The 230,686-nt window shown below is 44.6% G+C and carries 226 protein-coding genes, 4 tRNA genes, 1 other RNA gene and 2 pseudogenes (2 of these 233 only partly in view); 61 read left to right on the top strand and 172 right to left on the bottom strand.

Going from position 1 to position 230,686, the window contains the following annotated elements; genetic code table 11:
- Positions 1 to 590: the 5' portion of a beta-ketoacyl-ACP synthase II gene (gene fabF / locus MKY75_RS08785; RefSeq protein WP_029516739.1), read on the bottom strand. It extends 649 nt beyond the left edge of the window; the window shows 590 of its 1,239 coding nt (coding positions 1-590); it begins with the start codon at positions 588 to 590; its stop codon lies off the left edge, out of view.
- Between the two features lie 163 nt (positions 591 to 753).
- Between fabF and MKY75_RS08780 the strand changes: the two genes are divergently transcribed.
- From MKY75_RS08780 to MKY75_RS08765, 4 genes are all read left to right on the top strand, one after another.
- Complete coding sequence (locus MKY75_RS08780) at positions 754 to 1,593, top strand: helix-turn-helix transcriptional regulator (protein ID WP_023988057.1); 840 nt, start codon at positions 754 to 756, stop codon at positions 1,591 to 1,593.
- Positions 1,594 to 1,729: 136 nt separating this feature from the next.
- Positions 1,730 to 3,544, top strand: coding sequence for a DEAD/DEAH box helicase (locus tag MKY75_RS08775; RefSeq protein ID WP_069011346.1), 1,815 nt, complete (start codon positions 1,730 to 1,732; stop codon positions 3,542 to 3,544).
- 1 nt (position 3,545) lies between these two features.
- Complete coding sequence (locus MKY75_RS08770; protein WP_029516737.1) at positions 3,546 to 4,496, top strand: YqhG family protein; 951 nt, start codon at positions 3,546 to 3,548, stop codon at positions 4,494 to 4,496.
- Positions 4,497 to 4,554: 58 nt separating this feature from the next.
- The gene (locus MKY75_RS08765) at positions 4,555 to 5,817 is read left to right on the top strand and encodes a hypothetical protein (protein ID WP_340885019.1); all 1,263 of its coding nucleotides are present in this window, start codon (positions 4,555 to 4,557) and stop codon (positions 5,815 to 5,817) included.
- Between the two features lie 99 nt (positions 5,818 to 5,916).
- Here MKY75_RS08765 and MKY75_RS08760 read toward each other — a convergent pair whose 3' ends face one another.
- Positions 5,917 to 6,108 (bottom strand): YqzE family protein, encoded by a 192-nt coding sequence (locus MKY75_RS08760; RefSeq protein WP_029516735.1) that lies wholly within the window; start codon positions 6,106 to 6,108, stop codon positions 5,917 to 5,919.
- A 208-nt stretch (positions 6,109 to 6,316) separates the two neighbouring features.
- Between MKY75_RS08760 and MKY75_RS08755 the strand changes: the two genes are divergently transcribed.
- A complete protein-coding gene (locus tag MKY75_RS08755; RefSeq protein ID WP_069011345.1) occupies positions 6,317 to 7,078 on the top strand; it encodes an N-acetylmuramoyl-L-alanine amidase in 762 nt (253 codons plus the stop codon).
- Here the strand turns inward: MKY75_RS08755 and MKY75_RS08750 are convergent.
- The 3 genes from MKY75_RS08750 to MKY75_RS08740 all read right to left on the bottom strand — a co-directional run bounded on the left by MKY75_RS08750 (position 7,053) and on the right by MKY75_RS08740 (position 8,887).
- Positions 7,053 to 7,988, bottom strand: coding sequence for a divergent polysaccharide deacetylase family protein (locus tag MKY75_RS08750; RefSeq protein ID WP_340885017.1), 936 nt, complete (start codon positions 7,986 to 7,988; stop codon positions 7,053 to 7,055). The genes MKY75_RS08755 and MKY75_RS08750 overlap by 26 nt on opposite strands.
- 124 nt (positions 7,989 to 8,112) lie before the next feature.
- Positions 8,113 to 8,625 carry a peptide-methionine (S)-S-oxide reductase MsrA gene (gene msrA, locus MKY75_RS08745; protein ID WP_039270036.1) on the bottom strand — a complete coding sequence of 171 codons (513 nt, stop codon included), beginning with the start codon at positions 8,623 to 8,625 and terminating at the stop codon, positions 8,113 to 8,115.
- A gap of 177 nt (positions 8,626 to 8,802) precedes the next feature.
- Positions 8,803 to 8,887: transfer RNA gene (locus tag MKY75_RS08740), tRNA-Leu, on the bottom strand.
- A gap of 222 nt (positions 8,888 to 9,109) precedes the next feature.
- On the opposite strand from MKY75_RS08740, the gene MKY75_RS08735 reads away from it, so the two are divergent.
- Complete coding sequence (locus MKY75_RS08735) at positions 9,110 to 9,646, top strand: hypothetical protein (RefSeq protein WP_029516732.1); 537 nt, start codon at positions 9,110 to 9,112, stop codon at positions 9,644 to 9,646.
- Between the two features lie 140 nt (positions 9,647 to 9,786).
- Here MKY75_RS08735 and MKY75_RS08730 read toward each other — a convergent pair whose 3' ends face one another.
- The 5 genes from MKY75_RS08730 to MKY75_RS08710 all read right to left on the bottom strand — a co-directional run bounded on the left by MKY75_RS08730 (position 9,787) and on the right by MKY75_RS08710 (position 12,305).
- A complete protein-coding gene (locus MKY75_RS08730; RefSeq protein ID WP_013309744.1) occupies positions 9,787 to 10,116 on the bottom strand; it encodes a carboxymuconolactone decarboxylase family protein in 330 nt (109 codons plus the stop codon).
- Between the two features lie 117 nt (positions 10,117 to 10,233).
- Complete coding sequence (locus MKY75_RS08725; protein WP_029516731.1) at positions 10,234 to 10,455, bottom strand: hypothetical protein; 222 nt, start codon at positions 10,453 to 10,455, stop codon at positions 10,234 to 10,236.
- A gap of 141 nt (positions 10,456 to 10,596) precedes the next feature.
- Positions 10,597 to 10,941 (bottom strand): hypothetical protein, encoded by a 345-nt coding sequence (locus MKY75_RS08720; protein ID WP_007429850.1) that lies wholly within the window; start codon positions 10,939 to 10,941, stop codon positions 10,597 to 10,599.
- Positions 10,942 to 11,042: 101 nt separating this feature from the next.
- Entirely contained in the window at positions 11,043 to 11,615 is a 573-nt protein-coding gene (locus MKY75_RS08715; protein ID WP_039270032.1) for a xanthine phosphoribosyltransferase, read from the bottom strand.
- Positions 11,616 to 11,699: 84 nt separating this feature from the next.
- The gene (locus MKY75_RS08710; RefSeq protein WP_039270030.1) at positions 11,700 to 12,305 is read right to left on the bottom strand and encodes a DedA family protein; all 606 of its coding nucleotides are present in this window, start codon (positions 12,303 to 12,305) and stop codon (positions 11,700 to 11,702) included.
- Between the two features lie 141 nt (positions 12,306 to 12,446).
- On the opposite strand from MKY75_RS08710, the gene MKY75_RS08705 reads away from it, so the two are divergent.
- A complete protein-coding gene (locus tag MKY75_RS08705; protein ID WP_029516728.1) occupies positions 12,447 to 13,553 on the top strand; it encodes a YkvI family membrane protein in 1,107 nt (368 codons plus the stop codon).
- Here the strand turns inward: MKY75_RS08705 and MKY75_RS08700 are convergent.
- A complete protein-coding gene (locus tag MKY75_RS08700; protein ID WP_029516727.1) occupies positions 13,550 to 14,674 on the bottom strand; it encodes a glycosyltransferase family 4 protein in 1,125 nt (374 codons plus the stop codon). The genes MKY75_RS08705 and MKY75_RS08700 overlap by 4 nt on opposite strands.
- A gap of 205 nt (positions 14,675 to 14,879) precedes the next feature.
- Between MKY75_RS08700 and MKY75_RS08695 the strand changes: the two genes are divergently transcribed.
- Positions 14,880 to 16,061, top strand: coding sequence for a GGDEF domain-containing protein (locus tag MKY75_RS08695; RefSeq protein WP_165147782.1), 1,182 nt, complete (start codon positions 14,880 to 14,882; stop codon positions 16,059 to 16,061).
- Positions 16,062 to 16,186: 125 nt separating this feature from the next.
- Here MKY75_RS08695 and MKY75_RS08690 read toward each other — a convergent pair whose 3' ends face one another.
- On the bottom strand, positions 16,187 to 16,969 hold the full coding sequence (locus MKY75_RS08690) for a pseudouridine synthase (protein WP_029516725.1): 783 nt from the start codon (positions 16,967 to 16,969) through the stop codon (positions 16,187 to 16,189).
- Entirely contained in the window at positions 16,966 to 18,630 is a 1,665-nt protein-coding gene (locus tag MKY75_RS08685; protein ID WP_340887080.1) for an RsmB/NOP family class I SAM-dependent RNA methyltransferase, read from the bottom strand. The genes MKY75_RS08690 and MKY75_RS08685 overlap by 4 nt, the downstream gene beginning before the upstream one ends.
- Before the next feature lie 163 nt (positions 18,631 to 18,793).
- On the opposite strand from MKY75_RS08685, the gene MKY75_RS08680 reads away from it, so the two are divergent.
- Positions 18,794 to 19,321, top strand: coding sequence for a thioredoxin family protein (locus MKY75_RS08680; RefSeq protein WP_029516723.1), 528 nt, complete (start codon positions 18,794 to 18,796; stop codon positions 19,319 to 19,321).
- A gap of 85 nt (positions 19,322 to 19,406) precedes the next feature.
- Here the strand turns inward: MKY75_RS08680 and MKY75_RS08675 are convergent, their stop codons facing one another.
- Genes MKY75_RS08675 through MKY75_RS08665 form a run of 3 tightly spaced genes read right to left on the bottom strand, consistent with a single transcriptional unit; the run spans position 19,407 to position 21,918 of the window.
- Positions 19,407 to 19,976: a DUF309 domain-containing protein gene (locus tag MKY75_RS08675; protein WP_029516722.1), complete on the bottom strand. Its 570-nt coding sequence runs from the start codon at positions 19,974 to 19,976 to the stop codon at positions 19,407 to 19,409.
- On the bottom strand, positions 19,977 to 20,789 hold the full coding sequence (locus MKY75_RS08670; RefSeq protein WP_023988035.1) for a GTP pyrophosphokinase: 813 nt from the start codon (positions 20,787 to 20,789) through the stop codon (positions 19,977 to 19,979).
- A 34-nt stretch (positions 20,790 to 20,823) separates the two neighbouring features.
- On the bottom strand, positions 20,824 to 21,918 hold the full coding sequence (locus MKY75_RS08665; RefSeq protein WP_029516721.1) for a quinone-dependent dihydroorotate dehydrogenase: 1,095 nt from the start codon (positions 21,916 to 21,918) through the stop codon (positions 20,824 to 20,826).
- A gap of 217 nt (positions 21,919 to 22,135) precedes the next feature.
- Here MKY75_RS08665 and MKY75_RS08660 point away from each other — a divergent pair, with 217 nt between their 5' ends.
- A complete protein-coding gene (locus MKY75_RS08660; RefSeq protein WP_023988033.1) occupies positions 22,136 to 22,282 on the top strand; it encodes a hypothetical protein in 147 nt (48 codons plus the stop codon).
- Between the two features lie 27 nt (positions 22,283 to 22,309).
- On the opposite strand, the gene MKY75_RS08655 is transcribed toward MKY75_RS08660, so the two are convergent.
- The 3 genes from MKY75_RS08655 to MKY75_RS08645 form a co-directional block, all read right to left on the bottom strand.
- The gene (locus MKY75_RS08655; RefSeq protein ID WP_340885014.1) at positions 22,310 to 23,734 is read right to left on the bottom strand and encodes a L,D-transpeptidase; all 1,425 of its coding nucleotides are present in this window, start codon (positions 23,732 to 23,734) and stop codon (positions 22,310 to 22,312) included.
- 268 nt (positions 23,735 to 24,002) lie between these two features.
- Positions 24,003 to 24,245: a ferredoxin gene (locus MKY75_RS08650; RefSeq protein WP_013309730.1), complete on the bottom strand. Its 243-nt coding sequence runs from the start codon at positions 24,243 to 24,245 to the stop codon at positions 24,003 to 24,005.
- 161 nt (positions 24,246 to 24,406) lie between these two features.
- Complete coding sequence (locus MKY75_RS08645; protein ID WP_165147788.1) at positions 24,407 to 25,687, bottom strand: DNA polymerase IV; 1,281 nt, start codon at positions 25,685 to 25,687, stop codon at positions 24,407 to 24,409.
- Positions 25,688 to 25,979: 292 nt separating this feature from the next.
- Here MKY75_RS08645 and cimA point away from each other — a divergent pair, with 292 nt between their 5' ends.
- Positions 25,980 to 27,596, top strand: a complete 1,617-nt coding sequence (gene cimA, locus MKY75_RS08640; protein ID WP_069011086.1) for a citramalate synthase — start codon at positions 25,980 to 25,982, stop codon at positions 27,594 to 27,596.
- 39 nt (positions 27,597 to 27,635) lie between these two features.
- Here the strand turns inward: cimA and MKY75_RS08635 are convergent, their stop codons facing one another.
- The 4 genes from MKY75_RS08635 to MKY75_RS08620 form a co-directional block, all read right to left on the bottom strand.
- A complete protein-coding gene (locus MKY75_RS08635) occupies positions 27,636 to 28,280 on the bottom strand; it encodes a TlpA family protein disulfide reductase (protein ID WP_029516717.1) in 645 nt (214 codons plus the stop codon).
- Positions 28,281 to 28,451: 171 nt separating this feature from the next.
- Positions 28,452 to 29,189 carry an exonuclease domain-containing protein gene (locus MKY75_RS08630; RefSeq protein WP_029516716.1) on the bottom strand — a complete coding sequence of 246 codons (738 nt, stop codon included), beginning with the start codon at positions 29,187 to 29,189 and terminating at the stop codon, positions 28,452 to 28,454.
- On the bottom strand, positions 29,186 to 30,268 hold the full coding sequence (locus tag MKY75_RS08625) for a DUF294 nucleotidyltransferase-like domain-containing protein (RefSeq protein WP_029516715.1): 1,083 nt from the start codon (positions 30,266 to 30,268) through the stop codon (positions 29,186 to 29,188). The genes MKY75_RS08630 and MKY75_RS08625 overlap by 4 nt, the downstream gene beginning before the upstream one ends.
- Before the next feature lie 48 nt (positions 30,269 to 30,316).
- The gene (locus tag MKY75_RS08620) at positions 30,317 to 31,720 is read right to left on the bottom strand and encodes an ammonium transporter (RefSeq protein WP_029516714.1); all 1,404 of its coding nucleotides are present in this window, start codon (positions 31,718 to 31,720) and stop codon (positions 30,317 to 30,319) included.
- A 295-nt stretch (positions 31,721 to 32,015) separates the two neighbouring features.
- Between MKY75_RS08620 and MKY75_RS08615 the strand changes: the two genes are divergently transcribed.
- Positions 32,016 to 32,447, top strand: coding sequence for a MerR family transcriptional regulator (locus MKY75_RS08615; RefSeq protein ID WP_049816952.1), 432 nt, complete (start codon positions 32,016 to 32,018; stop codon positions 32,445 to 32,447).
- Between the two features lie 42 nt (positions 32,448 to 32,489).
- Positions 32,490 to 33,161: a zinc metallopeptidase gene (locus tag MKY75_RS08610; protein WP_023988023.1), complete on the top strand. Its 672-nt coding sequence runs from the start codon at positions 32,490 to 32,492 to the stop codon at positions 33,159 to 33,161.
- A gap of 88 nt (positions 33,162 to 33,249) precedes the next feature.
- Here the strand turns inward: MKY75_RS08610 and MKY75_RS08605 are convergent, their stop codons facing one another.
- Together MKY75_RS08605 and MKY75_RS08600 are read right to left on the bottom strand one after the other, a co-directional pair.
- The gene (locus tag MKY75_RS08605) at positions 33,250 to 34,188 is read right to left on the bottom strand and encodes a LysR family transcriptional regulator (RefSeq protein WP_318626733.1); all 939 of its coding nucleotides are present in this window, start codon (positions 34,186 to 34,188) and stop codon (positions 33,250 to 33,252) included.
- 97 nt (positions 34,189 to 34,285) lie between these two features.
- On the bottom strand, positions 34,286 to 34,909 hold the full coding sequence (locus MKY75_RS08600; RefSeq protein ID WP_069011083.1) for a rhomboid family intramembrane serine protease: 624 nt from the start codon (positions 34,907 to 34,909) through the stop codon (positions 34,286 to 34,288).
- 119 nt (positions 34,910 to 35,028) lie between these two features.
- Here MKY75_RS08600 and tpx point away from each other — a divergent pair, with 119 nt between their 5' ends.
- Positions 35,029 to 35,547, top strand: a complete 519-nt coding sequence (gene tpx, locus MKY75_RS08595; protein WP_029516711.1) for a thiol peroxidase — start codon at positions 35,029 to 35,031, stop codon at positions 35,545 to 35,547.
- 92 nt (positions 35,548 to 35,639) lie between these two features.
- Here tpx and MKY75_RS08590 read toward each other — a convergent pair whose 3' ends face one another.
- The 4 genes from MKY75_RS08590 to MKY75_RS08575 form a co-directional block, all read right to left on the bottom strand.
- Entirely contained in the window at positions 35,640 to 36,032 is a 393-nt protein-coding gene (locus MKY75_RS08590) for a DUF1499 domain-containing protein (RefSeq protein WP_013309718.1), read from the bottom strand.
- Positions 36,033 to 36,242: 210 nt separating this feature from the next.
- A non-coding RNA gene (gene ssrS, locus MKY75_RS08585) (6S RNA) lies at positions 36,243 to 36,437 on the bottom strand.
- Between the two features lie 58 nt (positions 36,438 to 36,495).
- On the bottom strand, positions 36,496 to 37,257 hold the full coding sequence (locus MKY75_RS08580) for a YesL family protein (RefSeq protein WP_029516710.1): 762 nt from the start codon (positions 37,255 to 37,257) through the stop codon (positions 36,496 to 36,498).
- 223 nt (positions 37,258 to 37,480) lie between these two features.
- The gene (locus MKY75_RS08575) at positions 37,481 to 39,070 is read right to left on the bottom strand and encodes a DEAD/DEAH box helicase (RefSeq protein WP_029516709.1); all 1,590 of its coding nucleotides are present in this window, start codon (positions 39,068 to 39,070) and stop codon (positions 37,481 to 37,483) included.
- A 325-nt stretch (positions 39,071 to 39,395) separates the two neighbouring features.
- Here MKY75_RS08575 and MKY75_RS08570 point away from each other — a divergent pair, with 325 nt between their 5' ends.
- From MKY75_RS08570 to MKY75_RS08555, 4 genes are all read left to right on the top strand, one after another.
- The gene (locus tag MKY75_RS08570) at positions 39,396 to 40,217 is read left to right on the top strand and encodes a YitT family protein (protein ID WP_029516708.1); all 822 of its coding nucleotides are present in this window, start codon (positions 39,396 to 39,398) and stop codon (positions 40,215 to 40,217) included.
- A gap of 172 nt (positions 40,218 to 40,389) precedes the next feature.
- Positions 40,390 to 40,578 (top strand): hypothetical protein, encoded by a 189-nt coding sequence (locus MKY75_RS08565; RefSeq protein ID WP_080658605.1) that lies wholly within the window; start codon positions 40,390 to 40,392, stop codon positions 40,576 to 40,578.
- Positions 40,579 to 40,794: 216 nt separating this feature from the next.
- Positions 40,795 to 41,973 (top strand): putative glycoside hydrolase, encoded by a 1,179-nt coding sequence (locus MKY75_RS08560; RefSeq protein ID WP_340885012.1) that lies wholly within the window; start codon positions 40,795 to 40,797, stop codon positions 41,971 to 41,973.
- 197 nt (positions 41,974 to 42,170) lie between these two features.
- Positions 42,171 to 43,541 (top strand): MATE family efflux transporter, encoded by a 1,371-nt coding sequence (locus MKY75_RS08555; protein WP_318626738.1) that lies wholly within the window; start codon positions 42,171 to 42,173, stop codon positions 43,539 to 43,541.
- On the opposite strand, the gene MKY75_RS08550 is transcribed toward MKY75_RS08555, so the two are convergent.
- The 5 genes from MKY75_RS08550 to MKY75_RS08530 form a co-directional block, all read right to left on the bottom strand.
- Positions 43,538 to 43,747 (bottom strand): DUF3906 family protein, encoded by a 210-nt coding sequence (locus tag MKY75_RS08550; protein WP_013309710.1) that lies wholly within the window; start codon positions 43,745 to 43,747, stop codon positions 43,538 to 43,540. The two genes, MKY75_RS08555 and MKY75_RS08550, sit on opposite strands and share 4 nt — an antisense overlap.
- Before the next feature lie 117 nt (positions 43,748 to 43,864).
- The gene (pfkA, locus tag MKY75_RS08545; protein WP_039269999.1) at positions 43,865 to 44,836 is read right to left on the bottom strand and encodes a 6-phosphofructokinase; all 972 of its coding nucleotides are present in this window, start codon (positions 44,834 to 44,836) and stop codon (positions 43,865 to 43,867) included.
- 23 nt (positions 44,837 to 44,859) lie between these two features.
- Positions 44,860 to 45,939, bottom strand: coding sequence for a tetraprenyl-beta-curcumene synthase family protein (locus MKY75_RS08540; protein ID WP_039269998.1), 1,080 nt, complete (start codon positions 45,937 to 45,939; stop codon positions 44,860 to 44,862).
- Positions 45,940 to 46,128: 189 nt separating this feature from the next.
- Positions 46,129 to 47,547, bottom strand: coding sequence for an MATE family efflux transporter (locus MKY75_RS08535; protein ID WP_029516702.1), 1,419 nt, complete (start codon positions 47,545 to 47,547; stop codon positions 46,129 to 46,131).
- A gap of 208 nt (positions 47,548 to 47,755) precedes the next feature.
- Positions 47,756 to 47,953 (bottom strand): cold shock domain-containing protein, encoded by a 198-nt coding sequence (locus MKY75_RS08530; RefSeq protein ID WP_013309706.1) that lies wholly within the window; start codon positions 47,951 to 47,953, stop codon positions 47,756 to 47,758.
- Positions 47,954 to 48,126: 173 nt separating this feature from the next.
- On the opposite strand from MKY75_RS08530, the gene MKY75_RS08525 reads away from it, so the two are divergent.
- From MKY75_RS08525 to MKY75_RS08505, 5 genes are all read left to right on the top strand, one after another.
- Positions 48,127 to 48,360, top strand: coding sequence for a hypothetical protein (locus MKY75_RS08525; RefSeq protein ID WP_013309704.1), 234 nt, complete (start codon positions 48,127 to 48,129; stop codon positions 48,358 to 48,360).
- Between the two features lie 7 nt (positions 48,361 to 48,367).
- Positions 48,368 to 48,556, top strand: a complete 189-nt coding sequence (locus MKY75_RS08520; protein WP_029516701.1) for a hypothetical protein — start codon at positions 48,368 to 48,370, stop codon at positions 48,554 to 48,556.
- A 199-nt stretch (positions 48,557 to 48,755) separates the two neighbouring features.
- A complete protein-coding gene (pepF, locus tag MKY75_RS08515; protein WP_029516700.1) occupies positions 48,756 to 50,552 on the top strand; it encodes an oligoendopeptidase F in 1,797 nt (598 codons plus the stop codon).
- Between the two features lie 56 nt (positions 50,553 to 50,608).
- The gene (locus MKY75_RS08510; protein ID WP_340885009.1) at positions 50,609 to 51,031 is read left to right on the top strand and encodes a LapA family protein; all 423 of its coding nucleotides are present in this window, start codon (positions 50,609 to 50,611) and stop codon (positions 51,029 to 51,031) included.
- Positions 51,032 to 51,044: 13 nt separating this feature from the next.
- The gene (locus MKY75_RS08505) at positions 51,045 to 52,082 is read left to right on the top strand and encodes a M42 family metallopeptidase (protein ID WP_340885007.1); all 1,038 of its coding nucleotides are present in this window, start codon (positions 51,045 to 51,047) and stop codon (positions 52,080 to 52,082) included.
- A gap of 151 nt (positions 52,083 to 52,233) precedes the next feature.
- Here the strand turns inward: MKY75_RS08505 and MKY75_RS08500 are convergent, their stop codons facing one another.
- From MKY75_RS08500 to hemE, 9 genes are all read right to left on the bottom strand, one after another.
- Positions 52,234 to 54,183: an ABC-F family ATP-binding cassette domain-containing protein gene (locus tag MKY75_RS08500; protein WP_340885004.1), complete on the bottom strand. Its 1,950-nt coding sequence runs from the start codon at positions 54,181 to 54,183 to the stop codon at positions 52,234 to 52,236.
- Positions 54,184 to 54,303: 120 nt separating this feature from the next.
- The gene (locus tag MKY75_RS08495) at positions 54,304 to 54,882 is read right to left on the bottom strand and encodes a TetR/AcrR family transcriptional regulator (RefSeq protein WP_029516696.1); all 579 of its coding nucleotides are present in this window, start codon (positions 54,880 to 54,882) and stop codon (positions 54,304 to 54,306) included.
- An 82-nt stretch (positions 54,883 to 54,964) separates the two neighbouring features.
- Positions 54,965 to 55,771, bottom strand: a complete 807-nt coding sequence (locus tag MKY75_RS08490) for a DUF92 domain-containing protein (RefSeq protein WP_340885001.1) — start codon at positions 55,769 to 55,771, stop codon at positions 54,965 to 54,967.
- Between the two features lie 168 nt (positions 55,772 to 55,939).
- The gene (locus MKY75_RS08485; RefSeq protein ID WP_029516694.1) at positions 55,940 to 56,563 is read right to left on the bottom strand and encodes a fumarylacetoacetate hydrolase family protein; all 624 of its coding nucleotides are present in this window, start codon (positions 56,561 to 56,563) and stop codon (positions 55,940 to 55,942) included.
- A gap of 38 nt (positions 56,564 to 56,601) precedes the next feature.
- A complete protein-coding gene (locus tag MKY75_RS08480) occupies positions 56,602 to 57,372 on the bottom strand; it encodes a glycerophosphodiester phosphodiesterase (RefSeq protein ID WP_029516693.1) in 771 nt (256 codons plus the stop codon).
- An 81-nt stretch (positions 57,373 to 57,453) separates the two neighbouring features.
- A complete protein-coding gene (locus MKY75_RS08475) occupies positions 57,454 to 58,935 on the bottom strand; it encodes a CapA family protein (RefSeq protein ID WP_340884999.1) in 1,482 nt (493 codons plus the stop codon).
- A 137-nt stretch (positions 58,936 to 59,072) separates the two neighbouring features.
- Positions 59,073 to 60,518 (bottom strand): protoporphyrinogen oxidase, encoded by a 1,446-nt coding sequence (hemG, locus tag MKY75_RS08470; protein ID WP_340884997.1) that lies wholly within the window; start codon positions 60,516 to 60,518, stop codon positions 59,073 to 59,075.
- Between the two features lie 7 nt (positions 60,519 to 60,525).
- Complete coding sequence (gene hemH / locus MKY75_RS08465) at positions 60,526 to 61,467, bottom strand: ferrochelatase (protein WP_029516690.1); 942 nt, start codon at positions 61,465 to 61,467, stop codon at positions 60,526 to 60,528.
- 31 nt (positions 61,468 to 61,498) lie between these two features.
- Positions 61,499 to 62,545 (bottom strand): uroporphyrinogen decarboxylase, encoded by a 1,047-nt coding sequence (gene hemE, locus MKY75_RS08460; RefSeq protein ID WP_029516689.1) that lies wholly within the window; start codon positions 62,543 to 62,545, stop codon positions 61,499 to 61,501.
- Positions 62,546 to 62,780: 235 nt separating this feature from the next.
- On the opposite strand from hemE, the gene MKY75_RS08455 reads away from it, so the two are divergent.
- Positions 62,781 to 64,001 (top strand): MFS transporter, encoded by a 1,221-nt coding sequence (locus tag MKY75_RS08455; RefSeq protein WP_029516688.1) that lies wholly within the window; start codon positions 62,781 to 62,783, stop codon positions 63,999 to 64,001.
- A gap of 112 nt (positions 64,002 to 64,113) precedes the next feature.
- Here the strand turns inward: MKY75_RS08455 and MKY75_RS08450 are convergent, their stop codons facing one another.
- Entirely contained in the window at positions 64,114 to 64,758 is a 645-nt protein-coding gene (locus MKY75_RS08450; RefSeq protein WP_340884995.1) for an O-methyltransferase, read from the bottom strand.
- A gap of 157 nt (positions 64,759 to 64,915) precedes the next feature.
- On the opposite strand from MKY75_RS08450, the gene MKY75_RS08445 reads away from it, so the two are divergent.
- Positions 64,916 to 66,076, top strand: a complete 1,161-nt coding sequence (locus MKY75_RS08445; protein ID WP_023987994.1) for a THUMP domain-containing class I SAM-dependent RNA methyltransferase — start codon at positions 64,916 to 64,918, stop codon at positions 66,074 to 66,076.
- 188 nt (positions 66,077 to 66,264) lie between these two features.
- On the top strand, positions 66,265 to 68,247 hold the full coding sequence (locus tag MKY75_RS08440; protein ID WP_340884993.1) for an LTA synthase family protein: 1,983 nt from the start codon (positions 66,265 to 66,267) through the stop codon (positions 68,245 to 68,247).
- A gap of 199 nt (positions 68,248 to 68,446) precedes the next feature.
- Here MKY75_RS08440 and MKY75_RS08435 read toward each other — a convergent pair whose 3' ends face one another.
- From MKY75_RS08435 to MKY75_RS08355, 17 genes are all read right to left on the bottom strand, one after another.
- Positions 68,447 to 68,716, bottom strand: coding sequence for a hypothetical protein (locus tag MKY75_RS08435; protein WP_023987992.1), 270 nt, complete (start codon positions 68,714 to 68,716; stop codon positions 68,447 to 68,449).
- Positions 68,717 to 68,810: 94 nt separating this feature from the next.
- Positions 68,811 to 69,032, bottom strand: a complete 222-nt coding sequence (locus tag MKY75_RS08430) for a DUF1450 domain-containing protein (protein ID WP_007429791.1) — start codon at positions 69,030 to 69,032, stop codon at positions 68,811 to 68,813.
- Between the two features lie 23 nt (positions 69,033 to 69,055).
- Positions 69,056 to 69,358 (bottom strand): heme biosynthesis protein HemY, encoded by a 303-nt coding sequence (locus MKY75_RS08425; protein ID WP_013370462.1) that lies wholly within the window; start codon positions 69,356 to 69,358, stop codon positions 69,056 to 69,058.
- A 140-nt stretch (positions 69,359 to 69,498) separates the two neighbouring features.
- On the bottom strand, positions 69,499 to 69,765 hold the full coding sequence (locus MKY75_RS08420; protein ID WP_029516685.1) for a hypothetical protein: 267 nt from the start codon (positions 69,763 to 69,765) through the stop codon (positions 69,499 to 69,501).
- Positions 69,766 to 69,901: 136 nt separating this feature from the next.
- Positions 69,902 to 71,122 carry a M14 family metallopeptidase gene (locus MKY75_RS08415; RefSeq protein WP_241113496.1) on the bottom strand — a complete coding sequence of 407 codons (1,221 nt, stop codon included), beginning with the start codon at positions 71,120 to 71,122 and terminating at the stop codon, positions 69,902 to 69,904.
- Between the two features lie 117 nt (positions 71,123 to 71,239).
- A complete protein-coding gene (gene racE, locus MKY75_RS08410) occupies positions 71,240 to 72,049 on the bottom strand; it encodes a glutamate racemase (RefSeq protein ID WP_069011068.1) in 810 nt (269 codons plus the stop codon).
- 208 nt (positions 72,050 to 72,257) lie between these two features.
- On the bottom strand, positions 72,258 to 72,581 hold the full coding sequence (locus MKY75_RS08405) for a YtxH domain-containing protein (protein WP_069011067.1): 324 nt from the start codon (positions 72,579 to 72,581) through the stop codon (positions 72,258 to 72,260).
- Positions 72,582 to 72,677: 96 nt separating this feature from the next.
- Complete coding sequence (locus MKY75_RS08400) at positions 72,678 to 73,325, bottom strand: helix-turn-helix transcriptional regulator (RefSeq protein WP_029516682.1); 648 nt, start codon at positions 73,323 to 73,325, stop codon at positions 72,678 to 72,680.
- A gap of 8 nt (positions 73,326 to 73,333) precedes the next feature.
- Positions 73,334 to 73,774 (bottom strand): DUF86 domain-containing protein, encoded by a 441-nt coding sequence (locus tag MKY75_RS08395; RefSeq protein WP_069011066.1) that lies wholly within the window; start codon positions 73,772 to 73,774, stop codon positions 73,334 to 73,336.
- A gap of 23 nt (positions 73,775 to 73,797) precedes the next feature.
- Positions 73,798 to 74,085, bottom strand: a complete 288-nt coding sequence (locus MKY75_RS08390) for a Dabb family protein (RefSeq protein WP_013309679.1) — start codon at positions 74,083 to 74,085, stop codon at positions 73,798 to 73,800.
- 80 nt (positions 74,086 to 74,165) lie between these two features.
- Complete coding sequence (locus MKY75_RS08385) at positions 74,166 to 74,591, bottom strand: phage holin family protein (RefSeq protein ID WP_029516680.1); 426 nt, start codon at positions 74,589 to 74,591, stop codon at positions 74,166 to 74,168.
- Between the two features lie 210 nt (positions 74,592 to 74,801).
- On the bottom strand, positions 74,802 to 75,938 hold the full coding sequence (locus MKY75_RS08380) for a polysaccharide deacetylase (protein WP_340884991.1): 1,137 nt from the start codon (positions 75,936 to 75,938) through the stop codon (positions 74,802 to 74,804).
- Positions 75,939 to 76,430: 492 nt separating this feature from the next.
- Positions 76,431 to 77,075, bottom strand: a complete 645-nt coding sequence (locus MKY75_RS08375; protein ID WP_069011064.1) for a DUF3885 domain-containing protein — start codon at positions 77,073 to 77,075, stop codon at positions 76,431 to 76,433.
- A gap of 69 nt (positions 77,076 to 77,144) precedes the next feature.
- Entirely contained in the window at positions 77,145 to 78,578 is a 1,434-nt protein-coding gene (locus MKY75_RS08370) for a polymorphic toxin-type HINT domain-containing protein (protein WP_069011063.1), read from the bottom strand.
- Positions 78,579 to 78,772: 194 nt separating this feature from the next.
- Positions 78,773 to 79,423 (bottom strand): hypothetical protein, encoded by a 651-nt coding sequence (locus MKY75_RS08365; protein ID WP_069011062.1) that lies wholly within the window; start codon positions 79,421 to 79,423, stop codon positions 78,773 to 78,775.
- A 114-nt stretch (positions 79,424 to 79,537) separates the two neighbouring features.
- Complete coding sequence (locus MKY75_RS08360) at positions 79,538 to 84,514, bottom strand: RHS repeat-associated core domain-containing protein (protein WP_340884989.1); 4,977 nt, start codon at positions 84,512 to 84,514, stop codon at positions 79,538 to 79,540.
- Positions 84,515 to 84,585: 71 nt separating this feature from the next.
- Positions 84,586 to 87,825 carry a hypothetical protein gene (locus tag MKY75_RS08355; protein WP_340884987.1) on the bottom strand — a complete coding sequence of 1,080 codons (3,240 nt, stop codon included), beginning with the start codon at positions 87,823 to 87,825 and terminating at the stop codon, positions 84,586 to 84,588.
- A gap of 295 nt (positions 87,826 to 88,120) precedes the next feature.
- Here MKY75_RS08355 and MKY75_RS08350 point away from each other — a divergent pair, with 295 nt between their 5' ends.
- Positions 88,121 to 88,705: a helix-turn-helix domain-containing protein gene (locus tag MKY75_RS08350; RefSeq protein ID WP_340884985.1), complete on the top strand. Its 585-nt coding sequence runs from the start codon at positions 88,121 to 88,123 to the stop codon at positions 88,703 to 88,705.
- 206 nt (positions 88,706 to 88,911) lie between these two features.
- On the opposite strand, the pseudogene MKY75_RS08345 reads toward MKY75_RS08350, so the two are convergent.
- The 3 genes and pseudogenes from MKY75_RS08345 to MKY75_RS08335 all read right to left on the bottom strand — a co-directional run.
- Positions 88,912 to 89,449: pseudogene (locus MKY75_RS08345) on the bottom strand (FGGY-family carbohydrate kinase); the annotation flags it as partial.
- Positions 89,450 to 89,716: 267 nt separating this feature from the next.
- On the bottom strand, positions 89,717 to 90,823 hold the full coding sequence (locus tag MKY75_RS08340; RefSeq protein ID WP_340887079.1) for a GntR family transcriptional regulator: 1,107 nt from the start codon (positions 90,821 to 90,823) through the stop codon (positions 89,717 to 89,719).
- A gap of 197 nt (positions 90,824 to 91,020) precedes the next feature.
- Positions 91,021 to 92,172, bottom strand: coding sequence for a sn-glycerol-1-phosphate dehydrogenase (locus MKY75_RS08335; protein WP_340884984.1), 1,152 nt, complete (start codon positions 92,170 to 92,172; stop codon positions 91,021 to 91,023).
- A gap of 168 nt (positions 92,173 to 92,340) precedes the next feature.
- Between MKY75_RS08335 and MKY75_RS08330 the strand changes: the two genes are divergently transcribed.
- Positions 92,341 to 92,544 (top strand): hypothetical protein, encoded by a 204-nt coding sequence (locus MKY75_RS08330; protein ID WP_069011059.1) that lies wholly within the window; start codon positions 92,341 to 92,343, stop codon positions 92,542 to 92,544.
- Positions 92,545 to 92,656: 112 nt separating this feature from the next.
- Here MKY75_RS08330 and fabV read toward each other — a convergent pair whose 3' ends face one another.
- Together fabV and MKY75_RS08320 are read right to left on the bottom strand one after the other, a co-directional pair.
- Positions 92,657 to 93,838, bottom strand: coding sequence for an enoyl-ACP reductase FabV (gene fabV / locus MKY75_RS08325; protein WP_029516672.1), 1,182 nt, complete (start codon positions 93,836 to 93,838; stop codon positions 92,657 to 92,659).
- A 220-nt stretch (positions 93,839 to 94,058) separates the two neighbouring features.
- Positions 94,059 to 94,415, bottom strand: a complete 357-nt coding sequence (locus tag MKY75_RS08320; RefSeq protein ID WP_209947932.1) for a winged helix-turn-helix transcriptional regulator — start codon at positions 94,413 to 94,415, stop codon at positions 94,059 to 94,061.
- Between the two features lie 192 nt (positions 94,416 to 94,607).
- Between MKY75_RS08320 and MKY75_RS08315 the strand changes: the two genes are divergently transcribed.
- Complete coding sequence (locus MKY75_RS08315; protein ID WP_340884983.1) at positions 94,608 to 95,138, top strand: NAD(P)H-dependent oxidoreductase; 531 nt, start codon at positions 94,608 to 94,610, stop codon at positions 95,136 to 95,138.
- Between the two features lie 92 nt (positions 95,139 to 95,230).
- Here the strand turns inward: MKY75_RS08315 and MKY75_RS08310 are convergent.
- Positions 95,231 to 95,315 (bottom strand) — tRNA-Leu (locus MKY75_RS08310).
- A gap of 376 nt (positions 95,316 to 95,691) precedes the next feature.
- Between MKY75_RS08310 and MKY75_RS08305 the strand changes: the two genes are divergently transcribed.
- A complete protein-coding gene (locus MKY75_RS08305; protein ID WP_340884981.1) occupies positions 95,692 to 96,132 on the top strand; it encodes an N-acetyltransferase in 441 nt (146 codons plus the stop codon).
- A 14-nt stretch (positions 96,133 to 96,146) separates the two neighbouring features.
- Here the strand turns inward: MKY75_RS08305 and MKY75_RS08300 are convergent, their stop codons facing one another.
- Positions 96,147 to 96,665, bottom strand: coding sequence for a GNAT family N-acetyltransferase (locus MKY75_RS08300; RefSeq protein WP_340884978.1), 519 nt, complete (start codon positions 96,663 to 96,665; stop codon positions 96,147 to 96,149).
- Between the two features lie 70 nt (positions 96,666 to 96,735).
- On the bottom strand, positions 96,736 to 97,251 hold the full coding sequence (locus tag MKY75_RS08295) for a hypothetical protein (RefSeq protein ID WP_340884975.1): 516 nt from the start codon (positions 97,249 to 97,251) through the stop codon (positions 96,736 to 96,738).
- Positions 97,252 to 97,547: 296 nt separating this feature from the next.
- Between MKY75_RS08295 and MKY75_RS08290 the strand changes: the two genes are divergently transcribed.
- Both MKY75_RS08290 and MKY75_RS08285 read left to right on the top strand, forming a co-directional pair.
- Positions 97,548 to 98,054, top strand: a complete 507-nt coding sequence (locus tag MKY75_RS08290; protein ID WP_340884974.1) for a hypothetical protein — start codon at positions 97,548 to 97,550, stop codon at positions 98,052 to 98,054.
- Between the two features lie 332 nt (positions 98,055 to 98,386).
- Positions 98,387 to 98,887: a hypothetical protein gene (locus MKY75_RS08285; protein WP_340884972.1), complete on the top strand. Its 501-nt coding sequence runs from the start codon at positions 98,387 to 98,389 to the stop codon at positions 98,885 to 98,887.
- A 194-nt stretch (positions 98,888 to 99,081) separates the two neighbouring features.
- On the opposite strand, the gene nspC is transcribed toward MKY75_RS08285, so the two are convergent.
- The 7 genes from nspC to MKY75_RS08250 all read right to left on the bottom strand — a co-directional run bounded on the left by nspC (position 99,082) and on the right by MKY75_RS08250 (position 106,847).
- Positions 99,082 to 100,221: a carboxynorspermidine decarboxylase gene (nspC, locus tag MKY75_RS08280; protein ID WP_029516665.1), complete on the bottom strand. Its 1,140-nt coding sequence runs from the start codon at positions 100,219 to 100,221 to the stop codon at positions 99,082 to 99,084.
- An 8-nt stretch (positions 100,222 to 100,229) separates the two neighbouring features.
- Positions 100,230 to 101,429, bottom strand: coding sequence for a saccharopine dehydrogenase family protein (locus tag MKY75_RS08275; protein ID WP_029516664.1), 1,200 nt, complete (start codon positions 101,427 to 101,429; stop codon positions 100,230 to 100,232).
- A gap of 314 nt (positions 101,430 to 101,743) precedes the next feature.
- A complete protein-coding gene (locus tag MKY75_RS08270) occupies positions 101,744 to 102,013 on the bottom strand; it encodes a bacteriocin immunity protein (protein WP_029516663.1) in 270 nt (89 codons plus the stop codon).
- 157 nt (positions 102,014 to 102,170) lie between these two features.
- On the bottom strand, positions 102,171 to 104,051 hold the full coding sequence (gene htpG, locus MKY75_RS08265; RefSeq protein WP_029516662.1) for a molecular chaperone HtpG: 1,881 nt from the start codon (positions 104,049 to 104,051) through the stop codon (positions 102,171 to 102,173).
- A gap of 180 nt (positions 104,052 to 104,231) precedes the next feature.
- A complete protein-coding gene (locus MKY75_RS08260) occupies positions 104,232 to 104,855 on the bottom strand; it encodes an SMI1/KNR4 family protein (RefSeq protein ID WP_029516661.1) in 624 nt (207 codons plus the stop codon).
- 154 nt (positions 104,856 to 105,009) lie between these two features.
- The gene (locus tag MKY75_RS08255) at positions 105,010 to 106,323 is read right to left on the bottom strand and encodes a PQQ-binding-like beta-propeller repeat protein (protein ID WP_029516660.1); all 1,314 of its coding nucleotides are present in this window, start codon (positions 106,321 to 106,323) and stop codon (positions 105,010 to 105,012) included.
- Positions 106,324 to 106,373: 50 nt separating this feature from the next.
- Positions 106,374 to 106,847, bottom strand: a complete 474-nt coding sequence (locus MKY75_RS08250; protein WP_340884970.1) for a DUF7716 domain-containing protein — start codon at positions 106,845 to 106,847, stop codon at positions 106,374 to 106,376.
- A gap of 133 nt (positions 106,848 to 106,980) precedes the next feature.
- Here MKY75_RS08250 and MKY75_RS08245 point away from each other — a divergent pair, with 133 nt between their 5' ends.
- A complete protein-coding gene (locus MKY75_RS08245; protein ID WP_340884968.1) occupies positions 106,981 to 108,111 on the top strand; it encodes a phosphodiester glycosidase family protein in 1,131 nt (376 codons plus the stop codon).
- Between the two features lie 131 nt (positions 108,112 to 108,242).
- Here the strand turns inward: MKY75_RS08245 and MKY75_RS08240 are convergent, their stop codons facing one another.
- Together MKY75_RS08240 and MKY75_RS08235 are read right to left on the bottom strand one after the other, a co-directional pair.
- Positions 108,243 to 108,689 (bottom strand): DUF6386 family protein, encoded by a 447-nt coding sequence (locus MKY75_RS08240; protein WP_239645164.1) that lies wholly within the window; start codon positions 108,687 to 108,689, stop codon positions 108,243 to 108,245.
- A gap of 222 nt (positions 108,690 to 108,911) precedes the next feature.
- Entirely contained in the window at positions 108,912 to 109,010 is a 99-nt protein-coding gene (locus tag MKY75_RS08235; protein WP_014599622.1) for a hypothetical protein, read from the bottom strand.
- A 716-nt stretch (positions 109,011 to 109,726) separates the two neighbouring features.
- Between MKY75_RS08235 and MKY75_RS08230 the strand changes: the two genes are divergently transcribed.
- Positions 109,727 to 110,065, top strand: a complete 339-nt coding sequence (locus MKY75_RS08230) for a helix-turn-helix domain-containing protein (RefSeq protein WP_029516656.1) — start codon at positions 109,727 to 109,729, stop codon at positions 110,063 to 110,065.
- A gap of 204 nt (positions 110,066 to 110,269) precedes the next feature.
- On the opposite strand, the gene MKY75_RS25575 is transcribed toward MKY75_RS08230, so the two are convergent.
- The 8 genes from MKY75_RS25575 to MKY75_RS08195 all read right to left on the bottom strand — a co-directional run bounded on the left by MKY75_RS25575 (position 110,270) and on the right by MKY75_RS08195 (position 118,774).
- Positions 110,270 to 110,755 (bottom strand): DUF1036 domain-containing protein, encoded by a 486-nt coding sequence (locus tag MKY75_RS25575; RefSeq protein WP_430023919.1) that lies wholly within the window; start codon positions 110,753 to 110,755, stop codon positions 110,270 to 110,272.
- Positions 110,756 to 111,057: 302 nt separating this feature from the next.
- A complete protein-coding gene (locus MKY75_RS08225; RefSeq protein WP_340884966.1) occupies positions 111,058 to 112,197 on the bottom strand; it encodes a 5-methyltetrahydropteroyltriglutamate--homocysteine S-methyltransferase in 1,140 nt (379 codons plus the stop codon).
- A 123-nt stretch (positions 112,198 to 112,320) separates the two neighbouring features.
- The gene (locus MKY75_RS08220) at positions 112,321 to 113,223 is read right to left on the bottom strand and encodes a LysR family transcriptional regulator (RefSeq protein ID WP_029516653.1); all 903 of its coding nucleotides are present in this window, start codon (positions 113,221 to 113,223) and stop codon (positions 112,321 to 112,323) included.
- A 179-nt stretch (positions 113,224 to 113,402) separates the two neighbouring features.
- The gene (locus MKY75_RS08215; protein WP_165145320.1) at positions 113,403 to 114,812 is read right to left on the bottom strand and encodes a glycoside hydrolase family 1 protein; all 1,410 of its coding nucleotides are present in this window, start codon (positions 114,810 to 114,812) and stop codon (positions 113,403 to 113,405) included.
- A gap of 76 nt (positions 114,813 to 114,888) precedes the next feature.
- On the bottom strand, positions 114,889 to 116,769 hold the full coding sequence (locus tag MKY75_RS08210; RefSeq protein ID WP_340884965.1) for a beta-glucoside-specific PTS transporter subunit IIABC: 1,881 nt from the start codon (positions 116,767 to 116,769) through the stop codon (positions 114,889 to 114,891).
- Between the two features lie 183 nt (positions 116,770 to 116,952).
- Positions 116,953 to 117,810 carry a BglG family transcription antiterminator LicT gene (licT, locus tag MKY75_RS08205; RefSeq protein WP_307349353.1) on the bottom strand — a complete coding sequence of 286 codons (858 nt, stop codon included), beginning with the start codon at positions 117,808 to 117,810 and terminating at the stop codon, positions 116,953 to 116,955.
- A 245-nt stretch (positions 117,811 to 118,055) separates the two neighbouring features.
- Positions 118,056 to 118,391 carry a carboxymuconolactone decarboxylase family protein gene (locus MKY75_RS08200; protein ID WP_340884962.1) on the bottom strand — a complete coding sequence of 112 codons (336 nt, stop codon included), beginning with the start codon at positions 118,389 to 118,391 and terminating at the stop codon, positions 118,056 to 118,058.
- A complete protein-coding gene (locus MKY75_RS08195; protein WP_340884959.1) occupies positions 118,388 to 118,774 on the bottom strand; it encodes a tautomerase family protein in 387 nt (128 codons plus the stop codon). Before MKY75_RS08195 ends, MKY75_RS08200 begins: the two co-directional genes overlap by 4 nt.
- Before the next feature lie 111 nt (positions 118,775 to 118,885).
- Here MKY75_RS08195 and MKY75_RS08190 point away from each other — a divergent pair, with 111 nt between their 5' ends.
- Positions 118,886 to 119,761 (top strand): LysR family transcriptional regulator, encoded by an 876-nt coding sequence (locus MKY75_RS08190; protein ID WP_340884957.1) that lies wholly within the window; start codon positions 118,886 to 118,888, stop codon positions 119,759 to 119,761.
- A 153-nt stretch (positions 119,762 to 119,914) separates the two neighbouring features.
- On the opposite strand, the gene MKY75_RS08185 is transcribed toward MKY75_RS08190, so the two are convergent.
- The 4 genes from MKY75_RS08185 to MKY75_RS08170 all read right to left on the bottom strand — a co-directional run bounded on the left by MKY75_RS08185 (position 119,915) and on the right by MKY75_RS08170 (position 125,061).
- Positions 119,915 to 121,843: a PTS fructose transporter subunit IIABC gene (locus MKY75_RS08185; RefSeq protein ID WP_029516646.1), complete on the bottom strand. Its 1,929-nt coding sequence runs from the start codon at positions 121,841 to 121,843 to the stop codon at positions 119,915 to 119,917.
- A gap of 67 nt (positions 121,844 to 121,910) precedes the next feature.
- Entirely contained in the window at positions 121,911 to 122,822 is a 912-nt protein-coding gene (gene pfkB, locus MKY75_RS08180) for a 1-phosphofructokinase (protein ID WP_029516645.1), read from the bottom strand.
- Positions 122,823 to 122,824: 2 nt separating this feature from the next.
- The gene (locus MKY75_RS08175) at positions 122,825 to 123,571 is read right to left on the bottom strand and encodes a DeoR/GlpR family DNA-binding transcription regulator (protein ID WP_039269925.1); all 747 of its coding nucleotides are present in this window, start codon (positions 123,569 to 123,571) and stop codon (positions 122,825 to 122,827) included.
- A 407-nt stretch (positions 123,572 to 123,978) separates the two neighbouring features.
- Positions 123,979 to 125,061: an ankyrin repeat domain-containing protein gene (locus tag MKY75_RS08170; protein WP_029516643.1), complete on the bottom strand. Its 1,083-nt coding sequence runs from the start codon at positions 125,059 to 125,061 to the stop codon at positions 123,979 to 123,981.
- Positions 125,062 to 125,267: 206 nt separating this feature from the next.
- Between MKY75_RS08170 and MKY75_RS08165 the strand changes: the two genes are divergently transcribed.
- The 5 genes from MKY75_RS08165 (at position 125,268) to MKY75_RS08145 (ending at position 128,558) form a co-directional block, all read left to right on the top strand.
- Entirely contained in the window at positions 125,268 to 125,942 is a 675-nt protein-coding gene (locus MKY75_RS08165; RefSeq protein WP_069012185.1) for a Crp/Fnr family transcriptional regulator, read from the top strand.
- A 76-nt stretch (positions 125,943 to 126,018) separates the two neighbouring features.
- Entirely contained in the window at positions 126,019 to 126,831 is an 813-nt protein-coding gene (locus tag MKY75_RS08160) for a DNA alkylation repair protein (protein WP_340884953.1), read from the top strand.
- An 88-nt stretch (positions 126,832 to 126,919) separates the two neighbouring features.
- The gene (locus tag MKY75_RS08155; protein ID WP_340884950.1) at positions 126,920 to 127,090 is read left to right on the top strand and encodes a hypothetical protein; all 171 of its coding nucleotides are present in this window, start codon (positions 126,920 to 126,922) and stop codon (positions 127,088 to 127,090) included.
- Complete coding sequence (locus MKY75_RS08150; RefSeq protein ID WP_340887078.1) at positions 127,065 to 127,310, top strand: DUF4183 domain-containing protein; 246 nt, start codon at positions 127,065 to 127,067, stop codon at positions 127,308 to 127,310. The genes MKY75_RS08155 and MKY75_RS08150 overlap by 26 nt, the downstream gene beginning before the upstream one ends.
- Positions 127,311 to 127,421: 111 nt before the next feature.
- Positions 127,422 to 128,558 (top strand): hypothetical protein, encoded by a 1,137-nt coding sequence (locus MKY75_RS08145; protein ID WP_069012187.1) that lies wholly within the window; start codon positions 127,422 to 127,424, stop codon positions 128,556 to 128,558.
- Positions 128,559 to 128,685: 127 nt separating this feature from the next.
- Here MKY75_RS08145 and MKY75_RS08140 read toward each other — a convergent pair whose 3' ends face one another.
- The 4 genes from MKY75_RS08140 to MKY75_RS08125 form a co-directional block, all read right to left on the bottom strand.
- Complete coding sequence (locus MKY75_RS08140) at positions 128,686 to 129,339, bottom strand: ABC transporter substrate-binding protein (protein ID WP_340884948.1); 654 nt, start codon at positions 129,337 to 129,339, stop codon at positions 128,686 to 128,688.
- Positions 129,340 to 129,349: 10 nt separating this feature from the next.
- The gene (locus tag MKY75_RS08135; RefSeq protein WP_340884945.1) at positions 129,350 to 129,688 is read right to left on the bottom strand and encodes a hypothetical protein; all 339 of its coding nucleotides are present in this window, start codon (positions 129,686 to 129,688) and stop codon (positions 129,350 to 129,352) included.
- Between the two features lie 32 nt (positions 129,689 to 129,720).
- On the bottom strand, positions 129,721 to 129,900 hold the full coding sequence (locus MKY75_RS08130; protein ID WP_029516636.1) for a hypothetical protein: 180 nt from the start codon (positions 129,898 to 129,900) through the stop codon (positions 129,721 to 129,723).
- Positions 129,901 to 130,134: 234 nt separating this feature from the next.
- On the bottom strand, positions 130,135 to 131,013 hold the full coding sequence (locus MKY75_RS08125; protein ID WP_340884943.1) for a radical SAM/SPASM domain-containing protein: 879 nt from the start codon (positions 131,011 to 131,013) through the stop codon (positions 130,135 to 130,137).
- 228 nt (positions 131,014 to 131,241) lie between these two features.
- On the opposite strand from MKY75_RS08125, the gene MKY75_RS08120 reads away from it, so the two are divergent.
- Genes MKY75_RS08120 through MKY75_RS08105 form a run of 4 tightly spaced genes read left to right on the top strand, consistent with a single transcriptional unit; the run spans position 131,242 to position 133,666 of the window.
- A complete protein-coding gene (locus MKY75_RS08120) occupies positions 131,242 to 131,997 on the top strand; it encodes a helix-turn-helix domain-containing protein (protein ID WP_029516634.1) in 756 nt (251 codons plus the stop codon).
- Between the two features lie 17 nt (positions 131,998 to 132,014).
- A complete protein-coding gene (locus MKY75_RS08115; RefSeq protein WP_340884940.1) occupies positions 132,015 to 132,320 on the top strand; it encodes a hypothetical protein in 306 nt (101 codons plus the stop codon).
- A 27-nt stretch (positions 132,321 to 132,347) separates the two neighbouring features.
- Complete coding sequence (locus MKY75_RS08110) at positions 132,348 to 132,665, top strand: GNAT family N-acetyltransferase (RefSeq protein ID WP_340887076.1); 318 nt, start codon at positions 132,348 to 132,350, stop codon at positions 132,663 to 132,665.
- A complete protein-coding gene (locus MKY75_RS08105) occupies positions 132,662 to 133,666 on the top strand; it encodes an alpha/beta hydrolase family protein (RefSeq protein WP_340884938.1) in 1,005 nt (334 codons plus the stop codon). The genes MKY75_RS08110 and MKY75_RS08105 overlap by 4 nt, the downstream gene beginning before the upstream one ends.
- A gap of 341 nt (positions 133,667 to 134,007) precedes the next feature.
- Here MKY75_RS08105 and MKY75_RS08100 read toward each other — a convergent pair.
- The 3 genes from MKY75_RS08100 to nrdR all read right to left on the bottom strand — a co-directional run bounded on the left by MKY75_RS08100 (position 134,008) and on the right by nrdR (position 134,765).
- Positions 134,008 to 134,080 (bottom strand) — tRNA-Lys (locus MKY75_RS08100).
- A 12-nt stretch (positions 134,081 to 134,092) separates the two neighbouring features.
- Positions 134,093 to 134,168: transfer RNA gene (locus MKY75_RS08095), tRNA-Ala, on the bottom strand.
- Between the two features lie 129 nt (positions 134,169 to 134,297).
- A complete protein-coding gene (nrdR, locus tag MKY75_RS08090) occupies positions 134,298 to 134,765 on the bottom strand; it encodes a transcriptional regulator NrdR (RefSeq protein WP_013309614.1) in 468 nt (155 codons plus the stop codon).
- Positions 134,766 to 134,870: 105 nt separating this feature from the next.
- Between nrdR and MKY75_RS08085 the strand changes: the two genes are divergently transcribed.
- Positions 134,871 to 135,095: an alpha/beta-type small acid-soluble spore protein gene (locus MKY75_RS08085; protein ID WP_025685069.1), complete on the top strand. Its 225-nt coding sequence runs from the start codon at positions 134,871 to 134,873 to the stop codon at positions 135,093 to 135,095.
- Between the two features lie 116 nt (positions 135,096 to 135,211).
- Here the strand turns inward: MKY75_RS08085 and MKY75_RS08080 are convergent, their stop codons facing one another.
- The 15 genes from MKY75_RS08080 to citZ form a co-directional block, all read right to left on the bottom strand.
- Positions 135,212 to 135,775: a lytic transglycosylase domain-containing protein gene (locus MKY75_RS08080; protein ID WP_029516633.1), complete on the bottom strand. Its 564-nt coding sequence runs from the start codon at positions 135,773 to 135,775 to the stop codon at positions 135,212 to 135,214.
- Complete coding sequence (coaE, locus tag MKY75_RS08075) at positions 135,772 to 136,368, bottom strand: dephospho-CoA kinase (protein ID WP_165145299.1); 597 nt, start codon at positions 136,366 to 136,368, stop codon at positions 135,772 to 135,774. The genes MKY75_RS08080 and coaE overlap by 4 nt, the downstream gene beginning before the upstream one ends.
- Before the next feature lie 11 nt (positions 136,369 to 136,379).
- Complete coding sequence (locus tag MKY75_RS08070; RefSeq protein WP_165145296.1) at positions 136,380 to 137,171, bottom strand: MntP/YtaF family protein; 792 nt, start codon at positions 137,169 to 137,171, stop codon at positions 136,380 to 136,382.
- Between the two features lie 111 nt (positions 137,172 to 137,282).
- Entirely contained in the window at positions 137,283 to 138,113 is an 831-nt protein-coding gene (mutM, locus tag MKY75_RS08065; RefSeq protein ID WP_069011196.1) for a DNA-formamidopyrimidine glycosylase, read from the bottom strand.
- A 71-nt stretch (positions 138,114 to 138,184) separates the two neighbouring features.
- Entirely contained in the window at positions 138,185 to 140,839 is a 2,655-nt protein-coding gene (gene polA / locus MKY75_RS08060) for a DNA polymerase I (RefSeq protein ID WP_340884936.1), read from the bottom strand.
- A 177-nt stretch (positions 140,840 to 141,016) separates the two neighbouring features.
- A complete protein-coding gene (gene phoU, locus MKY75_RS08055; RefSeq protein ID WP_025721993.1) occupies positions 141,017 to 141,676 on the bottom strand; it encodes a phosphate signaling complex protein PhoU in 660 nt (219 codons plus the stop codon).
- 39 nt (positions 141,677 to 141,715) lie between these two features.
- Positions 141,716 to 142,474, bottom strand: a complete 759-nt coding sequence (pstB, locus tag MKY75_RS08050; RefSeq protein ID WP_029516628.1) for a phosphate ABC transporter ATP-binding protein PstB — start codon at positions 142,472 to 142,474, stop codon at positions 141,716 to 141,718.
- A 127-nt stretch (positions 142,475 to 142,601) separates the two neighbouring features.
- A complete protein-coding gene (locus tag MKY75_RS08045) occupies positions 142,602 to 143,726 on the bottom strand; it encodes a methyl-accepting chemotaxis protein (RefSeq protein ID WP_029516627.1) in 1,125 nt (374 codons plus the stop codon).
- 159 nt (positions 143,727 to 143,885) lie between these two features.
- Positions 143,886 to 144,617: a response regulator transcription factor gene (locus MKY75_RS08040; protein WP_013309604.1), complete on the bottom strand. Its 732-nt coding sequence runs from the start codon at positions 144,615 to 144,617 to the stop codon at positions 143,886 to 143,888.
- Between the two features lie 128 nt (positions 144,618 to 144,745).
- Entirely contained in the window at positions 144,746 to 146,548 is a 1,803-nt protein-coding gene (gene pnpS / locus MKY75_RS08035) for a two-component system histidine kinase PnpS (protein WP_029516626.1), read from the bottom strand.
- A 119-nt stretch (positions 146,549 to 146,667) separates the two neighbouring features.
- Entirely contained in the window at positions 146,668 to 147,537 is an 870-nt protein-coding gene (locus MKY75_RS08030; RefSeq protein ID WP_029516625.1) for an SDR family oxidoreductase, read from the bottom strand.
- A gap of 213 nt (positions 147,538 to 147,750) precedes the next feature.
- On the bottom strand, positions 147,751 to 148,167 hold the full coding sequence (locus tag MKY75_RS08025; protein WP_134904278.1) for a hypothetical protein: 417 nt from the start codon (positions 148,165 to 148,167) through the stop codon (positions 147,751 to 147,753).
- Positions 148,168 to 148,491: 324 nt separating this feature from the next.
- Entirely contained in the window at positions 148,492 to 149,433 is a 942-nt protein-coding gene (mdh, locus tag MKY75_RS08020; protein ID WP_340884935.1) for a malate dehydrogenase, read from the bottom strand.
- 16 nt (positions 149,434 to 149,449) lie between these two features.
- The gene (gene icd / locus MKY75_RS08015) at positions 149,450 to 150,745 is read right to left on the bottom strand and encodes an NADP-dependent isocitrate dehydrogenase (RefSeq protein ID WP_029516624.1); all 1,296 of its coding nucleotides are present in this window, start codon (positions 150,743 to 150,745) and stop codon (positions 149,450 to 149,452) included.
- Between the two features lie 151 nt (positions 150,746 to 150,896).
- On the bottom strand, positions 150,897 to 152,009 hold the full coding sequence (citZ, locus tag MKY75_RS08010) for a citrate synthase (RefSeq protein ID WP_340884933.1): 1,113 nt from the start codon (positions 152,007 to 152,009) through the stop codon (positions 150,897 to 150,899).
- Between the two features lie 345 nt (positions 152,010 to 152,354).
- Between citZ and ytvI the strand changes: the two genes are divergently transcribed.
- Positions 152,355 to 153,473, top strand: coding sequence for a sporulation integral membrane protein YtvI (ytvI, locus tag MKY75_RS08005; RefSeq protein WP_340884931.1), 1,119 nt, complete (start codon positions 152,355 to 152,357; stop codon positions 153,471 to 153,473).
- 29 nt (positions 153,474 to 153,502) lie between these two features.
- On the opposite strand, the gene MKY75_RS08000 is transcribed toward ytvI, so the two are convergent.
- The 7 genes from MKY75_RS08000 to MKY75_RS07970 form a co-directional block, all read right to left on the bottom strand.
- Positions 153,503 to 153,901 carry an FxsA family protein gene (locus MKY75_RS08000; RefSeq protein ID WP_013309596.1) on the bottom strand — a complete coding sequence of 133 codons (399 nt, stop codon included), beginning with the start codon at positions 153,899 to 153,901 and terminating at the stop codon, positions 153,503 to 153,505.
- A complete protein-coding gene (locus MKY75_RS07995) occupies positions 153,898 to 154,416 on the bottom strand; it encodes an acyl-CoA thioesterase (RefSeq protein ID WP_039269895.1) in 519 nt (172 codons plus the stop codon). The genes MKY75_RS08000 and MKY75_RS07995 overlap by 4 nt, the downstream gene beginning before the upstream one ends.
- Before the next feature lie 134 nt (positions 154,417 to 154,550).
- Positions 154,551 to 155,840, bottom strand: a complete 1,290-nt coding sequence (gene pelA / locus MKY75_RS07990) for a pectate lyase (RefSeq protein WP_340884929.1) — start codon at positions 155,838 to 155,840, stop codon at positions 154,551 to 154,553.
- 287 nt (positions 155,841 to 156,127) lie between these two features.
- Positions 156,128 to 156,970, bottom strand: a complete 843-nt coding sequence (pstB, locus tag MKY75_RS07985) for a phosphate ABC transporter ATP-binding protein PstB (protein ID WP_039269891.1) — start codon at positions 156,968 to 156,970, stop codon at positions 156,128 to 156,130.
- A gap of 17 nt (positions 156,971 to 156,987) precedes the next feature.
- Positions 156,988 to 157,884: a phosphate ABC transporter permease PstA gene (gene pstA, locus MKY75_RS07980; protein WP_023987910.1), complete on the bottom strand. Its 897-nt coding sequence runs from the start codon at positions 157,882 to 157,884 to the stop codon at positions 156,988 to 156,990.
- Complete coding sequence (gene pstC, locus MKY75_RS07975) at positions 157,884 to 158,816, bottom strand: phosphate ABC transporter permease subunit PstC (protein WP_029516617.1); 933 nt, start codon at positions 158,814 to 158,816, stop codon at positions 157,884 to 157,886. The genes pstA and pstC overlap by 1 nt, the downstream gene beginning before the upstream one ends.
- 106 nt (positions 158,817 to 158,922) lie before the next feature.
- Positions 158,923 to 159,846, bottom strand: coding sequence for a phosphate ABC transporter substrate-binding protein (locus MKY75_RS07970; RefSeq protein WP_029516616.1), 924 nt, complete (start codon positions 159,844 to 159,846; stop codon positions 158,923 to 158,925).
- A 207-nt stretch (positions 159,847 to 160,053) separates the two neighbouring features.
- On the opposite strand from MKY75_RS07970, the gene MKY75_RS07965 reads away from it, so the two are divergent.
- Positions 160,054 to 160,929: a LysR family transcriptional regulator gene (locus tag MKY75_RS07965; protein WP_340884927.1), complete on the top strand. Its 876-nt coding sequence runs from the start codon at positions 160,054 to 160,056 to the stop codon at positions 160,927 to 160,929.
- Between the two features lie 99 nt (positions 160,930 to 161,028).
- Here the strand turns inward: MKY75_RS07965 and pyk are convergent, their stop codons facing one another.
- From pyk to MKY75_RS07935, 6 genes are all read right to left on the bottom strand, one after another.
- The gene (gene pyk, locus MKY75_RS07960) at positions 161,029 to 162,459 is read right to left on the bottom strand and encodes a pyruvate kinase (protein ID WP_165145285.1); all 1,431 of its coding nucleotides are present in this window, start codon (positions 162,457 to 162,459) and stop codon (positions 161,029 to 161,031) included.
- Positions 162,460 to 162,584: 125 nt separating this feature from the next.
- Complete coding sequence (locus MKY75_RS07955; RefSeq protein WP_039269886.1) at positions 162,585 to 163,568, bottom strand: acetyl-CoA carboxylase carboxyltransferase subunit alpha; 984 nt, start codon at positions 163,566 to 163,568, stop codon at positions 162,585 to 162,587.
- On the bottom strand, positions 163,569 to 164,462 hold the full coding sequence (accD, locus tag MKY75_RS07950) for an acetyl-CoA carboxylase, carboxyltransferase subunit beta (protein ID WP_029516612.1): 894 nt from the start codon (positions 164,460 to 164,462) through the stop codon (positions 163,569 to 163,571).
- Positions 164,463 to 164,642: 180 nt separating this feature from the next.
- Positions 164,643 to 164,831 (bottom strand): hypothetical protein, encoded by a 189-nt coding sequence (locus MKY75_RS07945; protein ID WP_013309585.1) that lies wholly within the window; start codon positions 164,829 to 164,831, stop codon positions 164,643 to 164,645.
- A 153-nt stretch (positions 164,832 to 164,984) separates the two neighbouring features.
- A complete protein-coding gene (locus MKY75_RS07940) occupies positions 164,985 to 165,482 on the bottom strand; it encodes a phosphatidylglycerophosphatase A family protein (RefSeq protein ID WP_023987905.1) in 498 nt (165 codons plus the stop codon).
- 166 nt (positions 165,483 to 165,648) lie between these two features.
- On the bottom strand, positions 165,649 to 169,326 hold the full coding sequence (locus MKY75_RS07935; protein WP_340884925.1) for a DNA polymerase III subunit alpha: 3,678 nt from the start codon (positions 169,324 to 169,326) through the stop codon (positions 165,649 to 165,651).
- A gap of 137 nt (positions 169,327 to 169,463) precedes the next feature.
- On the opposite strand from MKY75_RS07935, the gene MKY75_RS07930 reads away from it, so the two are divergent.
- Both MKY75_RS07930 and MKY75_RS07925 read left to right on the top strand, forming a co-directional pair.
- Entirely contained in the window at positions 169,464 to 169,793 is a 330-nt protein-coding gene (locus MKY75_RS07930; protein ID WP_013309582.1) for a YtrH family sporulation protein, read from the top strand.
- A gap of 12 nt (positions 169,794 to 169,805) precedes the next feature.
- Entirely contained in the window at positions 169,806 to 170,303 is a 498-nt protein-coding gene (locus MKY75_RS07925) for a hypothetical protein (RefSeq protein ID WP_039269883.1), read from the top strand.
- Between the two features lie 42 nt (positions 170,304 to 170,345).
- Here MKY75_RS07925 and MKY75_RS07920 read toward each other — a convergent pair whose 3' ends face one another.
- The 3 genes from MKY75_RS07920 to MKY75_RS07910 all read right to left on the bottom strand — a co-directional run bounded on the left by MKY75_RS07920 (position 170,346) and on the right by MKY75_RS07910 (position 172,581).
- Positions 170,346 to 171,680, bottom strand: coding sequence for a DRTGG domain-containing protein (locus MKY75_RS07920; protein ID WP_029516609.1), 1,335 nt, complete (start codon positions 171,678 to 171,680; stop codon positions 170,346 to 170,348).
- Positions 171,681 to 171,879: 199 nt separating this feature from the next.
- Positions 171,880 to 172,164: a hypothetical protein gene (locus MKY75_RS07915; RefSeq protein ID WP_013309579.1), complete on the bottom strand. Its 285-nt coding sequence runs from the start codon at positions 172,162 to 172,164 to the stop codon at positions 171,880 to 171,882.
- Positions 172,165 to 172,236: 72 nt separating this feature from the next.
- The gene (locus MKY75_RS07910) at positions 172,237 to 172,581 is read right to left on the bottom strand and encodes a YlbF family regulator (RefSeq protein WP_013309578.1); all 345 of its coding nucleotides are present in this window, start codon (positions 172,579 to 172,581) and stop codon (positions 172,237 to 172,239) included.
- Between the two features lie 162 nt (positions 172,582 to 172,743).
- Between MKY75_RS07910 and MKY75_RS07905 the strand changes: the two genes are divergently transcribed.
- From MKY75_RS07905 to MKY75_RS07880, 6 genes are read left to right on the top strand one after another with little or no spacing between them, the layout of a single operon-like run.
- Positions 172,744 to 174,114, top strand: a complete 1,371-nt coding sequence (locus MKY75_RS07905) for a YheC/YheD family endospore coat-associated protein (protein ID WP_029516607.1) — start codon at positions 172,744 to 172,746, stop codon at positions 174,112 to 174,114.
- A 43-nt stretch (positions 174,115 to 174,157) separates the two neighbouring features.
- Positions 174,158 to 175,312 (top strand): YheC/YheD family endospore coat-associated protein, encoded by a 1,155-nt coding sequence (locus tag MKY75_RS07900; RefSeq protein ID WP_029516606.1) that lies wholly within the window; start codon positions 174,158 to 174,160, stop codon positions 175,310 to 175,312.
- A gap of 12 nt (positions 175,313 to 175,324) precedes the next feature.
- Positions 175,325 to 176,695, top strand: a complete 1,371-nt coding sequence (locus tag MKY75_RS07895; protein ID WP_029516605.1) for a YheC/YheD family endospore coat-associated protein — start codon at positions 175,325 to 175,327, stop codon at positions 176,693 to 176,695.
- Complete coding sequence (locus MKY75_RS07890; RefSeq protein ID WP_340884923.1) at positions 176,692 to 177,801, top strand: YheC/YheD family endospore coat-associated protein; 1,110 nt, start codon at positions 176,692 to 176,694, stop codon at positions 177,799 to 177,801. Before MKY75_RS07895 ends, MKY75_RS07890 begins: the two co-directional genes overlap by 4 nt.
- 16 nt (positions 177,802 to 177,817) lie before the next feature.
- Complete coding sequence (locus MKY75_RS07885) at positions 177,818 to 178,333, top strand: GNAT family N-acetyltransferase (protein WP_039269878.1); 516 nt, start codon at positions 177,818 to 177,820, stop codon at positions 178,331 to 178,333.
- Positions 178,315 to 179,517 (top strand): YheC/YheD family endospore coat-associated protein, encoded by a 1,203-nt coding sequence (locus MKY75_RS07880; RefSeq protein WP_340884921.1) that lies wholly within the window; start codon positions 178,315 to 178,317, stop codon positions 179,515 to 179,517. Before MKY75_RS07885 ends, MKY75_RS07880 begins: the two co-directional genes overlap by 19 nt.
- Positions 179,518 to 179,620: 103 nt before the next feature.
- Here the strand turns inward: MKY75_RS07880 and MKY75_RS07875 are convergent, their stop codons facing one another.
- The 3 genes from MKY75_RS07875 to MKY75_RS07865 form a co-directional block, all read right to left on the bottom strand.
- On the bottom strand, positions 179,621 to 180,322 hold the full coding sequence (locus MKY75_RS07875; protein WP_340884918.1) for an HAD family hydrolase: 702 nt from the start codon (positions 180,320 to 180,322) through the stop codon (positions 179,621 to 179,623).
- Positions 180,323 to 180,406: 84 nt separating this feature from the next.
- Complete coding sequence (locus tag MKY75_RS07870; protein WP_069011210.1) at positions 180,407 to 181,069, bottom strand: class I SAM-dependent methyltransferase; 663 nt, start codon at positions 181,067 to 181,069, stop codon at positions 180,407 to 180,409.
- Positions 181,070 to 181,094: 25 nt separating this feature from the next.
- Positions 181,095 to 183,911, bottom strand: coding sequence for a bifunctional glycosyltransferase/class I SAM-dependent methyltransferase (locus MKY75_RS07865; RefSeq protein WP_340884916.1), 2,817 nt, complete (start codon positions 183,909 to 183,911; stop codon positions 181,095 to 181,097).
- A 431-nt stretch (positions 183,912 to 184,342) separates the two neighbouring features.
- Between MKY75_RS07865 and MKY75_RS07860 the strand changes: the two genes are divergently transcribed.
- Complete coding sequence (locus MKY75_RS07860) at positions 184,343 to 185,413, top strand: glycosyltransferase family 2 protein (protein WP_340884914.1); 1,071 nt, start codon at positions 184,343 to 184,345, stop codon at positions 185,411 to 185,413.
- A gap of 249 nt (positions 185,414 to 185,662) precedes the next feature.
- On the opposite strand, the gene MKY75_RS07855 is transcribed toward MKY75_RS07860, so the two are convergent.
- From MKY75_RS07855 to MKY75_RS07825, 7 genes are all read right to left on the bottom strand, one after another.
- A complete protein-coding gene (locus MKY75_RS07855) occupies positions 185,663 to 186,232 on the bottom strand; it encodes a manganese catalase family protein (RefSeq protein ID WP_029516597.1) in 570 nt (189 codons plus the stop codon).
- 45 nt (positions 186,233 to 186,277) lie between these two features.
- Positions 186,278 to 186,727, bottom strand: coding sequence for a spore coat protein CotJB (locus MKY75_RS07850; protein WP_081317561.1), 450 nt, complete (start codon positions 186,725 to 186,727; stop codon positions 186,278 to 186,280).
- 1 nt (position 186,728) lies between these two features.
- Positions 186,729 to 186,953, bottom strand: a complete 225-nt coding sequence (locus MKY75_RS07845; RefSeq protein ID WP_340884912.1) for a spore coat associated protein CotJA — start codon at positions 186,951 to 186,953, stop codon at positions 186,729 to 186,731.
- A 240-nt stretch (positions 186,954 to 187,193) separates the two neighbouring features.
- Entirely contained in the window at positions 187,194 to 188,543 is a 1,350-nt protein-coding gene (locus MKY75_RS07840) for a hemolysin family protein (RefSeq protein WP_029516594.1), read from the bottom strand.
- 16 nt (positions 188,544 to 188,559) lie between these two features.
- Positions 188,560 to 189,690, bottom strand: a complete 1,131-nt coding sequence (yfkAB, locus tag MKY75_RS07835; RefSeq protein ID WP_340884910.1) for a radical SAM/CxCxxxxC motif protein YfkAB — start codon at positions 189,688 to 189,690, stop codon at positions 188,560 to 188,562.
- A gap of 97 nt (positions 189,691 to 189,787) precedes the next feature.
- A complete protein-coding gene (locus tag MKY75_RS07830; RefSeq protein WP_069011214.1) occupies positions 189,788 to 190,948 on the bottom strand; it encodes an HD-GYP domain-containing protein in 1,161 nt (386 codons plus the stop codon).
- Positions 190,902 to 192,356, bottom strand: a complete 1,455-nt coding sequence (locus MKY75_RS07825; RefSeq protein ID WP_069011215.1) for a bifunctional metallophosphatase/5'-nucleotidase — start codon at positions 192,354 to 192,356, stop codon at positions 190,902 to 190,904. The genes MKY75_RS07830 and MKY75_RS07825 overlap by 47 nt, the downstream gene beginning before the upstream one ends.
- A 317-nt stretch (positions 192,357 to 192,673) precedes the next feature.
- On the opposite strand from MKY75_RS07825, the gene MKY75_RS07820 reads away from it, so the two are divergent.
- A complete protein-coding gene (locus MKY75_RS07820; protein WP_029516590.1) occupies positions 192,674 to 193,738 on the top strand; it encodes an HD-GYP domain-containing protein in 1,065 nt (354 codons plus the stop codon).
- 169 nt (positions 193,739 to 193,907) lie between these two features.
- On the opposite strand, the gene MKY75_RS07815 is transcribed toward MKY75_RS07820, so the two are convergent.
- Complete coding sequence (locus MKY75_RS07815; RefSeq protein ID WP_029516589.1) at positions 193,908 to 194,762, bottom strand: manganese catalase family protein; 855 nt, start codon at positions 194,760 to 194,762, stop codon at positions 193,908 to 193,910.
- Between the two features lie 205 nt (positions 194,763 to 194,967).
- Between MKY75_RS07815 and MKY75_RS07810 the strand changes: the two genes are divergently transcribed.
- On the top strand, positions 194,968 to 195,807 hold the full coding sequence (locus tag MKY75_RS07810) for a manganese catalase family protein (protein WP_029516588.1): 840 nt from the start codon (positions 194,968 to 194,970) through the stop codon (positions 195,805 to 195,807).
- Positions 195,808 to 196,131: 324 nt separating this feature from the next.
- Here the strand turns inward: MKY75_RS07810 and MKY75_RS07805 are convergent, their stop codons facing one another.
- The 7 genes from MKY75_RS07805 to MKY75_RS07775 form a co-directional block, all read right to left on the bottom strand.
- Positions 196,132 to 196,494 (bottom strand): YmaF family protein, encoded by a 363-nt coding sequence (locus MKY75_RS07805; protein ID WP_029516587.1) that lies wholly within the window; start codon positions 196,492 to 196,494, stop codon positions 196,132 to 196,134.
- 280 nt (positions 196,495 to 196,774) lie between these two features.
- Positions 196,775 to 198,172: a Fe-S cluster assembly protein SufB gene (sufB, locus tag MKY75_RS07800; RefSeq protein WP_013309556.1), complete on the bottom strand. Its 1,398-nt coding sequence runs from the start codon at positions 198,170 to 198,172 to the stop codon at positions 196,775 to 196,777.
- 30 nt (positions 198,173 to 198,202) lie between these two features.
- Complete coding sequence (gene sufU, locus MKY75_RS07795; RefSeq protein WP_013309555.1) at positions 198,203 to 198,625, bottom strand: Fe-S cluster assembly sulfur transfer protein SufU; 423 nt, start codon at positions 198,623 to 198,625, stop codon at positions 198,203 to 198,205.
- Entirely contained in the window at positions 198,615 to 199,838 is a 1,224-nt protein-coding gene (locus MKY75_RS07790; RefSeq protein WP_165145264.1) for a cysteine desulfurase, read from the bottom strand. The genes sufU and MKY75_RS07790 overlap by 11 nt, the downstream gene beginning before the upstream one ends.
- Positions 199,835 to 201,139 carry a Fe-S cluster assembly protein SufD gene (sufD, locus tag MKY75_RS07785; protein WP_025719242.1) on the bottom strand — a complete coding sequence of 435 codons (1,305 nt, stop codon included), beginning with the start codon at positions 201,137 to 201,139 and terminating at the stop codon, positions 199,835 to 199,837. The genes MKY75_RS07790 and sufD overlap by 4 nt, the downstream gene beginning before the upstream one ends.
- Before the next feature lie 23 nt (positions 201,140 to 201,162).
- A complete protein-coding gene (gene sufC / locus MKY75_RS07780; RefSeq protein WP_029516585.1) occupies positions 201,163 to 201,945 on the bottom strand; it encodes a Fe-S cluster assembly ATPase SufC in 783 nt (260 codons plus the stop codon).
- Between the two features lie 390 nt (positions 201,946 to 202,335).
- Complete coding sequence (locus tag MKY75_RS07775; protein ID WP_013309551.1) at positions 202,336 to 202,806, bottom strand: Dps family protein; 471 nt, start codon at positions 202,804 to 202,806, stop codon at positions 202,336 to 202,338.
- Positions 202,807 to 203,118: 312 nt separating this feature from the next.
- Here MKY75_RS07775 and mtnK point away from each other — a divergent pair, with 312 nt between their 5' ends.
- Together mtnK and mtnA are read left to right on the top strand one after the other, a co-directional pair.
- A complete protein-coding gene (gene mtnK, locus MKY75_RS07770) occupies positions 203,119 to 204,342 on the top strand; it encodes an S-methyl-5-thioribose kinase (RefSeq protein ID WP_029516584.1) in 1,224 nt (407 codons plus the stop codon).
- A 5-nt stretch (positions 204,343 to 204,347) separates the two neighbouring features.
- Entirely contained in the window at positions 204,348 to 205,457 is a 1,110-nt protein-coding gene (mtnA, locus tag MKY75_RS07765) for an S-methyl-5-thioribose-1-phosphate isomerase (RefSeq protein ID WP_165145261.1), read from the top strand.
- A 148-nt stretch (positions 205,458 to 205,605) separates the two neighbouring features.
- Here the strand turns inward: mtnA and MKY75_RS07760 are convergent, their stop codons facing one another.
- The 16 genes and pseudogenes from MKY75_RS07760 to MKY75_RS07685 all read right to left on the bottom strand — a co-directional run bounded on the left by MKY75_RS07760 (position 205,606) and on the right by MKY75_RS07685 (position 219,269).
- Positions 205,606 to 205,908 carry a YunC family protein gene (locus tag MKY75_RS07760; protein ID WP_318626791.1) on the bottom strand — a complete coding sequence of 101 codons (303 nt, stop codon included), beginning with the start codon at positions 205,906 to 205,908 and terminating at the stop codon, positions 205,606 to 205,608.
- 196 nt (positions 205,909 to 206,104) lie between these two features.
- Entirely contained in the window at positions 206,105 to 206,653 is a 549-nt protein-coding gene (locus MKY75_RS07755; RefSeq protein ID WP_069012772.1) for an RNA 2'-phosphotransferase, read from the bottom strand.
- Between the two features lie 140 nt (positions 206,654 to 206,793).
- On the bottom strand, positions 206,794 to 207,045 hold the full coding sequence (locus tag MKY75_RS07750; RefSeq protein ID WP_029516580.1) for a hypothetical protein: 252 nt from the start codon (positions 207,043 to 207,045) through the stop codon (positions 206,794 to 206,796).
- A gap of 13 nt (positions 207,046 to 207,058) precedes the next feature.
- Entirely contained in the window at positions 207,059 to 208,222 is a 1,164-nt protein-coding gene (locus MKY75_RS07745; protein WP_165145185.1) for a WXG100 family type VII secretion target, read from the bottom strand.
- A 122-nt stretch (positions 208,223 to 208,344) separates the two neighbouring features.
- Positions 208,345 to 208,569 carry a hypothetical protein gene (locus tag MKY75_RS07740; RefSeq protein ID WP_196245333.1) on the bottom strand — a complete coding sequence of 75 codons (225 nt, stop codon included), beginning with the start codon at positions 208,567 to 208,569 and terminating at the stop codon, positions 208,345 to 208,347.
- Positions 208,570 to 208,715: 146 nt separating this feature from the next.
- Complete coding sequence (locus tag MKY75_RS07735; RefSeq protein WP_230584968.1) at positions 208,716 to 209,501, bottom strand: LPXTG cell wall anchor domain-containing protein; 786 nt, start codon at positions 209,499 to 209,501, stop codon at positions 208,716 to 208,718.
- A gap of 25 nt (positions 209,502 to 209,526) precedes the next feature.
- Positions 209,527 to 210,126 carry a C39 family peptidase gene (locus MKY75_RS07730; RefSeq protein ID WP_340884909.1) on the bottom strand — a complete coding sequence of 200 codons (600 nt, stop codon included), beginning with the start codon at positions 210,124 to 210,126 and terminating at the stop codon, positions 209,527 to 209,529.
- A gap of 549 nt (positions 210,127 to 210,675) precedes the next feature.
- A complete protein-coding gene (locus MKY75_RS07725; RefSeq protein WP_209949841.1) occupies positions 210,676 to 212,091 on the bottom strand; it encodes a tetratricopeptide repeat protein in 1,416 nt (471 codons plus the stop codon).
- 539 nt (positions 212,092 to 212,630) lie between these two features.
- A pseudogene (locus tag MKY75_RS07720) lies at positions 212,631 to 213,247 on the bottom strand (recombinase family protein).
- 178 nt (positions 213,248 to 213,425) lie between these two features.
- Positions 213,426 to 213,758: a hypothetical protein gene (locus MKY75_RS07715; protein WP_209949842.1), complete on the bottom strand. Its 333-nt coding sequence runs from the start codon at positions 213,756 to 213,758 to the stop codon at positions 213,426 to 213,428.
- A gap of 200 nt (positions 213,759 to 213,958) precedes the next feature.
- Complete coding sequence (locus tag MKY75_RS07710; protein ID WP_029516574.1) at positions 213,959 to 214,237, bottom strand: hypothetical protein; 279 nt, start codon at positions 214,235 to 214,237, stop codon at positions 213,959 to 213,961.
- 18 nt (positions 214,238 to 214,255) lie between these two features.
- Positions 214,256 to 215,428, bottom strand: a complete 1,173-nt coding sequence (locus MKY75_RS07705; protein WP_340884907.1) for a YncE family protein — start codon at positions 215,426 to 215,428, stop codon at positions 214,256 to 214,258.
- Positions 215,429 to 215,626: 198 nt separating this feature from the next.
- Entirely contained in the window at positions 215,627 to 215,791 is a 165-nt protein-coding gene (locus MKY75_RS07700) for a hypothetical protein (RefSeq protein WP_340884904.1), read from the bottom strand.
- A 149-nt stretch (positions 215,792 to 215,940) separates the two neighbouring features.
- Positions 215,941 to 216,720: a hypothetical protein gene (locus MKY75_RS07695; RefSeq protein WP_230584964.1), complete on the bottom strand. Its 780-nt coding sequence runs from the start codon at positions 216,718 to 216,720 to the stop codon at positions 215,941 to 215,943.
- Positions 216,721 to 217,437: 717 nt separating this feature from the next.
- Positions 217,438 to 217,926 carry a hypothetical protein gene (locus tag MKY75_RS07690; RefSeq protein WP_029516567.1) on the bottom strand — a complete coding sequence of 163 codons (489 nt, stop codon included), beginning with the start codon at positions 217,924 to 217,926 and terminating at the stop codon, positions 217,438 to 217,440.
- The gene (locus tag MKY75_RS07685; protein ID WP_340884902.1) at positions 217,926 to 219,269 is read right to left on the bottom strand and encodes a WXG100 family type VII secretion target; all 1,344 of its coding nucleotides are present in this window, start codon (positions 219,267 to 219,269) and stop codon (positions 217,926 to 217,928) included. Before MKY75_RS07685 ends, MKY75_RS07690 begins: the two co-directional genes overlap by 1 nt.
- 400 nt (positions 219,270 to 219,669) lie before the next feature.
- On the opposite strand from MKY75_RS07685, the gene MKY75_RS07680 reads away from it, so the two are divergent.
- Positions 219,670 to 219,909 (top strand): hypothetical protein, encoded by a 240-nt coding sequence (locus MKY75_RS07680; RefSeq protein WP_039269860.1) that lies wholly within the window; start codon positions 219,670 to 219,672, stop codon positions 219,907 to 219,909.
- A 139-nt stretch (positions 219,910 to 220,048) separates the two neighbouring features.
- On the opposite strand, the gene MKY75_RS07675 is transcribed toward MKY75_RS07680, so the two are convergent.
- The 10 genes from MKY75_RS07675 to MKY75_RS07630 all read right to left on the bottom strand — a co-directional run.
- The gene (locus MKY75_RS07675; RefSeq protein ID WP_340884900.1) at positions 220,049 to 220,444 is read right to left on the bottom strand and encodes a hypothetical protein; all 396 of its coding nucleotides are present in this window, start codon (positions 220,442 to 220,444) and stop codon (positions 220,049 to 220,051) included.
- Positions 220,445 to 220,606: 162 nt separating this feature from the next.
- Positions 220,607 to 221,980, bottom strand: coding sequence for a helix-turn-helix domain-containing protein (locus MKY75_RS07670; protein ID WP_340884898.1), 1,374 nt, complete (start codon positions 221,978 to 221,980; stop codon positions 220,607 to 220,609).
- A gap of 427 nt (positions 221,981 to 222,407) precedes the next feature.
- Positions 222,408 to 223,739: a helix-turn-helix domain-containing protein gene (locus MKY75_RS07665; protein ID WP_340884897.1), complete on the bottom strand. Its 1,332-nt coding sequence runs from the start codon at positions 223,737 to 223,739 to the stop codon at positions 222,408 to 222,410.
- A gap of 223 nt (positions 223,740 to 223,962) precedes the next feature.
- Positions 223,963 to 224,418, bottom strand: coding sequence for a GNAT family N-acetyltransferase (locus tag MKY75_RS07660; protein WP_340884895.1), 456 nt, complete (start codon positions 224,416 to 224,418; stop codon positions 223,963 to 223,965).
- Between the two features lie 100 nt (positions 224,419 to 224,518).
- Positions 224,519 to 225,193: a VOC family protein gene (locus MKY75_RS07655; protein ID WP_340884892.1), complete on the bottom strand. Its 675-nt coding sequence runs from the start codon at positions 225,191 to 225,193 to the stop codon at positions 224,519 to 224,521.
- Between the two features lie 85 nt (positions 225,194 to 225,278).
- Positions 225,279 to 225,812: a hypothetical protein gene (locus tag MKY75_RS07650; RefSeq protein WP_318626801.1), complete on the bottom strand. Its 534-nt coding sequence runs from the start codon at positions 225,810 to 225,812 to the stop codon at positions 225,279 to 225,281.
- Between the two features lie 233 nt (positions 225,813 to 226,045).
- Positions 226,046 to 227,221: an MFS transporter gene (locus MKY75_RS07645; protein ID WP_340884889.1), complete on the bottom strand. Its 1,176-nt coding sequence runs from the start codon at positions 227,219 to 227,221 to the stop codon at positions 226,046 to 226,048.
- A gap of 76 nt (positions 227,222 to 227,297) precedes the next feature.
- Positions 227,298 to 227,609, bottom strand: coding sequence for an ArsR/SmtB family transcription factor (locus tag MKY75_RS07640; protein ID WP_023987858.1), 312 nt, complete (start codon positions 227,607 to 227,609; stop codon positions 227,298 to 227,300).
- 130 nt (positions 227,610 to 227,739) lie between these two features.
- Positions 227,740 to 229,788, bottom strand: coding sequence for an iron ABC transporter permease (locus tag MKY75_RS07635; protein ID WP_307349105.1), 2,049 nt, complete (start codon positions 229,786 to 229,788; stop codon positions 227,740 to 227,742).
- Positions 229,785 to 230,686, bottom strand: partial view of an ABC transporter substrate-binding protein gene (locus MKY75_RS07630; protein WP_340884887.1) — the 3' portion only. Its footprint extends 94 nt past the window's final position; the window shows 902 of its 996 coding nt (coding positions 95-996); its start codon lies off the right edge, out of view — the gene reads right to left on this strand; the stop codon is at positions 229,785 to 229,787. Before MKY75_RS07630 ends, MKY75_RS07635 begins: the two co-directional genes overlap by 4 nt.

Below are 230,686 nucleotides of genomic sequence, written 5' to 3'. Positions count from 1 at the left end.
GCCAATCGGGACACCGCTGCTTCAGCTCCACCGGCAAAAATGACATCCGCATCTCCTGTACGAATCGTCCGAAACGCCTCTCCAATTGCTGTATTCCCAATAGAGCAAGCCGTCACGGGGGAAAGCGTAGGTCCCATCGCTCCAAACGCGATACTAATTTGAGCAGCAGCCATATTTGAGATCATCATGGGTACCAGCGTCGGGCTAACTCTGCCCGGTCCACGCTGTAGCAGTACATCTACATTGTCCACCAACGTATCCAAACCGCCGACTCCCGATCCCACATAAACACCGACACGCTCCAAATCGGTGTGATCCAGTTCCAGACCGGAATCCTTGAGCGCTTGCTCTGCCGCATATAATGCAAACTGAGTAAACCGATCCATTCGTCTAGCATCTTTACGTCCCCATTGCTTTTCTGCATCAAAATCCTGTACCAGTCCAGCAATTTGTGCTTTCAAATCGGATACATCGAATGTATCAATTTTACGTATACCTGAATTGCCTTCCAGCAAATTCTTCCACAACGTGTCCACTTCATTACCCAGTGGGGAAACGACACCCATACCTGTTATCACTACTCTTTGCATAAGCTATTCATTCCTCCTGCTCGGTGACTTACTTATAATCCTCATTTTACCCTCGTCTTATCCTATTACAAGTGTTTGTTTATCCTGGTATAATGAACACTACTATAGTACACGCCTTATTGGCTCACTTCGGATATACCCATTGAATGGAGAGAAAATACCTATGAAAACGGAAGCACGTCTGGAAGCACTATCTGTTTTTCTAAAAACAAAAAGAGCCCGCCTACACCCACATATGGTCGGTCTTCCCCAAGGATCACGTCGGAGAACACCAGGCTTGCGCAGAGAAGAAGTCGCTCAGCTGGCTGGTGTCAGTACGACCTGGTATACCTGGCTGGAGCAAGGACGAGATATTAAGGTGTCCGCCTCTGTGTTGGATGCTATTGCTGCCGCATTGCAGTTGAACACAGACGAGCGCAAATATTTGTATGATTTGGCGATCGAGGCTGGGTCTCACAGCCTTCCTGCTCCTGCAGAGCAAGCCGTCATTTCCCCCTCTCTGCAAAAGATCGTACAAGAGCTGCACTACTGCCCTGCTATTATTTCAGATCGGCGCTGTCATATTGTTGGCTGGAACGCCGCTGCTGCTCATGTTTTTATGGATTTTGCCGAGCTACCACATGAGCAACGCAATATGATTGAACTGCTATTCACCAAAAAGGAGTTTAAAAGTCTAGCTGTGAATTGGGAACACTTTGTAAAGGGGTTCCTTGCTATTTTCCGCGCTTATTACGGGCAATACGTGACAGATCCCTGGTATGCACAATTTATACAAAATATGAGCCAGGCCTACCCGGAGTTTAACGAGCTTTGGAATCAGAGTGAAGTAAGCTCTGCACCGGAGGTGCTCATTGAATTTCGTCATGCGAAGGCTGGCAAAATGCTATTTGACCTAACTTCTCTTCAGGTACAAGGCAGTGTTGATCTCCGTTGCAGCATCTACACCCCCAATGCGCAAACCTCAACGGAAAGTAAACTCCAAAAGTTAATGGAAGGCAGCTAAAGGATTTCATCCCTCCTGTTATGAAGATATCATTTTCCGTCCATACTACATCTACGATCTGTGCAAAAATAGATGCCACGTATGTGACCGAACCAAGAGCTTCAACTGTGCTACTACCAGGAGGGAGGGAATCATCATGAAAGCCAAATCGACAAGTTCCCCGCACATACACAATCAAGCGCCACTGCCTGTTCCGGTGCAATTTGATCGAAGCTGGCAGGATGAGCTGGATCAACGCCTACGCAAAGGCGGCCCTTGGGGAGATTGGAATCTGTATCAGCTGGCCATTGAGGCAGAAAAAGTCAAACTGGTGCCGAACTTCGATGAGCTTCAATGTCTACAGCATTTGCAAGACCTCACTCCACTACCCCATCAGCTGGATACCGCTCGGAAGGTACTGTTTCAAATGTCCGGACGTGCCATTCTTGCCGATGAAGTCGGCCTGGGCAAAACGATCGAAGCTGGAATGATCCTAAAGGAATATCTGGTTCGCGGGCTGGCTTCCAAAGTGCTTATTCTTGTACCCGCATCCCTGGTCCTACAATGGGTGCGTGAGCTGAACAGCAAATTCGGTATTCCCGCTGTCGCCCAGAAAAAAGCGTATTCTTGGTCTTCCGAGGTTGTCGTGGCCTCTATGGATACCGCCAAGCGAGAGCCCCATAGTAACATCCTGCTAGATACCGATTATGACTTGCTCATTATAGACGAGGCCCATAAGCTGAAAAATAAAAAGACATCCAACTACCAGTTCATTATGAAGCTGCGTAAAAAATATTGTTTGCTCCTGACAGCGACACCTGTACAAAACGATCTGTCTGAGCTGTTTAACCTGATTACACTGCTCAAGCCCGGTCAATTGGGAAGACATGGCGATTTTTCAGCCAACTTTGTTGTAGATAAACGTCTGCCCAAAAATGAAGATCAGCTCAAGGATGAGCTGTCTAAAGTCATGATCCGCAATCGTCGCGGAGAAGGCCCAGTTCAATTCACCAAACGAAATGTTTCCAACATTCACTTGGAACTTTCGCCGGAAGAGCAAGCGCTGTACGATGGGGTAACCTCTTTTGTCAAAGAGCAATACCAGGCGAATGGCGGAAATTTAAGTAGCATGCTGTCTCTCGTTACCCTTCAACGGGAAGTGTGCAGCAGCCGGGACGCTGTGTTCGTGACGCTGGTCAATTTGTCTAAAAAAATGGCTCCAGACTCTCCCCTACGCGATCGTGTCTGGGATTTGGTTGCACACATTAAAGCGATCAAGGCCAATTCCAAAGCAGAAAAGGCGCTCGAGCTTATCCGTCAGATGAACGAAAAGGTGATCATTTTTACAGAATACAGAGCCACACAGGAGTATTTGCTGAACTATTTCCGTGACCGTGGCCTATCTGCTGTTCCTTACCGAGGCGGTATGAACCGTGGACGCAAGGATTGGATGATGGATCTGTTCCGTGGGCGCATTCAGGTCATGATTGCCACCGAAGCGGGTGGTGAAGGCATTAACCTGCAATTTTGTCACCATATGATTAACTTCGATTTACCGTGGAACCCCATGCGCGTGGAGCAGCGGATCGGACGGGTGCATCGACTTGGACAGACGCATGATGTTAATATTTTCAACTTGTCCACAACCGGAACGATTGAGGAGCATATCCTACATCTGCTGCATGAAAAAATAAATATGTTTGAGATGGTCATTGGCGGATTGGACGTTATTCTGGAGAAGTTTGAGAAGAAAGAATCCATTGAAAAAAGTTTGTATAAAATCATGCTTGAATCCAGTAGCGATGATGAAATTCGCAAAAAAATGCAAAAACTGGGCCACTCGCTGGATTCCATCAAACAGGAAATGGAACAACTGCGCACAGACCAGCCAAACACCGAGAACTTATTAGGCTTAGCAGGCAATACGGTTCCTCCGGGTAAAGCTCGACGCAGTGTGAAGGGAGGTCGCTAGTTTGACCATGGATGCACAACAAGTCCAGCGTTTTGTCCACACCTATCTGGAAGCTACCGGATGCAGTGTCATTGAGAGGTCACCCCACCATGTAACCGTCAAGCTTTCTCCAGAAGCGGATAAAGCCTTAACAAACCGGCCCTACTATTGGGGATACGTGGAGCGTACTGGCGTTCCAGCGCAGACGATGTCCTTCACCTTCATCTTTGATGGGGAAGCCTATCGCACAGAACAGGAACGTTTAGCGGACCATACACCCCCAACTCCAGCATCAGGCAACGCAGCACAAGATCAGGTCATGGGGCGTTACTTCGGTCATGTACCGACGTTACCACAATTGGGACCTGGACGTATTTTGCAGGAGGAGCTTCGATATGGAAGTCGTCGGCTGCACCAAATTTTTGAAGCCGCACGAGATGGAGGAAAATATGTTTATTTGTTTGAGCAGCCTGATGCCCGTCAGTTGTCTGCCCGCTCTCCCGTAGTCTATGAAGCTTGGCTCAGCATCTGCTATAAAATTGAATTCGCTTGCGATTTGAAGCGTGAGGAACTTCATTGGCTAGGTATTTCGCTCAAAAGCGGCACCATTGTAACCGATTTTGGCGCCATGCTCGAAACCCGGCAGCTCAGCCCGCTGCTGGCGGGCAATATGCATGTACAGCCTGCCAAGCTATCTGTCCCGGAAGCTTCCACCTCGCTTGAAAGCTACCTCACTGAACAACTCCGTCAGCAAGATTATGGTTGGGCTGAGCAGGCGAAGGAACGATTGCGCGAGGAATTGGAGGTCATTGACCACTACTACGAAGATCTAATCAAGGAGCAGAAAGAGGAAGAGGAAAAAAAAGAAGCCATATCCGAGCAGCATCAAGCCCGCCGTAAAGAAATGGTATGGCAATATGAGCCAAAGGTACTCGTATCCGCCATTAACTGCGGGATATTTCATTTGCGGTAACCGATATCTCTCGCTCCTTCGCAGGAGAATTGCAGAGATATCGTCAGCTTGTAACATCTTGCTTCAGCCTACATCAGTTTCCGCTGCTGTAACCACAAGTTTGGTTAAACATGTCTCCTATGTATCGACAGCAAAAAGCGAACCTGGATATGACATTTACGCCGACAAGGTGCAGCAGTCTTTTTATCGGACAGGCTGTATGCTGGATAAAAAAGAATGCCTCCGTCGGGCAATCAAGCCGACAGAAAGGTGGATTTCATTGAAGAAGAATCATTCCGGGCACTATAGCATAGGTATGATCGCAGCTGTTCTGATCGGCCTGTCCGCAGTCTGTCCGTTCACTTCCATTCATGCGGCTCCCTCAGTCGCTCAAGACAACAATTTAAACTCGGAGTCTCTTTACAACGATAGCTCGCGGGTTCCTCCATTGGAATCCGCGAGTCCTGCTACTCCTTCCCCTTCCCAGGATGACGTTTCCGCAAGTTTTCCTACACAGGAGCAAGGCGTACCTACGGGCGTAAAACAAGCTGCGGACAACAAGGTACAATCCTTATCGTCCCAACCCCCTTTTTCCTTGTGGAAAGATGCTGAGCTGAGCTATCATCCGCTCGGACCTGGAACCCATAGTTGGCTTGTTCAAGTAAACCGTGCAGGAGAATACATCGGCTACCTGATTATCGGATCAGACTCAAATGGCGCATATCAACTCAACGAATATGGGAATGGTCCAGGTGGACCTTATAGTATGGATGTACTTCGCCAATCTCTGGTGTCGCTCACAGAAACCGATCTTTCATCTATCGACAAGCTGCAAATCACACCTATGTATGAGGAACCGCTACTAGCCTACTGGCTGGTGCGTTCCTCTACAAGCAGCCAAATATGTATTGATGCTGTAACTGGCGATCCGTTACCTGTAGAAGTGGCAGATGGGAGTTGGAAACATAAGCTTCAGAACAACGTATTCTCTTCATCTGTTCCCTTTTTGAAAACACAGGCGCAGGCGGTTACGGTCTTGTCTGCTCCTTTCGATCCCTATGACGACCTGGGGTGGCTTCAACCCAAACAAAAGCTTTCCGTCCGTAACACAGGCCAATTTATGGATACACTGAGTATTTCGCCGCGTATTATATTTTCTGCCACAGGTATCAATTTTGCCTTTGGGGGTCCCTTATCTATTAGTGGGTATCAGTCCTGGATATCCCCAGGTCATCCGTCCCAATCCAATTTATATGCGTTAACCTACCATCATGGACTTTCCCGATTTGTACCATTAAAAAAGTTATTATCAGCTGGCGAATTCTATCGTTTGGACTCCTAGTTATAAAGAAACATGATAATGATTCGGAATGATCTCTACAACATAAAAAGAGACCTCAAAATGGCATACCCTATGCCTCTTGTGGTCTCTTTGGCGAGTTTAATGTCGCTCCCTTCGCCCTCTGCGTGTGGATTTCATCCACATTTTCAGAGCGAGAGGCAACATGCCAAACCATTTGCTCCCCCACGGCTCTCTGGCTTGTTTTTGACTGCGCCGAACATCACGCGGCGTTTCCATATAGCGAACAATCCGCTGCGTAATATACGTCACCAGTTCGTCACTCTTCGCCATCCTCCATGACCTCCTTCAATCTGCGCCCATCCTTTCCATTTACGTTGCTTGGAAATATCGGATTTACACGTTAGGTGCAGATACAACTAGCTTGCTCATTTTCCAAAAGGTCTAACCCCTGTGGGAATAACTATGCATGGTTTCCCTTAAATGGAACATACTATCTTCAATCAGTAAATAATTAATTCGTCCACTGGAGGAATAGAACGTGCGGAATAAAAAGTTAAACAAGATAGGGCTGACAAGGCTGGGATTGAGTCTATGCATCCTTTGCAGTGCTGTATTTGCCCCATTTACCTATATAGCTGCTCAGCCCGACGATAAAAGTAACGAACCGAACAAGTATACAGATGTTCCGCCCAACGTACATTCGTCCTATCACGCTTTTGCCAAGCCCGTTGTCCTGATTGATGTAGGCCATGGTGGTGTGGATGGTGGAACAAGTCACAAAGGAATTTTGGAAAAAGACATCAATCTCGCCATTGCTCAAAAGCTGTACTTGATTTTACGATCCCAGGGATATCCTGCTGTTCTGAATCGGGACAAGGATTACGCACTGAGTGACGACAACCGTTGGCTACAGTCCAAATCCCGGCATCTTAAAGACCTCGCCCAACGTAAAAGCCTAACAGAACAACTGCCCACCGCTTTGGTTGTAAGCCTGCATGTCAATTGGACCAAACGTGCCGAAAAACGGGGACCCATTGTGCTGTATCAGGATGAAGGCAGCAGCTATCTGTTAGCTGAACGGATTCAGCATTCATTAAACCGCTTATTTTGCATGAATAGAAAAACAGTGTACGGAAAACCCTTTTATCTTTTGAATAAAATCCAGCACCCTGCTGTCATTGTGGAAACCGGATTTATAAGTAACGAACAGGACAGAGCTATGCTTTCCGAGGATCGTGGTCAAAAAAGCATTGCAGGAGCTATTGCCGAAGGCATTATTGCGCATCTGACGGCCTGGTAGTGTTGGTGGCTGGGTCTCCCGTCCATCCCCATACAGCTCGCACCAAATCGCTAATACCCACAAATTTGGCCTGCTCCTTTAGCTTGGGAACCGACGAATGAAGAGCGGAGGACGTGTACATGCCCGACACGCCGACATGCCCAATTGTTACGCAGGTGTTGTGCTCATCCAGCCATTCAACCACTTTTGTAAGTTGCCGATTCACATGGGCGAGGGTATGAACATCATCCAGAAAAACATTATTGCGTACCGGAGGCATTCCCTTTTTAGCGGCAAGCTCAGGCACCACTGACCAATAATTAGTACGGCTATCGACAAAAAATAGTCCATGCTCCTTACAAACATCAAGAACTATGGACATAATGCGCTTATCTGAAGTAATCTTGGAACCCATGTGGTTGTTCATCCCTATCGCATAAGGAACATCCTTAATTGCTGCTGTCACCTTAGCGCGTACTTCATCATCCGTCATATTAGCCTTAATTGCTCCGGGTCCGAGCCATTCGGGCTTTCCCTGTCTTGGCTCCATTGGAAGATGAACAATGACGTCATGACCACGCTTGTGCGCTTCCATAGCGTCCTGTTTGGTTGTAGGCAGGAAAGGCATCACAGCAACGGTAATCTTAACGGGTAAATTTAAAATTCGCTCAGTCCCTTTCATATTGTTTCCCAGATCGTCAATAATGACAGCAACCATCCTTTGCGACTCGTCCTGTTTGTCTATTGCTTCTGCAACACCAGTACTACAGACCATGAATAACATGCATACCGAAATACAGAGTACTACGGTTCTTCGCATTTTGGAGCTTGAATGGAATACAGGTACATAAGCTGGCTCTTTCCGACCGCGAGATGCCTTTAAAGCCTTTTTTATTATATTTCTCATGTGCAGCTTCCGTCGTGTACTCATTGCGGGTCAGCCTCCTTCTCTGTCCCTTCATTGTGTGAGTAACCTCGTCTAAATATGTATAAGGCAGACCATGGAATACTCCCTAATCTGCCTTATCGTGCGTAAAAACGTATGTTAAAGCCGCTTACCAGTTCTTATCAATAAATTCATCACGGCCCGATTGAGCCCGATCTTCCTTATAGTGCTTCACGTTTTTCTTGTGGTAATCCTGATGATAATCCTCTGCTGGATAAAAAATCGAAGCCGGAAGGATCTCCGTTGCAATTGGCTTATCAAAGCGTCCACTTTGTGCCAACTGCTCCTTGGACTGTTGCGCAAGCTCACGTTGCTGCTCTGTATGATAAAAAATTGCGGGTTTATACTGTGTGCCCCGGTCCTGAAATTGACCTTCCCCGTCGGTAGGGTCTGTTTGTGGCCAATATAATTCGAGCAGCTTTTCATAAGGAAACAGCTCAGGCTCAAACGTAATCTGCACCACCTCGTAGTGACCTGTAGTTCCTGTTTTAACCTGCTCATAGGTGGGATTGGGAATCGTTCCTCCAGTGTATCCTGACACAATGCCATGAATGCCCGGCTGCTCTTCAAACGGAGTCACCATACACCAGAAGCACCCACCTGCAAAAGTTGCTTTCTCCATCTTACATCCAACCTTTCAATAACTTCATCATAAAATTTTCTATCATATCTGGAAATCCATAGTTTGCGTGAAGACAAGAAACGTGTTCAGCTTAAACTATGAGCAAATCCCCAGAAATATAAGAAAAAGGTCTCTAAAACTGCTACGAGAGCAATTCTATAGACCTTTTCTAATGGATGCGGTCGAGAGGACTCGAACCTCCACGGGGGGTTAGCCCACACGGACCTGAACCGTGCGCGTCTGCCAATTCCGCCACGACCGCATATAAATTATCGTTTATCCTCGAAAGATCAATCTTTCTTAGCGACAAGATAGATCATACCATGCATATATCAAGATGTCAAACCTTTTATGTTCGTTAATTTCCTCTTGATAAAAAAGGAATAATAAACTAAAATAAGAACATAGGTTCTCGGGAATGAATGTTCCTTTTCTTCAATCGTTTATGAATTATCATCACATTTTCCTAAGGCGGTGAATGGTAATGACCTCTTTAGATACTACTCAGCATGAATGGTCTCTTGTGAAAAGTTATCTGCTCCTTACCTTTATTCAAAAAGTATTTGAGCGGGACAGCCTAATTCTTGAAGAAAGCGGTATGCTGAAAACCCCTGATCTTTATGTCGAAATGGTTAACGCAGGTGTAGATCGTACCGGAATCCTACTGTCTGAAGTAAAACATGAATTTAATAAATATCACATTCATGTTCTGGACATACAACAAAACCACTCCGGCGTTCACGCCACCTATATAAGTAAAGGCAATAAAGAGCAGTTCAGTATGGCAATGCCAGCATTCCGCAAAGAAATGTATGAGCGGATGCGAGCATATCTGGGGCTCTCAACCTCTATGCCCCATACAGCTGCCCTTCCTTTACTAGAGAAACATCGCCCCGAATTACCAAACAATTCAACTTCCAACCCCCTACGCATCGTTGATCGAAGTTTGGTTACATCCTCTTTGGCTTATAAGCGTAAAACGTCTCGCCCTGCTGCTGTTGCCGCAAGCAGAAGAGCATAATCCCCGCACAATAAACACGCAAAAAAAAAGCTTCCGCAGACACCAACTGTGCTCGGAAGCTCCTTTCCATATCCATCATATCTCCAAATCGATCTATAACCGCTAAGATGAAGCATAAGCATATCTATTAATGATTCGCTTTATTGCAACGCCTTCTGTACACGCGTAACCCCTTGACTTAGAGCATGTCCTCCACCTACCGCTGCGGCTACAGCAATGGTCTCCATAATCTCCTGATCACTAGCTCCTTTGGACCGCGCCTCGTCTACGTGATAAAACGTGCATACTTCATTGTTGGCAAATAAGCCAATGCCTAGTGCAATCAGTTGCTTGGTTTTCTCATCTAAGCTGCCGGCTTGAAAGCACTCTCCGGTAAAGCGATGATATGCATGAACTACCTCGGGCAACTGATCTTCCAAATGGCTGATTTGATCCTTATATGCATGTACTTTTTCGTCCATAACCGTCATTGACACAGCACGTCCTCTCTGTTGGATTTTCCTTCATTACTGTGTCCGATTTAGAGTTTCTGTATGCCTAATGAATCACCCAGTTATTTTTATCCAACACCCATTTGGAACCCATTCCTAATCCAGATCTATCGGATTGTGACGTGGCTCGCTGAACGGCTGATATGTATAGCTGCGATCCAATTTGACCACACGTCGATTCTGGCGGCGAATAAGCACCTGTTCATCATCCCATGCCAGTACAATGCCAACAACATCGTTGGTCTCCAATCCATCGCGTACGACACGCACCTTTTCACCGGAGAGTCGATAAGCATCCAATTCTTCGTCCATAATCATCCTTGTCCCCTCCTTATACACTTTTTTTAATAACACAGCGACCATGATTCTATGCATGAAAAAGTTTAAAAAGAGACCTAAATGAATCATTTAGGTCTCTTCTCACTTACTACTTATATGGATTGCCAACAGAGCGACAAATTATCCCGACTGATTTACACTGTGATCATGTTCTTTTGTATCGTTCTTCTCGTACCAGAAGTCCAGCACTTGTGCAGACAACACTCGCTGATCTACATACTCCACTTGGTGAGCAGTAAATTCTTCTTTCCAAGAGAAGGACAATTCTTCGCATAGGTTAACCAACGTCAACAACTCAGACCAGGCCACATAGCGTTTATACCAAAAAAACTGAGGATGTTCAATCATATAGGGATACAAATCGTCAAATTCCGTATGCTTACAATCCAAGGCACGCTCAAAGTGTACTTTAGCCGCTGCCAGTTTTTCCAGAAAAAACTGTTCGGTCAATTGTTCTTTCCCCATGTTGCTGCCTCCTCTCCAAAACCTTAACTATATTATAAGCGAAATTGAAGCTCATGCAAAGGTTATTATTAGAAATAAGGAACAGGAGTTTTGAATTGTTACTATTCAGCAAACTCAATCTTACCGTCCGCTAACGACGAAATTTTGACCAATGACTCTACACGAATACCCTGCTCACGGATGGTTCTCGCTCCGGCCTGAAAGCTTTTTTCCACCGCGACACCGAATCCAACCAACTCAGCTCCGGAGCGTTGAATGATTTTAACCATGCCTCGCGCCGCATCACCATTAGCGATAATATCATCAATGAAAAGAACACGATCATCTTCGTGAATAAATTGACGAGACAGCATAATATCCGTAACAATACCTTTAGTAAACGAAGGTACGCGTTCACACAGCGCGTCTGGATCAGCTAGTAGGGTCTTTTTACGACGAGCGAATACCAACGGGACACCCAATTCCAAAGCTGTCGCAAACCCGATGGCAATACCTGAGGATTCCACGGTCACTACTCTGGTAATCTTCTCTTCCCGGAAACGTGCTGCGAACTCTCGTCCCATTGCCATTGTCAATTCTGGATCAACTTGGTGATTAAGCAAACCATCCAGCTTCAGTACCTGATCTGATGCAATCACGCCTTCATTTATAATTCGTTCCTTTAATACTTCCATTACATGACCTCCCACGGCATTCCTATGGGGTAAAAGTACCATACTTCACCCGCCGCTTTCAAGCTATAGCTGCTTTCCTTCAGGTCATGTGACATTTTTTTTACGCTTATTCCAGAACCATACGGTGATTCCTCCCACAACGATTAAAAGAATAACGACCAGCCCTACCCGATGCGTCACCTTCTCCATTAGCTTCGCCACCTGCTCCCAATGCATGCCCACCGCATGTCCAATCCCCAAAAATGTACCGCACCACAGCAAAGCTCCTGCTGATGCATAACAGATATAGCGAAAAACGCCTAGACGGGTTGTGCCTGCCAGATATGAGGATACATGTCTCAAGCCGGGGACAAAATATCCGAACAGAATTCCCCAGGTACCATAGCGCCCAAACCAATTTTCAGAAGAGGCAATCCTGGAAGGCGTAAGCCTCACCCATTTTCCGTATCGATGCAATAGTGGTTTGCCCAGCAGACGCCCCAGTGTGTAGCTAAGCATCATACCTGTCATACTACCGAAAAATGTGACTGCCAGTGCAGCAATGAAGTTGTAGTGCCCTTGAGACACGAGCCCGCCGAAGGCGATCATTAGCACTTCGTCGGGTATCGGCATACCCGCTACTCCAAGTGCAAGTAAGCCGAACATTGCCAAATATCCGTATTCCAGTATCCATGCAAGGATTTGACCCATAAATTACGCTCCCGTCAAGCTATTCATTAAATTCACTTTAATTATTTTCAGTCTCATCCAGTCATGTCCTATTTCAGTTGAACATAGTTTGTATTATATGCTCGCTGCAGCGTTATTCAAGCAGGCAAGGAGGGACTGGGGATGAAACGTAATATTCATGTTTTTCAGATTGCTTTTACATACATCGGCACAATCGTCGGTGCCGGATTTGCTACCGGACAAGAAATTCTGCAATTTTTTACGCAGTACGGTCGTTGGGCTACTCTCACTATTATGCTGTCCACAATCATATTTGTATGGTTGGGTACGAAAATGATGCTCATCGCTCATGATATTTCAGCCAAATCTTACGAGGACCTGAACAAACATCTTTTTGGCGCCAATGCCGGGAAATGGATTAGCTGGTTCACGCTCATCGTGCTGATTGGCGTAAACAGCGTCATGTTGGCAGGAGCCGGCTCTGTTTTTGTAGAGCACCTTCACCTGCATTACCAAACCGGACTGCTTATTACACTGATTGGTACTTATTTGCTGCTAAGTAAAGGCATTAAAGCCATCTTACACATGAACACCGTGGTTGTCCCTCTGATGATCATCATGTCTCTTCTGCTCGTTCACAGCACGCTCTCCATGCCCAATCCTCAGAGTTTTATTACGAATACGACAGATCACAGTACATTTCGAACCTTGCTCTCTCCACTGCTGTACACGTCCTTCAACCTAACTATGGCCCAAGCCGTGCTTGTACCACTTGGCAGCCAAACCTTTTCCCGAAGAACCATCCGCTGGGGCGGAGTTTTGGGCGGAGTTGGTGTCGGGTTTATGCTGATGGCTGCACACTTTGCCATGTCAGCACATATGCCGGGTATTCAGCAATTTGAAATCCCTATGGGAAGCATTGCTTATCGTCTGGGTGCCTTCGTCGAAATCATATACATTCTACTCATTTTCATGGAAATCTTCAGTACCTTTGTGGCCGACATTTACGGAGTCAGTCTGCAAATTCGTCAACATGTCCAAATTTCGCCCAAGCTCATCACACTATTCATTATGCTCACCTGTTTTTTAATCAGTCAGTTCGGCTTTAGCTCACTGTTATCTGTTCTTTATCCTATTTTCGGGATGCTCAGTCTGATGTGGGTTAGTAAACTGATCATGGCAGGACGCGGGAGACCTTTCCGTTCCTCACGTCCTCACTCCAGCCTTCGGCATTCTGATCCCAAACCAGGTGATACTCGTCATGGTTAGTGTGGAAATTTCAAATACATTTTCTTCAACTCGTTAACCGCTCGACTCAAAGAATAGCTTGATTTAGCCTTATCGCAGGCAGATCTAGCCAACTCATAACGATAGGCAGGATCAGCGATGACCTTTTCTAATGCGTCTGCTAGTGCCTTCGGATGGTCGGGTGGCACGAGCAGACCATTGACCCCATCCTCAATCTGCTCCGGTATTCCTCCCACTTCTGTACCTACCAATGCCAGACAACTCAACGCTGCTTCCGCAAATACCGAACCAAAGGCCTCCGCTCGAGAAGGCAAAACAAATACATCAAAGAAAGGCATAAACTCTTCTGGATGAAGGGTATATCCATAAAAAATCGTCTCATGGTATATATCGAGCTCTCGCGCCATCTCTTCCAGCTCAGGGCGAACCGGGCCATCTCCAATAATATGAAGCACAAATTCCATATTTCTTTTTTTAAGTTCAGCACAGGCCCGCAATAAAATATCCAGTCCTTTCGCCGGAACAAGGCGGCAAACGGTTATGAGCTGTGTCACTTCATTTTCGTGTGGAATGGGCTTGAAGCGTTTCTCATCATATCCATTCGGAATGACTGCAATGTCTTGCGGATTCTGAACGTAAGGAGTTAAATAATGCTGAAAAGAATGAGATACCGCTATCAGGCGATCCGCCTTCTGCTCCATTTCCCCATACAATGACACCAAGAATTGGTGTTCAGGCCCGTTCTCCTCTATTTTCCCGTTTAGGATTAACTCCTTCTCATAGGAAGAGTGAATCGTCTGTACAAGCGGGATGTCAGGAAAAACAGTTTTCATAGCAATCCCGGCAATGGGGTGATGAGCATGAATGAGGTCATAGGGCTTCTGAATACGAAGCCGGGTCCACCACAAATAGTCACGGTACGTCTGAATATATTTTTGAACGATTGGATATTGTTCATATCTCGTCCAGTCAAAGGTATCAAAAATTACTTCGTCCCTACCCTTGTTACGAATCCGTTTAGGGATTGAAAATAGCTCCATTTCCCAACGGGGGGATGTAAATCGCTCTTGCAGATATGGAATCATGGATGAAACACCTCCCGGTTGCTCGGGTGGGAAAAAGAGAGCCTGTAGCAATTTCATGACGTGCTTCCCCTTTCAAGCATTAAACTGCCCGGATCACAGATGTATGTATAGGTTTCCGGATTTTCTGAAAGATGATATATTGAGAATAAATGTTAGTCACAAAAGAAAATTATAACATTTTAAATGGGATAAATCCTGTCTATTGTATCGGAACGATATCATCCGTTCAATAGATTGACTATTTTTGCAAATGGAGTCGGTGATGTTGACGTTGTTGTCCTTATCGGGAACCTTGGGTTTCCCATCTCTGGCCGAGGCCGTAAGTGCAGCCTGCGGTTTGTATATTATACTCATGATGGCACTGATGTGCGTGATCATATATAGCAGACAACGAAAAAAAGCCTATATCCTTTTTTCAGTTGCCGCTATTATTATTATGACATATGAAGCCATGAATCTCTATTCAGCAGGCGGAGGCAAGATGCAACTCCAAGGAATCGTGTGGAAAAATGTACTGGAGGCGTCTGCCTTCGTACTCATCAATGCCGCCGTATTTCAACTATACCGGAAGCTAAAACGTGTGCAGACATGGACCTTGCTACTGCTGGGTGCGTTATTGATATTGCCGGTTACTGCCTGGACAGCAGGTTTGTTGCCCGCTTGGATCAGCGCAGCGAAACTGGTTGGGTTCACTCTATTTTATCGAGTACTGGTACTTATACTAAGCCTTGTGTTTATCACCCCACGAATCGGACAGCCAAAGAAGTATGTAGCGGGCTTATTCATGTATTTGCTCTGGCTCGGCTATTTGTGGCTGGGAAATGACATCCCTGAAGAAGCTGGCAGGTCAAACACAGTCCTATATATGTCATTTTTACCATTGCTGTACTACACTACGTTATTCCTCATCCTGTTTGAACGGATTGTGGAGCTGCTCCAAAGGATTTACCGTTCTTCCATCACCGATGGTCTGACCGGGCTATATAACCGTAAATATTTTTCAGGACGACTACGGCGATATATGGATCAAGGAATCCGCGTGTCGGTCATTTTTTGCGATATTGACAATTTCAAAAAGTTGAATGATACGCAGGGCCATGCTCGTGCGGATGAAGTACTCAAACAGGTGGCACAGATTATGGAGGATGAACTGGATGAAATCGGACTGACCGGACGATACGGTGGCGAGGAACTGGTCGCAATGGTTGTGGATCGACGTGCCAAGGTTGGACATGTCGCAGAACGTATCCGCGAGCGGGTCGCGGAGGAAAGCATTGTCACAATCAGTGTCGGACACAGTACAGTGAAGAAGGAAATGAACCCGGATGAACTGGTCAAACAGGCCGATCAAGCGATGTACATATCCAAAACGACAGGTAAAAACAAGGTTACAGCTTATAAAGCAGCCGAAGTGAAAAAAAGTCGGGCAGCACGCGCACAATAAATTGTAAACTGCGATTCGTTGTTAAAAGTTGAGTTTGAATAATTCTCTGTCTGGTTGTCTATACCACAAAATGACGCACAGGAATCTCATAAGAGCCTGTGCGTCATTTATATTTAATCTGCTCATCAAACTTCTGACGTTGCAGATGCTATATCCCGGCCGATCCATGTCAGCTCTTCACTAGTCAGCTCTCGATAGCTGCCCAGTGGAAGCTGTTCATCCAGCTTCAATGGTCCCATGGCCGTTCTTTTCAAATAGGTCACCTTTTTACCAACCGCCTCGAACATACGCTTCACTTGATGAAATTTACCCTCATGGATGACAAGCGAAATATAGGAAATGACTTCTCCATCTGCCTGGTACGGATGTTCGTGGCGAAGAATAGTCAACTGTGCGGGAAGGGTAACATACCCATCATCCAGTTCCACTCCTGCTGTAAATTGAAGAATATCCTCCTCCGTGACATGACCCGACACGGTAGCTTCATACGTTTTAGGAACATGCCGCCGTGGAGAAAGTAGCTCATGCGCTAGTTTACCGTCGTTGGTCAATAGCAATAATCCTTCTGTATCTTTATCTAAACGTCCTACTGGAAAAGGCTCAAAATGTCGTTCCTCCGCACTCAACAAATCCAGTACCGTCCGCTCCCTTGTATCTTCAGTTGCAGAGATGACACCTGGTGGCTTGTGCAGCATGATATAAATATACTCCCGAAAAACAACACGTTCCCCGTTCACTTCAATCTGATCCTGGTATGGATGAACCTGTAAGCCGCTATCCTTGGTGGTCTTCCCGTTTACCGTGATTATCCCTTGCTTCACCTGTCGCTTGATATCACTACGGGTGCCATATCCCATATGGGTTAAAACTTTATCCAAACGTTGCGTTTGTCTCCCTTTTCCACTCATACCGATGTCCACCTCCAGCCTGTAGGGTATTCATTTTTGAGCATGCCATCCTGCCATTTGCCCCACCCAGCCGAATAACCATCAATGCACACGAGAGTATGGCCTTTGGGCTGGACTTCGTTCCGCAGTGCCATTCTCTCAACGGGGATGGACAAGGTCTCCCCTTTTAAATACCGGATGGCCTCAGCATCTGAACTGGAGAGATTGATGCTTCTAACCGCCTCTGAAGAGCGTAATGCCACCGCCAGCGGGTGTGAAGGCACAAAGCGACCATTCTTGTCAGTACCCATAAACCAGCCTGGTCGCACCACCTTAAGGCCGTCCAAACGATGTGATGCCAGTGGCGACTGATAAATGCGATCTCCATAAACCACCGTATAGCCTGTAAAAGACACTTCCAGTTGCTCCTTCACAAATTGGTGATAGGATTCCAGCACATCCTGTGGGGAGCGTACAGCGGATTTTACATTTTCTTTGCCAGATCGGGACTTAATGCCACCCAAGCCGCGCGCGGACCTTCCTTTACCGGACTTCCCGTCCATTCCTTTTCCACTTCGTTTAGGCTCACCAGTTCCATGTCTTCCTTGACGGCTTGGTGTCTGCGCTTCCCTGACGGATAAAAACGGCTTCTTCCGTGGATACGCTGCATCTATATTCAATGCCCTATCATCCTTGTCCTCAAATGGAGTCAAATCCTCCGATTCAGTGTGATCTTCTATCGCAGCGGCATGCCCCCCCTGATGCTGCAATACAGCGATATAATGGCCTTCTCCCTCTACGAGATGCGGCCAAAGGCGTGCTGTTCCCCGCAGCTCGGGGTATGCTGACGCGACCTCTTCACTCATCCATTCCGGGTGGCCTGGTGCAAAGCCTGCTTCTGACGAAACAGGGACTACGTCAAAATCGGGGTGAGCCTCCAGAAATTCTGCGATCATTCCTTCATTTTCTTCTGGCGCAAAGGTGCAGGTCGAATAGACAATTCTCCCTCCTGCGCTCAGCATTGAGGCCGCTACACGCAAAATGTCCCGTTGCATGACTATACATTTATCTACCGAATGCGTTTCCCATTGTTTTGCCATGTCCTTATCCTTGCGGAACATACCTTCTCCCGAGCAAGGTGCATCAATTAGTATCTTGTCAAAAAAATGTGGAAAGGCATCGGCGATTCGATCCGGGCTTTCATTCAGTACCACGGCATTACGCACACCGTACAATTCCACATTTTTAGCCAACGCTTTGGTTCGGTCCGCGCTAATATCATTTGTCACCAATACGCCGCTTCCTTGTAATTTGGCAGCTATTTGGGTTGATTTCCCGCCCGGTGCAGCACATAAGTCCAATACAGCTTCGTCCTGAGCTACATTGAGCAGCTCAACCGGAGACATTGCACTCGGTTCCTGTACATAGTACAGCCCCGCATGGTAGTAAGGGTGTAATCCCGGCTTTGTACCGTGCGGAATATAAAAACCCGTGGCACACCACGGAATCGGCCGCAGTTCGAACGGAGAACGTTTCTTAAAGTCCTCTACCGGAATTTTTAATGTATTGACGCGAATCCCGGCATGGGGCGTGTGGTCATAGGCAGTCATAAATGCTTCAAATTCTTCGCCGAGCAATTGCTCCATGCGCTTTACAAATGCTGTGGGGAGCTGTACACCCATAATCGTAATCATCCTGTCCTTTTAAAATAAATTTTATTGTACCATATTCAACCTGTTATCCCGCAATATCCGTGTGATTTACAAACTTTCACTACAAGATGTAATGTTGTATAATAATAAGATTCATAGCTGCATATTTTGAATTTTGATAGGAGAGATTGCATTGAACGCACAAAATTCCAACAAAAAAAAGCTTATACCCGTCATCGGCTTTTTTGTTGTGCTGGTCATTTTGATTGGTGTGCTGCTCGCTTTAAATTCAGGCACTAAAAACAAGCTGTATGGCGTTTCCACAGCCTCGTTAAATCCTGCTACTCAAGAGCTGCTGAATGACCCGAACTATCAGCAAATTATTAAGCCGGAAGATTTACAGAGCAAAATTGACAAAAAGGAAAACTTTTTCGTCTATCATTTCGCCTCCGACTGTGTGCATTGCCGCGCCACTACTCCCAAGCTCTTGCCTTTGAGCAAGCAGGAGAACATCACGATGCACGAATTTAACCTGCGTGAGTATGAGGATGGCTGGGACAAGTATAAGATTGAGTATACCCCTACGCTCATTTATTACGAAAAAGGCGTGGAAAAGGAACGTATGGTAGGCGGGTTGAAGGAAAATCCTTCGGACAATGGATACACACTCGACGATTTCAAAGCCTTCTTTGAGAAATATAAAAAGAACGTAACCTCCTAAGCAAACCTTCACAGACCTGAAAACGATAAAGCAGCCCGATCCTCATGAAACGGATCGGGCTGCTTGCTTATCATGCGCTTCAAACTCAAGGTGCATCCTTCGTTTCCGCTGAGACAGAACCTGAGCCGCCAGCGGCCTGTCTTCGCCTAATAGAAGCTTCCAGCGCCTGCTGACGCTGCTCATGCTTTTCCCCACGCCGAGGACCTCTTTGCTGCGGAATGTTGACCGGAATAGACGACGATGCCTTCTCCACGGCCCGGCGCAACCCGGGCTCGACGATTTCAATCGTCATATCCCGATAAACCGGCGGTTCTTGCTGAAGCTCTTCCGTGCCGGTCATAACAGCTTCAGCAAGCTGACGAGCGCAAATGCGCGCCTCTTCCACCAGCTTCACCATATTAATGCCCAGCGCCTGCGAAGGAGCATGCTCCAACCGGTGGACCGCACTATCCAGCATCATATGTCCACCACGATAGTTACCATTCCGAAAATGATACAGCCCTACAGCAACTTGCAGCAAACCTTTATATACAGGGTCACGGTCCAGCTTAAGCCACAGCTCTTCCAGTACCTCATGACATTCAAAGTAATCCCGATCACGATTGAAGTATACCAAATAAGTCACGTATAGCGGTTCGTAGGAAAGGTGTGCCATTTAATACTCATCCCTGTCTTCTTCCTTGGTAGAGGCTTCTAGCATCTCCTTGACCTCATCGTGAAGCAGCTTGATTCCTTCCATGTCGTGCCGTTCCCACAGTTCATTGAATCTGCGCTGCGCATCAATCGTTTCACTGATCTTATGGTAGAAATACAGCCGATGCATGCCTGTTAGCACTTTGGAAACGATATTGGCTTCATCCTCGAATTTTTTCTGCGCTTCCAATATTTCAAGACGCATGGAAGACATCTCATTATCCAATACAAAGGCTGCCTCAGCTGCCTTTTTCAACCGTGTACGCATATTATCAGGCAAGCTTTCACGATACTTATAGCTAAGAGAATGCTCTATGGTTGCCCAAAAATTCATAGCCAAAGTACGAATTTGAATTTCTGCCAGCACGATTTTCAGCCCGACTGCTGTCTGAACCGGATACTCCACAATCATATGAAAGCTGCGATAGCCACTGTCTTTATAATTGGTGATATAGTCCTTTTCATACAGTACGGTCAAATCCTTACGTCTTCTGATATATTCGGCCACCCGCCGAATATCCTCTACAAATTGACACATAATGCGAATACCTGCAATATCCTCGATTCCCGTCTCCAGCTGATCAGAAGGAACCTGTAATCTCTTCGCCTTATCGAGGATGCTTGATATTTTTTTAACCCGTCCGGTTACGAATTCGATAGGAGCGTATTCCTCGCGCTTTTTCAGCTCCGCACGCATTGTTTTGAACTTGACCTTAAGCTCTTCCACCGCCTGATCGTATGGCAGTAAAAATGTTCCCCAGTCTCTTCCGTCCATCCCCGTACCTCCTGTCTCTTCCGACAACACTTTTTTATCTGTGATCTGCACCAACAGCCTCGGTAATGTGTCTAAAGCCGTCCTTTCGAAGCAGCTCACGCAGGCCAGCATGTATAGCTCTATTTACTTCCGGCCCTTCGTAGATCAATGCTGTATAAATTTCAATCAGACTTGCGCCTGCTTTAATTTTGTCATAGGCATCACGGCTCGTGAATATACCGCCTGATCCGATAATAGGAAGCTTACCTTCCGTCTGGCGATACACCCGTCCGATGACCTCTGTGGAACGGTCACGCAGCGGCTTACCACTCAGCCCTCCTGTTTCACTCGCATTTCGGTGCGTTAAACCAGCTCTGGATATCGTTGTATTGGTCGCAATAATGCCGTCTACTCCACTGGCAGCAATCGCATCTGTCATATATTCCAATTCCTCATCCGATACATCTGGCGCAATTTTAACCAGTACAGACTTGGCATTGCCATACTTTTTCGCCTGGACTCCCATCTCTGCCCGAACCGCTTCCAATAACGACTTCAGTTCATCACCATGCTGGAGCTTTCGTAAATCCGGCGTATTCGGCGAGCTAATATTCACTACAAAGAAGTCCGCATACGGATACAGTGCGGAAATACACTTTTCATAGTCCTTATGAGCATCCTCATTGGGCGTGATTTTATTTTTGCCGATATTAACTGCGACCGGAACAGGTCGATGTTTGAGTGCAGCCAGACGCTTGGCCATGCTCTCAGCACCCAGATTGTTAAAGCCCATCCGATTGACTAATGCCTCATCGGGAGGCAGTCGGAACAAACGTGGCCGATCGTTACCGGGCTGTCCCACAGGTGTCACCGTTCCCACTTCCATAAATCCAAACCCGATGGAAGAAAAACCAGTAACCGCTTCTGCATTTTTATCCAGTCCTGCAGCCAGTCCAATCGGGTTGGGAAAATGAATGCCAAACAGATCAACGGCAAGATCCTCCGTCTCCTTGACTCCGTACATTCCTCGCAGTGTCGCTGCTCCACCAGGAAGTGAGCCCGCATGTTTTAAACCGTCAATGACTACATGATGGGCCGTCTCTGGACTCATTTTAAAAAAAACAGGTTTCGCAATCCTTCGATACAACACGATTCATCCACTCCGTTCTATGCCCTTGCACAATCCTAAAAAACATCTCTACAAAATAGTTTAGCTTTTTCCATACCAAAAAGAAAGTAATTTGCGAGGTGCAACATCAGAACAATTCAGTTGTCATGGAGATGTCATTGAAAATGTATAATCAAACCATTTACAATGGACATAGTAAGACAAGACCTTAGCTCGTTAGAAAAGAGGGATTGCTGATATGAAGACCAAGCGCAAGCCGCCCAGTCTGCAAAAGAAAAAGGATGAGGTGAACAAGAAAGCGATTGTATGGACCGCCGTCAGCTTTGTTCTCCTCATCATTGTAATTATTCTGGTCATTGTTTTAGCACAAGCAGGAAATCGTTAAACACCAAGTAGCAATAGCATCAAAATTTTAATTTAGCCAGTGATAGGTTTTGCGGGGATTCGTCTGGTCATGCTGCGGCTCACTTGTAAATCGAGAACCAGGCACAAGCACTTGATCAGGCAATCCCCCGTTACCAATGACTACCTCCGTACCCGAAGGTACGAGTGCAAACAATTCCTCCACATCCTCTTTACCCATTCGGACGCAACCCAAAGACTCATTTTTGCCAATGCTGTCCGGCTCGTTCGTGCCATGAATGGCATAATTCGTTGCAGACAGTTGCATTCCACGGCTGCCAAACTCACCGTTGGATTTTCCGTTCGGATTTACTACTTTATCGGTAACCACAAATTTCCCTTCTGGTGTTCTTTCTCCACCCAAACCGATAGGATAATTTCGAATAAGTACATTGCCACTTACCAGGGCGAGCCTATGCTTAGATTTGTCCACCACAATTCGCAGCGGTTGCCCCAGAAAAGGCCTTCCGTGCAATGACGATGCCAGTAATGGACTGCTTCCGGCCAACGAGTCAGCGTCTAAATCTACTGCCTTCCCTGTTCCCTTTCCTGGTGAAGCAAGTAAATTACGCATAGGTGTAAAAGCCTTCTTCATCCCGTCTGTCGTACCATACATCGTGTTAGCGGGAAAGTCTCGAGTCAGTTCATCAAGACTCTGGGGAAGACGTTGATGCTGTGAGCGAAAAGCACGCATGGAGCTATTCAGCACAGCTAATTCCTCCTGTCCAGCAGCCCATTTTAGACCTGCTTTGCGAAGATTTTCACTGTCTGACGGCTTACAAGCACACGCAGCTGCGTCGTAAGACTGAACAGCTAATCCGCCGTTTCCTTTGTTCTGTACACTAAGTAATGGTTTCATGCCCTCTCTCCAGAGCAGCCACGAGCCCCCTTGCTCCATGCCCAACACCGTAGTCCTGGATGGCAGTCGGCTAGTCTTAGCCAACATATCAGTAAGCCCCGTTCCAGCTTCACTCCCTTTTCGATCTTGAGCCGTAAACACACCACCAACCACACCGATCTGGGCCGTCTCCTTCGGATCAGCAGTGGCCACTTTCGTAACTTCAATATTATCAATTGCTGCCTGCTCAGTTCCGGATGGATCAAATGTATTCACATTTGAAGGTCTCGGTGAATTAGCTGAAGGAACCCATATGAGCAGTAGTACCATTAACGCAGTTAACAGGTGACGTGTTCGAGCCGTTCTTCGCTCCTTCTCCTTGGACATCTGAACCAGTTTATCCTGATATTCCATCCATACGTCTGCCGGAATCTGTTTATGCTCGAAGGCTTCGAACACTTCTCCTGCGCGATTAAAGCAATAATTTGCTTTGCCCTCCTGACCGCTGCTCTCATACTCTTTGCCGAGTAAATACCAGGCCATTTTATTATCAGGGTGTTTTTTCACATACGATTTAAGATGAGGCGAATGGTTCATCGGATCCTCCTGATCGTGTAATCTTGCATACTTCCTATTATGTATATCGGTAAAAATAGACTTGATGGACAGCACATAAGAAAAACGTCTATCGACGTACTTTCACAGAAGCCAGACCGCGCTTGGCAGAAGTTTTTCTTGCGGTTATAGAATGGTTCAGCCTCCGCTGAACCATTCTATAACCTAAAAAAACAGCACCAACAGCTTACTTTCACCGTTATACGGCGAAGGGAACTGTCGGTGCTGTGCCTATCAAAGAAGCCTACGCTTAACCTTCTTTATTGAACGGCTCGTCTGCTACTTTAATGGAATCCGTAGGGCAACCGTCACAAGCATCCTGCATATCATCAAACAGGTCTTCTGAGATCGCCTTGATGCCTTGGTTGGCATCCCCTTCAAAGATCACTTCAGCCAAACCTTCATCATCATAATCATAAATGTCTGGTGCTGTAGCGCCACAGGCTCCGCAAGCAATGCATGTATCTTTTTCTACCCAAGTGTATTTAGCCATAACTTTTCTCTTCCTCCTATATAATCAAACAAACCAGCTTTTGCATTCTATTCACATATTAATACAAACCCAATATTATTACAAATTATTTTCCTTTATCCTTCGTGTAAAAAATGCTTATAACGTAAGCTTGTGAGACTTGCATAAATCTATCCAATAGTTCACTCCGGAGTTGGTAGATTGTCTTTTTGCAGCGAAGTTCCGCGCAACTTGGAGTTGCGAAGAAGTACCGAAGGATCATCTCCCAGCATCCCAGCGGTCAAAATTGCATTTTCACCAAACTTGTCGCGAAGTGCATCCATCGTCTTCAATAAGCTTTCTTTCTTGGGCTGATCCTGGTATTCAAATAGATCCATTTGAACGGCCGCTTCCTCCTTTGGAATAAGCTGCTGTAGCGTAATCCCCAGCAAGCGCACAGGCTTATCTTCTCCCCAATGGCGACGATATAACGCACAAGCTTCCTTATATATGTCCTCTGCACTTTCCGTAGGAGTGCTCCTGACTTGAGAACGCGTAAAGGTCTTCATATCCGGCGTCCGAATCGTCAATTGTATACCTCCTGCCAGCATACCGTGTCGTCGAAGCCGCCGGGCTACCTGATCACTAATGTTAAGAAGTACCCGTTGGGCTTCTTCCAGCTTGACCACATCCATAGGTAGGGTGGTCGTGTGACCGATAGACTTGTTTGGCTCCCGCTCAGTGCTGACTGGAGAATGATTAATCCCGTTAGCAGCCAATTTTAACCACGAACCCGTCACACCAAATACGCCAACCAGCATATGTTCATCAGCCTTAGCCAGTTGCCCAATGGTGCGAATGTTCATTTGTAGAAGCTTATCTGCCGTTTTGCGGCCCACACCAAACAATTGACCACAAGGTAGGTTCCACAAAATGTTGGGTACATCACGCAAACGTAGAACAGAGATCCCACGTGGTTTTTTCAGATCAGAGGCCATTTTGGCCAGCAACTTGTTGGGAGCAACTCCAATTGAACAGGGCAGACCCAGTTCGTCTTCTACTCTGCGCTGGATTTCCTCAGCAATTTCCATAGGTGTTCCAAACTGTTTGGATCCAGAAATATCCAGATAACACTCATCAATTGAAGTTGCTTCCAGCATAGGCGTATACGAATATGCAATGCTCATAAATGCTTTGGAATAACGACGATACAAGTGAAAATCAGGCTGTATTACGATGAGCTGTGGACAGATCCGGCGAGCCTGCTGAACGACCATTCCTGTTGAAATGCCCAATCGTCGGGCTTCATAAGAGCAGGTTACAATTACACCTTTGCGCAGCTCACTACTGCCTGCCACCGCGGTAGGCAGTCCCTTATATTTCTCTGGCTCCTCCGCGGCATGAACGGAACAATAAAATGCGTTCATATCCACATGCAGAATAACTCGCCCGCCAACCGGATAATAAGCACTGACATCTTTCATGCTCAACCCTTCTTTTATCTGTAAATTCACCCGTCATCGCGGGAATATGTGTTTTGATTTTATACTTGAGATACCCTTAAGTACTATTTCTATTTTACATAAAAAATAGAGGTTTTGCGGCTAAAAATGATAATTATATATTACAATTGAAGTCATAAGTTGATATAATCGACTAACATACGAACACGACAAACTAACGCTTTCCTGTTTTTAAGCGTTAAACAACTAAATTAATGTGCTTAAAAAAGCAGAATATCACCAATCTGAGCAATCCGCAAAGGAGGAGTCCCTCATGTCCACCGCTATTTCTATCTTTGACACAACGCTGCGAGACGGCACTCAAGGAGAAGGAATTAGCTTGTCTGCTGATGACAAATTGAAAATCGCCAAAAAACTCGATGATCTCGGTGTTCATTATATTGAAGGCGGGATTCCCGGAAGCAACAGCAAGGATATCGAATTTTTCAAACGGGTACAAGAACTGGGCCTTCGGGCAAAGATTGTCGCCTTCGGCAGCACGCGCCGCAAAGATAGCATCGCAGCACAGGATGTCAATCTGCAACGAATTCTGGAATCCGGCGCTCAGGCTGCTACACTTGTGGGTAAATCATGGGATTTTCATGTACACACTGCCTTACAGACGACACTGGAGGAAAATCTGTCTATGATTTACGACTCCATCGCCTTTTTAAAGCAAGGGGGCATGGAGGTTATTTTTGATGCCGAGCATTTTTTTGACGGATATAAAAACAATCCCGAGTATGCAATGGCCGTTATGAAAAAAGCTGAAGAAGCAGGCGCGGATTGGCTCGTGATGTGCGATACAAACGGCGGTACCCTGCCGCATGAGATTCAGGAAATTGTCACTATGCTGCAAAGCCAGATAACGAGGTCACAGTTGGGTATTCATACACACAATGACTGCGAGTTGGCAGTAGCGAACTCTCTAAGTGCTGTACAAGCAGGCGCAAGGCAGGTTCAGGGTACTATTAACGGGTACGGTGAACGGTGTGGTAACGCTAACCTGTGCTCCGTCATTCCTAATTTGCAGCTCAAGCTGGGTTACGACTGTCTAGATACCGAGAAGTTAAGTCAACTCCACAATACAGCCCGCTTTGTGAGTGAAGTCGCCAACGTCAATATGCCTGTGAACCAGCCTTATGTTGGCAATGCAGCTTTTGCCCATAAGGGGGGCATTCATGTGTCAGCCATTCTGCGCGACTCGCGAACTTATGAGCACATCGCTCCTGAACTTGTGGGGAACAAGCAGCGGGTCTTGGTCTCCGAACTGGCCGGGCAAAGCAACGTGGTATCCAAAGCGCAAGAGCTGGGCATCACCCTTGACCCATCCAGTGATGAGGCACGTGGCGTAATTAGCCGCATCAAGGAACTGGAGCATCAGGGATACCAGTTTGAAGGCGCGGACGCTTCGCTGGAACTGCTCATTCGTGAAGCAGGTGGTGAAGTGAAGGAAATGTTCTCTTTTGAATCCTTCAAAGTGCTGGTAGAGAAAACAGCCGGCCGCCCGGTCGTATCCGAGGCATTCTTGAAACTGAATGTCGCAGGGACGAGTGTCTATACTGCAGCTGAAGGCAACGGTCCTGTCAACGCGCTCGATAACGCACTCCGCAAGGCTCTTTCTCAATATTTCCCTGCTTTGCGGGACATGCATTTGGCCGACTACAAGGTACGTGTGCTTGACGAAAAGGATGCCACCGCCGCCAAGGTACGTGTGCTCATTGAGTCTAAAAATTACGAGGACGTCTGGAGTAACGTAGGCGTATCCGAAAATGTAATTGAAGCCAGCTGGGAAGCTCTCTTGGACAGCTTCCGTTACGCATTGTTGGAAGCACCAACTCCAACAAACGATCAGTCAGAGCTTACTCATCATGGATTAGTTAATCATTAATCAGTTGCTCGCATGAGCTTATAAGGTGCCTTTGGCGGTCTACTCGGCTCCCAAAGACACCTTCTTTTTTTGAAGAGTTTCTATTTTGCGTTCCAACTCCTGCTCACTGAGCATGCCGATGATGATTTCGCTGACCTGTCCATGAGGATCAACCATTACATGAGTTGGAAAAGCCACCCCTCCAACTCGTTCAAACAATGCTCCTTGCTCATCAAGTAAAATGGGAAACTGGAGATCCAAAGAGCGGGAAAACTTCTGTACATCCTCCAGTCGATCATAACGAGTTACATTGATACCATACACATCTACATCATCTTTGTACTTACTATACAACTCATTCAGCATAGGCGCTTCTAATCGGCACGGATCGCACCATGAAGCCCAAAAGCTAATAACCAAAGCCTTATTGCGCGGGGCCCCTACATCGTAGGTCTTGCCGTTTAACCCCTTTAAAATCATAGAAGGAAGCCGTTGACCAGGCTTTAGCTTTTTCAATACCTCTACCGCATGTGTTTCAGCCTCTACCTCTTTCTTAGCTTCAAGTTTTTCTCTACCATTCCCCTCTTTTAAGGGTGCATTTTTCATGGACAGGGTTGCTGCATAAGTTGTGTTTGCAATAACTCCCCATGAAGCCCCAACCACAACCAGTATAACCATCGCTCTGATGAAAAGAATTTTTTTCACAGTCTTATCACCTGTCTTTCGTCTAAATGACCCTTACCTTCTCCATAGGATGCCCATACTGTCCCCACCTCTAACCTTCTAAATCTGAATAGGACGCAAAAAAACAGCAAACCCACGAAATCGCGAACTTGCTGTTTTGATGTGTATATGAATGCTATGCCTTGTACTGAATCAGGCATGACTTAAATGCGCGTAGACATCTGCCAAATTGGTCACATTACGCTTCAACATTTCCTGAACATAAGCAACCCACAGCTTAGCCGTCATTTTCGCATCCTCTAACGCATGGTGCCGCCCTTCAATCGGAATGGATTGATAGGTCAACAATTCATCCAAACTGTAGGTTTGATGTTGCTGTGGCTCAAGCCATTTGGCAAGCATCATCGTATCCAGAACACGATGAGTCAATTGAACTTTAGATGTTTTCCATAACGCAGCATTCAAAAAGGCCTTATCATGAGCGCTAGCATGTGCTACAAGTACTCGCCCACCTACAAAGGACATAAAGTCGTGCAGTCCATTCATAAGTGGTGGAGCTTCATCCGTCATTTCCCGGGTAATCCCAGTTAGTTCGGTAATGTACTCAGGAATCACAGTCCGTGGATTAACAAGCGTATAAAACTGCTCTTTTTCCATAATCATGTCCCCGACAACCCGAATCGCCCCGAACGATAAAATCTCATCTCCATGCTGTGCTGAAAATCCCGTTGTCTCCAGATCAAAAACTACCGTCTCCAAACGATCCAGCGGGGTCCGCAATACTTCAGAGCGCCGTTGCTCCCGGGTTAAGGAGCGAATAAACGCCATCTGTTGAGCCGTAGGAGCCCCCATTACAGATGCGATCGCAGACGGCACTCCTCCTCTGCGGAGAGCGCTCCAGAAGCCACTTCCCTGCGCTGGTTCCTTCATGACCTTCTCCCTTCCATAAATCGCAACTGCCTTTGCAACGCACGATGCAACCGTCGTACCGTCGAAAGCGCCTCGCGCAACTCATGCCAGCCTTTACCTTGTTTCAGCGGCTTTACAGCCAGGTAGCCATTGCTGACCAGCAATCCATCATTCTCCTTCACTGGTGTAGCCATTCGTAGCTGAAGCGCAATCCGAAAGGCACGCTCGCAAGCATCGAGTAAAGGCAACGGTGCCGCTTCCAGTGATGCGAGACGACTGAGCCTTTTGAAGGTGGAGGTTTCCTCTACACCATGTTGCAACGCCAAAAAACGGACTGCGTTCACCAGCGGAATGTACAACCCGTATTTCACATCAAAATCGCCCGCATGCTCACCGAAGCGCTCGGTAACAACCTGACCTAAAATGTTAAGTGTCGCTTTATGCCTCACCGTGTTCCTAAGTACCGCCGAGGGTAAATCAGGATGTATTCGGAACAACTCATAAAAACTTCGTTTCCAGTTTGCAGATAGTCGTTCATCTCCAGCGATATGCCTCATATCAGACGAGATAATCAGATAACGGATCGGCTCCCAAGCAAAATCGTCCGACCATTTTGTTAGCTGTTTTTGCCATTCAGATAATGTTTGACGCCACAACGGCTCCGAGCACATTACTTTCCCCTCACATTTGGGATATCCCAAATACTCTAACATCGCAGACACTTTGCGACCAAACTCTCTAAAATATAATTCTTTGTCGGCAGATATCGTGTCACTGATAATCATACCGTTATCCTGGTCACTCCACAGCGTTGATTCCGAGCGCCCCATGCTTCCGAAGGCTATAAATGCGTAAGGGACGGGAGGAGGGCCGAAGCCATCCTCAACCATCCCTTTTTCGCACATTTGTACAGCTCTGGCCGCGATGCGGTCATGCATTTCATTCGCCGTTTGTAACCAGTCTGATAACGGAGCGGAGGCTTGAGAAGCCAGCAACCATTTTTGAGAGTCGACCCTGGCCCGCCTTAGCGATTCAGGTGTATCTGCATGATCAATCGCTTCGGCGGAACTCACCCAAGGGGCCATATTTTGCAGTTCCATACTTCCATCTCCTCCGCTCATCCATACTGGTTCTTTATATTTTACATATTAGTTCACAATTCCAGAACGCTTTTCAGCCTCAGCAACCAACTTCATTTGCTCAGGATAGCCGTACGTACCGTGTTCACTGATATCCAATCCCATTGTTTCTTCCTCTTCTGTAACGCGAATACCCATAATCGCTTTCATCGCACCCAGAATAATGAAGGAAATGACAAACACGAAAGCCAAAGTGCCAATCAGTCCAAGCAGCTGTACTCCTAATTGGGTAAATCCACCACCATAGAACAGACCCGCTTGACCTACACCAGTTATTTTTACAAGCTCAGGAGTAGCGAAGAACCCTGTGGACACTGCGCCCCACATCCCTGCAACACCGTGCACGGAGAAAGCATATACCGGGTCGTCTACTCTTGCACGCTCGAACCATTGCGCTGTGAAGAAAGTAACGATCCCTGCAACTGCACCAATGACCAATGCCGCCCAAGGTGCTACAAAGGCACAAGAACCAGTAATAGCAACCAAAGCCGCCAGCACACCGTTTAGCATAGCAGGAATATCTGCTTTTCCATATACCATCCAGGATACGAGCAAAGCGAAAACCCCACCTGCCGCAGCAGCAATATTGGTAGTCAAGGCCACATATCCAAAGAATCCGTCGTTCATAGCTGATACAGCACTACCCGGGTTAAACCCAAACCAACCAAACCAGAGAATAATAACACCCAAGATAGAGTACACCTGGTTATGACCAGGGATAATGTTCGGCTTGCCATCTTTATTAAACTTGCCCAGACGCGGTTTGAGCAGCAGGGTAGCGACGAGTGCTGCCGTAGCGCCTGTCAAATGGACTACCGTCGAACCGGCATAATCCTGCATCCCCAACTTACCAAGCCATCCACCGCCCCACACCCAGTGAGCTACAACCGGATAAATCACGATGGAGAACAAAATACCGAAAATAATGTATACACTTAATTTTGCACGCTCTGCCATCCCCCCACATGCGATAGAAAGTGATACCGCAGCGAAAGCAAAGTGGAACAAAAACATAATTGTAATCGGAACATCCAGACCTGAGAGAGCATCAAACGATGCAGCCGCATCCGTACCACTCATGAAGAAACCCGTCAGTCCCATAAATCCGTTTCCGCCATCATTACCAAAGCCGAATCCAAATCCAAGTGCCCAGAAGGACAAAGCCGCAACACCCGTGGTGAGAATCGTTTTACCAGCGACATGACCCGCATTCTTCATTCGAGTCGAGCCTGCCTCCAGCAATGCAAATCCCGCTTGCATAAAAAATACAAGTATAAATGCCAAGAACGTAAAGGCCGTGTTTAGCCCGGCTTGAAGTTGAATATTTGTCGGACCGTCAGCAGCAAACGCACCTACCGGAAAAGCTAATACTGTCAGCATGGCCAATAATACAACTAACCACTTTTTTCTCATGAAGCCCACTCCCTCGAATGTTAAGTTTCTTTACATTTCGTGAAATTCTTATTGTCATTATAATCAGAATACATGAAAGTTGACAAGATTTTTTTTATTATGTTAAAAAAATATGGTTCCAAACACTCCATGTCATATTTACTAACTATAAAAGTAGCTTGTTTCTGTTCAAAAAAAAGCATAACGTTTGACTGTATGGTTGGGAATCATGTAAAATATTCTTTATAAACACTCCGTTTGCAAATGCTAATATTGAAGGTTGAACGAAGAGCGCGAGGTGAAGACAGATGGGGATATGAAGCTGTATCGAATTGGTGAGCTAGCCAAGACGGCTGGTGTCAGCGAACGAACTATTGATTATTACACAAAGCTTGGTTTGATCACACCTGAAGAACGATCATTGAAAAATTATCGGCTCTATAATGATGAAACCTTAAACAGGCTTGAACGTATTAACCAAATGAAACAAGAGAAGTATAGCCTAGAGGAAATCAGACAGACACTGATTAAATGGAACTCGGTTGCGGGGGAAGAGCACGTCACTGACAAACTAACGAGTCTGGAGATGCACATGCAGCGTCTAGAGCGTGAAGTCAATGAACTACAACCTCTCTTGGGGCAGCTCAAGCCCGTTCAAGCGCGCAAGTTGCTTACTGGTCTACTACCACAAAGCGCCGCTTGTATCGAAGCTCTGAAGTATCTGCTGGAGCATAGTTCTATGATGTAGATACCTGGGCTAGTATGATGAACAATATTGGAGGGTTGCTTTATGATGGGTATGTATATATTGATTATTCTTGCGTTCGGATTATCCTTATGGGCGCAATTCCGTGTAAAAGGCACTTTTAATAAATGGTCTGATGTCCCAAATGAAAATGGGTTGACCGGTTATGATGCAGCTCGGCATATGCTAGATCGCAATGGTTTGCATGATGTGCCTATTGAACCAGTACCTGGTGCGTTATCTGACCATTATGATCCAATGCAAAGAGTCGTACGGCTGTCCGAGCCAGTTTATTATGAAAAATCCATTTCCGCAGTTGCCGTAGCTTGTCACGAGGTTGGTCATGCCATTCAGCATAAAGAGCATTATCCCATGCTGGCACTCCGTCACCGGATCTTTCCGATCGTAAACTTCGCTTCTGGGATTGCACCGTTTCTGCTGATTGCCGGTTTCTTATTCAGCTACACGAACCTGATTGGCTTGGGTATTATCTTTTTCTCGGCTACTGTTGCTTTTCAATTAATTACATTACCGGTTGAATTTAATGCTTCCAACCGGGCCCGAGAAATTATGGTTTCGGAAGGGTTTATCCGTAGTGATGAAGAACGGGGTATAGCCAAAGTATTAAATGCTGCTGCATTAACTTATGTGGCTGCAGCTCTTGTTTCCTTGCTGGAACTAATCCGCTTAATCGGCATCTTCAACAGCCGGGATTAATTGCTTGTGTTGCAAAAAAGGTTGTTCCTCTACCAAGTTAACGGTAGAGAACAACCTTTTTTCTTTATCTAAAACCAATCAGCTATACTCACTGTCCTAAATCCGCTTTTGCACTTCCGTTCGGAGTAGCAGCACTACCTTTAAGACCAAAATATTGCAACAAAAAAGTTCGGAATGACTTTGCAACTAATGGCAGTTTATCATCTCTACGATGAATCAAGCCTATAGTTCTCGTGACCTCTGGATCAACAATTGACACTCTTGCAGGTTGAAGCGGGTTGGTCTGAAACAACGCCATTTCAGGCAAAAGACTGACTCCCATGCCAGCCGCAACTAATCCGCGTATCGTATCTGTCTCTTCACCTTCAAAAGCGATATCCGGCGTAAATCCTGCCTCCAGACAAGCCTGCCAGACAATCGGACGTAACGAATATCCATCTCTGAACAGAATAAATTTTTCTCCCTTAAGCTGACTCAGCGTGATATGTTCGGCCGTGGCTAAAGGATGATTGGGCGGGAGAACAGCAAACAACTCCTCGGTCAGCACCACATCCCCCTCCACATGATCATGACGATCGGGAAAAGGAGATACAAAAGCCAAGTCCACCTCACCCGCTAACACATCACGAATTAAACTCGGATACATCCCCTGTTTAAATCTAAATTTAACATTGGGATACCGCTTTCGGAATTCAGCCACTACCGTAGGAATAAGATGAATCCCCAAACTGTGCGGAAAACCGATGCGGATTTCGCCCCCCTCAGGATCCAAAAACTCATGAACCTCCAAAACAGCTCGCTCTAGATCTTTTATTATCGTCTCAACCCGTTTGCAAAATAGCTGTCCCACTGGCGTAAGCTGCAAATTGCGACCCTTTTGCATAAAAAGATTAACTCCCAGCTCCTCTTCAAGCTGATGAATTTGCCGACTTACCGCAGATTGCGCCACATGTAGCTCCTCGGCTGCCTGAGTGACATGTTCTTTTTGCGCTACCTTCATGAAGTATTGTAACTGTCGTAATTCCACTCCGATATTCGCTCCAATCTGTTTTTCAACATCCGGAAGAAGACGTCAATCGAACATCATCCTCTTTCTTCCCTGCTAACTTACGGTAAAACTGTCTTTAGTGGCGTTTGCGCTGGCCAGTCAATCTAATCAATAATCCATACATGAAAAATCCACTGAGTAATCCCCCAAAGTGAGCGGTCCAATTAATGTTCGCTACAGCAAAAGAAAACAGAATACCAAACCCAAGCAGCGTGTACAGCGTTTTGCGCGAAGCATCATCCATCAAGGAACGTTGGAACAAGGCAACGTACAGAAACGCCCCATAGATGCCATAAATCGCTCCTGAGGCTCCTACAGAGACTGTCGTTTCCGCCACCATGTTGTAATGGGCAATGGACAGTATGTTCCCTACAATACCCGTGACCAGATACAATAGCACATAGCGGAAGGACCCCAGCAAACGCTCCAGCGGAGGAGCGAAGACGAGTATGGCAAAGGAATTGAACAGAAGATGATCAAACCCTGCATGTAAAAACATGGCTGATACATATCGCCACAGTTGATCGGTGAATGGCGCCTCATTAATCAAAGCTCCATATCGGATCAGCGTCAAACTATTTTCCGATCCACCCTGTACGGTGAGTACAACAAACATCACAATATTGATGAGCAAAATCAGACAGGTTACTGGGTAAAACCGCAAATAACTTTTCCAGTTCTCATAACGTAAAAAAATCAAGGCAATCCTTCCTTCATGGGTGTCTCCACCTTATTCAAATTGGACAATGTCTTTTATAAAAGATTATAATAGATTTCGGCAACGATAACCAATGCTAAAAACCAAGGAGGCTATTACATATGGCACAAGAACGTACAGGAGCTGCTACTTTTAAAGGCAATGCTTTGACACTCTTAGGTCCTGAACTGAAGGTTGGAGATCAGGCACCTGATTTCAAATTACAGAAAAACCTGTTAGAAGCAGCTACGCTCCAAGACTTTGCAGGCAAAGTCAAACTGATCAGTGTTGTTCCTTCTTTGGATACAGGTGTGTGTGACGCACAGACTCGACGTTTTAACCAGGAAGCTGATTCCCTTGGGGATCAAGTCGTGGTGCTGACTGTCAGCGTCGATCTGCCTTTCGCTCAAGCTCGTTGGTGCGGTGCTGCCGGTATTGACCGCGTATTGACACTGTCCGACTATAAGGATCATTCCTTTGGCGAAGCTTATGGTGTGTTCATCAAGGAATTCCATTTGGATCATAGAGCTATTTTTGTGATTGATCAAAATGACAAAATTGCTTACGTAGAATACTTGAGCGAAATGTCCGAACACCCTGACTATGACCAAGCGATTGCAGCAGTGAAAAAACTCGTCTAAATCAAGACTGCATATTAAAAAAGCGAGTGAAGGGTTGCCTTCCTCGCTTTTTTTGACGTTTGTCTGCCACATCACTGCTCACACATCTACAATCACTGCACAACCTTATGAGCAGACAGCTTCTTGTCAATCACAGCGAACAGTTGCAAAATGATGCGGTAATTCGCGCCCAAGTCCCCTAGCGATCCGCGTGAAGCAGAATAAATATCCACCGCACTCCGAACTGGTGAGACAGACAATATGGAAACGGTAATGTCGACGGTTCTACCGAACGCCGTTCGCTTCTCTAACGTAATTTCACCTACGGATGCTACCTCATGAAGAACCTTGTAGCCAGGAATTTTTTTTAGAATAGATGATACTTCTTCCCAAGCCTTGTCTCTCGATAAGTTATAATAGCGTGTCTTCATTTGGGGGTCCTTGACCCGGTCGCTTGTACCTTCTTGGCTGCGCACAATCCCTACCAGAGTCCTCTTCAACGACAAGACATTTCCTCCTTCACGATAATCGTTGCCATAATGCAGCACATCGGTTTTTTTGCTGCAAGCGCTTTATAAAACGTTAAACAACAAAAAGTTAACCGACCATACCTGTGGTATGCGACCTTAGTACCTCATGTCTTAGTTTAACATTGTTGCATACAAAAAACACCCTGTTTCTGCAAGAAGCATAAACAGAGTGTATTCATTATCTTTGGAGTACCCGCCGATGCCGTCCGACCATAGCGTCTTCTGAACCTGCTTTAGCAGGTGGGTGACCGCAGAATAAACTTTTGAAGTCCCCTTGTCAGGAATTGACAGGGCTTTTCAGCTATTCATCCGTATAGATCTCCCTAGACATTGTCATTGGTTCAAAACAACAAATGACCGTAACGTGCATCGCAGGATATGACCTTATTATAGCGCTTCTCACTCAGAAAGTAAATGCTAGGAGAAATATGTTTTATTTTTAGAGGTTATCACTTTTCTTGTCTTCAATGCTTGCCGTATCTTCATCTTTCTGCTTCATCTTTTCCATTTGATCCTGCATTTTAAGGAATGTTCCATAAAAATTAAAGAAAGCGAACCAGGCAACTACACTACCGATGAAGAATAAGAAAAGCACAGGATATTTGACTCCGATAAATATAACAACGGCGCTACCGAGCATGGTAGAAAATACACGGAATGGTCGAATCAGCGTCAGTAAAACCGCATTTTTGATAATTTGTCCGGTAGACATATGATAATGAGCCACCATCGAAAAGAAGTTAAACATAGACACAAGCAAAATAATGATAAGAATGAGCATAATTACGCCCACGATTTGCAAGTTGCTGAGTTGTGTCATATATACGGTATAATCCACATACATGATGACAAACAGTAACGTGTAAAAGATACCCCCGATTAGACTCTGCTTATAGTTCTCTTTGTACCCTTTAAAAAAGGTACGAAACACGCCTGTATCGGTATCCCCCATTACCCATTTGCGAACCACTGTGAACATAGCCGATGTGGCTGGAAATAAAGTAAGCGGTGCCAAAACAGCCATCGCCCAATTCATTTGTAAAGATTCATTAGCCAAATTCTGATTCATTACAAGTAGTTTCAGTATGAGGCAGAACACAAAAGGCGACGAACATAACACCCATAACAAATTTGTAGCCGCCAGTCGGGTAATCCACTCGGTCAGGCGGTAAATACCACCCATAGCTCCTTTAAACTCCAATGTCAGTCTCTCCCTCCGCAAGCCTTGGCAGTTCCAAGACTCATGTTGCTATGCCTATAAATTCCGGCTCTTGGCTATATCATACCGTATTTCAGCCCTAATGCGCCAGTGAAATCAATAAGTGCCTCATTAAAGCAGATTGCTAAAAGGTTCATACATACTGATTCAATCATAACAAAAAAGCCGAAGCTTCATCTGCTTCGACTTTTCATTATTTCATTTCTTATTCGGAAGAGGAATCTTCACGTCTTGCAGGACGACGAGTTTCCCCATTGCTGCTCGGGCGTGGTTTGCGATCTCCACTGTACCGGCTTCCGGAATCACGGTTGTAGCCACCGCCTTCTTTGCCACGGTTGTAACCGCCATATCCACCTTTGCTGCCACTACCGCCGCTACCACCGGAACGGTTGGAATTGTAACCACCGTTGCTGCGACCGCTGTAGTTGGAAGGCTTGCGACCGCCAGAACGCACGTCTGGTTTACGACGTTTTGCACGGATCGGATCTTCTGGAGTCAGCTCAATCGATGCTTCTCTCTTCTCACCAGTCATTAGTTTCAGAGCTGCGGAGAGAAGTTGCACAGAATCATATTGCTCCAGCATTTGAATAGCCAAACCTTTGTACTCGTTCAGCTCGCCGCTTTCTACAGCCTCTAGGAGACGTTCAGCAATGATACGTTGTTTGCCTTCCAGAGCTTCAGCCAACGTTGGAAGCGGCTTGCGTGGAATGCGGTGACGAGTTACACGTTCGATAAAGTGCAAATGGTCAATTTCACGAGGCGTTACGAAAGACCAAGCTTCCCCTTCTTTACCTGCACGTCCAGTACGTCCAATACGGTGAACATAGCTTTCTGGATCTTGCGGAAGGTCAAAGTTCACAACGTGAGTTACACCGGAAACGTCCAAGCCACGGGCAGCTACATCAGTCGCTACGAGCACATCGATGCTTCCGTCACGGAATTTACGCATTACAGCATCACGTTGGTTTTGAGACAAGTCACCATGCAAACCGTCTGCAGAATATCCGCGTTTTTGCAGAGCTTCAGCCAGCTCGTCTACCCGACGCTTGGTACGACCAAATACGATAGCAAGTTCTGGGGATTCCATGTCGATCAAACGGCTCAATGCTTCGAATTTTTGACGCTCAGGAACTTCGATATAGGCCTGATCAATCAGTGGAGCACTAACTTGTTTAGGAATAACTGAAACATGCTCAGGATTTTTGAGGAATTGTTCAGCCAATCTTTTAATATTAGGAGGCATTGTAGCCGAGAAAAGCATCGTTTGACGCTCGTCTGGAACTTGCTTCAGAATGGATTGAATATCTTCCATAAAACCCATATCCAACATTTCATCTGCTTCATCCAAAACAACTGTGTTTACATCTTCCAGCTTGATGGTTTTACGATTAATATGGTCAAGCAAGCGTCCTGGCGTACCAATAATAATTTGAGGTTTCTTTTTCAAAGCGCGAATCTGGCGTACGATATCTTGTCCACCATAGATTGGCAAAGTACGAAGACCTTTGAAACGGGAGAGTTTTTCGATTTCTTCAGCTACCTGGATAGCAAGCTCACGTGTTGGTGCCATGATCAGAGCTCTGATTTTTTCGTCGCTTCTAGAAATTTTGTTGATCAGCGGAATACCAAACGCAGCAGTTTTACCAGTACCTGTTTGGGCTTGGCCAATCATGTCTCTGCCTTGTAGTGCAATCGGGATGGATTGCGATTGAATTGGTGTTGCTTCTTCAAAACCCAGTTCTGTAATCGCCTGAATTACTTTCGGTTCAAGATCAAATTCTGCAAATGTCGTCAAATTTATTCAAACTCCTTCTTAATGGTGGATGTGGTGGACAATCCACAATGTTGTCTGTATTCTTAAGTAGCGATATTATTGTATAAGTTTTCCCCAATACAGTGACAGTTTATTTAGACCTATAACTGCAACTTTCTGTAATGAATTTGGGGAACCTATCCGATACATCTTAAACGAATTTATCCTTTTTAAAACAGTTTAAATTTTAAGTGTTTCTCTGGACATAGGTCCCTACTCAAGAATATCCACATCGCATTATAGCACAGAACAATTCATGAATACCAGCAAGTTGCTTCCCGTATAATTTAAATGAGGTGAAAATAAGTTGTTAAAAATGGTGTTAAACTGCTTAACTGTCATTCTTGGAGCCGCTGCCATTGCATGCGGTTTTAATCTGTTTCTCGTGCCACACCACTTGCTGAGCGGAGGAGTAGCTGGGCTTTCCATGTTAATCGGCTACTTCACAAAATTTGATATCAGCGCGATGTATTTTATTATCAATATCCCGATGCTTATTACAGGCTGGTTTATTTTAGGCAAGCGTTTTATTAGCCTGAGCATTTTATCCGTTGTCGTTACAACATGGATTTTGGCCTTGGTGCCGGTGCGATCTGTCGTGTCGGACCCCCTGCTAGCCTCCGTTTTTGGAGGAGTGATGATCGGCGTTGGAGCAGGAATTTCCTTTCGGGTAGGGGGGTCTACGGGCGGTTTTGACATTATCGGTTCCATCGTCACTCGTTATCGTGACTTCCCCGTAGGAACTGTACTTGTTGGCATGAATGGACTGGTCATTCTTGCAGCAGGATATTTGAACGATGATTGGAATATTGCACTTGCGTCGATGCTATCTATTTTTGTGACTGGCAAAGTGTTAGATCAAATCTATGTCAGTCACACGAAGATTACCGTCTACATTATTACAGAACACACCGACAAGCTACTGGAGCGGATGTTAACCACACCACGCGGTGTTAGCAAAATAAAAATTGAAGGCGCATTTTCACATACTGAAAAAGACATGCTGATGACTGTCACGACACGCTACGAGCTAGTTGAATTAAAACGGATCATTAAAGAAGTGGACCCTTCTGCTTTTGTCAATATTGTGGAAACGGTTGGGGTGATGGGTTCATTTCGCCGAAGATAAGCACAAACCCAAGTGTCAAAATACAGTTTCTGTGGTACACTATATGTGCGCTGTTCCCATAGTATATAAAGACCAGCTTTACCTGCTATTTCACAGGCACTTTGCTTTTCCGAATCGTATTGAATGATTCTTTTGGAATGATTCCGAGCAGGAAAGGGTGATTTTTGTGGAAATGGAAACGGTAAAACTGTCCGACATTGTCTTAAGATGGTATCCGGAAATGCTCCCTTCTCTCAAAAAGGATGAGCTGAACTCGATGATTGTGCTTCGGGACGGGATGTCCATACTCAAGCCAACGGATGCGCTAGAAATTATTCAGTACAGTATTTGCGAGCATCAAGACAATAATTATCTTCAATAAATTTCTTTACCAAGTGCCGCTTCTTCCGGTTGCATCTACAACTGCGAAGAGAGCGGCATTATTTATGCATTTTTATGGATTCAATGAACATAAGTTGGGTTAATCATGTAAGACTGTGCCTGATGATTCCAGTATTGGTTACAAGCGTGTTGTTTTTCGATACATAACTTTACGTATAATCAGGTAAGCGACATCCATAAGGGAGAGAGTTAGGAAATGAATATGATTTGGGCAATTATGCTATTGGCGATGGGGATAGGCGGAAACGGGGACCCGTCAGCCATCGCTCCAAATGTAAAAGATACCGTGGCAACAACAATTAGCAGCGCCATGATTACGGCTCAGCACAATAAGATGAAGTTGGATGCCTCCAATCCTCCGGTTAAAATTGACCCACAACCGACGACTCCTGCTATCAAGGGCATCTATGTCACAGCTTATAGCGCAGGCGGTTCGCGTATGACCCAGCTGCTTGAACTGCTTGATAAGACAGAGCTCAATTCCATGGTTATTGATATTAAAGACGATGCAGGCTATATCACTTATCCAACGTCCAATCCCGAGCTGCTCAAATTGGGCAAGCCGCAAAAATTCATTCGGGATATTTCCGGTTTGATGGACCGATTGAAAAAGCATAATGTTTACCCGATTGCTCGTATTGTCGTATTTAAAGATACGGTACTGGCCAACAAAAATCCCGAGATGTCTTTCCGTAATCCTGACGGCTCTGTCTGGAAAAACGGTAAGGGAGACGGGTTCGTCAATCCCTATAATAAAGAAGTATGGGATTATAATATAGCCATCGCTAAGGAAGCAGCCAAACTTGGTTTTAAGGAAATTCAATTTGACTATGTACGTTTCCCCGAAGGCTTTGAGAAAAGAGCAGACAAGCTGAAATATACCAAATCAGATCAATCCCGCTCGGATGCAGTCGCTGAATTCGTACAATATGCCCGCAGAGAGCTTGCTCCATTAGGTGTACGAGTATCCGTAGATATTTTCGGATATGCTGCATCTGTCCCTGCTGCGGAGGGAATCGGACAGGATTTCACTAAAATTTCTGAAAATGTGGATGTCATTTCACCCATGGTTTATCCAAGCCACTACACCACAGGCTGGTTCGGTGTAAAAGACCCTGATAAGAATCCCTACCAGACGATTAAAGGCTCCATGGCCGATACACACAAAAAGCTAGATCCGACGGGCAAGCTAAAGCCAACTATTCGTCCTTGGATCCAGGATTTTACTGCAAGTTGGTTAGGAAGCGGACATTATGCTAAGTATGGAAAAACTCAAGTAGAGGACCAAATTCGAGCGCTTAAGGATATGAAAGTGGATGAATATTTACTCTGGAATGCCACAAACCGCTATTCAAGCGGAGTAACTTACAAATAGTTTTATCCCTCCGGACTTCTCGTTATCTAATACGAAATTTAGAAATTATATAATTTTTTCGAAGGCTGTCCCGTTGTTTGGCGAACGGGTGCAGTCTTTTTTATTACTGTTCAAATGTGGCGGTATCCCTTACAATAAATACTTACATGTTATGATACATACGAATATTCAATCCCTAGTAAATGAGGAAAACAAAAATGCAATTGACTTCAACAACGGGGCAGAAATGGAAGCAGCTTTTATACATTTTGCTCCCTATCCTGATTACCCAGCTTGCACTATCTGCCATGACTTTTTTCGATACGAATATGTCGGGACACTTTTCCCCTGCCGATCTGGCTGGAGTAGCCATCGGAGTAAGTCTGTGGATTCCTGTACAAACAGGCCTTAACGGAATACTTATGGCTATCACACCTATTGTATCTCAATTAGTGGGAGCACAGCGCAAAGATAAAGTCTCCTACTATGTCATTCAAGCACTTTGGCTCTCTCTTGCCCTATCCATGGTCGTTTTGATTGCTGGCATCATTTTGGTCAAGCCTATTCTAAATGGTATGAATCTGGAATGGAGAGTTCATAATGTGGCCCTGTACTATCTTTGTGCGATGGCCTTCGGTATTGTTCCTCTATTTGCCTACACGGTGCTCCGAAGCTTTATGGATGCATTGGGACAAACCCGCTTTACGATGTTAATCACGCTCATGTCGTTACCCATCAATGTCTTGTTGAACTATCTACTTATTTATGGGAACTGGGGTTTTCCGCGTCTGGGAGGTGTAGGCTCCGGGGTGGCAACGGCAACCACCTACTGGATCATTATGCTGGTCGCTGGTATCACTGCGCATCGGGGAAAAATATTTGCAAAATACCGAATCTTCAGCAAAATATACGGGATTGCTGCTAGTGCTTTGAAAGAGCTCATCAAGATTGGAGTACCGATTGGATTTGCAATATTTTTTGAGACTGCCGTCTTTTCAGCCGTCACTCTCTTCATGAGTAGCTATAATACAGCTACCATAGCCGCACATCAGGCAGCGATGAACTTTGCATCTACGTTGTATATGATTCCACTCAGCATTTGTATGGCACTTACGATTCTGGTTGGCTATGAAACAGGAGCTACTCGGCCGCGGGATGCCAAAGCTTATAGTGTAATGGGCATCAGCAGCGCAGTAGGTCTATCACTGATTACAGCTATTGTACTGCTTATCTGGAGTGAACAGGTCGCTCGACTTTACTCCACCGATCTGCAGGTCATTCAGTTGGCACAGCATTTTCTAATCTATGCGATTTTCTTTCAGATATCTGATGCTGTCGCTACACCTACACAAGGAGCGCTACGCGGGTATAAAGACGTCAATCCAGCCTTTTTGCTCACATTCCTCTCCTATTGGGTCATTGGGCTTCCTGTAGGATATATACTGGCACGCTGGACTTCATTGGGGCCCTACGGCTACTGGATCGGTTTGATTACAGGGTTGGCGGTAGGCGCTATTTTACTTCTCTGGCGTCTGGTGAAAGTACAACGTCGTTTCTCCGAAAAAAAACAACACGCAGAGGTTATTTAGCCTTTGCGTGTCTCGATTACATATGCTGCGCCTAAAGTTATTCGTTTTTTCTCCACAATAGCCACTTCGTTCAGCTTGGGAGGATATAGAAAGTGTCTCTCCACATGTTGTTCAATCTCTTCAAATGCCTGTTCTTCATTTTCAGCAGCGAGAATGACAGTCAGCGCTCCTTCCGAACTATCCACTTCGATTTTGAATAGGTACATGTATGACTACCTCCTAATAGGACTCAAAGCTAAAAAATAGCGGATGACTCGGGTCATCCGCATAATTTTGATCTTTTCCAATATCAGAACCGATCTACTGTACGTAGAAGGCTCTTATTATTGGGACAAACGCAAAGCAAGTTCATAAAGCTCCATGTTGAAATCTTTTTTAGTATTTACAACCTTGTCAATATCTGTAGCTACCAACTTACCGTCGATCGTTCCGCAAGCCTTATCAGATATGCCCTCGATCAATTGGCGAACAGCAAAGTCACCCAAACGGCTCGCCAGGTTGCGGTCAAACGCGGTTGGTGTGCCTCCACGTTGGATGTGTCCAAGCACTGTAACACGAGGCTCATAATCCGGACAGTTTTCTTGGATTACCTTTGCTACATCTTCACCTTTGCCTACGCCTTCCGCAACGATAATAATACTGTGGCGCTTGCCATGCTTGAAATTTTGTTTCATACGATCAGATACTTCGTTCAGGTCAAATTCTACCTCAGGCACCAAAATTGTTTCTGCGCCAGAAGCCAGACCCGCATGCAAAGCAATATCACCACAATGACGTCCCATAACTTCAACAATGGAAGAACGTTCATGAGATGACATTGTATCACGCAGCTTGTTGATTGCGTCCACTACGATACTAACCGCTGTATCAAAACCAATCGTGTAGTCCGTGAAGGAAATGTCATTGTCAATCGTACCCGGAAGACACATGGTTTTAATGCCTTGCTTGGTCAGTTTGTTAGCTCCTTGGTAGGAACCGTCTCCACCAATCACGACTACGCCGTCAATCCCACGGTCACGCAAAATTTGCGCGCCTTTTTTCTGCCCTTCTTCAGTCGTAAATTCCAGGCATCTTGCAGATTGAAGTACAGTACCCCCACGTTGGATAATATCTCCGACGCTTCTCAGATCCATTGGAAAAATATCGTCGTTCAAAAGGCCTTGATAACCACGTTGAATCCCGAATACTTCCAGTCCGAAATACAATCCGCTACGTACGACGGCGCGAACTGCCGCGTTCATCCCTTGTGAATCTCCACCACTTGTTAATACTGCAATTTTCTTAACTGCTGTCATGGTTTATGACCTCCTCAAAATAATCATATAAGCCTTCTTATCCATCGACTGTTTAATAAGAAAAACAAACGCATGAGCGGACTATTTTTCATTAAACGTCTCGAAACAGCGCGAACGTCTTGCTGCTCGCTAACTTTAGGGTCGGATAAATATAAAGCCAGCAATCCCTCGATAATCATCCGGTGAAAGGAGCTGGCAGGGACATCTGCAATATCAGCCCGCGCCCGATTCACAACGTAGGCGATCCGGTTTAGCATCATGTCGGTATCTTCATAATAATTGCAAAAGTTAAGATCTCCGCCCTTCCGGTCTTCGTCTTGATCGATTAGATAATCCAGCAAAATATGAAGACTGCACACATGTGGAAAATACGATGCATGTATTGAGGCAGCCCCCGCATCTGTCAGATGCTGGTCGCTGGCAGCAAGAAACAGCATAAAGACCCCCAGAGTTGAACCGGTAGCCGCAGCAAACTCATTCCAGCGCAACTCTGGTGTACGGTCTTTATGAAGCGACCACCAGTCCAAAAGCGCTTGTTCCCGCAGCTCGGGTTTAATATGCTTGTATACTTGCAAATCCGTGTATAATCGCGCCAAATCCTGAACGTAAGGCATTGCCGCCTCATAGCCCGGAAGCCTGCTTACACAAGACTGACAGGTTGTCACCAGCCCAGTCAAATAACCGCCATCCTCCTGCTCACGACGCAACTCATAATAATTCACTGGCCTAGCCGTCGGATTAATCGCATCCAGCATAGCCTGATGCAACAGCCTGAAATCATCCGGGTCCATGGACGTACTGCGATCACACAGGTTGTCCAGATAATCACTAATGGTCTGATACGCTACGATCAGCGGAATTAACGTCTGCCGGGCAGACATATTAGCTGCGGCATAAACCGCTCCACCCACGCAGTGAAATGTCTTATCCGCTATGCTCGCAAGCGCCTGGCTTCGCAGTTCAGGGTCCGGAATTTGTTCGGCCTTGCTCTTCCAGTTACTCAATTCTTGTTTCGTTTCAGGGAGAATGTGCTTGTACATTCGGCTCATTAGACCTATGGGGCCTCTCGGTACTTGATAACGTCCTTGCTCAACATAACTCAAATGACGGTGCCTCCACATTGTTGTCTACGTAATTATACCTATCCAAACCATATCCATTATAATATGATCGTCCTTTTAGCACAAATGAACAACCTCACTTTTTTCTTTAAAATTCAAGAAAAATGAGCTGTTCTCATTAAAAGACTTTATACCTGTAATGTTTTATTAGCCGAAAATAGTATAAAGGGCCTACCTATCCTTGTCCTCTGCTGGCTTCACGCCTTGGATTCCCTCTCCCATACTTGCCTGCTTCCATTTCCCGAAAGCATAATAGAAAATGACTGCTACGGCAGAGATAGCAAAACCAACAGGAAAGCTCCACCATACAGCATCTAGACCATACTCATCAACAAATGCATAGGCCAAAGGTATACGAATGCCCCATAATGAAATAATGGTAATTAAAAGCGGTATCATTACGGAACCCGTTGATCGAACAACCCCTGTAATGACATTGGTAACACCGAATATAACAAAAGACCACAAGGTGATCATATTAATCCGCATTCCCAATTCCAATGCACCCCCCGTAGAAGGAAGAAACATGAGCAAGGCCTGACGGTTAAACACGTAAATTAATACCACAGCTCCACCAGTCAATACAAAATTATACACAATCCCAATCCAGGTTGTCGTGCGCACTCGATCCCAACGTCCGGCTCCAATATTTTGAGCGGCAAAGGAAGATACAGCTGCACCTAACGCCATTGCCGGCATCTGTACATAGCTGGACAAATTATTGGCTGCTGTATAAGCTGCAGCTGCAACTGTCCCGTAGCCGTTAATCAGATTCATTAAAGCAATCGCGCTGGTAGAGACAGCAATCATTTGCAACCCCATCGGCACTCCCTTACGGACTAGGGTCCAAATAATCTTCCAATCAAATCTAAGTAAGTGAAGCTCTGAAGATGTAATGCGCAAAAAATATTTTACACGATATAGATAAATGAGAATCAACACAAAGCTGATCCCTTGAGCAATCAGGGTAGCAGTAGCGGAACCTCCAATGCCCATAGCAGGAATCGGTCCCCATCCGAATATGAACAGCGGGTTGAGTAGTACATCCAGTACGACGGAAACAATCAGAAAATAAAATGGTGTTTTGGAATCTCCAGCCCCTCTCATTACAGTCATGATGTAATTATAGCCGTACAAAAAGGGCATGCCTGCGAAAATAATACGCGTATACGTGATAGCCATATCTACCGATTCAGCAGGGGTATTGAGTACATGAAGTATCCAAGGCGCACTCAAAAATCCGATAATACCTATAGCAAAAGCGAGCACCAGAAAAAAGACTGCACTTGTACCTACTACACGCTTGGTTTCAGCTACGTCTCCTGCTCCGATATTTTGTCCAATCATAATAGTAGCAGCCATAGTGACACCAAAAATGGAACTGATAAGAAAAAACATTATAATATTTCCGTTGGAAGCGGCAGTCAAGGCGGCCTCTCCCAGAAATTTCCCAACCCAGATCGAATTAATCGTTCCATTCAGGGATTGCAGAATGTTGCCGAACAGCATCGGCAAAGAGAACATAAACAGCGTTTTGGCAATAGGACCTTCAATCAGGGAAGGCTTACGACTAGCCTCTGCTGCACTCATTTTCTCAGCTCCTTCAATCTATAATGTCTTCTGCCTAGTTTTATTACGTATAATACCCTATTCCTGCTCAATCTTCTCATATCATAAACGTATTTACGCAAAAAAGCGCAGTCCCTTAAAATAAAGGAACTGCGCTCTCAATTCATAGTTTAACCGTAATATATAAGACATCCGTAGAAACGGAACCATTCTTACAATTCAGTTACACTTACAGTTTGATTACGTTAGCTGCTTGGGGTCCACGGTTACCTTCAGTAATTTCGAATTCAACCGCTTGACCTTCTTCCAAAGTTTTAAAGCCGTCGCCTTGGATTGCGGAGAAATGTACGAATACGTCCTCGCCACCATCCATTTGAATGAAGCCATAACCTTTTTCTGCGTTAAACCATTTAACTGTACCTTTCAAGTGAACAACCTCCTAAAAATACCGCCATCTATGGCGAATATCCATATTATACTTCATGCTTTTTCACAATGCAATTGATGTTTTTCCGGGTTTTTTGGGCTGGAATGATTTGCTTTTGCGGCGGAAACTGCGGTATCATGAACCAAAACATCTATAAAATCGGAGACATGCATATGATGAAAAAACACGAAATATACAAAAAAGACAATTGGAACATGATGACTGTCGAGGTGCAGGGCCGTTACATCGTTCTACGGGAAATATCCGATGATTGGGGCGAGGAAGCCCACACGTTTTTAAGCCGCCCGGCGCTGATGCATTGGGCTCAAAATCGGTTTCCCAAGCAGTCCTTTCAAGATAATGAGGAAGAATGGCAGCGGATCATGAACGCTTTCAAACAGGTCTAGCCTATTCATGGTGTCCAACAGCTATCTCATCTTCATTATTCTGGCCTTCACGCTGGGCGGAGTGCTGATCATGAAGCGTGATACGATACCGACTCCTCTCAAAAAGTGGATGGCCCTCACTGCTGTAATCATGGTTTGCTTTGCCTTTTATCTCATTGTATACAGCTTATTAAATATAGGTTCCAACCCACAGTAAGGAAAATTATACTTTCGGGCGTAAGAGGTCATACTATGGCATAACAAGCCATGGTATAAGGAGGATCTGCCGTTACATGCATCCTGTAAAACCTCTTGCCCTGCTGCTTACGGTAAGCGTGGCGGTTTCTTCGTTTTGGCATCCGTCCCTTACTGCCGCAGCCCTACCCCACATTACGTTCGATCAGAGGAGGCTCTCCATGAGTGAAATTGTAAAACGCGCTGATGCGCCAGTGGAAAATACATGGAAATTGGAAGATCTGTTTCCCAACCGCAAAGCATGGGATCAAGAATACGAAGAAGTCAAACAACTAGCCAAAAAGGCTGAACAATTCCAAGGCAAGCTCAATTCAGCAGAATCGATTGGCAACTGCTTTAAATTGGAAGATGAATTGTCGCTCAAAACCGAGCGTGTATATGTGTACGCACATCTGCATCATGATGAGGATACAGCTGAACCTACATACCAGGGTCTTTCGCAAAAAGCCAAAAAATTAGGCGTTGAGGTTAGCGAGTCTCTTTCTTTTGTGACACCTGAAATTTTGGCACTGCCAGATCATCAGCTCGATGCCTTCATTGAAGATCCGAAGCTTGCAGATTATCGGTTCACCCTTCAAGAAATGAAGCGGGAAAAAGCACATATTTTGGGCAAGACAGAAGAAGCGCTGCTCGCTCAGGTTGGCAATCTGGCTCAAGCCCCGCAAACGATTTTCGGCATGCTCAACAATGCTGATCTGAAGTTTCCAAAAATTAAGGATGAGAACGGCAAAGAGGTTGAGCTGACTCATGGCAGCTACATTCAATTCCTCGAAAGTCCACACCGCGAAGTACGCGAACGTGCTTTTAAAGCGGTGTATGACACGTATGCCAAAAATAAAAATACAATTGCTTCTACACTAAGTGCCAATGTGAACAAAAATATTTTTTATTCTCGTGTTCGCAAATACCCTTCTGTACTGGAAATGTCACTATACGGTGACAATATTCCGAAGGAAGTGTATACGAATCTCATTGACACCATTCATGAAAGCTTGCCCCTGCTCCATCGTTACATGAAGTTGCGTAAGAAGTTGTTAGGTGTGGATGAGCTCCATATGTATGATTTGTTCGCTCCACTTGTGGACGAATACAAGATGGACATTACGTATGAAGACGCCAAAAAGCAAACAAAGGAAGGCCTTAAGCCACTGGGCGCGGACTATCTGGCTTCGTTGCAAAAAGGCTATGATGAGCGCTGGATCGACGTATACGAGAATGAAAACAAACGTACGGGTGCATACAGTTGGGGAGCTTATGGTACCCACCCCTATGTGTTGCTGAATCATAAAAATAACCTGAACAGCATGTTCACACTTGCTCATGAAATGGGGCATGCGTTGCATTCGTACTATTCAGACAACGCATTGAAGTATAGAGATGCACAGTACACCATTTTCCTGGCTGAAGTGGCATCCACAACCAATGAAGCGTTGCTAATGGACTACCTGCTGAACAAATCAACCGATCCAAAAGAGAAAATGTACCTTCTCACCTACTATGCAGATCAATTCCGCACAACGGTATTCCGTCAAACCATGTTTGCGGAATTTGAAAAAATTGTACATGAACGCGCTGAACAGGGGGAATCCCTCACACCGCAGCTTTTATCAGAGATTTACTATGATCTGAATGTGAAATACCACGGACCAGGCATGAAGGTAGATAAAGACATTGAAATGGAATGGGCACGAATCCCCCATTTTTATAACAGTTTTTATGTCTACAAATATGCTACTGGCTTCTCGGCAGCAACCAGTTTCTCGAAACAGATTCTGGAAGAAGGCCAGCCAGCCGTTGACCGTTACTTGGGCTTCTTGAAGAGCGGTGGCAGTGATTATTCAATCAATATTTTGAAAAAAGCTGGCGTTGACATGTCCTCTCCGCAGCCGATTCGCGAAGCGATGAGCGTATTCGAAGAAGTCATCACAGAAATGGAAAAGCTAACTGAAGGAAAGTAAAACCGTGCGCACTTAAAATCCAGCATTGAAATGATGCACGGATAAATCCCTTGTCCATGGCGGGCAAGGGATTTTATAATGTAACGGGAGGAGGTGGCATTTTGAAAACACAATGGTCTTTGATCGCAGCTCTTGTTATTGCTTTGTTAACAGCTGTATTTGCTGTTATTAATGTGAATTCGGTTCAAGTGAACCTTCTATTCAGTATGGTCAGCATTCCTTTGATTCTGCTTATTCTCGGTTGCACTCTTCTAGGTGGACTTATTGTCGGTTCTTTCGGTATTTTCCGCCAATATAGGCTTCAGAGGGAGATTAAACGTCTGACGATTCAGCTTCATACACTACAAGAAGAGCACACATCCACGGTAGAAGCAAACGCGGATGTGACCTATGACACGACTGGTTCTTCCAGCACAGGGTCTACATCCGACCAAGATATAGAGCAACCGTCCTCTAACTCTGATCGGTTGTCCAAATGAGGAGGAGCAACAAATGACGATTCAATTAAATGAGAATTATATGATGAACTTTTTAAATCAGCTACTGAACACACCCAGTCCCAGTGGATATACACACCATGTGATGGAGCTGATTCGTCAAGAAGCGGAAAGCCTCGGGGTACAAATCGAATGGAATGCAAAGGGCGGTGCCATCTTGACTCTGGAAGGTCAGGAAACGGACCGTACGGTGGCGCTGAGCGCACATGTGGATACATTGGGCGCAATGGTGCGTTCCATTACAGCACAAGGCACCCTACGTCTGACATCCGTCGGCGGCTTCATGATGAACAGTATTGAGAATGAATACTGCCTTATTCATACCAGAAGCGGACAAACGTATACGGGCACTATTCTGTCCAGCCATCCATCTGTGCACGTCTATGATGATGCACGGAGCTTTGAGCGCAAGGAGAGCCATATGGAGGTACGGATTGACGAGCTTGTCGAGTCAAAAGAAGACGTGCTTCAGCTCGGTATTGCGGTGGGTGATTTTATTTCGTTCGATGCGCGTCCAGTCGTAACACCAAGTGGATTTATCAAGTCACGGCATCTGGATGATAAAGCTAGTGTAGCTGCGCTGTTTGGTTTACTGGAATCTGCTGTACATGGAAACTGGAAGCCTCGACATACCGTTAAATTGCTCATTTCTAACTACGAGGAAGTAGGGCACGGGGCGGCTTACATACCTGAAGGAATCAGTGAGATGATAGCTGTCGATATGGGCTGTATGGGTGAAGATCTGAGCTGTAAGGAAACGGATGTTTCTATCTGTGCCAAAGATTCCTCCGGGCCCTACGACTATACTATGACAACCCGTCTAATTAAGCTGGCCAAAGAGCTGAATATTCCGCATGCGGTAGATATTTATCCACACTACGGTTCGGACGCTTCGGCTGCACTACGAGCAGGTAATAACATCCGTGCTGCGTTGATTGGCCCTGGCGTACACGCCTCCCATGCTATGGAGCGCACGCACAAGCAGGCCGTGGTGAACACTGCCCATCTGCTTGCAGCTTATGTGACAGTTTAATTCGAATAACGACAATCAGCCTGTTACATCGTCGAATAGATCAGTAAATAAAAAAGCAAGTCTTCCGGTTTTTCGGATACTTGCTTTTTTAGTCTGAGCAACATGAAGAAATAGCTCTGGCAGAATGCTATTAATGTGGCTTTATCATTGCTTAAGATTTACTTTGTTCAATCTGCTCGGCCAGCTCATTAAGGTAGGTCCAGCGTTCCATTTGGTGCTCCAAATGCTGTTCTGCCTTCGCTTGCTCAGCCATGAGCTCCTGTAGTCGTGCTGAATCACTAAAAGACTCTTCCATCTGCCGCTGAATGTCGGCCAACTTCTGTTCGGCTTGTTCAATCAGCTCATCAATTTGCTCATATTCCCGCTGTTCCTTAAAGGTGAATTTAAGCTTGGTTTTACTTGTCTCCTTGACTGACTCGGAAGGACCCGCAGACTTAGGCGTGGAAGAGCGATTCGAGGAATCCGTACTCGTCGAGACAGACGTATTCACAGAAGATTGAGCATTTTTACTAATCCATTCTGCATACTCGCTATAGTCGCCTACATGTACACGTACCTGTCCATCCCCTTCAAACGCCAGTATTTTGTCCACTGTTCGATCCAGGAAATAGCGATCATGAGAAACAATAAACACCACGCCCGGGAATTCATCCAGATAGTCTTCCAAAACGGAAAGGGTTTGAATATCCAGATCATTTGTTGGTTCATCCAGCAATAGCACATTCGGTGCCGACATCAGAACACGAAGCAGATACAAGCGCCGTTTTTCACCCCCGGACAGCCTGGAAATAACCGTCCATTGCGCGCTTGGTGCGAACAGGAAACGCTCCAGCATTTGTGCAGCTGTAATCGTCGAACCGTCTGCTGTACGAATCACTTCGGCTTCTTCCTTAATATATTCAATAACACGTAAAGACTCGTTCATTTCCTGATGTTCCTGAGTAAAATAGCCAAGCTTCACCGTCGGTCCCAGCACAACGTTGCCGGAATCCGGTTCTATATGCTGGGCAATCATTTGGAGCAAAGTGGATTTCCCACTACCGTTAGGACCTAGGATACCAACACGATCACCAGGAACCGCAATGTAGCTCAAATCCTGTATTAGCTTACGAGAATCTACCGATTTGGAAAGATGCTCGATCTCCAATATTTTTTTACCCAGACGTGTGGAGGCGACGGACATATCTACAGATCCAGAACGAGCTTCCGGTTGCTGATCCCTAAGCTGCTCATATCGGTCAATACGCGCTTTCTGCTTGGTGGAACGAGCCTTTGCTCCACGGCGAATCCAAGCCAGCTCATTACGCAGCAGGTTCTTCCTTTTTTGTTCCGTAGACGCTTCCCGCTCCTCGCGTTCTGCCTTCAGCTCCAGAAAACGGGTATAGTTAGCCTCATAACGGAAAAGGCGACCATGATCCAGCTCCAGCATGACATTTGCAACTCTATCCAGAAAATAGCGATCATGCGTGATCATTAACAACGCACCACGTCTTTTTTGCAAATACTGCTCCAACCATTCAACGGACTCATTATCAATATGGTTTGTAGGCTCGTCCAGAATGAGCAGCTCGCAGGGTTGGATCAAAGCCGCCGCCAAAGCCACCCGCTTACGCTGCCCACCGGATAGAACGCCCATACGAGACTCAAACTGGGTGATCCCCAGTCGGGTAAGTATATTTTTGGCCTCACTCTCCAGCTGCCATGCCTGGAACGTATCCATTTGTTGACTTGCTCGCAATAGACGGTTTTGAAGCTCCTCGCTACCCGGATTTAATTCCAACAACTCCATGGTTTCTGTGTATTCACGGACCGCTTTCATCTCAGGCTGATTGCCATGAAAAATATGCTGGAGTACCTTCATTTCAGGATCAAACTCCGGATTTTGTGCTAGATACTGAATTCGCACATCGTTGTTCACTGCAATATTGCCATCATCCGGCGGCTCTAAGCCGGAAATCACGCGTAAAAATGTTGATTTACCGGTGCCATTTACACCAACGACTCCTATTTTGTCACGTTCATCCATACCAAAGGAAGCATCCTCAAACAACATTTTCTCGCCATAGCTTTTCGTTATATGTTCAACGGTCATAATATTCATACGGATTCCCTACTCTTCCCCAATTTTGTGATGATCCTGTTTATTTTAACACAGACACAGACAATGATTAAAAAAACCGTTATCTGAATGAATTCAGTACGGTTTCTTAGCAATAAGATGTCAGGATTTTTGTATTCCGGCTTTACAGCCATGCATAAATAAGTTCGCTGCTAGTTCAGCCGTCTGATCCACGTCACATTCTCGGAAATCTTTATTTAATAAAATATCCATTTTTAGGCGCTCCAACATCCCAATGAATGCCTTCGCATGAAACTCGGACTGCTGTACACCCTCTGACGCCAGTTTATTTTTGACCAAATCAGTATAGTCCTGAATAAATCCCCGCATAAACTCCATTAGATCGGGGTCACTGTTGGGGGTCATAAAAAATAATTTCGTATGCTGCTTGCGCTTGAAATAGTAGTGCAGATGCAAATTTGCCATCCGCAGTAGACCTTCTCCCAAAGTACGATTGATTAATGCGCCTTGCATTTCGGCTAGGTATTGCTCGCAATCTCTACGTGTGACTGCTGTAAATAGCTGCTCTTTGCTTTTAAAGTACAAGTATACTGTGCCTTTGGCAACTCCCGCTTGTTCTGCAATCTCGGAAATTTTGCTTTCATAAAAGCCTTTGGTGCCAAAGACTGTGTAAGCGGCGTCCAAAATGGCTTCATATTTATCTCCGTGTATATCGCCCATCTTAGCACCTCCTTATACAAGGATCGAAACACCGTCAATTCTTATAATAATTATTCCCTTGTAACGATCCCCAGCTCCGTGTTCAGAGTATAAGAAAAATACCTGCAAGAGCGACCAATCCTCCGAAAATAGAACTAATGCTATTCACCCGATCATTACTCATCCAACGCCAGCCTCGTACATAGACCGTCGTTTGTCCACAATGTGAGTCTACTTCTACTTCCCGTCTACAAACCGTGCAGGAACGCATCATTTGCACCGTAGCACCAAGATAGGAATCAGCAAAGGCTCCGGCACTACCGGATATACCTCCAACCAGTGCCCACAGCCATAACGGCAAACTCTGCGTTCCTATGGCGTGTCCAAAGCCCCATGCACCTATGCCAATCAGTAGACCCCCAGCCAAGGCCGCAGCCGTTCCCAATACAGATACTCCTCCTGAGGTTCCAGGTGCCAGCACCTTCCCGTTAAGCACTGAACGGGGTGGCTTACGACTCAGACTGCCAAATTCCGTTGCCCACGTATCGGAAGTGACCGTAGCCATGACACCGACAAAAGCCAGCTGCCACGTAACATGGGGCCATATCGCATAACCCAGGCATAACAGCATACCTAATCCCCCATTAGCCCATACTTGGCCTGCATCCCGGTTGCCGGTTTTGGCATACGATTTTTCCAGCTCAGCCTTGCGCTCCTTTTTGAACCTCGACAGGAGGGTTGACGTGATAAAGAACAAGAGCAATGTGCCGAACCAGAACAGGTTACCCGCCCCATAATATACGGTTCCCATCAGTACAGCCGCAGCAAAGCCAGATAAGGTTAAGGATTTTTTATAAAATGCAGCTCCCGCCACCACAGCAGCACAAAGCAATCCGATGATCCAGTCCATGATATACCCCCGCTTTTGAAATGAATCTCCGTTTTTCTTTATTCGTTCTGTATATTATTGTACAACGCTCCACGCTTATATAAAAGCCGTGTCCCATGCTTTGGCACAGGACACGGCCTTCAAAACATTCCCTTTTTTAATCCTCTTCTGTGGATTCCGTTCACAAATTTATGCGATGGTGAAGCTTCCCTGACGCTCACTCCCCCAGAAAAGCTCAAAGCGATCCCCGCTTGCTGTAGGCCCTACTCCTGCTGGAGTACCTGTAAAAATAATATCTCCCTCGCCCAGTCCATAATGAGTCGCTATATATTCAACGATGTGCTGGATAGAAAAAATCATATTTTTGACATGTCCACGCTGCACTTCCTGTCCATTTTTGAGCAAGGAAAAATCCTGCAGCTCCAGCATGTCCAATTGTTCTAAAGGCAGGAATGGTGTCACGGGAGCAGACGATTTGAAGCCTTTGGCGGCGGTCCATGGATGGCCTTTTTTCTTGAGAACACTTTGTACATCACGCAGGGTAAAATCGATGCCGAATGCAAATGCGTTCAGACACGTATCTGCGGACATGCCCGGTTCGTATTTACGTCCTACAGCTACAACCAGCTCAGTCTCAAAATGAATATCTCCCTGCCCCTGCGGAAGCTCCAGCGTGGCGCCATCCAGCGGCACAACCGCATGAGACGGCTTCAAAAAAATCATTGGTTCTGCGGGAACCTCATTACCCAGCTCCTCCGCATGCAGTTTATAATTGCGCCCAACACAGTAAACATTACGAATTTCCACGTTCATTACGACCCTTCACCCTTCCCGCGTATGTAGTCCAATTATTAACGTATAAGTTTACGTATATAGTGCCACATCCGATGCTTGGAAAGCAAAAAAACCCGTTCCCAGCGATCCGGCCAATTGGTGCAAATCATCAATTCAGGATGCAATGAGGCCAATTTCCGCATTATACGGCGGTCATCCACCGTCCACGCCATGACAGTAATACCGCGTCCAGTGAGATCTTTCATCAAGTTTCGATCCAAACGCGGATAGCCTATAGATAAAAAAGTGCATTGTAGCTGTTCCAGTTGCTTTGCCAAGTCATCTGGACGCGCGTCAATAATCAATCCGGTACGGATCTCAGGACACAGCTCCTTAGCCCGGCGTAATGCAGCACGCTCAAAAGAGGTTAATACCACCTCTCCCTCCATCCCTCTCATCGCAATTTCACGGAGTACGGCTTTCTCCAGTCCTGGATACATATCTCCCGCTGTTTTAAGCTCAATATTGAGCGATACGCGGCCACGACATAAATCCAGCACCTGTGCGAGGGAGGGGATTATTTCTCCACGGTATTCTGCACTTTTCCAGCTACCAGCATCAAGTTGTTGCAATGCTTTCCAGTCCGAATCCTTTACTCTCCCTGTACCATTCGTCGTTCGCTCCAGTGTAAAATCATGAATTACCACCGGAACACCGTCCTTTGACAGCTGTACATCCAGCTCAATCCAGTGTACAAATGGTTGCTCCAACGCAAGCTGAAAGGCTGCCATCGTGTTCTCAGGAGCAATCCCCGAAAAACCGCGGTGAGCCACACACAAATTATTCATCTTGTTATGACCTCCATCCACAAAGGAGTCCCTCATACGCTCATTCCGTCAATTCCTATATTAACAATTTCTTTCGAAATTCTATTGAGCACTTACTGTACCATCCGTCCCAATCGAGACATTTCCCGGTGACAGTGCCGCCACTCTCTGCAAAATTTTGCTGGCCTCCGTATCCTTCAATGGGATCGGCTGACCCAGCTCCGCCCGATAAGGAGTCAGCTTCATCTCGCAAGCCCCTTTACGGGTACAGGTTGCCTGAAATATCGCTGTATCCCAAGTGGCTGGCACCGTTGATTTAGAAAAAATAAAATTGCCTGTGCTGTATGCAATCCATTTACCTTTATATTGCTCCATCCCTTGAAGCACATGTGGATGACCGCCAATGACAAGATCAGCTCCAGCATCAATAAAAGCGTGCGATAACTCGGTTTGATGGGGCTCAAGTGCAGTTGCGCGCTCCTTCCCCCAATGGGTAATGACAATCACCAGATCGGCCTGCATTCGTGCCTCACGGATAGACTTTACGATAGCGGTCGAATCATAGGCTCCTGCTACACCGGGCTGTTTGGCGCCCGCATTCCAGTTGGCTTCAGGCATAACACGTGTAGTCCCCAACAAGGCAATTTTGATCCCTTTACGTTCAAAATAATGCGGTGCATATGCTTCTTTTGCATTACGTCCGGCTCCAGCATGGGCTATACCCTTTTCATCCAGGTATTTCAGTGTATCCAGTAATCCGCCTGTGCCCTGATCCAAAATGTGATTGTTGGCCAAATTGACAGCGTCTATCCCTGCCGCAGCCAACGCAGTTAACGCTTTGGGCGAAGATTTATACACATACGTTTTATTTAACGCACCCACACCATTCGTTGTCACGGGCGTTTCCAGATTGGCAATCGTCAAATCGTCTTTATGAAACAAGTTTCCGAGATATTGATACGGAAAATCAAACCCATTCTGCTCCAAACGCTGCTCAACTTTACCGGAAAACTGCACATCCCCTACAAAGTGAAGCGTGACTGTCGGAGAGTCTGCACCGTCTGTTTTGGATTTCTTTATATCCTCCGTTCCTCCCTTATCGGTGGATGGATTACCGTCGTATATATCCTTATTGGACGTATCGTTCTGTGCTTGCCCGTCTTTCCCCGAGGACAATTTTGCTCCTGTGGAACTGCCTTCGGGAGCATTTGTGTCAGACGTTGTCGCGGGACGATTGCTTGTGTCTGAAGCAGCAGATTGCTTTGTTTCATCGTCGACAAATTTATTTTCTGCATGGGGGCCTTCATCCAGCTGTTTATTTGACAAGGCTGTAACATTTTCACTGACCGAGGAAGTAGACCGATCTGCACTAGCAGATCCTGTTTGGATTTTCTTCTCCGTTTGCGAATACCCGGCATTTTCCGCAAGAGAGCCACTGTTGTCGTGTTCAAATATGTAATAATAACCGAAAAGACCTACAATCATAAGCAGTAGGACCAGATTTGTAATGATCCAAGCCTTGCCTATTTTTGGTTTTCTTGCTTTTTTGCGACCTTCATTTCGCTGTGATCTGGGAGGGTACATTCTTCACTCCTTCTATGCTATTGCATTTGCATAACTTCTTTATTAGCTGGCGAACTTTACACCTTCTCCATTATATATCAAATTTCAATATAAATAGAACCCCTCGCCTGGATCGCGAAGGGTTCATTATCGAACATTTACACCTGTACCTTGACTGCTTCCTGTTGTGTCGTTTGGACGGCATTGGAGGCCCATTCCTTAGCCTGACGGATGCAATCCGGTAAGCCAATTGCATCATAGCCAGCGCCCAACACATACACTCCCGGCATCTCAGTGCGTAACTCTTCACGCAAATCAGCTATAGCCTGCGGGTGCCCTACCGGATATTGCGGCATGGAATTGCGAAGACGTGTAATTTCCGTGAACAACGGAGTCGCTGTAACTCCCATCATCTCTTTCAGATCCTTACGTACCAGTCCAATCAACTCATCATCCGGTAACTCTACAGTGTCTTCAGCTCCTGCTCGCCCTACATAACAGCGCAACAGCACCTTATCATCTGGGCTGGTATGAAGCCACTTGGCAGACGTCCATGTACAAGCGGTCACGCTGCGTCCTTCTTTACGAGGAACCAGAAAACCAGAACCGTCAAAGACGTTCTCAATATCTGTTTTATCGAAGGCTAGGACCACGTTTGCTACGGAGACGTAATTAACAGCTTCCAGTGCAGCCACATTGACATGATCTCGCAATAGCGGCGCAGCAGCAAAGTTGGGAGTCGTTACAAAAATATCATCCGCCTCCAGCATCTCTCCATTGTCCAGCATAACGCGATATGGGCTGCCTTCACTTTGCGGTGTCTTTGTGAATTTTGTAACAGCAATACCGGTGCGTAAATCACAGTCATACAAATCATTCAGTAACGCATGCACCAAACTTTGCAAGCCTTGACGGAAGGTCAAAAAGGCGCTTTTTTTCGTACCCGTATGTGTTTCAGCTGGTTTTCGACCTGTCATCATTCCGTGAATGAGACTTCCGTATTGCTTCTCTACCTCAGCAAATTGTGGGAAGGTCGCTTGCAAACTTAGTGTCTTCATGTTGGCAGCATAAATCCCTGCCAGTAGTGGTTCGGTTACATTTTCTAGCACTGCTTTGCCAAGTCGGCGTTCAATAAAATCACCCAACGCCTCATCTCCCGGTACACGGCGAGGCGGAATGACAAAATCCATCATAGCCCGCATTTTCCCGCCTAAAGAGATCAAGCCGCTGCGCAAAAAGGGTTTCAGCTCCGTTGGAATCCCCAGCACCAGTCCAGGGGGCATCGGATGAAGCTGTCCTTCATGCAAAATGTATGTCTTTTTAGCCTCAGGATTCGTGCTCACCAGTTCATGATCCAACTCCAGCTCTTTTGCCAGGTCTATCATGGCCGTTTTACGGGCCAGAAAGGAATCTGGCCCCTTTTCAATCACAAAACCATCTTTATGCAGTGTTTCAATTTTTCCGCCCAGCACGGATGCTTTCTCCACCAGCGTAATTCGAGGTGTGTAGCCAGCTTCTTTGTACATTTTTCGTGTATAAAAAGCAGTGCTAAGCCCGGTCAAGCCTCCGCCTACAATTACAATATTACGTAACCTTTGCTCCATTATGTCCTCATCCCTTTTTCCATTGGTCTATGATGACATCACTAAGCGTCTCCATATACAGTGGATCACTGTTGAGTGAATCAATACGCTGAAAACGCATATCCAATTCCTTCGCCAAAGCCTGTGCTTCAATATCCAGATCGTATAACACCTCTAAGTGATCAGAAACAAAGCCAACTGGTGCAGCCAGCACATACTCCACTTGCTCCTCTTTAAGACTGTGCATGGTATCCAAAATGTCTGGCCCCAGCCATGGTTCTGCTGTACGACCGGCGCTTTGCCACGTAAACTGCCAGTTGGTAATCCCCGCCTTGTCCGCAACAGCCTGCGAAGTAGCCATTAATTGCTCTACATAAGGATCACCCATAGCCAAAATCCGCTCAGGCAAGCTGTGCGCACTAAATAGAACACGAACCTCATCCCGCTTGGCTCCAGCTTCTTCAAAAAGCGCCAGCTTGGCGTTCACACGCTCAGTTAGCGTCTTAATCAACTTTGGATGAAGATAATAGCTCTCCACAAATGATATGGCCAGATCCAGTTCCTGTGCCTTAGCCTGTGCGCGCTTAATATAAGTGCCTACACTCATAACGGAATAATGCGGAGCCAGCACGACACCCACCGCAGCACGAATGCCATCTTGCACCATGGCTTCCACACCGTCCTCAATAAACGGTTTCGCATGTTTGAGTCCCTGATAACAGGCAAATTCAATGTCCGGGTTGCGATTTTCCCGATTTAGGGTTTCCTGCAGGTTTTGAACCTGCCGATCCGTATTCTGACGCAGCGGAAACACACCGCCCACAATAGCTTCATAACGATCCTTTAATTCCTTTAGCTGCTCCGGCGAGGGAGCATTACCGCGACGGATATGTGTATAGTAGGCTTCCACCTGATCCAGACTTTCTGGCGTCCCGTAGGACATAACCAGTACACCCACTTTGGTTTTCATTAGCAGATCACCTCTTAACATTTCTAATGGTTTAATTCTTTGACAAAATCGAGTGGGAATACTCATGTACATAATCAGTAAGCTCTCTTAGCTTATCTAGCGAGGCTTCAGGAAATAAACCGTGACCGAGATTGAAAATGTAACCCGGCTCCAAGATACCTTCATCTACAATGGTTTTCGCATACTGCTTGATAACATCGATTGGCGCAGTAAGCACATAAGGATCCAGATTTCCCTGTACACCAAAACCGTTGCCCAAGCGACGACGTCCTTCAGGTATACTTACCCGCCAGTCCAGTCCAATCACATCGGCTTTTAACCCATTCAAGTGTGGGAGCAATTCACCAGAGCTTACGCCCGGAAAATAAATTTTAGGTACATCCAGATCAGATAATTCATGAAAAATACGTGTGATAGTCGGCAGCACAAAAGTTTGAAAATCATAGGGCGAGAGCGCACCTACCCAACTATCAAACAATTGAAAAGCCTTACCGCCATTAGCGATATGAGCTCGCACGTATGTAATAACCATGTCCCCTAGCTTATCCATCAGGCGATGCCACAACTCAGGCTCTCCATACATCATCGCTTTGGTGCGAATATATCCTTTGGAGGGTCTTCCTTCTATTAAATAGCTTGCAATGGTAAAAGGCGCTCCAGCGAACGTAATCAATGGCACGTTCAGTTCACGGTCCAAAATGCGGATCGTTTCCAAAATATGACCCAAATCGCGTTCCACATCAATTGGACGCAACTTGTCTACGTCTGCAGCTGACCGGATCGGATTATCAATAACCGGTCCAATATTTTTGACAATATCAAAATCAACCCCTAGCGAGGCCACCGGATTCATAATATCAGAATATAAAATTGCAGCGTCCACCCCGAGCTTGCGCACGGGCATTAAAGTCACTTCTGCGGCCAACTCGGGCTGGCGGCATATCTCAAGCAACGTGTATTTTTCTTTAATTTTGCGATACTCAGGGTCATACCTTCCGGCCTGCCGCATGTACCATACGGGAATATGATCCACAGCTTGCTTGCGGCAAGCGCGGATAAAAGTATCATTGTAGGTCATGACTTCAGCCTCCAGTTCGAATCATAAATACTATATTTTAATTATGCCCTTTTTCAAGAGTCGTAACAACCGTAGCTCTCGAACAAACCATGACAAACCCATGACATTTGGATAAAGTTTCAATGAAGTGTGCTATACTAGAGAAATGGCTTTTTTTAAAGCTCCGGAGAAGTTATGCGTTGATACGTAGGATTTACAACAGGATGAGAATGGGCAGAAAGGAAGTGAAAGCACATTGAAAACGTGGGAGACGTGGAAAATCAATCTCATTGTGCTTTGGTTCGGTCAGTTTCTGGTCAATGCGGGTATTACGATGATTACTCCGTTCCTCGCCCTGTATCTGGCTCAGGACCTTCATGTGAAGGGAGAGCACGATATTGGTCTATGGGCTGGAGTTATTTTTGCCGCTAACTTTTTGACCTCATTTATGTTCCAGCCTTTGTGGGGCAAGCTGGCTGACCGATATGGACGTAAAGTCATGCTGCTTCGCTCAGGCTTTGGTATGGCTTTGGTCATCGGATGTATGGGTTTGGTCACCCATCCGTGGCAACTGCTGGCGCTTCGCCTGCTGAACGGTACGATTTCGGGTTTCAATCCGGCATCGATTTCCCTAGTATCGGGTACCACTCCCAAAGAGCGAACCGGATTCGCTATGGGGATTATGCAATCCGGTCAGATGGCCGGCACGATTCTCGGTCCTCTGCTAGGCGGATTTTTGGCTGATTGGGTCGGATTCAGACCGATTTTTTATATTACAGGCGCTCTGATTTTTATAGCCTCACTCATTGCAATGTTTCTGGTTAAAGAAAATTTCAGTAAAGCGGAAGCCGCACGCACACCGCAAATTTCGGTTCTTGCCGGATTAAAGGAGCTAAGCCATACGCCCCAGCTTCCGGCTTTGTTCACCGTAACGTTTCTGCTCCAATTTGCCATGATCAGTACGGTATCTCTGCTGCCGTTATATGTGCAAAAACTGTATGGGTCGGCAGAAGGAATTGCGCTGATTGCCGGGTTCGTTACAGCTATAACAGGCGTATCCAATATGATTGCTGCACCGCTCCTTGGAAGATTGAGTGACAAGATAGGAGCGCACAAGATCTTGACCATTGCACTGCTCGGAACGGCGGTTATGCTCATTCCGCAGGCTTTTGTCAATGAAGTGTGGCAACTTGTCATTATCCGTTTTTTCATGGGTGTATTTATGGGCGGTCTGCTACCAAGCGTAAATGCGCTGATTCGCACGTATACACCGGAAGGAATGGAAAGTCGTTCTTTCGGCTTCAATACCAGCTCGCTCGCGCTTGGGAATATGCTGGGTGCTGTCATTGGCGGGGTGCTATCCGGGTTTATCGGCATCGAAGGACTGTTTATCATGTCAGGTGTCCTGTTAATCGTCAACATATTCTGGGTACGCATGAAGCTTTTTGATCGTAAGGCTACGCCTGATTTCAGGTAAGAAACCTTCAGGTAAGACAAGCCCACCTTAACAGACAAGAACCTCCTTCCCCACGCTATAGTGGACAAGGAGGTTCTTTTTTGTATAGATAGCTATACATGGGGAATGAACGCTATTTAACTCGAGCTAGCGCCAATCCATCGTAAGCTGGCAAAAGCGTGCTGACCAGCCGCGGATCTGTTGCTATCGTTTCGTTAAAACGTCTCACGGCCTGAACGGCAGGGCCGTTCTTATCCGTATTCAGCGTCCGTCCGCGAAGGAAACAGTTGTCTCCCGCAATAATGGCACCTGGATTCGCCAGAGCAATCGCATATTCCAGATATACTGGGTAATTTTCCTTATCTGCATCAATGAAGAAAAAATCGAAAGTTCTTCCCTCTTCCTGAAGTTCTTTCAAGCTGTCCGCTGCGGGTCCAATACGATATTCGACACGGTCACCGTATCCATTGTTTTCCATATGTCGATGTGCCAGCGCTGCGTACGCTTCTTTCAGCTCCAGTGACACAATACGGCCCTTTTCTCCCAGCCCACGGGCCAGACATAATCCACTGTAGCCGCCTAATACGCCGATTTCCAGTACATGCTGTGCGCCAGATACTTCAATTAGAAAGGTCAACAGTTTTCCATAAGGATGGGCAACGGATACTTCCGGCATACCTTCTTTAACGATAGCCTCCCTAATACTGCGAAGTGCTTCATCCTCTTGTACCAGCTGGTCTACATATTGTTCAGGCGTCATATTGGGTGTAATTTCCACGGTTCATCTCTCCTTATTACTTAATCATAACGCAGGTAGGACGTGGTGTCCTTCGTAAATTTTTTACCTTAATGATTTGTCTCTTCGAGTACAATGACCTATACTATAGGGATTGAACCAAGCTTACATGATTATGGGGACGGAGTGAATACGTTTAATGACTCAACTGCAACTAATTGCGACTGCGCCAATGGGACTTGAGGCCGTCGTGGCCCGAGAACTCAGAGAACTCGGGTACGAAGATCTAACCGTCGAAAACGGCCGCGTCGTTTTTACCGGAGATTATATGGATATATGCCGGTGTAACCTGTGGCTTCGCACATCAGACCGCGTACTTATTAAAATGGGTGAATTTGCTGCAACAACCTTCGATGAGCTGTTCGAGGGTACCAAAGCATTACCCTGGCAGGATTGGATTCCTGTAGATGGTGAATTCCCCGTAGAGGGACGTTCGCACAAATCACAGCTTAGTAGCGTACCAGCCAGTCAGGGAATCGTCAAGAAGGCGATTGTAGAGAAGCTCAAGGAAACCTACCACACAGATTGGTTTGCTGAAGATGGCCCTCGTTACGTCATTGAGGTCATTCTATTGAATGATCGTGCGTTGCTGACGCTTGATACAACCGGTCCAGGACTGCACAAACGCGGCTACCGTAAGCTCGTTACAGAGGCGCCCCTCAAAGAAACGATGGCTTCTGCTCTTATTCAGCTTAGTCGCTGGAGCCCGGACCGCCCCTTCTATGACCCATGCTGCGGTTCCGGTACTTTATTGGTCGAAGCTGCCATGCAAGCCTGGAATATTGCGCCAGGACTGAGACGTACCTTTAACTCGGAAGACTGGCCTGTCATTGGCAGAGAATTATGGGATCAGGCTCGCGACGAGGCGATGGATTTGACCCGCGATGACATTCCTTTTGAAATTGCAGGTAGCGATATCGATCCAAATGCCATACAAGTTGCTGAGGCAGCTGTAAAAGCAGCAGGCTTTGCTAAAGACATCCCTCTTAAAGTGATGCCTGTAACTAAAGTCAGACTCGAAGGACAATATGGTGTGATGATTACAAACCCACCTTATGGCGAGAGACTGAGCGAACAATCCGAGGTGGAAAAGCTGATCCGTTCACTCGCACGCACGGCAGCCGAAATGAAGACCTGGTCCTTCTTTGCCATCAGCTCCACCAAGCAATTTGAGCATTATTGGGGCCGTAAAGCAGACAAGCGCCGGAAGTTGTTTAACGGCCGGATCGAATGCCAATACTATCAGTATCTAGGCCCTCTGCCTCCGCGCCGCAAAGATACTTCGCCGTTGCAGCCTTAAATAAGATGAAGCCTAGGCCAGGAAACGAACTCTCCGTTCGTTGTTCTGGCCTGATTTGTGCTGTATTTTCTTTACTTAATCATTGAAATGCGCGAGATGAGCGCTATAATAATTAAAGGCATTTCGGTTTTAACATTACGTTAATATGTAATTTATACTAGCCGAACATTTCTGCCAGAGGGGGTAAAGTGTTGGTTATTCGCACGTCCAGTGCAAGTCGCACTGGTAACACGTTCAGCAGAATGCTGCTGTCTCGATATTTTGGACTAGGTCTGTTTTTTGTGCTTATGATCGGCAAGCTCGTACTGATTCACTATAACTTGCATGCCCAAAATATTGACATGAATCCGCTGGATTATGTCATCGCTATTGGTTCGCTTTTACTTGTGAGCTTCTGGACCTTATGGCTGCCACGTCGCGGACGTTTGATTGCTCTTGTGGTGCTCGATATGTTGCTCACCGCGCTCATTTATTCCGACATGGTTTATTATCGGTATTTCCAGGATTTCATTACGATTCCCGTCTTACTTCAAGCTGGACAAGTTGATTCTCTAGGCGGAAGTATCGCATCCCTTATGTACTGGGGGGACATTCTCTTTTTTGCAGACTGGATTCTATTCATTCCGTATGTCATATTTGTGGCTTCCTTACGACGTCGATTTACCACGAATGATACTTATTTAAAAGCATCCCGAAGCTCCTACACAAAGAGGTTCCTGCTTCGCTTCTCTAAAGGAGCATTGGCCTTCCTGATTGGCTATGTATTAACATTTGGGCCGATCAAATATTATACCTCCACGTGGGCAACTGGCATATTTGTCGGCAACTGGTGGTCGATGGCCTTGTACAATGTAACAGGGTTGATCGGATTTCATGGATATGACATCTACCGCTATGGTCAGGATCACCTTGGTCCTCAGCCTACATTGGCTCAAGCGGAATCCGATAAGGATAAGGAATGGTTTAATCAGCACCAAAAGTTGCTTCAGGTAAAAAATGATCTATCTGGCAAGTATAAGGGCAAAAACGTGATGGTCATTCAAGCTGAAGCGTTCATGAACTTTTTTATCGGCAAAAAGATCAACGGTCAAGCGATTACGCCTAACTTTGACAAACTGACGAAGGAAAGCATGTATTTCAACAATTATTTTCACCAGACTGCGCAAGGCCGTACTTCGGACGCGGACTTCTCTACACATGCTTCGCTGCATCCGCTCCCTACAGGCTCCGTATTTATCCGTTATGCGGACCATAAATTCGATACGCTCCCTTCCATTTTGAAGGATACTGGATATAGTCCCAATGCGTTTCACGTGTATGACAGCAGCTTCTGGAACCGCTACACTATGTATAAGGCAATGAACTATGACAAGTTCTACAGTAAAAAAGATTTTAAAATTGATGAGCCATTGGGCTGGTCCCTGGGAGACAAATCCTTTTTCCGTCAAACGCTCAATGATCTCACTACCGAAGTTAAGCAGCCGTTCTACGCCTATATGGTCGGTATCTCGAGCCATCATCCGTACAACCTGTCACCTGACGCGGTAGATTTAGACGTTGGCGAGTTTGAAGGTACCATGTTCGGAGACTATCTAAAATCTGTCCATTATGTAGATGAAGCACTAGGCGAATTGGTAGATCAGATGAAGAAAGACGGACTGTGGGATGATACGATCCTGATGTTTTATGGGGATCATGATAATTCTATTAAAGACAAAGCACTGTATGAGAAATTTTTAGGCAAGCCACTTACGGATCTGGACATGCAGAAAATCATGAATCAGGTGCCATTGCTTGTGCATCTTCCTGACGGAAGTCAGGCGGGCACGTATACAGAACCGGCAGGTCAGTTGGATCTGACTCCTTCCGTAATGCACCTGCTTGGGATTTCTACAAAACCATATCATTTTATGGGAAACGATCTGTTTAGCGGGAAGCCTCGTATGGTTGTGCTACGTACTGGTGCTTTCACGGATGGACGAGTGTACTACATTCCATCTGAGGACGGTACATTCTCCAAAGGGACCTGTTACAACCTGAGTACAGGCCAGCCTACAGACGTAAACGCCTGCGGACCGGGATATACCGAAGCTCTCAATCGGTTGAACATATCCGATCAGGTTATCACATACGATCTTATTCGCGAATGGGAACCACAAACAAAGAAGTAACTCCTTCTGTATCTGTATCTAATAGACTTTATGTGGGAGGTTGCTGATACAGCATCTTCCCAAACCCCTTTAACGATGTCGCCGCATAACTACTCTGTATATAACAAAAAAGCACGATCCATCGGCTTGTAAGTGCTGTGGATCGTGCTTTTTTATGGATTGTCACTCGACTGCGCTCGTTGTTACCAGTCACAAATGCTTAGGAACGCAACGTTTTTTTGGCCTGTTCAAGCCGTTGTACCTCTTCACCAAGCATATCCTCCGCAACTTCTACTGAGTCGTCACCAAGGCTATCCTTCGCCTGCTGTATGGCATGTTCAGCATGAGTGCGAGACTGCTCCGCCTGTTCAATCAGTTGCTCAGCTGGATGTGACAATGCCTGAGAGACGGCATTGTGGAGCCTGTCCACCGAGTTTTGTGTTTGAGCCTCAACACTGTGATTGTCGAGATTGGAATCATATTGGGCCATGAGTCACTCCTCCTTCTGGGCAGTGGTCTACATCCATTAGCATGGATCAGAAGAAGGGGAACTATTCAAAAATTGCGAATGCTGCGTACTGGAACTATTTGATAAAGCGCGCAGCCTTCTCCAATACTTCATCCTCCGTGGCCGCACTCACATAACGTCCGTTCACATACACAAACGCCCGTTTCCCACAAGGACCGCAATACGATTTGCAGCCGATTTTGATCTCGGCATCTGGTGCCATCTTTTGCAACTTGGGCAAGATTGTTTTCAAGCGAATATGATTGCATTCATCACATACGCGAATATCGTTGGCCATCTGTCATCCCTCCGAGCTCCGGCTTAGTGGTCGCCGTGATTACCTTGGGAAGGGTTAGTAATGACAAATCCTTCTTCGGGGAAGTACAAGTAATCAATTTTCACACCATCCAGCAGCGGCTGGCCGCTTTCCAAAATTACGTCAATGCCTTTATCTGTAGATACGACAGTATCTGTTTCTTTAGGCGTGTCCAAATCCAGCCCGTAATGAGCATGATCTCCATGAGCATGAGTAATAACAACGCGCAGGCTCTTCCCTTGGTTCTCTTCCTTATCCAGTTCAAGTTTCAATACTTTAGCTGCGTTACGAGTAATTTTGCAGTTCATCAAACTTCATCTCCTTCATATTCATTAAATGAAATGTGGTTTATTGGATAAATCACAATTATGTTTAGCATAGCAAAAGGCAATATTCCTATTGTAAAGAAAATCGCGAAAAATCGCAATCACGAAATTCATAAGCTTATCTACCGAACACGTACATGTTGCTTTTCAAGCACATCTGGATATTTTCGTTCGGCACGGGTGACAAACCAATTCATAAGCAATAGCGTAACACCAATATCGTCGATGGGCATAAATGGCATGACATCAGGTAATACCCAATAGAGCAACACAGGCACCGCAAAGAGTAATTTTTCTCCCAGCGGAATCCTTGATGAAGTAATCAATCGGGGCATACGACGAAATACATGTGACCATTGACGGAGAGATAGTAATCTTTTCCACTTCATAGGTTGTTCACTCCATTTCCAATGCTCCTAAGTATATATACCCCATTGAAGGGACATGTAAAGAGGAACACTTATAAAAAACGTGTTCCTCCTAATACGTGCAAATGATTCGATACGTTTCAGTAGGCCGAATTTTTTACCATGACAGCACTGTTGCCATTAACATGCCCACTTCTGCTGCAATATCATCGTAATCACGCATGGGCAGCGGATTTACGCCTAGACCGACTTCAACGGTAAACCCCGGTTTACCAAATCGCTGTATAAACCAATCCTTGTACCCTGCATCGCTCCCACCCAGCTTTACCGCCCGGTAACCTGTTGCGGCAGCTAGCCGTAAGGCCCAATCTCGGCTCTCCTTAGGCTCTAGATCCCGATAATTCCAATAGATCTCCTGTCCCTGACTGTGTATGGATAACACCATGTCGAACTGTTCGCGCTCCGTTAGATCGGCAAGCGCCTTAGACTCTGGTTCAGACAAAGGTGCAGGCCCTGCATAGTCTCGTCGAGACGGACCTGTTTTACCGCGTCTGCGCACCTCTTCTTCCCAATATGCCGGAAATTGATCGTTGAGGTCGACACCACGAATATTGGCCTTCCAACCGCGATAATCAGCACGTCCTTCATTCCACTTTTTGAGGTCATGATACAACGGATGAGTTGGGAGTATACCTTGTTGCACCAGCTCTACCCCATCCGGGTTGACCATCGGAACCACCCATAAGGATGTATGCTCCAGCAAATCCCGCGGAGAACCTCCATACACCCATTGAGTGGCCACTACATGTTCTTCAGTCCCACCGATCCCTTGTGCATATTGCTCTATAAAACGCAGCAAACAAGGCGTCGTCAGCCATTCATTAGCATGAACTGAAGCATTGGCGTGAATTTTACGCGTTCCCTGCCCAATACGTACATAAGGAATATCCTTCCCCATGACACTGGTTCCAATGCTGCCAACTTCAATAAACGGATATCTGCGGGCTAAGGCCGCTAGGTCTTCCTTTAAATCTTCATATCCATACTCTCCACGTAATCGTACAATCTGATCCTGATGGTCTTCAGGAATAACAATAGTTTTTCCTTCCATAAAATCATGCTCCGCAAGTCCGGGGTTGGCTAGCCGTAACTCATTAAGCTCCACACCAAACTGCTTGGCAATCTGTCTTGCATACTCACCAGGCTGAATAACGTATTTACGATCCGTAGACGGACGAATATATAACACTTGACCACTAATCAGATAGGGTTGCGTGGCGGCCCACGGATTATCTACGATTAAAGTATCCGCCGATAGTTTAAAAGCCGAGGCGACCCGGTGTAATGTATCTCCTTTTCGAACGATATATTCCCTCATCTTCTACGCCCCTTCCATCTGCCTTACTGCATGTTATGCAAACGCGGCGTGTCTTGATGTAGCGAAAAGCAAAACAGCCGACTTCTTTTGTCCAATGACAAAAAGTCGGCTGTCTCGTTAATCCAAATTGGTGACTTGCCAGACGACAGGCGTTTGGCGAATTTGCTCCCCGAGCCACTGTGCGGCAATGCGCTGGAACAATTCAGGATCACCGGAACAAAAAAGCTGATGTACCGGCGTTTCGTCCCCAGCTTCCAACTTGTCTTTGTTATACAAAATGGTACTCGTCTCACGCGCCGTTTCATCTGCCGAGCTAATGAGCTTTACTGCAGGCCCCATGACTTCTTGAATCGTTTCCTTCAAAAAAGGATAATGCGTACAACCAAGAATCAGACAATCAATCGGATACGTTTGAATAGGTCTCAATGTCTCCTCCACAACCTGCGATGTCGTCTTAGAGCGAAATAACCCTTGCTCCACCAATGGAACAAGCGCAGGACACGCATGGCTCACCACGTCTACGTAAGGAGACAATTGCTTGAGCGCAGCTGTATACGCTCCGCTTCGAATCGTACCGACAGTCCCAATCACCCCGACATGCCCGGTAGCAGTCGCGCTAATCGCAGCACGAGCCCCGGGGTGAATAACTCCGATCACCGGAATGGATACCTTTTGGCTTATATAGTCCAATGCCGCGGCAGTAGCCGTGTTACAAGCAATAATAATGACTTTCGGATCAAATTGAATCAGAAAGTCAACCATTTGCTCTGTAAATTTTTTAACCTCTTCCGATGGTCGGGGGCCATACGGAGTGCGCGCAGTGTCTCCAAAATAAATGATTTTTTCCCGTGGAAGCTGACGCATGACTTCTTTAACAACCGTCAAACCTCCTACACCGGAATCCAATATTGCAATCGCTTGCTGCACGTACACACCGCTTCCTTTTTTGTTCAAATATGAGTTATTTCATCTCGGAAAGCTATCCGTTGCTACATACCTTATGTCGTATCAGTGTAAAAGGTACCCCAAAAGATTACCCTAAAACGAGGAAGTGATCAATAAAAAGGCTCCATCCCAACGGGAGAAGCCACGAATTCAAACTGTATTCAGTGTTTCACCTATTTTTTACAGACCGTTACAGCGCATCTTTTTCCGTATCTTCTTGAGCAGTCGCTGATGAAATACTAACCTCAGGAATCATTTCACTCTTTTTACGCCATTGCCCAATTTCATGAATGACGGCTGAGGCTGTCTCCTTAATTTTGTCAGTATACTCAATTGAAGTGTCTGAAATTTTCCCCGCTAGCTCCTGTCCCTTATCACTTACGTTGCGCGCCTGATCTGTAATATTCTGACGCAGCTCACGACCTGACTTAGGGGCAAATAATAAAGCAGCAACCGAACCAACAATGCTGCCTGCCAACGCGCCTCGGATAAAACTTTTGCAGTTCTCCTTCATCATCATCTCTCCCTTGTGCCCGGGCGAATGCCCATCTGTTAGTGCATTATAAGCATGGGGAGCTTGTCATGACACAGAAAACAAGCCTGAAAAGTTTCACTTTTTTTTAGAGCGGATACGATACAGGCAACAACGGCCCCCATCTGCCAAACAATCCTCACGAACAACCTCGGCATCAAGTAGCTCCTCAAACATTTGCTGCTCGCATTCACAAGCCTTGCGGTAACGGCCTGCAATTTGAGAGATAGGACAATTGTATTCCACAATAGAGTAGCTACCATCCTCTTCCTCGCGCCACTCTGCCATATATCCGGAAGCATTCTGGATGCCCGAAAGCTTTTCCACACGTGAAGCCAGTGTAGTCTCCCCCTCTATATGAGGGGCGTATCGCTTCATCATTTTACGTTTTCTACCATCAAACAGCGAGTAAACAGCTTCCATTCCCTGTTCTTCATCGAGTTCCTCTAACAGTTCCAGTAACAAATGATCATAATTACGTGGAAACTGCTCGCTTCCCTGCTCGCTCAGGCTGTACAAAAACGTCGGGCGTCCCATAGCCTGTCTCACGATTGTAGCCACGATCAGGCCATCCTGCTCCATCAATTTGAGATGCCTACGCACTCCCATTTCGGTAATGCCTAATTGAGCTGCCAAGCTTCCGACGCCCACAGGTCCCTGGGTTTTCAATAGTGTCATGATCATGCGCCTAGTGGGCATTTCGGGTACGATATACTTATCCGTCACTTTTGCCTTTACACTCCCTCGGGCTGGGGACCCAATTCCTTATTTAAATAATCATGCACGTTAGATGCAAAAAGCTCCAGCAACCCAGGCAGCTTTGTTGTAAGCGGGTGAAGGCTTGTCCGGTCCCAATGGAAATACTCCTGCACTAAGGGTTTACGTAAGCCTACCAGCTCTACTAGCGAATGAAATACGGTATCATCCAGTACACCTTCCTCATGAATGATACCGATAATATCCTCATAGCTACTGGCGTCACGCATAATAAATCCGTCGATGATATAGCTTCCTACGTCCGTTACCGTCTCAATGGCCAGATGAAGACAGCGCTCCTGCACTAGCCCCTGCAACAGATCGCCGTTCCAGGAAGCAGAAGTCTGGCGAAGTCCGGCGACAATGTCGGGAACAGCCCCTAGTCGAAGCTCAATTTGTTCCCGGTTGACATAATACAAGGTCCTGCACCTCCAGTACCGCTTTAGATTTCATAATCAACTGCGATAGATACATCCTTCACTTCATTCATGTGTACAATAATTTCCTGGTGCACAGGGTGTACCTGATACGTTTGCAAATCCTCCAGTGTTTCGACAACAGCGGTAAGGGAAATATCATAAGAACGTTCCGAACGAATCACATCCGTACCTACTTCGAGTGACAGCAGCTCTTTGATTTTGCCGTTCATGCTGCGCAAAATGGATGCTGTGTGCTCAATGCTTTCGGGGGAGCGGTCTTTCAATTTGAACAAAACAATATGTTTAATCATGCGTATAGGCTCCTTATCTTAAAATGTTCTCTTGAAAATTTTATCATAACGCCCCACATACGGAAAGAAACTTTGTAATTCTAGCGATCTTTTCCACCATTTTTACCATCAGACTCCTTGTCCTTTAATAGGGCAAAAAAATTCTTGAGCTTCGGTGGGAGCGGTAGACCCATTCGTGAACAGTTTTCCGTAATAGAGATCAATTCATTGGATAAATAAAAATACGTTGCCGCCCCTTTCATGATTTCGGTACCCATCAGGAGGTCCACATGATGCGCCAAAGAAATTACCATTAGCATTAAAGCCTTTCTCGCCAACCCCCAAAAGCCGGCTTTACTGCTTAAACCTTGCCCAGTCTTAATTGCTGCGGCGACTCCAGTCACATAATCGACAGCCATTGCAACCGTGAATAGCACCATTAGCTGATTCCAGCCGCCAAATGCAAACGTAATAAAGGCTCCTGCGGTAGCGCAAATCATACTAAACATACTCGGATTAATATTCATACCTGCTCCTCCTCTCGAGGCGGTTACTGTAATATATGCAGCGACGTGGTAACCCGTAAAGTCGTATGACCTGTGCATAGACATGAATTCATAGATTCATATAAACCATGCTGCAAACTTCACATTTTTGAGCAAATACAACAAAAAGACACCTTCCAAACCACTATATAAATGGTTGAAAAGGTGTCTTTTTTCTTTCATGCTATTCAATTAACGATGATCATTCCAAAAATTAAGCGGAGTCATGTTATCATTCAACGGCTCGAACGAATAGCCTTCTTTCTGCAAAGCAGCCATGATTTGTGGAAGCACCTTGATCGTAGATGGTTTATCATGCATAAGAACGACTGGTGTTCTGCCTTGCTTTTTCAATCTCTTTATATCACTTAGGACAGTCTGTACAAAATGCTGTGGATTTTTAGTATAACGCCAATCATTGGAATCGATGTTCCAGTCCCAAATATGATAGCCTGCACCCGTCAGTTGATCGCGGTATGCTTTCTTCAAATACGGTTTGCTGCCATAAGGTGTACGAATCAAAGAAGTGCGTTTCCCTGTGGCCTTAAATAAAATGTCATTATCCTGATTCATCTCTGCCAATGCTGCTGCCGGAGATGCATAGATTTTCTTCACCTGATGCGTCATCCCATGCAAGCCCAAACCATGCCCTGCGTCTACCATTCTCTTCATCACTGTGCTATGTTGGCGAATTTCAGGTCCCAGCATGAAGAACGTAGCCTTGGCATTATATTTGTCCAAAATATCCAGCAGCTGCGACGTATGCGCTGTAGGACCATCATCGAAGCTCAAATAAATCGTACGGCTGGATGATGAGGCAGTTCCCTTGTTGCCTGTATTGCTAGCTTTGCCTAGCTTAACAGCCGCGTACTGTTTAATTTTTGCCTCGAATGTATTCAAGAACTGAGCATCAGACAAACTAGCATTTGCGTTCTGAATTCGATACAGATTACTTGTTGGAAGTGTAATAGTGAAGCCGAACGCATCTGTCAAAGTGCGAATTGGCACCATTGTACGTCCTTCATGCTCGAACACATCCCCCTTGTTTAAATCCAGCGTAAAGCTGCGATTATGTCCAGTCAGTACCAATGTATTTCCGTTGGCCGAAGTAGAAATCCCCATCTTTTGCCCTAACGTAACGATAGGAACATACAACTTATCATTTTCCATTACAGGTTTAATCGTATTCGAATCTAGTAACACATCATTGACCCCCAGCAAAGGAGCCTTCGCTTGTGCACTCGCCGTATTCGTATGTATACCTAGCAAACCCAAACAACAGATTGCCATCAAGCATACAGCCATCCATTTTGCATTTAAAAGCTTCATTCATTACACCATCCTGTGCTGTATTTTATAATGTGCGGGAGCTATCTCTAGCTTGTCTATGAAGTTATACAGACATGACGATACAGACATGGCAATATAGACATTCACTCAACATATAGAACATAAACGCATCTCAACCGACTGAACCGGACGTCTTTTCGTTCCCCCTATATATATTAATAGATTACCAGACTATAGTAGGTAAATATAGTAAAACAATTTGAAAACAATCTCGCAACCCCCCTGCCAGAGAAAGTTACAAAGTTGTGAATAAATTAGTAGGAGTTAAGAAGGGTACAAGCGGGTAGTAGATTCTTTTGGCGGAACTAGAACCTACCGGAAGAAAATGAAGATGAGGTACTTTTGAGCAAGATACAGTGGTATCTGAAGATTTTGGGTTTCTAATTGACTATGGGATTGTCATTCAACCATTTACTTGGTACTAGGTATTAATATAAAGAAAGACCTTGGGATTGCAGCCCTCAAGATCATTCAAGAAAATATTTCATCGATTTTATTTCGGTCATAATCCAATATCCAATGATTATACTGCTCATAAACAATCCTTAGAGTCTCCTTGTTTTCCGCTACAATATCCAAGCCTCTATCGTCATAAAGATGAAAAATTGTTTTGTTCGTGTCATTTATTAAATATATGTCACCATCTACACTAGGTTCTAAACCAAGTGTTCGATTGGCAATCGCCTCTATCAGACTATCAATCTTCAAATCTTGGGATTTCACATTTATACAATATCTAATAGTTACTATATCATCAGTTTCGTCGGAATCTTTATATCGGTACTCCTGTTCTTGTTTAAATACATGTCCAAAATCTATCTTACTAATATAATTATTGAATTCTTTAAAGACATCATTCTCAATGGCATTAATTGACTCATTACTCCATTTATCTACGAATAGTACAAAGTAAACATCGTCATCATAACTATTTAATGCGTCAAATAAAGCAACCGCTCTCTGTTTCACCTGCTCTACTCTTTTTCCAGGCGTATCTGTCCCTCCCCCCATTTCAAACCTAATAGCAATTGAAGCATTATAAAACAAAGGTTTCTTTAAATAAATTCCTTCAAAGTATCGCAACAAAAAATCATTTAAATTTTGATTATGTTCCATTCAATCATCCCCATCATGTAGCCGTAAAGGGAAATCTATGTTCCCTTTACGGCGTTTTTTTAACTATATTTATTTTAGCTTTATGACTGTACCTGTTGTACTCTTGTGTTTCCCTGTTATGAAATTTCCATATTCATCTGCATCAGTAATCCAATGAAGTGAATTTCCTTTCTTTTCAAATACCTTATACGCTGAACCGCCGTGTCCAGTTGTGTCTTTCGCCCACCAATAACCTTTCTTTGTGTTATCTTGGTAAGCTGTAATTGTATCTCCGTGGAATTTGTAAGTGACTTTTCCTTTTGCATTCATTTTTATATCCCATTTTGTTGTTTTATTCGGGATATCGCAAGCGTTATGAGTCCACACACCCAAATTTGATACAAAATAAGTATGAAAATCTTTGACCTTAAAATTGTATACAGTGTCATGTCCCTTTTTAACTTCAATCTTCTCAATGGCTAATTCCTTACCATCCGAAGTTGTCAGAACATCTCCCACCTCGAGGTCTTTAGACTTGACCCAACCTTTGCCGACAATCCAAAACGGATGCTCATCAGTTGTCGTTATGACTTCTCCACCAACAGTAATATTATACGTTTCTTCCACATCACGTTGGTAGAGCCATTCGACTTCCTTATAAGCCATCTCACCTGTCTCATCGTCTTTGGCTAGAACCTTGTCACCTACCTCGACTTCCTCGATAGGTTTCTCCCCTTCGTCTGTTTGAACCTTAGTCCCCGCCGTAAAGCAATTACAAGGGAGTGCCTTGGCTGATTTTAGATTTTTTTCTGTCAATTCAACAGAACGTTCAACATATCTTCCCTCCTTACTCGTCAGCTGTATGATCAATTTTCCACCTTTAACAAACTTACCAACAGGTATAAATCCTGCTAGAGCAAGTGTTTTGTCATATGCGGACGATTTGGGATCAAGTATCGTGTTTATATCATCTACAATCAAGAAATTGGCTACAGCCGTGGATGCCTGAATAGTTCCTGCTTTAAACTCATTCCAGCATGTCCCCATGCCTACTCTTTGATAATGAATAATCGTCTTCTGGTTAGTATAAAATATTCCGCCTTTAGTCGTAGGCATAAGTTCATGCCCGCTAGGGTCTACATATCCGAGTGGATTATTGGCCACATACGCATACCAGTTCAAACTCTGCGGATCACTAATCTCGCCCTGATACGTATCCTCGCCCATAAAACGGGCTGTGCCTGGATCGTACCAGCGAGCCCGCAGGTACTGGAGCCCCGTCGTATCATCCCAATACTCGCCAGCATAACGCAGCACGTTCGGAACGGTCTCTTTGACCGTCTCCGGGCCGCCCCAGATATCGTAACTATAGCTATTCAGTTCCTTGCCCGAACTATCACTTAGGACCACCACATCACCGTGACCGTTGAGCTGATAATATTGTAGCTGTCCGCTTGCCTTGTCTTGTCTGGCCCACAGTTGACCGGACAAGTCATACAACACGTAAGCGTATGTAATCTTCACTGCCCTACCTTCGAAGCTTCGGTTTCCTTTTGAAACGTAGTTGTAAGTCTTATCCTTTGTACCTGCAGATTCAGTAACCAGCCCGTGTAGCACAGTATCGAGAATATTTAGCTATTTATTATTAGTTCAGAACTAATAATAAATAAAGACCACAATACGAAACTATCTCGTATTGTGGTTAAATAATTCAAATTCTACTTCAATACTTGTGCAGTTCCAGCTTTTACATCAATTAAAAAAACTCTCGGATCCATGCCATACATACCGTTGTTATACTCATCCAATGTAGACAACTCGTATTGATTTGGTACTTTTGTTGGTTTTAAAATACCCCAAGCCCAATTATCTCCATCACCACCTGAGTAGCCACTATTTTCCTTTCTAATTGAAATAGGGATATTCTTTTCTTCTCCTGTTGAAATATTTTTCAAGTGCAATTGTTCTCTACTATTCCTCTGGAAAGGATTAATTAAATCTATACGGTATTCATATTTTTGATCTGAAGTTAACCGTACAGGATCACTATCAACGTTATCATACAACCATCCACGTGTAGGAGTCCCGTCAACCAAATAATAAGAACAAAATAATAAAGATCCCATCAATATTGCTGATACTAAATATTTCACACCATTAAATGGTGGCCATCCTTGCCATATATATGTTAATGATATTAATACAATAATAATAGACGGGACTCCAAATATGACTAATGTAGCAGTTGCCAAGATATCATGTCCACGTTGAAAGCCCCCTGTTGAGCCTAAAATAAACCATATGAACGCCGCTATATTAATAACAATAGGAATCATCCATATGATTTTAAACCAAATGGGCATTTTCATTTCCTTCCCTCCAGTCTCACTGAAATGTTTACTCACATTTCAAAAACTGATACTTCACTATTTCGAATACTAACTTTATCCTAAAATACATAATAAACCAATTATTTCTAGTGATTAGTACCTACTCTGATTCTTTTTATAACTTTCATATCTGGCTTTAGAAAAGTTGTGCCACAGCACTCGTGGTTTTACGTATTTATCCAAAATATTGGGATTATTGTGCATTACAGAATGAGCTTCAATTGGATGTTTAAAATAATAAGGGGATAATTTAACTTCAACATTCTCAGCACCAGGGTATTTGCGTTTTGCTTCTCCTAAACCCCAAAACCCTCCGTTAACTTGAATAATATCATTATGGTTGTATACATTGATATGTTGACCGACCTTCGTTTTCAGTCTATATTCCCTTACTGGTGTTGCAATAGTGATAAGAGTATCTACATGTACCCCACGTTTAGCCAACATATTAGTTGCCATGATGGAAACATTACCTCCGTGACTATGCCCCATGATTCGTATCGGTTCTGTTGGATGAGCTTTGTGATAATTATAAATTTGATTCGCTACAATTTCTGCACCTTCAACTCGGGCTCCATCATTATTCTTACCGCTCCATCGCGGAGTATCAGTCGGTTCATTAAAAAGCTCATTTTTAATATACGTTTTACTATTATCCCATGTACTTGGATCAACAAAAGTACCGTGAACTAGCCAAACTTTATGCCCACTTGGATCAATATACTTTAACGGATTATTATTTGCATACGTATACCAGTTCAAGCTTTGCGGATCGCTGATCTCGCCCTGGTACGTATCCTCGCCCATAAAACGGGCTGTGCCTGGATCGTACCAGCGAGCCCGCAGGTACTGTAGCCCGGTCGTATCGTCCCAATACTCACCAGCATAACGCAACACGTTCGGAACGGTCTCTTTGACCTTCTCCGGTCCACCCCAAATATCGTAGCTGTAGCTATTCAGTTCCTTGCCCGAACTATCACTTAGACCTACCACATCACCGTGACCGTTGAGCTGATAATATTGCAACTGCCCGCTTGCCTTGTCCTGTCTGGCCCACAGTTGACCGGACAAGTCATACACGTAAGCGTAAGTGATCTTGGCTGTTTCACCTTGGACCTCGGCTTCTGCAATCAGCTTCGCTTCTTCGTCATAGTAATACCGAGTCGTTTTGCCGCCCTCTGTACGCTCGTACAGTAGACCGTCTCCGTTATAGCTGTACCCTACCTCTTTGCCTTCACCGGTCACCTTTGTCAGACGGCTGGCAGAATCATACGTATATTCAGCGTTTTTCATGCCGAACACTTTGCCACTGCCTTCAGCACTTCGGTTTCCATTCGGATCGTAGACATAGGTCTTATTCTTTTCACCAGCGGCTTCGCTGGCAATACGGTTTGACGGGTCATATCCAAACTGGTCTGTTGTTCCGTTTTGTGTACGTCCGATGATGTTTTTATTCCCATCCCGTTCATACCCAAATTGATGTAGCGACGTACCACCGTGCTCCACCGTAACCCCGGATAAATCCAGTCCGTTGTAGCTGAATCGCGTACTCAGCCCTCTGCTCGAAGACTGGCTTTTCAGCAAACCATTAGGAGCATAATCGAACGTCATTCGATCCAATGATCCGCCCGCAGCAGCACTCGCTTCTCCCAAACTCTGTACATTTGCCGCACCGGCCCCAGCGCTAATGTCCATTTGGGTAACTCGGCCCACACTGTCCAGCTTGGATTGAACGTGCATAGACGTGCCAGCAGCATCTGTTAGCACATAGCCTGTACGAGACTGCTTGTTGTATTCATAGCTGATGTGCGTACCATCAGGGTACTTCAGCCCAGTCAAGGCTCCATCTGATGGATCATAGGCATAGGAGGTCGTTCCCTGACCATCAGTCATGCTTTTTCTTCGTCCTGCGCTGTCATAGGTGTAATTGGTTTTAAAATCGGGACCCGCCGCTTCGGTAACTAATCCGTCAGCGTTATATTGAAAGGTAATGGCCTCCGATTTTCCTGTCAACATACGGGTGATGTTTCCATCTGTATCGTAAATATTTAACGTAGTTCCTCCGCTTGATTTCTCAAGTAACGTACGTCTGCCCAGCTCATCGTATGAATACACATTCTTTTGCCCATCAGGAAACTGAACGGTCTTCAAATTTCCGGCTAGATCATACACATAGCTGACCTGCTGTCCGGATGGATCAGTGACCGAGGTCATTTGTCCCAAAGCATCGTAATCATAGAGCGTGCGTTGACCATTACCGTCTGTACGGCTAGTGACCATACCCGCATAATTATAAGCTAACGATTCCAGCGGCTGAAATGATCCATTTTTAGCTTCTTGTGTGGAAGTCACACGACCTAAAGCATCTGATACTTCACGCACACGATAACCGGACGCATCCGTCTGAGTAACAGTACGATCCACTGCGTTATAAGTCACGGTATCTGTGGTTCCATCCGCATAGGTCGTCTTCACAGGTCGTCCACAGGCATCATAGGCATAGCGAGTGGTTGCTTGTTCAGCATCCATGCTTTCTACCATATCTCCATGATCATCATAACCATATCCGTAAATCGCATCACCCACCTGCTGCTGGAGCATCTGTCCGAATGGATTATACATTCTTTCAGCACTTACTCCATCTGGTCCGGTGACGGTGACATCGTTCGTATCATCCTTATACACCACAACCGTCTGAGTTCCATCCGGATAAGTAACCTTCGTTACACGTCCCAAAGCGTCATATACGTAGGACTCTGTTTTGCGCTTGGCATCTGTTTGGGACTTGATTTCCCCAGTCGGATAATAATCATACGTATACTCAACACCTTTAGGCAAAAGCTGTCTTGTTGGGAGCTGAGAACCATAGGGAGATTTATAATCAATCGAAACATCCGTATAGTTTCTGTCATCAATAAGAACTTTCTGACCACTTACATTCCCTTTTGCATTGTAAAAAGTATAGGTATCTGATAAAAGCTTCCCTTGCTCTGTACCTTCATAGTTTTTCAGTTCATACAATGTACCCTCTGCTTTATAAGTTCGAACTGTCGTTCCAGTTTTTCCTTCACTTATTTTAGTAACCGTCTGGGTAGGTTGAATCCAGAAAAAAGGCTCACTAGAGGTTTTATACGTATGAACAGTCTCCAATCCAGTACTTTGGGATACTTTTAGTGGAAGACCATATTCATTGTAGTCATAGGAGGTGGTTACAGGTTCTGACGAAGAACCTCCCTCCGTATACGACTCTCGCATTTGCACAGGCAAATTCCAGTCCATGGCATCATTATACGTGTAATCTATATGATAGCCGGTAGAATCTCCCTCTTGATCATAGCTGTTTAGAACAAGCTTGTCCGGTGCGTTATCTCCTCTAAAGACTTTACCGAAATGGAAGGTTTCCGCTGTACGTGTCCCTTTGGCAACTACCGTCCATTCAGCGTTTTTCCCATAGTTGGCTAGATCTTCTCCGGAATAGGTGAAATCAATTTTATTTAAAAAACGATTGCCTGCGGTTGTACTGTACATATCAGCGCGTGAAACCACCTTGAACACGCCTTGTGTACCGTATACACCTATCTGCTTGTTAAATGCTTCATAACGAATGTCTGTGATCGATGAAGTAGGTCGTACAATTCGTGTAAGCAACGCCGATGCATTTTGCTGTAGGGCTCCAGTCTTTCCTTCACCATCTACGACCACATTAAAAGGAGCGTCCATGAATGTATACGCATAGCTTGTGCTTCTGGAAAGAGAATCCAACACTTCTGACAGCACCTTGCTGCTTCCCTCGCCACTTTGGCGATAGGTGTACTGATGGTCCGTGCCCTGCTCTTTAACAACAATTTGCCCGGCATTGTAAGTGAAGTCAAGCTCTTTGCCATCACTGTTTCGAATCGATCGAATAAGCTTTACTCCACCAGAACTTGTATAATCAAACTCCACCCGATTCTTATACGCATCCTGGATTAAAATCAAATAACCGTCCTGATCGATATAATAGTCATTTCCATTCAACACTGCTATTTTGTATGCACTGCTTACTCCCTGCACACTTGCGCTTTGATCTGTACTGATCTTCAGATCTTTGTATGCATATCCTTCTAGCTGCAAATCATCTCTCAGTTCATAGGAGCCTGTTCCCGGAATATACAAATACCGTTTACCATCCTGTTTCTGCATATGAGGAAGATCCCATTTCCAGCCTCTCCCCAGACCAGAAGCTGCTTCTTCCTCGCGGATCGCACTTGTGTTTGTATACAACCCTTCATTTTGCTGCACACCAAGCTGGTTACTTGCCAATGAACTGTTATACACACGAGTCAGTGCAAAGGGCAATGACCCCGGCAGTACCAAATCCGTATTTTGAACAACGAGCTGTCCTGAAGCGGTGGACACACTGTTGTCACCATAATCCATTCCATAACGCGACGTATCATCACTCAACCTGCTTTGTGCAATCGCCACCTGATCAAAAGGAGCATAGACATCTGTTGTAGCAGATACCTGCAATAAACTTTGTTTAAGTAAATCCTGCCCGATCAGTCCATTTTCTCCTAGAGTCGGAGCATATACGGAATCATTTACTCGGGGTATAGATGGGATATCCATCTCAGTCGTGTTTGGAGCCGGCTCTTTACCCTCTTCCTTATCTAGTGGATGTTGAGTTGCCTTTTCATCCTGGGTAGCCTGAGCGGGCTTTTCACCCTCCTTCAGCGCAGCCGACTCATCGGAAGGCTCCACCTTTGCATTTATGCCCAATGTCAGTTCATTCTGCTGTACCCACAAGCTTGGACTTTGTTCTGGTAATGAATTTTCTCCACCATCTTTTTGCCATGCTTTATAAATATCATATAAGGTATAGCCTTTGGATAACTGTGCATTGACCCAAGCCTGATCCTTACCTGTTTGCTGTGCAAGCCATGCTCTGGTAATAATCTGCGGAGTAGAAGACGAAGAAGATTGAGAAGCTGCTGCCTCTCCGTGTCCTTCTTCTCCATATGCCCATGTGCTCCATGGACCCAGCAACATCAGCACACATAGTAGACTACAAATATAACGTTTAAACACTCGCTCACCCCTATTAATAATGCCTATACATCTAATGATCTGTTATATTTTTTCGAAGCCAAGACATCCTTTTAATCTGTAAAAGGAAATACCTTTTTTGTCCGTTTAATGACGTTTCCGTTTAAATCATAATCCAATTGAATTTGATCACCGGTGAATAAAATAACTTTATTCAGTCGGTTTCCTTTGCCGTATTCGTATGAAGTATCTTTGCCAAGCGCCATATGGGCTGCCTTAATTACAGTTTGTAATGCACCGCTATTAATTTCTGACAGCTTCACATAAACCGTTTGACCTGCCTTCATCTCATACTCTAAGACCGTGTAATCCCAACCATATATTTGTGCTTGCTCAGTTGAGGAGACAAGCTGACTACTAAAATCAGGGTCCGTAAACAAGGCTAGAATTGGCTGCTGCGCAGCAAAGTTGGATTTCTCCTTCACCGCAAAACGGTAAATCCCGTCTTCTTTGGGTGTAAACCGATATTTCCCTTGTTGGCCTACCGTAAAGTCAGCTTCCTTATCTATAAGCTCAATTAGCTCGTCCAGCTTGCTGTCATCGTTATTTTTTACAGCAAACACACGATAAGGCGCTCCAAAGTTAACAGCAGGAGTAGTTGCAGCTACGGAAAGATGAATATTTGCGTTAGCTGGCACTTGCTGTTGAGTATCTGTCGCCTCTTTATGTTCTCTAATCACTTTTCCAGCACGATCTGCAACAGTGAACTGATATGTTCCACCCGTTGCTTTCGCATTCGTCAAAACAGGTGCTTCCTGGCTCCCGCGATTGATCCATACTTCCTGCTTGCCGCCAGACAAAGACGTTTTTAATAATGCTGGTTCTGTGCTTGGATCTGCTTTAATGTCATTGTTGAAATGAATGGTTACAGCTTGCGGCGAAGTGACGGTTACAACAAGCGTACCTCCTGCTCCAAGTGAGATTTCAGGTAGAGAAGCATCCATACCTGCCCTATCCACCTTGGAATTCACACCGCTACCTTCTCCATACATGGCATAGTCATAGAGACGGCTTTCGTTTGAAGCATCTGTGGTTAATGAGGAAGCCTGTGAGCCAACATTATGGAATACATAGCTTTCTCCCTGCTTGATGGTAACCTGATTGCCTGTCGGCACCTGAGCATCCTCAACGTCGAATATTCCTAACACAGCTCCATAAGTCACGGGTACATCCGAGACCGTCGTTACAATGGCATAACCTCCAGCCTGTACCAACGGCAATTGAGTCGTATCACTGGCCTGACTGTATACCGTCCCGTCTGCCTTGTAATTCATGTAATTCCACTTCATACCGCTGACTGAAATGACGTCTAGGGCCTTGTCCAAAGTGCTTACATTTATAAATTTCCGGCTTTCACCGCGTTTTAGTGTAATTCGATGGAAGGCAGCCTGCCCGCTAAGCAAAGCCTCCACCTTATTGCTATAGGTAAAGGTAATTGGCCGATCGGATACATTGGTGACAATGGCTTTACCGCCAGCGACAATCTCTGGGTCCACTGTATTGTTGAAATGATCTGATGTCAGTAATCGAAGCACTTTATAACTTGCAGCATCAAAGTGTGCATTGCCACTGCTTTTGTCATGCCGCAATGAATTCGATTGACTATCATGATTACGAAACTCATACGAATCTCCCGGCTCCAGCGTCGTTTGCCCGATACCATTATCATCTTCGCTGGCCTTAAAGCTCCGATAGATACCCCCAAACGTGATTGGCGTGTCACTGGTTACCGTCACACTAGCCTTTTTACCTGCACCAACCAAAAAGGTTGAGTTCCCGGTATTGCGCCTGGATTGCTCTGTATCATCTGCTTTATACAGGACCACATCAAATTTTCCTTTAACAGTTTTGGCTGTGCTGTGCAGATTCCTCAAATGATCACTAATATTGGTAAAAGCATAACTTTCACCTTTCGAAAGTGTTACCCGCAAGAAAGCAGGATGGCTACTCGTTTCCCAGGAAAAATCATCTGTATAATCAAAGATAATAGGATTCGGACCGATCACAGTCACAATGGCATATCCCGAAGGCGGGATCATGGGACCAGACTGGCTGTTAAAACCAGAGGAATTTACCGTTCCATCCGGCTTGTAAATAGCATAGTCGAACAAGCTTCCTACCTTTTTGGAGTTATTGTAGATCGGATTCATCAGCGTACCATTGTTGTGGAAAACGTAGCTCTTGCCTACCTCAAGCTCCACACGGCTGATTGCATCTCCACCCACTGGACGGGCAATAAAATTGCGATATGGAGCCCCATATGTCACCGGGTTTGCAGTGACCTGGGTAATTACCGCGTATCTGTCCACAGCAATCTGCGGCTTCGCCGTAGTGCCACTGCCGCGTGAAGCCTCTGTTCCGTTTGCCAGATAAACAACATAGTCAAGTTTATCTTTAGATGTACCGTCACTTTCCACCGTATCCAATCGGGTTCCCACATTGATAAATTGGTAGCTTTCTCCCTGATTTAGGGTAACCCGGGCATAAGCCGGCTCGCCGGTGCTTTCTATACTGTATTTACCGTATGGAAATCCGAAGGTCACCGCATTGGCAGTGGAACCTGTAATAATCAGTTCCTCTCCATCACCCAAAGAGGGATGAGCAATGCTATTAAGATCAGATGCGGATAAAGTTCCGTCTGCCTTGTATTTTGCGTAATCAAAACGGCGATTGTCTGCATTTGACCCATCATGCTGAATCGAACGGGCAGTCCATCCTTCATTCACAATCCGATAGCTTTCATTTTTAGAGACCGTAACTCGCTCTAGTGCCGGGTCCTCCGATGTACTGTAGGTGAAGACGTCCGTTACTTTTACGGTTAATGCTGCTGTTCCTGTATTCGTAATAAACGCTGTGCCTCCCCCAGGAACACCAATGGGGCTTATGCCATAGTCCATATGGACAGTGCTGATGTCTCCGTCCTCTTTGTAACTTACACTATCGTACAAAATGCCTTTTGATTGAGAAGCGTTGCTATATATGGACTTACTGATCGTATCTGTATTCTCGAATTCATAGGTTTCCCCAGGTTCGATAACAATTGACGTATACTCCACCGCTGCCAAACTCATCATGAGTGCGTTATAAACGCTGTTTGTTGCAGAGGTAGGCGGATTGAAAGAAACTGTTTCATCAGAAAGCTCCTGCTCCTCCTGTACCAAACCTGCCTGATCCAGTTGTACTCCGTCCCTTAAATCTTGTTTTTCCGCTCCTGCCACACTAGGCAAGCACAGCAAAGTGTTTGTTGCTAAAAGTGCCGTCAGAAACCATACCATTACCTTTTTACAAATCATCTAGCTGTATAACCTCCTTTTTTCTCGTCAAAAAAATCCATGTCGGGCTGCAAGGACCCACTTTTATCTCTGTACATCCTTACAATTGTAAGAGAAGAACATGTTACCTCCATTTCCATTAAAAATGTCACATTTTAATATGTCGGCACCTTAAACTTCCATTTTTATAGGCCAAATGGACCTTATTTTCCATAAACCGGTTAAGCCCATGGGATTAAAAGAAAATCAGGAGAGGAGCCACTTGCAAACCCCCCTTCGGGTATAGTAGTATGTGTTTAAAAAAATCGGAGGGTATATGCCTAAACAACAAGATAAACATTCCATTCAGGCGTGGTCTCTGATCAATCGCAAATATTTGGGAAAAGGCGTGCGTGTCAAACGTTTTCGTAAACCAACACGCTGTCAGGTGCGCAATCGCGTTTTGCTTGCCGTTTTGATGGCTAATGACATTAAACTGTCCCAACTTGCCGAGAAGCTTTCCATTTCCTCGCGTAGTGTCAGTGCGTGGGTATATGAAGGTCGCATTCCCGGCAACACTAATCTGGAAAAGACGTGTAATACACTTGGTTATCCGCACCATATCCTATTTAATGAAGAGGTTGTCCGGCGTTCACCACTCATCTGTCAACCAGCGCCGTCCCGTTTTATGAAACGGACTGTGACTCGTTCTCCGGTTAAAAATCGGATTTTGGCGGGTCTATGCATGGTACATGATATTTCGGTGACCGATGTGAGTCATTGGATTGGAGTTCACCCCGGTACATTTCGGAAATGGTTGCATCAGGGTACCGTTCCTTCGCAAACTTTCCAGGATCAGGCGGAACAGTTTTTCCGTATTCCAAAATCCATTTTGTTTGCTGATGCCATGCTGAAAAAGTAAAAATGTCCGTAAAAGAGAAATGATTGTAATTTTCATGAAAGTCTTTGAAAGGAACGCATTACCATCTTTCATTCGCTGAGACTTTCACATCATGTAATTTCACAGAATATAAAATGCAAAAAGCACAGTCTACCGATTCCTCGGTGTACTGTGCTTTTTAGATAACAGAGCATTTAAATATTTCTTGCTTATATTTTATCAGTATCTTAAGAATGAATGCTTACCGCTTCAGTTGAACGTCCGGCTTCTTCCTTAATGGACTTTAGCTTTTTCATCACCGGGTTGCCTCCACGTCCAAAGTAGTCGTGAAGACGGCAGTATTCCTCGTACAGCTTATCATACACGGCCGCGTTCTCAGGGATCGGTTTGAAGTTCTCGTCCCGTACACGGCCATATGACGCGCTGCTTCGACGATATCATTGTACCCTCCAGTTTAAGCTCTCGCAGCCACTGCTGCGAACATGGCCGCACCAGCGCAGGAGTTTGGGTGGAAGCTGCAACCTTAAATTCCTGTCCGATTACGTCAGTATAAATTTGCATCAGCAGATGATTTTTCTGCGGCAATTCAACGCATGCTTACAATACGTCTACTGGCATGCCGTTATGATGGAATGCATCGACAATTTTATGTGTTCCGAACGCAGTTGCTTCCAGCAACGTACGATACACTTCCTCTGGCTTCGTCAGCAACGTATACCCGACAATAAGCCCTGTCAGGTTAGTGTCGACCAACAGAGAACGGTTACAGACCGATTGCATTGACCCTTTATTCTTGGTTCTGCTTTCATTATATACTTGTACGTACAACTTAGCTAACCTTTTTATGTTTTTTCGATAGATTTATGTACTTATTTTCAGAAAAGATATAACAATAACAGTCTATTTCTGCAATCCAGAAAACAGACTGTTCGGTATGGCGAGAACCATGCCCATCAAATATGAAGCGTTACAGCTGTATACTTACTAACCTGTCCTTACATGTTAAGTAATAAAAGTGACTGATCTCCCAGCCTACTGTTCTCCAGGCATGACCTGGACAGGCCCTGTAGATTCACGAACGATGAGCTCAGGCGGTAGAATTAACTGACGATCTTCTTCATGGTACCCCTTCTCTTCAATCATCGACAGCATGGTATCGGCAGCACGTAACCCCAATTCTTCCTTTGGATGCCGAATTGTCGTTAGCTTGATTTCTGTTGCTGTCGCCAAAAACGAATCATCAAACCCAACCAGCGATAGATCATTGGGTATATTCAGACCCGCCGAACGTACAATATCCAGGAGTCGAACAGCCAACTCATCATTATAGGTCATCCATCCAGTAGGACGCTCCCCCGCCTCCATCGCCAGCAGCCTCGACGCACGTTGTAGCGGAATCTCATTTTTTTCTTCTGTCCGGTAAGTCGTTACTGCGTTCGGGTGTAATGTCACTCCGTATTTGCGGTGAGCGGCCACAAATCCCTTCATACGAAGAATCCCCTGCATATCATCGGTTTTGAAAAATCCAGCCAAGCGTCGATGTCCCAGCTTAATCAGATGCTCGGCCGCCAAAAAACCACCCTTTTCATCATCTACTCGCAGACATGGCGCATCCATTTCTTCATAACGCGCATTGATCATCAAATAAGGGATTTGGCGATTTTCCACGGTTAAATAATAGTTCAGATTGGGGTTACGCTCTCCACTTTTGGTCGGTTCAATAATAATTCCGCTTAGCGGTTGACTTAACAGCATTTCCAGGCATTGACTTTCTTGCTCAGGGTCATTACCTGTACTTGACAGCAGCATCTTGTAGCCCTGGCGACTCAATTTGGATTCAATTCCCTGTACAATGGATGGGAAAATATAATCCGAAATATAGGTTGTAATGACTCCAATAATCTTTGGATCTTCGGGCTGTTTACTGTCACGTGTCGCAACAAAGGTTCCCTTGCCCTGCATCCGAAACAGCCAGCCTTCCTGCACCAGCTCACCCAGCGCCTGACGCACCGTTTGCCGACTAACGGCAAAACGTTCAGACATTTCATGCTCAGATGGAAGCTGACTTTGCGGCTCAAGTCTGGATGAATGAATCCAGGACAAAATTTCCTGTTTAACTTGTATATATTTTGGCGCCATAATTTCCTCCGTACTCGCAATATCGTGTACCTGTTTATATTCCACGATTATAGCATACCGTTCATTTGTACATACAAATGTCACAGGAGCAGGATATCCTCGTATTGCTGCCGGAGGTGTAAACCCATTCGCTTATCCCTTCCTTGCCACACAAGATTGGCTGAATATCTAAGGACAATTTACGTAGATGTTGCACATTACGAACGAAGCAATTGATGTTCGTTCATATACTTGAGCCCAGTATAGCGATCACGCAAGGTATGAGCCGTGCGCAATGCACGAGCGAGCTGTTCCTCCGTAACTCCTAGCTCGGCAATGGTAGATGGGCCTCCGACCTGAGCCAGCCATGCACGCATCTGCTCCGACGTAGGCAAAGCCTGATACACCTTAAAAGCCTCTACATCTTGACTGGATGCTAAATCCCTGTACAGGTCAGACAGCAATGCGGATGCTACGCCTACTTTGGCACCATGCAAAACTTGCTTGCGTCCCTCTGCAATAAAATCCATTTCAATTCGGTGGGAAATATGATGCTCTCCCCCTGACGCTGGACGGGAATGATCTATCATCAGCATCGAAATACCGGATGCAATCAGCGCATTCATCAATACCTCGACACCAGCCTTGCTGCCTGCCGAAATCTCATCGACATGCTCTACACAGGCACGCAAAGCCTCCTCGGTAATGCGATTAGCCACAGGCGAATACGGCTCGTTTCCCAAATCTCTGGAAACATGCCAGTCCGCTAGTGAGGTGAACTTACCAAGCATATCGCCAAAACCTGCAGCAGTCATCGTCTGTGGCGCATTTGCCAGCACGGACAAATCAGCAAAGATCGCCTCTGGCGGAACTGCTTGGAATGTCTGCTTGCTGCCGTCCACAATCAGTGGTGCGCCTGCGGAGGTAAAACCATCCACCGAAGCAGCCGTCGGTACTGACAAGAAGGGACGATTCATTTTATAACATACGAAGCGAACCAGATCATGAATCGTGCCAGAACCTACAGCAAGTACAGCCTGACTCTTATCCGCCACACCCAGCAGCACCTTCATAATGTAGGTTTCATCAGCAATGACATCCCCTACAGCATTCGGAGGTAAACGGACTACATCAACTGTCAAACCTGCCTCCCGGATCAGCTCAGCTACTTTTTTTCCAGCCGCAACCGAAGTATGCTCATCTTCTACCAGAGTTACATGACGATAATCCTGTTGGTTCAAATAAGGAACAACAGCCTCCAATGCTCCATCTCGTACCTCAATAAACAATTCAACCTTTCGGTGAGGATGATCAGCGTTACTAGCCTGCGCCTCTTCGTTCCACAGCTTGATCTGTTCATTCATATTCATTTCATCAGCCTCCTGAAAAAGGAATAATTTGCACAAGAATGATACATAATGATTAATAGATTCCGTTTGAAAACGATTACTATTTAATTGTACGCACAAGTGTGTGTCTAAGTCCAGAGAAAAAGTACAAGTTACTTTTTAATTTATACATTCGAAAGGAACATGTTTATGAAATTTGGAACGGATATTGCCTGCGCACTTGGGTTACTGGCAGGTACAACGTTTGGCAGTGGTATTGCATTTTTGTTCGGCTGGCAAGCTTACCGGGCCCTGACTTCTGTTGCAATCTTTGGCATTGCGGGGATTATCATTACCATTGCCGTTTTTCGCTTGCTGCACCGTAAGTCGCTTTCCACGTCTAATTCTCGATAAATGCTGTTAGTGAAACGAGTGCAACTTGTATTTTGCTAGAATATAAAAAAACGGGCCTCTTAAGCCAATTGCATCGCTTGAGAGTACCCGTTTTTATTTTACACATATTCACTTATGAAGTCGTGTCTACCTCTGGGTTAACATCTAATTCATAATCAATTTCATCAAACCCGAATCCAAATAATTGGAGGAAATCCAGACGGTATTGTTCGAGATCGCCCAATTCAGATACATTTTCTGTAGTGATTTCAGACCAAGCTGCTTTGACAGCCTGCTGCACATCGTCTCTCATTTCCCAGTTATCCAGACGGATGCGTCCTTCTTCATCCGTTTCCACCGTGGACCCACTGTATAGCGTCTCGAACAGACGTTGTGCCTGCTCAATACATCCCTCGTGCAGTCCCTTTTCCTTCATGACCTTAAACAGCAAAGAAATATACAATGGTACGACTGGAATAGCCGAACTGGATTGTGTAACCAAAGCTTTATTCACAGAAACGTAGGCTTTTCCATGATAACGTTCCAGTTGCTTTGTTAGAGTATGTGCTGTAGCTTCCAAATCATTTTTAGCTTGGCCAATGGTTCCTTTACGATAAATAGCCTCCGTAATCTCGGGACCAATATACGAGTAAGCCAGTGTGGTTACTCCTTCAGCCAGCAGATCAGCTTCTTCCAACGCTTTTAGCCACAAGGACCAATCTTCGCCACCCATTACCGTAATGGTGTTCTCAATTTCCTCCTGCGTAGCCGGTTCCAGCGTAATTTCTGATACGACACCTGTATTCGTATTCACTGTTTTATTAGAAAAAGACTGTCCGATAGGCTTGAGAACGGAATTAAAAGTTTCACCCGTATCGGGATGTGTCCGTCGCGGTGAAGCGACACTATACACAATCAGGTCTACCTTGCCCAGCTTTTCCTTTACCAGCTTCAATGTCTCCTGCTTAATTTCATGAGAAAAAGCATCTCCATTAATGCTTTCTGCTATGTAGCCAGCTGCTCTGGCCGCTCTTTCAAAGGCTACTGTATTATACCAGCCTGCTGAAGCCGTGCGCCCCTCTGATGCGGGACGTTCATAGGATACCCCTACGGTATCCGCTCCCAGCCCAAAGCTCGCAGCAATACGAGAAGCCAGCCCATATCCAGTAGATGCTCCGATCACAAGTACCTTTTTAGCTCCTTGTATTGATGTACTGTCTTTGATGTAGTTGATCTGACGATTAACATGAGCCGCACATCCTGCAGGATGTGCAGTCGTACATATGAAACCACGAATTTTCGGTTTAATAATCATTGTAAATGGTCCCCCTACTTTGGCATTCATTTAATATGGATGGAATGGTTGTCCAGTCATTACTATATAGCAAATCAGCTTGTGGCTCAACATATAACATAGTCTTGAAGGTAACCGTTCATATACTACGACAACAGACATCCCCGAACTACCGACTCTATGAAAAAAAAAGAAAATCGCCGTAAACATCATAGTCTACAGCGCTCTTTCACTCCACTATTCATTTTGGCTCACTTTCTAGCAACATTACATCTTCTCCTTGCTGTTGTCTTTTTTTGATATTCGCTCTTCCCCAGGTACACATTAAATCAATTATTTCATTTGCTGTTATACCATATTCCGTTATATAATACTCCACTTTTGGAGGCATCTGATTATACACATGTCTGCCAATGATGCCATCCTTCTCAAGTTCACGGAGCTGCTGTATAAGAACCTTTTGAGAAACGCCTGGAATACTGCGCTGTAATTCACTTGTCCTCTTTCTACCAGACATTAGTAAGCATATGATTAAGGATTTCCACTTACCTCCGATGATCTCAAGTGTTGCTTCTATGCCTAAATTATATTGTTTCATAGTACCACCTTTTCAACGCTAAAAATAACAAAGTTTATCTAATCTATAATTGCATATCATCACTCTAAGTCCAATGCACACTTTCAAGTAACTATCTTACTTTATTGTGTGTATTTACTTTTTTTAAAGCATACAGAATAATAATAGAGCATCTACTAAGGCAAATATGTTACGTAAGAAAGGTGATTTATGATGAAGACTCTCGTGATTTTAGCACATCCGAATATTGAAGATTCCAGAGTAAATCAAAGATGGAAACAAGAATTACTTCAGTATACCAATGAAATTACAATTCATGAGATTTATAAAGAGTATCCAAACTGGAGCATTGATGTTTTGAGAGAGCAAAAGTTACTTGAAACACATAGTAATATCATATTTCAATTCCCTTTATATTGGTATAGTTACCCACCTTTATTAAAAAAGTGGTTTGATGATGTTTTTACTCACGGATGGGCTTATGGTTCACAAGGTGATAAGTTAAAACGAAAGAAGCTAGGGATAGCCATGTCCATTGGCGATAAAAAAGAAAATTACTTACCTACTGGTTCCGTTTCTTTCACTGTTGATGAAGTTATAGCACCTTTTAAAGCAAGCGCAGTACATGTTGGCGCCATAACAATACCCTATTTCGCTGTCTTTGGAGCCTCGTTTCAAGCAAGTGACGAAGACATTAATCAGAGTGCAAAGGATTATATCAAATATATATTTCAGTATAAATAAAATAGTTATAATAGTACACGCATCTTACCCATATAAAAACAGGCTCTTGGTGGCATCCAGCCAATCCAAGAACCTGTAAATGTTAGGCATGATGCGGTCGAGAGGACTCGAACCTCCACGGGGGGTTAGCCCACACGGACCTGAACCGTGCGCGTCTGCCAATTCCGCCACGACCGCATATTATGTATTCACACCGATGTTTTTCAATCACGGTAATTTAGATTATATCTTCCATAGAACATAAAATCAAGCTATTTTTATCTTATATTTTCTATGAATCATTCCCGTAAATATAAGAAAATCACTGGATATCACAAACCAGATATGGTAAAATGGGTTCATCAGGAAAGGAGGTGCGTCAACATCAATAATCACATGTTGAACGTATCCCTTACCCGGTCCGTTATTCTCTAATTTACAGAGTTAACGGAGGCGCGGGATACGGATCAAAGCTTTAATTAAGCGCCACGGGTAAAAAGACCGTCCTCGGACGGTCTTTTTTATTTCAACATCATCTATAAGATTACATACTGTACTGTGAAGAGGTGACACGATGTCGATTAGACCCGCAAATGTGGAAGAGCTCAACGAGTTGGCAGCCATCTGGCTAGATGCTTCCATAGAAGCCCATCATTTTATTGCTCCGCAATATTGGACATCTCAAGTTACCGAGATGGAAAACAGGTACCTTCCTCTCGCTCAAAACTACGTTATCATACAAGATGATCATAGCATTGGCGGCTTCGTTTCCATGTTGGATGGATACTTGGCGGCTCTGTTTATACGTGTTGATTCTCAAAGGAAAGGCTATGGCAAGCTGCTATTAGATTGGGTGAAGAAGCAGCATGACGAAATTCAATTAAAGGTGTATCAGTCAAACACGAAAGCATTTAACTTTTATACTAAAAATGGATTTACCGTTCAAGCAGAATCTGTGGATGCCGAAACTGACGAGAAAGAATTTGTAATGGTATGGACAAAACATGAACGATAATGAAGTACCTTTAGCTATATAGTCTTCTTATTTAACCCATAGACCTCGGTATATAAAATCTCTTTACACGGAGCAAAATCCTGTTCAGCCAACGCACCTGGATAGCTCATAATTTGAAGCCGCAGATCAGCCTGTCCTTCTCTTAAAGGGGGCTGTACATAGTCAAAATGGTTCAGATGAAACCCCAAACGTTCATAAAAACCAATTCTTCTCCGAGTCCATTCATCCACTGGTGGCTCAACCTCCAGCACTACCGGTTTACCGGACTGTAAAATAAACTTGCTCATAAGCTCTTTACCTAACCCGCCACCTCGTATAGCCGAATCTACGGCAATATGCTCTACAAACCGAAAATCTGTAAACTCCCAGCCCGCCAAAAAAGCTATTGTTTGCCCTTGTTCGTCTTTTTTGGTAAGTAAACGATAACACGGATGATGAAGAAGAGCCCTCTGTGACTCGAATGTCCTGCATTCCGTTTCAGGAAAAGAAGCCTCCATAATCGCATATACTTGAGAGAATTCAAGTTCATTCATTTATACTTTCAACTCCTCTAATGTTAACTTGTTGGTCTACTAATGTTATTTACATTACGGTCCTAACCCTTTAGACCTTGTTTAATTCCATAAGCGTCAGCAATATGTGTTCCAACAGCTCTGGAATGTCTTCCATCTGATCTTCGTTAATTTGTCTGGAAAATCGGAGTTCAATCCTGTTTTGGTATGTAGATGTCCTCTCTCCGTAAATCTGACTAAGCGTTTGTACCGGTCGAAGATCGGGCTTCCAAATTTCGGTCAGTATATTTTCAATCCGGCCGCATTGTGACTCAATATCACAAATTTCGATGTAAAAACTCAGCAACAAGACACATCCCGGAATTTGATCTTTGATTTCCAAAATTTCCGCAGCCAAGTTGTTTAAATCCGCCTTTAGTTGAACCTCTGCTGTCACACTCGGGTGTTCTCTCAGTCTGAATTGGACAGCAAATTCACGTGACATCACGGACATTTCCAATCTATCGATCCGCTGAGTAATGTCAATACGTGAATCCAAATTATCCAGATCGTAAACCGCATTTTCTATAGCCACTTTTAAATTATCAAAAACGGTCGGGTCGAACATTTTTCTCACCCCCAGTTGTTGAGTATAACATAGCTTGTGTTACTCCTAAAATAGGATGCCTCTTTTCACAAAAGCATATTAAGACGGGATTTTATAGTATACAGTAAGTTGGCTAACTCTAATTGATGTTTAGTTGATAAATTTGTAAAAACGCATAATTGTGACAAAAATATATATATTTTTGTTTATTGTTACATTTTTATTCCAATTCATTGGAATACACTATATAATACTGGATGGGATTAGCAAATTTCATTGTATAAATCCCAAAATAAAAGAAGGGAAGAGATGATTAAATGAAAAAGGCAGTTTTTTCTACACTAGGTCTTGCACTTCTATTAAGCACATCCACCGCTGTTGCATCTGCTCAAGAAGCTCAAGAAGCAGCACCCGCATTACAAAAGGAACCTATCCAGCTTTCTGGGAATGGGACCGACAGAGAGCCTAATGACTGGTTTGATCAAGCCAGTGAAATACTGGCAGGAGTTGATATCTATGGGGAAATAGGAAGACACTTTGATGGAGGCTATGCAGGTTATTATGACACTACCGATTATTATAAATTTAAGGCTTTTCAGTCTGGATGGTATCAATTTAACATTCAAGGAGACATATATCCCAACACATGGCTGAGACTTGGTTTGGCTGACAGTAACGGACATTTCATTAGATACGCAAATGATCGTGAATACTCTTTAGGCAAAAATCTTGAAGCTGGTAAATGGTACTACTTGGTAGTAGAAACACCCAACGCTGAATTAGGACAATTGTTTGACTATAAAATTACTTCTACGATTAAATAGCTTAAAAGCTAAATTTGAGCATAACAAAAAACGTGATCCTTCTTCTTGGACCACCTTTTTACATTTTTGAACACCTATTGTCTTATGACAAATGCAGCTATATTCTCGTAAGAGAACTGACGGATTACGTTAATACCTTCTTCGTGGTTGTAACTTGTTTCTACTTCTGCATCATGGAAAATCAACACCTTGTAACAATTTTATTATATTCATTCAATATAACTGTTCCTTTTTTAATAGCAAACATCTATTTAATTACACATAAAGATAATTTTGAAATAAATAACTAATATAATCACGTAAATGAACCAAATAAGAGAGGTAGTTTATTCATGAAAAAAACGTTGTTAGCTTCATTAGGCCTTACACTTCTGCTAAGTACTTCTGCCAGTGTTGCTTTAGCCGAAGAAGCAAATTCCGTACCAGCCGCCAAGGAATCAACTTTTGCCCCTTTACTTGAATATAATGAACAAGAGCCAAATGATACTTTTGAACAAGCTAACTATTATTTTATAGGTGATGCGGTAATTGGAACCCTCGGTGAAGAGAAACATGGGATGTGGGAAAACTACGATGTATATAAAATAATGGCAGAAAATAAATCAAGCGAAGTTCACTTTACAATTCAGGGACACAAATATCCCGACTCTTGGTTGGAACTAACCCTTTTCGATAGTAATGGTCAAAGCATTAAAAGTTCAAAAAATGGTCAATATTTTTTAAATGCAACTCTTGAGCAAGGTAAAGATTACTACCTAGCCGTCAATGCGCTCGGGCTTCAATTCGGAGGAAAAATGTTTGACTATAAACTCTCTTCTGAAGCTGTAAGGTAGACTAAATAAATTTATGTAACTTTTCAAGTATTGAATCATTATTTAATGCCCGTTGTCGTATTGGATACATGCAACAGGCACATATAAAAACTAAAAAATCCTAACTACACCAAAAAGCCTCGCCCCTATCTCAAGGGGCGAGGCTTTTGTAGTTCATTCATTCTTCGGTACAGTCATTTAATCACATCTATTTCTTACGACAAACGAGAGCTAAAGTCCTCGTAGGAGAACTGACGGATTACCTTAATGCCTTCTTCGTCGTTGTAGCTGGCGATGGCTGGCAGGTTGACTCCGTTGAACATGTGGTTTTTGACCATCGTGTAATGGGCCATGTCGCAGAATACAAGCTTGTCTCCCGGCTTCAATGGCTCTTTAAAGGAATAGTCTCCAATCACATCTCCAGCCAAGCACGTAAGTCCACCAAGTCTGTAAGTATGTGCATACTCACCAGGCTTGCCTGCATCGATGATATTAGGGCGATATGGCATAGCCAGCACGTCAGGCATATGACATTCAGCCGAAGTATCCAGAATGGCAATATCCATTCCGTTCTTCATCGTATCCAATACAGTAGCCACCAGATATCCAGTATTCAAAGCAATAGCTTCGCCCGGCTCCAGATAAACCTGCACACCATATTTATCCTGAAAATATTGAATACAGCGTACCAGCGTGTCCAGATCATAGTCTTCTCTAGTAATATGGTGACCGCCGCCGAAATTGAGCCATTTCATGTTCTTAATGTATGGCCCGAATTTCTCATCCACGACTTTAATGGTGCGCTCTAGCGTATCTGAATTCTGTTCACACATCGTATGAAAATGAATACCGTCCACGCCATCCAGATCCTCAGGTCTAAAGTTAGCCAGAGTCACACCCATTCTGGAGTTGTTGTAGCAAGGATCATACAACGGCGTTTCGATTTCCGAATATTCCGGATTCACCCGAATGCCGATGTCGATTTTTTTGGAAGTTACGCCTTGCACTCTGCTTTTGTAGCGTTTCAGTTGATCAAAGGAGTTGAAAACAATATGGTCAACATACTCCAATAGCTCATCAAATTCACTGTCAACATAAGCAGGTGCGTATACGTGAACTTCCTTGTCCATTTTTTCGCGACCAAGTCTAGCCTCAAACAACGAACTGGAGGTTACCCCTTTTAAGTATTTGCCAACCAGAGGAAAGGTCGAAAACATCGAAAATCCCTTAAGAGCGAGCAAAATACTGCAGCCTGTCCGTTCTTGAACGGAATTTAAAACCTCAAGGTTTTTGACAAGAAGTCTTTCGTCAACAAGATAACAAGGTGATGGAAGTCCTGTAATATCAATATTCATCGCAGACCTCAATCAAGCAACGTTGGCGTAAAGTTCTCTTGCCATGGCAATCCGTGTTTATTTAGGGCTTCCATAAATGGATCTGGATCAAATTCCTCAACGTTGTAAACGCCTGGTTTTTTCCAGATACCTTTGATAATAAGCATTGCGCCGATCATGGCAGGAACACCAGTTGTGTAAGAAATGGCTTGGGAGCCAACCTCTGCATAACATTCCTCATGATCACAAACATTGTAAACATAATAGGTTTTCGGCTTTCCATCTTTCACGCCTTGGATGATGCAACCAATGTTCGTTTTGCCTTTTGTTCTTGGACCCAGAGAAGCCGGATCTGGCAAAATAGCCTTCAGGAATTGCAATGGAATGATTTCTTGTCCTTCGTAATCAATAGGCTCGATCGAAGTCATGCCTACGTTTTGAAGTACATTCAAATGATTCAGATAATTGTCCGAGAACGTCATCCAGAAGCGGATTTTTTTCACGCCTTTAATATTCACTGCAAGAGATTCCAGTTCTTCATGGTACAAAAGATATATATTTTTCGGTCCAATTTCAGGAAGGTCGTATACCTTTTTCTCAGAAAGTGGCTCAGTTTCAATCCATTCTCCGTTTTCAAAGTAACGGCCCTTCGCCGTAATTTCACGAATATTGATTTCCGGATTAAAATTAGTTGCAAAAGGATATCCGTGGTCCCCTGCATTCGCATCCACAATATCAATCGTATGAATTTCATCAAAGTAGTGCTTTTGAGCATAAGCTGTAAATACTCCAGTCACGCCTGGATCAAAACCGCTGCCCAGCAGAGCTGTAATTCCTGCTTTTTCGAATCTTTCTTTGTAGGCCCATTGCCAGCTGTATTCAAACTTCGGCGTATCCGGCGGTTCATAGTTCGCCGTATCAACGTAATGAACACCTGTCTCAAGGCAAGCATCCATTATCGTCAAATCCTGATAAGGGAGAGCCACATTGATAACTACATCCGGTTGAAAGCTTCGAATCAAGTCAATGACCATGTCGGTGTTGTCAGCATCAAGCTGAGCCGTTTGTATCTTCGTACGACCTCCACCCAGCTTCTCTTTAAGCGCATCGCATTTCTCAACAGTTCTGCTTGCGATACAAATTTCTTCAAATACATCTGGGTTTTGGCAACATTTATGCACCACAACGCTGGCCACGCCACCGGCGCCAATAATCAATGCTTTTCCCAAAATAAATAACCTCCTTATTCCATACGCTAATCGCTAATCATTCTTGCAAACAAAATGATTATAAAGACATCCCACCAAATAATCAAGAAAAACGACAATTTGCTGTGTCAAAATTCACAGGAACATGTCACAAAAACTTTACAAAACCCAAAATTAGGCATAAAAATCCGTAAAGTAAGCAGAAAACAACTATTACCCCATACACCCCAGGGAAGTCAGCACACGTTTAACGGAAGTTTTTTTAAATATAATGCGCATAGCCCTAAAGAATTAATATTATCTTATTTCTAAACAAAAGACCACCCCTCCGCATCCTATGAAGATGATTCATGGGGTGGTAAAATAATGGGCTGATAGCGTAATGCCTCATCTACGATCTCTGCCGCACTCAAGTCACGGTCATCCCAGTAGATCAAATCACTGATCCCCGGATGAGGCGTATTTTGCATCACTATGGTCAGCATACTGTCGATTTCCTCTTCTGTTCCCTCATCTCTGATGATTTTTTCTACTAACTGTATAAGCTCACTTCGTTCTAAACGGTCTAAATTTTGGAGTTCCTGGTTGGCTTGATCCAGACTCATATAATTGCCCTCCTTTGTATTGAGTATGATCGGCAATGTGTGGGCCCATCCCTTCTTCTGTAAGCGCTATATGGTCTATCATGAAGCTTTAGGAAACGTTTATGATAAATAAAGCCGCTCCCAGTACGGGAACGGCTCTATATAGTAATAAAGCTTGTTAAACCATGATTTTGCAAATATCGTTCGTGAATTCAACCGGATCTTGCAGCGGCAAGCCTTCGATCAGCAAAGCCTGATTATACAGTAATGCCGTATAGAGGTTTACTTTCTCCTTATCCTCGGCAAAAGCTTCTTTCAAAGAGTTGAACACCGCATGGTTTACGTTAATTTCCAGCACTTTATTCGCTTTGACATCAGCGTTATTAGGCATGGCGTTCAAGATTTTTTCCATCTCAATCGTCACTTCGCCGTCTGCGGATAGACATACCGGATGTGTCTTCAAGCGCTTAGAGGCTTTAACACTGGATACCTTGCCTTCCAGCAAGCCCTTCATGTACTCGAACAGCTCTTTGTTGTCGTTTTGTTCTGCTTCTGTTTCTTTCTCGGTTTCGTCAGGCTCAATGCCCAGATCACCGCTTGATACAGATTTGAATTCTTTCTCTTTGTAGCTTAAGAGCATTTTAATAGCGAACTCATCAATATCATCAGTGAAGTACAGAATTTCGTAGCCTTTGTCGGCCACCATTTCGGTTTGCGGCAGTTTTTCAATACGCTCGTTGGACTCGCCGGAAGCATAATAGATATACTTTTGATCTTCTGGCATACGTGATACGTATTCGTCCAAAGTAACCTGCTTTTTCTCTGTAGAAGAGTAGAACATGAGCAGATCCTGCAGAGTTTCTTTATGTCTGCCGTAATCGTTGTAGACACCAAATTTCAATTGTCTGCCAAATGATTTGTAGAATTGATCATATTTCTCCCGGTCATTTTTGAGCAAGGTCAGCAATTGGCCTTTGATTTTGCTTTCGATATTTTTGGCAATCAGCTTCAGCTGACGGTCATGCTGCAGCATTTCTCTGGAAATGTTGAGTGACAGGCTTTCGGAGTCAACCATACCTTTGACAAAGCTAAAATAATCCGGCAGCAGATCAGGGGATTTTTCCATAATCAGCACACCGTTGGCATACAACTCCAGCCCTTTTTCATATTCCTTGGAGTAGAAATCAAACGGGATATTCTCAGGAATAAACAGAATAGCTTGGTACACTACCGCGCCGTCCGCGCTGACATGGATATGCTGGAGCGGCTTGTCGTAGCCATAGCGTTTTTCCGCATAGAAATTTTGATAATCCTCGTCGGTCAGCTCGCTTTTGTTTTTTCTCCAGATCGGAACCATGCTGTTGATACGCTGTTCTTCCTCGTAATCCTCAAACTCGTTGTCGCTTCCCTCTTTCAACCGCTTGCCTGTAATATCCATTTTAATCGGATAGCGGATAAAGTCGGAGTATTTTTTAATCAGTGCTTTTAAACGATACTCGTCCAAATATTCGTCGTAGGACTCATCTTCGGTGTTTGCTTTGATTTTCAGAACAATCTCGGTTCCGACCTCGTCCTTCTCAGCTGCCTCAATGGTATACCCGTCCGCACCTGTGGATTCCCATTTATATGCAGTATCGCTTCCCAAAGCCTTGGTAGTCACTGTAACCACATCTGCTACCATGAAAGCTGAATAGAAGCCGACGCCGAATTGACCGATGATGTCATGACCATCCTTGGATTCATTTTCATTTTTGAATGCCAGTGAGCCGCTTTTAGCAATAACACCCAGGTTATTTTCTAGTTCTTCCTTAGTCATACCAATCCCGGTATCACGCAGGGTTAGCGTTCTATTATCCTTATTGGCAGTTACTTTGATATAATAATTTTCTTTGTCAAAGACCAGTTGATCATCCGTCAATGCTTTATAATAAATTTTGTCAATCGCATCACTTGCATTGGAGATCAGCTCTCTTAGAAAAATTTCCTTTTGCGTGTAAATCGAGTTAATCATCATTTCGAGCAGACGCTTGGACTCAGCCTGAAACTGTTTTTTCTCCATTCGGATATCTCCTTTCAGATGTAAACCTATGTAAGGCCAGCAGATATGAGCTATGCAAACGATTCTACTTTGTTAGCACTCCCATCTTTCGAGTGCTAGCCTACCTTTTTTATAACATTCCTCATTTTTTATGTCAATATCTCGGTTGGCTGAGCAGTAAAATTACATTTTAGGAAATCGCTAGTGTCTAATGTGTTTAAACATCACGTTAAACATTTCGACAGAGGAGGGAAACAGCCCTTGTACATGGGGAAGCAGATTACTCCTGATCCGCAGCTCATCCTCATCCAAATGCTGTAGGTCCTCATGAAAGAACCAAACAATAGGATAATCGCCGTCCTTATGTCTGCTGCCTACATTTAAACAAACGGGACCTTGGTCGTCCTCTGCTATTGCAAAAGGAATGTAGCCTGCTGACAGCAGAGGTGACCATTGATCGAGCAAATCATAAAATGCCTTTAAGCCTTGACCTACAGGCAGACGTGGAAACTCAACAAACGTACAATCGCTCCAGTACACTCCCGGAATGGACTCATTATCGAATTGTAAAGATACATAATGGTAGGACATGATAAAACTCCTTAGCAGGGGCGGCAGCTCAAAATGGTATTTTTCCTCCATCTCCCGAATTTCCTGTTCAGTAATCTGTGAAGGGAGAGGCTTCCATTTGATCCATCCCTCCTCGTCGACATTCCCATCACGCATTTCAATCGGTACATTTTCTTCCACATCCATAAAAAAGGCTTCATCCATCTGTGCAAATAGTTCCTTCATAGATGTACGAATATCCGCTTTCTTGTCCATGTCCTCACACCTCTTTCCTCTCTATTCGCATTTTGCATCATGGGTTTATGCCAAATGCTCTCTATATGAAAATAGCATTGTATTCATGTGTTACTGCACTTTTAAGTTCAGCTTATCAGAACTTGCTTTTATCACCATTTGCGGAATATTAGTATTACCAGCGCAACGGCTCATAGTTACGCCAGATCATCCAACGTTCTGTCTCGTGAATTAGAGCGGTGCCAATGCTATATTCGTCCTTCGTGCTGCTCTGCAAATCAATCAAATGAAGCATACCACCATACGTTCCAACCGCCAACATGCCTTCATCGGGTGTAACTGCCAGCCCGGATATCGTACTGCCGACAAAATAGCGCCAAAGTTCACGCCCCTCCCTGTCAATCAGACGGAGATAACCGTAGGCATCACCCAAAATAGATCCTTGCGTCAGTGCTGTTGCAGCGTATACTCGCATTTCTTCATTTATCATCGGCCACTCTTCCTTATTCTGAGCAAGACCCTGATCCACCTCAGCAATCGACACTTGAATGGTGGCGCCGTTGTAGAAATGACAGGCATTGTACCAGACATTCAAATCATCTTTGGAAAATACAGCATAATGCGGATAACTAGAATTTGGCTCCAATGTATGCACCGTCTTATCGGACAGATCCATAAGCATATGCTCACTCATCTGGCTACCGTAAGCGATCCAGCGTCCATCCCTTGACACAGCTCCATGGGCCATATCCACAATCGTGTCTTCCAGCTCTAGTTCTCTTCGTTCAGACGTCTTGGGATGGATCAAATCCACCTGATCACCAGCCAACAAATAAACGCCGTAACCGCATACCAGCAGAACTCGCTGTCCATCGCCAAACGGAATCACTTCATCTAATATATCCTCTGGATGCTCTTCATCTCCCAAGCACTCCAAATCAGGAATGGATGCTTTTAAGCGTCCTTGTATATCCTTCCACTGAAAATGTGCTGTCTCTTCTCCTTGCAGATTTAAGTCCGGTTGACGAACAATACGAATCCCCTGTCCATCCACCAACGCAAAATAAGTCCCGTCTGGCGAACAGCCTACTCGATGCAGTCCGGGGATTTGCAAGATTCTATCTTTTCCCGCCACATAGATCATTCCACATTCCCGAGGATTGCCCGCATGTAGAATGACTTCATTGCCTCCATTCATAAAAGCTATCGGCCTAACGGCTTGCAAAGCCTCCTCAAACGCTGCTGTAAGCGGCCAGGATGCAGCCGGAATTTCCCGACGTAACTGCTCTGTTTCCTCTGCCTGATTTGCGTCCTGAATCATACGAAAAATATCTTCAGCCAGTTTGGAGCGTTCGTCTTGCTTTGGCTCTGGCTGCTCCTGCTGCCACTGGCTTTCCATACCGATTCTGACAAATTCATTCACATCTGCAGCATACCTTTTTCCTTCCTGTCGCCACTTTGCTGCCATTTCATGATCCAACCAACTCATTCGCTTCCCCCATCCAGTGTATGTATGCCCCGTTTGATCTACAGGCTTGTTCATTCTGCTAGGTGGTTTCTCACCTTTGTCAGCACAGACCACAGGTCTGTCACTGCCTTCACCTCTTCATAGTCCAGATAGGCATCGTGCTTGTCATAGTAATTTACCGCTATAATCACCATCTGAAGCGTCACTGGCTGTCCAGCAGCCTTAAGGACTTCCACAATACTTTCGAAGGTCGCCAACTCAAACCAGGTTTGAACCTGACGATCTGGCACCCACTTGGGAATAGACTCGTCATGTTCGTTGGTTACGGCTGTACCCTCCTCTGCACATTCCTCTAGCCAATGCTCATCCCAATAATAAATCGGTGTGTGAACAGGGTCCTGATCCCATTGATCTACATTCACATATAACCAGTTATTATGCAGTTGCCCCACGCTATGCACCAATTCCTGCAATCCTTCAAACACACGATAAGACGGGCGCTCTCTGCGACGGTAATCCTCAAGTCTCGTCTCATACCTGCTCATCCCCAGCCACCCCGCTTCCTATATCAGTTAAACACTCAACATTCGTATAACATACATTTACAACTCACAAAATCCGATATAACTACAAGCACCTCGTAAAGTGTCAAGACTACATAAGGAGATTGATCTATTCATGAAAAGAATCACCGCACTTGTTATCCTGTCCTTACTATTACTTGTAACCCCGATCTACGCTACTGCCCCAGCACCTATGCTGGTCTATGTGGATCAAAGTAACCACTCCTTCATCCCGCTCCGTCTCCTGAACAGCTATGAAGGGATCACACTCAACATGACTGCCGCGGACAAAAAAATAGAAATCGCGCAAGGCAATACCCGGATCACATTATTCACCGGACAATCTACCGCCAAAGTGAATGATCAGACGGTCCGTTTGCAAAATGCTCCTTTTACCGATAATGGTTCGACCTATGTACCCTTGCAGTTCATCAGCCAATATCTAAACCTGCAAGTCTCATGGCAAAAGGAAACCTCAGCTGTAAGCATTAAGCAGGGTACAACGTCCGTCACGCTTCCGGTACTTACTGGTAAGCTACCCGGAAATACTCCCCCCATTACAACGGCTCATAAAAGCTTCAAGGTCGGGTCTCGTACCTTTTCCGCTAAGGTGGTCACCGTCTCTATGCTCCATCCCAAGGTAAGCCTAGAGGTGGCTCTAGCAGGCGATACCATTGGTAAAGTGGAAGACTTAAGCAGTCTCGCCAAACGCAATCAAGCGGTTGTAGCCATTAATGGCACATTCTTTGACGCCTATACCAAAAGCTCCTACAAGACGCCTTACGGCTATCTGGTCAGTCACGGAAAGATGTTGAAAAAAAGCTCTGGCGACCAACGAACGGTCTTCACCTACGATGCTAACCATTTATCCGAGCTAATGTCGGGTTCCGCCTTCGAACAACGGTTAAGCCAAGGCAGTGTTAAAGGTGCCCTTCAAGCCGGGCCTCGTCTGGTTACGAACGGTCAGGTTTCCCTAAATGTCAAAGCCGAAGGCTTCAAGGACCCTAAAATATTAACAGGCGGCGGCGCCCGCAGCGCACTCGGAATGAGTCGGGATCATAAGCTGATCCTCCTGACCACAAGCGGAGCGACCATTCCGCAGCTCGCCCAAATGATGAAGCAGGCCGGCGCTTATCAGGCCATGAATCTGGACGGCGGTGCTTCAAGCGGGCTGTATTACAACGGCTCCTATCTCACCACACCCGGCCGCCAAATCAGCAATGCCATTATTGTAAAGTATCAATAGACGGATAAAGGGCTGTCTTCACGGATCTGTAAGCCGTGGGGATAGCCTTTTTCCATTTCCTCTAGCTTCGGTTGTTCCTGCTTCCACCTGTTCAAGCGGCATGTATGACCGTCACGTATTGATCCTGCAATCTACAATCGAATCAGACCTGTAAAGCTATTGCTGCCTTCGCTTCCTTTTTTTATAGAAAGGTAAATACGGTTGTCTTCTCTGCTTGCCATGCATTCATAAAGTCCCGGTTGCAAAGAAAGGAACATCCCTCCCCATACACACTCAGGCTCCAGCCCACCACTTGTGGCTTCCTCCCCTGCTCCAATAAATAGGTTGCCTGAGGGAACCTTCAAAAACAGCCGCACAGCAGGCTTGTCGATATGATCTGTCATCACAACCTCATACGTTCCGTCCGCTCCCAGATTCAAAAAAGCTACATTTCCTTTGTTCAACTCGCCCAGCTCGTCCTCTTCAATGGACCACCAATCCGGCTCATCGTTCAAGCGATGCTTCAGAGCTTGCGTATCAAATAGGCAAAGAGTCGCCGTGTCTGTCGTAAATTGAAATGGACTGATTGCCATGTTCATCATACAATCCTCCTGATAATAGTCAGCGAATTTCCGTTTTCCCACGTCTTCCGCTATCCGTATTGCTATAGATTTGAGGGAAATTATCCCTGTATGTAAAGTATAACAATGCTTGCAGGGCCAGACAACATGTTGGACTAACACCCATTCTGCATAAAAAGCCCTCCCTCACGATGTCGTGAAAGAAGGCCGATTTGTGATTTAAGCGATGCTAACCTGCTGTTAGATCAGAAAAGACTTAGTAATAATTACCAACAAAATGAACAATACCAAAATCGCTCCTGTGGATGTCCATGCTCCACCGTAACCTACTTCACCCATGTCTGAATCCCTCCTTGCATTAAAGCTTACTCTTATCGTATGTAGAAAAGTGGATAACGACAGGGCGAATCGGCAAGTTTATTGCCATAGAAGGGCTACTCAAAAAATGGACTGATACGTTTGAGATAGATCGCTAATGACTCTGGATGACAACTGGCAGAGAATATCGTTAGTTCTGCGCAACAGCCTGCTCACATCCTTGTGCCTCATCATTTGAAGGAGCGGGGTTTCTAACTGGGATGAAAGAAATTGAGTGGTACCTATAAATACGACAACATCTAATCCAGGGTGGTTTCGGTATGTAATAAGTGCAGCAGGTCAGTCATAGACAGGAATCCGGGAGGAAAAAGGCTGTTGTTTTCTTTCATATATAGAGCTTTTAACATGGAAGTTAACGCCCAGTCACATAGGATAATGCAGCATTGGACTTGATTGTGCTTGTACAGGATTTGGGCTAGTTTCATGTGGTATTGAGATAGAGTGTGGAAATCGGTTATTGAATTATGTAGGTGTTGTGAGGGTCTGGACGGTTGAGGGGGACTTGGAATAAAGGTAGAAGGGCTTCTTTCATATCTATTCCTCCAGAGAATTTCAATATTAGTCTTATTATACTCCAAAATAATACTTATAGATATTATTATTATTTATTATATTCATTATTCAATGTTTTCGTTTGGATATCTTGTCTACACTTTTAGAATAGTGAGGTGTAGACGATGGAAGATAAAGAAGTTCTTAAATTAGTGGGTGCCAGAATACGTGCTTTGCGAAAAGAAAAAGGATTGTCTCAGGAGTCGCTTGGGGAAAAAGGTGGATTCCATTTTTCATACATAGGGCAGATTGAGCGTGGAGAAAAAAACGTATCTTTAATAAATATAGCTAAAATTGCTAATGCACTGGATGTTAATTTGATTCAGCTTTTTGCTTATGTAAATGAGGATATTAAGGTTACAAAACATGAAACTGATATACAAGAAATCGTAAAAATACTCCAAAAATCGAGTCCAGAGAAAGTACGCTTGGCGAGGAATGTGATACGGGAGATTACAAAATAAAAGGATTTTTTAGCAAAAATAAAGGAGCCACCTTTAGTTAACAAGGCAGTTCCTATTGCACTATTGTTTTACGTAAGTTCAATACCCTATCGAACATTAAAATAACATATATATATCCAGTATTATCTTAATTTCAAGTTTCTTATATAAAAGCGCGAACCGAATCGAATACGAAATTGCAAAGGATTTCCCGCCATTATGAAATTATTGGCTTCTAGGTAGTTTCTTGCGGTCATTCAATTTAAATTTTCTTTTTACCCTTTTTGTGGGCAATACCATACGAACATTTTTTAGCTTCGTTTTTCTTTGAGCACTATTTGTAATAAGGTTGACTGTAAAGTTCACGAAACCGCGTTGGATGTTAAGTGTTTTAAAACCAACTCTTCTGCAATTATTGCATAGATTACCATTAATATTCCAGATCCAACATCCACTGAAGTTATAATTAGGAACATGTATGGGGAAACTACCTGACCACACAAGATTTCTTGATACGCTCTCAGCGTAATAATATATTGTTCTATCCCCTACGTTGCCAGTAACAACTTCCCTCGTTTGACCAGGCGCCAAACGGTACCAGGTAGACAATATACCAGTTTGTCCCACAAAGACAAACCCACACCTACTCGCGTGATAGAAAATGGCTACCTGTACGGTAGAATTGGTGCTGTTTCGAAAATAAAGACTCATTTTTTTGTCACTCCCTCTTAATACCATTCTACAATCCATTGTATGCAAGAGTTGTAAATAGGAAGTGGACAAACATAAAAGAGTCTTAGCCTTTTTTAGGATACTCAGAGATTATGCTTTTTTAGAGTTTCCCGTCATCAGTTTGGCGAAACCATATGACCATGTTGTTAATGTTATAGAATTCAATCAAAAGAAAACCCCCACCTAATCTTGTAAAGATCAAAAAACACGTCCATATATGACGTGTTTTTCAATAAAATATCTTTAACTAATAGAACCTTTTAAATATCCTAAACCAAACCTTACTTCCAAATCTCGTCCGCAATCTCTTTAATGAAAGCAAGCTTTTTCCACTGCTGCTCTTCTGTCAGAATATTGCCCTCTTCTGTCGAAGCAAAGCCGCATTGTGGGCTGAGGCAGATGTGGTTGATGTCGACGAATTGAGTCGCTTCCTTAATCCGATTAATAACCGTCTGCTTGTCTTCCAGTTCACCTGTTTTGGAGGAAACGAGGCCCAATACGACCTGCTTTTGATCTTTCAGATGCTTAAGCGGTGTGAAATCGCCTGCACGGTCGGTATCGAATTCGAGATAGTAGCCGTCGATGTTGTCGATGCCGAACAGGGTTTCGGCTACAGGCTCATAGCCGCCAGAAGATGCCCAGGTGGAATGGTAGTTACCACGGCATACATGGGTCGTAACGACCAAATCGGCTGGAAGATCCTTCACCGTTTCCTGATTCACACGGGCGAACAGCTTTTTGGTATCTTCCACATTCTCACCCGCATGCTGTCTAGCTTCCCAATAGTTTTTATCACAGAGCATGCCCCATGTGCAATCATCCAGTTGCAAGCTGCGGCAGCCTTCATTATACAGCGCTTGGATCACGGATTTGTAGGCTTTGGCGATATCCGTTACCAGTTCATCCAAATTGCTGTAATACGTATCGGTTGTTTCTTTATTTTCTCCACGCAACAGCTCGGCTAGGAATTGCGCAGGTGCTGGGATCGTTTGGCGCGCGATCGCATCCTCTCCTGCTACTTGCTTCAGGAATTTGAAATCTTCGATGAAAGGATGACGGGAATGTCCGATTTTACCGGACAAGCGTGCGGTTTCCGCTCTTGTTTCCACACCTTGGAATTGGTAGCCGTTCGAAAGCTGTACCTTTTCCACACCGTCCAGACCCCACATAAAATCAAGATGCCACCAAGAGCGTCTGAATTCACCGTCCGTCACGGCTTGAAGTCCTACGGATTTTTGCTTTTCCACTAGCTTGATAATTTCGTTATCTTCAATTTGTCTCAGCTCGTCCGCAGAGATTTCATTATTTTGAAATTGAATTCTGGCGTCTTTAATCGCTTGCGGGCGCAAAAAGCTGCCGACCATATCATGTCTAAAAGGGGTCACTTTACGTTGGGATGCATTATCAAGGATGCTGCTCATTAGGGTTATCTCCTTTTTCGCTTCTATAGTGAAGTTCTTGTAAGAAAGATAACATACATTTTCAGTTATAAGGTAACTCTAATAAACTATAGCTAGTTATAGCCTAAGGCTATACCCAATCTTTTATTCCCCTATCGCCTCATGCAGTGCTTCTACATAGACAGTGGCCAGCTTGGAGAGCGCAGCGTTTTTATGGCAAATCCATCCCACATTAATAGACTCATCACATTCCAGAGGGACGGAAATAATGTCGTTACCGTTCAGATCGGCACTGATCACTCCGGTAGAAATGGTATAGCCGTTCAACCCAATGAGCAGATTAAAAAGGGTCGCCCGGTCATGGACGCGAATGCTTTTGGGATGCGATAACGTACTGAGAATCTCCTCGGAAAAGTGAAAGGAATTGTACTCCCCTTGCTCAAAGGACAAATACGGATACGGATAAAGCTGGTCAATGGTCACGATGGACTGTTGGGATAGCGGATTATTGGCACTGATAAAAATATGTGGCTTGGCCGTAAACAGGCTGTTGAATTGTAGATTCGCATCTTTTAGCAGCTTGTTAATGACCTTGGCGTTAAATTCGTTCAGATACAGGATTCCGATCTCACTGCGCAGGCTTTTGACATCCTGTATGATTTCATGGGTTTTGGTCTCTCGCAAAGCCAATTCATACTCTTCTTGACCATATTGATTCACCAGATTCACAAATGCATTTACGGCAAAAGCGTAATGCTGCGTGGACACAGCAAAATGCTGTGGTGTAGGCTTGGCATCCAGATAGCGACTTTCCAGCAGCTCCGCCTGCTCAACGACCTGACGTGCATAACCGAGGAATTCCACGCCTTCCTTGGACAAAGAAATCCCCTTATTGGTACGCTCAAAAATGGTGATATGAATTTCTTCCTCCAGATCACGAATCGCGTTCGACAGACTGGGCTGGGAAATGAACAACCGCTTTGCCGCCTCATTCATGGAACCGCGATTGGCAACCTCAATGACATATTTTAATTGTTGTAAGGTCAATGCATGATGTCCTTTCCGTTTGTGTTTCTTCTATTATATAATACATAATCACACTTCTAAGAAAAGGTATAGTCGTTACTTAAATGAGAACAGCCTCTCTCCCTAAGGTTTAAAAATATAAACACCTCCCTAAATGGAAATCTTCCTTCCAGGGAGGTGCTCTAGTTACGATGCTTTAATTAACGAATTTCACCATTCGTGGAGATTAGCTTTTGATACCAATAAAAGCTTTGTTTACGAATACGACGCAGATCCTTGAGATCAAACTCCTCACGATCCACATAGATAAACCCGTAACGCTTGCTGGAGCCTTGATGGGTACTCACCAGATCAATTGCAGACCACGGACAGAAGCCGAACACTTCTACACCATCTGTAATAGCCAGTTGAATCTGCTCGATATGTTTGTTGAAAAAGTCAATGCGGTAAGGATCATTCACTAGATCCCCTTCTTCAAGCTTGTCAAAAGCGCCCAAGCCGTTCTCTGTCACGATCAAAGGCAAGTGGTAGCGAGAATAAATTTGGCGTAACGTGGATCTAAAACCGACCGGATCAATCTCCCAACCAAACTCCGTCGTTTGCAGATTGGGGTTAACGGAACCTCGATATGCTCCGGGTTCACCCACAATTTCATGCTGATCTCCTGTATGTGAAAAATCATTCCCGTCATCTAAACTTTCTCCTACGGTTTGAGAGGTATAATAATTAAATGCGATAAAGTCCGGGTTCCCCTTCGCTAATATATCCATATCCCCTTCTTCAATGACAGGCTCATAGCCTTTCTCGACCAAATAGCTCCAGGCAATATGGTTGTATCGGCCAAACACAGCCATATCCAGATAGAGCCAGTTGCGAATGGCTGCATAGTTGTCCGCCGCCAGCGTATCTTCAGGCTTGGAACTGGCTGGATAAATGACCCCAATATTCGGTGCTGGTCCAATTTTCGCATCAGGCAGCATCTCGTGGCACAATACCATGGCTTTCGCCTGGGCTACTAACATATGATGATTTTGTTGGTACAGTACCTTTTGCGGATTTTCCAGACTTGCATCTAATGTGCCAATAGAACCGGGATGGAGAATCAGCATGTTCTGCTCATTAATGGTTAACCAATATTTCACCCTGTCTCCAAAGTTCTCAAACAATGTTTTGGCATACTGTTCGAAGGCATCAATCGTCTCTCTCTTGGACCATCCGCCTTGTTGTTCGAGAGCATAAGGCAGATCAAAATGATACATAGTAACAATCGGTTCAATCCCGTATTTAATTAGTTCGTCAATTAATGAGCTGTAAAACGCGATTCCCTTCTGATTCACTTCACCTGCACCCAGGGGATAAATACGTGTCCATGCAATCGAGAAACGATATGCTTTAAAGCCCATTTCAGCCATCAGGGCTACGTCTTCTTTGAACATATGGTAATGATCACTGGTTATCTTAAAATCAGTGACCCCTTCGACGTGATTAGCCATGTCAATGACAGAAGGTCCTTTTCCATCTTCGTCCCATGCACCCTCTACTTGATAAGCGGAAGTGGAACCTCCCCAGAAAAAGTTTTCAGGAAATGCCTTCAATTGATTATGTTTCATGATATAGTCCCTCCAGTTATCGTTATATCCTTCTGATGTTCGCCATTCATGTATGTGGTAATGATGCTTGCCAGTATCACACAACCAACGTTAGCAATACTTCATTTTTTTGAATTTGCTCCTGATTTGTCTCAAACACATCCACTTTATTTTTTGTAAGCGTGACGATGACAGGGGTCACGATTTCGTATCCTGCTTCTATAATCTGCTCCCTATCAAATTGGATTAACAAGTCCCCTTGTTTTACGATATCTCCTTCTTGAACGACTGGATTAAAATGCTTCCCTTTCAGCGCAACGGTATTAATTCCAATATGAATTAATATCTCCGTACCCGCCTTTGAAGTCAAGCCGATGGCGTGTCCTGTGGGAAACAGCGAGGTTACAACTCCATCTATAGGCGCTACGACCTCACCGACAGACGGCTCAATGGCTAAGCCTTTTCCCATCGCCCCTGTAGAAAATGCCGAATCATTCACTTGGCTCAATGGTATAGCCTTGCCTGTGATCGGGCTGTAGATCGTTTCTTTCTTGATGTCAACAGCCTTCGTTGCTGTAACAACAGGTTCTGGTTCTGCTGTTTTCACGGATTCAACTGTTTCTGGGGTCTCCTCCTTCACCTTGCTTTCATACCCAAAAATAAGGGTTAGTGCGGTTGCTGCCGCGAATGAGCAGGCAATGGCAATCACGTATAGCAAGGTTGGCGTATACACTGGAATCGCAAAAATGTTGTGAAACACATAAGCCGTCATTTTCACTCCAAAATGTCCATTGATGGCACCGCCTAGAGCACCTGCGATAATGACAATCGGAATGACACGTTTATAGCGAAGCACCAGACCATACACAATCGGCTCTGTCACACCAGCCAGCAATCCTGTAATACTCGTGGAACCGGCAAGAGTTCTAAGTGTTTTATCTTTTCTCGCCTTCAGGAAGATACCAAATGCGACCCCAATTTGAGCAAATACAGCTGCTGCAGCCATCGCCTCAATCGGATCCCCGCCAACACCGATATTTTGAATCGTGATCGGGGTAAAACCCCAGTGAAGTCCGAAGACGACCATAAAGGTCATAAAACCGCCAAGAACAATCCCTGACAAAATGCCACTTACACCGATTAACCATGTCACACCTGAAGAAATCCAATCTCCTACCCCTGTACCGAAAGGTCCGAAAGCCATCGCAGATAGCGGAACCATAATCATTAAAGCCAACATCGGAACTAAAAACAATTGTAAATCCTTAAGAATGATCTTCTTCAAAAACTTGTCCACCAACGCATAGATGCTAATGGAAATAAAAATCGGGAAAACACTGGCGGAGTAGTTCATCATGACCACCGGTATTCCTAAAAACGATACATCAGAGCCTTTGTCCATCAGCCCCGTAAAGTTGGGTTCCATGAGAGCCGCACCGATCACACCAGCTACATAAGGATTCGCCTTCAGCTTTATACCAAGCGTAATCCCTAGTAAAATCGGCAAGAAGTAAAACACAGCATTCCCTGCAGCAGACAGGATCATATAAGTATCACTTGTTGCAGACATCCATCCTAGCAAGGTCAAAACCGTCAGGAGTGCTTTTATCATTCCCGAGCCCGCCATCGCTGGAATCAATGGGGAGAAACTACCGGAAATGACTTCAAAGATTGTGGATATGACCGATGTTTTTTTCCCACTGGATTCACTGGCTGCAGGGGAATTCGATCCAAAATCCCTGTTTTTCATGATTTCTGCATATACATAGGCAACATGGCTGCCAATAACAACTTGGAATTGTCCTCCGCTTTCAACAACTGTAATGATTCCCTCGTGCTTCTCAAGCGCTTCTCTTTCGGCTTTTCGTGAATCCTTCAGGTCAAATCGGAGTCGTGTAGCACAATGGACAAGCCCATTGATATTTTCTTCTCCTCCAACGAGACGTACGATGTCTTCGCCCATTTTCTTATGGTCCATGTTCATTCTCCTCTTGGGCAGATTGCCTGAAAACAAAAAAATACCTAAACGAAAGGCCTGTATGATCAAAGAAAATGATCACTGCCATTCATTTAGGTATCGCCTGCTTAACCAGTAACAATCCTTATATTTAAGTTGTGAGCCTACTATAAATCACTTAGAAATCGTTTGCAAGCTTTTTTTCTAAGAACTAGCTATATCATTTCTGGAGGTTACACGCTGTATATGAATCGTCAAATACACTTTTTCGTCAATCGACATAGCACTTTCATGCTTTAACTCCAAATATTGATTGATTAATTGGGTGCATTGAAAAGCCCTCTCGTATTTATCTTTGACTTGGTCATACAAGAAATTATCCCCTGAAGCTAGTTGTTCTTGTTCATTGCTCAGCAATCGTTGGGCAAAGTACTGCAAATGAGTAATAAACCGGGAATAATTGAACGAAGTTTCATCCAGTGTAATCTCGTAGTAATCGGTTACAATGTTGAATATGTCATCAATAATCTCGGTAATCTCAACCGTTTGTTTCATTCCCTGACCGTCTTGTCTTGCATTTACAAAGTGCATAGCAATAAAGCTTGCTTCATGCTCATCCATTTGGATGCCAAATTGAGCATGGATGATGTCCAATGCATTCATTCCGATCATAAATTCTTTTTTGTAAAATTTTTTAATTTGCCATAACAGTGAATTTTTAAGTCCTACGGATTTTCTGTATCGAGAGATGGCAAATTGAATATGGTCGATCAGAGAAATATAGATATTGTCACTAAAAATATCTCCCATTTCCTTTTTTGCGCTGCCTACAATTTCATCCGCCACCTTTAAATACTCTACAGATGTTTCCCCAATAAGATCTATTAATTTTTGTGGAATTTTATCGGACTTTAATACAAAGGTTTTTTCTATTTTGTCCTCATCGACCCTCTGGCCATTTTTCTTTTTAAAGCCTAGACCATTCCCTATGACAACAAATTCATGACCCACCTGATTTTCGACTCGTATGACATTGTTGTTAAAAATTTGCCGGATGATCATTTATCTGCTCACCTCATTGATGTAATGACAAAGTTTGTAATAACAAAAAAAACCAAATAACGACTAAATCAATTAGTCATTATTTGGGTATCGCCTGCTTACCAGTAACAATCCCGAAGGGCACTTCACCCCTCATTCAATTACTATTACTATACCGCTTTCACAGCGGAATAACAATACAATCATGCCAAAAAACCGCCAAACACTCTCAATCCTTTGTGCTTAGCAGTTTTTTAGGTTCATGCTTAACTTTCTTTCTCTTTGCAAAACACCTCTTTGGCAACCTGAATGGCTGAGGCTGCCCGGGGCCATCCTACATAAAAGGCAAGCTGTGTAATGATCTCAACCAGTTCTTCCTCCGAAATCCCGTTTTCCTTGGCCAGGTTCAGATGATAAGGAAGTTGATTCACATGCTCACCCGCCATCAGAGCGGCAACTGTAATAAAACTCCGTTCCCTAAGAGACAACTCACTTCTTCTCCATACATCTCCAAAAAGGACATCCTCCGTATAGGTTACAAAAGCGGGTGCAAAATCACCTATCGTTTCCCGAACACTCGATTTGATTAATTTATGCTTCATACAATCATCTGGGCAAGTCCATTGCCAAAGGACCAATCCTCTAATTCAGTCTCTACCAGTGTCACAAAAACATCCTCCGGTCGGACTTTACATTCAATAGAGATGAGTTCGGCTAATCTTTGGTAAAAATCCTTTTTTTGTTCCGTAGTTCTACCCGATCCCATCGTAATTTGGATGTACAGCAACTTGTCAGTTCTGGGTACATTCAAATAATCGGGACTATAATAAAACTCGCTTGGCCTATGGGCATGAAAAACCTGAAAGTAATCCTTGGGCGGGACCTCAAAATGTTCGATCAAAGCGTTCATGATACAGCGACTAATCCAAGGCAGCTCTTGCTCTGTGTATTGTTGCTCCATGTAGCCAACTCGTACAAATGGCATGTTCATCTCTCCTATCCGTTGGGATAAGATGATTGTACTCCCCTTACTTTCATCTGTATAATTGAAAATAATCATAAATATATTCAATTTTACCGATGGAGATGAACAAGCGTGGATCTGAAAGAATTAACTACATTTCGTACTATAATCGAAGAAGGGACGTTTTCAAAAGCTGCTGTCAAATTAAACTACGCTCAGTCTACAGTCACGAGCCAAATCCAGAGGCTAGAGAAAGAGCTGGGATTTCAGCTTTTTAAAAGGGGATGGGATGCGGAGCTAACGTCCCCAGGTAAACTATATGCCGAGGAGGTAGACGGGCTTATTCGGCATTGGAATTTTGTAATGGACCAGGCGAAGTCGCTGAAAAAGGAGGAGATCGGCACGCTCCATATCGGTGTGCTTGAAACAGTAGCGGCTACCTTACTACCCTTGGCTCTGCAGCAGTTTCGAGAGCATAAACCGAATATTACGTGTCATTTTACAGTTGGAAACACGGATGCACTCGCACGTGCTTTGGTGGATGGTAAGCTGGATTTTGCTATCTCTGGGGAACCTTACTCCATTCCTTCTTTACACTTTGAATCCATATATCACGAACACATCGCCTTTATTGTGTCTCGTAATCATCCCTTCGCGGCAAAAAGTGAGCTTCAGCTCGAAGATCTGTACGCGTATCCGCTTATCGTCGGAGGTAAGAACTGCTTGTACCATATACGACTGGAGAAAGAGCTTTCACACTTCCCGTCGATGCCGTTTTTTTATACTGTCAGTCAAATCTCGTCGATCCCCACGTTCGTAAAAACGATTCCTTCAGTTGGAGTGGTTCTATCGTCAATGCCTTTGCCGGAGGAACTGGTCACCGTCCCCCTCCAGTTAACAGACCCTAATATTGCCATTGGACTATTACAAAACAACCATCACCAGCAGTATATGTCTTCGGCCCGAAAGCTATTTATACAGCTGGTTAAGGAGCTTTGCAGGCTATAGCATCTATGCAAGACTACTAATAAGTTATATCATCTTTGCATAAAGAAAAAGCCGCTAAACACTCAGAAACCTGGTGTTTAGCGGCTTTACTATTTTGAAGGCCTAAGAAAATGTGGCCCTCTCTTTATTTTTATACTCTTGTTGTCATACCTGTTATTTCGCTTCAAGCGGTTTTTTCCACAGTCCCAGAATGAGCGCGGAAATTACGGAACCAATCACCACTGCAAGCAAGAACAGCAAAGCATGATTGGCAAGAGCTGCTACAAAAATTCCGCCATGTGGAGCTGGAAGATTGATTTGCCAGAACTGCGTCAGACCACCAGCAATCGCTGAACCTACAATACAAGAGGTTAAGACACGCAGAGGATCAGCAGCTGCGAATGGAATGGCTCCTTCCGTAATGAAGGACAATCCAAGTACATAGTTCGTCAAGCCAGACTTGCGCTCTTGCTCAGTAAACTTATTTTTGAAGAACGTCGAAGCTAATGCGATTGCCAGCGGAGGTACCATGCCGCCCGCCATAACAGCCGCCATCATAGCTCCGTTCGTGTTACCACTGGAAGTAAAGACACCGATCGAAAATGCGTAAGCTGCCTTGTTGAAAGGTCCACCCATGTCAATCGACATCATTCCGCCCAGGATCAGACCCAAAATAACTGCATTACCTGTTCCTAAATTGTTCAGAACGTTGACAAGCCACGTATTAATACCACCGAAAATTGGATCAAACAGGTAGAACATAATCGCGCCTGTAATTAGGAGTCCGAATACCGGGTATAACAAGATTGGTTTTAAACCATCCAGCGTTTTTGGTAGACCTGCAAAAGCTTTACGCAGGAAGATCACCACATAACCAGCCAGAAAACCTGCTGCCAGACCGCCAAGGAAACCTGCATTGGAGTTTACAGCCATCAGACCCCCAACCATACCTGGCATCAGTGCCGGGCGGTCTCCAATACTCATCGCGATAAATCCGGCCAGTATCGGAATCAGGAAGTGGAACGCACCTGTTCCGCCGCCAATCGTTTGTAACAGTTGGAAGAATACATTATCTTCTCCCGCTACCTGTTCAATCAAGAAGGAAATGGCTAGCAAGATCCCCCCGCCTACAACGAATGGTAGCATATGAGAAATACCGTTCATTAAATCCTTGTAGATTTTGCTGCCTACGCTGCTCTTCTCCGCTTTCGACTCTTCAGCGCTGCCTTTACCTTCACTACGATAAATTGGCGCATCGCCGTTCAGCGCTTTGCGGATCAGTTCCTCAGATTTACGAATACCGTCACTTACCGGTCTTTGTAATACAGGTTTACCGTCAAATCTGGCCATTTCAACCTTCTTGTCAGCTGCGACGATTACTCCTTTGGCACGACGAATTTCATCCGCTGTCAGTACGTTTTGTGCGCCTTCCGAGCCATTCGTCTCTACACGGATATTTACACCCATTTCTTTCGCTTTCTTAATAAGAGCATCTTCAGCCATAAACGTGTGTGCAATGCCTGTAGGACAAGCGGTCACTGCAACCACAAACTCGTCAGAATTCGGATTGCCAACGATAACGTCTGGCGTTTGCTGCGCTTTGGCTGCCTCTTTCTTAGCCTCTTTTGCTTTTTTGGCAGCTTCTTCTTCCGCCTGCTTGGTATCAAACAACACAGATACTTCATCCGGTGTTTGCGTTTTCATAAGGTTCCCGATAAAATCGGTATCAATTAAGAGCCGGGAAAGGGCTGCCAGTGTGCGAAGATGCGTATTTGCTGCTCCCTCTGGAGCCGCAATCATAAAGAACACTTTTGCCGGCTCACCGTCCAACGATTCGAATTCTACGCCTTTACTGCTTTTGGCGAAAACGACAGTCGCTTCATTCACAGCTTTGGTCTTGGCATGCGGCATCGCAATGCCGCCGCCGATTCCAGTGCTGGACTCTGCTTCACGTTTGTAAATCATTTCTTTAAACAAGGCACGGTCATTAATACGTCCACTTGCTTCAAGGCTAGCAATGAGCTCCTCAATCGCCTCGTCCTTTGTCGTCGCCTGCAGGTCCATGATCATCGTTTCTTTAATCATCAGGTCTGTTATTCTCATTTTTCACACTCTCCTAAGTTCGGTCAGCGTGTCGATACACGCATAATAAGCTCATGATGCAGCCGGATTACCGTTTTGAAATCGTGACTTGCGGCCGTAATTGTTCAATTTTCTCTCTAGTAGCCAGATCATCGGAAAACGCAGTTGCGCTTCCGGATGCCACTCCTGCACGGAATGCTTCGATCGGATCGCCATGAAGAGCCAGCGTACCCACGAATCCAGCAATCATTGAATCACCTGCGCCTACAGAATTTTTAACCGTTCCTGCTGGTACATTTGCGTGATACACTTCATCTGCCGTAATGAACAAAGCCCCTTCTCCTGCCATGGAAATCAGTACATTTTTTGCTCCTGCTTCCAGCAGCTTACGACCGTAAGTGACGATCTCCTCCTTTGAATGAATAGTTACGCCAAACAACTCAGCCAACTCGTGGTGATTTGGCTTGATGAGCAGCGGTTTATGAACCAGTGCCTTCATCAGCGCCTCACCTGTGGTGTCGATGACGAATTCAGCCCCAGTTTGCTGGCATACGCTAATCAGCCGATCATAGAAGTCTCCTCCAAGTGACGGCGGGATACTTCCCGACAAGACGACAATGTCATTTTTCTGGAGTGCGGCCAGCTTTTGCACCAACGCATCGGCCTCTTGCTCACGAATCACAGGTCCCAAACCGTTAATTTCCGTTTCATCGCCATGCTTGAGTTTAATGTTAATCCGTGTGTCATCTTCGATCATTACAAAATCAGTTTTAATGGATTCTTCCCGCAATGTATCGTCGATAAACCTGCCTGTGAATCCTCCTAGAAAGCCGATCGCCGTACTATCTGCTCCCAGCTGGTTTAGTACACGTGATACATTAATTCCTTTACCACCTGGCAATTTTAAATCACGTTTCATCCGGTTCAAATCACCAAGCTTCAAATCGTCAACTTCCACGATATAATCAATGGAAGGGTTCAGCGTTACTGTATATATCATTGTTATCCCTCGATTATCTTAGTTTTCTGAGCGATGGATCGGCGTGAGCGTTCTGGCATCGATTCGGTAATAAGTATAGCTTCCTTGAGCTCGAACAGTTTGGCGAAGGTTACTTCTCCAATTTTGCTGGAATCGGCCAACACATACGTTTTGCCTGACAACTGATGGGCTCGCCGCTTGATTAGCGCCTCTTCAGGATCAGGAGTCGTATACCCCATTTCCATATCCACCCCGTTCGTTCCTAGAAAGCACTTGTCGAATCGAAAATTGTCCAAATTTTGTAGGGCAATACTGCCAATTACGGCTTTGGTATGAATTTTCATCATCCCTCCCAGTAGATAGCTTCTGATTCTTTTACTTACCAGTGCTTCTACGTGGGATAGACCATTCGTCACGACCGTCACGTCTTTAGCTTCAATGTAAGGAATCATCGCCATCGTTGTTGTTCCCGCATCCAGATAAATACATTCGCCATCCAAAATTTCTTTGGCTGCCATGCGGGCGACTGTGTTTTTTTGTTGAACGTTTTTGAATGTTTTTTCTTCCATGCCAGGTTCCTGACTTTTCTGATTCAGTAAGGTTGCCCCACCATGAATCCGTTTTAGCAACTGACGGCCCTCAAGATCTATCAAATCGCGCCGAATTGTTGATTCAGAAGCTCCCAACAGATCAGCCAATTCCTGCAACTTTACAACACCACGTTCTTGTAAGCGCTGTATTATTAACTTGTATCTTTCTTCCGTCAGCATCTTCATTCCCCCAACTGTTTATATCGTACCACAAACATGATAAAAAACAATCATTTTTCTCCAAAAAGATTCAAAAAAATTCATTCCAACTTCATTTTTTTACAAAATGGTGAATTCCTGCTCTAATCAACATGATTGCGTTTACATTTTAAAGAAAATTCATCTACTTTTATGTAAATTCATTCTTCTTACATAGGAATTCAGCAGTAAACGTTCAAAAACGTTCTAAAGCTTCCATCAGTACTATTTTACCATTATGCGCACAATTCGTCCCAATTTCCCTGAAACCTCATTCAGCTCATACGTAACCATTCCTGATGAGCATTAGGCACCTGTGTACACTAGCGCTGTATTTTAAAATAACAAGAGCCATGACTGCGTGCATACCGCATTCATGGCTCACCTTGTTATGATACATATTCACCCTCAATAATCTTCTCCAGATAATCTTCCGGCTGTGCAAGAAACTCAGCAAAGCTGCACACATCCGCATATTCCTGATGCTCCTCGTCATAATAACCCAGGCACTTCTGCTTTGGATTCCACACCAATATAATATCCGAGTAATTATCTACGTTTAGAGACAGACGCAACAGCTTTTGCCGACCTACCTTCATCTCAACCGTATCGATAATTGAAAAGAACTCAACAAATTGAATATCAAGATCATTTTCTGGCAGGTTCACACGGAGTTGATTCCCTGTCAGAAAGGCTATTAAATCCTTCGGAAGCTTGTAGCTTTTCAAAGCATGTCGTTTATTTTCCAGATTATGAAATGCCGGAGGCTCTACAGACTTTAAATACTCAGCCATTTCTACGTTTTTATTACTTAGTGCAATTGTATATGCCCGTTCTCCATCTTTTTCTGCCAGCGTCACATCAGCGCCTAGCTGAACCAAATACTTCACCATCGAAAAATCGTTGTTGCGCGCCGCCACTGTCAAAGGCGTGGCTTTATATGGATATACCATATTAGGGGCATTGAAATTAATATCTACGCCATGTTCCAATAGTAAAGCTACTGTTTTCAAGTCATGCTCACTAACTGCGTTGCGGAGTGTTGCTCCAGCATGCTGCTTCATATCGAGGCCCAGCTCATGGATAAGCAGCATATTACTTTTGTTACCGTAGTAGGCTTGCTCATAAGCACCAGATTTGACATGATTTTTACCGTCCTGCTTGGCGCCATGGGCGACCACATAACGGACAACCTCTTCGGTACCATAGCGAACAGCCGTCAGGAATGCGGGATTATCCTTTACATTAAGTTGAACCCCCTCATCGACCAGTAGCTTCAAGACTTCCATTTGCCCAGTGATGAGTGTAATATCCAGTGGACTTAATGTCGTATATTTGCTGAGTACGATCCCTTGTTCTATATCCCAACCTTCGGTCAGCGCCTGGCGTAAAGCGGATATATTGCCTTGAACGATATGCATCGCTATCTCAGGAAGAACCTTGAAATTGCCTACATCTTTTAATTTAATCATGGTTACTACCTCACTCTTTATGTATCTACTATTAATCATGTATATCTATTTTATACCAACCTCTCTTTTATATAAATCCAACAGATTCCCCAAAATTCATTATTCACTCTAGCGCAAACAAGTGAGTAATAGAGGTCAAAATACCTTATAGAAGCTATAATTGTATTATGATTCTGTATACCCTGTGCAACCGAAAAGGAGAACATATGAATAGCATTCAATATTTGTCCCAATTTAATTTGCTTCATAGTCTCTCATTAGAAGATTTAATTGAAATGGATCAAATGACCTCCATTACGACTATACCGAAAAAAAACTTTATACAAACTCCAGAGACCTTTTCCGAGGGACTTTATTTTGTGAAAAAGGGCAAAGTACGTCTATATAAGCTAAATGCTGACGGGAAGCAATTTACTTTGGATATCCTCCGCGAGGGAAATGTATTTGGTGAAATGGATATGATTTCACTAGGAACAAGGGAGATGTATATAGAAACGATAGAAGAATGCGATATCTGCCGTATGGACAAAGACCGATTCGAGCATTTTTTAATAGAACATCCCAGGTTCATGATGAACATGATCAAGGTGTTAAGTGACCGAATTTCAGGAATGAGCAGTCTGGCCCAGCATTTAGCTTTGGGAAATTTACAGGATAAAATTTTGTATATTCTTCTGAAATTGTCCGATCAGTTCGCCCTCCAAAGCCGTGATGAGTATTGCAAAATCAATTTCCCTCTCTCTCATCAAGAAATTGCGAATCTGGTCGGGGCCACCCGTGAGGCTGTAACAGCTGCTCTTCAGGAGCTTGTCAAAGAAAAGGTCATTAAAACCGGCTTTAAGACGATTTACATCCATCGCGAAAAGTTAGTGAAGTTGTAAACTACATTACATCTATACTCCAACCCAAAAAAGTATCGTATACCTATCAGACAATTTACGATATGGAGTGGATGAAATGTTACAACGAAAAGGTGCTCGCAAAGGGTCAGATATTCCTAGTGATGTGCTTCAGCTGCTACAGCAAGGGCGGCTTCAGACGGTGAATCTCACCGAATGGCTGGCTGTCGATCATGTTGTACTATTACAAAATACTCTTGATGAATTTGGCTTGCAGCAATCATCCGATGTCTTCCTGACCGAATTGAATGAGCTGAAGGAAAAGAAGATCATGAAAATGATACCCGCAATCGCGCGAGCGTGGCTTCATGTGTTTGAGCAACAAGCGATAGAAGAACGTATTCGCATCTTTGATGCGATGGCCTCGCATCTTTCAGACAGCATTCGCTGCTGGGCTGCCTACATCATCGGGGTTGATCCCTGTTTAAGTGTAGAGGAAAAATTGGCTGGCATTCGCCCCTTTGCAGCGGATTCCCATTTCGGAGTACGTGAAATAGCCTGGATGGCCGTGAGAGAATCCATATCCTTGCAACTGCTTGAAGGGCTTGCCCTGTTAGACAGTTGGGTGCGAGATGAGGATGCTAACATACGTCGTTTTGCCATTGAATTAACCCGACCACAAGGCGTTTGGGCCAAGCACATCCCTGAACTAAAAGAACATCCCGAGTTGGCTCTTCCTCTCTTGAAGGCTGTTCAGTCCGATCCGGTCAAATATGTCCAGGACTCCGTTGGCAATTGGTTGAATGATGCCAGCAAAACCAACCCGGAATGGGTTCTTCAAGTTTGTAATGCATGGCTGATGGCTTCGGATACTAAAGAAACGAAGCGAATAGTAACCCGGGCCCAAAGAAGCTTGAACAAAGAGAAATAATTAGAAGACTCCTCCCCATCCAATCCATATCTAGAATATTCACATAAACTATGATATTTATCTGGAGTATTAGGAATGAGGAATTCCTATGTCTATTATTCGAATCTATCTGGAAGCAGACAGTATCGTATCTGGAAACATTGCTATCACAACAAGTATCAATGTCACTCCAGTGGTTAATCGTTACACAGCTATTGTCGTGCTTGGTAATATATTAGGTGGAGTGACTCACCATCCCAGCACAAAGTTTTACAAATGATAGTGGTACTTCAGTCGCGACAAACAGTCTTGTTGTTCCGACCAGTAGCGGATACTACAATGTATTTGTAAATGGGACGTTGCAGCGAGGCGGCTTAACAACGCTTTCTGCTACAAACCTAATTATAAATACAGGCCTGATTGTTGGCGCGACAGTAGTCGTTGAAGTTATTAATTTCAACTCTAGTGCCTCCTCAACCTCTGTCAACAATGTTCAGTAACGACTACCATAAGCGACTGAGCTACGTAAAACAGGACAAACGCCTCTTTTTTATAATTTTATAAAAGGGTAAAATTTCCTTTGTAAATATGAAACAGAGGGAGTTATTTCCATGAAATTCAATTTTGCGCATTTCCGATTTTATGTTATTGCACTGATCGCAGTGCTCATGCTTACCAGCTGCACCTCAAAAAATGCTGCAACTGCAGTCCAAACAAATTCTGATGTAGACAATGCGACTCATAGTACAACAGTTGTAGACAAAGAAAGTCAGCCTGTTCTACCCGTCACAGAGTCGCTGCCTCATACCGTTACCTCGGATAAGGATCTTGTGGCTCTTACCATTCCCGCTGGCTGGCGTAAATTTAAACAGGGACAACTGGATTCGGTGCTTAGTGTTTGTGACAAAGAAAAAAAGAATGTAGGTCTGGTTTTCCGTGTCCCCAAGTCAGCTTTTGCAAATAATATGACGCTCGACGAATTCGTACAGCAACGTGAAGAAATCTCCGCATTGGGCCTAGAAAACTTTAAGGCTGTGGATACTACCCCAATCCAGATTGATTCCACAACCGCCAGAACAGCCGATTATAGCGGGAAATACAATGGCCAACAGGTCTATTACTTCAGTGCCATGTTAGAGAGTAAGCAGCACTATCTTCAAGTATTAATCTATTCAAGGGGAGGCTCTGCAGTAGAACAACATCACGAATTTGCAACTATAGCCAGCTCCTTGAAAGTCTTAAGCGACTCACAAGTTAAGCCAGACCTTCGCTCAACAACTATTTTGAAAACATTTAAAAGTGAAGATGCCACGCAACAAATTCGTCTCCCTTATATATGGAAGACTGGTTTAATTCTTAATCCAGATGCGCTAATTCAAGCTTGGTATGAAAAAAACGATGCATACATGACGATCATCAAGGATTGGAAATCCGAACTGCCGTATGAGAAATCCTCAATGATCACATTAAAAGATTACGCTGAGTTTTCAGCTCAATTAGTACTCAAAAGGTCTGGAAAAGGGATTATTTCGACGGGACCAGTAAAGGTCAATATAAACGGGAATCAAGGCTTGCAATACGAAGTATGGGTAGAGAGTGATAAAGTAAAAATTGTATATCTAATCACTTATTTGGAACATTCCGACTCATTCTCTCAAATTATTTTTTGGACGAGAGCTGATTATTACGATAATCAAAAATCTGAATTTCAAAGATACACCAAAACATACAGAGAAGAAGAAATATAGACATGATAAAATCCGCCAAACACTTAGGAATCTTTGTGTTAAGCGGATTTTGTCTATATGACTATCACAGCTTGAAATTCTAAAAGCTTCCCCTTGTTTAGATAGGAGATGTTACTTGTACATCCTTTTATTTTTTGTGGGCTAATAAGAGATTAACTATGGTATCCAGCTGGAGCTCCAATGAATAAGGGTCTTCCATCACAAACTCATCCCCTTTATCGCTAAATGAACCGTACATATAAACCTGTTCTTTTTTTACAGCCGGAAGGCCTTTCCATAGCTCACTATGCAGAATCTGATTAGCCCCTTCATCTTCTGAACCGTATACAAAGATGTGATCTCCCATATACTCGGGTAAAACCTCAAGTGAAATATTTTCAAATCCTTCTTTCATATTCAATGCCTTCTTGGTAGGTGGCAGCTTTAGCATCTGATAAATGGTCGGACTTCCGTAATTGCCGCCTTTCGCTGCCAAAACATATATCGATTTATTGGCGACTTGTACAATTGAAACCGTCTCTCCGTCCTTAACGATACCTTGAATTTTCATTCTGGCCTCTGCAGCTTTCTTCTCGTATTCAGTAATCCACTGCTCGGCTTCTTTCTGCTTGCCAAAGATTTCACTGATTCTACGGAATTTATCCAGTGCTTGCACTGCCGCTTGTCCATCGCTGTTGGATGTTGTCGCTGTATGATTAGCCTTCGTTTGCGAACTTCCATTTGTATTCGTCGGAGCCGAGCAAGCTCCCAGCATCAATGATAAACACAGCATAATCATCATGGCCGTTATTTTAACTCTTCCGTGCATGAGCCTGCGATACAAGGTCGGGCTTAAGAGGTTCGATGCCCTGCCAATACAACTGCTGCAACAACTCGTATACAAATTGATGAAACAAGGCTTTAACATGCAGTTTGCCAAGTCCAGAAGCTCCACGCCATTCTTGCTCCAACAGCTTCACTTTCTCGTACAGGGACAGCGGGTAATGTGGTGCGAAAGCATACTGATTCTGAAAGGGATTTCCCTTTTCCAGCAATTGTGCTATCTCTTTGCGATCAGGCAGGGCCAACGTCGCCCTGTACAAAATGATGTAATATTCAAGCACATCCTCCGCTAGGATACTCAGGCACATTCCTTTTCCGCCATGCAGTACATGGAAACGCTCTATCCTGTGAATACTGTATCCAACCGTACCCGTGCGCTTCCACGCACGGCATATAAGAACGCACTGGCAGGAAGTCGATAGGCTCGAAGCTCCTCTCCTTTTTCGATCTTCCTATGACGAACATCCATCACCTGTATAAAAACATGATTCCACAGCAAAATGTGATCGTTCAACTTCATTACTACCGCTCAGCCCCCATCCAAACCGTTCCTTCAATTCTTATTCCGTCCTATCAGAATTAAATTTATTATAATTGATAATCATTCTCACAAGCAATCGAATATATCCAACTTCCTCTGAACAGTTTAAAACCATTAATTATGTATATATCAAAATATAAGTAAAAAAGCCCTGCAAAAGGGCTATCTTTCTTGCGATTCATTCTACTGTCGATTAAAGCTCTACCTGTATGACTATGTTCCAAATCGTTTGCGGTACCCGCATTTTCGGCATAACTCTTCTACCGCTTCTCTTTTGGAGAACCCGAAGTACAGACGATTTGCACGCTCCCCTTCCACAATGTCGGAAAAAGATTGCTCATGCACGTTACCTAAATTAATGACACCTTCTCCATCCAGACAGCAAGGGACCACCGTTCCATCCACCAATATCGCTGCTTGGCTACGGAGTGCATGGCAAAAGCCTTTTCCGTCATCTTCCGGGGCACTGAGGCTCGGCCATTCAAATTCGTGGTCTTGATTCAAATAAACGTTTGGTGCAATTTTGACCCCACTACCCGGTATCACCTTTTCCTCAATCCGATAGTCCAGTCCAAACTCTTGCTCCAGTCGTTCAAGTGTTTCCCGGTTGCGCTGACGCTGCATATTAGTCAAATTATCTTCAGTCAAGTTCCAGAGACGGAACGAAATAATGACATTGTGTTTCACCGCTTCTCTTACAAACGTGAAGATATTACCCAAATATCCTTCTCGATCCACGGAGCCTTCATGTCCGTCAAAACTATGGAGAGAGAAGTTCATCTGACGCAGCGCTGGTTGCCCAAGCAGCTTATGTTCGGTCTTCGGCAGCAAGGTACCATTAGTGGTAATATTGACCTTTAAGCCTTTCTCATGAGCACTTTCCAGTAAAAGATCAATTTTCGGATGGAGCAACGGCTCTCCTTTTACATGCAAATAGATATAATCTGTATGTGGTTTGACCTGATCAAGCACATTTCGAAAGACTTCCGGATCAATAAATTTTTTGACACGCTGTGTTTGAGGACAAAAGCTGCATGCGAGATTGCAAATGCTCGTTATCTCAATGTATACCTTTTTAAAAGTTTTCAACATGATTTCCCCATTCTAACCTTCATCCTGAGCATCTTGTTTATGCTCACTAATCTTATGATTATAACGGGTTATCACCGACAGGTAAACTCTCCAGTCTCTCCCTTTGTGTGGGCATCAAATGCTCGACACCTACGCCTATCCAAGATTTGTTTGATATTTTCTATTGACCCTAGGTCTGACCTAAGGTTTATAGTGGAGTTATTCAAATATCAGTAAGGAGTCCTCTCATTGAAAGAACACATTACGATCAGCCAGCTTGCTCAGCTTATGAATGTATCTGTACATCAACTGCGATATTTTGAAGAAAAGGGAATCCTCTATCCATCACATACTGAAGAAAATCAATATCGGATGTACGGGCTTCATGAGATTTATCAGCTATCGCATATTTTATTACTACGTAAATTAAATGTCCCTGTCGGTCAGATTCAAGAATGTATGACTTCCTATGCTGCCAATGATTATAACCAGCTTTTAGAGCATTCGTTGCAAAAAGTACAAGCTGAAATAGCTAACTTAAAGATGCATGAACAGTTTATTCACAAAGTGTTAGAAGAATATAATAATCGGACCCAGCAGGGCGATGAGTATCAAGTCAAACGATTAGGTCCCCGTCATTTAAAGCTATGGTTTGCATTGGAGAATGGTCAAGAGTTCACTGCCGGAAATCTATTTGAACACCGCCCTGCCCCACCTCGATTATTTGAAAATGACCTGCATTACTTGTCTGATGCTGGACAGTTGAAGCTGTGTTATGAAACGGCGGATGTGGTTGACTATATTCTGGAAGAAGGCAACTATCTTTATAAGCATCTTTCCGTCATTGAAGAACCTGAGATTGATTATGAAATCAAACAAATGGAACGATATGTAGCTCATCACCAATATAACTGCCAAAGCAAGACCATTCTAGTAGAAAAATCTTATCTTTCGATGTTCGACAATAACAAGCTACAATATGAAATTCAAGTCAAAGTAGAATAAATCTTGGAGGGTGTTACATGAGTGCAAAATCTTTTGACATTGTTGCATACCAAAAACAAGACCATGAAGCTGTTTGCAGTCTTTTAGTCGAATCGTTTAAAGCAAAATTCCAATCTCTTGTTACACTAGAGGATCAAGCTATACAGCAGTTGTTAATGCAGGTTTGGGTTCAAAATCCTTATTCTACATCTATGAAACAATTTGTAGCCAAAGAAAACGAAGAAGTTATCGGTGTTCTTTCCCTTAAATGGAAACCCTCCTACTCTTCACTTCCTGAAACAAACCCCATTTCTTTGACTCCGCTCCTAAAACAGTTTGGTTGATTCAATGTATTTAAATTTTTGGCAGGTATGCATGCGCTAGAGTATACCCCTGCTGCAAATGAGTGTTACATTGATCATTTGGCGATTCGTTCAAGTCATCGTAATCAGGGAATAGGACGCCATCTTGTAGCTTTCGCACAGCAATTTTCGGTTGAATCTGGTTTTCATGCATTGACGCTTCACGTAGCGCATAAGAACCAAGGGGCTATCCGTTTGTATCACCAACTGGCGTTTGAAGTAAAACAATCCAAATATAATGGGTTACGGCATTTTTGGTTCAAGGAGCCTGTATGGCATCTGATGAGTTGGCAAGAGAACCTGCATTCGAGGAGAGAGCATCATTGAAAAAAACACTCAAGCTTACTTTTGGTATTGCGGCAGCTCTGGCTGTTGCCTTGGTACTCATTATTCTATATCAAAATTCCTACAAGATGACAGAAGAAAAAATACAAATCACGACACCTAAAGGGCTGTTAACAGGTACATTAACTTTGCCTAAGAACTACTCGGGAAAGGTTGGATTGGTTGTTTTTGTCCATGGGGATGGTCCTATTAATGACACCTATGATGATGGATACAAACCACTGTGGGAAAAGTTCGCTTCCAAGGGTTATGCCTCCTTGTCACTGAATAAGCCCGGTATTAACAGCGCTCCTGGTAACTGGCTCGCCCAAAGCATGGAGGACCGCGCACAGGAGATCCGATATGCAATAGACTGGGCAAGAAGCTTACCTATGATTGATAAGCAAAAAATCGGCCTATGGGGAGCCAGTCAAGCAGGATGGGTCATTCCGAAGATCGTTAAAGAGGAGCATGATATTGCATTCAGCATCCTTGTATCGCCTGCCGTGAACTGGATTTCCCAAGGACAATTTAATACCAGAAAAGAACTGGAGCGAGAAGGAGTTACTCCGCAAGAAATTCAAAAGACATTGAACTACGATCAAGAGATTCTACAGTTACTGAAAAGACAGGCTTCTTATGAAGAATATCTAAGCATAGCCGATCCTGACGATATGATTTCCAAAGAAAGATGGAGCTTTATACGCAAAAATTTTCTGTCTGATTCCACCGAAGAATTAAGTCACTTCCATACTCCTGTACTCTTGGTTCTGGCTGGAAAAGATATTAATGTCGATGCAAAGGATACCGAGCGAGTCTATCGCCAGAAAATACCTCCAGAACTGCTGTCCGTGATTCATTTACCTGAAGCCGACCACTCCATGATGGATGAAAAAATCGCGCGTTCAAAATATCTAACTTTTTTAACAGCCGTATTCGCCCCAAGAAAATTGGTGAATGACGAGTATCTCGAAATCCTTGCCAATTATGTCAGTGAGCGTTAAACAATGATGTTTTTTCCACACTTCTTTTGAATATGCTGATAAAAAATCCATCGAAAGATAAAAGGGTACATTTTTTTTGAGTATACGATTTTCTTAATGCGGTCTACAGACAGTCCGCATTGTTCTGAGAGTTCGTCAATGGGCAGCCCATGTCTGCAAATAACTAGTCCTTGCACTCGTGAATAATGGGTTGCAATTCAAAAAAGACGTCTATTTCCTATAGGATCTGTTTTCTGTGCATTCAGTTACGCGCTCATTCAACTCATAACTGTTCTCGGTTAGACTGGGAATAGATCTATAAACAACAAAAAAACGGCATCTCTGCCGTTTTTCTAAAAGGATGGACTCTCAGGGACTCGAACCCTGGACCAATTGATTAAGAGTCAACTGCTCTACCAACTGAGCTAAGAGTCCATAATAAAATTTTGGTGGAGCCTAGGGGGATCGAACCCCTGACCTCATCGCTGCCAGCGATGCGCTCTCCCAGCTGAGCTAAGGCCCCATCATAAGCAAGTTTTATCAACGTTTCAAGCGACTTCTATATCATATAAAATATTTAACCCTGTGTCAATACTTTTATAAAAAAATATAATTTTCTCCCTTCATGGCCCAGAAAAGATACAGTCAGCGATCAGTCGCTGGCTGTATCTTTAGATAACAGTGTTTTCAGTTCCTTCATAAACATATTGATGTCTTTAAACTGACGATAGACGGACGCAAAACGTACGTAGGCGACTTCATCCACTGGGTAAAGCTGTTCCATGACCAGCTCACCAATCTGCTGGCTATCCACTTCTGTGGCTGCTGTGTTGCGGATAGCGTTCTCCACCTGGGATACGATCATATCCAGTTGCTCGACGGATACTGGACGCTTCTCGCAGGCTCGAATGAGACCGCGCAGCATTTTATCACGACTAAACTCTTCACGGCTGCCGTCTTTTTTGATGACCATGAGAGGGGTTTCCTCCACCATTTCAAAGGTGGTAAAACGCCTGGCACACTGCTCACATTCACGGCGGCGACGGATGGACTTGTTATCATTCGCAGGTCGCGAATCCAGCACTTTCGTGCCATTGTAGGCACAATACGGACATTTCATAATCTCACCACTTTCTTTTTCCAATAAATTCCCGAAGACTTTTAGTAATAATTTTGTCAAAACAGATCATAATATGTTTACCATATCGCGAGGAGGTGAACAACAATGGCACAAGGAAACAATGGCAACTCCAACAATCTGGTAGTCAGCAGATCCTCCGGCGCTCTGGAGCAAATGAAATTTGAAATCGCTCAAGAGTTGGGTATCAGCATTCCTCAAGATGGATACCAAGGTAATATGACTTCCTATGAGAACGGTTCGATCGGGGGCTACATCACAAAACGCCTCGTAACGATCGCCGAACAACAATTGGCAGGTCAATACCAATAATCGCGGTAATAATGCAAAAATAACAAGAAAAAGTGTCTGGATGGGCTGGTAAAAACAGCCTGTCCAACGCTTTTTTCATTTTAAAGCGAAAAGCTCATCATGTCATTAACTTGGATTTAAAAATCATTATAAATTTTCGTGTATTGCCTGTAGTAATAAATGACCCGCTGTACATAATGTCGTGTTTCACCAAAAGGGATTTGCTTGATGGACTCTTCTTTTCCATCCCACACTCCCTTATCCAGCCACTCTTGAACTTTACCCGGCCCTGCATTGTAAGCAGCTACGATTGCTACAGGATTATCCTGAAACTTTATGGATAGGTTATGCAAATACCAGGTTCCCAGCTCAATATTGGTGCCAGGCTCGTGCTTGACACTGTCCAGCGGAACCTTTTGAATCTGGGCGCTGTCCATAATCCAATTTGCCGTATTCGGCATAATCTGCATCAGCCCTAGCGCCCCCTTATGTGACTGCTTACTGGTTTTAAAATTGGTTTCTACACGGATAATAGACGCCACCAAAAATGGGTCTACTTCATACGTCTGTGAATACTGCCGAATCTCATCCTTATATTGAATTGGATAGAACCAGGACATCCAATTTGAATTAAGGAATAGAATCAGGACAAACCCGACAAACAAAATGAGCAGGACTCTTTTCTTTCGCAAAATATTCATGCAAGTCCCTTCCGCTGCCAAAATTGATCAATTTGTCGCTTCGTCTCAGTCTGTGTTCCACTATTATCAATAACGATATCGGCCAAGCTTTTCTTTTGCTCAATATCCATTTGTGCGGACAGCCGAAGTCCAGCTTGCTCCTCCGTCAGACCGTCTCTGAGCACCAGACGCTGGAGCTGAATATCACGTGGTACGTACACAACCATAATTTCCTCGTACAAGCTCTCAAGCCCCGACTCGTACAGTAACGGAATATCTGCCAAAACAAGCTTGTCCGGCTGTTCCCGTTCAAATGCTTCCATGCGCATACGCATTTCCTCACGAATAGCAGGATGTGTAATATCGTTAAGTGCCTGCCGCTGGGCAGGGTCTCCGAATACAATCTCCCCCAGTTTTTTGCGAAGCAGAGTTCCGTCACTGTTCACTATAGCTTGTCCAAAATGCTGAATGACCGCCGCCAACACCGGATGCCCCGGAAGCATCACTTCCCGGGCAATGGCATCTGCGTCGATCAGCAGCGCACCTTTGGCGACCAAAAGAGCCGACACGGTGCTTTTTCCGGTAGCAATACCTCCGGTTAATCCGATATTCATGCTCTTTCACCTCATAACAGCTTCAATATGCCCATCATAATCAGTAATAATGCCGGCAATACACCCAGCGCCTTCATAAATCGAAATGCTGATAGAAAAAAGCCTGCCTTCATCCCTGCAATCAAAAATGTTCCACTGAATAACGTAATAGCCAGCGCAGTAGACAGTGGCTGAAAACCAAGCATAGCTGCCCCGAGTCCCGCTCCGAACGCATCGACCGATAATGCAATACCCAGCCAAACCGCTTCGGTAGCAGATATACTGCCGGAACGGTCCATATCCGCAGCAGACGGGCTTCGAAGAATCCGAATAACAAGCCCCCATTTGCGAAGCTCCAGAGAAAATACTGTTCGTTCCTGCTGCTCCACAGAAGCTTCTGCCGACAGATCTTTTCTTGAGCTAGGGAAAGACTCGGTATCAGCATTCTCTACACCCTTCTTCTCCCCAAGAACAGATCTGCTCGCTGGATCAGTCTGTTTTGTAAGAAGCAAACCCCGAGAGGGCTCCACTGAATCCTCTGGCAAATCCTCTTTGCGGTGCAGAGCTTGAATCAAAGAGTAACAGCCGATACAGATCAGGATGACAGCACCGAAAACGGTAGTATATACAGGAGACAGGGCACGAGATAGTAATGCGCCCAATTGCATGGATATGCCGATCACCAAACCTGAACATACGGAGATGATAGCAATCGACAACAGTGGAATTTTCATTTTGCGCAGACCATATGTAACACCGACTCCGAAACTGTCCAAACTTAGCGCAAATGCCAGTAACAGCAGGGCTCCCCAATGATTAGCCACTCCAATTCCCTCCCATTGCGAAGGCAGGGCCTTATAACAACCGAAACCCTCCGCAGTATTGGTACTTGGAACAATATATGAGAGGGATGGGCTTGGGGTGACTGTGCTTGTTTAGCGCAGAGGCTGGCAGACCGGACAATGATGTGTGCCCCGTCCGGCTACGACAGATTTTTCGATCAATGTACCACAGTTGATGCAAGGCTTCGCGTTACGTCCATAGATTTGCAATTGATGCTGGAAGTCGCCCGCTTCGCCCTGTCCATTCACGAATGATTTAATGGACGAGCCTCCAACCTGAATGGACGCACCTAGCGTGGAGACAATAGCTTCATGCAAGACATGAAATTGGCTATCCGTTAGGCTTTTGGCTGGCTGTGCTGGATGAATCCCCGCCTTAAACAACGATTCATCTACATAGATATTCCCGATGCCCACCACATATGACTGGTTTAACAGCGCTGCCTTGATCGAAGTCGAACGAGTTCCAACAGCGGCACGCAGCATTTCTGGTGTAAAGGCCTCGTCCATCGGTTCCAGACCAAGTTTGTTCAGCGGCTTTTCCAGCAAATCCTGTCCTGCTGGAAATAAGTGCATCGTGCCAAACTGGCGCACATCCTGATAACGCAACTCCGTACCATCTTTAAAATGAAAGATGACATGGGTATGCTTTTCCACAGGATCATGTTGTGAATATAATCCATATCGTCCTTCCATTCGAAGATGGGAGACCAGCACCAGCCCGTCCAGCAAAATCCGCAGAAACTTTCCGCGTCTCTCCACCCCTGTAATCCGGTGATCGGCCAATTCCATCGCAAAAGCGTGGATATCATCGGGCCGTTGAATGATCCGCGGCAGATTCACAGTGACATGATCTATATGTTTATCAACGATAAGCTCGTTTAGCGTTCGTTTAATGGTTTCTACTTCCGGTAATTCCGGCATGATGTCTTCACCTCACCCTATATTATAACGGAAGCAGCGTCAAATTGGGACTATCTACTCATTGAAATATCTTATTTGGCCTCATACCAATTGCTGCCATAGCTTACTTCGGCTTTGAGCGGCACAGCCAGCTTTAATGCAGCTTCCATGGTAGCAGGGACAAGCTCTTTCATCGTTTCCATTTCCTCAGGCGGAACCTCGAATACAAGCTCATCATGTACTTGGAGCAGCATTCTGCTACGAAGATTACGTTCACGTAGCGCTTTATCCATCTGTACCATCGCCAACTTGATAATATCGGCTGCGGTGCCTTGAATCGGCGTATTCATCGCTGTACGCTCGGCGAATGAACGCAGGTTGAAATTGCTGGCGTTAATCTCCGGCAAATAGCGTCTGCGTTCCAACAGCGTTTTTACGTAGCCGTCCCGCTTCGCATCCTTTACAATATCATCCATGTAACGGCGAACGCCTTGGAACACATCAAAATACTGGTCGATAAAGCGAGCCGCTTCCTTCCGCGTAATATTCAAATTTTGTGACAGACCATAATCACTGATCCCGTAGACAATCCCAAAGTTGACTGCCTTCGCAGAACGCCGCATATTGGAGTCCACATCTTCCGCTGCTACACCGAACACATCGGATGCGGTCTTGGTGTGAATGTCCATATCGTGGACAAAGGCTTCCTTCAAACGTTCATCATCCGAAATATCAGCCAGCACCCGCAGCTCAATCTGTGAGTAGTCTGCCGCCAAAATAGACCAGCCCGGTTCGGACGGAACAAATACTTTGCGGATTTTGCGACCTTCTTCAAGACGAATCGGAATGTTTTGCAAATTCGGAAATTGACTGCTCAAGCGTCCAGTTGCTGCAACTGTCTGCCGGAAATACGTATGCACTTTACCCGTTTTCTCCGAAATTTCTTTAAGCAATCCTTCAACATACGTCGATTGGAGTTTGGCAATGGTACGGTACTGCAAAATGTTTTGTACAATATCATGATAGGGGGCCAGCTTTTCCAGTACCTCCGCATCGGTCGAGTACCCCGTTTTCGTCTTTTTAATGACAGGTAAACCCAGTTTATCAAACAAAATCTCACCCAACTGCTTAGGCGAATTCAGATTGAACTCTACTCCGGCAATGCTGTAGATCTCGTTCACCAACGTTGCGATCTGGGCTTCAAATTCTTTACCCAAAGCACGCAGTTCTTCTACGTTCACCAAAATGCCCTGCTTCTCCATATCCGCTAAAATGCGGGACAACGGCATCTCCAGCTCATGAAACAGCCTGTGCATTTCCGTTTTCTCCAGCTCAGCCTGCTGCACAGGCACCAAAGCTTCAATCACCGCTGCCTTACGCGCCACATGATCAGACAGCACGTCCACGTCAGGAACTTTATATTTAGCTCCTTTGCCGAACACTTCTTCGTCAGGACGGATCGAAGACAAGCCATATTTGGCTGCCAATCCGCTCAATGTCTGGTTTGCATCAGTTGGGTCCAGCAAGTACCCTGCCAATTGCACATCAAACTCGGCACCTGCAAACTCAATTCCATGCCAGTGTAAAGCCAAATCCGTACGATGCAGATCATGACCGCGTTTTTTGCGTTCAGGGTCAGCAAGCCATTCGCGAATAGGTGTAGCTGTATCGCTTTGCAGTACATCCAGTGTCATAAAAAACTGCTGTCCCGTTGCGGCAAATATCAGACCTACGATGTCAGCATGATGCGGATTATCGCCATGCGTCTCAACATGCAGCACATCCACATGATCCAACACTTCTACCAATTCGCTAATCCGCTGCTCATCCAGCACTGTTACGTCAGCCGCGGCTTCCTCTACGTCTACCCCAGTACTGCCAACCTCACCTGAAAAAGATAAACGTTCCAGCAAGGACTTGAACTCCAGCTTCGCCAGAGCTGGCCCGGCTGTTTCTGCTTGCAGCCCGCCGAAGGCCACATCTTCCAGCTGCTTGTCCAACGTTACATCCCGATAAATGGTCGCCAAATCTTTGCTCATTCGCGCATCGTCAGCATGTGTCTCAACGCGTTCTTTCATTTTGCCCTTCAGCTCATTCGTGTGCGCCAGCACTTCTTCGACTGAACCGTATTGATGCAGCAGCTTGAGCGCTGTTTTTTCACCTACGCCGGGAATACCAGGAATATTATCCGACGTATCGCCCATCAGGCCCTTAAGGTCAATAATTTGCAGCGGCTTCAGCCCATATCGTTCCTGAATTTGCTCAGGTCCATACGTCTCCACCTCAGTAACCCCTTTGCGAGTCAAGCCGACTGTGACATGGTCTGAAGCCAATTGAAGCATATCCTTGTCCCCGGTCACGACCAGCACATTGAAGCCGGCTTCGTCCGCTGTCTTGGACAGGGTCCCTATAATATCGTCCGCCTCATAGCCATCCAATTCAAACTGGGCAATGCCGAAAGCGGTCAATAGCTCTTTCAGCAACGGAAATTGCTGGGACAGCTCTGGCGGGGTTTTCTCCCGTCCACCTTTGTAATCCTCGTATCCCTTATGGCGAAACGTTATTTTACCGGCATCGAAGGCAACCAGCATATGTGTTGGTTTGTGCTCCTCCAAGAGCCGCAATAACATCGTCGTAAATCCGTACACCGCGTTCGTCTGCTGTCCGCTCGAATTCGTTAACGGTGGCATAGCAAAAAACGCCCGGTAAATGATACTGTTACCATCTATAAGCATGAGTTTATCCATTTAGCACCTCGCAAGTTCATCAATGCATTCGTAACGTTCTTACGTTTTACGCATTCCTCTTCCTATCTTAACATACAAGACTCCTTTTTCAGAAAAAAACGGCTGCTTCCTAACCAAATTTGCCTTTTGCTCAAAGACAAGTCTGGGTCAGAAACAACCGCTATATACCTGAAAGCTCTACTGGTTCAAATCTGGTCTCTCCCCTGTCACGAGATATACAGTGCTTTCACCGATATTCGTAGCATGGTCACCAATTCGTTCAATGTATCGTCCTACAAGCAACTGCAGCATAGCTTGTGAAGCCTCTGCCGGCTTTTCTACCATAAAGGCGTACAGATCGCTGATCATGTGGCTATACATGGAATCCACACGATCATCCTCTTTGGCCATTTTGTAGGCCAGATCTGTGTTTTCATCCAAATAGGATTTGATCGCATCATCTATCATTTCTTTAACAATGGAAGCCATGTGCGGAATATCCACCAGCGGCTTAATGATCTGCTGCCCTTCCAGACGAAGGGTCACCTTGGCAATATCAAGTGCCAAATCGCCCATTCGTTCCAGATCACTGGAAATTTTAAATGCAACAATGATTCGGCGCAAATCCTTCGCTACCGGCTGCTGGGTAATAATGAGCTTGGAACCCATATCGAGAATATTCTCTTCCAGCGTATTGAGGGATGCATCATTTTTGACCACCTGCTGAGCCAATTCTGTATTTTTGGTCTGCAAACATTCAATGGCCTGATCGAGCGCCTTCGAAACGTGTGCACCCATTTCGCGCAGTACGGCTCTCAGTTCGTCTAACCCTTCATCAAAACCTTTTCTACGTATCATTTCGAAGTCACCCCTTCTGGCATATTCATCTGGTAGGCTTTAGCCAAATCGCCCTGAAATATAATCTTCCGTACGTGAATCTTGCGGCGTGGAAAACATCGTCTGTGTGTCCGCCGCTTCCACCACAACACCATTCAAAAAGAACGCAGTTCTACCAGACACACGCGCTGCCTGATGCATGTTATGCGTCACCATGACAATGGTATACGTGTCTCGCAATTCCTGAACCAGTTCTTCAATTTTCATCGTGGAGATCGGATCCAGCGCAGATGTCGCCTCGTCCATAAGCAAAATATCTGGTTGTACAGCAAGCGCCCGGGCAATGCACAACCGCTGCTGTTGTCCACCGGACAAGCTCAGAGCTGAACGCTTCAAAAAGTCCTTGACCTCTTCCCAGAGTGCCGCCTGCCGCAGGCTTTGCTCGACCAATTCGTCCAACTTGTCCTTTTGCCGAACTCCATGCAGACGCGGGCCGTAAGCCACGTTATCATAAATCGATTTGGGAAACGGGTTAGGCTGTTGAAAAACCATTCCCACCTGCTTCCGCAGAGTTTCTACTTCCATAGTATCGCCGTATATATCCTGACCTGCGATACTCACGGTGCCTTCAATACGTGTTCCCGGTATCATGTCATTCATCCGGTTTAGCGTACGCAGCAGGGTCGATTTGCCGCAGCCGGACGGGCCGATAAAGGCAGTTACCGTTTTTTCAGGAATATCGAGGTTTATATGTTTCAGCGCGTGAAATTTCTCATAATATAAATTCAGCTTATCAATCCGGATTACGGAATCATTCATGGATTTATGATCTCCTTCGTGTTGCAGTTATGATCCTCAAGCATTGCACCTGATTTGCACAATATGAAGATTATATAAGCTGTGTGTAAATTTAGTGTGGTGGATTTGTTAACGTTATGTAAAATGATCAAGAACTTAGCATGAGCTCAAGCTCCTGCGCAATTTCGGCTGCATTCAAAGCTGCTTCCTCTGCGGAACGGGACATTTCACTGTTTTTAGCTTCAATTTCATCGACAGCCTGCAGTAGTTTGGCAAAAGTTTGTGTTCCGGCAGATATATATTGAGAGCCTGTATGAATCTGCTGCATACTCGTATCCGTCAGTTCAGCGGTGTCACGCAGCATTTGCTCGATATGGGTGAGTAAGCCTGTAATCTGTGTGGAAAAAGCTTTCGTCTGGAGTGACATATTCCGCACCTCCTGAGACACAATCTGGAAGCCTCGTCCATGTTCGCCAGCATGTGCCGCTTCAATGGACGCGTTGATCGCCAGCAATCCACTGTGATCTGCCAGTGCACGAATGGATGAAGCCATGCCCGCAATGTCATTCAGCGATTGCGTCAACGCCGTCATTTGCTCATGCTGGCGTTTCATTTGCTCCGTAACCGCACGATAGGAGAGCAAAACATCCTCCAGTTCTACTTTGCCACGACGGGATAATTCACTCATTGAGCGGGTTAGCCGCACACTGTCATCGGCCTCTTTAGCTGCATCCAGCACAGTCAGCTGAATACGCTGGACTCCGTCATAGCTATGCCGAATCACATCTCCCCGCTCTTCGTCCGCTTCTCTTTGCATTCGCTGCACGACGGACAGGATATCACGAATCGTGAGTACACCGAGTAACCGTGTTCCTTCCTTAATCAACACACAGTCGTAAAAACGCTGATCTTCGCGCAGCATCGCCAGTTCCACAATGTCCGATGCCTGGCTTTTCAGATCCACAATTAATGTATCGGGGTCGGCAAATAGGGCCGCAGGCTTGTCATAGAACAACGCCGCAGCAAATCTGCCCGTAAAATGGCGATTGTACGCATCTCTCATAATAATGCCCAATGGAAGATCATTTTTATCCACAACAATGACACAAGGAATATCTTCCTGTGTTTTCATAAGGGCTAACAGTTCTTTACAAGACATATCCGTACCAATGATCGGAACCTCCCGGCATGGCACATAGGTAGTAATCGACTTGTATGCTTCACGTTCAATCACGGCAGTGGAGCTCGGCTGGGTCTTTGGTTCCGTTATCATCGTTCTGAAGTCCCCTTTTTTTAACTACTTGGAGTGACGGGAACATCATATCGGTCATTTGTTGATTCTAGCGTCTAGTTTTGTTAATGAAATGTAAAATCACAAAATGGACACAAAGGTCCCCGGACACTGCGCTGAATAAAGAAAAACGCTCCTCATTTATAATAAATGAGAAGCGCTTCTTTTTTTATTTACAACCAGCTTGTACCCCACTCCACGGATCGAATCGATATGAACCGAGTCGGGATCAAGCTCCAGCTTTTTACGTAAGGAGCTGACGTGCACATCCACGGTCCGTTGCCCGCCAATATAGTCAAAACCCCAAACAGCATTCATCAGATCATCCCGGGTCAGGACCACACCCGGCTTGCGGGACAAATAAAGAAGCACCTCAAATTCCTTGGGTCTGAGGCTGATGGACTGACCTCCAAGAATGACTTCATATTTTTCAGGGTAAATCTCCAGCTCGCCCAATTGAATTTTGGAGCTATCTTTCTGATCAGACAACACTCCTTCATCCCCACCGGAAGTTCTTCGCAGCACAGCCGTCACGCGGGCCAACAGCTCAGAAACGCCAAAAGGCTTCGTGATGTAATCATCCGCACCCGACTTCAGCCCTTGGACAACCTCGGCTTCACCGTTTTTGGCCGTTAAGATAATAATAGGCGTCGTCAGCCCCTGATGGCGAAGTCTGCTCAGAATGTCCAGTCCGTTCATTCCCGGCAGCATCAAATCCAGCAGGATCAAATCGTAGGACTCTCTGGAGGCTTTCTCAAACCCGGCACTGCCATGATCCTCCGTATCCACTTCGAAGCCTTCTTGTATCAAATTGTAGGATAGCAATCTGGCAAGCGTTGGTTCATCCTCAATAACCAGTAAGCGTTGTCCCATAAATAACTTCATCTCCTGTTTACCTGTTAAAGGCGCATTGGTCAAAATCCTGAAACTTTTTCCATACTCATGCGACACCCGTTTATTTTATCACGGCATTGTTAACAGAATGTAAAAAATGGTCTAGTTCATTCTTCCTGTTGCAATAGCGGTAATTCAACTGTAAATGTGGTACCCAATCCAAGCTCACTTTCCACCGAAAGGGTGCCATGATGCAAATCGACCAAGTGTTTGACGATCGACAATCCCAGCCCCGTTCCGCCAGAGTTACGCGAGCGACCTTTGTCCACCCGGTAAAAGCGCTCAAAGATACGTGGCAGGTCCTTCTTCGGAATTCCAATACCTGTATCACTGACTGTAAATACGACCTTTTCGGTGTCATTCTCCCGCTGTATCGTTAGAACCTTAATCTTTACCTTGCCACCATCAAGTGTATAGTTGATGCCATTAGACAAAAGGTTCAGGAAAATCTGCTGAAGCTTATCTTCATCTGCCTCCATAAACAGCTCATCCGGGATATCCATGTGTAGTGAAATTCTTTTTTTGGCAGCTACATTGTTCAGTTTTTCCAGCAATGATTCTATGAACGACGAAACGTGCACCGGCGAGCATTCCAGAGGGGAACGCTTGGACTCGATTTTGGACAGCTCCAGAATATCACCGATCAACCGATTCAATCGTTCGCTTTCATCATATATAATTTGCAAAAATGAACGGGCCGTCTCCTCATCTTTAACCCCGCCACCGAGCAAGGTCTCGGCAAAACCCTTGACTGCGGCAATCGGCGTTTTTAGCTCATGAGAAACGTTAGCCACAAATTCGCTCCGCATATTTTCCAACCGTCGAATAGCCGTAATATCCTGTAAAAGGAACAGCATCCCCCGGTATCCGCCCTCATCCTCATACATCGGAACACCGTCCAGCAACACGAGTCTCTCCTCGGGATTGTACAAATGAACCTCACCATGCAGCCTTTCTCGGCTTTGTATACTGCCCTCAATTAGCTTTGTGAGCTCATAATGCTTCTTCAGCTCATGATACGGCTTGTCTGTCACCCGTTTACCCACGACACCGAGCATTCGCTCAGACTCACGGTTTACAAGCGCAATACACTCATTTGCATCAATCATTAGAATTCCGCCTGTCATATTACTCATGACACTCTGGAGCAGATCCTCATTGTCACGTATCGTTTTCATTTGGTTTTGGAGACTATCAGCCATACGATTAATGGCTTCACCCAGTTGCCCTACCTCGTCCCGGCGCTGCACACCAACCCTTGCGTCATAATCCAGTCCTGATATACGGTTGGCTACCCCAGTAATATGTTCAATGGGCGAGGTGAGACTGCGAGCAATACGATAGCTCACCAGTCCAGCAGCAATAAACAGCAACACTAGACCAATCCCGATGGCCGTCCAGCCGCGCTGCACTCCCTCCTCCACCGCTTTCAGACTCATGGACAAACGGATATATCCGTCAAAACCCTTATCCGATACAACAGGCTCTGCAACGTATAGCATGTTCCGCTGCAAGGTTTCGCTGTAACGAATCGTGCGTCCAATCTTCTCTGTTGAAGCTTGCTGAATTTCTTCACGAGATGCGTGATTTTCCATCTTACGCGGATCGCTTAACGAATCTCCAACCACCGTCCCGTCCTTGCGAATGAAGGTCACCCGCGATTCCGTCAGACGAGCAATTTCTTTCGCCTTTTGAGAATAATAAGAGACATAATCCGTGCTGGACAGGGCATCTGCATTAACAAAAGGGAATGTAGCTCGAAGCAGGTCGATCTCCCGTCCCATGTTCTCCTCTAGCACCTTCATATTCGAATTTTTAAAAATTTGTCCCATCGTGATTCCAGCAGCAAGGACAGATACGCCAATCAAAATCAGCATGATCAGGGTAAGCCTGAAACGAAACGATTTCATAAAATATGCCCATCCTTTATGTAAGTTAAGTCTCATTCTACAGGCTACCTTCATTATGTTCCACTGTGAAAAGAAAAAAGGCTAGGGCATAACACAGCCCTAACCTTTTCCTTGTCCTTTTATCCGTTTATAACTTCACCGCCATTGATATGAATAACCTGTCCGCTTACATAAGAAGAATCATCTGAAGCAAGGTACACATAGGCTGGCGCCAATTCTTCCGGCTGACCCGGACGCTTCATTGGCTGCGCTCCTCCAAACTCGCTGACCGTCTTGGCATCAAATGTAGACGGGATTAACGGTGTCCAGATCGGCCCTGGTGCTACAGCGTTCACCCGAATGCCTTGATCCGCCAAATTGAGTGAAAGGGAACGTGTAAAGGATGTGATTGCCCCTTTGGTCGATGAATAATCAATGAGTGTCTTGTTCCCAGCATACGCGGTAATCGATGTGGTGTTGACGATCGTGCTCCCTTTCTTCAAATGCGGCAATGCTGCTTGCGTCAAGAAGAACATACCGAAAATATTCGTTCGGAACGTGCGCTCTAACTGTTCTTTGGTGATATCCTCCAGCTTTTGCTGTGGATGCTGCTCCGCTGCATTGTTCACAACGATGTCGAGCTTGCCCAGTTCGTTAACTGTCTGTTGAACCGCTTTTTTGGCAAATTGATCATCTCCGATATCGCCAGGAATCAACACGCATTTGCGTCCCTCCTGTTCCACCTGACGTTTTGTTTCTTCCGCATCCTTATGCTCATTCAAGTAGATGATGGCTACGTCCGCGCCTTCTTTGGCATACGTGACAGCTACAGCCCGACCAATTCCACTGTCCCCACCAGTAATAAGTGCAACTTTACCTGTTAGCTTGCCAGCGGCTTTGTAAGTTGGTTTTTCAAATTGGGGTGCAGGCGACATTTTGGACTCAATCCCCGGTTGCTGGTCCTGATGCTGTGGGGGCAAAGTTTGCTGAGGTTGATTACTTTTAGACATTGTACATTCTCCCTTCAAAATCAGATATTTTTTAGGATGCAACATTTGCATCCACTCTACTCCTGAATTACCACACAAAGTTATTCGTTAAACGAAAAAAGAACAATGTAGTGATTTGAGCGCAAAAAAAACGGCCTATGCTTATTCAGCACAGACCGTTTTTCAATTTAGCATTTGTCATCATTCGATTATAGACTCTCACTAAATGCATAATTAAATAATATGGCTGTATACCATTAAAAACGTAATTAAAATCAGGAAGACGGCAAGCAGCGTACTGAACATTCGCATTTTGCCAGCATATTGCGTAATAGGCTGTTGGCTACGAATCGCTTCCAGCGACAGCCGTAACGGCTTACCCATGGCTCCCGCAATACCAGAAATAGCGAGAAACAACAGCAAAACGACAACAATCCATGCTACCGAATAAGAATTCCAGGCAAAAATCATATAGATACCGCTAACAAGCACTAAGATCAGCGCAAATTGAGCCAAACGGTTCAATAGCTGAACAGCCGATATCGTTCCTTCCTGCACGCTAGGAGCCAATTTGTCGATTTTGCCCACCACGAAGGGGAGCAATAAATAAAAACCCATCGCCAGTGATCCAATAATGTGAATAAAAAACATTTTACAACCTCCACTTCTTTGTTTTCTTACAAACTTTTTTTCCATAGAACGATCATATTCCAACGAATGACTACCATCTTTTCAGTGTTTTGGGACATGCTTTTCTATGTCAGGATTTTGCAAAGTCCTCATGTAACTATCAATGCATATGAACTCTATTATACCGGGGAAGTGAGTCAAAGCAAAGGAATATGGCGGGGAAAAGGAAGAAAACCAATAGATTTCTATATTCTGTTTATGAATAAAAGAGGTGTCCCGCGGCCATGACTATGGCTTAGGGACACCTCTTCAGGTAATAGTCACCGTTTTAGTAGAAAATTGAATCTAAACGGTAACTATTTTAATCACACTGCGGACCGACTCCGCGGATTGATCGAGCGCTGCTTTTTCTTCGGCTGTCAATTCCAACTCGAACACTTTTTCGATGCCATTGCCACCAAGAAGTGTCGGTACGCCAAGGAATAAATCCTGATAGCCGTACTCTCCCTCCAGATAGGCGATGACTGGGATAATCCGTTTTTTGTCTTTTACAATCGCTTCCGTCATCTGTGCAAGCGAAGCTGCCGGAGCATAATATGCGCTACCATTACCCAACAGGTTGACGATCTCTCCGCCACCGCCGCGTGTACGTTGTAAGATCGCTTCGATACGTTCCTGCGAAATCAGAGTTTCGATAGGTATACCTCCAACACTGGAATAGCGTACCAGAGGCACCATATCATCACCGTGGCCCCCCATAACGAAGCCGCGCACGTCTTCGACGGAAACGTTAAGCTCTTGTGCAATAAAGGTACAATATCGCGCTGTATCAAGCACACCGGATTGGCCAATAACCCGATTTTTCGGGAAACCCAGCGTTTGGTAGGCAGTATAGGTCATAGCATCTACCGGATTGCTCAGAATAATAACAATAGAATCTGGCGCATACTTCTTCACGTTCTCACAAACGGATTTTACAATTCCTGCGTTCGTATTTACCAAATCATCACGGCTCATACCCGGCTTGCGTGCAATCCCAGCTGTAATAATGACGATATCTGAGTTAGCTGCATCCTCGTAATTGGAAGTGCCCGTGATCTGACTGTCAAATCCCTGTACCGGACCGGCCTCCAAAATATCAAGCGCCTTGCCTTTGGTCGGATTCTCTAGTTGCGGAATATCGATCAGTACGATATCACCTAGCTCCTTTTGAGCCAGCAGCAATGCGGTAGTGGCACCGGTAAAACCGGCGCCAACAATGGATATTTTTTTACGTTGAATGGACAAGTGGTATTCCCCTTCCTTACAGGTTACTAATAATGGTATCTGCGAACTCGGAGCATTTCACTTGTGTAGCGCCATCCATCAGACGAGCAAAGTCATAAGTTACAATCTTCTTATTAATGGACGTCTCCAGCCCTTTGTAAATCAGGTCAGCCGCTTCTTTCCAACCCAAGTGTTCAAGCAACATTACGCCCGACAGAATGACGGAACCAGGGTTCACTACATCTTTGTCGGCGTATTTTGGTGCTGTACCATGTGTAGCTTCAAAGATAGCATGCCCTGTTACATAGTTAATGTTCGCACCTGGCGCAATACCAATTCCACCAACTTGGGCAGCAAGAGCATCGGACAGATAGTCCCCGTTCAGGTTGAGCGTAGCAATCACATCAAATTCAGAAGGACGAGTCAGTACTTGCTGAAGTGCGATATCAGCAATCGCATCCTTGATAATGATTTTGCCTGCATCTTCAGCTGCTTTTTGAGCTGCATTAGCCGCATCCTCACCGTCTTTTTCCTTGATTACGTCATATTGGGCCCAAGTAAATACTTTATCTGCAAATTCTTCCTCAGCCACTTCATAACCCCAGTTTTTGAAGGCACCCTCGGTAAATTTCATAATGTTACCTTTGTGTACAAGCGTTACACTCTTGCGTCCGTGGTCAACTGCATACTGAATGGCTGCCCGTACCAGACGCTTTGAACCCTCGGAAGAAACTGGCTTAATGCCAATACCAGAGGTTTCAGGGAAACGGATTTTGTTCACACCCAGCTCTTGCTGGAGGAACTGAATAACCTTTTTCACGTCTTCGGACCCTTCAGCATACTCGATCCCCGCGTAAATATCTTCTGTGTTCTCACGGAAAATAACCATATCTACCAATTCAGGACGTTTCACTGGAGAAGGAACACCGTTAAAATAACGAACAGGACGCAGACATACGTATAAATCCAGTTCCTGACGCAATGCCACATTCAACGAACGGATACCACCGCCAATAGGTGTCGTAAGCGGACCTTTAATGGCTACAATATACTCACGGATGGCTTCCAAAGTATCGTTAGGGAGCCATTCGCCGTATGTATTGAAAGCTTTCTCACCAGCGAATACTTCATACCAGGCAATCTTTTTGCTGCCGTTATATGCTTTTTCTACAGCTGCGTCCAGTACGCGCTTGGAGGCTTTCCAGATATCGCGACCCGTGCCGTCACCTTCGATAAACGGAATTACCGGATGGTTCGGAACCTGTAGTTGACCGTTATCAATCGTAATTTTTTCGCCTTCAGTTGGGAGCTCAAACTTTTCAAATTTCGCCATAAGTTCCTTTTCCTCCTCAGATATGAATGGGTACAGGACGAAAGACATGATCTTTATCACAGACAAAAACGTACATCTCTCGTCGTCCCCTCTATTGTACCTTATTTTTTAAATTCAGGGTATACAACCTCAATCTTCCTTCGACAAGGGGTTAGCGCAACTCTGGTGATACGTATTTTTGATCCATTGGACCTGTATATTCGGCGCGAGGACGAATCAGGCGATTATTTTCATACTGCTCTAAAATGTGCGCTGTCCAACCGGATACACGACTCATAGCAAAAATAGGTGTAAACAGGTCTCTCTTGATACCCAGTTGGGTATAAACAGAGGCAGAATAAAAATCCACATTGGGCTTCAAGCCTTTTTGTCCTGTTACAATTTCCTCAATTCGAACTGACATATCAAACAACGTTGTGTCGCCGTTCATTTCCCCCAGCTCGCGGGACATTTTGTGCAAGTGCTTGGCACGCGGATCACCGTTTTTATAGACTCGGTGTCCAAAGCCCATAATTTTTTCGCGATTATCCAGTTTCGCCTGGATATAGGAGTCCAACTGATCCAAACCACCAATCTCCTCCAGCGTTTTGGCCACAGCCTCATTGGCCCCGCCATGCAGTGGTCCTTTTAAAGCTCCAATAGCAGACGTGATTCCGGAATAAATATCCGACAATGTGGCTACCGTTACACGCGCAGCAAAGGTAGAGGCATTTAATTCATGATCGGCGTGCAGCACGAGAGCCTGATTGAACGCTTTAATAGCCGTCTCCTCTGGATCCTTGCCAGTCAGCTGATACAAAAAGTTTTCAGCGATAGAAACACCTTTTTTAGGCGCAATCGGCTCCAAGCCCTCGCGTATACGTGCTATAGCTGCCACAATGGTAGGCAATTGCGCCTGAAGCTTGACGGTTTTGGTCACATTAGACTCTCTCGACATATCATCCGCCTCTGGGTCATACAAAGCGAGAGACGATACGGCTGATCTCAAGGCAGCCATCGTGCTCAAATCTTTCGGATATAACTTTAATTGAGTAACAATTTCATCCGGAATAGCAGCGTATTCGCTTAACTGGTTGCGAAGCTCCTGCAATTGCTCTTTATCAGGTAATTTCCCAAACCACAACAAATAAGCTACCTCTTCAAAATCGGCGTTAACAGCCAAATCATCAATGTTATAACCCCGGTACGTGAGAACGCCATCTACGATAGAGCTTATGGAGGAAGTGGTCGCTACGATCCCTTCCAGACCTTTAGTCGCTGTCATCGTTACATCTCTCCTTTGTAAAAACATTGTGAACGGACTTGCAATGTAAACATTTTCAAAAGTAAGATATGCCTTTTAAATAGCCGAGTAATGTTAACGCCATATGTCAATATTTAAACCTTCTTTCACTATACTGGATTTTGTCGTTTATGTGAACATTGAGGGCTATTCCAACACATTCAAATGTTTTATCGCTTCCATAAATAAATTTTTGAAACCCCTTACAAAAAATATTGATTCATTTGCACTTTTTTACACAGGTCTTGTCTCCCCCCTTTCCCGCATATGTATAGTAGAGCATTTATTTTATGAAATACTATCGTAAAAGAAAGGAGTCGTGAGAGCTTGAGCCGGTTAATCCTGAATCGCATATTTCGTGCTCTATGGGTGGCAATCGTGATTGTAGCTCTGTTATTGGGCATATATGTGCTTTTCCCTCTCGTCTATCCTTTCCTATTCGCCTGGCTTGTGGCTTATGCCATGAATCCATTGGTTGGTTTTCTGCGTAACAAAGCCCGTATGCCACGTTGGACGGCTGTCACGGTCTCATTATTTGTATATTTAGGTGGAATTGCAATTATCCTGTCTGCAGCAATCACCCGCATAGTCCGAGAAGTTATAAAGTTGGCCATGACTTTTGACGGGCATATTGAGCGTTTTAAAAGCCTGTTTATCGATTGGACACAAAGCGATTTGATTCAAAATGTAATTATTGAAATTAACCATTTTATCCGGGATAATCCGGATTACCAACATACCATTAACAGTAATATTGATAAAACAACTCAAACCGTCAGTTCGGCTGTCACTACGCTAGTCGCTCAATTTTTTAATGGGGTTTTGAACTTGCTGACCTCTCTGCCTAATATGGGAGCAGTTCTAATGGTTATTGTATTAGCAGCTTTTTTTATTAGTAAGGATTGGGACCGACATAGTCGGATGCTCGCAAACACGGTTCCTGATACGATTCGCAAGCCATTGTCGGATATATGGCACGATCTACGTAAAGCACTGTACGGCTATTTGCGTGCACAGTTTATTATCATCTCCATTACGGCATTAACGGTCATTGTTGGGCTGTTCATATTGCGTGTGGAATCCGCCTTTACCATCGGTTTAATGATCGGGCTGGTGGACTTGCTACCTTATTTGGGGGTTGGCATTGTGATGATTCCGTGGATACTGTATGAGTATATGTCTGGTAATTTGGCGCTAGGGGTAGGATTGTCGATCCTTTATATCATCCTGTTGATTGGACGACAGATCGTGGAGCCTAAGGTGCTGGCCAGCAGCGTGGGCTTAAACCCGCTTCCCACCCTTATCGGTATGTTCATCGGGCTCAAGCTATTTGGCGTTTTAGGACTCATTATCGGACCTGTATCACTCATTGTCGTTGATGCACTGAATCGTGCGAATGTCATTCAGGACTTGCGCAATTATATTCTCGCAGGAAGAGTCCGCTAGATCATGGATAGGAAAAACGGCAGCTCACGTCAAAACCGCCGAAACGTAATACTGCCGTTTTTCATTTTTTTCTCCAGCCACTTTAATAAAAAACGTCGGTACAACGCTCGTGTTAAAGGGAACACCAACGTAAAACCAATAATATCTGTTAAAAATCCGGGGATAAGCAGCAAACTCCCACCAAAAAAGACACATAATCCATCCAGCATTTTACGGCCGGGCATTTGTCCCCGATTCATTTCATTTTTCGCATCGGCAATCACCTTACGACCTTCAAATTGCATCATGGCAGCCCCGATTAGCGTCGTCAGAATAATGAGTAAAATCGTTTTGCCTGCTCCAATCCAGTGACTTACCCATATAAACCCGTACAGCTCCGCCAAAGGAATGAGCAGCAGCAACAGCCACAGACGTTTACGCATCATCATGACTTCTGTCCCTCCCCGCCTGTAAAAGCAAACCTTAATGCAGTGTACAGCTCAGGTAGCGCCTGGTCCAGTCGAACGGGCTTCCATTCGGTGTTCACCCATACGTGACGTGTCATCCCTGTAACGAGCAGCTCTCCCGGCAGCGTGTCTGCCTGGGTCCATACCTTTCCCAGATACCTTTGATGCTCATCATCCGTTACCCGCCGAACCTCATAGATATAGTTTAGACGCAGTCTGGAGAAGTCGGTAATTGCGGTATAAACGGTAATTAAATCATCATATCGAGCAGGACTCGCATATTTCGCATTGATTTCAATAACTGGCAGCAAAACTCCACGTTCCTCCATGATCCGATAGTTAAAACCCGCCTGTCGGATCATTTCGGTGCGCCCGATCTCAAACCAGTTCAAATAATTGGCATGATATACGACCCCCATCTGGTCGCTTTCCTGATAACGGACACGTAGCGGTGCGCCATACCAGCGTAATTCCGTTTGTTTCTCCTCTTGAGTCATACAAGCTCTCCTATCTTTGTGCATCTTTATCTCTATTTTGCCCTCTCTCCATTAAACCATATTTACAGCCCGGGAACAAAAAGAGGGCAGACCGACCGGTCCTCCCTCGCCAATCCTATATAATAATGCCTTTATTATTGTGGCAACGGCTTGGACAGTTTATAATATCCGCTATCCGAAGCCAGCTTAAGCAAGCTCTTAGCTTGGCTTCCCGCCCAGGCGTAACCGAGTCGTCTTTCCTCACTAATTTTCATGATGTCGGTATACTTTTTGCCATCCCGGTCTGAAAAGAAGTATTTATTGTCTTCCACATTATAGAACCGATACCACATTACACTCGATGCGTCCTTTTGGAAAAACTCCGGACCTTGACGATTGTATTTCATACCGTCGATTCGGTTCGCGTCAAACCATTTCAAAGCACTTTGAGCCGCTTTTTTCACTTCAGCGGTTTGCGGCTGGGACATGAGAAAAGCAGTAATGCCTACTGATTCCGTAGTTGTTTTGGAAGGTAACTCAAATGCCCGGGCTTCAACAGATGCATAAGTAGCCGGATCGTGCTGTGCACCCCAGATTGTTGGTGTACCATTATTTACAATTTGAGATTTAATTGTGTACTGGATACCTTTGTTTAGCGCTTGCTGAAGTCTGGAGCGATAAGCGTTATCCAGAATATCGCTATCAAACGGCTGCTTCTTGTTCACAATATCGTCAGCCAAAACCATAACTCTAACCATCGCATCATCATTATAAGTTACAGCATCGGAATAATTACCACGTTTAGGGTATACCTGAGGCCAGCCACCGGAGGAATATTGAGAGGTTAGTACGAAGTCAATTGCTTTTTGTACACTGTTCTTAATATCTTTATTTTTGGTTTTTTTGTATACATCCGCCAAAAAGCGAATCTCGGTTGTCGTCGCCTCGTTATCGAACGTTCCGAGTTCAACACCATCCTTGCTCTTCCATGTGGAGCGTGCAGCTTTGCCATCCCATTTAGATTTATAATTCTTTTCCATAGCTTTGAAGAATCCACCATGTGGCAATTGCCAGGATACAATATTTAAGGCAAGTGTAGTATCCTTGGATGTATTCCCCGTAGAAAACTTACTGAAATCGCGCATCTTGTTTAGGATGCTGTCTGTATTGACAACAGCGGTTGGCTTCGCCACAGCCGACAGCCCAAATAATTGCTCACGATCCAACACACCTGAATTTACATCGTCACCATAAACGTCCCGTCCCACAGCTGAATCTGTGGTAAGCTCATAAGAAGCAGTAGCCGATTCACGTACTGAATCATATGTAGCCGGCACAATCTCCTGTGCCGCAGCCCATGAGGGACTTAGGAGCCCTGACGTTACTGCAATCGCCAAACTTGAAAGCGCTATCATCTTTACAATTGGACACATCTTCTTCTTCATTTGAACCTCTCCCTTATTTTAAGTTGGGTCATTGCGTTCAGTTTAACCTATACATTCTTGCTGAGGATTCTTTTGGATAGTGAGAGGAACTGAACCACTATTTATGCATGATAAATAGTTAGTTGTATTATATGAAAATATATCCAAACGATCAATATATTTTAATTTACTAATAGATTAAAAAAGTTAAAAAACTTTGAAAACAATAAAAATCCTCTTACTAATGCCGGATTAGTAAGAGGATTTTACATAAAGCTAATATAAAGTAGGTCGATGAGCAACATCGCTTAACCAAATCGACCCATGATGTACTCCTGAGTCAGCTCATTTTCAGGATTCGTGAAAATATCGTTCGTTTTCCCATGTTCAACCAGACTTCCGATATAAAAATAAGCAGTATAATCGGAAATTCGTGCAGCCTGCTGCATATTGTGCGTCACAATAACGATGCGCAATTCTTTTTTCAATTCGGTAATAAGCTCTTCTACCTTGCCTGTAGACACAGGATCCAGCGCTGAGGCTGGCTCGTCAAGTAACAGAATTTTCGGTTGAACGGATAGTGCACGTGCAATGCAAAGCCGCTGCTGTTGCCCGCCAGACAGCGCTAGAGCGGAGTCGTGAAGGCGATCCTTGACCTCATCCCATAATGCTGCTTTACGCAGGCTGCTTTCGACGATTTCATCAAGCTGTTTCTTCTTGCGCACCCCACGGTATTTGGGACCGAAGGCGATATTATTGTAAATGGATTTGTAAAAAGGGTTGGGACGCTGCCACACCATGCCAATTTGCTGACGCAGCTTGATCACGTCCGTTTCCGGTGCCGTCAAATCCTGTCCATCCATCCAGATGTGCCCCGTTGTAGAGGAAGATGCAATCTCATCATTCATCCGATTAAGGGAGCGCAAAAAGGTCGATTTACCGCAGCCGGAAGGCCCGATCAGGGCAGTCACTGTCTGCTCGGGAAAGGCTAGATTCACTTTTTTCACAGCCTCAAAGCTGCCATAATAAATACTCAAATCCTCAGTACTGAACGGATGCGGCGGTTGCCCCACAAGCTGTTCCGAACGCGTAGACTGAACGGATGTTGCTGGTGCGGCGGTTTTTGCCGTTCGCGTAATCACATGTTCCATTGTTCTCCATCCCCTTTCTAATCCATTCGTTTGGCAGCTGTCAGACGGCGGTATACAACTCTTCCGAACCATCTTGCACTCAAGTTGAATGCAAGCACAAGCAGCACCAGTACGGCAGAAGCGCCTGCAGCAATATCTTTGGAGTCAGGAGCAATCCCCTCACTATTGACCTTCCAAATATGAACAGCCAATGTCTCAGCAGGTCGCATCGGGTTAATAGGCGATCTAGCATGCAATGGATTCCAATCAGTAAAATCAAGCGGCGGTGTACTCATCCCTGCTGTAAACAGCAATGCGGCGGCTTCCCCGAAAATACGGCCTGCGGCCAAAATGGTACCCGTAATCAAGCTTGGCAGCGCAGCTGGCAACAAAATGGAGGTAATGATTTTCCACTTGGACAATCCAAGCGCAAGTCCAGCTTCTTTTTGCTCCTTCGGCACAGCTCTGAAAGCCTGCTCAGTTGTGCGAACCATCAGCGGCAGGTTAAATACGGCCAAAGCTAAGGCTCCTGATAAGAGGGAAAAGCCAAAATCAAACGTATTTACGATAAGTAGTAGTCCAAACAATCCGATGACGATCGATGGGAAGGAGGACAATACTTCGACGACAAGTCGTATAAAGTCCGTAATTTTCCCCGGCTTTGCATATTGCGCCATGTAAATACCTGCGCCCCAGCCAATCGGAATGGTGATAATCAAAGTTAAGATTAACAAAAATACGGAATTAAATAGTTGTGGGCCAATACCACCGCCTGCACGTAATGTTTGGGGAGCACTGGTTAAAAAGTCAAAAGAAATATGACTGACTCCGCGGGCCAAAATGAAGCCCAGTAATCCCACCAAAAGTGCAACAATGAACAAAGCGAAGAAACAGATTACAAATGTAGCGATCTTGTCGGTCGTTTTAGCTTTCATCAAACCCGGTTTCTCCTTTCAAGCAGCCTTACCAGCAGCACGAAAATGAATGTCATGAGCAGAAGAACAAGCGCCATGCTCCAGAGAGCATTGTTATGAACGGAGCCCATCGCTGTATTCCCCATGCTAAGTGTAATGACGCTGGTCAAGGTCGAAGCGGATTCCAGCAAGGAATGCGGTATGTGCGGAGCATTCCCGATTACCATCTGTACAGCCAACGCTTCTCCGAAGGCACGAGCCATACCGAGAATAATTCCTGTTAAAAGAGCAGGCAACAACGTCGGAATAATAACACGGGCAATTGTCTGCCAGCGGGTAGCACCCAAAGCATAAGAGGATTCACGTAGCCCCCCCGGCAAGGAAGACAACGCATCCGCCATAATACTCGTAATCGTCGGCAAAATCATGACTGACAACACTAGGCAGCCTGCCAGAATGCCGATGCCTTGTCCTCCAAACACGTTCCGTAGCAGCGGGACGATTACGGTCAAGCCGACAAAGCCATATACAACAGACGGAATACCGGATAATAATTCAATCGCGGGTTGAAGGATACGTTTACCCGATTTCGGTACAATTTCCGTCATAAATAAAGCCGCACATAAGCTGAGCGGACTGGCAATTAAAGCCGCCAGTATGGTTACTGCAAAAGAACCCGTAATAAACGGAAGTGCGCCGAAGGACTTAGGCTCGCCATCCGGACTCCATTTGGTTCCAAAGAAAAACTCTCGCAGACTGACTCCATTCACCGCAAATGTAGCTACACCTTTGGAGGCAACAAAATATACGATGGAGACAATAACCGCAACTAAAAAAACGACACAAACCGACGTATATATGCGGCCGGTCCATTCTTCCCAGTAATGTCTTTCTTTCATAACTCGGGATCGTTTATTCTGTTCCATGTATGCCTTCCCTTCAATTGGTCCCATACTGTAACTCCTTTAACCGAAGAATAGAGGCCGGACGCTAGTCCGCCTCTTCTTCGTGAATATACTCGCGTTAGCTGCGTTCATCGAACAGGAGGTGTGACTCTCCTTATTTCGTGATATTACCGTCAGCATCACGTTTCACTTGCATACCTGATACTGGAATGTATCCCAAGTCTACGACATCCGTTTTTTGGATTTCATCTGACAGAATGTAGTCCAGGAATGCTTTCACATGCTCTTTTGGCTCACCTTTAGTGTACATATGCTCGTAAGCCCATACTGGATATTTACCTTGTTCTACATTTTCAACGTTAGCTTCAACGCCATCGTATTTCAAAGCAGTTACTGTGTTGTCGATGTAGGACAGAGCCAGATAACCAATCGCACCCGGTGTTTCAGCAATCAGCTTTTTCACAGTACCGGAGGAATCTTCTTGAATGGAGCCCGGCAGATCTTCTGTTTTTTGTCCCAATGCGTATTTTTCAAATGTTGCACGAGTACCGGAGCTGCTTGGACGGTTTACAATAACGATTTTTTGATCCGCACCGCCAACTTCTTTCCAGTTTGTGATTTTACCTGTGAAGATTTGTACCAATTGATCTTTTTTCAGGTCTGTAACGCCTACTTTAGGATTCGCTACCGCTGACATGGCTACAACAGCTACTTGGTGATCGACCAGCTCATCTGCACCGCTCTCCAGTTTTTCTTTTGCAAACACGTCGGAGTTACCGATGTCCGCTTGTCCGCCGGAAACCTGAGTCAAGCCAGTACCGCTACCGCCGCCCTGTACTTGAACTGCAATGCCTTTATATTTATCGACAGCCATAAATTTTTGTCCCGCTTGCTCTACCAATGGTTGAAGTGCAGTGGAGCCCACAGCCAGAATGTTTCCTGTCAGTTCAGCAGCTGCTTTATTGTCTGTTCCTGTAGCAGCTTCTCCTTGTGGTGCAGCATTGTTACCTGATCCACAAGCTGCAAGTGCAAATACCATGGTGAGAGTCATCAGAATGAACGGCCATTTTTTCAACATTTTTTATTGTCCTCCCCTTAGTTAAGTGACGGTTTTTTATTTATGACCATCAACACTTTTACATTGTAGGCCTGGAATGTTAGACGAACGACGTGGTTTTGTAAAACAAATATAAAATATTGATAGATAAATTATTTTACGGTATATAATTAATCTATAGTTTGAAATTCATATATGAATGACATATAAGGAGAGCTGTTGGATTCCATGAATATTCTAAAATTGCGTATCTTGATGCTGATCGACAAATTCCATAAGGCGACGGATGTGGCCGAAGCTTTGCAAGTCAAACAACCTACCGTCAGCTTTCATATGAAAAGCTTGGAAAAGGAAATGGGTACTTCCCTATTCTCTCTTCAACAAGGCAGGATTATGCTAACAGAAGCTGGAAAAAAATTATTACCTTACGCAAAGCAGATCATCTCTCTGGAGCAAGAAGCTAGACAAGCTGTAGATGAACTGACAGAAGAGTCACAGGGTCAATTACATCTGAGTGCAGAGTCGATATCAGGTACGTATCTCCTCCCCACTTTGATGGCTAAGTTTGCTGAGCGGTATCCAGATTGTCGTATTCAGTTGGAGATTCAATCCCCGGATGCAATTAAGCAGCTACTGAAACAGGGGGAAATTGATTTTGCTTTTCTCGACGATAGAGATTTTCTTCCAGAGTATACGGTGGCAGAGCCAGTGGCTTCTGATCAAGTAGGAGTTATCCGTTCTGTACGTGCACCTGAAGTCAAATTAGAGGAGTTCGATGGAACCGATATGCTGGACAAGCACACATGGGTAAAATATAGCGGTTCATCCGTTGTAGATCTGTACTCCTCGCTAGTTAAGCCCCATCTGGAAATCAACTCTTGGGAAGCGGTAAAGCAAGTCGTAAGCGGCGGAGAGGCGCTTGCCTTCTTTCCTGCAAGCGGAGTCGATAATCATGAAAATGCTGCTTCCTCGGTGGAGTGGCTTCCTTATCCCGAGGCTGATTATCAAATAAACATCGCGTATCAACAAGATACACACATGAACTTAATGCAACAGGCATTCCTTGATTTCATACGACGAGAAGGACTAGAAATAAAAAGCTAGAGAACATAAAAAAGAGCATCCAAGTCTTATTGACTTGAATGCTCTTTTGCTTGTTGTAACGATACATACAGCCTCGGTATTATTTCACGGAGGCTTTAATTACGCTTGTGCTGGAACGCAGCTAATTTTGATCAGGTTCGTAGAACCGGAATCACCAAGAGGTACGCCCGCAGTAATCACAACCAAATCGCCCTCTTTAACGAGGCCAGATTTGCGACCACCTTCCAGCGCGTTGTCAAACAGACTGTCTGTTGTGTCAACGATTGGTCTGCCTTGTACTGCATGTACGCCCCAGATCAGAGCCAAACGGCGAACTGTTCTTTCCTGTGTTGTCACAGCAATAATCGGAGCTTCTGGACGGTATTTAGAAATCATACGCGCCGTTGTTCCGCTTTGTGTGGACGTCAGAATCGCTTTAGCATGCAAGTCAAGTGCAGAAATAGAAACAGATTGGCTGATTGCTTCTGTGATACTAATCTCTTGAGCCGTTCTTTGTTTTTTGAACAAATCACGGTAGTTCAGAGAGGACTCAGCTTTTTCTGCAATACGTGACATTGTCAATACGGATTCTACTGGATATTTACCCGCAGCTGTTTCGCCGGACAGCATAATTGCATCTGTTCCGTCAAAAATAGCATTCGCCACGTCACTTGCTTCCGCACGAGTCGGACGCGGGTTACGTTGCATGGAATCCAGCATTTGTGTTGCCGTAATAACAGGCTTGCCAGCTACATTACATTTGTTAATCATCAATTTTTGCGCCAGAGGTACTTCTTCAGCAGGAATTTCCACACCAAGGTCACCACGGGCAACCATCAGGCCATCCGAAGCTTCCAAAATTTCGTCCAGGTTGTCCACACCTTGCTGATTTTCGATTTTGGAAATGATTTGAATATGACTTGCGTTGTGTTTCGCCAGCAATTCACGAATTTCCAGTACATCACTTGCTTTACGAACAAAAGAAGCCGCGATGAAATCAATGTCCTGCTCAATGCCGAAAATGATATCATTAGCATCTTTCTCCGTAATACCAGGCAAAGAAATTGCAACGCCTGGAACGTTAACGCCCTTCTTGCTTTTGATCGTTCCGCCATTGACAATGCGGCATTTGATTTCAGTGCCTGATACTTCAATAACGGTGAGTCCGATCAGACCATCGTCGATCAGAATGGTGGAGCCGGGCTCCACGTCCGAGGGAAGATCTTTGTACGTAATAGAAATACGATCTTGCGTACCGAGAATTTCTTCCGTTGTCAGCGTAATGAACTCGTCCTGAACAAGCTCAATAGGTTCAACTTCGAGCTTTCCTGTCCGGATTTCCGGCCCCTTCGTATCGAGCAAAATAGCAACATTTTTGTTAAGCTCCTTACAAGCTTGACGGATGTTTTTAATCCGGTTGCCATGCTCCTCGAAATCACCGTGAGAGAAATTCAGGCGGGCTACGTTCATACCAGCCAAAATCAGTTTCTTCACATTTTCCAATGACTCACTGGAAGGACCGATGGTACATACAATCTTAGTTTTGCGCATTTGGGTTTTTCCTCCGTTTTCAAAGGTGCTACTCTTTATATCTTTTTCCAACAATTAAATCTACTACACTTTTTCCTATTTGTATAGGAAGTTCGTCATATTTATTGTTACCCGTTTACAGCGTATTACAACATAGGTTCAGTTTCCGAAGACTTCAAGAAGGTGTATTGACCTATTTTTCGGAATTTTTGATACCGATCTTCCCTCAATTCATCGCAGCTCATATTGGTAAGTTCCGCCAAATGACGTTCCAATAGCTCCTTGATTGCGGCAGCGGTCACTTCATAGTTACGATGCGCGCCCCCTTTCGGCTCCGGCACAATATCCTCGATAATTTCCATGCGAAGGAGGTCATTAGCCGTAATCTTCATGGCTTCAGCTGCCTGATCGGCCTTGGAAGCATCTTTCCATAGAATCGAGGCTGCACCGTTTGGAGAAATGGCCGAATAAATGGCATGTTCCAGCATCAGCACACGGTTACCGACTGCAAACGCAAGCGCACCGCCGCTTCCACCCTCGCCGATGACCACACAAATAACAGGCACCGAAAGCTTTGCCATCTCCCGCAAGTTGCGGGCAATCGCTTCCGATTGACCTCTCTCCTCTGCTGTATTACCCGGATAAGCGCCCTTCGTATCAATGAATGTAATAATAGGGCGTTTAAATTTCTCAGCCTGCTGCATCAGACGCAAGCCTTTACGGAATCCTTCCGGATGGGCACTACCAAAAAAACGTGCAATGTTATCTTTCGTATCCTTACCACGCTGCTGGCCAATGACGGTCACCGGAATACCATTCAGCTTGGCAATCCCGCCTACAACCGCCAAATCATCTCCAAACAAGCGGTCGCCGTGTAATTCAATAAAATCCGTAAACACCTGCTCTATCAGATCAAGAGATGTTGGTCTTTGATGATGACGAGCCAAATGCATTTTTTGTGGTGCTGTAATGTTCGAATATATTTCTTCTTCCATCTCGAGATAACGTTCCTCGAGACGGTTGATTTCATCTGTAAAATCAATTTGCTTATCCTGTCCGAATTGCTTGAGTTCTTCGATCTTCTGTCGCATCTCGACCAGGGGCTTTTCATAAGGCAATTCGCCAGCCATCTATTCCTCCCCTTTCACACTGTGTAGATCAAGCAGTTGCCCAAGGGTATCGCGCAGTTCCTTGCGATGTACAACCATATCCAATTGTCCGTGCTGCAAATTAAATTCGGAAGTTTGAAAATCATCCGGCAGCTTCTGTCTGATTGTCTGTTCAATTACAATACGCCCTGCAAAACCGAATACAGCTCCTGGCTCTGCGATATTAATATCTCCAAGCGTAGCAAAGCTAGCGGATACTCCACCTGTAGTCGGGTCGGTGATAACAGAAATATACAGCAATCCCTGCTCATCCAGACGAGCAAGAGCAGCACTTGTTTTTGCCATCTGCATCAAGCTTAAAATACTTTCCTGCATACGTGCCCCGCCGGAAGTCGAGAAAATTATTAGCGGCAGACGCTTGTCTATTGCTTGCTCAATGGCGCGCGTAATTTTCTCTCCTACGACTGAACCCATACTACCAGTAAAAAAGTCAAAGCTCATCACAGCAACGACAACAGGGTGTCCATAAATAAGGCCGTCGCCCGTAACGACAGCCTCTCGCAAGCCAGATTTCAGGGTCTGTTGCTCCAGCTTGCTCGCATATCCCGGAAAGTCCAGCGGGTCAACCGAAATCATATCGGCATCATATTCCGTAAACGTGTCTTCGTCGAGCACCATGCGAATACGATCCATTGCATTCAAACGCATATGGTATCCGCACACCGGACACACTTTCAAATTTTTCTCTAGTTCTTTGCTGTATTGAATACTTCCGCACTTGCCACATTTGGTCATAAGACCTTCGGGAATTTCCCGTTTGGGACGATCCGGCATGTCCGCTTGATCGCCGCTCAGCGCCCGTTCCGAAGGGATGGTCGCGTATTTACGCTTCTTTTGGAATAAATCTTTAAACACAACTACACCTCTCCAGCCGTTTATTTGTCAGCCGTAACCGATACAAGGTCCTCTACCGTCTATGCGGCACCTCTAAGCATTATGTTCATACACACGTCAACGCCTGTTCCTAAAACATTACCGCCGATCGTGCATCCTTTGTTCCACTCATGCTGCTGTATCACTTCCGCCGTTCCGGACTCAAGGGCGCAAAATCGAATTAAGCACTTCCTGAATTTCTTCGACTTCACCCGAAGGCACAAGTATCTCAAACTGTTGCTTGGATGCGCTGATGGCCCGGGCCTGCACCATAAAACCTTCTTCAGACAGTTTGAGCTTAATCATGTCAGCCAGTCTGGCCGTCGGTGCAATATAAATCACCGTCCACATGCCTTGTTTCTACCCCCTAAGCCTCAAGTTTTGAGCCCATATAATAGACTCATGATAACATACCTTACTTTTTTCCCGCAACAAAAGCCCTCCTGATCATTTAAGTTCCGTCGGAGGGCCTAGAAAATCATCAACTCTGTTTACACAGGTCAACTAAGCGTCCAATGATGCAGGATAATGCTTGGCATGGAGACTCCGATGTGCAATTCGCGAAGAAGCAGCGGCAGCCAGTCCGGCGACAAGATCGTCTAAAAACACATGAATGCCACTGCCTTTTTGGTTCAGCTGTTCGATAATCCCCGTCTTTTCCTTATCCAGATAACCAAAACTGGTTAAGCCAATCATGCCGTACACACTCGTAATTCCAAGAGCTAGTGTCTCGTCCACTCCGTACAGCGGTTCGTCTGCCTCCATAATGGCTTGCAGCGGCTGAGGGAGAAGTTTTTTTTCAGCCAATTCATCGAGCGCAATGCCTGTGAGCAACGTATATTGAACCTCGCGCTTTTGCAAAACCGCTTTGACACTGTCTATACATTCTTCCATCGTCAAATGAGGATAATATTTTAGCTGAAGCTGAAAAACAATGTCCGCAATGGACTCGATACGAATGCCTCTGCGATTTAGCAAAGTTTCTGCATATTCATAGGACATAATTTCCCTCCCGCTTTCACCGTGCAGTTCTATTCTTTCACCGTGCGGGACCTTATGGTGCAGGGTGCGTGTTGAACCCCTGTTCCGCCAGTTTTCCAAGTGTATGCGGGAGGGAAGGAAAATGTTCATTAAACCGTTACAATAAGGGCGGGTTACTGTGTACCTATTATTTGACTTTCACCGTGCCTTCACCCAACATCGACTCCATTTGATCAAAAAGCTGAGGAGAGGGCTTAATACTGTAAGCATCGCTCAACGCCAGCAGACGCTGGTTGCTCTCATAAAAAAGTACGGTAGGCATAGCACCGGGATGCTCCTGTAGCAGCGCCTTGAGACTGACCAACAAGCTGGCGTCCTCCTCAGCCTGGCGGGTGATCTTGACAAACACCCGCTGACGAGTGGTCGGCTCCGCGCTGCGCGGGACCGGCACCTGCTCACCGCGAGCCGCTTCGACTCCGCGCGGTGAAGCCGCCGCCACGGGGCGATCCGCCTTCGATTGAGGCGAAGCAGATGCAGTGGCTGCCGAAGGCGGGGACGACACACGCGACGCGCTCCCGCCTGGGCCGCCAGCGGCAGAACCAGCAGCTGGTAAGGATGCTCCAGCTGCGGCGGACGAGCGCGTACTGGCACGTCGGCGCTGGAGGAGCCGTGCCAGCGAGTCTTCCGCCAGCGGGGCGGTCTCATCCGCAAGGAGCTTGAAGTGCTCGTCCTGCTGCTGCATCTTGGCTCGAAGCGTAAGCAAAGCCCCCTTTTCAATCCACTGCTGGCTCCGCTTCCACACCTCAGGAAACAACACAACCTCACAGCGCTCAATCTGATCCTCCAGCTCAATGAAGGCCATAGCCTTACCCTGCTTGGTCGTAATCGTTTTGAGTGACACTACCATGCCTGCGGTCACAACAACCGTTTCATCTGGCACATCGCCCAGCTCCATCAGACGATCCGCCTCGCTGTTTTCCAAAAGCGACTCAAAATCATCCAACGGATGCCCGGATAAATACAGTCCCAGCAGTTCACGTTCCAGCTCTAACTGCTGGCTGGCACTGAATTTGGGTACATTGGGGTATTCGATATCCCAATTGGGCATTTCCACAAAACCAAACATATCAATTTGCAAGTCATCCCGTTCCTTGCGCCACTTGACGGCTGCATCCACCGTTTCATCCAGCATGGCAAGCAACTGTGCCCGATGACCCGTCAATGAGTCAAAGGCCCCTGCCTGAATAAGCGATTCAATTACTCTCTTATTACATACTCGCAAATCGACACGTCGACAAAAATCGAGCAGGCTGTCGAAAGGCCGTTCCTTGCGAACAGCGAGAATGCTCTCCATCGCCTGTGTGCCAACATTTTTAATTGCAGCCAGGCCGAAACGGATGCTTCCTTGCTGTAATGGAGTAAACAGCACCCTGCTTTCATTTACATCAGGCGGCAACACTGCGATATCCATACGACGGCATTCGACGACATATTCAGCCACTTTCCGATGACTTCCCATCACCGCCGTCAGCATTGAAGCCATGAATTGTACTGGATAATGTGCCTTTAGATAAGCCGTCTGAAATGCTAGCACACCATAAGCAGCTGCATGAGCACGCGGGAAGCCGTAGTCAGCAAAACGAACAATCATATCGTAAACCCTGCCGGCCTCCTCCTCCGTGTATCCCTGCTTGATACTGCCTTCAACAAAATGTCCGCGCTCCAGATCCAGCACTTCGCGCTTTTTCTTGGACACAGCCCGGCGCAACAGATCGGCTTCTCCCAGGGAAAAGCCCGCCATGCGCGAAGCAATCTGCATGATTTGCTCCTGATACACAATAATACCGTACGTATCCTTTAAGATCGGTTCCAAGTCAGGATGCGGATAAGAAATCTCGATCTGACCATGCTTGGCCTGTATAAAGTTAGGAATAAAACCCATTGGACCCGGACGATACAAAGCCAGGACAGAAATGATATCCTCAAATACACTCGGCTTCAAATCCTTGAGTACCCGGCGTACACCGGCCGACTCCAGCTGGAATACACCTCCTGTATCTCCTTTGCCCAGCAAGTCATAGGTATGGGGATCGTTATCGGGAATACGGCTAAAATCAGGCGTGTCTCCATGCTCTTCCGCAATCCAGTGTATGCACCGTTCAATAATGGAGAGCGTACGCAGCCCAAGGAAATCCATTTTAAGCAAACCAATGCGCTCTAGATTTTCCATCGAGTACTGCGTCAAAGGTACTCCTTCGCTCCCCTCTTGCAGCGGAACCGCATCGGTCAATGGAGTCCGCGAAATGACAACACCCGCTGCATGTGTCGAAGCATGACGAGGCATTCCTTCAACCTTGATCGCCATATCCAACAGTTCACGTGTCTTGTGCTTCGTTTCATATAGCGTTTTCAGCTCCGGGGTAATTTCTAGCGCATGACGGATATTAATACCTAGCTGCGCCGGAATCAGCTTGGCTGCCTTGTCCACCTCGCCATACGGCACGTTCAATACACGGCCGACGTCACGGACAGCGGCTCTTGCCGCCAGCGTTCCAAAGGTAATAATTTGCGCTACATGCTCATTTCCATACTTCTGTACTACATAGTCAATAACCTCGTCACGCCGCTCATCACTAAAATCGATATCTATATCCGGCATACTAATTCGTTCGGGATTCAGAAACCGTTCAAAGAGAAGGTTGTATTTCATCGGATCGACATTCGTGATGTTAAGCACATAGGCAACCAAACTGCCTGCTGAGGAACCACGCCCCGGTCCCGTTGCAATCTTATGCTTATGTGCAAAGGCAATAAAATCCCATACAATCAGGAAATAATCGCTGAAACCCATACTGTCAATGGTATTCAACTCATAGTTTAGCCGTTGGTTCAGCCTTTCCCGTTCCTCCGGCTGCTTCCATCCGGAATCGCTTCCATAGCGACGCTCCAGCCCTTGCACGCACAGATTGCGTAAATAGGACGAAGAGGTCATTCCTTCCGGCAGCGGGCGATATTCAGGTAAAATGGATTGACCGAATTCCAGCTCCAGTTCGCATTTTTCAGAAATACGCACCGTGTTGGCGATGGCTTCTGCCACATGCGGGAATAAACGAGCCATATCCTCCTGACTTTTCAGATACAACTGACGTGTTGGTATACGCAAACGCTCCTCATCGTCAACTGTCTTTCCTGTCCCGATACAGATCAGAACATCCTGCACGTCCGCATCTGGCTCAGTCAAGTAATGCACGTCATTCGTCGCGACCAGTGGAATATCCAGTTCCTTCGCCAGTGCGATCAAGAGAGGATTTACACGTTTTTGCTCCGAAAGACCATGATCCTGGAGTTCCAGATAAAAATCATCGCCAAAAATGTTACGATATCGTTCCGCTGCTCGTCGTGCCTCGGCTTCCCGACCATGCAGTAAATGCTGCGGCACTTCACCGCCCAAACAAGCGCTCAGGCATATGATGCCTTCGTGATGAGCAGCCAAAGCCTCCATGTCGATGCGCGGCTTATAGTGAAAGCCCTCCAAATGGCCGATGGAGCACAGCTTCATCAGATTTTGATAGCCTGTTTTATTTTTGGCGAGCAAAATCAAATGATATATGGGCTGATCCTTGCGGCTGCCACGCTCCTTGCGCGATCCTGCCGTCATATAGGCCTCACACCCAATAATCGGCTTAATGCCGTTCTCTACACACGCTCTATAAAAAGGAATGGCACCGTACATGACTCCGTGATCTGTAAGGGCCAGCGCCTTCATTCCGTAAGCTGATGCCTGTTTGACCAACTCCGCGGTACGAGCCGCGCCGTCCAGCAGGCTGTACTCGCTATGAACATGCAAATGCACAAATGAACTCATGCGCTTCTCTTCCTTTCACCGCTTGATTTTCTTCAAACTATTTTATCATATCCGCGTTAGTAGCGCCCATAGAATAAAAGTACAGACCTCGGCGGACAAGCGCGGTCTTGATTCGTATACCTAAGGAGGAAAAGAGCATGAGCACTTTTATATCCAAAGCGATTCTCGACTTCTTCATTGCTTTCGGCATCGTGCTCGGTGGAGCCATGCTCGGCGGAATGGGAGCTGTGGTATCGCTTCAGCCGCCCACCCAGACGATGCTAGAGGTTGCCGGAAGAATTAAAATATGGGCGCTTGCTGCCGCTGTGGGGGGAACGATGGACCCGATCCGGGTCATTGAAAGCAATATGTTGGATGGTAATTTGTCACCTGCCATTAAGCAGATATTGTATTTGATTTTCGCCTTTTTAGGCGCTCATATGGGTGCAGAGCTGGTCAAGTGGGTATGCGGCAACGGACGACCGTGAGGTGAAACGACTATGAGAGTTCCCCCTTTTGAGCGCCTGCGTCCTTTTATGCAATTGTCCTCCGTCTTTGTACTCGGTATGATTACGGGAGGCATGATCTACAACGTCATCTGGCATGCCAGCTTCAATCAGCTATGGACGAACAACCAGGATCTCCAATTCCAGCTCCAGCAAGCCGAGGAGGACAACAAAACATTGCGCAAATACAGCAAGCGCCAAACCGTTGTCAAAGAAATCAAGCTGATCGCGGAGGAAGCTTCGGCCGAAAAAATTGATTCTATCAACCTGAAGGAACTTCTTCGCCGTGTCAGTCGTGATCTGGAGGTGCTGCGTGGCAGAGATATGTTCGAGATTGACTCTGACAGCAAGCTGGTACGTATGTTGCTGCACCAAAAAAAATACACCGTTCGTGACAAGGAGTATACGATCCAGGTCAAAACGATGCTTGTAATGGAAGGCGTGCTGCAAATTTGGCTGGAAGCAAAAGAAAGATTGCCTGAAAGCCACTAGTCGATCTATTCGACTTCACACCTTACTCCGATCCATTGTAGACTAACCATGTTCAATGGAATGAAGCGTCATCACTGCTTTGCATACCAAATGATTTTCCCGTGAAATTGCAATTTCTAGCTTGCAGGTGCGGCGACTCATCTCGAGCAGCATCGGACGAAGAACGACAGCATCTTCTATCTGTACGGGTCTAATAAAATATGTCGTCAAATTGTCCAGCACATAATCCTTGCCGCTCATGTCTCTAGCTGCCCGGTAGCCCGCTTGTGTCATCACGTTGACCAGTACGCCTTCCGAGATCGTACCTAAATTGGTCGCCATTTGCGGAATGATAAACCCGCGAAAAAATAACGATCCGTCCTCATTACGCTCCTCAGCAAACCCGTTCCAGATCAGCTGGTCGAACGTCTCGCCAAGTTGCGGCTGCTTTTGGGCGTTACGCAGCGCCTCCAGCACCTCACGCCGTGTAACGGACCCGAGCAGCTTGCGGTTGCGGTCCACGACCGGCAAATAATCCACACCTTCCCACGCCATCATTTGCGCGGCTGAAGCCAGCGAGGTCTGGTAGGTGACCGTTATCGGATTGCGGATCAGACATTTATCCATCGTATGCTCAGGTTGAAGCCCCTCCACATCTTTGCGGCTGACGATACCAATTAAACGATTCCATTCATCCACGATTGCAAAATGATGATGTCCGGTCGTCACCGAAAGTTCTTCAAACTCGGTAAGCGTGCTGTTGATTTTCAAGGTCAACGTTTTCGGTTTGCCTGCCGCAATATCTTCAATCAGCATAATTTTCTTTTTGATCAAGCGGTCAAATATGGCTCTATTAATCATAGATGCCACTGTAAAAGTATCATGGCGTGAGGAAATAATCGGCAGACTGATCTTGTCTGCGAGCTGCTTAACCTCTCGGCTCGTACCGAAGCCCCCTGTGATCAGCACACCTGCCCCCTGCTCCAATGCAAGTGAATGCGCATCCTCACGGTTACCTACGATCAGCAGACTGCCTGCATCAATATAACGGGCCATGGCTTCCTCGCGCATCGCTCCGATCACATACTTGTGCAAAGGCTTCTCCAGTCCCTCACTTCCGCCCAGCACATGTCCTTCTACAATATTCACGACATCTGCAAAGGTCAGCTGTTCGGACAAGCCGCGCGGGCGCTTCTCCACTCGTACTGTTCCAATCCGTTCCTTGGTAATGACAATTCCCAGGTTTTCAGCTTCCTTCACGGCCCGATAGGCCGTTCCTTCGCTGACGCTCATTTCTTTAGCCAACCTGCGCACAGAAATTTTGGAGCCTATTTTCAACTGCTCGATATGTCGCAATAGCTGCTCGTGCTTCGTAACTGTTTCATCTAGCCCGTCCAACTCTGTTACACCCCCAACGTCCAATCTGTATCATTCTGTATCTATTATAGCACAAAATCCCTTTATTTAAGACCTTTGTTCATTTTGAGTTCTCTGCTTTGGAAATAGCAAAAAAAGCGATCCCCTCTTTTACAAGGACCGCTTCTTACTATGATTGATTTGTAATCTGAGAGACAAGCCCAAGACAAGCTAAAAAAACTCACTGCATGCTGCCTTTGTCAGCTTTTTTATCCCATTTCATCTGCCACTGCTGCATTTTGGCCCGCCGCACACGCTCCAGCGTTTTGCGCTTTTCCTCATCCACACCCAGCAAAAAATGCATGTTCGCTCCGATGACTAGCAGCGCAAAAAGTACCCATACTATCCCAAAGCCGTTGACCCAGTTCAAACCGCCTGCAAGCGAGATGCGTGGTAACGCGACCAAGACCATAGCCAGCGCAATCAGTGTATACAAACCATGTTTCCATTTTTTAAAAGAACCCAATCGTATCCCTTCCTCTCCCTGTGACTCTATGTATCTAGTCTATGAGAGGACAGAAAGGAATATGAGACAAACTTACAGAGATGAACCGTACAAATCTTGAAGGCTGTCTGCAATAATTTTGTTAACGTCCTCAATAATCACGCTCAGGCGACGTTCAGCGTCGAACAGGCGACGGATGTTGAGGTTCAAGCTAAGTACCTCGAACAGCTTCTCCATCTTTTCCATCTCTTCCTGTGCTGGCATATCACCGCTCATCATGCGTTGTTGTACTTCCATTTGGCGTTCACGGAAATCGTCGAGCATTTTCTTGGCTTCTGGATCTGTTTCGATCAGCTTCATCGCTGACGTAATTTCCTCTACCTCTTTGCTTTCCTTCAATGCTTTTGCTAAATCATGGGCTTTGTCATAGATGTTCATGATTGTTTATTCCTCCAATACAAGTTTAGTGTCAACATTTCACATTGTCCGTCAATCACCAAGGGATATATGTCCTCATATGATGAATCAGTGCTATTACAGCCCATTCACGTTTCCCGTTACTTTCAAGACATCAAGTTGCTGCCCGGAAGGAGATCCACGATGTCCATCAAAAAAACAACGATTCAAATCATCGGATCGGGCATCTTGCAGGATGACGTACTCATGGTCGGCGAGTCCTTGCTTCGCAAATGGAAAATATCCGCTGGCCACCCCGTTCAGCTCGCCTTCGGTTCGTTCCGCCAAGAGGTTACCGTCATATCGGTGCCCCGCTATAGCGGCCTACGTGTGGGAAGCGTGCTAGCCCGAAAAATGGGGCTTCATGCCAATTGTGATCTGCGAGTAACCTACAGCCGAGGTCGCCGGACACTTCGAGTGGGCCCACTTATTAGCGTGCTGGTCAGTCGGGACTATCCCGAACAGCCCGACAAGCCTTTCGGGTCGATCACCCTGTTCTGCCGTGAACTAGTCGGGGAATGCCGCAGACAAGGAGCATATGTGTATTTCTTCACCCCGGAGCATATCGGAAGTCAGCCCGGGCGAGTTCAGGGATGGGTGTATGACGGAGGCTGGAAAAAGACGGTCATGCCCGCCGGCGATGTCGTCAATAATCGTCTTACCTCCCGTAAACTCGAGAACAGAACTAGCGTACAGCATTTCATGAAAGAAGTAAAATCGCAGTACGGCACGACCATTTTTAACGAAAAGTTTTTGGATAAGAATGAAGTATTTGATGCGCTTAAATCAAATTCTTCACTGCGCAAGTATTTACCCGAGTCCCACTTGCTGCAAACTTTTGTTGTTTTCAAAAAAATGTGCAACCAGTATCCCGCTGTTTTTCTCAAGCCAGTGCGCGGAAGCCTGGGTAAAGGCATAATGCGCATTAACAAGCAAACCGATGGCACCTTTTCGGTGCTATCCACAACAGCGGGCACACCCCGCAAGCAAACATATGCCAACGTCGATAAGCTGTACAAAAGCTTGGCGGGAAAAATGAAAACAACACGCTTTCAACTCCAACAGGGACTTACCTTGATTGATCACGGTAAGCGTCCGGTCGACTTTCGTGCGCTTGTACAGAAAAATTCGTCCGGAACCTGGACCGTAACATCCATTGTCGCTCGGATCGCCGGAGGAAGCCACTTTGTGTCCAATCTGGCAAGAGGCGGCACGCTGAGTACTGTCAAGGAAGCACTTGCCAAGACCACGCTGCCCGCAACCGTTAAATCGAATGGGCATACCTCTCTCAAAACAGCAGCACTGGATATCGCAAGCGGAGTAGAAAAAGCAATTCCCGCCCATTTCGCGGAATTTGGTATTGATCTGGCAATAGACAGCACGGGGCGCATCTGGTTGCTGGAGGTCAATTCGAAGCCATCGAAGAATGACAACACGCCGTTAAATGATCAGAAAACTCGCCCGTCCGTTAAAAAAATGATTGAATACTGCTGTTATTCAGCCGGCTTCAAATGAATTCATCTCTTCCAGAGTCTGGCTGCCAAAGGAGCTGTTGTCGGTGTCTCTTGTTGTGCCAGGCACGCTGGGCGTGCTTGTTAGCCGGAATCAGGCCGCCACTCCCCCTATTACCGAAGCCGATTTTTGCCGCAGGCTAAGTCTGTTGGGCAGGCGCTCTGATCTTAGCGTAATGGCGTTTACCGTCGAAGGAGTTTCACCTGAAGATCACTCCATACGAGGTTATGTTTATCGTAACGGAGTATGGACATCCGGCCGCTTTCCGTTGCCGGATATTGTGTATAACCGCTGTCTCCATGTCCACGAGAGCCAGAATGTCAGGCGCACACTGGAAGACATGGCGGAGCAAAATTCGCGCAAGCTCATCTACTGGTCGCGTAACTTACCTGGCAAATGGCAGGTGTATCGCGCTTTACATGCGGTAGATAAAGTACGTCCTTTTGTGCCGCCTACGGCGCCTTACCGGGACACGGCCCAGCTTGTGGAATGGCTAGGACGCCATTCGGAGCTGTTTATGAAGCCACAGACCGGAACACATGGCAAGAGCACACTGTATCTCCGGCTGGCAGAAGGAGGCCAGGGACTACTTGTACAGGGTAGAGACTCCCGTAACCGTCCGTTCCGGCGTTTGTTTCCCGAATTGGATGCAGGATTGTCATGGATCCACGGAATTGCACACAAACGCGCTTATATCGTGCAGCCTTATTTGAAATTAACAAGCCAAAGCAATCATCCCTTTGATGTTCGCGCACTCATGCAAAAGGATGGTAACGGCCATTGGCGCCTGACGGGCTTTGCTGTAAGAGAAGGCAGAAAAGGAACTCTGACTTCTAATCTGCACGGTGGGGGCGAAGCCCATCCGGCTGAGCCATACCTTCGTGAACAATTTGGCGCGGACACCACGCGTCTCATCATCGGGCAGATGAGGGCGCTGTCCTCGACCATTACCAGGGCGCTTGAGGAACGTTATGGCCGCCTTGGCGAGTTGGGAATTGATTACGGTATTGACCAGAGCGGGAACATCTGGCTATTGGAGGTTAATTCCCGACCTGGTCGGGCCGCCTTTTTTCAGACCCGTCAGCCGGAGTGCGCTTTCCAGTCGGTCAACCGCCCGCTCGAATATGCTCGATATTTAATGACCCATTCCAAAGCGACAGGGCCAAAGGGCGCGGGCGCCTCCCTTGAACATACGGTATAGGAGGATAAACAGATGAGTTTAACGCATTGCAATGTGCATTTCTCACAGCAGCCCGACAAGGTGGCGTATATATCCACTGCCTTGTTGAAAAGCCTTAAATTATCCGGAGCCAAGTCCGTTCGTCTGCGGCTCGGTAAGGATCAGATTCCCGCTACAGTAAAACCAATTCAGAAGGCGGGACGCCATCTATACTTGACCTCCGGCTTACGTAATGCAATCCGTGTTCCCAAAAGCGGGGCCATCTATTTGCGGAATCTGGATGGTGATATACAGCTAGGGCCGTTGATTGGCGTGCTGTCTGACGGTACCACCTCCACCACTCGCCCTTTCGGATCGCGCACAGGCTTTATTAAGCAACTGCTGAGGGAAGGCAGCAAAAAATCTTATATTTTTGCCTTCACCCCTCGGGATATCAACTGGCAAAATGATACGATTAACGGCTATTTTCTGTCATCCAGCGGGGAATTCACACGTAAACTTGTACCTTTGCCGGACGTGATCTATAACCGTTTGCCGAGCCGTCGCTCTGATTTTTCCCCGGCGATCAATCAACTACGCGAACGCTTTTCCCGCAAACGAATTCCCTTTTTTAACTGGAGCTTTTTCAATAAGTCCGATATCTATAATCTGCTGGAGAATAACCCAGATGTTAACCGCTATGTCCCTGAATCATATATGAATCCCAGCTCTGAACGTATCCGAGGTATGCTGGAGCGACATCAATTTGCTTATTACAAGCCAAGTGGAGGCAGTCTCGGTAAAGGAATCTATCGTCTGTCCCATGTTCCCAAGCAAGGATATTATGTGAGGTACCGTAAGAAAAGTAGCAATGTATTGCTAAAATTCGCCTCTTTTAATTCCATGCTCAGGATGCTTCACTCCAATCAGGGACAGATGTTAAAGGGTTATGTCATTCAACAGGGTATCCAGCTGATCGAGATTGACAATTGCCCGATTGATTTCCGGTTTCACATGCATAAAAATGGAAATAATCAGTGGGTCGTCGTCGGCATTGGAGCCAAAAAAGCCGGACGTGGCAGTGTCACAACCCATATCAAAAATGGCGGCTCCCTTATGACACCTGAACAGGCGTTGAACCGGGTATTCGGAGACCGGGCGGGCGAAGTGCTTCAACGTGCCAAGAACGTAGCAGTTACGCTCGCTGAAGCCATTGAACACCATCACCAGCATCTATTGGGTGAAATCGGCTTTGATCTGGGCATTGATCAGGATGAAAAGGTATGGATGTTTGAAGCCAACTCCAAGCCAGGCCGATCCATTTTTCAGCATCCATCGTTGCGTGCGGAGGGTAAAGCATCCGTGGAGCATATTTTGGACCACTGTCTTTACCTCAGTAAATTCCGCAGAAAAGAGGAACTATGAATACCCGGGCGGAGCATAAGCCAGTCGTTGCTGTATTGACAGTGCACGACGAAGGGCAATTTTTCAAGGGAAATCAGCGCAATTTCAGGGATATTCTTGAAACGGGAACACGGATGGGATATCAGGTGTACATTGTTACCGTCAGGGACCTGAAACTGGCAGATGAGACGATTAAGGGCTATGTCTTCAACAAGAGCTTACAGACGTGGGAGGAACAGAATTTTCCACCTCCACAGGTCATTTATAATCGCATCCCCAACCGTAATTATGAACTTAAAACCTCTGTGCGCACAAAGTTGGATGAAATTTCACATGCCTCAGGCATTGAGCTGTACAATCCAGGCTTTTTTAACAAATGGGAACTGTTCAAGTGGTTGCGCACCTCAGAAACGACTCGTCAGCTTGTTCCGGCAACCAAACGGTTAAGCAACCTGTCTTCCTTAGGAAAAATGCTGTCTACGTATCCATACCTGTATCTCAAGCCGGAAAACGGTAAGGCCGGAAAGGGAATTATGATTCTTAAATTCCTCCCAGACCATCTAATGGCTTACAGACTGACCATTCAGCATGACAAAAAAAGTGTAACCTACAGATCTGTATCGCTATCCCGGCTGTGGGGACGTATCCGACGGGAAGCAGGCAACTCACCTTATATCATTCAACAGGGTATCGATCTGGCAACCCATCAGAAAAAACCCTTCGACCTGCGTATCCTGGTACAAAAAAATATCCGTGGCTCCTGGAGTATCACCGGAGTCGGTGCCAGACTGGCCGGTAAGGGGAGCATTACCACACATGTCCCGCGTGGCGGGAGTGTAGAGGACCCTTTCAAGCTACTGTCCTCACTGTTTGGGCCTGAGGACAGCACGGATCTACTGAACAAAGTTAAAAGTACGGCCATACAGATTGCACGTCAAATTGAACGCGCATCCGGTCTTTCTCATGGCGAAATGTCCATGGATCTGGGCGTGGATACGCTCGGAACCCTCTGGTTTTTTGAGGCCAATGCCAAACCAATGAAATTTGACGAGCCGGAAATCCGCCAAAAGTCGCTTAGACGCATATTCCAGTACAGCTCCTTTTTGGCCGGACGAATGAAATCATGATCAAGGAAGTGGAATCATGCCGCAAATTAGCGATGTTCAACATTTGCCTGCCCGGAGCTGGCTGCTGAGACGACGACAGTTGCTGTTTTTGGCCCGCAGCTCAGGGGGCATGCGCATTACTCGTAATGCTCTGCGGCAGTTGGCCGTTTTAACGCCCGAGCAATTGAACACCCCTGGCTCCTCCCTCCTGTGTGCATTTGTGCGCACGGAGAAGGGGCTGCGGATTGCCGGATTTTCCCTCGCTCTGAATTACGGGGAGGATGCTTGCATCGTAATTGTTCGTCCGCTTTACCGGGGCCGCAGACTGGGCGCTAGACTGCTGTCCGCCCAGCTCCAACAGCTGCGCCGTCTAACGTGCAGCGTAGCCGCCGACAATATGTCCAGTCTCAAAACCTGTTTCCGCGCTGGGCTTGTTGCGCATGAAATGACGACTGGACCAACCGGGAAACCCACGCTGATATTTCACGGAGAGTTATCCCAAGATAAGCAGACGGCAGAGGAAGGTGGAATGCTGTGCCAAAACCTGTCCTAGGCATCATGACTTTGTATTTGAACAACAAGAAGCAATTAGAGGAACGCGACATATATGAGCGCATGATTGCAGAAGGGAAACGGCTGGGACTGGATATGTATGTATTCACTCCTGCGGATGTCCATAAGGATCGCAGGCTGCTCCTTGCCCAAATCTATGATCCACACAGCGGAAAATGGAGCCGAAAGTGGCGAGAGTTCCCAGACATGATTTTCGACCGTTGCCGGGTACAGCGCAGTGAGCGATATCGTCAGTTGAAGCAGTTCCGATTGCAATACACAGACCTTGTATATTTAAACCGACCGCTGAGTAACAAATGGGTCATTCATCAGCAGCTTGCGAGAAGGTCTGCCTTTCGCCCCCATTTGCCTGCAACAGAGCTGTTCAGTGGATTTCATAGTGTCAAACGGATGCTCAAACAGAATTCACTAGTGTACCTCAAACCGATTAACGGTACGGGAGGCCGAGGTATTTTACGTATTGAACCTGTTAACAAGCAAGGAGGCCTGTATCTGATTGAGGGCCGCAATCGCAAACGCCATATCATTCCCCAGCAGCGGGTACGTCTAGACCGTCTGGAGCCGCGTCTGAGCAGCTGGAACATGGATAACTACATTGTTCAGGAAGGCATTCCTGTGCAGTTGCCGAATGGCAGAGTCCATGATTACCGTATGCTGGTACAGAAAAATGGCCAAGGAGTATGGGAGCTAACCGGATGCGCGGGGCGCATCGGGGCGCATCGGAGTGTCACTTCCAACCTGCATGGTGGAGGCAAGGCAGTACCGATGAGCCAATTGCTAACGCAATGGATTCGTGATGAAAGCCATAGAGAGAAAATCATCAAGCAAGGGGAAAAACTCGGACTGGACATCGCTGCGTATCTGGAAGAAAGCTACGGGGCATTGTGTGAGCTTGCACTCGATTTGGCAATTAATAAGCACGGTCATATATTTGTGCTGGAAGTCAACCCGAAGCCAGCCCGTGAGGTCTTTTCGCGTATTGGTGAAAAAGAAACCTATCGTCGCTCCATCGCCAAGCCCATGGAATATGCCTTGTGGGTCTACCACACACAAATTAATCCAAAGCCTCAGGCTGACCACAAAGCAGAAGATAAAACAGAAGATAAAGCAGAAAATAAGACAGAAAATAAGACAGAGAATAAGACAAAGGAAGGCTCCGCGTAAAGTGGCTGCCTTCCTTTCTTTTTTTCATCTGCCCGACAGTACCAGCATGTTTAATTATATGGTGCGTCGAGCCTATTTATAACCAATAACCTGTGTTTCACAGTTACTCAGCGTTTTTATAAAGTGTAAGCAGTTGCGTAAAGTCTGTAATAATCGCATCGGACCCCTTCAACTCATCGTCCACACCAAATCCCGCATAAGCGCAACCGATCACCGTCTGTCCGTTCTTTTTGCCTGCTTCCACATCTGAGGAACGATCTCCTACCATCCATACGTTCGAAATATCGTGCTTGCTCAATAGAATTTCCAGCAAATTCACTTTGGAAAGCGTGCTGTACTCCCCAGCGCTGTACAGTCCTTCAAAAATGGGAACCATTTCATACGCAGCAGCGATCCCCTTTACATAGTCCTCCAGACCGTTACTAGCTACGAACAATCGGACACCTTGCTCATGAAGGGCCTGGAGTGTTTCTTTTACATGTGGATACAGGGCATGACTTCCGCTCTTCAATCCCTCCAGTTCCAGCTGAAGCAGCAGCTCGTCCGCTCTTCTATGGGCCGCTTCGCTGGCTTCCGGCATCACTCTTCTCCAGATTTCATCCAGCAGCATGCCCAAACTATTCAAAATAAGCTCCTCGGGAGGAGTCTCTCCTTCATAAAGCCCTTCGGCGCGCAGCGTATCAAACAGCTTGTGGTACGCAGGAAGCAATAGCGTCTCCGTCTGAAAAAGTGTACCGTCCATATCAAATACCATAGCCTCAGGTTTCTTCAACACAGGTGCATTGTTCATGTAGTTATCAGTCATTCCTTTCCTATGTAGGTTTACAACTCTAACCCCTCTCATGATAAGCAATAAGAGAGGTCCGTGTAAACCTCATTGCGCATACCGCTAACTCTTATATTTTTTTAAAACAGTCCTGAAACAATGCAAACCACCCCACATATCCGTGTGTAAGGCACCCCTTGGAAGGTTGAGATCCACACCATTCCAATACGAAAATCCCGCCTGCTCTATCCATTGCTCCATCGCTGATAGATCCACTGTAGGGTAATCAAACGTCAGCAGAAGCATTCCGTCATCGCGTATGGTCCGGTGAAATTCATGTAAGGCTGCCAAAGACTCCTCAGGTGTTAAATGTTCCAGCACTGAAATACATACAATTTTGTCAAAACTGGCATCCTCATAAGGCAGAGCTGTCAGATTGGCATGTGCGGAGTGGAGCCGAACCGGTAAAATCTCCTGAATGCGCTCGGCAGCCTCCTCTCCGATATCCCGCCGCACCTCGGCCAAAATGGCATCCACGGAAACGATCCGTATATCCAGATCGCAAGCATAGACCTGAGCGCAACGGCGGGCCAACTCAAATTTGAATGGATGTGGAATTCCACACGCTGCATCCAGCACCGAATCTTGACCGGACATAAATTGAAGACACCACTCATACTCATAGGGGCGACTCCACCAGCTTTGGGGGAGTCTGTAAATCATGCTGGAGGAGTTGGGGTCAGAATATACAAAAAAGCGAGACAGATACGGGTCAGACATGTTCATGGATGCTGCCTCCTTTTGGAGAGATTTAAATTACTCTTGCAACACAGCACAGTTCATGACCCCGTTTCTCGCCTTGAAGTTTGGCCAACAATCCCATTTGCTCCGTAAAGGCAAGATCACCGTACAAAGGATGGGCTTGCAGCAAGGCATCCAAACCAGAGGGAAGCTGGCGGGTAAACATAGCCACCGAGCGCAATCCAGACTTTTCCAGTAAGAGCGCCAGCGTATGCTCAGAATAATGATATAAATGATCTTCCTCGGTAAATAAAGGTGAATAAACACCATAAGCCTCATTGGTGAACGAGTTTTTGTTGGGCACTGTAATATATAACGTCCCGTCAGGTTGAAGCTGTTCGCGTAAATCTGTCAAAAATGCAACAGGGTCCGCAATATGCTCCAGCACATGCCAGCATGCTACGGCCTCGTATTTGTGATCCAGTGGTAATTCAGTATCTTCTTCTACTTCTTGTATTTCTTGTGCTTCATTCAATTCCTGCATATCACATGCTTCATCGGTTTGAGTATCTTCTTCGGTTTCACCGTTCCAGTAACCCGGCAATAAATCCACGTCATATTTGTGTTTGGCGTAAGCACGCGAGTCTATGGAAGGTTCAATACCCACTGCATCCCAGCCGGCTTGAAGGGCAGCATGGATAAATTCTCCGGTACCTGATCCAATCTCAAGCAATTTTCCTTTACCGGAGCTGAACATATCCAGTAGCATGAGTCCAAAAAGGGCATGATCCCCATAAGTTGACGCTGCTGCACTATCCCGCATAGCAACCCAATCGGCATTATAAATCTCTGCAATCATATCCTCCGGCTGTATATGATCCACATCATTACGAAAAACCAAGCCACAGGAGCCGCACCCCATCAAGGTAAAGCGTTCATAGTTATGAAATACTCCCGTGTCAGACGAACCACACAGTTTGCATTTACTATAAAATACGTTCTTTGTTTCACTTTTAATTTGTAGACCGGAATTATTCATAACCTGGACACTTGAAATCTCGGCAACATCCATGGCGTTCACATCATGGGTAGCTTCATACTCTGGTGTAGTTTCTTTTTCTCCATTTATGTTGTCCTGATCTACCCAAAGCGTGAGTCGGGGGTTCGGGTCCAAAATAGATTCATATTGCTCTTTCCAGCCATAACGAACACTTGGATCAAGCAACTGATATCGCTGAAATTTGGCCATGCGAATAGCAGGTGTACACCATCCCCAATGCTGGATGCGGTAGTTGCTGATTTCACTGGGAAGGTCAAGCACATTTTCTGGAAATCTCCCACAGTGCAAGGACTGCTCCTTCCATTTATAAGAGAACCCTTCCTTATATCGAATTAAAAAAGGACGGTAATATTGATGAGCCTGCCAATAATCATCATCGCGGTAATGCGTGGAATTCCACATATCAAACAACCTGAAACAAATCGTATCCGCTTTCGTTCCCGCTAACAAAGAATGTACCCCTTGAGCAAAACGGGATTCGAACATTTCGTCAGCATCCATATTTAATATCCATTCCGGAAAAGAAGCCAACGTCTCTCTCCACTGTTGCTTACGTAGTTCCAATTCATTGGTAAAAGAAGCTGTTTCATTGCGTATTAAACGTAATGGGATTCCCTTTAGGATCTCACGGCACAACTCTCCGCTATCATCCTGACTGCCATCATCAATAATGACCGCTTCATCAATATATTCTCGATGACTCCGCAGCACGTCAATGAGCTTGCGATCTGCCTCATTGTATACCGTCATGGTCAGCGTCAATTTGGGTTTGGAGACAGGCGGCGTATGAAGTTCACTTTGTCGTGGACCAGGGAACGTTTGTGGTATAACAAAAGAATCTGCCGTGTACTTGGCAAAGACAGCTGACTCACGGAGGTCATACGGTATAACAGGAGGTTCAGGGAACTTAGATGGACTTGATGATGCAGAAGGATTGAAGGCAGGAGAGTTAGTAGAAGTATCGGAGTGATTTAGATATGCTAAATGTTCTGATTGGTCCGTATGAACAGCGCTCGTTGTAAAATAATTTAGGGTGAATAGTAGCTGCTCTGCCTTCATTCTGTCCGCTTCCCGGTACAGATGCATCGCCGGATAGTGTGTATCCACAAAAAGTGGAAATCCAAATGCAGCTGCCCGAATACAGAAATGTCGATCTTCTCCCCAATAGGAAACGTTTTTGATTTTACCAAAGTGAATCCCTGCTTCCAGTGCACGTCTGCGGATTAGGGTGCAAGCACCTAGACCCCCCACTTCGTACAAACCAGGAACATGCATTTGGTGTATGAAATGCAACTCGCGTTGCGCTCGCTCCTCTGCCGACAACACTTCGCCTTCTTCACGATGGAACAAATTATATTCATCACTAACCCACACCTGAGGCAATAGAGGCCCCTCCGGCTGCCAGCGTGTCCAGAAAATCTCAGATACAATATCCTTCTCCGCCTCCACCAGCTTACATAAGGTACGGGAATGGAGAATCAGGTCTGAGTCGACTAAAAACAGCGCGTCATAATTATGCTGAAGTGCATAATCGATAAGACGATTTTTGAAGTCGGCCACTTTCCAGACGAGGGCTGGCGGCCAATAATGAGTGTGCTCATCACTTCGGTTCTCCACTTGCTGTGGACCTGTTAACAAGGGCAAAACCCTGCCCGGCAGCCGATTGGAAAAATCGGCAAGCCATTGGCTTGAAGTCGGATTGTCATTATCATCGACAAATAAATAATCGGGCAGCACATCAGGTGCCTCCAGTCGCTCTAAAGCTTGAAGAAATAAAGACAATATTTCCGGTTTCTGGTGCACCGGGCTACCGATTAGTATACGCATGATTCAACGCCTCCATCAGGCAGAAGCCTCATAACCGTTCCCCCCTCCATATCCTAAGGCATACCATAATTGCAACCGAGCGATATGGGAGTGAGCGTAGTATGAATGGACTTGCACCTGGAAATATCAATGAAAACGACATCCATACAAAAATACAATCTTACCATCCAAACAACTACTCTTTTTCAGTTTTCTACCCGTTTTCTAACTACATTTAGCCATCAAATTTATTTCCCGGTCGCTTGATAATATCGAATTTCGCACAATCTCCTCCCCCTCATATCAGACTTTGATTTTCTAATTTATTAGAGCAAGATTGAATTTATGATCATCGCACATCCTCTAAACGATCCATAGGAATTACTACATAATGAGCAAGCTATCCTAATAAAATGGAGATTATACCAAGTTTTTTGGGAGGGACAAAGAGCATGGTAACTGTCAGCTTATGTATGATTGTCAAAAATGAAGAAGAAGCCCTTCATACCTGTCTGAAATCAGTCCATGACCTGGTAGATGAAATCATTATCGTAGATACTGGTTCCACTGACAGTACCCAAGAGGTCGCTGCATCGTTCAATGCTCGGGTATACCATTTTGAATGGTGCGATGATTTCTCTGCAGCCCGCAATTATGCGTTTAATCAGGCAACGCAAGAATATCAATTTTGGCTGGACGCTGATGACATACTGGAAGAAAAAGACCGAATATCATTTCTCAACTGGAAGAAACAAGCCACCCTCTCCTATGACAGCATTACGATGGATTATGTGCTGTCTGTAGATGAACAAGGACAGCCGTTGTATAAGCTCAAAAGAAACCGAATTGTGCGGCGTGATCGAAGATTCAGATGGATCGGCTTTGTGCACGAATTCCTGCATGTGACTGGCAGCACCTTTCACAGTAATATAGCGGTGACTCATAAAAAGACACGTGCCTACACTGATCGTAATTTGCATATATATCTCAAGCATCGGGAGCAAGGCACTGCATTTTCTGAGCGAGATCACTACTACTTCGCGAATGAACTATATGATAACGGACGCATACTAGAAGCCATCCAGCAGTACGAGCACTATCTGGGACTCGATCAAGGATGGATTGAGGATCGGATTGCTGCTTGCTTTAAGCTAGCGGATTGCTACGCCCACCAAGGTCAAAAACAGGAGCAGCGTATGGCTCTGCTTCGCACACTTAACCTTGATGTACCACGCGCCCAGTTCTGCTGTGTCTTTGGCAATTTGTTGATTGAAGACGAACAGTATACTCAAGCCATTTACTGGTTTCACCAGGCAACGTTGATAGAGCCTCCACAAGATGTGATGGCCCTAACCAATTCGTCGTACTATACCTGGTTTCCACACTTGCAATTATGCCTGTGTTACGACCGAATCGGTGACATCGAAAAGGCAAAATCGCATCATCGCATAGCTCAGTTGCACCACCCTACTCATCCAAGTGTTTTATATAACGAGAAGTATTTCGCACAACTGAAGCAATAGGGATGAGAAAGACGCGCCGGGGAAAGGTCGTTCAATGTAGCCGACCTTAGTCATCATGCCGATATGTGCTCGGCACGATACCCGGCGGACAGCCTGCAATTTTTCGGGGCTTTTATTTTTACCCCCTCTTATATATAAATGCCCATTGCTGCTCCTCGGGAAGGACCATTTCATTAGCTTAGATTACCTCAAAAGAAAAAAAGTCTCCTGCAAGCTTAAGCTCACCAAGAGGCCTCGTATATCATTTTATCAGAACACTTTCTTCCGGTCTCTTTCCCCCTTCAAAATTTCCACTGACTCACGGAAACGGAGCGAATGGATTATTTCACGTTCACGTAGAAACTTCAGACTATCTTGCAAATCCACATCGTCTGTCAGATCAATCAGCCACTGATATGTAGCTCGTGCCTTTTCCTCTGCCGCTATGTCCTCATATAGATCGGCAATAGGATCGCCTTTGGCTTGAATATAAGCCGCTGTAAAAGGAACTCCGGCAGCGTTTTGATAATATAGCGCATGGTCGTGTGCCGCATAATATTCACCCAGACCGGCAGCCTTCATTTGCTCTACGCTCGCATCCTTGGTCAGCTTATAAATCATAGTCGCAATCATCTCGAGATGCGCAAATTCCTCCGTGCCTATGTCGTTCAGTACACCAATCACCTTATCGGGAATCGTATATCGCTGATTCAGATAGCGCAATGCCGCTGCCAGCTCGCCATCCGCTCCACCATACTGCTCCATAAGCAGTTTGGCCATATGAGGATCACATTTGCTGACACGTACGGGATATTGCAGTTTCTTCTCATATACCCACATTCATGTCCCCTCCTTTATAAAAGGTTGTTAAAAGGTTGTACCTGCCTAGACCTGCCACGGCCAAGGGGATTGACTCCACTCCCAAGGATACTTGGAATAGGCACGACCAAAATTTTGTAAAGGCCCATATAGCATCTGATACTCGTTAGCAATCGCCGTTCTTTCCTGCGTCAGCTTATTGAACTGCTCGATGGCCTGTAAATCATCTGGGTGCGTATTCAGATACAAATTCAGCTCCACCAACACAAAATCCACCGCTTGGAGCTTCTCCAGCAACGCATAAAACTGGGCATCCCCCGGCTTGGTTTGGGACGTGCAGCCTTGGGTCGGGTTTCCGGCTTGACTATAGCCCTGAGTTTGGTTCTGATACTGGTTCTGGTATGGATACGGATTTGAATAAGGGCTTTGATATGGATTCGGCTGTTGCTGTCCACTCTCATGCTGATTTTGCTGCTGGAATTGGAATGGGGACTGACCCTGATTTGGATTCTCCATTCTATTCGCCTCCCCCCTGCTTTCTTCTAGGCTCATAAGGGCTGTAAAGCAAAGGCCATAGCGTTCCCTTCGTCAGCGCCTCATCTGGACTGAATTGCGGTAGACCAGGGGGCTGAAATTGCACAAACAAGTTTGGCGGAAGCACATAAGTCTTGCACAGAACGGGCGGACACGGATCGAACGGGCCGACAAACGGGGCATACTCACCTTGCTGTGGAAATTTCACGGGCCGGGACCTCCTTTGGTTGATCCATCTGCTTTACTATTCAACATATGCCGCATCGCCCAAGTCTCGAACAAAAAATCACAGATAAAAATAATTGTTCAAAAAAAATAACTATAAAACTGTTTCTAATCAAAAAGAACCTTTAAAACCACGGTAACGTGGATCTAAAGGTTCTTGCTTCAGCACACTATAATAACTTACATACCTGAACTGATCTTACCTATCTCTGTGGATCAGGACTCAATCGGTAGAAAGCTCATCTTCAATCACAGGCTCAGGCTTGCGGTGAATCTTCACTCTCATTATGCGAAGCCTTGTTGCTTCCTCCACCTCGAAGGTAAGGTTATAAAACTCAATTTTCTTCCCTTTCACCGGAATGCCTTCCAATTCCTTGAACAGCCATCCTCCGATGGAATCCACCTCGTCGTCTTCAATGTTTACTCCAGTCAAATCATTGACATCCTCAATGAGCATACGACCGTCCACAGAGATGAAGTTCTCCTTGATTTCCACGCTTGGGCGTTCATCCTCAAACTCATCATAGAGATCCCCGACGATTTCCTCCAAAATTTCCTCCGCTGTCAGCAACCCGGCCGTTCCGCCGTATTCATCTACCACGAGAGTCATTTGGGAATGTTTTTTCTGCATAAGGCGTAGCACGTGACTCACTTCCATAGACTCCGGCACATTCAAAATAGGACGTACCACCGAAGCCAGATCCAGTTGTTCCCCCTGCTCAGCTAGCAGAAGATCCGTGATATGGACAAAACCGATAATCTGGTCTTTATCCTCAACCGCTACCGGGTAGCGGGAATGCTTGGTCTCGCTGATAATCTTGAGATTTTCCTTAAACGACAAATTCGTATACAAACAATCCATATCTGTACGCGGCAGCATGATTTCACGTGCAAGCAAGTCGGAAAAATCAAAAATATTATCCATCAGCTTAATTTCGTCCTTATCAATCACACCGCTTTTGGCGCTCTGATTCATCAATATACGAATCTCTTCCTCCGAATGAGCCGCTTCGGCTTCACTCGCCGGCTGAATCCCGAATGCACGCAACAGCAAGTTTGCCGCAGCATTCAATACCCAGATCACAGGTAGAAAGACCTTATAAAAAAGCAGCAAAGGCGCCGATAAAAACAACGCCACACCTTCAGTCTTCTGAATCGCTAAAGACTTGGGAGCCAATTCCCCCAATACAATATGCAAAAAGGTAATTACGCAAAATCCGACGACAACGGATATCGTTGTAATCAGGGTGCCGTCAGTTACACCGAGTTTGTGCATGAGTGGCTCTATCAGGTAGCCGGATATTGCTGGCTCTCCAATCCAACCCAAACCCAATGAAGCCAGCGTAATGCCCAATTGGGTGGCGGACAGATAAGCATCCAACCTTTGGTTCACCTTCAGCGCATAGCCTGCCAGGCGATGACCCTCGCTTTGGAGCTGCGTCAATCGGGATTGGCGCATTTTGACCAACGAAAATTCTGCGGCCACAAATACACCATTTAGAAAGACAAGCAGCAGTACCAAGAGGAGATTCACAGCTAGCAATCCCCAATGAAACTCGGTATGACCATCCAATACGAACTCCCCATTTCTATAGTTGTAATGCTTTTCTTGATTTAAAGTCTATTCCTTTGTAGTACATATCCGCTACGAGCAGGTTCGGTCCACAACAGGCAGCGGCATCACAATGACAGTTCACAGTCTGATTCAACGGATGCTCATTCAGCCATTCACCAAAAATATCGTCCAGACTGTCTTCCTGAATGTTGCCGAAAGCCGGAATGTCTGCAAAATCCGTCACATACACGCTACCCGTGAACATATTCACATTCACACGGTTTCTTCCGTCTGGATCATTACGCACCGTAATATTCGGTTCCTGACGCAAGCGGCGAAGCAGTTTGCGGTCTTCTTCCCGGTCCGAACAAGCAAAGAACGGTAATGTGCCAAACAACATCCACATGTCCTGATTACGTACATCCAGCAGCTTATGGATAGAGTTCCGCATGTCGTCGAGTGAAAGCACAGGCAAAGCAGAGGCAAAATTTGACGCATACATTGGATGAACCTCATGCCGTCGGCATCCCATTTCGTTGATCAACTGATGAATGCCCTCCAGCTTCGTGTGTGTCCGATAATTAATCATGGATTCAGCTGAAATGAACATTCCCATTTCACTTAATCTGCAGGCATTCTCGATCATTTTTTCATACAGGCGAACAGCACCCGCACGTGGGGTCGGCCGGCCTGTATTTGCAAAACCCACTTCATAAAAATCGTCCGCATTCAAATAGTTAAACGAAATATGCATCACATCTAGATAAGGAAGCATCTTCTCATATCTGCGAATATCTAACGTCAGATTGGAGTTGATTTGCGAGCGAATACCGCGCTCTTTGGCGTATTTCAACAGTGGAACGATCACTTCATCCACTGTTTTATCGAGCAAAGCAGGTTCCCCGCCTGTAATACTGATGGTCTCCAGATGCTCGACTTCATCCAGACGCTTCAGCATTAGGTCTAACGGAAGGAAAGGGGCCTCCTTCATAACCAGCATGTCGCCAACAGCGCAATGCTCACAGCGCATATTACACAGATGCGTTACGGTCATTTCCACACTCGTAAGCAAATGACGACCATGTGTACGCAATGAGACAATCGGGTCCCACGGATCATAGGTTGGCGATATTTGGGGTAGCGTGTTATTTTGTAGAACTGTCATTATGTTTTCACCTTATTTCTGTTATTAACCTCAAAAGACGTATAATTATCATATCATGATGTGTAAAGTGTCTGCATGCTTTCTTCCACATCATCTGCTAATCTACGTGTACTCCTCCGAAAGGGGCCACAGTAGCACCCAATGTATTTGTAATCATAACCGAGAGGGATATGGACAAATCCACATCATAAGGTGCTTTCACTTCCTGCCCATCCCGGTCCCTTACAATGCGAATGACGGGTCTTTGCGGGATTTTGGAATGTATACGCACCACGACCCCCTCTTCCCCCGTGTTGAGCACCACAGAGAGTCCCAAGGGGTAAATAGCCACACAGTCACGAAAGGCTTCTAGCATTCGCTGCTCATATAACGTTCCTGCCCCGGCGTACAGCACTTCCATCGCCTCATAAGGCAACAAAGCCTGCTTATATATCCGACTTGCTGTCATTGCGTCGTACGAGTCTGCCAGGCCGATCCATTTCGCATATTCGTGGATCTGGTCCTTTTTCCAACCGTGTGGGTATCCGCTGCCGTCAATACGCTCATGATGCTGTAATGCACAATGAGCCGACAACAAGGGAATTCCAGGTTCGTCTTTAAGCAGCTTGTAGCCGATCACCGTGTGTGTTTTCATATGCTCATATTCCTCGTCGGTCAATTTGCCCGGCTTATAGAGTACTTGAGGTGAAATTTTCATTTTACCGATATCGTGCAGTAGTGAACCTATTCCCAACTCCATCAGCTGATTGTTATCGTAGCCGTTGGAAATTCCCAGTACAAGTGAATATAGACATACGTTCAAAGAATGATGATACAAATCCTGATCTGCGGCCCCAATATCCATCAACATAATGACGGCGTCCTGCCGGCCTCCAATATCGTCCAGAATAGATTCCATCACCTTATAAAATGACTTGCCAAAATATTTGTGCTTATGATCTACGGAGTAGGATGACAACCCTTGAAATTGCTTTTTGATTTCCTGTAGCGCCGCCGCCCTTGTCTGTTCATGGATCATCTCAGGAATGACGATATCTTCTGTCACAGCATCCTCAATGTATACATATCCAATACCGACTTGGCCTAGACGTTCAATCAATCGCGAAGTAAGCTCAACACCTTCCGAGAGCAGCACCATTCCATTTTCATTGTATATTTTTTTGCCCAGCTTCATGCCGGCTCTCAATAATGTAACAGGTACCAGTCGCAGCTTAATCCTCTCCCGATTGTTTTGATACCTGAAGCCACCTAGCTGCAAAACATTCTTCCATCGCGCCCGGACGCTTCAACTCCATTTCAATCAAATCCCGTAAAAATTCTGGAAGCATAAATCGGAGATCTGTTCCGTTCGCAAGCACCTCATAACCTGCTTTGAAAGTGAACATATCCAACGTGCCCACTGTGTATTCCTCATGCTCTTCCAAAGGTTGACCTGCTACACGAATGTCCGTTACTTTTTCATAAGGAGCACGGCCAGGGTCATACTGAATAGCCAAGCCTTCCACACACATCGTACCAAGCACTTTGCCTCTGAAGCCAAAGCCCGTCATAGGCTTGTCCGCAAATTCAGGCAGCAAGGACTGCTCCAGCGCCAACCGAATATCGCTCCCCCGCAACTTCATAACACAGGCATTAATCGGTGAAGGGCATAAGGAATGCAGGATTCCTTTACTGATATCCCCTTGAGGTAATGGGCCGAGCAGTTGTCCCGCATTGACGAGGGCAATTTCTGTTCCTGTAAAATGGGACACTGATTGTGCCAGCATATTCCCGAAAGGGGATTCCTGATCATATGCGATCTCCAGTTTCCGATCCGTCACAGCAACCGTGCTCTCCATGGCGCGCTCTGCTTGTCTGCGATGCACCACAATGGCCGATGCCACTTTTTCGTCCAGTATTGTCAGATCCACAGGAACTACACCGCCTGACGTGACTCGAAACGGTTCGAGGCTATTGTTACGACTTAGCGTCACTTCACCCAGCAGCGTTCCGAACTTACCCGCCCCACATAAAGCTGTTTTCCCGATCCAAAGCGGTTCCTCCAGCACATGATGGGTGTGACCTCCAAGGATAACGTCAATCTCAGGAAATTGCGACGCTAACTTTTTATCGGAAGGTAGGCCCAGGTGCGACATCACGACCAAAACATCAACCTGCTTTCTCAGTGCCGCGATCTGCTTCCCCAGCACATCAAACGGATTGAGCACATCCCAGCCCAGCAATTGATAATACTCTACAAAAGGAGCCGTCACACCAAGTAAACCGACCTTGATTCCTGCTTTGTCTACAATAAGGGATTCCTTCATCCACGCAGGACTCATCCCTGTGGCACACTCAGTCATATTGCCACATATGACCGGACAATGAATGCCCGCATATGCCTGTTCAATCATATCCGGGGTAAAAGTCAGTCCCTCATTATTACCGATCGTAATGGCATCATATCCTGTTAGATTCATCACATCCACATTTGCCCCACCTAGCGTTCCTTCCGTTTCGGGGGCCATCCGGTCCATGTGGTCTCCTATGTCAAGCACAAGTAGCGCATCCCCTAATGCAGCTCTTCGTTCATTAATCATCGCGGCTATCGAAGGCATACTGCCAAAATGACTATGGATATCATTGGTATGCAAAATGGTCAACGTTTGCCGAGTCGTCATCTCCATAACCGCCCTCCTCTATATTTTATATATCGACTTTGGAGCTTCTAATGTTTAAGCATATCATGTTATTTAGCAATATGGTACATATGGGTGGACATAGTCCTTAAGCTTCGCTGTAGTCTCTGGGCAATCTCATATTACAAACATAGTGAAAAGTATTGACGTTATCTATTGTAGGTATCTGATAGGAATTGGGTTCCTGGGACCTATTTTACAGCTTGGAATAATAGTAAATTAGTCGTTGTCATCCCATATAATTCTTGATATATTAAGTTTGTTTCGTATTTTCGACAAATTTACGACAATAAGGAGGTTAGCGCATGAGAGTACACGTTACCGATGCCAAGCCAGGAGATCGCCTCAAATCCGATACATACAATGGGCACGGTGTGCCTGTCATGGTTCAGGGCACCGAGCTACAGCATGACGATATTTCCAAGCTCATTATGCACGGTGTCGATTATATCGACATTGATGCCGGTTCTGCGAGCATTCCGGTTGACTTTGCCCCCGATGTTCCAGCTTCCCCCGAGTCCCTCAAACGTGCCGTTCCTCTCATGGAGCAGACGATCAGTGGCTTTGAAAGTATGTTTCTCGAAGCTTCCTCAACTGGCAAATTTGATGAATATCGAGTTGATGAGCTGTTCGGCCCTCTCGTTTCAGAGCTAGCTCGTCAAAAAGATGTCGTATCTCTGCTGTTAATTATGGAACGGGGAGATCACTATACCTATAATCATTCTCTCCAAGTAGGCGTACTGTCATATTACATTGCCACATGGCTTGGGTATACGGAAGAAGAAGCATATGCCGCCGGTAAAGCTGGATATTTACATGATATAGGCAAGTCCATGATACCCGATGAAATTTTGAACAAACCGGATAAACTGACACCTGAAGAATTTCATGAAATGAAGAAACATTCGCTATATGGCTATGATATTATTCGCAATTCAACCAGCGATGAGATTTCTGCAATTGTCGCCTTACAGCATCATGAGCGTGAAGATGGAAGTGGATATCCCCATGGTCTGTTCAAGGAAGAAATTCATCCTTTTGCCAGCATAACAGCTATTGCCGACGTGTATAGCGCGATGATTTCCAATCGTGTGTATCAGACGAAGCAGGAGCTACTCACCGTATTACGCGAGCTGCACAGCATGAGTTTTGGACATCTAAACCCAGAAGCTACCCAAGTGTTCATCAGACACATGCTTCCTAATTTCATTAATAAGCAGGTTCTGTTGACTACAGGTCAGACAGGAACGATCATTCTGAACAATCCTGCTGATTACTTCAGACCCTTAGTAAGAATTAACGATGATGAATATGTAGATTTGTCTAGGGAACGCCATGTATCCATTGATGAAATTTATTTGGAATCCTGATCCGCTACTGCCTCCCGGCGTTACTTCGGTGGCACGAAATGTTTTGCCGAAGCACAGACTACGCGAATAAAAAGAGACTGTCCTTGATTCGTAGGTTCTTCTACGAAGGACAGCCTCTTTTTAAGTTACGGATATTAACCTTGTTACTATCTTTATTTATGGTTTAATCCTAAGTGGTAAGATCGTGTAGCCCTGGACTATGTTCATTAGGCAATTCGGGCATATACGGAAGAGGAAAACCCTCAGGAGGATCTATTACACTCAAATCCCCACCGTTTCTGCTTGGAGTTTGCCCATTGAATATTTCCCCAATACGGGTAGAATCCAATCGAAAATTAAACTGCGCATTGTGAAAGCCCATCTCAACATACTTCCGGCATTCTGGATACTTGTTAATATCGTAATTTGGAACCGGGAACAATTTTCCCCAATCAACTCCAAGTGTCTCTAATGCTTTGGCAAACGCGTTTTGATGAGCATTATCCCTCACAATCAAAAAAGCCAACGTTTCCCGGAATGTTTTGTTCGAGCTCATTTCGTAAATTCGGGATTTTTGCAGGACCCCTGTAGATTCGAGTACGAGATTATCAAGCAAATCACTAACCAGATTCCCGTGGGAATAAACATAACTACCTAGCCAAGGATTCCCACTTGCATCAACAGGTAAGGAACTTTGGGCTCCCATAATAAAATGATGAGGATTTGCGTGTTTTATCGCCTCATCTAAAGGAGCATGATCCATTCCCGCATCGCCGGCTTGGTCTGCGCCTGAGCCAGTCAGAAGTTGATTTATAGTATGTTGGACCAGTTCAACATGACTAAGCTCCTCTAGAAAAACTCCTCGTATCAAATCCCTGTACTGCACAGCATTACCACGAAAATTATTACTTTGAAAGAAAAACTGCATCATAGTACGCATTTCTCCGAATCGACCACCTAACACTTCTTGAATCACTTTAGCAGCAGCAGGATCGGGCTTATCGGGTACTATTAAGTTAATTAAATCTTCTTTATAAAAATACAATTCAAATCCCCTCCTTAGACTCTTCATTTTAAAGTGAAACATAGGCTTCCCTCTTTAATAATTTATATACAAACCAAACAAACAGAAAGTTAAATATAAAGACCCGTATCGATTTTTGTGATGCTGCTCCTCGTTTTATTACATCTTGAAAAGGTTAAATACAGTTAGAATTCACTAAGTTGCTTTAGCTATAGGAGGAGTATATATGTTTAGACATCAAAAAGAGTTGCAGTTTGAAGTGAAAGTAGAGCGTCCTGATCCTCTTTTTGCCCGGCAGGTACAAGAAGTTTTGGGAGGGCAATTTGGAGAAATGACCGTGATGATGCAATATTTATTTCAAGGGTTTAACTGTCGCGGTGATGAAAAATATAAAGATATGCTGATGGATATTGGAACTGAAGAAGTAGGGCATGTGGAGATGCTGTGTGCTTTAATTAGTCAACTACTTGATGGAGCTAAACCAGAAGATCAAGAACAAGCTGCAAAAGACCCTGTTACAGCTGCCATAATGGGGGGAATTAACCCACAGCACTTGCTGGTCAGCGGTCTAGGCGGATTGCCTACTAATTCAAATGGAGTTCCATGGAACGGTTCTTATATCGTCGCAAGTGGCAACCTTTTGGCGGATATGCGATCCAATTTGCACGCAGAGAGTCAGGGTCGATTGCAGGTAGCAAGGCTATATCATATGACACAAGATGAAAGCGTCAGAGCTACACTACGGAAAATGCTAGCGCGTGACCGCTATCACCAGTATCAGTGGATGGCGGCAATCCAAGAATTAGAAGAGAAAAACGGTGTTGTGGTCCCGGCTTCTTTTCCTCCTGAGGCAGAGCAAGAGTCTCAGCCTGAAGCTTATGAGTTTTGGAATTTGTCTGAGGGCGAAGAATCTAGTGAAGGTTTGTGGGCAACAGGAAGTGCGCCGGATGGAACCGGGAGCTATGTATACATCTCAAAACCTGTTGCCAAAGGACAAATCTATAATGCCAAAATACCAGCAACCGAGTTACATCATGACTTAGACCATAAAACTTCAGATAAATAAACAAGTGGCAGACGAGCTGTCCCAACATTAAAGATTGCTTATTGGTGACACTGACCATAAAAATAAAACAAAAAATATATACTTAAAATTCGAATAAGGCGGCTTATCATAAGGCATAAAATCATAGCCGGTCATAAATCATGAAGTACAGAATTAATGTAAGACTAAAAGCCCTGCCGACCAATTATGGTTAGCAGAGCTTTTTGATTTATTTCGAGTAATTTACACATCACTGAAAAATCGAAGTCGATGCTCTCATTCTGTATGAGCAGATGTCTATAACAATCATTTGTGTTACCTCAGCTTCGGTCAAACCACCGTTCATTAAATAAGAGGTGCCTGAATCAATGTTGCAAAATTAAACTGGTGTACATGACCATCATTTAATGTAGTTTGGCCCGTAACAAAATGTACATGCTTACCATTTCCGACTGGAATAGCGGGCCCTGTTCTAATCCTTCTCAGATTATGAAAATGGTTCACGAAATCAGTTTTGGTAAGATCAATTTCATGGACATGACTTCTTCCAACTCGAATCGCTTGCCCAGTAACACCTGCAAAGCGGTGGTTATGTCGGTCTGCACCTTCTTCGGCCAGTTTGGTGCTACCTTCAAATTCATGTACATGTCTCTGTGTCTGCTTAGAAGAGAGGGTTTTCTTCTTCACTCCAGCTTTATTCTTCTGCATCTGTTGGCATGCCTCCTTATGTTTATGTCACTCACAACATCCTATTAAGCAAACATACATAAGTGCTAGGCAACTATCTGCAGTCCTAAGCATAATTTTTTTTGTAGTAGAAGAAGGCTTATGGACTTAGGTATCATAGTAAAAAACAAAAGAAGACGAACTTAAAAAGTTCGTCTCCTATACTAGCAGGAAATCCGAATCGGCATAAAATCGGCACGACTCGGATTTAACAAGCTTTAGAATACCTCAAGAGCCTTGACATACCAAGGGTTACTGCGTTTTAACCGATACTACCTTCCATCTCGAACTTGATCAAACGATTCATCTCTACCGCATATTCCATCGGCAGTTCTTTTGTGAATGGCTCAATAAAGCCCATAACGATCATTTGCGTTGCCTCTGCTTCAGTCAAACCACGGCTCATCAGATAGAACAGCTGATCTTCCGATACCTTGGAAACCGTTGCTTCGTGCTCAAGCGTGATGTCATCATTCATGATTTCATTATAAGGAATAGTATCTGAGGTTGATTGATTATCCAAAATCAACGTATCACACTTGATATTGGATTTTGCACCTTGAGCCTGACGACCGAATGAAGCTAATCCGCGATACGTTACTTTACCGCCGTGCTTACTGATCGACTTGGATACAATGGTGGACGTGGTGTCTGGTGCTAAGTGGATCATTTTCGCACCTGCATCCTGATGCTGGCCTTTGCCTGCAACAGCGATGGACAAGACCATCCCTTTCGCTCCACGGCCCTTCAATACAACGGCTGGATACTTCATCGTCAACTTGGAACCGATGTTACCATCGACCCATTCCATCGTTGCATTTTCTTCTGCAACCGCACGTTTGGTTACCAGGTTATAGATGTTTGGTGCCCAGTTCTGGATCGTTGTATAACGAACGCGTGCGTTCTTCTTACAAATAATTTCGACTACGGCACTATGCAGCGAGTTCGTGCTGTAAATCGGAGCCGTACAGCCTTCTACATAGTGCACAAAGCTGTCTTCGTCAGCAATTATGAGCGTACGCTCAAATTGACCCATGTTTTCCGAGTTGATACGGAAGTAAGCCTGCAATGGAACTTCACATTTCACACCTTTTGGTACATAGATGAAGCTCCCGCCTGACCATACCGCACTGTTCAGTGCTGCAAACTTATTGTCCGCAGGAGGTACAACTGTTGCAAAATACTCTTTCAGAATCTCAGGATGCTCACGCAACGCCGTATCGGTATCCATGAAAATAACGCCCTGATCTTCCAGTTCCTTTTGCATACTGTGGTAGACAACCTCGGATTCATACTGTGCGGATACACCAGCCAAAAACTTTTGCTCCGCCTCGGGAATACCCAGTTTATCAAAGGTTTCTTTAATTTCCGTAGGAACCTCTTCCCACGTCTTCCCTTGTTTCTCGGAAGGTCTTACATAGTACTGGATATCGTTGAAATCCAGTTCATCCATATCTCCGCCCCAGTTTGGCATTGGCATTTTTTCAAACTGCTTCAGTGCCTTCAGACGGAACTCCAGCATCCATTCTGGCTCATCCTTAATTTTGGAGATTTCCTTTACGATTTCCGGAGTGAGACCCTTACCTGTTTGGAAAATGGACTTGTGCTCGTCACGAAAGCCGTATTTATACTCTTCCATTTCCGGTGCTTTCTTGGCCATGTTTCTCAAACCTCCTCTGTTCTATTTAAATTATTTATCTTCATCAATCCCTTTGCGCAGCGCGTTCCAAGCCAGTGTCGCACATTTGATGCGGGCCGGGAACTTATTTACGCCTGACAAAGCTTCCAATTCTTCATAATCATCAAATTCGACGGCTTCCCCCTTCATTAAAGAAGAGAAGCGGCTTGCCATATCCAATGCCTGATCAATCGTTTTTCCTTTGACTGCTTCTGTCATCATCGAAGCTGAGGACATACTAATCGAGCAGCCTTCACCAGTAAAACGGGCATCTTCGACCACGCCGTCTTTCGTTTTGAGTTGAAGGGAAATCCGGTCACCACACGTAGGATTATTCAAATCCACCGTAACGGCATCATCCTCAAAACGTCCGCGATTGCGCGGATTTTTATAATGATCCATAATCACGCGTCGGTACAAGTCATCAAGTTGCATCGCCAAAATACTCCTTTGTTTGGATTAAGGCGCTGACCAGAGCGTCGACTTCTTCTTCCGTGTTATAGAGATAAAAGCTGGCACGTGCAGTTGCACTGGCTTTCAGCCAGCGCATCAATGGCTGGCAGCAATGATGTCCCGCACGTACAGCCACCCCTTTGCTATCCAGTACAGTAGCTACATCATGCGGATGCACATCATCCAGGTTGAATGTTACGAGCCCAACATGACGTTCTGCCGGTCCGTATATCGTCAACCCCTCCACTTCACGGAGACGTTTGAGGGCATAGTTGGACAAACGGCTCTCATGCTGTGCAATGGCGTCCATTCCGATGCTTTCCAGAAAATCAATAGCAGCTCCCAAACCAACAGCTCCAGCGATAATCGGAGTTCCACCTTCGAATTTCCAAGGCAGCTCCTTCCATGTGGATTCATACAATCCCACATCGTCGATCATTTCCCCGCCGAACTCAATGGGCTCCATATTTTCCAGCAGCGCCTTCTTGCCGTACAGTGCCCCGATCCCAGTAGGCGCACACATTTTGTGACCCGAAAAGGCATAAAAGTCAGCATCGATGTCTTGCACGTCTACTTTCATATGTGGTGTGCTTTGTGCACCGTCTATAACGATAACTGCGCCTGTGCGATGCGCAATAGCTGCAATCTCTTTGACAGGGTTCACAACACCAAGCACATTGGAGACATGCGCAATCGCTACAATTTTGGTGTTTTCTGTAATAGTATTCTCCACATCAGCAAGATCAACGCTACCATCCTCTTGAAGTGGAATATATTTTAAAGTTGCGCCTGTGGCTTTGGCTACCTGTTGCCACGGGATCAGATTACTGTGATGCTCCATTTGTGTGATGACAATTTCATCACCCTCCTTACAGTTAGCTCTACCATAAGAAGAAGCCACCAGATTCAGCGCCGTTGTTGTTCCGCGTGTAAAAATAATTTCCTGACTGCGCTTGGCATTCAGAAAGCGAGCTACCTTCTCCCTCGCACCTTCATAAGCATCCGTCGCCCGGCTACCCAAGGTATGCACACCACGGTGAACATTTGAGTTATCATATTCGTAGTAGTGCTTGATCGCCTCGATGACCGCCAGCGGTTTTTGCGAAGTAGCCGCATTATCCAAATAAACCAGCGGATGACCGTTAATCTCCTGATGTAAAATCGGGAATTGTTCACGGATCAATGCAGTATTCATTGGCCTAACTTCCTTTCAACAAGGCTTTGCAGCTGATGTTGAAGTCCTTCGAGCGGAATCTCAGATACGACAGGTGCCAAGAAGCCATAAATAATCAGACGCTCAGCTTCTGCCCGGCTAATTCCGCGGGACATCAAGTAATACACTTGTTCACGGTTAACCTGACCAACCGATGCTGCGTGACCTGCTGTTACATCATCCTCATCAATCAGCAGGATTGGGTTAGCGTCACCACGCGCTTTCGGGCTGAGCATCAGAACACGTTCTGTTTGCTGACCATCTGCTTTGGTAGCACCTTTTTCAATTTTTGTAATTCCGTTAATGATGGAAGACGCTTCTTCACGCATCACTGCGCGCGTTATCATCTGACTAGCGGAATTTTTGCCGAAATGCTGTGCTTGTGTCGTATAGTTCAGCTTTTGTGAGCCGGAACCTACAGCAATGATCTTGGCATCCGAATTGGAGCCATTGCCTTTGAGCACGGACATGGTATTGCTTGCTGTATTGCCGTTGTTCATTTCGCCCACAATCCATTCGATAGCTGCGTCATTTCCCAACGTGGCACGACGAATTGAAATATCCGTTACTTGCTCTCCAAACTGATGGACTGTCGCATAGCGAACTTTAGCCCCAGCATTTGCAACAACTTCTACCGCACCGTTATGAAGAACAGGTGCCGCCAAATCCGCAGATACATAGTTGTCTACGTACGTCACGGAACTATGACTTTCGACAATAAGCAGCACATGCGGCGCAAACGTTGCAGTCGCATCGTCTGTCAGGAATACAGCTTGAAGCGGAACGTTCAGTTCTACATTTTTAGGCACATAAGCAAATACTCCACCGTTCCAGAGTGCTGCGTGCAATGCAGATAATGAATTCTCTTCTGCCTTAATCACTGTGTTCAGATGAGCTTTAACCAAATCAGCATGCTCTTTAACCGCTGTTTGTAAATCCGTGAAAATGACGCCTTGCGCCGCCAATTCCTCACTCAGCTTCACATATACCGCACCGGAGTTGCGCTGAATAATCAGACCGCCCTCCTGTTGCTCTTTGACAAGATCAGCAATGGCTGCAGGAACCTGCCCTACCGATGCAATGACCTCGCTCTGTTTATGTTGACCGTAATCGTTTAATTTCCAACGTTCGATTTTTGTTTTTTCAAATACCGGAAGCTCCAGTTTGCCTGCAAGCTCAAGTGCTTTTTGTCTGTCTTCAGCCAGCCAAGATGGTTCGCCGTTACGTTCGGACAGAACACGCAGTTGCTCGGAATCTACCGGAAGGATTGTTTGTGTTGTCATTAGTTTTCCTCCTCGCTTCCGGCTTACGCCTCTTGTCCTACAGTTTCATCAACGATACCCAGCTCTTCCTTGATCCAGTCGTAACCGTCCGCTTCCAGACGCTCAGCAAGCTCAGGACCCCCGGATTTAACGATACGTCCTTGCATCATTACATGTACATAATCTGGTTTAACGTAGTTTAACAGACGTTGGTAGTGAGTAATCACGAGGAAACCACGATCTTCGGAACGCATAGCGTTCACACCGTTAGCCACGATTCTCAAAGCATCGATATCCAGACCGGAGTCGATTTCATCAAGAATGACAATTTTCGGATCAATCATCATCATTTGCAAAATTTCATTCCGTTTTTTCTCACCACCAGAGAAGCCTTCGTTCAGGTACCGGTGAGCAAACTCAGGGTTCATTTCAAGCTCTTTCATTTTGCTTTCCATTTGACGGATAAACTTAATCAAGGAGATTTCTTGTCCTTCTTCACGGCGCGCGTTGATCGCACTACGCAAAAAGTCGGAGTTCGTTACCCCTGCAATTTCACTCGGGTACTGCATCGCCAAGAACAATCCTGCACGTGCACGCTCATCCACTTCCATATCCAGCACGTCTTCTCCATCCAAAGTTACTTTACCATCTGTAACTTCATATTTTGGATGACCCATCAAAGCAGACGCAAGTGTACTTTTACCCGTACCGTTAGGACCCATGATGGCATGGATTTCTCCGCCCTTCATTTCGAGGTTAATACCTTTCAAAATTTCCTTGCCTTCAATGGTCGCTTTGAGACCTTCAATCTTAAAGTTTGTAGCCATATTCGCAATACCCTCCAAAAAATGTAGTGTGGTGTCGAAATCAGAAAGTATATTTAAACAGGGGAGCCCCCTGATTTCAAGTAATATTTAAAAATTTATTTATAATCATTCTAAACTGATTCTCAATGATTCTCAAGTTATTTTATAATAAATATCTTGAAGGGTGCAACCAACAGACACACGTTATCCAACTTTCTTCATAAAATGTTCACCCTACCAAGCACACAAATGGCAAAATACATCCTGCGAATGTTTATATAATTATAAATTTGTACAAAAAACACGAGGTGCATGATCTCTTTTCAGCCATAAAAACGCTACTGACAGCATGACGTCAGTAGCGTTTTACATGTAAAAAGTTTATTTCAAAGCGTAATCCCATCACTACAATTAGCCCAAATAAGAGCGAAGCATCCACATATGTTTCTCCAGATCCGCTTTATAGCCGATCAGCAAATCTGCAGTTGGTTGGTCGGAATTGCTTTCCGCCAGTTCAATACCTTCCTGAAACTCCTCGCATACCGTTGCAAAATCCTCGATCAAGGTTTGTACCATCTTGGGAGCATCTTCGTTGCCGGTTGCTTCCTGAATCGACGACAGCTCCAGGTACTCCTTCAATGTTGCGGAAGGTGAACCTTTCAACGCGAGCAAACGCTCGGCGATCTCATCCATTTTCAATGTCACTTCATTGTATAACTCTTCAAATTTAACATGGAGTGTGTAGAAACTGGAGCCTTTCACATACCAGTGATAGTTATGAATTTTTACATATAACACATTGAGGTTAGCGACTTGACGGTTTAAAAGTTCCTCCACCGATTTGGTTTGCGTATTTTTCGAGTTACTTGTTGTTTTAGCCATCATAAATCCCTTCCTTTTTCATCAAATTGATTTTCAGGAACGTTTACGTATCCATCACCGTCATTGCTGACGGTAAGACGCCAGCGGGCATCCTAATCACCTGCCGGACGTCTGTTTCATACTTACCCTCTCTATACGGAAACGAAACAAAAAGAAGAGTTCTCCTTTCTCCCTCTTTCGATCCTCCATAAAAAAAATGTACAAAACTTCAATGATTTTCGTTATACTTTCTCTATCCTATCAAAATACTTGGTTTAATATTGTGATATTCCCAGACTATTTACATGTGCACAATTTATGGAGGTGACTTCGTTGTCCCAATATCATCCTTTAACGACTGAAGAAGCAATCGAATTCGTGAAGAACATCCCCGGATTTTTTAGTCAGGAAGCTCGTCTGGAATGCCGGGAAATCGGTGATGGTAACCTAAATCTGGTTTTTCATATTACGGATTCTGAATCTAACAAGAGTATCATTGCCAAGCAGGCACTTCCCTATGTAAAAATTGTGGGTGAATCCTGGCCGCTCTCACTGGATCGTGCCCGTATTGAACGCGAGGCACTTCAGCAGGAGCACCACATTTGCCCCGAATTGGTTCCTGCGATACTGGCGTATGACGATGAGCTTGCATTGACCGTGATGGAGGATCTTAGCTCCCACACCATCATGCGCAAGGGACTAATAGAAGGAAACACATATCCATATTTCGCTAATCATATTGGGGAGTTTCTGGCACGCACGCTCTTCTTCACCTCAGATTTGGGCATGAATCAGCAGGATAAAAAAGACCTAGTCAAACGTTTTATCAACCCGGATCTCTGCAAAATAACTGAGGATCTGATTCTGGATGAACCGTATCGGTTCTCAGATAATAACAACTATGGTGCGTACATCGAAGACGAAGCAGAGGCACTCCGTACAGATCAAGCGCTTCATCTGGAAGTGGCTTTGCTGCGAGAAAAGTTTTTGACACGAACCGAAGCGCTTCTGCACGGTGACCTTCATACTGGTAGCATTTTTGTAACGACCGAATCGACTAAAGTCATTGATCCTGAATTTGCCTACTACGGACCCATGGGCTTTGATATCGGAGCGGTGATCGCCAATCTGCTGTTGAACTACGCTGCACAGCCCGGATGGACCTCTGGTGAGACGGCTCTAAAAGAAAGGCGCGACTGGGTTCTGGAGACTGCCATTCAGGTATGGGAGCAGTTTGAGCGTAGGTTCCGCAAACTGTGGGACGAGCATGTCACCGATCATATGGCACGTACAGCGGGATATCAGGACTTGTATCTCCAGAAAGTACTGCAAGATACGATTGGTTTTGCAGGGTGCAAAGTGATCCGCCGTATCATCAGCCTGTCGCATGTGGCAGATATCGAGACAATAGCCGATCCTGACCTCAAGGAAGCTGCGGAACGTCTGGCGTTATCTATCGGTAAATCCTTGGTTCTTCGCAATCGCGGGCTTCATTCGATTCGGGAACTGGGAGACATTGTTCGGACAGCAACAGCTGCCCAAACTAAAGGAGCTTAATGAATATGAGTGAAAAGAAAGAATCGGCGCCCGTGACCTCTGGGAAAGCTGCAGTGTCCAGTCAGGCTCTATCTTCGCTGGTGTGGAAAGGCAACCACTTGTCCATGCTGGATCAGCGTCTGCTACCCGAAACGATTGTCATGCTGGATTTATTCACGGCTGATGAAGTTTGGGATGGCATACATGCCATGAAGGTACGCGGTGCGCCCGCCATCGGGATGGCTGCGGCCTACGGCGTTGTGCTGGGGGCTTCCGCCTACAGCGGCATCGACGCTGATGGGTGGCTGGAGCATGTACACGCCGTGTGCGGACATTTGGCTACTTCACGGCCGACGGCAGTGAACCTGTTCTGGGCCCTGGATCGCATGAAGAAGCGGGCTGGGGAACTCATCGTTGAAGCTAGCGGAGGACGGATCGAAGACTGGAATGCCGGGCTGGAGCGTGAAGCCATAGCCATTCAGGCAGAGGACGAAGAAGTATGCCGCCAGATCGGCATCCATGCTTTACCTCTGTTCGAGGACGGGATGGGCGTACTCACTCACTGCAATGCAGGCGGATTGGCGACAGCCAAATACGGGACAGCGCTCGCTCCGATGTACCTTGCGCAGGAGAACGGCATCCACCTCAAAGTATTTGCCGACGAAACCCGCCCCGTGCTGCAAGGTGCGCGCCTGACTGCTTTCGAGCTTCAGCAGGCAGGCATTGATGTCACCCTGCTCTGTGACAATATGGCGGGCATGGTGATGTCCAAAGGATGGGTACAGGCCGTTATTGTCGGCACAGATAGAGTCGCTGCTAATGGCGATGTCGCCAACAAAATCGGTACCTATAGCCTAGCTGTGCTAGCGAAGGCGCATGACATTCCTTTTTATGTCGCTTCGCCACTATCTACCATTGATTTGCAGACCGCAACAGGCGCAGATATTCCGATTGAGGAGCGTTCTGCGGAGGAAGTTACCGAAAGCTTTGGTAAACGGACCGCCCCGCAGGGCATCAAAGTCTACAATCCAGCTTTCGATGTTACACCTCATGAGTACATTACCGCCATCATTACCGAAAAAGGGATTGTCCAAGCACCCTTTAGCGACAACCTCCCCGCTTTGTTTGCCGATTAATCGTTCTTGCAGATCATACCGTTCGTATAAAGCCGAATAATCTGCTCGATAGAGTGTAACTTTTCATAGAAAAAAACCGGAGCCAAAAAGTCCGGTTTTTTTCGGTTCTTGTTCCTCTACTTTTATGCAACATTGCACATAGGCTTCACTACACCAGTTTCAATAGTGCTTCATAGCCTGGCATCCCTGGTTTAATCCCCAGTTGCTCGGCTTCTGCCGTCACTGACTCCATCGGCGCTTCCAACAGTTCCTTTAGTGTTTTTACCCCCACAGCTCGTGCGGCCAGGATTTTCCGATCCGCCAGCCGTTCATTGAGCAATCCAACATCCAGCGCACCACACATGATGTAACCACGGGAGTTAGAGATCGTCAACAGCGTTGTTTTAGGCAGTTTGACCTCGACTCCGATAAATGTATGCTCACCCACTTGAATGGGTTCCATGTGTATCATGGTTATTACATGCACCTCCTCTTTGTTCATCCGGGATATTTTATGCGGCATTTGCGGGTGAGTGTGGACGCCCGTGGATACATTCAAAATATTAGGAGGGGAATGTATGTACAGCAAAATAGACGATATCAAAAAGACCAGACGAATTTTTTCTCATCTAGTCTCGGTGATCATCGTTAACGGTCTGGGTTACGCTTTATTCAAACTTTTTTAAGTACTGTGGCGGCACAAGGTCGGCAAGCCAAACACCGTGGTTGGCTTTATAAAACTTCACTTGATTAGCCAATGCCTTTTCTGTATCTACTTCAAGGATCACCAGTTCCCCACGTCTTTTACCTGCCAGAATTGCAAACTCAAGGGCTTCAGACAGATGTACATACTTTCTGCCCATTGGCTTAATTCCTTCAGTAAAAATGTTATGGATTACCTTTGTGTTTGTACCGTGATAGAGAATGGTTGGTGGAGTGGCCTCCTTATAATCCAATCTGCCTGCACTGTGCCCATAATTAGCTCTTATGTACCCATTAACAATCTCATATCTTTGTTTTGGACAATGGCTTACTACTTGCTTGATATCCGACTCGCTTACGTCAGACCATCTATTCTCTGATCTTATTCCTTGAATCAGGTCTTGAATGTCACAATAACCCTCATGGTCTAGCTCAAGACCAAACTGTTCTGGTGTATGCCTAAGAATCTTACTCATAAATTTACTAAGGCTCTCTTCTTGTTTTGGCGTTAACATGATATGCTCCTTCTAAAATCGTCTCTTAATTCTAGGGTGGATAAAAATTTTCCTCTTTAATCAGATAGATTGCAATGAAAAAAGCTTACTCTCATTTTATTATCAATGGAGCAAGCTCGGTTCGTATTCCTGAAGCTACTTTATGATTCAAATGTCATCTTGTCAGGAAATATACCACCTTCTTTAACGAAGCAACGTGCCATCCGCTGTGCAGCCCTATCAAAATAAAATTTGTTTGAATGATTCGAATCTGGTAAAGGTTCAATTTCAGAGAACAGCTTAGTATCCTTGTTTAATTGAATTTTCCCCATAGTGTGTTCGTTTGGACCATATTTATAAATAACTACTGTATCATCTTCATGTTCTTTAAAAAGTAAAACAAATGCTCCCATTATAAAATCTCCTCTATTCTATTTCCCATGGACGACCCGACCTTACCGCAGCGTTATGAGCAGTCTCATAGTCTGTTTTAAATATACCCTCAAATCTAGATTCAAACAATTCATGGTTAAGCAAATCCATATCTTTTTCTGTTTGTATCCCTTTTTGTAATCTATCCCATGCTTGAGCTATTTCGTAATCAGAATGAAATCTGCCATAACCACTTGATTTTATGTGTTCTTTTATGAAAACGTGTTCTTTGATTCTTTGAATCCTACTTTCCTTCATTCCAGAATTCTCAGCTATTGCTCTTACATCACTATCTGAAGCTCTGATTTGATCATACATCTCATCTGCTTCAGCTTCTCTACGAAAATATTCATCAATTGAAAGATCGTTTCTCCCACCTGTTTGTACTTCTGTTTTAGATTCAGATTCTATTGAATTCCGTAAGCTGGAACTCGTATTATTCTTCGGAATCTCATACTGAATAGATGGTTTCAAACCAATTTTAGGCTTAATAACTGAGCTGACTCCTCCAAACAATCCTGCTGTACCAATCATATTAGCCCAATGTTCCTTTGACCACGCATTGGTAGGATTAAATGCGCCCTGAATCATACCCGTTATTCCAAATGTACTGAAATTGAGCATGTCATTCCACGAATCGTTTTGTTTAGCTGCTCGTTCCATGTACCCTTGATACATTCCTTTTGGAATACCATACGACATATAATCTAAGAAGCTCCAAACCGAATCAAACTTTTTCTCATAACGTACTGAATTAGCATCTACAAAATCCTGACCTAGTTCAGTTAAGCTATCTACCGATTTCTGGAATGCATTTCGTGTATCTGGAGCAGGAACAGCACATGAATTCGGTGGAGGTGGTAAACAACTTGCATCAATGTTACCTGTTTCCATCAGATCTGCTAATCTGAATTTATCTGCATGGTGACGTAACTCCCTAGCAATAGAATCCATCAGGGTAACAAAGTCATTCATATTCTTCTGAGAGGTCTGGAAGGAATAGTAAAAGTGCTCTTTAGTCAGTCCTTCCCACAATTGTCCCATAGATGAAATTTGTTTTACTAAATTGCTATTCACTTGAGTTGCCGTTTGCTGTGCTAACTCAAACTGCTTGGAGATGGTCATAAGTTGCTCAGGCGTCACTTTAATAGTTGTCATAGGTTAGTTACCTCTAGTCATGAATTCGTTATGACATAGTAACACTATTCCGATTTATGGAAAATGAACTTAATTCCTAATTGTTATATGAAGGATTAACCTTTCTACCTACGTCTAAAGACTTAAAACGTGCCATGATCTTCAACCATATCTTGCAACCCAGGGATAAGCGTAAGGAGTTTTTTGTAGTTTCTTAGTTGCTGAGTTGTTATATTTAACTCATGTGCAATATCAGCCTGTGTTTTTTGCTGACCAAAATTATTTTGCTCAGCACTTTCATATGTATGCTGATTATTCCCTTCTAGATTGGCGCTCCCATCCCTCACTCCAGATTCTTTCCAACTCAACACAAATCAAAAAGGCTAGACGGAATATCCATCTAGCCACCTACAACACTTCATTATCTGAGTTGAATTTAAATAGATAATTCCAGCCCGCCAAGCCGTCTAATTATATCAAAACTATTACACAGTTTATTGTATACAAGATTAATCTATAACTTTTTTCTTCTTTTAATTACGAAAAAAATGCCACCAATAATTGCTAACCCTGCAATAGAAAATAGTGACACTTTTTCTGTGCTGATTTTGCTTGTAATGAGCTGCGAAGTAGTCGAGTTTAGATTAGATGGACTCCCCCCAGAGATCAGTTCATCTGAATCATTTTTTTCAGAAGCTTCTTGCCGAGCCTTCTCATTGGCAGATAGAAACTCTACAAACTCCTGTAAATTGTATACTTTCAATGGCTTAAATTCCATGTATACGCTCTCTCTAAGAGGAACCACAACTTCCTTCCCATCTATATCAGAAATTAGAGCAACCGTAGCCAGTCGATCATCATATATCAGTTTGCTGCTTTCATCGTAGCCAATCAATTTCTTTGCTTCTTCGAATTGACTCGGAAACTCAAGATCACTATAAGCTGATCGTATTCTTTTCCCATCTTCTGAAAAAACAATACCATTATTTTGTTGTCCACTTTTTATGGAAAATAAGTACCCTTTAGATTTTAAAATGTCATTAGCTCTATCTGTATTCCCTGATCTAACAGCTTTAGAATTAACAGTGTAAACCTTAAAACCTTCATCAAGAGTTAAATTTTCCGCTTCTTTAGTAGTTGTTATTTTAAATCCTGTATTCTTTCTAATATCATCTTTGAAATTCCCCAAATCCTTTTCAATAGATTGCTCAACTTCTTTCGGAACCTCATTTGCCGCTAAGACGGTTATAGGTAACAATAAGATACAAGAAAACGCAATACCAATTATTTTTTTATACATTTTATCAGTCCTCCTTAGTCTCGTTTTAATTAACATAAATTTCGTTTATAGTGCTGTACCAACTAAAATCTCTATTATTAACAAATCCATCATAGTAATCTATTTTATCCATCTTCTCACCAACGGCAGGGTCTTTGTAATATACTTTTTGAAATCCTAAATTTGTATTATCGGAATATCCATTTATTAGATACATATGTCCAAGATCAGAGTCGTCCTTCCACACGATATGTGCTAATTGCGGTTGATTTCTTTTTATTTGAGAGATAATAGTTCCAAAGGGTATCGGCTCTTTATCAATTGTAGAGTTCAACCCCCCATATGCTAACGCGCTTTTTACTTCCTTATCCGTGCCTCCCTTATTTACGAGGCTACCTTTAATATATTTTACGATTTGAGATTGAGTTTTATTTCCACCTAAATGTTCTATAGCCATCTGTGAAGTAGCAGCCCAGCACCAATTAGATTTCTCTTGTTTATGCGAAGGCACAGGAAGAGATTTGTAATCTATGTAACTAGGTGTGATTTTGTCTGAATTGATCTCTTGGGCTGATGTTAATGGAGCGATAGCACTAAGTGCTAATACCCCCATAAGCACAAATTCTGTCATTTTTATTTTTTTCATGTAATGAAACTTTCTTTTTTCTTATTTGGAATACAATATAATAATAATACAGAAAATACAATAATATAACATTTCATTCAACATTATTGCAAAAATAGTAAGTCGGCACTATATTAATCATTTTCCTGTAAGTGTTAAAATATCAACAATTTTAATAAAACAGTATCCTGCTACTTCCTTAATTACGCACAACGTTGAAGGTATCCCATCCTTTGACGTAAACCGTCGTCCCTTTTCATAATGCACCTCCTTCTTCAAACCCTCGTCTTGGTTAATAATGGATTAGTTCACAAAAAAAGTTTTAACAAATCATAAAGAAGACCTACTTTAGTTGTAGGTCTTGGAATAGAACATTATTTAATAATAGAATTTTTGAGGTTCCCCTGCGTTGGCCTATTGGGTTCCGTAATTAAACCTATTTCAGGGGTGCAGTTTTAACGAATTTTCAAATCAATTCGTATTTAAGCTCCTCCATGTGTTGCAAAGACTTGAAATCCTCCATCATGACTATCCAGATAAATAGGTACAGCTAAGGTGAACAAAAAGCTACTAACAACGATCAACATTACCACTTTTTTCAACATTGTTTAACCACACCTTTTCAATGAGATTGTAAAACTCTGTTTTGGTTTCAGATACCGCATGGGCTTTGAAACGCACAAACAACCCCATACAATTTATAAAATATGTCTCATTATTTAGTATATGCGCTTTTACCATTGCACAAAACAAATGATTAAAGCCATCATTGTGCATCCCATGATCTAAATAATAATAAGCCAATTCATATCCACAAAGTGCAGAGTATTCCGGTATTACTTGCTGGGTATACATATCATCTGATGATGGTCGCTGAGATAAAGACGCAATCTCTGTTTCAAATCGTTTAAGTATATCGTTTAAATCAAGCTCATAACGGTTAGCCGCCGTCATTATGTTAAGTAGTTGAGTTACCCTATCTTCTTGAATCGTATCTGATGAGTCATCAATAAAGTTTAGATATTCATGAAGCACACTCACATCACCAGATAAAAGCCTATATGCAAGTATGTTAGCTTGTGACCAATGTTTAAACAAGCCAATCCAGTGCTGGGTATCCTCATCGGTCTCTCTAACCCAATCTAAATTGGAGTAGGCATATGTATAGTGTAATGCCTGCTCATAATTACCCTGCTCTTCACATGCATTAGCACAGAGCAAGTCTGCATAAGCAATGTACACAAACAAGGGACGACTTAGCTTGTCGCTAGATTCGATCTGTTCTCGGCTGTTCTGTTGATGGTTCAGTGTACATTGTATTTCGGCTTTAGCTCTCATTTTCCTCGCCATCTCATCAACCTTATCCCATTTACGCAATGATCTGTACACGTTAGCCAAATCCTTCAATGCGTCAAGCTGGTCTATTTCATCTAGTCTTTCGACAAAAGCTTCAAATACGGCTGCCGCCCCAACATTTTGATTTTGATCGTCATTAATCTGAATTTTAAAAATACGATATTGGCAGATTGCCAGGCGTTCAGAATGTTGATATCTCTCCGCTTCAGCTACCCCCTCATAAAGTATCAATGCCGCTTCTAGTCGTCCCTGCGACAACAATTCTTCCGCTATTTCAAATAGCTTGGGTGAATAGAGTAGATTGTCCATGATGGCTCCCACTACTCGACGGATCGCATCCAACTTGTCCAACTCCGCACAGCGATACAAAAACGGCTCGATTCGCCTCATATTTGGAGGATGATCAATGATGTAATTTTCTATAAACAATTCATAAAAGTGACCCTCTGGTAAGCCCATAGCTTCAGTAATACGATCGAGCTGGTTAATAGACATAGATTTATTACCTGTTACAATGCTACTTATTATTCCCCTATTCATCCCTGTAATTTGTCCAAATTCCGATAGGTTTAAGCCTTCTTGTTTAAGATATTGTTCCAATTCTGCTCTAATCGTGGGTGTAATTTTCATCGATAAACCACCCTTTCAATGTAGACTCACAATACGATGCATAGTAAAAATTATTATGTAGTTGTGAAACAAGTAGTAAAATGCTCTAACGATCTTGATTGTACCATCTTTTGGTATAAAATCATATACCTTTCATATAGTACTCAAGATACCTTTTGGGATAGTTACGTATGATTTCATGATTAAGGATATCGTCTTTATGTTGATGTATAGTTTATTTAAAAAATTAGAACACAACTCATCCAATACAAAGTACCAGATTAATAGTCAGGTTCGCATTCCCTTGTGTTTTAATCTATGAATTGAGCCTTGATTGGATGTATGGCATACAAGCAACCTTAATGATATTAGGGACGGTATCGAGTCAAAAAATAACTTGAGTGTGAAAGTGAATGTGTTAGGGGCAATTTTGGAAATTAAATAGACGTTTATGATGTAAAATACCCCCCGTCCTTTTTATTGTACCTGCTAGTATTTGATCAGCAGACATAACAAAGAAACCTAGACATAATCATCTAGGCTCCATACACATGAACAATTTATCCTACTTGTTTCTGTTGCTCATATTCCTTTACCCTGCGATAGAACGTGTTAGGCTTCATTTCTACGCGCTTCATTGCTTCGACTGCTGTTATTCCACCTTGCTTCCATTCCTCATATGCTGTAATAAACTCATCACTTATTGCCTTTTTAGGCCGACCAAATACCACACCATTATTTTTGGCTGCTGCTATATCTTCAGATTGTCTACCGTTTATCTTCTCACGTTCACGTTCTGCCATGTAGCTGAGTAATTCAAGCACGATACTAGATATAACCTTTTCCAAACCATTTTGATATTGTCTAGTGTCAAGGATAGGCATACAAGGATAACAATGTGTGCACCTATCTCATACGTTATATCTTGCCATTCACGTTTGATTTCTTTAGCATTCCGTCCAAGTCTGTCAAGTTCCTTAATGAACAGAATGTCTCCGTGTCTAAGTACGCTCTTTAATGTTTGATATTGTGGTCTGTCAAAATTCTTGCCACTTTGCTTATCAATGAAGTAATCACGTTCCATAATACCTAAGTCCTTCATCGATTCTAATTGTCTAGCTTCATTCTGATCTTTACTCGATACTCTTATGTAACCATAGCGTCTAATCTCACTCATATGGATCATCCTCTACTATGTCATTAATTGTATTTAGCAAAGTATGTCAAAATGTATACTATATGACAAAGTGTTGGAAAAAGACTTGGCTAAATTGAGCATAATAAAAAGGGCAACCGAAGTCGCCCTAGATATTCCATTATACAACTTAACTTTTCAAATACTTTAGTACACAAATCTATTTACTGTCTTCTTCCTTGATGTAAATAGCGTCATATTGAATGATTGCTTTAGTTTCATCAGTAGTCTTTGAAACGTCGTAGACTACTTCATCTTGACTGAACTTATCTTCATCATGGAGAGATTGCGGTTTTTTTATAAATAACCCATCTTTAGTATAAATTTTATCAGGATGATTAAGTTCTTCTAATACACTGTCAGGGACTATTGCTTTTGTAACGCCCTTCATTTCTTCAGAAGTATCGTCACTAGCAAAAACATTATTACCAATAACTACAGCAAACGTAACAGTAAGGGCAGCCAACCCCAAAAATTTCAATTTAGCCTTCACTTCTTCCCTAACCCTTCATTAATTAATTTGCATATCCATTCCCAGAAATTTTAATCGGGTAACCAGACCCATCATTTCCGGAATGATTTCCAATTAGCAAATAAACTGGATTGAACTCAAAAGATGCATCGTCGCCTGTTATACCTAAGTTAGTGTGCGAAAATTTGATCGTGGTGACTATTGATAATAGTGTAAAAAAATCAACTCGATTTTCCTAACTGTGAAAACGCCATCTTATAAGCCACAAACGTAATAATTGCGTAGATAAAACCATATAGAAGCCAAGCATCTATATTAACTGCAATGGTTTCTAAATTGGTGGCAATAAATATAAGAGGCAGTAGCAAGGCTAGTATTAATCCTAAGTAGATGTTTCCTTTGAAATAGGCGAAACATACTCCGATCAAGATTGCCAGAATGGGGCAAAATATAAAAGTAGGGAAGAGGGGATTAAGTTTTGGAAATAACCAGTAAATCATAATAATCACTCCTTAAAGTTAATTAGTCAGAAAAAAACGAATCATTTCCTTGTTTGATTTAAATGCTAGAGGAATGACATGTAATTCTTTGCCTGTCAATAAGTCATATTCTCTTATTTCCCTTATTCTATCAACAGGAGAATTTTTGACATAATCATATAGGACAAAAACAGATCCTGCAAAATACTGTACTCCAGATATTACTCCTTTCTCATTTTGTATTTTTTCGGAGACGGAATTGCTTTGTTTTAATCTCAACTTTTTAGGCTTTTTGTTGAGGTCATTGAAAATAGTATAATTTAAGTCTTCAGAGAGAATATATAATTTATCGTTGTAAATTTGGCTGTCATAAAACAAAAATGAAGTATCTGACAAAGATGTTTCATTTTCCAACTTACCATTTTTAGGGTCAATTATCTGCATTATAGGATGAAATTGTGTATCAGATGTATTGCCATCAAGAAATACAATAAGCTTGCCTTTAAATATTTGTAGTGATGCTCCATTTTGGCCTACCGGAAAGTATTCTTTTAAACCATGTAAACGATTTTCTATAGTGAATTGTTTGATCTTCTTTGATGTTTTTAAATCAATGACATAAATACCTACAGAATTATCATTATTGTTCACATATAAAGTGTATGCCATATTATTGTATTCAACGGTTGATAATAAATATCCATTCAAAAGAATATTTCTATATTTCAAATTTTTTTTATCGAAATAAACCAATTCATTGGTGTACTGTGTGGGAGAATAACTCGGATTAATACCCACGTTCATGGAGAAAAATAGATGATTGTCGCTTTCTTTTAAAAATGAAGTTCCGATATTCCTATCTTTTCCATACTTATTAGGTCCAAAAAATGGTTGAAGAATTCCATTTTGATTAAGTATGTAATGTCTATTTTTTCGTTCAGACATTAAATAATAGTCATTCTTTACTTTGGCAAAATAATAAAGTGACTGGGCATTAACTAAGTTTTTTTTGTCTAAAATCTCGCCTTTATTACTGTATTTCACAATTTCTGCACCGTCATCCATTGCATTTGAATAAACAACAGTAAATGTCTCGGATTTTGTTATATTTTTCAATGAATGATTTGTTGCAGTAAACCAAAACGTTGAAACTACTAATCCAAGTAAAAATAAAGTTGCAAAGATAATTCTTTTTCTTTTTTTAAAGAGCATATTGCCCCCCCTAGTGAAATCACCCACAGGAAAAAATATATATCCTGTGAGTGATTAGGTTTATTAGTTGCTATAGTTATATTGAAGTATTACCGGATTTAGCTATTTCCATTGGGGTAACAATAGGATCAGCCGTTATATAGTCAACATCAATCCCCTGAGTTTTCCAAGCCTTCCATACCAACTGTACAAGTGGTGCTAAATTATTTCATGCGATATATCTACAACCGTTTCGGTGCTGCCGATCGGCTTGTCGTCAGTAAGAAACACCGAGGCGATAAATTCTCCCTGAATCGTTAGGCTTCCAATCGCCTTAAATCGTTCTACCTCTATTGGTTTTGCCGAAATAATCGGCTGGATCAACGTCTTCCATCAGTCCCCATTCGACCATATCTGGCGTACGGGTCAGCACTTTCCGATGCGACTGTCGAGAATCCTCTCTATCGCTGGATATTCCTCGAATCTTTGTTCAATGAAATGTTGAATAACCACCCCGTAAAGGGGCGGTTTTCTTATGCTTGCATGAATGCTTCTAACGGCTCCAGAGTCGCGAACGTCTTCTTTGCATCCTTCTTCCGTTGCTCATCATAGAGTTTGGTCAACTCTTCGAATGATTTAGCTTTAATCTTCGTATAACTCGATTTGGTGTATCTGATTATGTACGTCTTTACCCCTTCCTCTTCACTCCACTCGTAAACGACATCATATTTGTCCCTCAAATTCTTTAAATGAAGTGACCGGCGCAACACTGCAAAGTGTTCTTTAATGGCTTCATCACATTCCTCCATAATCTTCTCGTATGTGCAGCCAACTCGCATCAGAATCTCCAATGCCCGTTCATCGCCGTATCTCGCGAGAAATTCCTTCAACGAAACCAGCGCATATAGCATTATTTGTTCCTTGTCATTCGGATTCCTGTATTCATAACAGCCTACAACCAAATTGCGGTCGGTCATTTCCTCCTTACTGAATTGCATATTAAACAAATACTCGAGTGTCTTTTGCTTCATAACGGTTTCCAACATCTGTTCTTTATCAATCCTGATGCCCGTTGTCACCCACGGAAACGGTAGTTGGCCGTTACTTTCACGCGGTATGCTACCCCTAAGATTCAAAATCGGCATACCCGTAGCCATTGCGTACGACCTGTTATATCCGTCGCCCGCGAATATTTCCTGTTCTTCTTGCATGTGTCCTGCCCCTCCTTTTAGTACCAAGTTCCATTCGGCGCGTAGTGCCACCAGTTGTCTGCGAAGTGAATCTCCGCTCGATTCCAGCGAATTACGATCCAAATTACCCTCCGCATTTTCCAGTAATTTCTTGGTTAAGCTATAGTTCTCCGTTCGTATTATGAGCTGTGACCTACGCTTACGGGCTTTGCCACTTCACTTCCGCTCTTCCAATCCCGCTCTGTCCATTGTCAGACAACACTTTTATTTCCATCTCTCCAGGCACTTCATGAATCTCCGTTACAATCGGTTCAGACGAACCGAGAATAAGATCCTATAGTAGACTATTGCATATCCATAAACTACCACTTTTTTGTGTTGGTCTCCTATTAGTTCATCACCGCTGCTTTTCATTAACCCTCGAAGATACTTCTGGGATAAATTGTATCAAATGAGAACCATAAGTCCATCTGATGGTTGCGTTATCCTGCCCGTTGGCTAATGCCGGCTGCCAGTCTACAACTTTATTTTTCACGGTCTAATGCTTTGTTTTTCAGTCTAACACTTTATTTTCACAGAACAATAGTCTCATTAGACTATTTTGTTCTTCCCATAATTTTAAGAATGTATCATACTTCATAACATTCACGCACCTTCCGTATACTTTACCCATATCGCTAAGTTAGTAGCCTGATTGGAGACTCTCCTGTTTAAACCCGCCTCTTAATTCTTAGGTGCATGCAAATTATCTTCTTTATCAGATAAATTACTATGAAAAAAGCTTGCTCCCATTTTATTGTTAAAGGAGCAAGCTTATAGATATTCATTAATCGTTGTGAATTATATTGATTTAGGATTTTTATAGCACCAGTTTGGATCATAGGGCAGAGATCTGAACTTCTGCATATCTTCCCAACTGTAGACCCAATCGTAATCAGGAATCCAAAAATAGTCAGTAGGATTTAGCTTGAGATATTCATATATAAATCGAAAAATCAGCTCTTCAACACCATAAACATCTTCAATACATCCTACTTGATACAAGGACAAGCTTGAATCTAATCCACTAATATCCTCATCATGCTCATAATTAATTTCGTAATTATAAATTCCATCAATATAGAATATAAACTGCTGGTTATTTTCAGCACCTAGTGGGTTATAAGATATATTTAGAGTTGTTGAAAAAAACTGTTCGTTCTTATATTTTTTATCATTGTCAAAATATAATCCAGCATCTGCATGAAAGGCAGCTACGATTGCATCTCCTAGTAATTTCTCAGGTGTATATTTTTCTCGTTCTATTAAAATAAAAGCCGAACTCCCCATCACTTAACCACCTTTCTTAATTCCTCCAAGGAATTTACAACAGTTACTCCTAGCTTCTTGATATTATCTAATTTTTCTATATTACTTTGAGATAGATTGCCCAAAGGCTTATCAATATAAAGTATAACTTTCTTCTGTTCTGGATTAAAATAAAGCTTATCAGTAGTAATTGTCATTTTCTCAAGTTGTCCTTCTTTAACTGCTTTGATCGAAGCCTTTACCTCAATTAATTCATTTTTTGTAACCACATCTAAATCACCTGCAAATTGACCATCTTTCTTTAATATTTTTTGCCCAAAACCAGTGACTTCACGTTCTTCTTTTAAAAAGCCAGCTACTTTTGCTTCAGTTGCCTTTCCTACATCTGAGCTATTCATAAAGTTTTCAATATCACGGTTAATATTTTTGGGATGTTGATCAACCCATGTCAGTTCATTGCCAGCAGGGTTTGTATATTTCGTCTTATTTCCTTCCTTAATTATGCTACCCCTATTGTAATTGTGGGTTCCCTCGACGACATGCGGTGCCTTTTCTGCCTTAGCTCCCGAAGAAGGAGTGGATTTTGATGAGCCTCCACCTTCTCCTTTCGCCATCTGCCACAATTCTGCTGAGCTTTCCCCTGCTCCTTTTGCACTTTTAATCGCAGTTGTAGCTCCATGCGCCGCCAAAGCTGCCGATCCAATTAATCCGGGTACCCCAATGATACTCCCTACACCTGTAGATGAAATAGCAACTGATAATCCTTCTCCACCTATTCCAGCTACTACCTCACCTGCCCCTTGCAATGTTGTAGCTACATTTCCGAGAATTTCTCCTACTTTAGCTGCCATGGGATGATCATAATTCCGTTCTTTATCAGGCCATATCCCCACTGTCAAATTCTCCTGAATAGCTCCTTTTGCTCCCTGTGCAGTATCCCAAAGGATTTCTCCTTGAAGTTTGCTGGCTTCCAATTGAGCTTCAGACTTGGTGATCTCAGCTTGTCCAATCTGTTCAAAGATTTTATGTAACCAACCTTCACCTGTGGATGCCGTTTTAACAGGGGTGTCAAGCCACGGCACATCCAGTACAACTTTTTCCCCGTCCACCTGTGTAAAACTTTTTGAAATAAAGATGAGTTCTTGTGCAACCATAGATAATCGCTCAAGCGTCACACTCATGGATTGTCGAGAAACCTGAAATTCCTGAAAAAATCTCTCTTGGGTGGCTCCAGACCAGCCTTGTTGGACAAAATCAATCCGTCCACTCAAAAAATTCAGCATACGTTCCATTTCATGCTTTCCTTGTAAGAACTGATCAGCCACTTCCATCAGTTTGTCAGGTGGAACTAATATTCTCCCCATTCTACCACGCCCACTTTAATTTTGATGGAAATAATATTATCAGAAGGGACGATTTAGGGAAATCCATCTACTATCCTGTTATTTCCTTTTTAAATCATGTGACATTTGAACTGAAGTAAAACAGAGATTATCACGACTAAAGTATTGTATATCACTGTTAGATGATGCCTAAGTTAGTTTTAGCTGTTCTATCCATAGGCTAGTGATCAAGTATTGATTAATGTTGATTATATCATTATTACTTTTTCTTGATTTATAACAATATAATTGACATAATATCAATAAACATCCTTACTATATAATTCTAGGACGCTATATTTAAAGGCCTTTCCTATATAAATTTGAATGGCTTCATAGTACAAAATTCTCCTTTTTCATAAACATTATTGGAGGCTAGTAAATGAGTAAATTTGAAAAAAATCTAATTAAGTATTTGTCTTACGGTTTTTGTGTAGGAATTTATTATTCCTTTATTAAAGGGCCAACAACAATGAGTTCTTCAATCAACGGTATGTTTGAATTTTATACAGTACCCACTTCTACTTTTATTTTCAGAACTTTATCAATCTCGTTTATATTAAGCCTCATTGCTGGAGTGGTGTATACAATCGTTTTTTTATGTATAAAAGGAAATAAGTAGATTTCCCAGAATAATCCCAAAACAAAAGGAGCCAACCCATCGCAATAGCTCCTTTTCTTTATCGACCCTTTATTTAATTGACTAACTATGCAAAAAAGCCTGCTCCCATTTTAATGTTAAGGAGCAAGCTTATAAAATATTAATCATACTCAATGAACACATTGCCGTTTCCATTGACGGCCTTTTGTAACAATATAATTATATCGTTCTTAAGATCAGGAAGTACAGGTAATATATTAGTCAAACTTTTCGCTTCTTCCTCGGTCAAATATTTAATATCAAATGAATCAAACAATTGTAGGGTCTCTCTAATATTTTCCACTTCCCATGGACTTTCCTCATACCAGCCTTCGTGATCACTTAGTATATTACTTTGTGCAGATTCTAGTTGAACCAAACAATCCATTAATGTATCAAAGTATCCATTCCATATCTTCAATACATAGCATTTATCTGAATTTGTATAAATCAATCTTATTTCTGGTTCTCCTTCAAATCCAGCATAGTAGGTATCATTTATTTTATCTATCTTCATCCTCTTACTCCTTCTAATGGCTGTGATTTTGAACTTGAGAGCATTTTATTCTCAGACTGCCACGTGGTGACCCGTTGGTCCGTAATTCGAGCCATTCTCTCAATGCTCAATAGGAGGTGCCTTCACTGGCTACTAACATAAAACTGGAATGGTGGGATCAGCTTACTCTTCATCTTCGTTAACCGCTTTAATCAGATTTCCATAGACTTCCTTCGTGTGAGCAGATGCATGTTCTTTAAAATGTGTAAACAACCTCATACATCTGATTGCTTGTATTCTATTATTAGATTCAGCAGACTTTTCCAAACAGCTAAACAAAAATGCGAAGCCTTCTGAAAACCTCCCCTTGCGCAAAAGATAGATCGCCAATTCCCTTGCGAAATGAGTGTATCGCTCCGTTGTGAATCGTTGAGTATACAATCCTTCAACTTTTTTCTGCTCCAGAAAGGAGATGATTTCTTCTTCGAATTGCTTTAATATATTATCTACATCAAAATGGTATCGGTTAGCTGCCTCAATCATAATATCAAGTGCGGGAAGAATCTCATCTTTTCTTGAAGAAATATAAGCTACATAATCAGAAAGAACGCTCTTATCGCCAGAAAGAAGCTTATTTAAGTACGTATTTACTACTGCCCAGTCTTCGTACTTTTTTTTCCATTTCAAAGTAGTTTCATCTGTAGCATTAACCCAACTTAAATCGGAATAAGCATAAGTGTGCTGAAGCGCTTGTTCATAGTCTTTCCTTCCTTCACATGCTTCTGCCCGAAGTAAATGCGAGAACGCCCAATACGCAAACAAAGGAAAATTGGGTTTCTTCGAATTGTCTCTATCTACATGATGCCGCTGTTGTTCAAGTTTGTATTGAATTTTTGCCTTGTCTCCCATAGCTTTAGCGAATAGTTCTACTTTATCCCATTTTCGTAACGAACGATATGTATTCGCCAAGTCTTTTAATGCCTCTAACTGATCTATCTCATCTAACCGATCAACGTAAGGCTCAAATTGAATGGCTGCATCATAGTCTTTCTCTTGATCGTCTCCAATACGAATCGTAAACAATCGATACTGGCAAACCGCTAATCGTTCTGAATACTGATATCTCTCCCCTTCTGCTACATTTACATAAAGGAACGCCGCTGCTTCAGTATAACCTTTTTTAAAAGAATCCTCGGCTACTTCAAAAAGTGAAGGAAGATAAACAGGATTATCTAGCAACATACCTACAACTCTTCGCAAGCAATCAAGTCGCCCTAACTCCACGCAGCGGTACAAAAAAGGGCTGATTCTTCGCCAGTTGAGCGGTTCTTCCTCAATACATTCTTCAATATAACGTTCATAAAAATAATCTGGTGGTAAATTCATTCCCATAGTGATGCGATCTAGCTGGTGAACTGAAATTGATCGGTTGCCCGTCACAATGCCACTAACTGTCCCTACATTCAAATCAATCATGTGACCAAACTCGGTCATGGTTAAGCTTTTCCGTATCAGATAGGTTTGAACTTCTGCTCTAATCGTAGGTGTGATCTCCATAGATAAACCACCCTTTCAACATAAACTCGACATATAATACATAATTAAACCATGTAATGAGAAACAGTTAGTAAAAATTACTTTATCCCATCATTGTCTTTTGGAACAAAGTCATATACCCTTCGTTGTTTACAGCAGCACACATTACATTTTTGCACTTTTTACATATATTCCTCAAAAGAGGATTTCCTCATTTTGCTTATATACAGCAAAACACGCAATAAAAAGGCTAGACGGATCATTCCATCTAACCACTTAATAATAGTATATTTTTAGGTTATACTGTGTCCTATACTGGAGACCTTTTTATTCTCACAATCCTCCGTGTTGTCCAGTGGGCTCATAAATAGACCCCTTGTCTTGATACTGAAGAGGGAGAACTACTACTACTAGTATAAAACTAGTAACTAAAAAAGATAGAATTACTTCACGTTTCATTATTATCCACCTCATTAATTAAATTTCTGTATGCTATCTTCGTCTCAGATGCTGCACACTCCTGATAGGACTCATACATCTTTACACACTTAATTATATACGACTTATTTTTGATTAATGTAGATTTTTCCAAACAATTTAACAAAAAAGTAAATCCATCTGCAAAATTATTTTTGTTAAAGTAGTAAACCGCTAATTCATTTGCAAAATGAACATAACGTTCTATAACTAATTGTTGATTGTACGTACCTACACACTCAGGTTTATCCAGCAAAGCTAAAATCTCCGTTTGAAATTGATTTAGAATATGATCAACATTTAGATGATATCGATTAGCAGCTTCAAGTATGTTATCTAATCCGGAAAGCAACTCTTCTTTCCTTGAAGAAAAAAATGTTACATAATCAGCCAAAACAGCAATTTCACCAGCATGAAGTTTATTTACATAAGTATTAGCTTTAGACCATTCTTTATATCTCATTTTCCACTTCAAAGTAGTTTCATCAGTTTCTTTCACCCAACTTAAGTCACCATATGTGTACGTATGCTGAAGTGCCTTCTCATAATCTTTATGGGCCTCACAAACTTCTGCACGAAGTAAATGAGAAAAAGCCCAATAAGCAAACAGAGGAAAGCTTGGTTTCTTTGCATTTTCTCTTTTGGAAGGATGCCGTTGTTGCTCCATGTTATATTGAATTTTGGCCTTGTCTCCCAAAGCTTTAGCGAATAATTCTACTTTGTCCCATTTTCGTAACGAACGGTATGTATTCGCCAGATCTTTTAATGCATCTAACTGTTCTATCTCATCTAGTCGATCAACGTATATTTCAAATTGAACGGCTGCTTCATAGTTTTTCTCTTGATTATCTCCTTGCCTTGTATGGAACAAACGGTACTGACACATAGCCAGACGTTCTGAATATTGCTTTTTCTCACTTAGAGCCACATTCTCATATAGAATAGTTGCCGCTTCGTAAAGCCCTTCTCTAAAAAGTTCTTCGGCAAGCTCAAATAAAGATTCTGAATAGCCTAACTTATCCATCAATAAATTAACAACTTCTTGTATACAGTCCAATTTATTTAATTTCGCACAATTATGTATAAAAGGACTCATTCGACGCCAATTCGGATTAGCCTCTGTTAAATACTCAGACACATACCGTTCGTAGTAATAGCCAACGGGAAGCCCCATTGCTTTTGTAATTCGATCTAACTGATCGACTGAAAGTGTGCGGTTCCCATTAATAATACTGCTCATGGTGCCCGGATTCATTTCTGCTTCTCTAGCTAAATCACTTAGGATTAAATCATGATCTTTCATATGTTTTGTTATCTCTGTGAGTATCGTGGTTGTTGTGTTGTACAAAGTAACCACCCCTTGTCAGGAACTTAGTAGGATATCAACTCATTAAAAAAGGACTATTGCAATCCAATGATTGTATAGCCTTTCCGCAATTCATTGTACCATCTTTTGGTACAATATCATATACCTTTCAGAACCTTACTTAAGATACCTTTGAAGGGTTTGTAAAGAAAATTAAGCTTTATAAATCCTGAGACATACGAATCATATCTCTACACTGTATGCCATTCTCATAAATTTTTTCTACATAGTTATGTCTGATAAAGAAATCTAGATCTACACCAACAATTCTAAACCCGCATTTTTGGTAGAGGGCTAACTGCCCAATGCTAGAGTTTCCTGTGCCCATTTCCATCGTTTTATAACCTTGTGCCCTAGCTGTTTCAATGGCATGTGTCACTAATAGTCTGCCTATTCCTTTACCATGCATATCTTCTGATACTGCTATATTCACTAACTCAACTGTTTCAGGTCTTGTAGGTAAAAGAACATAGACTCCAACAATATGATTGTCAATCTCTGCTACAAAACACTGCCCTCTTTTTAAGTATTCCTCAACAAGTTGGTGCGAAGGATCAGCTAGTAACAAAAGCTCTATTGGATATTTTTCATTTGAATTAAGTAGTCTAATATTCATATATTCTCTCCTGAATGTATTATGGCCCCCGGATTTCCCCCCTTATCGTAAGCTTTATTCCAGAAATCCGGGGGTGATGGCGATGAGATGAAGCCTTAACTCAGGTTGACCTCAATTCATACAAACCATTATGCAGTGAAAGACGGGCAGAGTATGGACCTTCAAACAAGACACTGGTATTAAATACGGCCGGAAGCCTATCATCAGGAAACCAAGGCCGTTGCTTGTCTATGACTATAAATGATCCTTCTACATTCCCTAGCGGCGCGAACTTTTGTCCAGCCCCTCCCCATGGATCAAGTTGGAACGTTTCGGTGATTATCCTAGATACTTCAGGGACATCATCGACAGGAAGACCGATCTCGCTTATATGAAGTAGAGAGTTGGGCCCGAAAGCTTCAGTGACTGCATTGTCGAGTGTATGGTGAGCGATGAACTCGACAAGGTTATGATCCGGATCATAGAAGTAAAGCGCTGTTGCATTCCAGTTTTCGAAAAAAAACTCATCTTCTTGGGGTCTTGAAATCAATGAAATTCCACGGTCGATTACCCACTGTTTTGCTTCTATGAATTTATTCGTTGGGATCGTAACCGCAATATGATAAAACTCATTTTCCATATGGGAGGATTCCTGAAAAGCAAGAACCGATTCCCCTACTTGAAACGACAGCCGCGAAGAGCTTTTCTCCACAACCTGCAAATCCAAGAGAGAGCCGTAAAAAGCTTTTATCGCTTCGAAACTATGGGTGGCTAAGAGCACTTCTTTTAATTTCAATGCATTGGTCCTCCCCACAAATAATTTTGGAACCCATTGTCCGTCTAATCCATATCAGCATTTTATCTCAGACTATATGAGGTCATTACAATGTTTGTTTATTATCCTTTAAGTCGCTTAAAAATTTGGCGTTCACATCTAACGCCGCAAATTGAAGTAGTATATCCTGTTCATCTAGAGCTTTACTTTTTGCTATTTCGAGATAAAGCTCGGGCTGGTCCCGAAACGCTCTTGCCCTCCCAATCGAGTATGCCTTCTGGAGATATTCATGAGCTAATACAGGCTTGCTCTGATGAAGAAGTGTTTCCGCCATCTGAATATAAGGTTCAGCATGTATAATGCGGTACCCTGTACCTTCCAAATCTAAAATCTCCTCATTTAAAAGCTCTACTGATCGCTGAGTATGCCCGTTATAATTGAGAATTTGAACGTATTGATGCAAGGTTACACCTGTGATGCCCCATTTATGCTTAGGCTCGGGTATTAGATCCCAAGCCTTCTGTGCTTTTTCCACAGCCAAGTTGCTATCTAATGGGAGTGTATGAGCTGCATCCTCTCCAAGCTCCCAAATCTCTTCTTCCAATTGAGCCTCCAGATCGTGGTACATTCGAATATTCATCTATTCCTCCCAATTGGATAATATAAGTTCAACACATAGAGATGTCTACTCCTCATTGCGTTTAGCGAAAGCGCTTGATTAAGGATATCACTCCCCAGATGAGCAACGCCAAGATCCCGCTAACGATTACGAATGTCATTAAGATCGAAGTCCATACGATATGCAATCAACATCACCCCATGCATCATTTTATGGTCATCTTGTAGAGTACTCTTCTAATGTCTCTCCATATTTTAACGCACGTTGGCTTCCGCTGCATTCGAATTGAATATTTTTATTTTTATGATAATGGATAAAAAAGCTAGTAATGCAAACATCAGCCCGCTCCAGATGAGCTGGTGTATTCCCAAGTGAGAGATAAACCACCCGCCCGTAGCAGCCCCTATCGTAATACCTAGATTAGAAAATGAGACAAACAGGCTGTTACCAAACTCTGGAGCTTCTTTCGCTTCCGTGGTTAACCATGTTTGACTAATAATAAGCCCCCCAGAATGCACGGCCCCCCAAATGAGCACAACCACAATCATCGGTAGGAAAGAAGCACCCAGAGCATAGGTGAATACGTAAATGACCATATATAGCAATGGGAACATAATTACGGTCTTGGTCAGATTTTTATGTAATAATCCCCCGAATAAAAAATTTCCAAAAATCATGACGATTCCAAAGACCATCAACATCATACTGATCCATGACCCGTTCATCAGAGTTACTTCTCCAAGATATTCGGCAAAATAGCTATACACCGAAAACATAGCTGCAAAGATAAAAATAACAGTCACAATGTTGAACCACAATTGAGGTTTACGTAATATACCAAGCTGTTTGCCATAAGACATCTTTTCCTGAACTGGCAGGGAAGGAAGCCATACGAGTATTCCCACAAATGCAATCATGCTTACGACAGCTCCAAATAAGAAGGCAGCTTCTAACGATATCTTTTCAGCAAGATAGGAAGTCAAAGGCACGCCAAACGCAAATCCTACCGTAATTCCAGCGAAAACCTTGGTGACGGCTTTACTACTCTTTTCAGGGGGGACCAGATGAGCTGCAGTCACGAGGGCGACCGAAAAAAAGACAGGATGAAAAATAGCGGGAAGAACACGAAAAATGAGCATGACCTCAAAATGAGTGGTATAGGCGTAGACTATATTGGAGATGACAAAACTGAATACAGCGGTTAATAGAATGACTTTACGATTCATGCTGGAAACGAGTAAGGTCAAAAACGGACCTGAAAGGGCAACAACGAAAGAAAATATACTAACGAGCCAACCCGCCTGGGCAGCTGATACATTGAATTTTTGAGTTACTTGAGGAAGAACGCCTATAATTCCCATTTCCGTTGTAATAATACCGAATACGCCTAAAGCCAGAATGATAATAAGTAACGGGTTAACCTTTTTCATTTTAAGTATAAGCCTCCAATTTAATTATATATATAGATTTGTAGATATGTATTGTGAAAAAAAACCTCCTTTCTATTTATAATTCCTTTTGAACATACTCGGCAAATTCCCGGATTGTTTTTTCATTCCGACGATAGTACGTCCACTTCCCAATACGCTCAGACTCTAACAAACCGGATTTTTGCATCGTTAATAAATAACTTGAAATCACAGACTGCGCAAGTCCCGCTTTAGCCTGAATATCTCCCACACATACACCAATTTGAAAATTAAGCCCTTGCTTCAGATAAGCCTGTTCATCAAAAAACTCTTCTGGTTTTTTTAACCACAGCATAATTAGACGGCGAGTTTCGTTTGACAATGCTTTATAAATCAATGACGGTTCCATATAAAACATTATATCTATTTTATTAGATTTGTAAATATAAAGTCCAATGATTACGTAGAAAAATAAATAATAAAGGCTGCTTTCCCACGGGAAATCCGTTGGGAAACAGCCTGTTCAAGTACATATTCAACTACACTGACTTACTCTTATTGGAGCGATACATCAAGTACAGGAAATACGGTGCACCGATCAGTGCGATCAGTAATCCGGAAGGAATTTCAGTCGGCGCAAGCACTGTCCGTCCAATCGTATCAGCCAGCACCAGCATTACCGCTCCCAAGATGCTAGACAGAACGATAGAGCGACGTACATGGTGCCCAATCAACGTACGCACGATATGCGGAGCAATCAGCCCGATGAAGCCAACTGTACCTACACAGGCTACCGCTCCGCCCGCCAGCAGCACCCCCACTGCCATCGCCAGCAACCGGGTGCGGCGCACCGGAAGTCCCAGTCCCATAGCGCTGCTGTCGTCAAACACCAAAAGATCGAAGCGGCGAGCTAGCCACCAGGCTATTGGCAACAACACGAGCAGAAAAGCCAAAATCGTCGCCACCTGCCCCCAGTTTCGAGCGTAGGTACTACCCGTCAGCCAAATATAGCCTGTGCTGCCCCAAAGCGAACCTTGGATAATCAGTATCTGAATGCCAGCTGCTCCGATCGCTGATACAGCAATCCCAAGTAGGATGACCACAGACGGGTTTAGGTGCTTGTTCCATGATAAAAAGAAGATCACCGCCGCCGACACCGTCGCTCCGGCAATCGCCGCGATAGGCAGCATATAAACAGGCAGCCCAGGCCAAACGATAATCACTGCAAGCGCGCCAAAGCCAGCCCCTGAAGAAACACCAATGATCGAGGCATCCGCTAAGGGATTACGAACGGCTAATTGGATCAAGACACCGCTGACCGCAAGCGCGATACCAGCCCCGGCTGCCACCAGCGTGCGCGGAATTCTAAACTGCAGCAGGGCCGAATTTGCGTTTTCACCGCCAAATAGGCCAGATAGCAAATCGCCAACCGGAATTCGCATCCCTCCAAACATCAGGCTGAATACGGTCAACAGCACGGCACCGCACCCAAGCAATGTGACCAGCCTGCCATAGGGTAATTTCCGAGAGCGCACACCTATGTTCATTGAAGATTGTCCATTAATCCCAGAAGGCAGCTTCATCTTCCACAGAATCAACCAAATTAACCAAGGAGCCCCAATCAAGGCCATCATTGCTCCGGTCGGCAGATCCATGCTTGATTGGTGGACCATCTTCGCCAGCACGTCAGCGCCTGTCAACAGTAATGCTCCCCACAGAAAGGAACCAGGCAGCACCCAGCGATGCATTTTTAGGCCGCTTAAGCGCACCAAATGTGGAGCTACCAAACCCACAAAACCAATAGGTCCAATGACGCTAACTGTAATGGTCGACAGCAGGACAGCTAATACAATACCCACCGCCCGGGTCAAACTAACCTTTTGTCCAAGTGACGTGGATGTGGACTCATCCAGATCCAGGACATCAAATTGTCTTGACAGCAGAAAGGCAATGACCGAGAGTCCTACGACCCAGGGCCAGGCGTAAGTCGTCCCGCTCCAGTCGTTTTGCACAAGCGAGCCAGAACCCCAGAGAAACAGTCCCTGCGTTTCAAATGAATAAAAGATATGCAAAGCTCCGGTAAACGAACCGAGAACCATGGATACAATCAAGCCGGCAAGCGCCAACCGAATCGGACTTCCCGCTCGTCCCCCGCCCATGAAGTAAGCGAGTACCGCTGCCAGCAGGCCGCCGACAGCGGCAAATAGAAACGGCGCCTGATGCAGCAGTCCGGGAAACATCACCGCGCCAAGGACAACCACAAAGTAGGCACCAGCGTTAATTCCTAGTGTATCAGAAGCCGCCAGCGGATTTTTGGTGATGGCCTGAAGCAAAGCACCAGCGATGGCAAGCGCACCACCAGCCAGGATTCCGATGACCGTACGTGGCATCCGGAGATCCCACACCATGTTATGTTCAAGCGTATCCTGACGCTGGGTCAACGCCTCAATTACCGTGTGAAGCGGGATCGAAGCCTCTCCATAACACAAGCTTACAAAAAAAAGCACGATGAGGACGATCAATCCGCCCCCAAAGATGCTTCCTACACGCCAAGTCTTCGATAAACCCGTTGTGTCTGTTCGGGTCATTTCGTCAGGGCTCCGACTACCTGATCAACCAGTACTTTGGATGAGATTGGGCCGCCGAACGTCCATGTTGTGCCGTCCAGTGGGTAGGTCCGTTTTTCTTTGACAAAGTTTAGTCCGTTCCATACCGAGTTGTTCTTCATCGCGGCTCCAAATACATCGTCCGTCTTTTGCGTAATATAGATAAAATTGCTGTCCTGCACAGCTGGAAGAGCTTCAATGCCAACGGTGCTAAACCCATACTTCTCGGTCTTGTCCGACTTCCAGTCGTTCACCATGCCAATTTTCGCGAGCGTTCCCACTACAACCGAATTTTCCTTGAACATTCGCAGACTAGCAGCATTTTGAGCTGTGAAGGCCTGTGTCAGCGCATAGTGAAAGTCTGCTTTGCCCGCTTTCTCTAATGTAGCCTTTGCCTCTACGTAGTGCTGGTCAAGTTCGCTTAGGACCTTATCAGCCTGTTCCGTTTTTCCAGTAGCCACAGCGACTTGCTTGAAAATCTCGACCATACGGTCGTAATCATAGCCGTTCCCCTTGTAAGGATCGAATTCTATCGTTGGTGCAATCCCCTTTAGCTGTGCATAGATCGCTGCATTGTTATCGGCGTTAGAGATAATAAGATCCGGCTTGAGCGCCGCAATCGCTTCTAGATTCGGTTCGCCCCGTGTACCGATATCAGTTACGGTATCAGCCAGCTTCGCCTCCGGTGTTACCCACAGCTTGTAGTTTTCATTGTCCGCATTGCCGACAGGCTGTACGCCAAGTGCAATGAGGTCCTCGGTAAACGTCCATTCGAGTACAACCACACGTTCCGCTGGCTTGTCCAGCTTGACTTCCCCATGGTCATCCTTAACCGTAACCGGACCAGCCGTTGTGGATGTCTGCTCAGACCCTGCAGTAC

It is taken from the genome of Paenibacillus sp. FSL L8-0663 (assembly GCF_038008125.1).
GTDB lineage: Bacteria > Bacillota > Bacilli > Paenibacillales > Paenibacillaceae > Paenibacillus > Paenibacillus polymyxa_D.
Note: the sequence above shows the minus strand (reverse complement) of the source record. Positions and strands in the feature narration are given on the sequence as shown.

What these genes read in the sequence shown, in the direction of transcription:
- MKY75_RS08305 (WP_340884981.1), top strand. Translation starts at nt 95,692, where the DNA reads ATGTCGATTAGACCCGCAAATGTGGAAGAGCTCAACGAGTTGGCAGCC.
- MKY75_RS08720 (WP_007429850.1), bottom strand. Translation starts at nt 10,941, where the DNA reads ATGGGGAAAGAACAATTGACCGAACAGTTTTTTCTGGAAAAACTGGCA.
- MKY75_RS08425 (WP_013370462.1), bottom strand. Translation starts at nt 69,358, where the DNA reads ATGAACTGCAAAATTACTCGTAACGCAGCTAAAGTATTGAAACTTGAA.
- MKY75_RS08750 (WP_340885017.1), bottom strand. Translation starts at nt 7,988, where the DNA reads ATGAGTACACGACGGAAGCTGCACATGAGAAATATAATAAAAAAGGCT.
- MKY75_RS07810 (WP_029516588.1), top strand. Translation starts at nt 194,968, where the DNA reads ATGTTTAGACATCAAAAAGAGTTGCAGTTTGAAGTGAAAGTAGAGCGT.
- MKY75_RS08230 (WP_029516656.1), top strand. Translation starts at nt 109,727, where the DNA reads ATGGAAGATAAAGAAGTTCTTAAATTAGTGGGTGCCAGAATACGTGCT.
- MKY75_RS08040 (WP_013309604.1), bottom strand. Translation starts at nt 144,617, where the DNA reads ATGGGACAACGCTTACTGGTTATTGAGGATGAACCAACGCTTGCCAGA.
- MKY75_RS08350 (WP_340884985.1), top strand. Translation starts at nt 88,121, where the DNA reads ATGCCTAAACAACAAGATAAACATTCCATTCAGGCGTGGTCTCTGATC.
- pepF (WP_029516700.1), top strand. Translation starts at nt 48,756, where the DNA reads ATGAGTGAAATTGTAAAACGCGCTGATGCGCCAGTGGAAAATACATGG.
- MKY75_RS08670 (WP_023988035.1), bottom strand. Translation starts at nt 20,789, where the DNA reads ATGGACGGAAGAGACTGGGGAACATTTTTACTGCCATACGATCAGGCG.
- MKY75_RS08255 (WP_029516660.1), bottom strand. Translation starts at nt 106,323, where the DNA reads ATGAGTTGGTTGGATCATGAAATGGCAGCAAAGTGGCGACAGGAAGGA.
- MKY75_RS08490 (WP_340885001.1), bottom strand. Translation starts at nt 55,771, where the DNA reads ATGGACTGGATCATCGGATTGCTTTGTGCTGCTGTGGTGGCGGGAGCT.
- MKY75_RS07820 (WP_029516590.1), top strand. Translation starts at nt 192,674, where the DNA reads ATGAGAGTACACGTTACCGATGCCAAGCCAGGAGATCGCCTCAAATCC.
- MKY75_RS08480 (WP_029516693.1), bottom strand. Translation starts at nt 57,372, where the DNA reads ATGAATAATTTGTGTGTGGCTCACCGCGGTTTTTCGGGGATTGCTCCT.
- MKY75_RS07885 (WP_039269878.1), top strand. Translation starts at nt 177,818, where the DNA reads ATGCCGCAAATTAGCGATGTTCAACATTTGCCTGCCCGGAGCTGGCTG.
- mutM (WP_069011196.1), bottom strand. Translation starts at nt 138,113, where the DNA reads ATGCCGGAATTACCGGAAGTAGAAACCATTAAACGAACGCTAAACGAG.
- MKY75_RS07660 (WP_340884895.1), bottom strand. Translation starts at nt 224,418, where the DNA reads ATGAATATTAGACTACTTAATTCAAATGAAAAATATCCAATAGAGCTT.
- nrdR (WP_013309614.1), bottom strand. Translation starts at nt 134,765, where the DNA reads ATGAAATGTCCGTATTGTGCCTACAATGGCACGAAAGTGCTGGATTCG.
- MKY75_RS08155 (WP_340884950.1), top strand. Translation starts at nt 126,920, where the DNA reads ATGTCTATTATTCGAATCTATCTGGAAGCAGACAGTATCGTATCTGGA.
- phoU (WP_025721993.1), bottom strand. Translation starts at nt 141,676, where the DNA reads ATGATACGTAGAAAAGGTTTTGATGAAGGGTTAGACGAACTGAGAGCC.
- MKY75_RS08505 (WP_340885007.1), top strand. Translation starts at nt 51,045, where the DNA reads ATGACGATTCAATTAAATGAGAATTATATGATGAACTTTTTAAATCAG.
- MKY75_RS07635 (WP_307349105.1), bottom strand. Translation starts at nt 229,788, where the DNA reads ATGACCCGAACAGACACAACGGGTTTATCGAAGACTTGGCGTGTAGGA.
- MKY75_RS08285 (WP_340884972.1), top strand. Translation starts at nt 98,387, where the DNA reads ATGAAAAAAACGTTGTTAGCTTCATTAGGCCTTACACTTCTGCTAAGT.
- MKY75_RS07645 (WP_340884889.1), bottom strand. Translation starts at nt 227,221, where the DNA reads ATGAAAAAGGTTAACCCGTTACTTATTATCATTCTGGCTTTAGGCGTA.
- MKY75_RS08565 (WP_080658605.1), top strand. Translation starts at nt 40,390, where the DNA reads ATGGAAACGGTAAAACTGTCCGACATTGTCTTAAGATGGTATCCGGAA.
- MKY75_RS08225 (WP_340884966.1), bottom strand. Translation starts at nt 112,197, where the DNA reads ATGAGCAGCATCCTTGATAATGCATCCCAACGTAAAGTGACCCCTTTT.
- MKY75_RS08300 (WP_340884978.1), bottom strand. Translation starts at nt 96,665, where the DNA reads ATGAATGAACTTGAATTCTCTCAAGTATATGCGATTATGGAGGCTTCT.
- MKY75_RS08380 (WP_340884991.1), bottom strand. Translation starts at nt 75,938, where the DNA reads ATGAAGCTTTTAAATGCAAAATGGATGGCTGTATGCTTGATGGCAATC.
- pstC (WP_029516617.1), bottom strand. Translation starts at nt 158,816, where the DNA reads ATGGGACCAATTGAAGGGAAGGCATACATGGAACAGAATAAACGATCC.
- MKY75_RS08045 (WP_029516627.1), bottom strand. Translation starts at nt 143,726, where the DNA reads ATGATAACGGAACCAAAGACCCAGCCGAGCTCCACTGCCGTGATTGAA.
- MKY75_RS08085 (WP_025685069.1), top strand. Translation starts at nt 134,871, where the DNA reads ATGGCACAAGGAAACAATGGCAACTCCAACAATCTGGTAGTCAGCAGA.
- MKY75_RS07675 (WP_340884900.1), bottom strand. Translation starts at nt 220,444, where the DNA reads ATGAAGATAGATAAAATAAATGATACCTACTATGCTGGATTTGAAGGA.
- MKY75_RS07865 (WP_340884916.1), bottom strand. Translation starts at nt 183,911, where the DNA reads ATGCGTATACTAATCGGTAGCCCGGTGCACCAGAAACCGGAAATATTG.
- MKY75_RS08535 (WP_029516702.1), bottom strand. Translation starts at nt 47,547, where the DNA reads ATGAGTGCAGCAGAGGCTAGTCGTAAGCCTTCCCTGATTGAAGGTCCT.
- MKY75_RS08235 (WP_014599622.1), bottom strand. Translation starts at nt 109,010, where the DNA reads ATGGGTGAAGTAGGTTACGGTGGAGCATGGACATCCACAGGAGCGATT.
- MKY75_RS08685 (WP_340887080.1), bottom strand. Translation starts at nt 18,630, where the DNA reads ATGGGTGTACAGCTCCCCACAGCATTTGTAAAGCGCATGGAGCAATTG.
- MKY75_RS07970 (WP_029516616.1), bottom strand. Translation starts at nt 159,846, where the DNA reads ATGTTGAAAAAATGGCCGTTCATTCTGATGACTCTCACCATGGTATTT.
- MKY75_RS07910 (WP_013309578.1), bottom strand. Translation starts at nt 172,581, where the DNA reads ATGAACATCTATGACAAAGCCCATGATTTAGCAAAAGCATTGAAGGAA.
- MKY75_RS08525 (WP_013309704.1), top strand. Translation starts at nt 48,127, where the DNA reads ATGATGAAAAAACACGAAATATACAAAAAAGACAATTGGAACATGATG.
- MKY75_RS08135 (WP_340884945.1), bottom strand. Translation starts at nt 129,688, where the DNA reads ATGTGCCTGAGTATCCTAGCGGAGGATGTGCTTGAATATTACATCATT.
- MKY75_RS08080 (WP_029516633.1), bottom strand. Translation starts at nt 135,775, where the DNA reads ATGAATATTTTGCGAAAGAAAAGAGTCCTGCTCATTTTGTTTGTCGGG.
- MKY75_RS08200 (WP_340884962.1), bottom strand. Translation starts at nt 118,391, where the DNA reads ATGAAGCATAAATTAATCAAATCGAGTGTTCGGGAAACGATAGGTGAT.
- MKY75_RS08650 (WP_013309730.1), bottom strand. Translation starts at nt 24,245, where the DNA reads ATGGCTAAATACACTTGGGTAGAAAAAGATACATGCATTGCTTGCGGA.
- MKY75_RS07965 (WP_340884927.1), top strand. Translation starts at nt 160,054, where the DNA reads ATGAATATTCTAAAATTGCGTATCTTGATGCTGATCGACAAATTCCAT.
- MKY75_RS08445 (WP_023987994.1), top strand. Translation starts at nt 64,916, where the DNA reads ATGACTCAACTGCAACTAATTGCGACTGCGCCAATGGGACTTGAGGCC.
- licT (WP_307349353.1), bottom strand. Translation starts at nt 117,810, where the DNA reads ATGATCATCCGGCAAATTTTTAACAACAATGTCATACGAGTCGAAAAT.
- MKY75_RS07925 (WP_039269883.1), top strand. Translation starts at nt 169,806, where the DNA reads ATGAGAGTTCCCCCTTTTGAGCGCCTGCGTCCTTTTATGCAATTGTCC.
- MKY75_RS08115 (WP_340884940.1), top strand. Translation starts at nt 132,015, where the DNA reads ATGAGTGCAAAATCTTTTGACATTGTTGCATACCAAAAACAAGACCAT.
- MKY75_RS08620 (WP_029516714.1), bottom strand. Translation starts at nt 31,720, where the DNA reads ATGAGAAAAAAGTGGTTAGTTGTATTATTGGCCATGCTGACAGTATTA.
- MKY75_RS08175 (WP_039269925.1), bottom strand. Translation starts at nt 123,571, where the DNA reads ATGCTGACGGAAGAAAGATACAAGTTAATAATACAGCGCTTACAAGAA.
- MKY75_RS08270 (WP_029516663.1), bottom strand. Translation starts at nt 102,013, where the DNA reads ATGAGTCTGGATCAAGCCAACCAGGAACTCCAAAATTTAGACCGTTTA.
- MKY75_RS08160 (WP_340884953.1), top strand. Translation starts at nt 126,019, where the DNA reads ATGTTACAACGAAAAGGTGCTCGCAAAGGGTCAGATATTCCTAGTGAT.
- MKY75_RS08110 (WP_340887076.1), top strand. Translation starts at nt 132,348, where the DNA reads ATGCATGCGCTAGAGTATACCCCTGCTGCAAATGAGTGTTACATTGAT.
- MKY75_RS08500 (WP_340885004.1), bottom strand. Translation starts at nt 54,183, where the DNA reads ATGAATATTATGACCGTTGAACATATAACGAAAAGCTATGGCGAGAAA.
- MKY75_RS08390 (WP_013309679.1), bottom strand. Translation starts at nt 74,085, where the DNA reads ATGATTAAACATATTGTTTTGTTCAAATTGAAAGACCGCTCCCCCGAA.
- MKY75_RS08420 (WP_029516685.1), bottom strand. Translation starts at nt 69,765, where the DNA reads ATGAAGTGGAAAAGATTACTATCTCTCCGTCAATGGTCACATGTATTT.
- MKY75_RS08215 (WP_165145320.1), bottom strand. Translation starts at nt 114,812, where the DNA reads ATGAAACATAATCAATTGAAGGCATTTCCTGAAAACTTTTTCTGGGGA.
- MKY75_RS08210 (WP_340884965.1), bottom strand. Translation starts at nt 116,769, where the DNA reads ATGGACCATAAGAAAATGGGCGAAGACATCGTACGTCTCGTTGGAGGA.
- MKY75_RS08655 (WP_340885014.1), bottom strand. Translation starts at nt 23,734, where the DNA reads ATGAACCATTCGCCTCATCTTAAATCGTATGTGAAAAAACACCCTGAT.
- MKY75_RS08140 (WP_340884948.1), bottom strand. Translation starts at nt 129,339, where the DNA reads ATGATGATTATGCTGTGTTTATCATTGATGCTGGGAGCTTGCTCGGCT.
- MKY75_RS07710 (WP_029516574.1), bottom strand. Translation starts at nt 214,237, where the DNA reads ATGATTTACTGGTTATTTCCAAAACTTAATCCCCTCTTCCCTACTTTT.
- MKY75_RS07930 (WP_013309582.1), top strand. Translation starts at nt 169,464, where the DNA reads ATGAGCACTTTTATATCCAAAGCGATTCTCGACTTCTTCATTGCTTTC.
- MKY75_RS08405 (WP_069011067.1), bottom strand. Translation starts at nt 72,581, where the DNA reads ATGAAGGAGAACTGCAAAAGTTTTATCCGAGGCGCGTTGGCAGGCAGC.
- coaE (WP_165145299.1), bottom strand. Translation starts at nt 136,368, where the DNA reads ATGAATATCGGATTAACCGGAGGTATTGCTACCGGAAAAAGCACCGTG.
- sufD (WP_025719242.1), bottom strand. Translation starts at nt 201,139, where the DNA reads ATGACAACACAAACAATCCTTCCGGTAGATTCCGAGCAACTGCGTGTT.
- MKY75_RS08245 (WP_340884968.1), top strand. Translation starts at nt 106,981, where the DNA reads ATGAAAAGAATCACCGCACTTGTTATCCTGTCCTTACTATTACTTGTA.
- nspC (WP_029516665.1), bottom strand. Translation starts at nt 100,221, where the DNA reads ATGAATATTGATATTACAGGACTTCCATCACCTTGTTATCTTGTTGAC.
- MKY75_RS08510 (WP_340885009.1), top strand. Translation starts at nt 50,609, where the DNA reads ATGGCGGGCAAGGGATTTTATAATGTAACGGGAGGAGGTGGCATTTTG.
- cimA (WP_069011086.1), top strand. Translation starts at nt 25,980, where the DNA reads ATGTCCACCGCTATTTCTATCTTTGACACAACGCTGCGAGACGGCACT.
- MKY75_RS07750 (WP_029516580.1), bottom strand. Translation starts at nt 207,045, where the DNA reads ATGGGAGCATTTGTTTTACTTTTTAAAGAACATGAAGATGATACAGTA.
- htpG (WP_029516662.1), bottom strand. Translation starts at nt 104,051, where the DNA reads ATGGAGAAAAAACAGTTTCAGGCTGAGTCCAAGCGTCTGCTCGAAATG.
- citZ (WP_340884933.1), bottom strand. Translation starts at nt 152,009, where the DNA reads ATGACAGCGACTAAAGGTCTGGAAGGGATCGTAGCGACCACTTCCTCC.
- MKY75_RS08775 (WP_069011346.1), top strand. Translation starts at nt 1,730, where the DNA reads ATGAAAGCCAAATCGACAAGTTCCCCGCACATACACAATCAAGCGCCA.
- MKY75_RS07745 (WP_165145185.1), bottom strand. Translation starts at nt 208,222, where the DNA reads ATGACAACTATTAAAGTGACGCCTGAGCAACTTATGACCATCTCCAAG.
- MKY75_RS08240 (WP_239645164.1), bottom strand. Translation starts at nt 108,689, where the DNA reads ATGAACATGGCAATCAGTCCATTTCAATTTACGACAGACACGGCGACT.
- MKY75_RS08715 (WP_039270032.1), bottom strand. Translation starts at nt 11,615, where the DNA reads ATGGAAGTATTAAAGGAACGAATTATAAATGAAGGCGTGATTGCATCA.
- MKY75_RS08555 (WP_318626738.1), top strand. Translation starts at nt 42,171, where the DNA reads ATGCAATTGACTTCAACAACGGGGCAGAAATGGAAGCAGCTTTTATAC.
- MKY75_RS08165 (WP_069012185.1), top strand. Translation starts at nt 125,268, where the DNA reads ATGAATAGCATTCAATATTTGTCCCAATTTAATTTGCTTCATAGTCTC.
- MKY75_RS08780 (WP_023988057.1), top strand. Translation starts at nt 754, where the DNA reads ATGAAAACGGAAGCACGTCTGGAAGCACTATCTGTTTTTCTAAAAACA.
- MKY75_RS07685 (WP_340884902.1), bottom strand. Translation starts at nt 219,269, where the DNA reads ATGGGGAGAATATTAGTTCCACCTGACAAACTGATGGAAGTGGCTGAT.
- MKY75_RS07860 (WP_340884914.1), top strand. Translation starts at nt 184,343, where the DNA reads ATGGTAACTGTCAGCTTATGTATGATTGTCAAAAATGAAGAAGAAGCC.
- MKY75_RS07680 (WP_039269860.1), top strand. Translation starts at nt 219,670, where the DNA reads ATGAGTAAATTTGAAAAAAATCTAATTAAGTATTTGTCTTACGGTTTT.
- MKY75_RS07935 (WP_340884925.1), bottom strand. Translation starts at nt 169,326, where the DNA reads ATGAGTTCATTTGTGCATTTGCATGTTCATAGCGAGTACAGCCTGCTG.
- MKY75_RS08130 (WP_029516636.1), bottom strand. Translation starts at nt 129,900, where the DNA reads ATGAAGTTGAACGATCACATTTTGCTGTGGAATCATGTTTTTATACAG.
- MKY75_RS07875 (WP_340884918.1), bottom strand. Translation starts at nt 180,322, where the DNA reads ATGACTGATAACTACATGAACAATGCACCTGTGTTGAAGAAACCTGAG.
- MKY75_RS08250 (WP_340884970.1), bottom strand. Translation starts at nt 106,847, where the DNA reads ATGAGCAGGTATGAGACGAGACTTGAGGATTACCGTCGCAGAGAGCGC.
- MKY75_RS08695 (WP_165147782.1), top strand. Translation starts at nt 14,880, where the DNA reads ATGTTGACGTTGTTGTCCTTATCGGGAACCTTGGGTTTCCCATCTCTG.
- MKY75_RS08550 (WP_013309710.1), bottom strand. Translation starts at nt 43,747, where the DNA reads ATGTACCTATTCAAAATCGAAGTGGATAGTTCGGAAGGAGCGCTGACT.
- MKY75_RS08330 (WP_069011059.1), top strand. Translation starts at nt 92,341, where the DNA reads ATGAAATTTGGAACGGATATTGCCTGCGCACTTGGGTTACTGGCAGGT.
- fabV (WP_029516672.1), bottom strand. Translation starts at nt 93,838, where the DNA reads ATGATTATTAAACCGAAAATTCGTGGTTTCATATGTACGACTGCACAT.
- MKY75_RS07665 (WP_340884897.1), bottom strand. Translation starts at nt 223,739, where the DNA reads ATGAAAGATCATGATTTAATCCTAAGTGATTTAGCTAGAGAAGCAGAA.
- MKY75_RS08700 (WP_029516727.1), bottom strand. Translation starts at nt 14,674, where the DNA reads ATGAAATTGCTACAGGCTCTCTTTTTCCCACCCGAGCAACCGGGAGGT.
- MKY75_RS07890 (WP_340884923.1), top strand. Translation starts at nt 176,692, where the DNA reads ATGAATACCCGGGCGGAGCATAAGCCAGTCGTTGCTGTATTGACAGTG.
- MKY75_RS08660 (WP_023988033.1), top strand. Translation starts at nt 22,136, where the DNA reads ATGAAGACCAAGCGCAAGCCGCCCAGTCTGCAAAAGAAAAAGGATGAG.
- MKY75_RS08725 (WP_029516731.1), bottom strand. Translation starts at nt 10,455, where the DNA reads ATGATTATGGACGAAGAATTGGATGCTTATCGACTCTCCGGTGAAAAG.
- MKY75_RS08295 (WP_340884975.1), bottom strand. Translation starts at nt 97,251, where the DNA reads ATGTTCGACCCGACCGTTTTTGATAATTTAAAAGTGGCTATAGAAAAT.
- MKY75_RS08375 (WP_069011064.1), bottom strand. Translation starts at nt 77,075, where the DNA reads ATGGAACATAATCAAAATTTAAATGATTTTTTGTTGCGATACTTTGAA.
- MKY75_RS08475 (WP_340884999.1), bottom strand. Translation starts at nt 58,935, where the DNA reads ATGTACCCTCCCAGATCACAGCGAAATGAAGGTCGCAAAAAAGCAAGA.
- MKY75_RS07940 (WP_023987905.1), bottom strand. Translation starts at nt 165,482, where the DNA reads ATGTCCTATGAATATGCAGAAACTTTGCTAAATCGCAGAGGCATTCGT.
- pstB (WP_039269891.1), bottom strand. Translation starts at nt 156,970, where the DNA reads ATGGAACATGTGATTACGCGAACGGCAAAAACCGCCGCACCAGCAACA.
- MKY75_RS07690 (WP_029516567.1), bottom strand. Translation starts at nt 217,926, where the DNA reads ATGGGGAGTTCGGCTTTTATTTTAATAGAACGAGAAAAATATACACCT.
- MKY75_RS08430 (WP_007429791.1), bottom strand. Translation starts at nt 69,032, where the DNA reads ATGGCCAACGATATTCGCGTATGTGATGAATGCAATCATATTCGCTTG.
- MKY75_RS08195 (WP_340884959.1), bottom strand. Translation starts at nt 118,774, where the DNA reads ATGCCATTTGTACGAGTTGGCTACATGGAGCAACAATACACAGAGCAA.
- MKY75_RS07725 (WP_209949841.1), bottom strand. Translation starts at nt 212,091, where the DNA reads ATGAAAATTACACCCACGATTAGAGCAGAATTGGAACAATATCTTAAA.
- MKY75_RS08560 (WP_340885012.1), top strand. Translation starts at nt 40,795, where the DNA reads ATGAATATGATTTGGGCAATTATGCTATTGGCGATGGGGATAGGCGGA.
- MKY75_RS08610 (WP_023988023.1), top strand. Translation starts at nt 32,490, where the DNA reads ATGATGGGTATGTATATATTGATTATTCTTGCGTTCGGATTATCCTTA.
- MKY75_RS08485 (WP_029516694.1), bottom strand. Translation starts at nt 56,563, where the DNA reads ATGAACGTGGAAATTCGTAATGTTTACTGTGTTGGGCGCAATTATAAA.
- MKY75_RS07870 (WP_069011210.1), bottom strand. Translation starts at nt 181,069, where the DNA reads ATGAACATGTCTGACCCGTATCTGTCTCGCTTTTTTGTATATTCTGAC.
- MKY75_RS08415 (WP_241113496.1), bottom strand. Translation starts at nt 71,122, where the DNA reads ATGAGGGAATATATCGTTCGAAAAGGAGATACATTACACCGGGTCGCC.
- MKY75_RS07855 (WP_029516597.1), bottom strand. Translation starts at nt 186,232, where the DNA reads ATGTGGGTATATGAGAAGAAACTGCAATATCCCGTACGTGTCAGCAAA.
- msrA (WP_039270036.1), bottom strand. Translation starts at nt 8,625, where the DNA reads ATGGAGAAAGCAACTTTTGCAGGTGGGTGCTTCTGGTGTATGGTGACT.
- MKY75_RS08290 (WP_340884974.1), top strand. Translation starts at nt 97,548, where the DNA reads ATGAAAAAGGCAGTTTTTTCTACACTAGGTCTTGCACTTCTATTAAGC.
- MKY75_RS08365 (WP_069011062.1), bottom strand. Translation starts at nt 79,423, where the DNA reads ATGAAAATGCCCATTTGGTTTAAAATCATATGGATGATTCCTATTGTT.
- MKY75_RS08760 (WP_029516735.1), bottom strand. Translation starts at nt 6,108, where the DNA reads ATGGCGAAGAGTGACGAACTGGTGACGTATATTACGCAGCGGATTGTT.
- MKY75_RS08335 (WP_340884984.1), bottom strand. Translation starts at nt 92,172, where the DNA reads ATGAATATGAATGAACAGATCAAGCTGTGGAACGAAGAGGCGCAGGCT.
- yfkAB (WP_340884910.1), bottom strand. Translation starts at nt 189,690, where the DNA reads ATGACAGTTCTACAAAATAACACGCTACCCCAAATATCGCCAACCTAT.
- MKY75_RS07755 (WP_069012772.1), bottom strand. Translation starts at nt 206,653, where the DNA reads ATGTTAACGCCAAAACAAGAAGAGAGCCTTAGTAAATTTATGAGTAAG.
- MKY75_RS07805 (WP_029516587.1), bottom strand. Translation starts at nt 196,494, where the DNA reads ATGCAGAAGAATAAAGCTGGAGTGAAGAAGAAAACCCTCTCTTCTAAG.
- sufU (WP_013309555.1), bottom strand. Translation starts at nt 198,625, where the DNA reads ATGCAACTTGATGACTTGTACCGACGCGTGATTATGGATCATTATAAA.
- MKY75_RS08705 (WP_029516728.1), top strand. Translation starts at nt 12,447, where the DNA reads ATGAAACGTAATATTCATGTTTTTCAGATTGCTTTTACATACATCGGC.
- MKY75_RS08675 (WP_029516722.1), bottom strand. Translation starts at nt 19,976, where the DNA reads ATGGCACACCTTTCCTACGAACCGCTATACGTGACTTATTTGGTATAC.
- MKY75_RS08025 (WP_134904278.1), bottom strand. Translation starts at nt 148,167, where the DNA reads ATGTTTTTTATTCACATTATTGGATCACTGGCGATGGGTTTTTATTTA.
- MKY75_RS08000 (WP_013309596.1), bottom strand. Translation starts at nt 153,901, where the DNA reads ATGATGATGCGTAAACGTCTGTGGCTGTTGCTGCTGCTCATTCCTTTG.
- MKY75_RS08710 (WP_039270030.1), bottom strand. Translation starts at nt 12,305, where the DNA reads ATGGGTCAAATCCTTGCATGGATACTGGAATACGGATATTTGGCAATG.
- MKY75_RS08385 (WP_029516680.1), bottom strand. Translation starts at nt 74,591, where the DNA reads ATGAATATTAATCCGAGTATGTTTAGTATGATTTGCGCTACCGCAGGA.
- MKY75_RS08340 (WP_340887079.1), bottom strand. Translation starts at nt 90,823, where the DNA reads ATGGCGCCAAAATATATACAAGTTAAACAGGAAATTTTGTCCTGGATT.
- polA (WP_340884936.1), bottom strand. Translation starts at nt 140,839, where the DNA reads ATGGATAAACTCATGCTTATAGATGGTAACAGTATCATTTACCGGGCG.
- icd (WP_029516624.1), bottom strand. Translation starts at nt 150,745, where the DNA reads ATGGCGAAATTTGAAAAGTTTGAGCTCCCAACTGAAGGCGAAAAAATT.
- MKY75_RS08435 (WP_023987992.1), bottom strand. Translation starts at nt 68,716, where the DNA reads ATGGCCCAATATGATTCCAATCTCGACAATCACAGTGTTGAGGCTCAA.
- MKY75_RS08320 (WP_209947932.1), bottom strand. Translation starts at nt 94,415, where the DNA reads ATGAAACAATATAATTTAGGCATAGAAGCAACACTTGAGATCATCGGA.
- MKY75_RS07955 (WP_039269886.1), bottom strand. Translation starts at nt 163,568, where the DNA reads ATGGCTGGCGAATTGCCTTATGAAAAGCCCCTGGTCGAGATGCGACAG.
- MKY75_RS08615 (WP_049816952.1), top strand. Translation starts at nt 32,016, where the DNA reads ATGAAGCTGTATCGAATTGGTGAGCTAGCCAAGACGGCTGGTGTCAGC.
- pfkA (WP_039269999.1), bottom strand. Translation starts at nt 44,836, where the DNA reads ATGACAGCAGTTAAGAAAATTGCAGTATTAACAAGTGGTGGAGATTCA.
- MKY75_RS07775 (WP_013309551.1), bottom strand. Translation starts at nt 202,806, where the DNA reads ATGGCTAAAACAACAAGTAACTCGAAAAATACGCAAACCAAATCGGTG.
- tpx (WP_029516711.1), top strand. Translation starts at nt 35,029, where the DNA reads ATGGCACAAGAACGTACAGGAGCTGCTACTTTTAAAGGCAATGCTTTG.
- pstB (WP_029516628.1), bottom strand. Translation starts at nt 142,474, where the DNA reads ATGAATGATTCCGTAATCCGGATTGATAAGCTGAATTTATATTATGAG.
- MKY75_RS08030 (WP_029516625.1), bottom strand. Translation starts at nt 147,537, where the DNA reads ATGTCTAAAAGTAATCAACCTCAGCAAACTTTGCCCCCACAGCATCAG.
- MKY75_RS08735 (WP_029516732.1), top strand. Translation starts at nt 9,110, where the DNA reads ATGACCTCTTTAGATACTACTCAGCATGAATGGTCTCTTGTGAAAAGT.
- MKY75_RS08645 (WP_165147788.1), bottom strand. Translation starts at nt 25,687, where the DNA reads ATGAAAGATGTCAGTGCTTATTATCCGGTTGGCGGGCGAGTTATTCTG.
- MKY75_RS08495 (WP_029516696.1), bottom strand. Translation starts at nt 54,882, where the DNA reads ATGGGCGATATACACGGAGATAAATATGAAGCCATTTTGGACGCCGCT.
- MKY75_RS07790 (WP_165145264.1), bottom strand. Translation starts at nt 199,838, where the DNA reads ATGAATACTGCATTGATCCGTGAACAATTCCCGATTTTACATCAGGAG.
- MKY75_RS07945 (WP_013309585.1), bottom strand. Translation starts at nt 164,831, where the DNA reads ATGTGGACGGTGATTTATATTGCACCGACGGCCAGACTGGCTGACATG.
- MKY75_RS07735 (WP_230584968.1), bottom strand. Translation starts at nt 209,501, where the DNA reads ATGTATAAAAAAATAATTGGTATTGCGTTTTCTTGTATCTTATTGTTA.
- pfkB (WP_029516645.1), bottom strand. Translation starts at nt 122,822, where the DNA reads ATGATATATACAGTAACGCTGAACCCTTCCATTGATTATATCGTGGAA.
- MKY75_RS08690 (WP_029516725.1), bottom strand. Translation starts at nt 16,969, where the DNA reads ATGAGTGGAAAAGGGAGACAAACGCAACGTTTGGATAAAGTTTTAACC.
- MKY75_RS07705 (WP_340884907.1), bottom strand. Translation starts at nt 215,428, where the DNA reads ATGCTCTTTAAAAAAAGAAAAAGAATTATCTTTGCAACTTTATTTTTA.
- pyk (WP_165145285.1), bottom strand. Translation starts at nt 162,459, where the DNA reads ATGCGCAAAACTAAGATTGTATGTACCATCGGTCCTTCCAGTGAGTCA.
- MKY75_RS07760 (WP_318626791.1), bottom strand. Translation starts at nt 205,908, where the DNA reads ATGATACACATGGAACCCATTCAAGTGGGTGAGCATACATTTATCGGA.
- MKY75_RS07650 (WP_318626801.1), bottom strand. Translation starts at nt 225,812, where the DNA reads ATGAATATTCGAATGTACCACGATCTGGAGGCTCAATTGGAAGAAGAG.
- mtnA (WP_165145261.1), top strand. Translation starts at nt 204,348, where the DNA reads ATGAGTGAAAAGAAAGAATCGGCGCCCGTGACCTCTGGGAAAGCTGCA.
- hemE (WP_029516689.1), bottom strand. Translation starts at nt 62,545, where the DNA reads ATGACCTACAATGATACTTTTATCCGCGCTTGCCGCAAGCAAGCTGTG.
- MKY75_RS08260 (WP_029516661.1), bottom strand. Translation starts at nt 104,855, where the DNA reads ATGGACAAGAAAGCGGATATTCGTACATCTATGAAGGAACTATTTGCA.
- MKY75_RS25575 (WP_430023919.1), bottom strand. Translation starts at nt 110,755, where the DNA reads ATGAGTCTTTATTTTCGAAACAGCACCAATTCTACCGTACAGGTAGCC.
- MKY75_RS07895 (WP_029516605.1), top strand. Translation starts at nt 175,325, where the DNA reads ATGAGTTTAACGCATTGCAATGTGCATTTCTCACAGCAGCCCGACAAG.
- MKY75_RS08185 (WP_029516646.1), bottom strand. Translation starts at nt 121,843, where the DNA reads ATGAGAATAACAGACCTGATGATTAAAGAAACGATGATCATGGACCTG.
- sufC (WP_029516585.1), bottom strand. Translation starts at nt 201,945, where the DNA reads ATGGCTACAAACTTTAAGATTGAAGGTCTCAAAGCGACCATTGAAGGC.
- MKY75_RS07850 (WP_081317561.1), bottom strand. Translation starts at nt 186,727, where the DNA reads ATGGAGAATCCAAATCAGGGTCAGTCCCCATTCCAATTCCAGCAGCAA.
- MKY75_RS08315 (WP_340884983.1), top strand. Translation starts at nt 94,608, where the DNA reads ATGAAGACTCTCGTGATTTTAGCACATCCGAATATTGAAGATTCCAGA.
- MKY75_RS07995 (WP_039269895.1), bottom strand. Translation starts at nt 154,416, where the DNA reads ATGACTCAAGAGGAGAAACAAACGGAATTACGCTGGTATGGCGCACCG.
- MKY75_RS07730 (WP_340884909.1), bottom strand. Translation starts at nt 210,126, where the DNA reads ATGAAAAAAATAAAAATGACAGAATTTGTGCTTATGGGGGTATTAGCA.
- MKY75_RS07825 (WP_069011215.1), bottom strand. Translation starts at nt 192,356, where the DNA reads ATGGAGATGACGACTCGGCAAACGTTGACCATTTTGCATACCAATGAT.
- MKY75_RS08125 (WP_340884943.1), bottom strand. Translation starts at nt 131,013, where the DNA reads ATGTTGAAAACTTTTAAAAAGGTATACATTGAGATAACGAGCATTTGC.
- MKY75_RS07670 (WP_340884898.1), bottom strand. Translation starts at nt 221,980, where the DNA reads ATGGAGATCACACCTACGATTAGAGCAGAAGTTCAAACCTATCTGATA.
- pelA (WP_340884929.1), bottom strand. Translation starts at nt 155,840, where the DNA reads ATGAAGAAGAAGATGTGTCCAATTGTAAAGATGATAGCGCTTTCAAGT.
- hemG (WP_340884997.1), bottom strand. Translation starts at nt 60,518, where the DNA reads ATGGAGCAAAGGTTACGTAATATTGTAATTGTAGGCGGAGGCTTGACC.
- MKY75_RS08630 (WP_029516716.1), bottom strand. Translation starts at nt 29,189, where the DNA reads ATGAAGGAACCAGCGCAGGGAAGTGGCTTCTGGAGCGCTCTCCGCAGA.
- MKY75_RS08170 (WP_029516643.1), bottom strand. Translation starts at nt 125,061, where the DNA reads ATGATTAAATTAAAAGATGTAGGCAATTTCAAGGTTCTTCCTGAGATA.
- MKY75_RS08730 (WP_013309744.1), bottom strand. Translation starts at nt 10,116, where the DNA reads ATGACGGTTATGGACGAAAAAGTACATGCATATAAGGATCAAATCAGC.
- MKY75_RS07640 (WP_023987858.1), bottom strand. Translation starts at nt 227,609, where the DNA reads ATGGAACCGTCATTGATTTATAAAGCATTGTCAAACGAAACTCGCCGT.
- MKY75_RS08625 (WP_029516715.1), bottom strand. Translation starts at nt 30,268, where the DNA reads ATGGAACTGCAAAATATGGCCCCTTGGGTGAGTTCCGCCGAAGCGATT.
- sufB (WP_013309556.1), bottom strand. Translation starts at nt 198,172, where the DNA reads ATGGCCAAGAAAGCACCGGAAATGGAAGAGTATAAATACGGCTTTCGT.
- pnpS (WP_029516626.1), bottom strand. Translation starts at nt 146,548, where the DNA reads ATGAAATCGTTTCGTTTCAGGCTTACCCTGATCATGCTGATTTTGATT.
- MKY75_RS08355 (WP_340884987.1), bottom strand. Translation starts at nt 87,825, where the DNA reads ATGATTTGTAAAAAGGTAATGGTATGGTTTCTGACGGCACTTTTAGCA.
- MKY75_RS08520 (WP_029516701.1), top strand. Translation starts at nt 48,368, where the DNA reads ATGGTGTCCAACAGCTATCTCATCTTCATTATTCTGGCCTTCACGCTG.
- MKY75_RS08145 (WP_069012187.1), top strand. Translation starts at nt 127,422, where the DNA reads ATGAAATTCAATTTTGCGCATTTCCGATTTTATGTTATTGCACTGATC.
- MKY75_RS07905 (WP_029516607.1), top strand. Translation starts at nt 172,744, where the DNA reads ATGTCCATCAAAAAAACAACGATTCAAATCATCGGATCGGGCATCTTG.
- pstA (WP_023987910.1), bottom strand. Translation starts at nt 157,884, where the DNA reads ATGAAAGCTAAAACGACCGACAAGATCGCTACATTTGTAATCTGTTTC.
- hemH (WP_029516690.1), bottom strand. Translation starts at nt 61,467, where the DNA reads ATGAAAACCAAAGTGGGTGTACTGGTTATGTCCTACGGGACGCCAGAA.